This is a genomic window from Gammaproteobacteria bacterium, assembly GCA_016705365.1.
Lineage (GTDB): Bacteria > Pseudomonadota > Gammaproteobacteria > Pseudomonadales > UBA5518 > UBA5518.
The window spans coordinates 911,694-1,142,379 of the sequence record JADIYI010000008.1 but is presented as its reverse complement, the minus strand read 5'-3'; the positions used below and the strand labels follow the sequence as shown (position 1 = coordinate 1,142,379).

General features: G+C 62.8%; 215 protein-coding genes, 3 tRNA genes and 10 pseudogenes (2 of these 228 only partly in view). 98 read left to right on the top strand and 130 right to left on the bottom strand.

Translation table 11 applies throughout. The features are described 5' to 3' along the window. The 4 genes from dusB to purD all read left to right on the top strand — a co-directional run. On the top strand, positions 1–532 hold the final stretch of the coding sequence (gene dusB, locus IPF49_12905; protein ID MBK6288507.1) for a tRNA dihydrouridine synthase DusB. It extends 653 nt beyond the left edge of the window; only the last 532 of its 1,185 coding nucleotides appear in the window; the start codon falls outside the window, past its left edge; its stop codon occupies positions 530–532. Beyond that, entirely contained in the window at positions 529–816 is a 288-nt protein-coding gene (gene fis, locus IPF49_12900; GenBank protein MBK6288506.1) for a DNA-binding transcriptional regulator Fis, read from the top strand. The genes dusB and fis overlap by 4 nt, the downstream gene beginning before the upstream one ends. A gap of 99 nt (positions 817–915) precedes the next feature. Beyond that, positions 916–2,493, top strand: coding sequence for a bifunctional phosphoribosylaminoimidazolecarboxamide formyltransferase/IMP cyclohydrolase (gene purH, locus IPF49_12895; GenBank protein ID MBK6288505.1), 1,578 nt, complete (start codon positions 916–918; stop codon positions 2,491–2,493). 33 nt (positions 2,494–2,526) lie between these two features. After that, the gene (gene purD, locus IPF49_12890) at positions 2,527–3,810 is read left to right on the top strand and encodes a phosphoribosylamine--glycine ligase (protein ID MBK6288504.1); all 1,284 of its coding nucleotides are present in this window, start codon (positions 2,527–2,529) and stop codon (positions 3,808–3,810) included. A 56-nt stretch (positions 3,811–3,866) separates the two neighbouring features. Here purD and IPF49_12885 read toward each other — a convergent pair whose 3' ends face one another. Together IPF49_12885 and IPF49_12880 are read right to left on the bottom strand one after the other, a co-directional pair. Continuing rightward, complete coding sequence (locus tag IPF49_12885) at positions 3,867–4,283, bottom strand: hypothetical protein (protein MBK6288503.1); 417 nt, start codon at positions 4,281–4,283, stop codon at positions 3,867–3,869. Between the two features lie 219 nt (positions 4,284–4,502). Then, the gene (locus tag IPF49_12880; GenBank protein ID MBK6288502.1) at positions 4,503–5,270 is read right to left on the bottom strand and encodes a hypothetical protein; all 768 of its coding nucleotides are present in this window, start codon (positions 5,268–5,270) and stop codon (positions 4,503–4,505) included. 300 nt (positions 5,271–5,570) lie between these two features. Between IPF49_12880 and IPF49_12875 the strand changes: the two genes are divergently transcribed. From IPF49_12875 to IPF49_12865, 3 genes are read left to right on the top strand one after another with little or no spacing between them, the layout of a single operon-like run. After that, positions 5,571–7,418, top strand: a complete 1,848-nt coding sequence (locus IPF49_12875; protein ID MBK6288501.1) for a DUF3604 domain-containing protein — start codon at positions 5,571–5,573, stop codon at positions 7,416–7,418. Positions 7,419–7,428: 10 nt separating this feature from the next. After that, complete coding sequence (locus IPF49_12870; GenBank protein MBK6288500.1) at positions 7,429–8,307, top strand: peptidyl-prolyl cis-trans isomerase; 879 nt, start codon at positions 7,429–7,431, stop codon at positions 8,305–8,307. Between the two features lie 14 nt (positions 8,308–8,321). After that, entirely contained in the window at positions 8,322–9,344 is a 1,023-nt protein-coding gene (locus IPF49_12865) for a HupE/UreJ family protein (GenBank protein MBK6288499.1), read from the top strand. 1 nt (position 9,345) lies between these two features. On the opposite strand, the gene IPF49_12860 is transcribed toward IPF49_12865, so the two are convergent. The 3 genes from IPF49_12860 to IPF49_12850 form a co-directional block, all read right to left on the bottom strand. Beyond that, positions 9,346–10,962, bottom strand: coding sequence for a mechanosensitive ion channel (locus IPF49_12860; GenBank protein MBK6288498.1), 1,617 nt, complete (start codon positions 10,960–10,962; stop codon positions 9,346–9,348). Between the two features lie 29 nt (positions 10,963–10,991). Beyond that, a complete protein-coding gene (locus IPF49_12855) occupies positions 10,992–12,857 on the bottom strand; it encodes a DUF3604 domain-containing protein (GenBank protein ID MBK6288497.1) in 1,866 nt (621 codons plus the stop codon). Between the two features lie 145 nt (positions 12,858–13,002). Next, entirely contained in the window at positions 13,003–14,007 is a 1,005-nt protein-coding gene (locus tag IPF49_12850) for a transporter (protein ID MBK6288496.1), read from the bottom strand. A gap of 205 nt (positions 14,008–14,212) precedes the next feature. Here IPF49_12850 and IPF49_12845 point away from each other — a divergent pair, with 205 nt between their 5' ends. Further along, complete coding sequence (locus tag IPF49_12845; protein ID MBK6288495.1) at positions 14,213–15,244, top strand: helix-turn-helix domain-containing protein; 1,032 nt, start codon at positions 14,213–14,215, stop codon at positions 15,242–15,244. A 22-nt stretch (positions 15,245–15,266) separates the two neighbouring features. Here IPF49_12845 and IPF49_12840 read toward each other — a convergent pair whose 3' ends face one another. Together IPF49_12840 and IPF49_12835 are read right to left on the bottom strand one after the other, a co-directional pair. Further along, positions 15,267–15,989, bottom strand: coding sequence for a queuosine precursor transporter (locus IPF49_12840; protein ID MBK6288494.1), 723 nt, complete (start codon positions 15,987–15,989; stop codon positions 15,267–15,269). A 17-nt stretch (positions 15,990–16,006) separates the two neighbouring features. After that, a complete protein-coding gene (locus tag IPF49_12835) occupies positions 16,007–17,542 on the bottom strand; it encodes an AAA family ATPase (GenBank protein ID MBK6288493.1) in 1,536 nt (511 codons plus the stop codon). 120 nt (positions 17,543–17,662) lie between these two features. On the opposite strand from IPF49_12835, the gene coq7 reads away from it, so the two are divergent. Continuing rightward, positions 17,663–18,304, top strand: a complete 642-nt coding sequence (gene coq7, locus IPF49_12830; GenBank protein ID MBK6288492.1) for a 2-polyprenyl-3-methyl-6-methoxy-1,4-benzoquinone monooxygenase — start codon at positions 17,663–17,665, stop codon at positions 18,302–18,304. Positions 18,305–18,321: 17 nt separating this feature from the next. Here coq7 and IPF49_12825 read toward each other — a convergent pair whose 3' ends face one another. Continuing rightward, positions 18,322–18,744 (bottom strand): OsmC family protein, encoded by a 423-nt coding sequence (locus IPF49_12825; GenBank protein ID MBK6288491.1) that lies wholly within the window; start codon positions 18,742–18,744, stop codon positions 18,322–18,324. 155 nt (positions 18,745–18,899) lie between these two features. Here IPF49_12825 and crp point away from each other — a divergent pair, with 155 nt between their 5' ends. Further along, positions 18,900–19,535: a cAMP-activated global transcriptional regulator CRP gene (crp, locus tag IPF49_12820; GenBank protein MBK6288490.1), complete on the top strand. Its 636-nt coding sequence runs from the start codon at positions 18,900–18,902 to the stop codon at positions 19,533–19,535. Here the strand turns inward: crp and trpC are convergent. Genes trpC through IPF49_12805 form a run of 3 tightly spaced genes read right to left on the bottom strand, consistent with a single transcriptional unit; the run spans position 19,532 to position 21,978 of the window. Next, on the bottom strand, positions 19,532–20,335 hold the full coding sequence (gene trpC / locus IPF49_12815; protein MBK6288489.1) for an indole-3-glycerol phosphate synthase TrpC: 804 nt from the start codon (positions 20,333–20,335) through the stop codon (positions 19,532–19,534). The genes crp and trpC overlap by 4 nt on opposite strands. Further along, positions 20,335–21,369 carry an anthranilate phosphoribosyltransferase gene (gene trpD, locus IPF49_12810; protein MBK6288488.1) on the bottom strand — a complete coding sequence of 345 codons (1,035 nt, stop codon included), beginning with the start codon at positions 21,367–21,369 and terminating at the stop codon, positions 20,335–20,337. Before trpD ends, trpC begins: the two co-directional genes overlap by 1 nt. 3 nt (positions 21,370–21,372) lie before the next feature. Then, positions 21,373–21,978 carry an aminodeoxychorismate/anthranilate synthase component II gene (locus tag IPF49_12805; GenBank protein MBK6288487.1) on the bottom strand — a complete coding sequence of 202 codons (606 nt, stop codon included), beginning with the start codon at positions 21,976–21,978 and terminating at the stop codon, positions 21,373–21,375. Positions 21,979–22,275: 297 nt separating this feature from the next. Between IPF49_12805 and ppc the strand changes: the two genes are divergently transcribed. The 7 genes from ppc to IPF49_12770 all read left to right on the top strand — a co-directional run bounded on the left by ppc (position 22,276) and on the right by IPF49_12770 (position 33,043). Beyond that, on the top strand, positions 22,276–24,912 hold the full coding sequence (gene ppc, locus IPF49_12800) for a phosphoenolpyruvate carboxylase (protein ID MBK6288486.1): 2,637 nt from the start codon (positions 22,276–22,278) through the stop codon (positions 24,910–24,912). Positions 24,913–25,050: 138 nt separating this feature from the next. After that, complete coding sequence (locus IPF49_12795) at positions 25,051–26,448, top strand: YcjX family protein (GenBank protein ID MBK6288485.1); 1,398 nt, start codon at positions 25,051–25,053, stop codon at positions 26,446–26,448. Positions 26,449–26,461: 13 nt separating this feature from the next. Continuing rightward, positions 26,462–27,454: a TIGR01620 family protein gene (locus tag IPF49_12790; GenBank protein MBK6288484.1), complete on the top strand. Its 993-nt coding sequence runs from the start codon at positions 26,462–26,464 to the stop codon at positions 27,452–27,454. Positions 27,455–27,613: 159 nt separating this feature from the next. Continuing rightward, the gene (locus IPF49_12785; protein ID MBK6288483.1) at positions 27,614–28,030 is read left to right on the top strand and encodes a hypothetical protein; all 417 of its coding nucleotides are present in this window, start codon (positions 27,614–27,616) and stop codon (positions 28,028–28,030) included. 102 nt (positions 28,031–28,132) lie between these two features. Then, positions 28,133–29,944 (top strand): DNA helicase RecQ, encoded by a 1,812-nt coding sequence (gene recQ / locus IPF49_12780; GenBank protein MBK6288482.1) that lies wholly within the window; start codon positions 28,133–28,135, stop codon positions 29,942–29,944. A 133-nt stretch (positions 29,945–30,077) separates the two neighbouring features. Next, positions 30,078–31,736 (top strand): type I secretion system permease/ATPase, encoded by a 1,659-nt coding sequence (locus tag IPF49_12775; GenBank protein MBK6288481.1) that lies wholly within the window; start codon positions 30,078–30,080, stop codon positions 31,734–31,736. A gap of 23 nt (positions 31,737–31,759) precedes the next feature. Then, the gene (locus IPF49_12770; protein MBK6288480.1) at positions 31,760–33,043 is read left to right on the top strand and encodes an HlyD family type I secretion periplasmic adaptor subunit; all 1,284 of its coding nucleotides are present in this window, start codon (positions 31,760–31,762) and stop codon (positions 33,041–33,043) included. A 3-nt stretch (positions 33,044–33,046) separates the two neighbouring features. On the opposite strand, the gene IPF49_12765 is transcribed toward IPF49_12770, so the two are convergent. From IPF49_12765 to rpe, 7 genes are all read right to left on the bottom strand, one after another. Next, the gene (locus IPF49_12765) at positions 33,047–34,276 is read right to left on the bottom strand and encodes a glycosyltransferase (GenBank protein ID MBK6288479.1); all 1,230 of its coding nucleotides are present in this window, start codon (positions 34,274–34,276) and stop codon (positions 33,047–33,049) included. A 38-nt stretch (positions 34,277–34,314) separates the two neighbouring features. Beyond that, positions 34,315–34,752 (bottom strand): TerB family tellurite resistance protein, encoded by a 438-nt coding sequence (locus IPF49_12760; GenBank protein MBK6288478.1) that lies wholly within the window; start codon positions 34,750–34,752, stop codon positions 34,315–34,317. A 197-nt stretch (positions 34,753–34,949) separates the two neighbouring features. Continuing rightward, a complete protein-coding gene (locus IPF49_12755) occupies positions 34,950–35,327 on the bottom strand; it encodes a VOC family protein (GenBank protein MBK6288477.1) in 378 nt (125 codons plus the stop codon). A gap of 83 nt (positions 35,328–35,410) precedes the next feature. Beyond that, complete coding sequence (locus IPF49_12750) at positions 35,411–36,055, bottom strand: glutathione S-transferase family protein (protein MBK6288476.1); 645 nt, start codon at positions 36,053–36,055, stop codon at positions 35,411–35,413. An 84-nt stretch (positions 36,056–36,139) separates the two neighbouring features. Beyond that, positions 36,140–37,630, bottom strand: coding sequence for an anthranilate synthase component I (locus tag IPF49_12745; GenBank protein MBK6288475.1), 1,491 nt, complete (start codon positions 37,628–37,630; stop codon positions 36,140–36,142). A 140-nt stretch (positions 37,631–37,770) separates the two neighbouring features. Beyond that, complete coding sequence (locus IPF49_12740; GenBank protein MBK6288474.1) at positions 37,771–38,466, bottom strand: HAD-IA family hydrolase; 696 nt, start codon at positions 38,464–38,466, stop codon at positions 37,771–37,773. Between the two features lie 3 nt (positions 38,467–38,469). After that, positions 38,470–39,147 (bottom strand): ribulose-phosphate 3-epimerase, encoded by a 678-nt coding sequence (gene rpe, locus IPF49_12735; protein ID MBK6288473.1) that lies wholly within the window; start codon positions 39,145–39,147, stop codon positions 38,470–38,472. A 45-nt stretch (positions 39,148–39,192) separates the two neighbouring features. On the opposite strand from rpe, the gene IPF49_12730 reads away from it, so the two are divergent. Further along, complete coding sequence (locus tag IPF49_12730; protein MBK6288472.1) at positions 39,193–40,164, top strand: DUF3530 family protein; 972 nt, start codon at positions 39,193–39,195, stop codon at positions 40,162–40,164. Here IPF49_12730 and IPF49_12725 read toward each other — a convergent pair. Both IPF49_12725 and IPF49_12720 read right to left on the bottom strand, forming a co-directional pair. After that, on the bottom strand, positions 40,106–40,819 hold the full coding sequence (locus IPF49_12725; protein MBK6288471.1) for a nucleotidyltransferase family protein: 714 nt from the start codon (positions 40,817–40,819) through the stop codon (positions 40,106–40,108). The genes IPF49_12730 and IPF49_12725 overlap by 59 nt on opposite strands. Beyond that, entirely contained in the window at positions 40,816–41,913 is a 1,098-nt protein-coding gene (locus IPF49_12720) for a phosphotransferase (protein ID MBK6288470.1), read from the bottom strand. Before IPF49_12720 ends, IPF49_12725 begins: the two co-directional genes overlap by 4 nt. 108 nt (positions 41,914–42,021) lie before the next feature. Here IPF49_12720 and IPF49_12715 point away from each other — a divergent pair, with 108 nt between their 5' ends. From IPF49_12715 to IPF49_12685, 7 genes are all read left to right on the top strand, one after another. Further along, positions 42,022–44,487 carry an LPS-assembly protein LptD gene (locus IPF49_12715; protein MBK6288469.1) on the top strand — a complete coding sequence of 822 codons (2,466 nt, stop codon included), beginning with the start codon at positions 42,022–42,024 and terminating at the stop codon, positions 44,485–44,487. Further along, complete coding sequence (locus IPF49_12710; protein ID MBK6288468.1) at positions 44,414–45,787, top strand: peptidylprolyl isomerase; 1,374 nt, start codon at positions 44,414–44,416, stop codon at positions 45,785–45,787. Before IPF49_12715 ends, IPF49_12710 begins: the two co-directional genes overlap by 74 nt. Continuing rightward, positions 45,768–46,769, top strand: a complete 1,002-nt coding sequence (gene pdxA / locus IPF49_12705; GenBank protein MBK6288467.1) for a 4-hydroxythreonine-4-phosphate dehydrogenase PdxA — start codon at positions 45,768–45,770, stop codon at positions 46,767–46,769. Before IPF49_12710 ends, pdxA begins: the two co-directional genes overlap by 20 nt. Beyond that, the gene (gene rsmA, locus IPF49_12700) at positions 46,769–47,572 is read left to right on the top strand and encodes a 16S rRNA (adenine(1518)-N(6)/adenine(1519)-N(6))-dimethyltransferase RsmA (GenBank protein MBK6288466.1); all 804 of its coding nucleotides are present in this window, start codon (positions 46,769–46,771) and stop codon (positions 47,570–47,572) included. The genes pdxA and rsmA overlap by 1 nt, the downstream gene beginning before the upstream one ends. Continuing rightward, positions 47,572–48,378 (top strand): symmetrical bis(5'-nucleosyl)-tetraphosphatase, encoded by an 807-nt coding sequence (locus tag IPF49_12695; protein MBK6288465.1) that lies wholly within the window; start codon positions 47,572–47,574, stop codon positions 48,376–48,378. Before rsmA ends, IPF49_12695 begins: the two co-directional genes overlap by 1 nt. 77 nt (positions 48,379–48,455) lie before the next feature. After that, positions 48,456–49,691: a multifunctional CCA addition/repair protein gene (locus IPF49_12690; GenBank protein ID MBK6288464.1), complete on the top strand. Its 1,236-nt coding sequence runs from the start codon at positions 48,456–48,458 to the stop codon at positions 49,689–49,691. After that, the gene (locus IPF49_12685) at positions 49,688–50,437 is read left to right on the top strand and encodes a pteridine reductase (protein ID MBK6288463.1); all 750 of its coding nucleotides are present in this window, start codon (positions 49,688–49,690) and stop codon (positions 50,435–50,437) included. The genes IPF49_12690 and IPF49_12685 overlap by 4 nt, the downstream gene beginning before the upstream one ends. Positions 50,438–50,452: 15 nt before the next feature. Here the strand turns inward: IPF49_12685 and folB are convergent, their stop codons facing one another. After that, on the bottom strand, positions 50,453–50,824 hold the full coding sequence (gene folB / locus IPF49_12680) for a dihydroneopterin aldolase (GenBank protein MBK6288462.1): 372 nt from the start codon (positions 50,822–50,824) through the stop codon (positions 50,453–50,455). Continuing rightward, on the bottom strand, positions 50,821–51,852 hold the full coding sequence (tsaD, locus tag IPF49_12675; protein ID MBK6288461.1) for a tRNA (adenosine(37)-N6)-threonylcarbamoyltransferase complex transferase subunit TsaD: 1,032 nt from the start codon (positions 51,850–51,852) through the stop codon (positions 50,821–50,823). Before tsaD ends, folB begins: the two co-directional genes overlap by 4 nt. A gap of 173 nt (positions 51,853–52,025) precedes the next feature. On the opposite strand from tsaD, the gene rpsU reads away from it, so the two are divergent. From rpsU to IPF49_12650, 5 genes are all read left to right on the top strand, one after another. After that, complete coding sequence (gene rpsU, locus IPF49_12670; GenBank protein MBK6288460.1) at positions 52,026–52,241, top strand: 30S ribosomal protein S21; 216 nt, start codon at positions 52,026–52,028, stop codon at positions 52,239–52,241. Between the two features lie 31 nt (positions 52,242–52,272). After that, positions 52,273–52,725 carry a GatB/YqeY domain-containing protein gene (locus IPF49_12665; GenBank protein ID MBK6288459.1) on the top strand — a complete coding sequence of 151 codons (453 nt, stop codon included), beginning with the start codon at positions 52,273–52,275 and terminating at the stop codon, positions 52,723–52,725. Between the two features lie 60 nt (positions 52,726–52,785). Beyond that, positions 52,786–54,564, top strand: coding sequence for a DNA primase (locus IPF49_12660; GenBank protein MBK6288458.1), 1,779 nt, complete (start codon positions 52,786–52,788; stop codon positions 54,562–54,564). Positions 54,565–54,719: 155 nt separating this feature from the next. After that, a complete protein-coding gene (gene rpoD / locus IPF49_12655) occupies positions 54,720–56,621 on the top strand; it encodes an RNA polymerase sigma factor RpoD (protein ID MBK6288457.1) in 1,902 nt (633 codons plus the stop codon). A 140-nt stretch (positions 56,622–56,761) separates the two neighbouring features. Further along, a tRNA-Ile gene (locus IPF49_12650) sits at positions 56,762–56,838 on the top strand. Positions 56,839–57,166: 328 nt separating this feature from the next. Here the strand turns inward: IPF49_12650 and IPF49_12645 are convergent. The 4 genes and pseudogenes from IPF49_12645 to IPF49_12630 all read right to left on the bottom strand — a co-directional run bounded on the left by IPF49_12645 (position 57,167) and on the right by IPF49_12630 (position 62,035). Continuing rightward, on the bottom strand, positions 57,167–57,691 hold the full coding sequence (locus IPF49_12645; protein MBK6288456.1) for a hypothetical protein: 525 nt from the start codon (positions 57,689–57,691) through the stop codon (positions 57,167–57,169). Positions 57,692–57,941: 250 nt separating this feature from the next. Continuing rightward, on the bottom strand, positions 57,942–58,673 hold the full coding sequence (locus IPF49_12640) for a hypothetical protein (protein ID MBK6288455.1): 732 nt from the start codon (positions 58,671–58,673) through the stop codon (positions 57,942–57,944). Position 58,674: 1 nt separating this feature from the next. Beyond that, entirely contained in the window at positions 58,675–59,388 is a 714-nt protein-coding gene (locus tag IPF49_12635; GenBank protein MBK6288454.1) for a DUF3313 family protein, read from the bottom strand. A gap of 215 nt (positions 59,389–59,603) precedes the next feature. Then, positions 59,604–62,035 (bottom strand): annotated as a pseudogene (locus IPF49_12630) (arylsulfatase). Positions 62,036–62,252: 217 nt separating this feature from the next. On the opposite strand from IPF49_12630, the gene IPF49_12625 reads away from it, so the two are divergent. Further along, positions 62,253–63,215, top strand: a complete 963-nt coding sequence (locus tag IPF49_12625; protein ID MBK6288453.1) for a LysR family transcriptional regulator — start codon at positions 62,253–62,255, stop codon at positions 63,213–63,215. A gap of 475 nt (positions 63,216–63,690) precedes the next feature. Here IPF49_12625 and IPF49_12620 read toward each other — a convergent pair whose 3' ends face one another. The 7 genes from IPF49_12620 to IPF49_12590 form a co-directional block, all read right to left on the bottom strand. Beyond that, positions 63,691–64,290 (bottom strand): hypothetical protein, encoded by a 600-nt coding sequence (locus IPF49_12620; protein ID MBK6288452.1) that lies wholly within the window; start codon positions 64,288–64,290, stop codon positions 63,691–63,693. 1,122 nt (positions 64,291–65,412) lie between these two features. After that, positions 65,413–65,691 carry a hypothetical protein gene (locus IPF49_12615; protein MBK6288451.1) on the bottom strand — a complete coding sequence of 93 codons (279 nt, stop codon included), beginning with the start codon at positions 65,689–65,691 and terminating at the stop codon, positions 65,413–65,415. A gap of 762 nt (positions 65,692–66,453) precedes the next feature. Next, positions 66,454–67,062, bottom strand: coding sequence for a DUF3251 domain-containing protein (locus tag IPF49_12610; protein ID MBK6288450.1), 609 nt, complete (start codon positions 67,060–67,062; stop codon positions 66,454–66,456). Positions 67,063–67,162: 100 nt separating this feature from the next. Beyond that, positions 67,163–67,765: an SH3 domain-containing protein gene (locus tag IPF49_12605; protein ID MBK6288449.1), complete on the bottom strand. Its 603-nt coding sequence runs from the start codon at positions 67,763–67,765 to the stop codon at positions 67,163–67,165. 95 nt (positions 67,766–67,860) lie between these two features. After that, positions 67,861–68,418 (bottom strand): hypothetical protein, encoded by a 558-nt coding sequence (locus IPF49_12600; protein MBK6288448.1) that lies wholly within the window; start codon positions 68,416–68,418, stop codon positions 67,861–67,863. Positions 68,419–69,237: 819 nt separating this feature from the next. Then, positions 69,238–69,717, bottom strand: coding sequence for a hypothetical protein (locus tag IPF49_12595; GenBank protein ID MBK6288447.1), 480 nt, complete (start codon positions 69,715–69,717; stop codon positions 69,238–69,240). A gap of 504 nt (positions 69,718–70,221) precedes the next feature. After that, entirely contained in the window at positions 70,222–71,007 is a 786-nt protein-coding gene (locus IPF49_12590; protein MBK6288446.1) for a hypothetical protein, read from the bottom strand. 284 nt (positions 71,008–71,291) lie between these two features. Between IPF49_12590 and IPF49_12585 the strand changes: the two are divergent. Next, positions 71,292–72,608 (top strand): annotated as a pseudogene (locus IPF49_12585) (IS21 family transposase). 245 nt (positions 72,609–72,853) lie between these two features. After that, positions 72,854–73,621 (top strand): ATP-binding protein, encoded by a 768-nt coding sequence (locus IPF49_12580; GenBank protein MBK6288445.1) that lies wholly within the window; start codon positions 72,854–72,856, stop codon positions 73,619–73,621. Positions 73,622–74,987: 1,366 nt separating this feature from the next. Here IPF49_12580 and IPF49_12575 read toward each other — a convergent pair. The 6 genes from IPF49_12575 to IPF49_12550 form a co-directional block, all read right to left on the bottom strand. Continuing rightward, on the bottom strand, positions 74,988–79,892 hold the full coding sequence (locus IPF49_12575; protein MBK6288444.1) for a hypothetical protein: 4,905 nt from the start codon (positions 79,890–79,892) through the stop codon (positions 74,988–74,990). A gap of 29 nt (positions 79,893–79,921) precedes the next feature. Beyond that, positions 79,922–80,293, bottom strand: coding sequence for a hypothetical protein (locus IPF49_12570; protein MBK6288443.1), 372 nt, complete (start codon positions 80,291–80,293; stop codon positions 79,922–79,924). A 511-nt stretch (positions 80,294–80,804) separates the two neighbouring features. Then, positions 80,805–84,062 (bottom strand): type I restriction endonuclease subunit R, encoded by a 3,258-nt coding sequence (locus IPF49_12565; GenBank protein MBK6288442.1) that lies wholly within the window; start codon positions 84,060–84,062, stop codon positions 80,805–80,807. Positions 84,063–84,071: 9 nt separating this feature from the next. After that, complete coding sequence (locus tag IPF49_12560) at positions 84,072–84,911, bottom strand: restriction endonuclease subunit S (GenBank protein ID MBK6288441.1); 840 nt, start codon at positions 84,909–84,911, stop codon at positions 84,072–84,074. A gap of 434 nt (positions 84,912–85,345) precedes the next feature. Further along, positions 85,346–87,409, bottom strand: a complete 2,064-nt coding sequence (locus tag IPF49_12555) for an SAM-dependent DNA methyltransferase (GenBank protein MBK6288440.1) — start codon at positions 87,407–87,409, stop codon at positions 85,346–85,348. A 462-nt stretch (positions 87,410–87,871) separates the two neighbouring features. Then, positions 87,872–88,198, bottom strand: a complete 327-nt coding sequence (locus IPF49_12550) for a hypothetical protein (protein MBK6288439.1) — start codon at positions 88,196–88,198, stop codon at positions 87,872–87,874. Positions 88,199–88,382: 184 nt separating this feature from the next. Between IPF49_12550 and IPF49_12545 the strand changes: the two genes are divergently transcribed. The 15 genes and pseudogenes from IPF49_12545 (at position 88,383) to IPF49_12475 (ending at position 100,997) form a co-directional block, all read left to right on the top strand. Next, complete coding sequence (locus IPF49_12545; GenBank protein ID MBK6288438.1) at positions 88,383–88,778, top strand: transposase; 396 nt, start codon at positions 88,383–88,385, stop codon at positions 88,776–88,778. Beyond that, a complete protein-coding gene (gene tnpB / locus IPF49_12540) occupies positions 88,775–89,119 on the top strand; it encodes an IS66 family insertion sequence element accessory protein TnpB (GenBank protein ID MBK6288437.1) in 345 nt (114 codons plus the stop codon). The genes IPF49_12545 and tnpB overlap by 4 nt, the downstream gene beginning before the upstream one ends. Positions 89,120–89,171: 52 nt before the next feature. Then, positions 89,172–90,692 (top strand): IS66 family transposase, encoded by a 1,521-nt coding sequence (locus IPF49_12535; protein MBK6288436.1) that lies wholly within the window; start codon positions 89,172–89,174, stop codon positions 90,690–90,692. Between the two features lie 3 nt (positions 90,693–90,695). After that, positions 90,696–91,276, top strand: a pseudogene (locus tag IPF49_12530) (plasmid pRiA4b ORF-3 family protein). A gap of 107 nt (positions 91,277–91,383) precedes the next feature. Beyond that, positions 91,384–91,983 carry a hypothetical protein gene (locus IPF49_12525; protein MBK6288435.1) on the top strand — a complete coding sequence of 200 codons (600 nt, stop codon included), beginning with the start codon at positions 91,384–91,386 and terminating at the stop codon, positions 91,981–91,983. 396 nt (positions 91,984–92,379) lie between these two features. Next, positions 92,380–92,565 carry a hypothetical protein gene (locus tag IPF49_12520; protein ID MBK6288434.1) on the top strand — a complete coding sequence of 62 codons (186 nt, stop codon included), beginning with the start codon at positions 92,380–92,382 and terminating at the stop codon, positions 92,563–92,565. A 59-nt stretch (positions 92,566–92,624) separates the two neighbouring features. Continuing rightward, on the top strand, positions 92,625–92,843 hold the full coding sequence (locus IPF49_12515) for a hypothetical protein (GenBank protein ID MBK6288433.1): 219 nt from the start codon (positions 92,625–92,627) through the stop codon (positions 92,841–92,843). A gap of 29 nt (positions 92,844–92,872) precedes the next feature. Beyond that, positions 92,873–93,289, top strand: coding sequence for an antirestriction protein (locus IPF49_12510; protein ID MBK6288432.1), 417 nt, complete (start codon positions 92,873–92,875; stop codon positions 93,287–93,289). 653 nt (positions 93,290–93,942) lie between these two features. Next, positions 93,943–96,033, top strand: coding sequence for a PriCT-2 domain-containing protein (locus IPF49_12505; GenBank protein MBK6288431.1), 2,091 nt, complete (start codon positions 93,943–93,945; stop codon positions 96,031–96,033). A gap of 190 nt (positions 96,034–96,223) precedes the next feature. Continuing rightward, complete coding sequence (locus tag IPF49_12500; protein MBK6288430.1) at positions 96,224–96,568, top strand: hypothetical protein; 345 nt, start codon at positions 96,224–96,226, stop codon at positions 96,566–96,568. Between the two features lie 77 nt (positions 96,569–96,645). After that, positions 96,646–97,845: a tyrosine-type recombinase/integrase gene (locus IPF49_12495; GenBank protein MBK6288429.1), complete on the top strand. Its 1,200-nt coding sequence runs from the start codon at positions 96,646–96,648 to the stop codon at positions 97,843–97,845. Between the two features lie 216 nt (positions 97,846–98,061). Then, positions 98,062–98,634 carry a hypothetical protein gene (locus IPF49_12490; protein ID MBK6288428.1) on the top strand — a complete coding sequence of 191 codons (573 nt, stop codon included), beginning with the start codon at positions 98,062–98,064 and terminating at the stop codon, positions 98,632–98,634. Positions 98,635–98,702: 68 nt separating this feature from the next. After that, a complete protein-coding gene (locus IPF49_12485) occupies positions 98,703–99,077 on the top strand; it encodes a hypothetical protein (GenBank protein MBK6288427.1) in 375 nt (124 codons plus the stop codon). Positions 99,078–99,840: 763 nt separating this feature from the next. Beyond that, positions 99,841–100,188, top strand: a complete 348-nt coding sequence (locus IPF49_12480) for a hypothetical protein (protein ID MBK6288426.1) — start codon at positions 99,841–99,843, stop codon at positions 100,186–100,188. A gap of 185 nt (positions 100,189–100,373) precedes the next feature. Continuing rightward, positions 100,374–100,997, top strand: a complete 624-nt coding sequence (locus IPF49_12475) for a cation transporter (protein ID MBK6288425.1) — start codon at positions 100,374–100,376, stop codon at positions 100,995–100,997. A gap of 39 nt (positions 100,998–101,036) precedes the next feature. Here the strand turns inward: IPF49_12475 and IPF49_12470 are convergent, their stop codons facing one another. From IPF49_12470 to IPF49_12440, 7 genes are all read right to left on the bottom strand, one after another. Further along, complete coding sequence (locus tag IPF49_12470) at positions 101,037–101,423, bottom strand: DUF3703 domain-containing protein (GenBank protein ID MBK6288424.1); 387 nt, start codon at positions 101,421–101,423, stop codon at positions 101,037–101,039. Positions 101,424–101,478: 55 nt separating this feature from the next. Next, the gene (locus tag IPF49_12465) at positions 101,479–102,393 is read right to left on the bottom strand and encodes a cation transporter (protein MBK6288423.1); all 915 of its coding nucleotides are present in this window, start codon (positions 102,391–102,393) and stop codon (positions 101,479–101,481) included. Further along, entirely contained in the window at positions 102,393–102,710 is a 318-nt protein-coding gene (locus IPF49_12460; GenBank protein MBK6288422.1) for a P-II family nitrogen regulator, read from the bottom strand. Before IPF49_12460 ends, IPF49_12465 begins: the two co-directional genes overlap by 1 nt. Further along, positions 102,707–105,856 carry a CusA/CzcA family heavy metal efflux RND transporter gene (locus IPF49_12455; GenBank protein ID MBK6288421.1) on the bottom strand — a complete coding sequence of 1,050 codons (3,150 nt, stop codon included), beginning with the start codon at positions 105,854–105,856 and terminating at the stop codon, positions 102,707–102,709. The genes IPF49_12460 and IPF49_12455 overlap by 4 nt, the downstream gene beginning before the upstream one ends. A 12-nt stretch (positions 105,857–105,868) precedes the next feature. Continuing rightward, positions 105,869–106,837, bottom strand: a complete 969-nt coding sequence (locus IPF49_12450) for an efflux RND transporter periplasmic adaptor subunit (GenBank protein MBK6288420.1) — start codon at positions 106,835–106,837, stop codon at positions 105,869–105,871. 29 nt (positions 106,838–106,866) lie between these two features. Next, the gene (locus IPF49_12445) at positions 106,867–108,057 is read right to left on the bottom strand and encodes a TolC family protein (GenBank protein MBK6288419.1); all 1,191 of its coding nucleotides are present in this window, start codon (positions 108,055–108,057) and stop codon (positions 106,867–106,869) included. Between the two features lie 188 nt (positions 108,058–108,245). Then, positions 108,246–108,641, bottom strand: a complete 396-nt coding sequence (locus IPF49_12440) for a hypothetical protein (protein MBK6288418.1) — start codon at positions 108,639–108,641, stop codon at positions 108,246–108,248. Between the two features lie 413 nt (positions 108,642–109,054). Here IPF49_12440 and IPF49_12435 point away from each other — a divergent pair. After that, positions 109,055–109,127, top strand: a tRNA-Leu gene (locus IPF49_12435). A 178-nt stretch (positions 109,128–109,305) separates the two neighbouring features. Here the strand turns inward: IPF49_12435 and IPF49_12430 are convergent. The 8 genes from IPF49_12430 to IPF49_12395 form a co-directional block, all read right to left on the bottom strand. Continuing rightward, complete coding sequence (locus tag IPF49_12430; GenBank protein ID MBK6288417.1) at positions 109,306–109,659, bottom strand: hypothetical protein; 354 nt, start codon at positions 109,657–109,659, stop codon at positions 109,306–109,308. A gap of 57 nt (positions 109,660–109,716) precedes the next feature. Beyond that, positions 109,717–110,241 (bottom strand): hypothetical protein, encoded by a 525-nt coding sequence (locus tag IPF49_12425; GenBank protein ID MBK6288416.1) that lies wholly within the window; start codon positions 110,239–110,241, stop codon positions 109,717–109,719. A gap of 327 nt (positions 110,242–110,568) precedes the next feature. Beyond that, on the bottom strand, positions 110,569–111,075 hold the full coding sequence (locus IPF49_12420; GenBank protein MBK6288415.1) for a hypothetical protein: 507 nt from the start codon (positions 111,073–111,075) through the stop codon (positions 110,569–110,571). 318 nt (positions 111,076–111,393) lie between these two features. Beyond that, positions 111,394–111,528 (bottom strand): SDR family oxidoreductase, encoded by a 135-nt coding sequence (locus tag IPF49_12415; GenBank protein MBK6288414.1) that lies wholly within the window; start codon positions 111,526–111,528, stop codon positions 111,394–111,396. Positions 111,529–111,789: 261 nt separating this feature from the next. Continuing rightward, positions 111,790–112,197 (bottom strand): type II toxin-antitoxin system death-on-curing family toxin, encoded by a 408-nt coding sequence (locus tag IPF49_12410; GenBank protein MBK6288413.1) that lies wholly within the window; start codon positions 112,195–112,197, stop codon positions 111,790–111,792. Next, the gene (locus tag IPF49_12405; protein MBK6288412.1) at positions 112,194–112,418 is read right to left on the bottom strand and encodes an AbrB/MazE/SpoVT family DNA-binding domain-containing protein; all 225 of its coding nucleotides are present in this window, start codon (positions 112,416–112,418) and stop codon (positions 112,194–112,196) included. Before IPF49_12405 ends, IPF49_12410 begins: the two co-directional genes overlap by 4 nt. A gap of 289 nt (positions 112,419–112,707) precedes the next feature. After that, positions 112,708–114,015, bottom strand: coding sequence for a type II toxin-antitoxin system HipA family toxin (locus IPF49_12400; protein ID MBK6288411.1), 1,308 nt, complete (start codon positions 114,013–114,015; stop codon positions 112,708–112,710). Beyond that, complete coding sequence (locus tag IPF49_12395; GenBank protein ID MBK6288410.1) at positions 114,012–114,362, bottom strand: helix-turn-helix domain-containing protein; 351 nt, start codon at positions 114,360–114,362, stop codon at positions 114,012–114,014. Before IPF49_12395 ends, IPF49_12400 begins: the two co-directional genes overlap by 4 nt. 512 nt (positions 114,363–114,874) lie before the next feature. On the opposite strand from IPF49_12395, the gene IPF49_12390 reads away from it, so the two are divergent. Together IPF49_12390 and IPF49_12385 are read left to right on the top strand one after the other, a co-directional pair. Then, positions 114,875–115,813, top strand: a complete 939-nt coding sequence (locus tag IPF49_12390) for a hypothetical protein (GenBank protein ID MBK6288409.1) — start codon at positions 114,875–114,877, stop codon at positions 115,811–115,813. A gap of 470 nt (positions 115,814–116,283) precedes the next feature. Then, the gene (locus tag IPF49_12385) at positions 116,284–118,452 is read left to right on the top strand and encodes a S9 family peptidase (GenBank protein MBK6288408.1); all 2,169 of its coding nucleotides are present in this window, start codon (positions 116,284–116,286) and stop codon (positions 118,450–118,452) included. 23 nt (positions 118,453–118,475) lie between these two features. On the opposite strand, the gene IPF49_12380 is transcribed toward IPF49_12385, so the two are convergent. Next, the gene (locus tag IPF49_12380; protein MBK6288407.1) at positions 118,476–118,649 is read right to left on the bottom strand and encodes a hypothetical protein; all 174 of its coding nucleotides are present in this window, start codon (positions 118,647–118,649) and stop codon (positions 118,476–118,478) included. Positions 118,650–118,697: 48 nt separating this feature from the next. Beyond that, on the bottom strand, positions 118,698–118,967 hold the full coding sequence (locus IPF49_12375; protein MBK6288406.1) for an AbrB/MazE/SpoVT family DNA-binding domain-containing protein: 270 nt from the start codon (positions 118,965–118,967) through the stop codon (positions 118,698–118,700). A gap of 282 nt (positions 118,968–119,249) precedes the next feature. On the opposite strand from IPF49_12375, the gene IPF49_12370 reads away from it, so the two are divergent. Further along, positions 119,250–120,182 carry a hypothetical protein gene (locus tag IPF49_12370; GenBank protein MBK6288405.1) on the top strand — a complete coding sequence of 311 codons (933 nt, stop codon included), beginning with the start codon at positions 119,250–119,252 and terminating at the stop codon, positions 120,180–120,182. 156 nt (positions 120,183–120,338) lie between these two features. On the opposite strand, the pseudogene IPF49_12365 reads toward IPF49_12370, so the two are convergent. Then, positions 120,339–120,730 (bottom strand): annotated as a pseudogene (locus tag IPF49_12365) (Fic family protein). 298 nt (positions 120,731–121,028) lie between these two features. Here IPF49_12365 and IPF49_12360 point away from each other — a divergent pair. Continuing rightward, on the top strand, positions 121,029–121,571 hold the full coding sequence (locus IPF49_12360; GenBank protein ID MBK6288404.1) for a hypothetical protein: 543 nt from the start codon (positions 121,029–121,031) through the stop codon (positions 121,569–121,571). 10 nt (positions 121,572–121,581) lie between these two features. On the opposite strand, the gene IPF49_12355 is transcribed toward IPF49_12360, so the two are convergent. Both IPF49_12355 and sulP read right to left on the bottom strand, forming a co-directional pair. Continuing rightward, positions 121,582–122,325 carry a nuclear transport factor 2 family protein gene (locus IPF49_12355; protein MBK6288403.1) on the bottom strand — a complete coding sequence of 248 codons (744 nt, stop codon included), beginning with the start codon at positions 122,323–122,325 and terminating at the stop codon, positions 121,582–121,584. Then, positions 122,322–124,091 (bottom strand): sulfate permease, encoded by a 1,770-nt coding sequence (gene sulP / locus IPF49_12350; protein MBK6288402.1) that lies wholly within the window; start codon positions 124,089–124,091, stop codon positions 122,322–122,324. The genes IPF49_12355 and sulP overlap by 4 nt, the downstream gene beginning before the upstream one ends. 382 nt (positions 124,092–124,473) lie before the next feature. On the opposite strand from sulP, the gene IPF49_12345 reads away from it, so the two are divergent. Continuing rightward, the gene (locus IPF49_12345) at positions 124,474–125,652 is read left to right on the top strand and encodes a glutathione S-transferase (GenBank protein MBK6288401.1); all 1,179 of its coding nucleotides are present in this window, start codon (positions 124,474–124,476) and stop codon (positions 125,650–125,652) included. Positions 125,653–125,735: 83 nt separating this feature from the next. Here IPF49_12345 and IPF49_12340 read toward each other — a convergent pair whose 3' ends face one another. The 3 genes from IPF49_12340 to IPF49_12330 form a co-directional block, all read right to left on the bottom strand. Continuing rightward, positions 125,736–125,954 (bottom strand): hypothetical protein, encoded by a 219-nt coding sequence (locus IPF49_12340; protein ID MBK6288400.1) that lies wholly within the window; start codon positions 125,952–125,954, stop codon positions 125,736–125,738. Between the two features lie 66 nt (positions 125,955–126,020). Beyond that, on the bottom strand, positions 126,021–127,643 hold the full coding sequence (locus IPF49_12335) for an alkaline phosphatase family protein (protein MBK6288399.1): 1,623 nt from the start codon (positions 127,641–127,643) through the stop codon (positions 126,021–126,023). Between the two features lie 292 nt (positions 127,644–127,935). Then, positions 127,936–128,139, bottom strand: a complete 204-nt coding sequence (locus tag IPF49_12330) for a hypothetical protein (protein MBK6288398.1) — start codon at positions 128,137–128,139, stop codon at positions 127,936–127,938. 14 nt (positions 128,140–128,153) lie between these two features. On the opposite strand from IPF49_12330, the gene IPF49_12325 reads away from it, so the two are divergent. Beyond that, complete coding sequence (locus tag IPF49_12325) at positions 128,154–128,900, top strand: hypothetical protein (GenBank protein MBK6288397.1); 747 nt, start codon at positions 128,154–128,156, stop codon at positions 128,898–128,900. A gap of 228 nt (positions 128,901–129,128) precedes the next feature. Here IPF49_12325 and IPF49_12320 read toward each other — a convergent pair whose 3' ends face one another. Then, positions 129,129–129,371, bottom strand: coding sequence for a hypothetical protein (locus IPF49_12320; GenBank protein MBK6288396.1), 243 nt, complete (start codon positions 129,369–129,371; stop codon positions 129,129–129,131). 280 nt (positions 129,372–129,651) lie between these two features. Here IPF49_12320 and IPF49_12315 point away from each other — a divergent pair, with 280 nt between their 5' ends. Both IPF49_12315 and IPF49_12310 read left to right on the top strand, forming a co-directional pair. Continuing rightward, positions 129,652–130,410: an SDR family oxidoreductase gene (locus tag IPF49_12315; protein ID MBK6288395.1), complete on the top strand. Its 759-nt coding sequence runs from the start codon at positions 129,652–129,654 to the stop codon at positions 130,408–130,410. Positions 130,411–130,459: 49 nt separating this feature from the next. Next, positions 130,460–131,758 carry a DEAD/DEAH box helicase gene (locus IPF49_12310; GenBank protein ID MBK6288394.1) on the top strand — a complete coding sequence of 433 codons (1,299 nt, stop codon included), beginning with the start codon at positions 130,460–130,462 and terminating at the stop codon, positions 131,756–131,758. Between the two features lie 34 nt (positions 131,759–131,792). Here the strand turns inward: IPF49_12310 and IPF49_12305 are convergent, their stop codons facing one another. From IPF49_12305 to IPF49_12285, 5 genes are all read right to left on the bottom strand, one after another. Then, positions 131,793–132,500, bottom strand: a complete 708-nt coding sequence (locus IPF49_12305; protein MBK6288393.1) for a pseudouridine synthase — start codon at positions 132,498–132,500, stop codon at positions 131,793–131,795. A gap of 270 nt (positions 132,501–132,770) precedes the next feature. Beyond that, complete coding sequence (locus tag IPF49_12300) at positions 132,771–133,070, bottom strand: chaperone modulatory protein CbpM (protein ID MBK6288392.1); 300 nt, start codon at positions 133,068–133,070, stop codon at positions 132,771–132,773. Positions 133,071–133,072: 2 nt separating this feature from the next. Then, positions 133,073–134,020: a DnaJ domain-containing protein gene (locus IPF49_12295; protein MBK6288391.1), complete on the bottom strand. Its 948-nt coding sequence runs from the start codon at positions 134,018–134,020 to the stop codon at positions 133,073–133,075. Between the two features lie 2 nt (positions 134,021–134,022). Further along, complete coding sequence (locus tag IPF49_12290; protein ID MBK6288390.1) at positions 134,023–135,342, bottom strand: aspartate kinase; 1,320 nt, start codon at positions 135,340–135,342, stop codon at positions 134,023–134,025. 99 nt (positions 135,343–135,441) lie between these two features. Continuing rightward, complete coding sequence (locus tag IPF49_12285) at positions 135,442–135,876, bottom strand: GFA family protein (GenBank protein ID MBK6288389.1); 435 nt, start codon at positions 135,874–135,876, stop codon at positions 135,442–135,444. Positions 135,877–136,067: 191 nt separating this feature from the next. Here IPF49_12285 and IPF49_12280 point away from each other — a divergent pair, with 191 nt between their 5' ends. Then, a complete protein-coding gene (locus tag IPF49_12280; protein ID MBK6288388.1) occupies positions 136,068–136,334 on the top strand; it encodes a DksA/TraR family C4-type zinc finger protein in 267 nt (88 codons plus the stop codon). A gap of 113 nt (positions 136,335–136,447) precedes the next feature. After that, positions 136,448–136,831 (top strand): VOC family protein, encoded by a 384-nt coding sequence (locus IPF49_12275; protein MBK6288387.1) that lies wholly within the window; start codon positions 136,448–136,450, stop codon positions 136,829–136,831. 78 nt (positions 136,832–136,909) lie between these two features. Here IPF49_12275 and dbpA read toward each other — a convergent pair whose 3' ends face one another. The 3 genes from dbpA to IPF49_12260 are packed head-to-tail and all read right to left on the bottom strand — an operon-like array spanning position 136,910 to position 139,125. Beyond that, entirely contained in the window at positions 136,910–138,280 is a 1,371-nt protein-coding gene (gene dbpA, locus IPF49_12270) for an ATP-dependent RNA helicase DbpA (protein MBK6288386.1), read from the bottom strand. Positions 138,281–138,338: 58 nt separating this feature from the next. Continuing rightward, on the bottom strand, positions 138,339–138,881 hold the full coding sequence (locus IPF49_12265; GenBank protein ID MBK6288385.1) for a DUF2058 domain-containing protein: 543 nt from the start codon (positions 138,879–138,881) through the stop codon (positions 138,339–138,341). Between the two features lie 7 nt (positions 138,882–138,888). Next, positions 138,889–139,125 (bottom strand): hypothetical protein, encoded by a 237-nt coding sequence (locus IPF49_12260; protein MBK6288384.1) that lies wholly within the window; start codon positions 139,123–139,125, stop codon positions 138,889–138,891. A 368-nt stretch (positions 139,126–139,493) separates the two neighbouring features. On the opposite strand from IPF49_12260, the gene IPF49_12255 reads away from it, so the two are divergent. Both IPF49_12255 and IPF49_12250 read left to right on the top strand, forming a co-directional pair. Further along, positions 139,494–139,976 carry a hypothetical protein gene (locus IPF49_12255; protein ID MBK6288383.1) on the top strand — a complete coding sequence of 161 codons (483 nt, stop codon included), beginning with the start codon at positions 139,494–139,496 and terminating at the stop codon, positions 139,974–139,976. After that, entirely contained in the window at positions 139,973–140,494 is a 522-nt protein-coding gene (locus IPF49_12250; GenBank protein MBK6288382.1) for a carboxymuconolactone decarboxylase family protein, read from the top strand. The genes IPF49_12255 and IPF49_12250 overlap by 4 nt, the downstream gene beginning before the upstream one ends. 76 nt (positions 140,495–140,570) lie before the next feature. Here the strand turns inward: IPF49_12250 and mscL are convergent, their stop codons facing one another. The 4 genes from mscL to IPF49_12230 form a co-directional block, all read right to left on the bottom strand. Further along, a complete protein-coding gene (gene mscL / locus IPF49_12245; GenBank protein ID MBK6288381.1) occupies positions 140,571–140,975 on the bottom strand; it encodes a large-conductance mechanosensitive channel protein MscL in 405 nt (134 codons plus the stop codon). A gap of 109 nt (positions 140,976–141,084) precedes the next feature. Continuing rightward, on the bottom strand, positions 141,085–143,427 hold the full coding sequence (locus tag IPF49_12240; protein ID MBK6288380.1) for an aminotransferase class III-fold pyridoxal phosphate-dependent enzyme: 2,343 nt from the start codon (positions 143,425–143,427) through the stop codon (positions 141,085–141,087). An 80-nt stretch (positions 143,428–143,507) separates the two neighbouring features. After that, positions 143,508–144,395, bottom strand: coding sequence for a carbon-nitrogen hydrolase (locus tag IPF49_12235; protein ID MBK6288379.1), 888 nt, complete (start codon positions 144,393–144,395; stop codon positions 143,508–143,510). A gap of 29 nt (positions 144,396–144,424) precedes the next feature. After that, entirely contained in the window at positions 144,425–145,486 is a 1,062-nt protein-coding gene (locus IPF49_12230; protein ID MBK6288378.1) for an agmatine deiminase family protein, read from the bottom strand. A 104-nt stretch (positions 145,487–145,590) separates the two neighbouring features. On the opposite strand from IPF49_12230, the gene IPF49_12225 reads away from it, so the two are divergent. The 3 genes from IPF49_12225 to IPF49_12215 are packed head-to-tail and all read left to right on the top strand — an operon-like array spanning position 145,591 to position 152,263. Beyond that, entirely contained in the window at positions 145,591–147,375 is a 1,785-nt protein-coding gene (locus tag IPF49_12225; protein ID MBK6288377.1) for an outer membrane protein assembly factor, read from the top strand. Then, positions 147,372–150,809 carry a translocation/assembly module TamB domain-containing protein gene (locus IPF49_12220; GenBank protein MBK6288376.1) on the top strand — a complete coding sequence of 1,146 codons (3,438 nt, stop codon included), beginning with the start codon at positions 147,372–147,374 and terminating at the stop codon, positions 150,807–150,809. Before IPF49_12225 ends, IPF49_12220 begins: the two co-directional genes overlap by 4 nt. A gap of 56 nt (positions 150,810–150,865) precedes the next feature. Continuing rightward, entirely contained in the window at positions 150,866–152,263 is a 1,398-nt protein-coding gene (locus tag IPF49_12215; protein ID MBK6288375.1) for a 3-keto-5-aminohexanoate cleavage protein, read from the top strand. Between the two features lie 4 nt (positions 152,264–152,267). On the opposite strand, the gene IPF49_12210 is transcribed toward IPF49_12215, so the two are convergent. Then, positions 152,268–153,551: a CinA family nicotinamide mononucleotide deamidase-related protein gene (locus IPF49_12210; GenBank protein MBK6288374.1), complete on the bottom strand. Its 1,284-nt coding sequence runs from the start codon at positions 153,549–153,551 to the stop codon at positions 152,268–152,270. 116 nt (positions 153,552–153,667) lie between these two features. Between IPF49_12210 and IPF49_12205 the strand changes: the two genes are divergently transcribed. Both IPF49_12205 and IPF49_12200 read left to right on the top strand, forming a co-directional pair. Beyond that, on the top strand, positions 153,668–155,317 hold the full coding sequence (locus IPF49_12205) for a type II/IV secretion system protein (protein MBK6288373.1): 1,650 nt from the start codon (positions 153,668–153,670) through the stop codon (positions 155,315–155,317). 1 nt (position 155,318) lies between these two features. Next, a complete protein-coding gene (locus tag IPF49_12200) occupies positions 155,319–156,503 on the top strand; it encodes a type II secretion system F family protein (GenBank protein ID MBK6288372.1) in 1,185 nt (394 codons plus the stop codon). A 9-nt stretch (positions 156,504–156,512) separates the two neighbouring features. On the opposite strand, the pseudogene IPF49_12195 reads toward IPF49_12200, so the two are convergent. After that, positions 156,513–157,596 (bottom strand): annotated as a pseudogene (locus IPF49_12195) (IS630 family transposase). A 404-nt stretch (positions 157,597–158,000) separates the two neighbouring features. Here IPF49_12195 and IPF49_12190 point away from each other — a divergent pair. Both IPF49_12190 and IPF49_12185 read left to right on the top strand, forming a co-directional pair. Further along, positions 158,001–158,183, top strand: coding sequence for a hypothetical protein (locus IPF49_12190; GenBank protein ID MBK6288371.1), 183 nt, complete (start codon positions 158,001–158,003; stop codon positions 158,181–158,183). Further along, a complete protein-coding gene (locus IPF49_12185; protein MBK6288370.1) occupies positions 158,143–158,481 on the top strand; it encodes a tyrosine-type recombinase/integrase in 339 nt (112 codons plus the stop codon). The genes IPF49_12190 and IPF49_12185 overlap by 41 nt, the downstream gene beginning before the upstream one ends. Before the next feature lie 111 nt (positions 158,482–158,592). Here IPF49_12185 and IPF49_12180 read toward each other — a convergent pair whose 3' ends face one another. Together IPF49_12180 and IPF49_12175 are read right to left on the bottom strand one after the other, a co-directional pair. Then, positions 158,593–158,823, bottom strand: a complete 231-nt coding sequence (locus IPF49_12180) for a type II toxin-antitoxin system RelE/ParE family toxin (GenBank protein ID MBK6288369.1) — start codon at positions 158,821–158,823, stop codon at positions 158,593–158,595. Further along, a complete protein-coding gene (locus IPF49_12175; GenBank protein MBK6288368.1) occupies positions 158,817–158,999 on the bottom strand; it encodes a hypothetical protein in 183 nt (60 codons plus the stop codon). The genes IPF49_12180 and IPF49_12175 overlap by 7 nt, the downstream gene beginning before the upstream one ends. Before the next feature lie 368 nt (positions 159,000–159,367). Between IPF49_12175 and IPF49_12170 the strand changes: the two genes are divergently transcribed. From IPF49_12170 to IPF49_12160, 3 genes are all read left to right on the top strand, one after another. After that, positions 159,368–160,309 carry a tyrosine-type recombinase/integrase gene (locus tag IPF49_12170; protein MBK6288367.1) on the top strand — a complete coding sequence of 314 codons (942 nt, stop codon included), beginning with the start codon at positions 159,368–159,370 and terminating at the stop codon, positions 160,307–160,309. A gap of 465 nt (positions 160,310–160,774) precedes the next feature. Then, entirely contained in the window at positions 160,775–160,960 is a 186-nt protein-coding gene (locus tag IPF49_12165; GenBank protein ID MBK6288366.1) for a hypothetical protein, read from the top strand. Then, entirely contained in the window at positions 160,950–161,255 is a 306-nt protein-coding gene (locus tag IPF49_12160; protein MBK6288365.1) for a type II toxin-antitoxin system RelE/ParE family toxin, read from the top strand. Before IPF49_12165 ends, IPF49_12160 begins: the two co-directional genes overlap by 11 nt. 118 nt (positions 161,256–161,373) lie before the next feature. Here IPF49_12160 and IPF49_12155 read toward each other — a convergent pair whose 3' ends face one another. Both IPF49_12155 and IPF49_12150 read right to left on the bottom strand, forming a co-directional pair. After that, positions 161,374–161,691: a hypothetical protein gene (locus IPF49_12155; GenBank protein ID MBK6288364.1), complete on the bottom strand. Its 318-nt coding sequence runs from the start codon at positions 161,689–161,691 to the stop codon at positions 161,374–161,376. Between the two features lie 71 nt (positions 161,692–161,762). Beyond that, positions 161,763–162,674: a hypothetical protein gene (locus IPF49_12150; protein MBK6288363.1), complete on the bottom strand. Its 912-nt coding sequence runs from the start codon at positions 162,672–162,674 to the stop codon at positions 161,763–161,765. Here IPF49_12150 and IPF49_12145 point away from each other — a divergent pair. The 3 genes from IPF49_12145 to IPF49_12135 all read left to right on the top strand — a co-directional run bounded on the left by IPF49_12145 (position 162,603) and on the right by IPF49_12135 (position 163,927). After that, positions 162,603–163,073, top strand: a complete 471-nt coding sequence (locus IPF49_12145) for a tyrosine-type recombinase/integrase (protein MBK6288362.1) — start codon at positions 162,603–162,605, stop codon at positions 163,071–163,073. The genes IPF49_12150 and IPF49_12145 overlap by 72 nt on opposite strands. A gap of 75 nt (positions 163,074–163,148) precedes the next feature. Beyond that, complete coding sequence (locus IPF49_12140; protein ID MBK6288361.1) at positions 163,149–163,427, top strand: DUF1778 domain-containing protein; 279 nt, start codon at positions 163,149–163,151, stop codon at positions 163,425–163,427. Continuing rightward, positions 163,424–163,927, top strand: a complete 504-nt coding sequence (locus tag IPF49_12135) for a GNAT family N-acetyltransferase (protein MBK6288360.1) — start codon at positions 163,424–163,426, stop codon at positions 163,925–163,927. The genes IPF49_12140 and IPF49_12135 overlap by 4 nt, the downstream gene beginning before the upstream one ends. A 132-nt stretch (positions 163,928–164,059) precedes the next feature. Here the strand turns inward: IPF49_12135 and IPF49_12130 are convergent, their stop codons facing one another. Then, positions 164,060–164,470 (bottom strand): type II toxin-antitoxin system VapC family toxin, encoded by a 411-nt coding sequence (locus IPF49_12130; GenBank protein ID MBK6288359.1) that lies wholly within the window; start codon positions 164,468–164,470, stop codon positions 164,060–164,062. Continuing rightward, positions 164,467–164,736 (bottom strand): type II toxin-antitoxin system prevent-host-death family antitoxin, encoded by a 270-nt coding sequence (locus tag IPF49_12125; GenBank protein MBK6288358.1) that lies wholly within the window; start codon positions 164,734–164,736, stop codon positions 164,467–164,469. The genes IPF49_12130 and IPF49_12125 overlap by 4 nt, the downstream gene beginning before the upstream one ends. Before the next feature lie 430 nt (positions 164,737–165,166). On the opposite strand from IPF49_12125, the gene IPF49_12120 reads away from it, so the two are divergent. Together IPF49_12120 and IPF49_12115 are read left to right on the top strand one after the other, a co-directional pair. Then, complete coding sequence (locus tag IPF49_12120) at positions 165,167–165,409, top strand: type II toxin-antitoxin system prevent-host-death family antitoxin (protein ID MBK6288357.1); 243 nt, start codon at positions 165,167–165,169, stop codon at positions 165,407–165,409. Beyond that, positions 165,406–165,792, top strand: a complete 387-nt coding sequence (locus IPF49_12115; protein ID MBK6288356.1) for a type II toxin-antitoxin system VapC family toxin — start codon at positions 165,406–165,408, stop codon at positions 165,790–165,792. The genes IPF49_12120 and IPF49_12115 overlap by 4 nt, the downstream gene beginning before the upstream one ends. A gap of 7 nt (positions 165,793–165,799) precedes the next feature. On the opposite strand, the pseudogene IPF49_12110 reads toward IPF49_12115, so the two are convergent. Beyond that, positions 165,800–165,970 (bottom strand): annotated as a pseudogene (locus IPF49_12110) (Fis family transcriptional regulator). A gap of 173 nt (positions 165,971–166,143) precedes the next feature. On the opposite strand from IPF49_12110, the gene IPF49_12105 reads away from it, so the two are divergent. Both IPF49_12105 and IPF49_12100 read left to right on the top strand, forming a co-directional pair. After that, the gene (locus tag IPF49_12105) at positions 166,144–166,434 is read left to right on the top strand and encodes a nucleotidyltransferase family protein (GenBank protein ID MBK6288355.1); all 291 of its coding nucleotides are present in this window, start codon (positions 166,144–166,146) and stop codon (positions 166,432–166,434) included. Beyond that, positions 166,427–166,785: pseudogene (locus IPF49_12100) on the top strand (DUF86 domain-containing protein). The gene IPF49_12105 and the pseudogene IPF49_12100 overlap by 8 nt, the downstream one beginning before the upstream one ends. Before the next feature lie 141 nt (positions 166,786–166,926). Here the strand turns inward: IPF49_12100 and IPF49_12095 are convergent. From IPF49_12095 to IPF49_12080, 4 genes and pseudogenes are all read right to left on the bottom strand, one after another. After that, positions 166,927–167,097: pseudogene (locus IPF49_12095) on the bottom strand (hypothetical protein). Positions 167,098–167,265: 168 nt separating this feature from the next. Further along, positions 167,266–167,685 carry a type II toxin-antitoxin system VapC family toxin gene (locus IPF49_12090; GenBank protein MBK6288354.1) on the bottom strand — a complete coding sequence of 140 codons (420 nt, stop codon included), beginning with the start codon at positions 167,683–167,685 and terminating at the stop codon, positions 167,266–167,268. After that, positions 167,682–167,933 (bottom strand): type II toxin-antitoxin system Phd/YefM family antitoxin, encoded by a 252-nt coding sequence (locus IPF49_12085; protein ID MBK6288353.1) that lies wholly within the window; start codon positions 167,931–167,933, stop codon positions 167,682–167,684. Before IPF49_12085 ends, IPF49_12090 begins: the two co-directional genes overlap by 4 nt. 121 nt (positions 167,934–168,054) lie before the next feature. Continuing rightward, complete coding sequence (locus tag IPF49_12080; GenBank protein MBK6288352.1) at positions 168,055–168,828, bottom strand: transposase; 774 nt, start codon at positions 168,826–168,828, stop codon at positions 168,055–168,057. Positions 168,829–168,962: 134 nt separating this feature from the next. On the opposite strand from IPF49_12080, the gene gspG reads away from it, so the two are divergent. From gspG to IPF49_12035, 9 genes are read left to right on the top strand one after another with little or no spacing between them, the layout of a single operon-like run. Beyond that, positions 168,963–169,391, top strand: a complete 429-nt coding sequence (gene gspG / locus IPF49_12075) for a type II secretion system major pseudopilin GspG (GenBank protein MBK6288351.1) — start codon at positions 168,963–168,965, stop codon at positions 169,389–169,391. Beyond that, positions 169,388–169,768 (top strand): type II secretion system protein, encoded by a 381-nt coding sequence (locus tag IPF49_12070; GenBank protein MBK6288350.1) that lies wholly within the window; start codon positions 169,388–169,390, stop codon positions 169,766–169,768. The genes gspG and IPF49_12070 overlap by 4 nt, the downstream gene beginning before the upstream one ends. Continuing rightward, positions 169,768–170,187: a prepilin-type N-terminal cleavage/methylation domain-containing protein gene (locus IPF49_12065; GenBank protein ID MBK6288349.1), complete on the top strand. Its 420-nt coding sequence runs from the start codon at positions 169,768–169,770 to the stop codon at positions 170,185–170,187. Before IPF49_12070 ends, IPF49_12065 begins: the two co-directional genes overlap by 1 nt. Continuing rightward, entirely contained in the window at positions 170,184–170,747 is a 564-nt protein-coding gene (locus IPF49_12060) for a prepilin-type N-terminal cleavage/methylation domain-containing protein (GenBank protein MBK6288348.1), read from the top strand. The genes IPF49_12065 and IPF49_12060 overlap by 4 nt, the downstream gene beginning before the upstream one ends. Continuing rightward, positions 170,725–171,804: a general secretion pathway protein GspK gene (locus IPF49_12055; GenBank protein ID MBK6288347.1), complete on the top strand. Its 1,080-nt coding sequence runs from the start codon at positions 170,725–170,727 to the stop codon at positions 171,802–171,804. Before IPF49_12060 ends, IPF49_12055 begins: the two co-directional genes overlap by 23 nt. Before the next feature lie 13 nt (positions 171,805–171,817). Further along, positions 171,818–172,825, top strand: a complete 1,008-nt coding sequence (locus IPF49_12050; GenBank protein MBK6288346.1) for a hypothetical protein — start codon at positions 171,818–171,820, stop codon at positions 172,823–172,825. Further along, entirely contained in the window at positions 172,822–173,409 is a 588-nt protein-coding gene (locus IPF49_12045) for a hypothetical protein (protein MBK6288345.1), read from the top strand. Before IPF49_12050 ends, IPF49_12045 begins: the two co-directional genes overlap by 4 nt. Then, complete coding sequence (locus IPF49_12040) at positions 173,406–173,915, top strand: hypothetical protein (GenBank protein MBK6288344.1); 510 nt, start codon at positions 173,406–173,408, stop codon at positions 173,913–173,915. Before IPF49_12045 ends, IPF49_12040 begins: the two co-directional genes overlap by 4 nt. Further along, the gene (locus IPF49_12035; protein ID MBK6288343.1) at positions 173,912–176,056 is read left to right on the top strand and encodes a type II and III secretion system protein; all 2,145 of its coding nucleotides are present in this window, start codon (positions 173,912–173,914) and stop codon (positions 176,054–176,056) included. Before IPF49_12040 ends, IPF49_12035 begins: the two co-directional genes overlap by 4 nt. A gap of 6 nt (positions 176,057–176,062) precedes the next feature. Here IPF49_12035 and IPF49_12030 read toward each other — a convergent pair whose 3' ends face one another. Both IPF49_12030 and IPF49_12025 read right to left on the bottom strand, forming a co-directional pair. Beyond that, on the bottom strand, positions 176,063–177,493 hold the full coding sequence (locus IPF49_12030; GenBank protein ID MBK6288342.1) for a potassium transporter: 1,431 nt from the start codon (positions 177,491–177,493) through the stop codon (positions 176,063–176,065). A 14-nt stretch (positions 177,494–177,507) separates the two neighbouring features. Continuing rightward, on the bottom strand, positions 177,508–178,728 hold the full coding sequence (locus IPF49_12025; GenBank protein ID MBK6288341.1) for an MFS transporter: 1,221 nt from the start codon (positions 178,726–178,728) through the stop codon (positions 177,508–177,510). A gap of 139 nt (positions 178,729–178,867) precedes the next feature. Between IPF49_12025 and IPF49_12020 the strand changes: the two genes are divergently transcribed. Beyond that, on the top strand, positions 178,868–179,728 hold the full coding sequence (locus tag IPF49_12020) for a 23S rRNA (adenine(2030)-N(6))-methyltransferase RlmJ (protein MBK6288340.1): 861 nt from the start codon (positions 178,868–178,870) through the stop codon (positions 179,726–179,728). An 86-nt stretch (positions 179,729–179,814) separates the two neighbouring features. Beyond that, on the top strand, positions 179,815–180,765 hold the full coding sequence (locus tag IPF49_12015; protein MBK6288339.1) for a hypothetical protein: 951 nt from the start codon (positions 179,815–179,817) through the stop codon (positions 180,763–180,765). A 117-nt stretch (positions 180,766–180,882) separates the two neighbouring features. Here the strand turns inward: IPF49_12015 and IPF49_12010 are convergent, their stop codons facing one another. The 3 genes from IPF49_12010 to IPF49_12000 all read right to left on the bottom strand — a co-directional run bounded on the left by IPF49_12010 (position 180,883) and on the right by IPF49_12000 (position 183,759). After that, positions 180,883–181,392 carry a nuclear transport factor 2 family protein gene (locus tag IPF49_12010; protein ID MBK6288338.1) on the bottom strand — a complete coding sequence of 170 codons (510 nt, stop codon included), beginning with the start codon at positions 181,390–181,392 and terminating at the stop codon, positions 180,883–180,885. 212 nt (positions 181,393–181,604) lie between these two features. Continuing rightward, a complete protein-coding gene (locus tag IPF49_12005; GenBank protein MBK6288337.1) occupies positions 181,605–182,396 on the bottom strand; it encodes an SDR family oxidoreductase in 792 nt (263 codons plus the stop codon). 160 nt (positions 182,397–182,556) lie between these two features. Next, positions 182,557–183,759 carry a hypothetical protein gene (locus IPF49_12000; protein ID MBK6288336.1) on the bottom strand — a complete coding sequence of 401 codons (1,203 nt, stop codon included), beginning with the start codon at positions 183,757–183,759 and terminating at the stop codon, positions 182,557–182,559. A gap of 352 nt (positions 183,760–184,111) precedes the next feature. On the opposite strand from IPF49_12000, the gene IPF49_11995 reads away from it, so the two are divergent. Together IPF49_11995 and IPF49_11990 are read left to right on the top strand one after the other, a co-directional pair. After that, positions 184,112–185,050 carry an alcohol dehydrogenase catalytic domain-containing protein gene (locus tag IPF49_11995; protein MBK6288335.1) on the top strand — a complete coding sequence of 313 codons (939 nt, stop codon included), beginning with the start codon at positions 184,112–184,114 and terminating at the stop codon, positions 185,048–185,050. 16 nt (positions 185,051–185,066) lie between these two features. Then, positions 185,067–185,888 carry a hypothetical protein gene (locus IPF49_11990; GenBank protein MBK6288334.1) on the top strand — a complete coding sequence of 274 codons (822 nt, stop codon included), beginning with the start codon at positions 185,067–185,069 and terminating at the stop codon, positions 185,886–185,888. Positions 185,889–185,917: 29 nt separating this feature from the next. On the opposite strand, the gene IPF49_11985 is transcribed toward IPF49_11990, so the two are convergent. From IPF49_11985 to IPF49_11965, 5 genes and pseudogenes are all read right to left on the bottom strand, one after another. Beyond that, positions 185,918–186,427: a RidA family protein gene (locus IPF49_11985; GenBank protein MBK6288333.1), complete on the bottom strand. Its 510-nt coding sequence runs from the start codon at positions 186,425–186,427 to the stop codon at positions 185,918–185,920. 41 nt (positions 186,428–186,468) lie between these two features. Beyond that, positions 186,469–186,867: a RidA family protein gene (locus tag IPF49_11980; protein MBK6288332.1), complete on the bottom strand. Its 399-nt coding sequence runs from the start codon at positions 186,865–186,867 to the stop codon at positions 186,469–186,471. 203 nt (positions 186,868–187,070) lie between these two features. Continuing rightward, positions 187,071–188,512 (bottom strand): annotated as a pseudogene (locus tag IPF49_11975) (FAD-dependent oxidoreductase). Between the two features lie 129 nt (positions 188,513–188,641). Further along, positions 188,642–190,546 carry a PQQ-binding-like beta-propeller repeat protein gene (locus IPF49_11970; GenBank protein ID MBK6288331.1) on the bottom strand — a complete coding sequence of 635 codons (1,905 nt, stop codon included), beginning with the start codon at positions 190,544–190,546 and terminating at the stop codon, positions 188,642–188,644. Positions 190,547–190,557: 11 nt separating this feature from the next. Then, on the bottom strand, positions 190,558–192,942 hold the full coding sequence (locus IPF49_11965) for a TonB-dependent receptor (protein MBK6288330.1): 2,385 nt from the start codon (positions 192,940–192,942) through the stop codon (positions 190,558–190,560). A gap of 246 nt (positions 192,943–193,188) precedes the next feature. On the opposite strand from IPF49_11965, the gene IPF49_11960 reads away from it, so the two are divergent. Beyond that, on the top strand, positions 193,189–193,851 hold the full coding sequence (locus tag IPF49_11960; GenBank protein ID MBK6288329.1) for a TetR/AcrR family transcriptional regulator: 663 nt from the start codon (positions 193,189–193,191) through the stop codon (positions 193,849–193,851). A 133-nt stretch (positions 193,852–193,984) separates the two neighbouring features. On the opposite strand, the gene pdxH is transcribed toward IPF49_11960, so the two are convergent. The 3 genes and pseudogenes from pdxH to IPF49_11945 form a co-directional block, all read right to left on the bottom strand. Continuing rightward, positions 193,985–194,620, bottom strand: coding sequence for a pyridoxamine 5'-phosphate oxidase (gene pdxH / locus IPF49_11955; GenBank protein MBK6288328.1), 636 nt, complete (start codon positions 194,618–194,620; stop codon positions 193,985–193,987). 61 nt (positions 194,621–194,681) lie between these two features. Beyond that, positions 194,682–195,002, bottom strand: a complete 321-nt coding sequence (locus IPF49_11950; GenBank protein MBK6288327.1) for a DUF1614 domain-containing protein — start codon at positions 195,000–195,002, stop codon at positions 194,682–194,684. Positions 195,003–195,015: 13 nt separating this feature from the next. Further along, positions 195,016–195,360: pseudogene (locus IPF49_11945) on the bottom strand (DUF1614 domain-containing protein). A 367-nt stretch (positions 195,361–195,727) separates the two neighbouring features. Here IPF49_11945 and IPF49_11940 point away from each other — a divergent pair. Continuing rightward, complete coding sequence (locus IPF49_11940; protein MBK6288326.1) at positions 195,728–196,966, top strand: NAD(P)/FAD-dependent oxidoreductase; 1,239 nt, start codon at positions 195,728–195,730, stop codon at positions 196,964–196,966. 192 nt (positions 196,967–197,158) lie between these two features. On the opposite strand, the gene IPF49_11935 is transcribed toward IPF49_11940, so the two are convergent. Both IPF49_11935 and IPF49_11930 read right to left on the bottom strand, forming a co-directional pair. Then, entirely contained in the window at positions 197,159–198,379 is a 1,221-nt protein-coding gene (locus IPF49_11935; GenBank protein MBK6288325.1) for a DUF2478 domain-containing protein, read from the bottom strand. Next, positions 198,376–198,585 (bottom strand): hypothetical protein, encoded by a 210-nt coding sequence (locus tag IPF49_11930; protein ID MBK6288324.1) that lies wholly within the window; start codon positions 198,583–198,585, stop codon positions 198,376–198,378. Before IPF49_11930 ends, IPF49_11935 begins: the two co-directional genes overlap by 4 nt. Positions 198,586–198,935: 350 nt before the next feature. Between IPF49_11930 and IPF49_11925 the strand changes: the two genes are divergently transcribed. After that, positions 198,936–200,282 carry a TrpB-like pyridoxal phosphate-dependent enzyme gene (locus IPF49_11925; GenBank protein MBK6288323.1) on the top strand — a complete coding sequence of 449 codons (1,347 nt, stop codon included), beginning with the start codon at positions 198,936–198,938 and terminating at the stop codon, positions 200,280–200,282. A 91-nt stretch (positions 200,283–200,373) separates the two neighbouring features. Here the strand turns inward: IPF49_11925 and IPF49_11920 are convergent, their stop codons facing one another. The 13 genes from IPF49_11920 to IPF49_11860 form a co-directional block, all read right to left on the bottom strand. Next, on the bottom strand, positions 200,374–200,922 hold the full coding sequence (locus IPF49_11920) for a c-type cytochrome (GenBank protein MBK6288322.1): 549 nt from the start codon (positions 200,920–200,922) through the stop codon (positions 200,374–200,376). A gap of 16 nt (positions 200,923–200,938) precedes the next feature. Further along, on the bottom strand, positions 200,939–201,937 hold the full coding sequence (locus tag IPF49_11915) for a 3-hydroxybutyryl-CoA dehydrogenase (protein ID MBK6288321.1): 999 nt from the start codon (positions 201,935–201,937) through the stop codon (positions 200,939–200,941). 53 nt (positions 201,938–201,990) lie between these two features. Next, positions 201,991–203,472 carry an FAD-binding oxidoreductase gene (locus tag IPF49_11910; GenBank protein ID MBK6288320.1) on the bottom strand — a complete coding sequence of 494 codons (1,482 nt, stop codon included), beginning with the start codon at positions 203,470–203,472 and terminating at the stop codon, positions 201,991–201,993. Between the two features lie 15 nt (positions 203,473–203,487). Beyond that, on the bottom strand, positions 203,488–203,718 hold the full coding sequence (locus tag IPF49_11905) for a hypothetical protein (protein MBK6288319.1): 231 nt from the start codon (positions 203,716–203,718) through the stop codon (positions 203,488–203,490). A 186-nt stretch (positions 203,719–203,904) separates the two neighbouring features. After that, entirely contained in the window at positions 203,905–205,161 is a 1,257-nt protein-coding gene (locus IPF49_11900; protein ID MBK6288318.1) for an MFS transporter, read from the bottom strand. Positions 205,162–205,250: 89 nt separating this feature from the next. Then, positions 205,251–206,900: an alpha-keto acid decarboxylase family protein gene (locus tag IPF49_11895; GenBank protein ID MBK6288317.1), complete on the bottom strand. Its 1,650-nt coding sequence runs from the start codon at positions 206,898–206,900 to the stop codon at positions 205,251–205,253. A 1-nt stretch (position 206,901) separates the two neighbouring features. Further along, positions 206,902–208,335: an aldehyde dehydrogenase family protein gene (locus IPF49_11890; GenBank protein MBK6288316.1), complete on the bottom strand. Its 1,434-nt coding sequence runs from the start codon at positions 208,333–208,335 to the stop codon at positions 206,902–206,904. A gap of 16 nt (positions 208,336–208,351) precedes the next feature. Beyond that, positions 208,352–209,410, bottom strand: a complete 1,059-nt coding sequence (locus tag IPF49_11885; protein MBK6288315.1) for a hydrolase — start codon at positions 209,408–209,410, stop codon at positions 208,352–208,354. Positions 209,411–209,569: 159 nt separating this feature from the next. After that, a complete protein-coding gene (locus IPF49_11880) occupies positions 209,570–210,580 on the bottom strand; it encodes a fumarylacetoacetate hydrolase family protein (protein ID MBK6288314.1) in 1,011 nt (336 codons plus the stop codon). Positions 210,581–210,596: 16 nt separating this feature from the next. Continuing rightward, the gene (locus tag IPF49_11875) at positions 210,597–211,568 is read right to left on the bottom strand and encodes an MBL fold metallo-hydrolase (GenBank protein ID MBK6288313.1); all 972 of its coding nucleotides are present in this window, start codon (positions 211,566–211,568) and stop codon (positions 210,597–210,599) included. A gap of 36 nt (positions 211,569–211,604) precedes the next feature. Continuing rightward, entirely contained in the window at positions 211,605–211,817 is a 213-nt protein-coding gene (locus tag IPF49_11870; protein ID MBK6288312.1) for a DUF2783 domain-containing protein, read from the bottom strand. Positions 211,818–211,828: 11 nt separating this feature from the next. Beyond that, on the bottom strand, positions 211,829–213,397 hold the full coding sequence (locus tag IPF49_11865; protein MBK6288311.1) for an FAD-dependent oxidoreductase: 1,569 nt from the start codon (positions 213,395–213,397) through the stop codon (positions 211,829–211,831). A 52-nt stretch (positions 213,398–213,449) separates the two neighbouring features. Further along, complete coding sequence (locus IPF49_11860) at positions 213,450–214,571, bottom strand: homogentisate 1,2-dioxygenase (GenBank protein ID MBK6288310.1); 1,122 nt, start codon at positions 214,569–214,571, stop codon at positions 213,450–213,452. A 307-nt stretch (positions 214,572–214,878) separates the two neighbouring features. On the opposite strand from IPF49_11860, the gene IPF49_11855 reads away from it, so the two are divergent. Further along, positions 214,879–216,072, top strand: a complete 1,194-nt coding sequence (locus tag IPF49_11855; protein MBK6288309.1) for a multidrug effflux MFS transporter — start codon at positions 214,879–214,881, stop codon at positions 216,070–216,072. 13 nt (positions 216,073–216,085) lie between these two features. After that, positions 216,086–216,568 (top strand): winged helix-turn-helix transcriptional regulator, encoded by a 483-nt coding sequence (locus IPF49_11850; GenBank protein ID MBK6288308.1) that lies wholly within the window; start codon positions 216,086–216,088, stop codon positions 216,566–216,568. 178 nt (positions 216,569–216,746) lie between these two features. Here IPF49_11850 and IPF49_11845 read toward each other — a convergent pair. The 9 genes from IPF49_11845 to bioB all read right to left on the bottom strand — a co-directional run bounded on the left by IPF49_11845 (position 216,747) and on the right by bioB (position 224,022). Next, positions 216,747–216,823, bottom strand: a tRNA-Pro gene (locus tag IPF49_11845). A 57-nt stretch (positions 216,824–216,880) separates the two neighbouring features. Continuing rightward, on the bottom strand, positions 216,881–217,060 hold the full coding sequence (locus IPF49_11840; protein MBK6288307.1) for a DUF3094 family protein: 180 nt from the start codon (positions 217,058–217,060) through the stop codon (positions 216,881–216,883). A gap of 2 nt (positions 217,061–217,062) precedes the next feature. Then, a complete protein-coding gene (locus IPF49_11835) occupies positions 217,063–218,859 on the bottom strand; it encodes an acyl-CoA dehydrogenase C-terminal domain-containing protein (GenBank protein ID MBK6288306.1) in 1,797 nt (598 codons plus the stop codon). Between the two features lie 113 nt (positions 218,860–218,972). Beyond that, positions 218,973–219,227, bottom strand: a complete 255-nt coding sequence (locus tag IPF49_11830) for a hypothetical protein (GenBank protein MBK6288305.1) — start codon at positions 219,225–219,227, stop codon at positions 218,973–218,975. Positions 219,228–219,242: 15 nt separating this feature from the next. Then, on the bottom strand, positions 219,243–219,473 hold the full coding sequence (locus tag IPF49_11825) for a flagellar biosynthesis protein FlgE (GenBank protein MBK6288304.1): 231 nt from the start codon (positions 219,471–219,473) through the stop codon (positions 219,243–219,245). A gap of 26 nt (positions 219,474–219,499) precedes the next feature. Then, positions 219,500–220,216, bottom strand: a complete 717-nt coding sequence (bioD, locus tag IPF49_11820; GenBank protein MBK6288303.1) for a dethiobiotin synthase — start codon at positions 220,214–220,216, stop codon at positions 219,500–219,502. Beyond that, positions 220,209–221,801, bottom strand: coding sequence for a malonyl-ACP O-methyltransferase BioC (gene bioC / locus IPF49_11815; protein ID MBK6288302.1), 1,593 nt, complete (start codon positions 221,799–221,801; stop codon positions 220,209–220,211). Before bioC ends, bioD begins: the two co-directional genes overlap by 8 nt. Then, the gene (gene bioF / locus IPF49_11810; protein ID MBK6288301.1) at positions 221,798–222,964 is read right to left on the bottom strand and encodes an 8-amino-7-oxononanoate synthase; all 1,167 of its coding nucleotides are present in this window, start codon (positions 222,962–222,964) and stop codon (positions 221,798–221,800) included. The genes bioC and bioF overlap by 4 nt, the downstream gene beginning before the upstream one ends. Before the next feature lie 11 nt (positions 222,965–222,975). Then, complete coding sequence (gene bioB / locus IPF49_11805) at positions 222,976–224,022, bottom strand: biotin synthase BioB (protein MBK6288300.1); 1,047 nt, start codon at positions 224,020–224,022, stop codon at positions 222,976–222,978. A 79-nt stretch (positions 224,023–224,101) separates the two neighbouring features. Here bioB and IPF49_11800 point away from each other — a divergent pair, with 79 nt between their 5' ends. Beyond that, positions 224,102–224,800, top strand: coding sequence for a ComF family protein (locus IPF49_11800; protein MBK6288299.1), 699 nt, complete (start codon positions 224,102–224,104; stop codon positions 224,798–224,800). A 32-nt stretch (positions 224,801–224,832) separates the two neighbouring features. Here IPF49_11800 and IPF49_11795 read toward each other — a convergent pair whose 3' ends face one another. Then, entirely contained in the window at positions 224,833–225,555 is a 723-nt protein-coding gene (locus IPF49_11795; protein MBK6288298.1) for an acyltransferase, read from the bottom strand. Between the two features lie 183 nt (positions 225,556–225,738). Here IPF49_11795 and cysE point away from each other — a divergent pair, with 183 nt between their 5' ends. After that, positions 225,739–226,587, top strand: coding sequence for a serine O-acetyltransferase (cysE, locus tag IPF49_11790; protein MBK6288297.1), 849 nt, complete (start codon positions 225,739–225,741; stop codon positions 226,585–226,587). A gap of 64 nt (positions 226,588–226,651) precedes the next feature. On the opposite strand, the gene hemE is transcribed toward cysE, so the two are convergent. The 4 genes from hemE to aroK form a co-directional block, all read right to left on the bottom strand. Next, positions 226,652–227,713 carry a uroporphyrinogen decarboxylase gene (gene hemE, locus IPF49_11785; GenBank protein ID MBK6288296.1) on the bottom strand — a complete coding sequence of 354 codons (1,062 nt, stop codon included), beginning with the start codon at positions 227,711–227,713 and terminating at the stop codon, positions 226,652–226,654. A gap of 95 nt (positions 227,714–227,808) precedes the next feature. After that, positions 227,809–229,311: an AAA family ATPase gene (locus IPF49_11780; GenBank protein ID MBK6288295.1), complete on the bottom strand. Its 1,503-nt coding sequence runs from the start codon at positions 229,309–229,311 to the stop codon at positions 227,809–227,811. Positions 229,312–229,391: 80 nt separating this feature from the next. Beyond that, on the bottom strand, positions 229,392–230,501 hold the full coding sequence (gene aroB / locus IPF49_11775) for a 3-dehydroquinate synthase (protein MBK6288294.1): 1,110 nt from the start codon (positions 230,499–230,501) through the stop codon (positions 229,392–229,394). 110 nt (positions 230,502–230,611) lie between these two features. Then, on the bottom strand, positions 230,612–230,686 hold the 3' end of the coding sequence (gene aroK / locus IPF49_11770) for a shikimate kinase AroK (GenBank protein ID MBK6288293.1). Its footprint extends 450 nt past the window's final position; 75 of the gene's 525 nt are visible here — the last part of the coding sequence; its start codon lies beyond the right edge, outside the window; it ends in the stop codon at positions 230,612–230,614.

Here is a 230,686-nt window from a genome sequence, read left to right as displayed (position 1 = left end):
GCAGATCGCGCGGATCGCCGAAGACTGCGGCATACGCGCGCTCAGTGTGCACGGCCGCACCCGCGCGGATCGTTTCACGGGCGAGGCGGAATACGCCACGATCCGCGATATCGTCGCCAGCGTGAACATGCCGGTCATTGCCAACGGCGATATCGACTCGGGCGCCAAGGCAGCCGAGGTGCTGCACTTTACCGGAGCCGCCGCGGTGATGATCGGACGCGCCGCCCAGGGCAAGCCATGGCTGTGCGCGAGCGTTGACAGCGCACTGCGCGCGGAGCACCGGGTGCAGACTCCACCACGCGCGCTGCTGCATCGCCTGATGCTGGAGCATCTGCAGGCGCTGCATGAGTTCTACGGCGAGGCTCAGGGTGTGCGCACCGCGCGCAAGCACGTTGGCTGGTACCTCGCCGAACAAGCCGGGGCGCGCGCCTTTCTCGGCAGCTTCCACGCGCTTGCCGGCGCCAGCGAGCAATTGCAGGCACTGGATGAATATTTCGAACGAACAACAGAAGAGGGGGTCATGGCAGCATGAGCCAGGTCAACGGCGCCGAAAATCCCGCCACCAACATCGAATCCGCAGGCTCGCCGACCCGCTCGTTGCGCCAGAGCGTCGAGATCACGGTGGGCAACTACTTCTCGCAGCTCGATGGCCAGATGGTCACCGATGTCTACGACATGGTGTTGCAGGAGGTGGAGGCGCCGCTGCTGGAAGCGGTGCTCAAGTACACCCGCAACAACCAGACCCTGGCCTCCGCGGTCCTCGGCCTGAACCGCGGCACGCTGCGCAAGAAGCTCAAACGATACGGCATGCTCTAGGAGCGTGCCGGACCTGGACCAATCCTGCTGCGGCGACGGGCACCCTCCCTATGCGCCCATGCGACGCAAGCATTCTTTTCTTCTGCAGGTAATCGCATCATGAACACCGAATCCGAAACCAGGGCCGTGCGCCGCGCGCTGCTGAGCGTCTCCGACAAGACCGGCATCGTCGAATTTGCGCGCGCGCTGGCCGCGCTCGGCGTGGAGATCCTCTCCACCGGCGGCACCCACAAGCTGCTCGCCGCCAACGGGATCGCGGTACGTGAAGTCGCCGACTACACCGGTTTCCCCGAAATGATGGACGGGCGGGTAAAAACCCTGCACCCGAAAGTCCACGGCGGCATACTCGGGCGCCGCGGCGAGGACGAGGCGGTGATGGACGCGCACGGCATCGCGCCGATCGACCTGGTGGCGGTGAATCTCTATCCCTTCGAGCAGGCCGTGGCGCGCCCCGACTGCGACCTGCCGAGCGCGATCGAGAACATCGATATCGGCGGCCCGACCATGGTGCGCTCCGCGGCCAAGAACCACCGCGATGTCGCGATCGTGGTCGATGCGGGAGATTATCCGCGCGTCGTCGAAGAGTTGCAGGCCAATGGTGGCACCCTGCGGGCGACCCGCTTCGATCTCGCGGTCAAGGCCTTCGAACACACTGCCCGGTACGACGGCGCGATCGCCAATTACCTCGGCCGCCTCGATGGCTGCGGCGGGCAGAGCGAGTTCCCGCGCACCTTCAGCCTGCAGTTCGCCAAAGCGCAGGAAATGCGCTACGGCGAAAACCCGCACCAGAACGCGGCGTTCTATGTCGAGCAACGGATCGCGGAAGCCTGCATCGGCACCGCCAGCCAGCTGCAGGGCAAGGAGCTTTCATACAACAACATCGCCGACACCGATGCCGCGCTCGAGTGCGTGAAGCAGTTCCGCGACAGCGCCGCCTGCGTGATCGTGAAGCATGCCAACCCCTGCGGTGTGGCGCTCGGCAGCACACTGCGCGAGGCCTATGAACTGGCTTATGCAACCGATCCGGAATCGGCATTCGGCGGCATCATCGCGTTCAACCGCGAACTCGATGCCGACACCGCCACGCTGATCGTGGAACGCCAGTTCGTCGAGGTGATCATCGCGCCCGCCGCGAGCCCCGCGGCGGTGGCCGCGGTCGCGGCCAAGAAGAACGTGCGCCTGCTGGTCTGCGGAGAGTGGTCCGAGACCGGAGTGGCCAGGCTCGACTACAAGCGTGTCACCGGAGGCCTGCTGGTGCAGGACGCGGATCTCGCGGTCTACGGCGAGTTGCGCGTGGTCGGGGCCCGGGTACCCGCGGACGAGGAAATGCGCGATCTGCTGTTTGCGTGGAAGGTCGCCAAGTTCGTCAAGTCCAATGCCATCGTCTATGCCCGTGACAACCGCACCATCGGTGTCGGTGCGGGCCAGATGAGCCGGATCAATTCCGCGCGCATCGCCGCGATCAAGGCCGAGCACGCGGGCCTCGCGGTGCAGGGCGCGGTAATGGCTTCGGATGCGTTCTTCCCGTTCCGCGACGGGATCGACAACGCCGCCGCATCCGGTATCCGCGCGGTGATCCAGCCCGGCGGATCGATACGCGATGACGAAGTGATCGCGGCCGCCAACGAACACGATATGGCGATGGTGTTTACCGGCATGCGCCACTTCCGTCACTGAACCGCTCGCGTTGACACAGGGAATCCGCACAGCATGAACGTACTGATCATCGGCGGCGGCGGCCGCGAACATGCCCTGGCGTGGAAGGCCGCCCAAAGCCTGCGTGTCGACACGGTGTATGTAGCCCCGGGGAACGCCGGCACCGCCCGTGAGCCCGGCGTGTGCAACGTCGCGATCGACCCCATGGATTTTGCCGCGCTAGCGGATTTTGCCCGGCACAACAAGGTCGGGCTGACGATCGTCGGTCCCGAGGCGCCACTGGTCGCAGGCGTGGTCGATTACTTCCGCGTCGCCGGCCTGCGCTGCTTCGGCCCCACCCGCGGTGCCGCGCAACTCGAAGGATCCAAGGCTTTCACCAAGGATTTCCTGGCCCGACACGGGATTCCGACCGCAGCCTACCGCAGCTTCACCGAGATCGCGGCAGCCGAAAGCTATATCCGCGAACGCGGCGCGCCCATCGTGGTCAAGGCCGACGGACTCGCCGCCGGCAAGGGCGTGATCCTCGCGGACAGCATCGATCAGGCGATCGCGGCAGTGCGCGACATGCTGGCAGGCAATGCCTTCGGCGATGCCGGCCATCGCGTGGTGATCGAGGAGTTCCTGGTCGGCGAGGAAGCGAGCTTCATCGTGATGGTCGATGGCAGCAACGTGCTCCCGCTGGCCACCAGCCAGGACCACAAGGCGCGCGACGACGGCGACCGCGGACCGAATACCGGCGGCATGGGCGCCTACTCGCCGGCACCGGTGGTCACGCCCGCAATCCACCGCCGCGTGATGCACGATGTGATCATGCCGACCGTGCGCGGCATGATGCTGGAAGGCAATACCTACACCGGCTTCCTGTACGCCGGCCTGATGATCGCGCCCGATGGCGGCATCAAGGTGCTCGAGTACAACTGCCGCTTCGGCGATCCCGAGACCCAGCCGATCCTGATGCGCCTCAGGTCCGACATCACGTTGCTGTGCGACGCTGCCATCGACGGCCAGCTCGACGTGGTGGAAGCCGAGTGGGATCCGCGCGCCGCGGTCGGCGTGGTGATGGCAGCGGGCGGTTATCCCGACAGCTATGCCAAGGGCGATGTGATCAGCGGCCTGCCGCAGACCGCGCATCCCGACAGCAAGGTGTTTCACGCCGGCACGGCGCTGGTGAACGACGAGGTCGTGACCAACGGCGGACGCGTGCTGTGCGTCACCGCGCTCGGCGACACGGTTGCCGCCGCGCAACACGGCGCTTACACGGTATGTGCCGGCATCCACTGGAACGGAAGTTTCCATCGCCGCGATATCGGCTATCGCGCGATCGCGCGCGGGCACTGACCAGGAACGGCAGGCAGGAGCGCGCCAGCGCAAAAGAACAGCGGCAGCCGGGGCCCTCAGTCCACTTCGACCTGTCCGGTCGCGCGCTGGCGGATCAGCGACCAGGACAGGCCGATGCCGAGAATGATGCCCGTCACCACCAGAATGATCCAGACGAACGCCGACGAGCGCGTGGTCGACAGCAAGCCGAAGTCATAGAGCATCCAGACCAGCGTGCCAAGCACAAGCGCGCTGAGGATGACCCCAAGGCTCCCGAGCGAGACAAGGGCGGTACGCACGAACACCACCCACGCCACCAGCAACACCGCGCCGACAAATCCCTTGAGCGCATCGAATGCGCCGAGATCGGCCAGCACCCAGTGGAAATAGGAATAGCCACCGGGATTGTAGGTGAGCAACACCAGCAGCAATGACACGACGATGCGTATCATGATTCCGGTGAAAGAAATGGATCCGGATTTCGTGTTATTCATTCGACCTCCTCCGGGTCTCGTTGCCGAACGCCGGTTCTGATTTCGATCGCTTTCGCCGGCGGATGCTAGCACCCCGGGCTTTGCGCCGAAAAGCCGGATGCCGGATCAATTGCCGGGATCGCCGCAAGCGGCGAGCCCCGAAGTCGACGTACCGCCCGGTTCGGGCGCGCTCACCCCCCCTTCACGGCGCCGAATCGAACCGCATCCGCAAGATGCGCTTCAAATGGGAAACAGGAACTTGGCGGTGAAGTTGAACGTCCACTCGGGTTCGACGTCGTCATCATCGAAGTTGTATTCATAGGCGCCGGAGAACTGCACCGGCAGACCACCGAACTTCACCAGCTTGGCCAGCTTTACTCCCAACGGCAATGCGACCCACTCCTCTTTCTCGTAGTCGTAGGTGAAATTCATTTCCGAGGTGCCGATCGACCATTTGTCGGGCAGTGAATAATTCAGGATCGGTTGCAGGATGCTGACGTTCACATCATCACGGTCACCCTCGCCGGCAAACGAAAACAGGTTCTGGTCGAACAGGCCCCACAACAGCTTGCCGCTGCGGGCAGTGAATCCTATTGCGGGACCGGCGGCCCACTTCTCCGCTCCCAGGCGGTCATCGCTTGCGGTCGGCAGCAGGGCGACCGGGCCAACGCCCCAGCGTCCCCAGGGCTGGTCGAAGACAACGAGATCGAACAACACCAGATCGCTGATCCCATCCGCACCCGACGGGCTGTCGGTGACCATCGGCAGCGTCGCGCGCGCGATATGCTTCAGACTGCCGGTGCTGAACGGCAGCGCCGCGCGCAACTGCACGGTGTTGCCGCTCTCGTCATCGAGATTGTGGTAGTTTCCGGTGTAGATTTCCTGGAGCTGCAGCGACATCAGCGAGGCCGTGGGATCGCTGGCCGCCTGCTCGAGAGACTGGCCGCCGGTGGCGTCCTGTCCGGAGAAAACCGGCGGCGCTGCCGCGAGCAACACGGCACAGAGCATGGTCGGGCCAGGGTTTCGTTTGGTCTTGAACATCACTGAGTTCGTCCTTTTTCAAGCGCCTGCCATCGCCGGATACCGCTCACCACCGGCGACACGGCACAACGAGCAAACCTAATAGCCGGAGGCAGCGAAGATCTATCCGTTATTCGCAATATCAGGCACTGGCAGCAGGGAAATTGTGCGCCGCTTCCGCTGCGCCTTTCGCGGGTGGATCGGTGCTATCCTCGTCCGCAGAACAATACGCGCCGGATGCCGTTCCCGGCCCGTCATAACCTGACCCAGCCAATGCAGAGGTACCCCATGTCGATCCTGCGCAATCCCGTTACCGCGCAATTTGCGAGCTCCCTGTTGGCCGGTCTGATAACGCTGCAGGCAGCAGTGGCCGAAGAGACAGCGAGGACCACCGGTTACAACAAGCTTCGCAACCCCTATTTCGGCCAGACCCATCTGCATTCCGGGTGGTCGTTCGACGAGGCCATCTACAACGTCACCCTGGGCCCGGACAATGCCTACCGGCATGCGCGCGGCGAAAAGGTCAAGCACCCGGCCGGATTCGATGTGCAACTGCGGATCCCGCTCGACTTCATGATCCAGTCCGATCATGCGGAATATCTCGGCGTCCTGGTGCGGATGTACAACCCCGATGATCCATTGTCCAAACACCCGCTTGCCGCGCAGGTTGTCGGATCCGGAAATGACATCGCCGCATCCACCAAGGCGTTTTATGGTCTCGTTTCCCAGACCATCCAGCCCGACGGCTCCACCAAGCCGGATCCGACCCTGAATTCACCGGAACTCAAGCGCACGATCTGGGATGAATACGTGAAGATCGCCGACAGTTTCTACGAGCCCGGGAAATTCACCACCCTGGTCGGCTATGAATGGTCGTCCCAGCCCAACACGAGAAACCTCCACCGGAATGTCATTTTCAGATCCAGCAGCAAGCTCCCGGTCCCTTTCTCCTATTTCGATTCGCAAAAACCCGAGGACCTGTGGGCCTGGATGGATGAGCAGCGCAAGGCAGGCCTGCAGCTGCTGGCGATTCCGCACAACGGAAATCTCAGCAATGGCGCGATGTTCGCGCTGGAAGACTCCGACGGCAACCCGATCAGCCGTGCCTACGCCGAAACCAGGATGCGCAACGAACGACTGACCGAGATCATCCAGACCAAGGGACAGTCCGAAACCCATCCGCTGATGGCTCCGAACGACGAGTTCGCCGGATTCGAAATCTGGACCAAGCCGGTCGCGGGACCGGGAACCGTCAAGGTCCTGGAAACCAATTACGTCCGCAATGCCTTCCGCAATGGCATGGTTCTGCAGCAAACGATCGGTATCAACCCGTTCGAATACGGTGTCGTTGGCGGTGGCGATATCCACACCTCGATCGTGTCTCACGAGGAATACCAGCATACGGGCGAGCACAATCTGAAGTCCGGCACGCCTCACCAGAGACTGCTTGAAAGCCTCCCCGGCGAACCGTCGAAAATCGAACAGGGCAGCGCGGGACTGTCGAACGTATGGGCGGAAGAGAATACCCGCGAGTCGATCTGGGATGCCCTGCACCGCAAGGAAACCTGGGCCACCAGCGGCAGCCGCATCACGGTGCGGATCTTTGGCGGCTTCGACTTCGGCGACACCACGCCGGCTGCGGAATCGTGGGCGGAAACGGGATACAGCAAGGGCGTGCCCATGGGTGGCAGGCTGTCCGGATCCGTCGACGACAAGGCACCGCGCTTCATGGTTGCCGCGCTGAAAGGCCCCAACAGCGGCAACCTGGACCGCGTGCAGATGGTCAAGGGCTGGGTCGGGACAGATGGCAAGAGCCATGAAAAGATCCACAACATTGTCTGGGCGGGCGAGCGCAAGCTCGATTCCGCGGGCGATCTCCCGCCGATCGGCAACACCGTGGATATCGCCGATGCCAGCTATACCAACACCATCGGCAGTCCGGAATTGCAGACCGTGTGGACCGACCCCGATTTCGATCCCGGCGTCCCCGCTTTTTATTACCTGCGAGTGCTGGAAATCCCCACTCCGCGCTGGTCGACCTATGACGCCAAGACGCTGGGAATCGACCCGCCAAAGGATTTCCCGGCGACCATCCAGGAGCGCGCCTGGACATCACCGATCTGGTACAACCCCTGACATCCGCTAGATGCTGTCCGGTATCCGGATCCAGGGGAAAGGGCTGCCGATCCTGAAGGTCTTTCGTGACCCGCTGCTGCACTTTCTGTTGCTCGGCGGGGCGCTGTTTTTACTCTATTTCTCGCTGAACGACGCGCCCATCGAATCGAACCCCGCAAGCATCGTGGTGGACGAGGCCCGAATGCGTGTCATTGCCGAGCAGTTCGGGCGCGTGTGGATGCGCCAGCCAACGCGGGAAGAAATGCAGCAACTGGTCGAAGATCACGTCAAGGAAGAAATATTGTATCGGGAGGGCGTGGCACTCGGTCTCGACAAGGACGACCTCGTCATCCGGCGACGGTTGCGCCAGAAGCTGGAATTTCTCTATTCGGACCTGAGCGAAGTCGCTCCCGCCAGCGATGCCCAGATGCAGGCATACCTCGACCTGCATCAGGACAGGTACCGGCAACCGGCAACCATCAGTTTCAGCCAGGTCTTCATCCGGACCGACGACGCCTCGCACGATCCGCGGGCGCGGGCCGATCACCTGCTCGCGATCCTCAACGATCCGCAGGCATCACACGATGAACTGGCGGACGCGGGAGATACTGGCTTGCTCCCCCGCCAAATGGCCAACGAGAGTCTCGCCGGCGTCACTCGCTTGTTCGGAGAAAAGCTGGCGCAACAGATCACCGCCGCCCCGATCGCCCGCTGGAGCGGTCCCTATGTTTCGGACTATGGCTTGCACCTGGTTCAGGTTTCAGAATTTCAGCCGGGGCGGGTATCGACACTTGCCGAGGTACGTGCGTCGGTCGAGCGGGACCTCGGTGCCGAGCGAAGCGCGGAGGCCAACAACCGGTTCTACCAGGCCCTGCGCAAGCGCTACGATGTGCGGTACACGATCCCGTGAGAATCCCGCTGCGCCTGGGCGCATTATTGATTGCCCTGCCGGTGTTGCTTTCCCTGTTCGCCGGGGCCGCGCTGGCACACGAAGTGCGCCCCGCCTACCTGGAACTGGTGGAGCTCGACCCCCAGACCTGGGATGTGCTGTGGAAAGTGCCGGCACGGGATGGGAGGAGCCTCGGCCTCGGCGTGGAATTTCCGGCCCATTGCCGCAGCACTGCGCCCCATGGGAGGTTCACGGAGGGAGCCTACATAGAGCGCTGGAAAACACGATGCGACACCAGCCTGTACGGCTCGACCATCACGATCACTGGCCTGGAAAGCACCCGTACCGATGTCCTGGTGCGCCTGCTCAGGAGTGACGAGACCAGCCAGACACGACGTTTGACGCCGACGAATGCCGCGTTCGCCGTCAGCGATGCCGCAAGCTGGACCCAGATAGCAGCCACCTACCTTCCTCTTGGCATGGAACATATCCTTCTCGGTACGGACCACCTCCTGTTCGTGCTGGCACTGCTGTTCCTGGTGAGGAGCTGGCCTCGGCTCATCGCCACGGTGACGGCATTCACCATCGCCCACAGCATCACCCTTGCGGCGGCGACACTGGGCTGGATCCGCATCCCGCAAACGCCGGTGGAGGCGGTCATAGCCCTCAGCATCGTCTTCGTGGCGGTCGAGATCGTTCATGCCCGCAGCGGCAAAATCAGCCTCGCCATAACCAGGCCGTGGACAGTTGCCTTCGTCTTCGGCCTGCTCCACGGCATTGGATTTTCCGGCGCATTGCGCGAAACCGGGCTTCCCGAGAACGCCATTCCGTCGGCTCTTGCCTTCTTCAATATCGGAGTCGAGCTTGGCCAGTTATCGTTCATCCTGGCGGTGTTCGTTGCATTGAACGTGGTGCGCTCGCTGGTGCACAAGACCACCGCGAGACGGCTCGACAATTCCTGGCAGGCCGCGCAGCTGGCATCGACCCCGGTTGCCTACTTGATCGGTACTCTCGCGGTAATCTGGGTGCTCGAGCGAACCGCGGCCTTCTGGCAGTGAATCAGGCGTCTTCGGGCCTGCTAGCAGGCGCTGCAAACCACTGCTCGGGAGGGACCACCTTGGGCGATTCAGGATCGCCCTCGTATGCCGGCGACATGATCTGGACGCCATGCTCGTTGAAGACATCCTGGATGTTGCGGTGCAGCTCGGAGTAGAACCACGGAATGCGGCTGTCGTCGGTGCAATAGACATTGAGCTCGTAATTCACCGCGAAATCGCCCAGCGATTGCTGCAGGACAAAGGGCGCGGGGTCCGCCTTCAGCCCCTGCGTCCGCGCCGCCGCGATCAGGAGCATCGCCTCGACCTGGCGCCAGGGCGCGTCGTAGCCCACGCCGACGGAGGTGTGCAGCACAACGCCCTTCTCTCGCGCCATCACCGAAAAATTCACCACGTTGATATTCAGGATGTTCAGGTTCGGAATCACCACGATCTCGTTCTTGGCGGTGAGGATCCGCGTGGTCATCAGTTTTATCGACTCGACCCGCCCAACGACATCGTCGATCCTGATCCGGTCCCCTTCCTTGAAAGCCCCGCGATAGGTCATGGCAAGACCTGCTAGCACATTGGCGATGAAGGACGATGAGCCGAGCGAAAGAATCACGCCGAGGAACAGCGACACTCCCTTGAACGCCGCGGAATCGGAACCCGGGATATACGGATAGGCAATCACGATGGCAAATGCCAGGATCATCGTGCGCACGATCTTGTACGTCGGTGCCGACCACTCGGGATCAAAATTCTCCAGCTTGATGCTGCCGCTTGCCACCCCGTTGAAAAAGGCCCTGGTGAGCACCAGCACATAGCGCACCACCAGGCCCAGGACCACCAGGAATGACAGGTCCGGAATGGAGCCGACGAAGCCCAGCCACAGGCTCTTCATCGGCTCGAGAACCAGGTCGAACAGAACCAGCGCCGCGGGACGTGTCCACGGGTACAGGCCCAGCACCGTGTTCAGGTAGGAATAAACCAGCAGCAGGAGCACCAGAAAGCGCAGCACCCGCAGCGCGCCGGCTACCAGCCTCCAGACCTGTGCCGCGCGAATCAACTGATGCGAGCGGTGCGCAAGATGTTCGAGGTTGCGCTGCACATGCCGCACCGCCCAGGCATCGAGCCAGTTGCTCAGCCGCGTGGTTGCCCACAGCAGCAATACCATCGCGATCGTGGCCACCAGGGCAAACCCGGTGTTTTCCAGAAGTACCGCCGGACTGCGATCGAGGCGATAGTCACGGATGGCATCGGAGATGCTCTGCAGATAGGCCGTGGCCAGCAATCTGCGATCCACCCCCTCGAACTCGGCATCGACATCGAAAACATTGATCAGCAGCAGCTTGCCGGCATAGATCCCGGTCCTGTCCGCCGAGTCGACGATGGCGAGCTCGTCCACGGAAACCGATTCATCGTCGGCTGCTTCGGTGATCTTCGCATGCACGAACTCGGCTCGTCGCTGCGCCGGATAGGAGGTGACGCCTCGGAGCAGGAACAGCTGTTTGCCATCAAAGACGAGGGGTGCGGCATTGGCGACGTCCTGAGCCGCCGCCTCACTGGCCGCCGCCGGGAACGTCGCCAGCACGGCCCAGTGGAGAAGAAGCAGGATCATCATGAATGCCGGTGAGCGCATGAGGAAGTGAGACTCCATGGCCAGGCCTCTCACGGCGCCGGCGGATACCAGATCGGAGAACTCCAGGCGCGCTCCTGCACCGTTGCCGGCACATTGTCCAGCAACTCCAGTCCGGCCTTGACCGCGTCGTGGGTACTCCAGCGCGGGGTCGGGATCTCCAGCACCCGGATGTAGTAGAGAGCGTGTCGCGCCGGGTCGAATTCGGGATCGCTCCAGACGGCTGACAGCTCCGCTGCACCGATGGTGTTCCGGTAGCTCGCGTTGCCCAGGTCGACGCTGTTGCCGACCGGTGGCAGCTTGCCGTCCACCCCCCGCACCCGGGTCTCGGGCTCACTCCAGACGACATCATGGATCGTCTCGTGCGGCTCGCCATCCGCATCCACCCAGGTCTTGATGAGCTGGATGCGATCGAGATTGGCGCCGTCAGGATCCTTGACCGCCCACACCACGAAACGCGGTGTGGAAGCCTGTTTGGATGGTTGAAGATCGCCACCCATCGGCACGCCACCGGCATAGGCCCGTTGCAGCATGTCGGGTTGGCCGGTGAGGTCCTGCGGAAAATCCCAGCCGCCGAAGAAACGCACCCTGAGGCGCGTGCCGCTGGTCGCAAAGGTTTCGCGGCGCTTCATCGCGTCCCAGATCGAATCGCGGGTATTCGACTCGGCCCACACGCCGGTCAGCGCCCCCGGGTTCAGATCCTTCGCTTCGAGCCATCCACCCACCTCGGCGCCTTGCCGTCTTGCCGGCGAGCCATCCTCCAGGCCATGGCCGCCCGGCCAATCGTATTCCTCGACATCGCCGGGCATGCCGTTATGGCTGTCGGTGCCACCGACAAAACCGAGCTTGTAGGGGTTGGCACCCAGCTTCTGCTCCCAGGCAAGACCACTGGTCACGCCTGCGCGGACGAAATTGCGCTTCTCGATGACGCGCTCGCTGAATTTCGCCAGCGAATCGGCGTTCTCGAAATCGGCAAACTCGTCGGCGGGCCAGAACTTGCGATGGACCTCCGAATTGCCCTTGACCTGCATCATCTCGATCAGGGGCTCGAAATGCGCACGCTGCTCGGCATAGCCCAGGTCCAAAGGCTCGCCCCTGGAGTTCGTGTCGGCGAACATCAATCCCTTGCTGGCATTGGAGTTGTGCGGAATCGCCAGCACGTTGATTCCCTGTTTCTCGAGACCGCCCAGCCACTCCCACAAGGCTTCCTCGCGCGGAACCTCGAACGAACTCACCGGCAAATCGGGCACCTGCGCGCCGCGGAAGATCACGTTGCGGTGCAGATTTGCCCCCTTGGGCGCCGAGCTCCACTCGAATGCGACCAGCGCGGTGAAGCGGCCCGGATCGTTGTGCTGCTCGGCCGCATCGAGCGTGACCTTCCAGGCGCTCTTCGTGGTCTCGGGGCCTGCATAGAACGGCGGATGCTGCGGCTTGTCGCCCCGGGTATTCATGATCACGTACTTGAGGAACCACTGCCGCCGTTCGTTCTCGTCGGTCAACGCACGCAACTGCTGCAGCAACTCCTGATCGTGACCCGGCGTGCCTTCGACCATCGTGGACTGCATCTCGCCGAGATACTCCGCATGATCGGTGACCGCGGCAAAATCGAGCGGCTTGCTGATGCGATTGCCCTGGCCGAGCGCCTCCACCGCTTCGCCCTTCGCGAAACGGTAGGCATCAGCCGGAGTGAGCCGCGCCCCGCCGATATAGGCGTCGAGAGAATAGGCGGTATGAAGATGCGTTTCGCCAAAGTAGGCATTGCGCAGCGGGTTGGAATCCACGACTGGCGCCGGCTCGGTGTGCGCCGTGACCGGCGCTGTCACTTGCGATGCCGCAGTCTCCGACGCCTCGTCGTCCCCTGGCGGCGGCGAGCATGCCGTGGCAAACAGCGCAATCATCGCGGTGCAGATCCGGACACTCGCACCAGCAGGATAGTTGCCTGTAGCGAATTGCATATCGACTCCTCCGCAAAAAGTCATAGATCCCGGGAACGCCCTGCGACCCCGTTATCAACCGCCATCCGCAAACGCCCGGCGCGCCGGCTCAGTAAAACTTGTACATCACCTTCAGGAATACGGTATCGCCCTCGAGGCGGCGCTCGGTATCGAACTCGTGCAGCCACTTGAGCTCGGCGACCAGGTCGTTGCAACCCGCCTTGGTCACGTAGGAAAGCACCGGTCCCGCGCCAACCGTCTTGGCCTCGAAATCGCCGAAGGTCGCGCCATCGCCGCGGTCGGCGCTCAGCTGCTCGTAGTAGTAACCGGACACCCCCACCCCGGCGAGGCCGCCGGCCAGCGGAAAATGCTGCGCGAGGGTGCCGTCCAGGTGACCCTGGGTACCCGACTCGTAATTGGTGTCGGAGTTTTCCTCGTTGAAGTCGGCACCGATGAACAGCGACGCCTCGATGCCGTTCTTCTGGCCGAAATACATCAACGCCAGCGTCGGCTCGACGGTCCAGAAGTTCTTGCCGGTGTTGGCGAGGCGCCCGACCTTGTAGCCGCCGGTGGGCGCATAGGCAGTAACCCGGAAATTCATGCTGAAGTCCGGACTGACGTGATAGTTGAGCATCAGTGGCTGCAGCACGATATCACCGAGCCCGGTTTCGCGATCGGACACCTTGATCGTGCGTGGCGCGCCCCCTGGCGCCGTCACATCGACATCGGCCGAAACCTCCATCGTGACATACGGAATGGTGGCGCTGACCGCGTAGCTCCAGCGCTCACCGAGGTCGATCGCGGGCCGCCACGCAAAGGTCAACCCATAGCCCCACGAATCGGCATCGGCGCCGAGCGCCGAGCGTCCGGCGATGGGAATCGCCACGCTCTTGGCAGCCGAGCCCGTGTAATTGAGGACATTGAGCCGCATCAGGAAGGTTTCCCTGGGCGGAACCGAATCGATGAACGAAGACATCGAGCCCGGCATGTAGTGTCCGGATCCGCCTTCCTCGGCCGCGACCGGTCCCGGCAACAGAGCAAACCCTGCGACAAGATACGCGGCGAATCGCCTGCCTGCGGCCAGGTTCGCGCCAGAAAGGAAACCAGGGCTCATATGTGCCTCTACCTGAATCATCGTGATGGGAACCTGCATTCGATCGGCTCCGCTTGCCCGTGTGCCCGATCTGAAATGTCCGGGCCCGCTCCTGCCATGCCGATACGCATGCACGCGCTGGCTGGCGCAGGGAGCGAAGACTTCGTTACTATAAAAACCGTGCCGTGAACTGACTATCCATAAATCGCAACAAACGGGAGAGCCGGTGCAAGGATCACTGCCATATGGCGCCGGGACCGCTGCACTCGGGCCGTTCGCTGCAGGCGCAAGCGGCGATGAAATCGTTGACGATCCGAACATTCATGAACGCATGGTGCAGCCATGGGATCTGATCATCGCTCCGGTCGATCCGGGACCTTATCGCTACGCATTCCAGTACGTCACCACGCCCCTGTTCAGCTTTTATCGCGAGAGCTACCGCTATTCCACCAGGCTCGTCGGCCTCTCGCCGTCCAACATGCAGGTGTTCATGGTCCCCATCCGTACCGTGGACGGATCCACGCACTGGAAGCGCCCCCTGCCGAAGAACGGCATTTCCATGACGCCCCCGACCAGCGTCGAGGCCCGCTTCGAAGCCGGGCAGGCCCACTTCATGGTACTCGTGAACTTCGAAGCCCTGCGCGACGGCCTGCCCGAGGAACTCCTGGCCGAATGCCGGCGTCGCACCAGCGCCAACCTCGTCCCGTCCTCGCCACGGACCGCCACCTGCTTTGCAGCATGGATGCAGGACGTGCTGAATGCGGCGCTGCAACATGGCTCGATGATGCACAGCCCGGCAGTGATTCGCTGTCTCGGCGAGCAACTGCTGCAGCATGTTGCGCTGTCCCTGCGGGCGCTTCCGGGGGGGCGACTTCGACCACCGCTGTCGACCCGCAGACGCGTTGTCGAACGCGCGCTCGACTATCTTCGCGCGCAGCAGGAACCGGTTGTAACGATACCCGAGCTGGCCGCGACGATCGGCACCAGCCAGCGCACCCTGGAGTACGCTTTTCACGACACTTTCGACATGGCACCAATGGCTTACCTGCGACTGCAACGCCTGCACGCCGCGCGACGGCACCTGCTGGCCGTCGACGGCGCTGAAGCGACATCGGTAACGCGCGTCGCCCACGAAAACGGGTTCTGGCACCTGGCGCGATTCGCTTCTGCCTATCGGGCCGAATTCGGCGAACTCCCCTCCGATACACTTGTCCGCCGCAAGCCGCACATGCCGCGCGTGCTGCTGAACGCCTGCTGAACCTGTTGCGCCTCGTCCTGGCTCAGGCCGGCACCAGGCCGAAGCAGCGCCGCATCAGGTAGCGCCCCAGGTAGATCAGCGGCGTGATCGCGATCGCGATCACGAACTTCAGCGCGTAACCGGTGATCGCGATCGCCGGAATCGCCTCGACCGGTGCCGGCGGATTGGCCGGATCGGCAAACAGCTGGCGCCCGAGGGAAAACGCCAGGTAGCTGACGATGAACGAGTCGATGAACTGCGAGATCACGGTGCTGCCGGTGGCCCGCAGCCACACCAGGCGCTCCCCGGTGAGGCGCTTGAAGAAACCGAATACCGCGATATCGCTCAGCTGCCCGACCAGGTAAGCCACCAGCGAGGCGATATACATGATCTTGGCCGAACCGAAGATCGCGTCGAACTGGTCCTTGCGCACATTGTAGGGGGCATCGAGATAGGGCATGGCCTGGGCGATGTTCATCACGATGAAGACAAAAACCGCGGCAACCAGCGCGATATAGGTAAGGCGGCGTGCGGCGCGCGGCCCGAAGTATTCGTTGATCAGGTCGGTGAGCAGAAAGGTCACCGGGAAGGTCAGCATCCCGCAGGTATGCTCGATCGCATCGAAACCCAGCACCGTGAACGGCAGCGGTATCCGGAACAGCTTGATACCGACGATATCGGCGATCAGCAACGAGGCGATGAACAGCGCGGCGAGCCAAAGATAGACCAGCTGCGCGCTGGAAAAAGCATGTGGTTCGTTGTTCATCGCCGGTTCCCGGGCGCTCAGTTCGCCGGCACCGTACGGGTTTGCGCCCAGCTGCGCAGCGCCTGCACGCGTTCCGCCATGGTCACCGCCAGCGGCACGGTGGCACGGATCTCGGCGCCCAGGTGCGCCGTACAGAGCGGCGCCTGCTCGGCGGCCGCGCGATACAGTGCGCTGACCACCACCTGCTCGATCTCGGCCCCGGAAAATCCGTCGCTCTGCGCGGCGAGCGCCGCGGTATCGATACCCGCGAGCTCGAGCGAGCGGCGCGCGAGCTGGATCCGGAAGATTTCCGCCCGCGTTTCCTGGTCGGGCAGATCGACAAAGAATATTTCGTCGAAACGGCCCTTGCGCATCAGCTCGGGTGGCAGCGCGGACACATCGTTGGCGGTCGCCACGACGAATACCCCGTCACGTTGTTCGGCCATCCAGGTGAGCAGGCTGCCGAGCACCCGCCGCGAGGTGCCCTCGTCGGAGTCGGCCGCGCCGATGCCTTTCTCGATTTCGTCCATCCACAGCACGCAGGGCGCCATCAGCTCGGCCGAGCGCAAAGACTCGCGCAGGTTGCGCTCGGTCTCGCCGATGTACTTGTTGTACAGCGCGCCCATGTCGAGGCGCAGCAGCGGCACCCCCCAGGCGCCGGCCACCGCGCGCGCGGTGAGGCTCTTGCCCGCCCCCTGCACGCCGAGCAGCAACACGCCCTTCGGGCGATCCAGCGCGGCAGCCGGGTTGCTGCTCACCGCGGCCGCGCGCCGCTTCTCGAGCCAGGCGCGCAGACGCTTCATCCCGGCAACGTTCGCGAAGCGCTCGGTGCGATACTCGAAACTCAGCACGCCGTCGAGATTCATCAGCTCGAACTTGGCGCGGTTGATTTCCGGCAGGTTGGATTCATCGATGCTGCCGTCCTCGAAGATCGCACCCCGCACCAGGCGCCGGCAGTCGGAGTGGGTGAGCCCGCGCAGGCTGCGGGTGAGCTGCCCCAGCGTGCGGCTGTCGGTCTTGACCCGCTTGCCGCCGCTCGCCTCCTGCCAGCGCTTTGCTTCCTCGCGCACGATGGTCATGATCTCCTCCTCATCGGGCAACGACAGCTCGACCTTGGCCGCGAGGCGGCGCAGTTCCGGCGGAATATCGACCCGGTAGCTCAGCAACACCAGCGTGTGCCCGATCTCGCGATAGCGCAGCGCAATATCCTTGAGCAGGCGCACCACCCGCGGATCGCCGAGATAGGGATGCATATCGCACAGCACGTACAGTCCCGCCTCGCGCTGCGCCTTCACGGCACCGAGCACCGCATCGGGTTCGAGCAGGGAATCCTTCGCGGGCAGCTCGCCAAAGCCGAGCCGCTGCAATCCGTCGGTCGCCGACCAGCAGAACAGCGGCAGCGCTTCCTTCACCGCGACACGGGTCAGCATCTCCAGGGCCCGGCTCTCGTCATGGGTCTCGGCCACCAGCAACGGCACATTGGAGCGGATCAGCAGCCGCAGGTCCTGGAAGTCGCCACCGTGCCCGGGCGCACCACCCGTTGCTCGGCCCGGGCCCGGTTCGGGCGGTGCCATCTCGCTCATCGTTTGCTGCTCCGCGCTGAAGAAAGCCGATCATACCCGGTGCGGCGATTTGGCGGGTGCGCCGCCCGCGCTTTAGAATCCGGACAATGAAGAACACCCGGCGCCATCCAGATGAACCGCAAGCTTTCGCTCGTTGACCATCTCGTGATCGGACTCGATCGCGCGCGCCGCGCCGCCACCGGCGAGGCGCCGGTGCCCGGGCGCGCCAACCCGGGAGCCGAACTCGACGCCGCGGCGCTCGATGCCGAACAACGGCGCCATGTCGCGGGGCTGATGCGCATCAACCACACCGGCGAGGTGTGCGCACAAGCGCTCTACCAGGGCCAGGCGCTGACCGCCAAGCTCGATACCGTGCGCAACAGCATGGAGCAGGCCGCGGCCGAGGAGATCGATCATCTTGCCTGGTGCGAGCAGCGGGTACACGAACTCGACAGTCATACCAGCGTGCTGAACCCGCTGTTCTACGGGATGTCGTTTGGCCTCGGCGCGCTCGCCGGCGCGATCGGCGACCGCTGGAGCCTGGGATTCGTCGCGGCGACCGAGGAGCAGGTCTGCGCCCACCTGCGCGATCATCTCGAGCAACTCCCGGTCGCGGATCAGCGCAGCCGCGCCATCCTCGAGCATATGCTGGCCGACGAGGCGCGCCACGCCACGCTGGCGCTGGAGTCCGGCGGAGAGGATTTCCCGCCCCAGCTGAAGGAGTTGATGCGCCTGGTATCCCGGCTGATGACCGCATCTACCTACCGGGTATAGCCACTGCCCCGACCGGCTCAGGCCTGCGCGACGATCTCGAAATCATGGGTGAGTTCCACCCCTGCCTTGCCGAGCATGATCGAGGCCGAGCAGTATTTCTCCGCCGACATCTGCACCGCGCGCTCCACCTGCCGGGGATTGAGATCGATGCCCGAGACCACGAAGTGCAGGTGGATGCTGGTGAACACCGCGGGGATCGCATCGGCGCGCTCGGCGCTCAGGTCCACCCGGCAATCGCGCACTTTCTGGCGCGATTTCTCCAGGATGCTGATCACGTCGTAAGCCGAGCAACCGCCCACGCCGAGCAGCAGCATCTCCATCGGGCGCACGCCGATGTTGCGCCCGCCGGCATCGGGCGGGCCGTCCATCACCACCGCATGTCCGCTGCCGGATTCACCGACAAAGGCTCTCCCGCTCATCCACGTCACCGTTCCCTTCATCGCATTTCCCTGTCGTCGATCGGCAATTGTGCAAGGCCGCGCAGCTTAGCAATTCAGGTGCCGCGACCGCCATCCCGCGGGTGGCGCGTGGCAAAGCGCTGTCACCGTACTATTATCTCGGAGTAACTCCCGGCTCCGTATTCGAGGTGATGCCCGTGCTGACCATGTCGCTTGCCCCACGCATCAGGAATCTCGACGGCTTTCTCACCCATTGCCATCGCCGCCGCTTCCCCGCCCGCAGCACCATCATATGTGCCGGCGACCGGGGCGACAGCCTGTTTTATCTCATAAAAGGTTCGGTCACCGTGCTGATCGAGGACGACGAAGGCAAGGAGATGATCGTCGCCTATCTCAACGCCGGCGATTTCTTCGGGGAGATGGGCCTGTTCAACGGCGAAGAGCGGCGCAGCGCCTGGGTACGCGCCAAGAGCGAATGCCACGTCGGCGAAATCAGCTATGCAAAATTCCGTGAGCTGAGCGAGAAGCAGCCCGAGATCCTGTTCGAACTCGGCTCCCAGATGGCCGACCGCCTGCGCTTCACCACCCGCAAGGTCGGCGATCTCGCATTTCTCGATGTCGCGGGCCGCGTTGCCCGCACCCTGCTCGATCTGTGCAAGCAACCCGATGCGATGACCCACCCCGACGGGATGCAGATCAAGATCACGCGCCAGGAAATCGGGCGCATCGTCGGCTGCTCGCGGGAAATGGTCGGAAGGGTGCTCAAGACCCTCGAGGACCAGGGACTCGTCGACGTAAAAGGCAAGACCATGGTCGTGTTCGGCACCCGCTAGCGGCCGAACAGCTCCCGCAAACGCGCGCCCGGATCCGGCGCGCGCATCAGGCTTTCACCGACCAGGAAGGCGTTCACACCGCGCTTGCGCATCGCGCGTACATCCCCGGCGGTAGCGATACCGCTTTCGGTTATCACGATCCGCTCCGGCGGAATACCGTCGAGCAGGCCGTAGGTGGTATCGAGCGACGTCTCGAAGCTGTGCAGGTTGCGATTGTTGATGCCGATCAGGCGCCCGGGAATCGCCAGCGCCAGCGCCAGTTCAGCGGCATCGTGAACTTCCACCAGCACATCCATGCCGAGTTCGGCCGCCAGCGCCGCGAGCTCGCCCATGCGTGCCGGCTGCCCGGCAAATGCCGCCGCGATCAGCAGGATGCAGTCGGCCTCGAGGGTGCGCGCCTCGAGCACCTGCCAGGCATCGACCACGAAGTCCTTGCGCAGCACCGGCAGATCCACCGCGGCGCGTGCCGCGCACAGGTATGCATCGGCCCCCTGAAAGAAATCCACGTCGGTCAGCACCGACAGGCACGCCGCACCACCACGCTGATAGGAACGCGCCAGCGCCACCGGATCGAAATCCGCGCGGATCAGGCCGCGACTCGGCGAGGCTTTTTTTATCTCCGCGATCACCGCACTCTCGCCGCGCACAATGCACGTCGCGAGGGCGTCGGCAAACCCGCGGGCCGGCGCCAACCCGGCACATATCGCCCGCAATTGCTCCGCGCTGCGCTGCGCACTGCGCACGGCGACTTCCTCACGCTTGCGCTCGAGGATGCGTTCAAGAATGGTCGCGACGCCCATCAGGCCTCCAGGCATTCGCAGAAGCTCGCCAGCGCTTCGATGCGCTCGAGCGCGAGGCCTGCGTATATCAGATCGTGCGCCACCGCCACGCCCGCGCGCATCGATGTGGCAACGCCGCTCACATAGATCGCGGCGCCGGCATTCAACGCGATGATATCCGCCGCTTTTGCCGCATGCGCTCCGCGCCGTTTGCCCAGCGCATCACGGATCAGCGCCGCCGACTCCACCGCCGAACCCACCTCGAGACCGATCAGGCTCTGGCTGGCGATGCCGAGCTGTTCCGGCGTCACGGTCTGCTCGCTGATCACACCCCCGCGCAGCTCCACCACGTGGGTGCGCGTCGCAAGGCTGATCTCGTCGAGCCCATCCTCGGCGTGCACCACCAGCACATGCTCCGCACCGAGTTCGCCCAGCACCTTGGCCATCGGGCGGCACAGTTCGCGGCTGAAGGTCCCCACCAGCATCCGCCGTGCCGCGGCAGGATTGGTCAGCGGCCCGAGGATATTGAACAGGGTGCGCAGCCCGAGCTCGCGCCGCGGACCGATCGCGTGGCGCATCGCACCGTGATGCGCCGGTGCAAACATGAAACCGACCCGCAGCTCGCGGATGCCACGCGCCACCACTGCGGCGGGCAAGCCGATCTTCACGCCCAGGTGCTCCAGCACATCGGCGCTGCCGCTGGCGCTCGAGACGCCACGGTTGCCGTGCTTGGCCACATGGGCGCCGGCCGCCGCAACCACGAAGGCCGCGGCCGTGGAAATATTGAACAGGTTGGCCCCGTCACCGCCGGTACCCACCACATCGACCAGCGGCTCGACATCGACCACCACCGGGGTCGCCAGCTCGCGCATCACCTCGGCCGCGGCAGTGATCTCGTCGATGGATTCGCCCTTCATTCTCAGCCCCAGCAGCAGCGCCCCGATCTGTGCATCGGTGCAGCCGCCACTCATCACGTCGTGCATCACCTCGCGCATCTCCGCGCGCTCGAGATCGATGTGCGCAACGATTCGCTCCAGCGCCTGGCGTATATCCATCGTTCAGACCAAACCCACGGCCTGGGGTCGCGTGACCCCGAGGAAATTGGCCAGCAGATCATGACCATGCTCGGTCAGGATCGATTCGGGATGAAACTGTACCCCCTCGATCGCCAGTTCGCGGTGGCGCACACCCATGATCTCGTCGATGCCGCCGCCATCGTCCTCGGTCCACGCGGTGACTTCCAGGCAGTGCGGCAAGCTGCTTTGCTCGATCACCAGCGAGTGATAGCGGGTGGCCTGGAAGGGATTCGCGAGGCCGCGGAACACACCCTCGTCACGATGGTGTATCTGCGAGGTCTTGCCATGCATGACGCGCCGGGCACGCACGATCCGCCCGCCAAACGCCTGCCCGATGCACTGATGCCCCAGGCACACGCCGAGAATCGGTATCCGGCCCGCAAAGCGACTGATCGCCGCGAGCGACACACCCGCCTCGTTTGGCGTGCAGGGGCCGGGCGAGATCACGATCTTCGCGGGAGCGAGCGCGGCAATGCCCTCGAGATCGATCTCGTCGTTGCGCACCACCTTCACCTCGGCGCCGAGCTCGCCGAGGTACTGCACCACGTTCCAGGTGAAGGAGTCGTAGTTGTCGATCATCAGGATCATATCGCGTCTGTCTCTTTGTTCCGTAAAACCATGGTTCCAGAGAATCCGCCTTGATACCGGCTCGGATACCCCCTGTTTATTCTGATGCCCGCGCGCCGATGGCCTGGAACCGAATGCACGGAAAGCGGCATTGTCCCCCATAACGGCCTCGCCATAAACCATCACCGACCAGCCGACACGATTCAAGGCCACGACGTCGCGGGCGCCGACCTGTTACGATGAAGACCGCATCACTGCGCCCGACGAGCGACGCACCGGCATAATTCGCGCAGGCACCAGGCGAAGCCAATGGACAGCATTTCCGACCAGCCCGACTACTCCTCGCTGCGCAGCAATGTCAGCTTTCTCGGCCGCCTGCTGGGCGAGACCATCGCCGCGGCCGAAGGGCCGCCATTGCTCGAACTGATCGAACGGATCCGCCGGTTGTCAAAGGCGGCGCGCGAAGGCGAGGCCGACGCGCACAAGACCCTGCTCGGCATTCTGCGCAACCTCGAGGACCGGCAGCTGGTGCCGGTGGCGCGTGCCTTCAGCCAGTTCCTGAATCTCGCCAATATCGCCGACCAGCATCACACCATTTCCCGCGAGATGGACCCGCTGTTCTCGGCCTCCGAGATGCTGGCCGGCACCTTTCGGGAACTGCACGAAAACGGCGCCAGCCAGCGCCAGATCATCGCCACGGTGGATGCACTGCGCATCGAGCTGGTGCTGACCGCGCACCCCACCGAAATCACCCGGCGCACGCTGATCCACAAGCACGGCGAAATCACCGCCTGCCTGGGACAGCTCGAATTGCAGGGGCTGACCGAGCGCGAGCGCCAGCAGATTCACGCCCGCCTGCGCGAGCTGATTGCCCAGATCTGGCATGGCTACGATTTCCGTCAGCAGCGGCCCACCCCGGTCGAGGAAGCAAAATGGGGCTTCGCGGTGCTCGAGAACTCGTTGTGGCAGGCGGTGCCGCAGTTCCTGCGCCGGCTCGACACGACGCTGGCCGCGAGCTGCAATGGCGCCCGCCTGCCGCTCGCTGCGGCTCCGGTGTCATTCGTGTCGTGGATGGGCGGCGATCGTGATGGCAACCCCAACGTCACCGCCGTGGTCACCGAGGAAGTGTTGCTGCTGAGCCGCTGGCAGGCGGCCGATCTGTACCTGAAGGATGTGGTCAGGCTGATCGACGAATTGTCGATGAGCGCGTGCGATGAACGCGTGCGCGCGCAGGTCGGCGCAGCAGCGCACGAGCCCTACCGCGCGCTGCTGCGGCCGCTGCGCGACATGCTCAAACGCACCCTGATGGCCCTGAACCAGCAACTCGCCGGCGTTGCCGTCACCCACGGCGACATCCTGGTCCGCGAGGCGCAGTTGTGGGAGCCGCTCGCCGCCTGCTACCAATCGATGCTGGCCTGCGGCATGGAGGTCATCGCCGAACGCGCGCTGCTCGACCTGCTGCGTCGCGTGCGCTGTTTCGGCGTCCACCTGTTGCGTCACGACATCCGCCAGGACAGCAGCCGCCATACCGCGGTATTGGCGGAATTGACCCGTTGGCTCGGCATCGGCGATTACGCGCAATGGGACGAAGCGGCGCGCCAGGCCTTTTTGCTGCAGGAATTGCAGAGCCGCCGCCCGCTGATCCCGGCGGACTGGGAGCCCGGCGCGGAGGCGCGCGAAGTCCTTGCCACCTGTGAAGTCATCGCGCGCCAGGAGCCGACGGCGCTTGGCGCCTATGTCATCTCGATGGCAAAACAGCCCTCGGATGTGCTCGCGGTCCACCTGCTGCTCAAGGCGAGCGGCTGCAAAACGAAACTCCCGGTGGCACCACTGTTCGAAACCCTGGCCGATCTCGACAACGCGCGCGCGGTGATCGCCACACTGCTCGCAAACGAGTGGTACCGCGCGCATATCGACGGGCGCCTGATGGTGATGATCGGCTACTCGGATTCGGCCAAGGATGCCGGCGTGCTCGCCGCTTCGTGGGCGCAGTACCGGGCGCAGGAGGAGTTGCTCGCGGTGTGCGCGGCGCACGCCGTGGACCTGACCCTGTTTCATGGTCGTGGCGGCACCATCGGCCGTGGCGGTGCGCCCGCGCACGCGGCGCTGCTGTCGCAACCGCCCGGTTCGCTGAAATCCGGTCTGCGTGTCACCGAGCAGGGCGAGATGATCCGCGCCAAGCTCGGCCTGGGTCCGCTCGCGATCCAGACCCTGGCCCTGTATGCCAGTGCGATCTGCAAGGCCAACCTGCACAACCCGCCTGCACCCGAACCCGCCTGGCGCGAGGCGATGTCCGTCCTTGCGGCCGAATCCTGCGCCGCGTATCGCGCGGTGCTCAGGGGCGAGGCGGATTTCGTCGAGTATTTCCTTCATGCCACGCCGGTGCAGGAACTCGCCAAGCTGCCGCTCGGATCGCGCCCCGCGCGGCGCGCGGGCGGCGGTGGTGTAGAGAGCCTGCGGGCGATTCCGTGGATCTTTGCCTGGACCCAGAACCGGCTGATGCTGCCCGCCTGGCTCGGCGCCGGAGTGGCATTGCGCGCCAGCCTCGATCGCGGGCAGGGGGAATTGTTGCAGGAAATGGCGCAGCGCTGGCCATTTTTCGCTACCCGCCTCGCCATGCTGGAGATGGTGTTCATCAAGGCCGATGCCGGGCTCTCGGCCCATTACGATGAATGCCTGGTGCCCGAGAAGCTAAAGCGCATAGGCGCACAGCTGCGCTCCCAGCTCGGTGCCGACATCACGGCCGTGCTCGCACTGACCGGCGCACCGCGCCTGCTCGATGACCAGCCATGGATTCGCCGCTCGATCCAGTTGCGCAACATCTACACCGATCCGCTGAATTTTCTCCAGGCCGAATTGCTGCATCGCGAGCGTCGGCACGAAGGGCAGCAGTTCGACCAGGCCATCATGGTGACCATCGCCGGGATCGCGGCCGGCATGCGCAATACCGGCTGAACGGGTGCATTGCCATGACCGCAACGCCTGCGGGCGCGGCACGTTGCGCACGCCACGGCGGCGGTTTTTACACTCCGGAAAATTCTGCGAAGATGCGCGCTGCGTCCCGACGAGCGGCACCCTTCACCTGGAACCTGCATGGCTTCGCTGAAACAGATCCTGAGCTCGGCGCAGCGCCGAAGCGGCGATGTCATCGACCGCGGCCTCGATCGCCAGGTCCGCCTCGCCGTCACCGGCCTCTCGCGCAGCGGCAAGACCGCGTTCATCACCGCGCTGGTCAACCAGCTCGAACACGCCTGCACCGATGCGCGGCTGCCGCTGTGGAGCGCGGCGCGCGAGCAGCGCCTGCTGGGCGCGCGCCGCGTCATGCAGCTCAACGCGCACATCCCGTCGTTTCCCTATGAAAAGGGCATCGAGGCCCTGTACAGCGACCCCCCGCAATGGCCGGAACCGACGCGCGGCGTCGCCGAGATACGCCTCGAGATCCGCTATCGCCCGAGCGGCAGCATCCGCCGCCGCCTGGCGGCAATTTCGACCCTGTACCTCGATATTGTCGACTACCCCGGCGAGTGGCTGCTCGATCTGCCGCTGCTCGATCTCGACTATGCCGAGTGGAGCACGCAGATCCGCGACACGCTGCGCAACCCCGTGCTGCGCGAACTCGCCGCGCCATGGCAAGCGCAGCCCCTCACCGCCGGGCAGGCGTTCGACGAGCGCCAGGTCGCGGCCTTGGCCGCGGCCTACACCGCCTACCTGCAGGCCTGCAAGACGCGTCTCGGCATGAACCTGATCCAGCCCGGACGCTTCGTGCTGCCGGGAGAGCACGTCGGCGCGCCGATGCTGCAGTTCGTGCCCTGGGTGTGGACGCAACCCGCGGGAACGGCGCCCGAAGGCAGCCTCTATGCCGTGCTCGCCCAGCGCTTCGAGCAGTACAAGCGCCACCTCGTGCGTGGCTTCTACAAGGAGCATTTCTCGGGCTTCGACCGGCAGATCGTGCTGGTCGACTGCCTGCAGGCGCTGAATGCCGGCGCCGAGAGTTTCGAGGATGTGCGCCGCTCCATTGCCCGCATCATGGAGAGCTTTGCCTACGGCAAGAGCAACTGGTGGCGGCGCCTGTTCGCGCCGCGCATCGACAAGCTGCTGTTCGTGGCCAGCAAGGCCGATCATGTGACCCCGGATCAGCACGACAACCTCGTCTCGCTGTTGCAATACATGGTGCAGAGCGCGCGCGGCCAGGCCGGTTTCGCGGGCATCGCCACCGACTGCATGGCGCTTGCCGCGGTGTGCGCGACCGAGGTGCGCAGCGGGCGCTTCCAGGGCCAGGAGGTGGCCGGCATCAAGGGCTGCTCGCTCGATGGCGAGGCGCTGTTCATCAACCCCGGCGCGGTGCCACGCACCATACCCTCGCCGCAGTGGTGGCAGGAACACCGCGCACCGTTCGATGCGTTCAGGCCCGCGCGCATGGAACCCGGGCGGGCGATGCCGCACATCCGGCTCGATGCCGCGCTCGACTTCCTGCTCGGCGACAAACTGTGACGAGGGTGCCGCGATGGAGATAAAAACGCGTATCGAGCTGGAAGAAGTCGCGACCGTGCGCGCCCCTCCCGCCGCCGGGGCGCTCGCACGCCGGGTGCTGGAACCTGCCGCCGAAGACATCCTGCCGCCACCGGCAACCACTGGCACGCAACGCCCTGCGCGCCGTCATCGCGTGCTGTTCGCGGGGCTGCTGGCACTGGGTGCGGTAGCGCTGGCGCAATTCGGAGTCCACCTGTGGGAAATGGCCAGCGAGTCGCCCGTGCTCGGCGGCGCCTGGTTCCTTGCCTGGAGCCTGGTGCTGGCGGGCAGTGCCGGTGCGGCAACACGCGAGTGGCAGCGACTGCGCCGCATGCGCAACCGCCAGGATGCGCGCAGCCGTGCCGACGAAATGCTGGCACGCCAGGGAATCGGCCAGGCACGGGGGTTTTGCGAGGAGCTGGCGCAGGCGGGTGGCCAGCGCGAGAGCGCCGGTTATCGCAGCTGGGCAGGGCAGGTCGAGCTAACCCACAACAACCGTGAAGTGCTGGAGCTCTACAGCCGCCTGGTGCTCGCCGAACCCGATCGTCGCGCGTTGCGCGGGATCGTGAAACAGGCGGGAGACACCGCGGTGATGATCGCGTTCAGCCAGTTCGCGGCGATCGACATGCTGCTGATCTTCTGGCGCAATCTGCGGGTGATCGAGGATGTCACGGCCGCCTACGGCATCGAACTCGGCTACTGGGGCCGCATCGGACTGCTGCGCCAGGTACTGCGCAACATGGCTTATGCGGGCGCGGCCGAGGTGGCGGCGGAAGTCGGCATGGAGATGATGGGCGCCAGCATCACCGGCAAGATTTCCACCAGCGTCGCCCAGGGCATCGGTGCCGGCCTGCTCACCGCGCGGCTCGGATTGCGCACCATGGATGCCTGCCGCCCGATTCCCTGGGGCAGCGACGAGCGGCCGAAGCTCGATGCGGTACGCCGGGAGTTGCGCGGCGTTTTCGCCGAGTACCTCGGCAAGCTGTGAGCCGCCAGGAGGGGCGGCGCGCCGAGCGCCATTGAATCCGGCAGGCGCAGGATCAGCCGACAGGAAATAATCACGCCCGCGCATGCTGAACTCCTGGCATCGAGGCAAATCAAACCGTGCAGCCACACACCGTGTGGCAGGCAACAAAGGAGTCGTGTCGTGGACAGGTTCACAATCGCCATCGGTGCCGTTGTTCTTGCAATGCCCTGCTTCGCCGGCGCCGTTCATGCCGAAGACGCCGACCTGTCGGCGGCAAAGCCCGAATCGTGCATCAGCCTCTCGCGCATCAGGTCGAGCGAGGTGATCGATCGCTCCCACATGGTGTTCACGATGAGCAACGGCACGCTGTATCTGAATACCCTGCCCTACCCGTGCCCGGGCCTGAGCCGCAATACCGCCTACCTGCATCGCACCTCGCTCAATGAAATCTGCGATCTCGACATCATCACGGTGCTCAACCCGGGTGGCGGCGCTTACATGCCGGGGGCATCGTGCGGCCTCGGCAAGTTCGTCCCCGTCAGCAAGGAGGATGTGACCGTGCTGAAGCAGCAGCTCAAGGCCGCCGCCAAGCCCTGAAGCGTCCCGGGGTGCCGGATGCATGCCCGGCATCCCGAAACGAGGAATTGCGCTCGATGAAGCGCAGTGCCGGGCCGTCCATATCGGCGATAATGCCGCCCCATGAACAACGCCCTGCAGATACTCAATAGCGTCTTCGGCTACCCATCGTTCCGTCCCCCGCAGCAGGACATCATCGATACCCTGGTCGCGGGCGGCGACGCCCTGGTGCTGATGCCGACCGGCGGCGGCAAATCGCTGTGCTACCAGATACCGGCGCTGGTGCGCCCGGGCTGCGGGGTGGTGATCTCGCCGCTGATCGCGCTGATGCAGGACCAGGTCGATGCGATGCGCCAGCTCGGGGTGCGTGCGAGTTACCTCAATTCCACCATCGGCGCCGCCGCCGCGCGCGCGGTCGAGCAACAGGCGCTGAACGGCGCACTCGATCTGCTCTACATCGCACCGGAACGCCTGGTGCAGCCACGCATGCTCGAATTGCTCGCGCGCATGACGGTCGCGGTGTTCGCGATCGACGAGGCCCACTGCGTCTCGCAGTGGGGTCACGATTTCCGCGCCGACTACCTGCAGCTCGACCTGCTGCACCGCGAGTTTCCCGCGGTGCCGCGCATCGCGCTCACCGCGACCGCCGATGCGCGGACCCGCGCCGATATCGTGACCCGGCTCGATCTCGGTGCCGCGCGCCAGTTCGTGATCAGCTTCGACCGCCCGAACATCCGCTACCGCATGGAGCTCAAGCAGAACCCGCGCCAGCAGCTGCTGCGCTTCCTGAAGCTGGAACACCCGCGCGATGCGGGCATCGTGTACTGCATGTCACGCAGGAAGACCGAGGACGTGGCGGGCTGGTTGAATGGCGAGGGCTTCACCGCGCTGCCCTATCACGCGGGCCTCGATGCCGCCACGCGCGCCGCGAACCAGTCACGATTCCTGCGCGAGGAGGGCGTGATCGTGGTCGCCACGATCGCCTTTGGCATGGGCATCGACAAGCCCGACGTGCGCTTCGTCGCGCATCTCGATCTGCCGAAGACCATCGAGTCCTATTACCAGGAGAGCGGACGCGCGGGCCGCGACGGGTTGCCCGCCAACGCCTGGCTGATCTACGGGCTGCAGGACGTGATCAAGCTGCGCCAGATGCTCGATCAATCGCAGGGCGACGAGAGGCACCGGCGCGCCGAACAGCAGCGCCTGAACGCGATGCTCGGCCTGTGCGAGATCACCAGTTGCCGGCGCGAGGCGCTGCTGCACTACTTCGGCGAGTCCTACCGCGGACCCTGCAACAACTGCGATACCTGCCTGTCGCCGGTGGCGACCTGGGACGGCAGCGAGGCCGCGCGCATGGCGCTGAGCGCGGTGTTCCGCACCGGCCAGCGTTTCGGCGTGAACCATGTGATCGACGTGCTGCGCGGCAGCGGCAGCGAACGCGCCCGCCAGTTCGGGCACGATACGCTCCCCACCTACGGGCTCGGCACCGGGCTCGACGTCAACCAATGGCGCTCGGTGCTGCGCCAGCTGGTGGCGCGCGGTTATCTGCGGGTCGACATGGACGCGTTCGGCGCGCTGAAGCTCGAGGAACGATGCCGCCCGCTGCTGCGTGGCGAGGAGTCGCTGGAACTGCGCCGCGACAGCGCTCCGCCGCGGGCGGCGAAGGCCGCGAGAACCACGGTGCCCGGCGATCTCGATCCGCAACTCTGGAAAGCGCTGCGCGAGTGTCGCCGCCTGCTGGCCAGCGAGCAGGGCGTGCCGCCCTACGTGATCTTCCATGACAGCACCCTGGCGGCCATGTGCCGCGAGCGGCCGCGGGAACTGGGCCAGATGGCGCTCCTGCCGGGGGTCGGCGAACGCAAACTGGCACGTTACGGCGAGGTGTTCCTGGCGGCGCTGCGCGCGCATCAAGACTCGCGGCGCGGCGGCGATTGATACCGGCGAACCCGCCCGGGCGCAGGGTGCGAACGGGCAATGGAGGCTATACTTCGCGGCAGCCGGGGGCGTTACACCGGGCGAGCGGCTTTCCTTCAACACCCGATCCGCAGCGATTGACCAGGCTTCCCCGATGAGTTTTTTCCGCCAGTTCCGCACCCACTTCCTGTATGCCGGGCTGTTCAGCTTTTTCATCAACCTGGTGATGCTGGTGCCGCCGCTGTACATGATCCAGGTCTTCGACCGGGTGCTGGTCAGCCGCAGTGTCGAGACCCTGACCATGCTCACCATCGCCGCGATCGGGATGCTGGCAATCCTGCTCGTGCTCGATTATCTGCGCGGGCTGCTGTTGCTGACCGCCGGCGCGATGATCGACCGCCTGCTCGGCGAGCGGGTGATAGGCGCATTGATTTCCAACGCCTCGAAGGTCAATCGTGGCGAGTACGTGCACGGGCTGCGCGATGTGTCGCAGCTACGCAATTTTCTCGGCGGCCCCAGCATCATCGCGCTGTTCGACCTGCCGTGGGGCATTTTCTTCGTCTCGTTCATCTTCCTGTTTCACCCGCTGATGGGCGTGATCGCGCTGCTCAGCGTACTGACGCTGTTCGCGCTGACCTGGAGCAACGAGAAGCTGAACCGCGGCCAGCTCGAGAAAGTCCAGGTCGATGCACGCCGCGCCGGGCAATTCATCGACCAGGGGATGCGCAATTCCGACGTGCTGAACGGGCTCGGCATGACCGCGAGCTTCGTGCACCGCTGGGAGCGGCTCAACGCCCCGGTGCTGCAGGGGCAGGAAGAGACCGGTCAGCGCATGGGGCGCATCACCAGCCTGAGCAAGGTGATACGCCAGCTGGTGCAGATCCTGATGATGTGCGCCGGCGCCTACCTGGTGGTCGGCGCCCACATGACACCGGGCGTGATGCTCGCGGCCACGATCATTCTCGGGCGGGCACTCGCGCCCTTCGAGAGCCTGATGGCCAACTGGAACAACCTGGTGCAGGCGCGCGCGGCGTTCGGCCGCCTCAGACCGCACCTCGAACCCGGCCTGCTGAAGGCGGATACGCGCCTGCCGGCACCGCAGGGACGCCTCACGGTCGAGCGTGTCACGCTCGCGGGCGCGTCCCCCGACCGCCCGATCCTGCGCGGCGCGGCATTCGAACTCGCGCCCGGCGAATCGCTTGCGATCATCGGTCCGAGCGCATCGGGAAAATCCAGCCTTGCACGCCTGCTGGTCGGCATCTGGACACCCACGTCGGGCGCGGTGCGCCTCGACGGGGCCGATATCGCGCGCCTCGACCGCGGCCATATCGGCCCCTACCTCGGTTATATGCCGCAGGCCGTCGAGCTGTTTCCGGGCACCGTCGCGGAGAATATTGCGCGCCTTGGCGAGGTCGATTCCGATGCCGTGGTCAGGGCCGCGCAATATACCCTCGCCCACGAAATGATCCTGCGCCTGCCTGCGGGTTATGACACCGTGATCGGCACCGGTAACGTGGTGCTGTCGGGTGGCCAGATGCAACGCATCGGGCTGGCCCGCGCGCTGTACGGAAATCCCAGGCTGGTGGTGCTGGACGAGCCGAGCGCGAATCTCGACAGTGAAGGCGAATCCTGCCTGCAGCAGGTGGTGGCACGCATGCACAAGGACCGGATCACCATGGTGCTGGTGACCCACCGCCCCTCGATGCTCGAGAACATCGACCGGATACTGGTGCTGCGCGAAGGGCTGATGGATGCATTCGGACCGCGCGATGAAGTGCTCGCGCGCGTGCTGCCGATGCGCCAGGCCAAGTGACTCACTGAAGCGGAATCCATTGCATGTCGATTGAAGTCAAGCGGATAGCACGCACCGGCGCGCTGACCATCCTGATCGTGTTCGGCGGGCTCGCCATCTGGAGCGCGACCGCCCCGCTGCATGGGGCCATCGTGGTCGGGGGGCTGGTCAAGGTTGCCAACAACCGCAAGACGGTGCAGCACAACGAGGGCGGAATCGTGAAATCGATCCTGGTGCGCGACGGTGACAGCGTGACCCGCGGCCAGACACTGATCCAGCTCGAAGATGCCGCCGTCAGCTCGCAGTATGGCATCGTGCGCAGCGCGCTGGATGCCCAGCTCGCGCGCCAGGCCCGGCTGCACGCCGAGGCCACCATGAACCGCGAGATCAGTTTTCCGGCGGAACTGCGCGAGCGCGCCGCGGATGCCGATGTCACCGAACTCCAGACCCGCGAACGCGCCTTGTTCGAGACCCGGCGCCACTCGCTCGACGACCAGATCCGCCTGATCAACGGGCAGATCGTCGAGATACAGCGCGAAATCCGCGCGCTCGCGGACCAGCGCAAGACCGAGCTCACCGCCGAAGCCCTCGCGGTCGAGGAACTCGGCAGCTACGAGGCCCTGCACGACAAGCAGTACATCGCCGAGGTGCGCATCCTTGCCCAGAAGCGCCTGGTGGCCGAATACCAGTCGCGCACCGAGGAGCGCAAGGCGGAAATCTCGCGCGCCGAACAGCGTATCAATGACCTGCGGCTGCGCATCGCCGCGCTTGGCGATGAATACGTGGGGCGGGCGGCCGAGGAACTCAAGGAGAGCGGTGTCACGATGCTGGAGCTGCGCGAGCGACTGCTGCCGACCAGCGACGCGCTGGCGCGCCAATCCATCGTGGCACCGGTGAACGGCAAGGTGATCGCGTTGCGGGTGCATACCGAGGGCGCGACCATCGGCCCGCGCGAACCGCTGCTCGATATCGTGCCCATGGATGTGAACCTGCTGATCGAGGCCCAGGCACCGCTCGATGCGATCAAACAGTTGCATATCGGCCAGCACGCGGATATCCGCTTCAGCGCCCTGCCCTATCGCACCACGCCGATGGTGAGCGGCGAGGTGAGCTACATATCGCCCGATGTGCTGGCCGACCAGGAGGGCCGCGCCTACTACCAGGTGCATATCGTGCCGGACGCCGACTCGCTCGGCGAGGCGAAGATCACCACGCTCGAGCCGGGGATGGCGGCCGAGGTCTACATCCAGACCCAATCGCGTACCGCGCTGCAATACATCATGCGCCCGATCCACGATTCGCTGCTGCGCGCATTTCGCGAAGTCTGACCGTCAGTCCAGCGCGGACAGCTCCTGCAACAGCGCCAGGTAAGCCGGCAGGCTGTTGTCACGGAACGAGAACTCGCCTTCGATCTTGCGCCGGGCCGCGGCACACAGCTCGCGGTTGTCCTGCCCGAGGATCGCCACCGCGCGCTCGACCAGCTGTTCACGATCGAAGAAATCGAACAGGTAGCCGTTCTCGCCTTCGCTGATCATCTCGCGCACCGGTGGCGTCGAGGAGCCGAGTACCGGCGCCCCGCAGGCCATGGCCTCCAGCATCGACCACGACAGCACGAAGGGATAGGTGAAATAGATGTGCAGCCGGCTCAGTTGCAGCAGCCGCAGGTAGTCGGGGTACGCGATCCGCCCGGTGAAATACACCCGCGCGGTATCGAGGTGCGTACCGACCTCGGCCAGCAGCATCTCGCGATAGCACTGGTGCGGCGCCGGGGGTGGTGCGCCGTAACTGACCCCATCGGCGCCGACCAGCACGAAAATGGCACGCGGCAGGCGCCGCTGCAGCTCCGGAAGCGCGCGCATGAAGACATGGAAACCGCGGTAGGGCTCGAGCTGGCGGCTGACATAGGTGACCACCTGGTCCTCGCGCGTCAGCACCCGTCCGTCGGCCAGGCGCAAGCTTGCGGCGGGGTCGGCTCGTACCACATCGGTATCGAGCCCCTCGTGTATCACCCGGATGCGGGACTGCTCGCGTGCCGGGTAACTCGATCGCTGCCACTGCGTCGGGCTGATGCCGGCATCGGATTCACTGAGCGCATGCAACTGGGTACTGTTGCGGATGCGCAGCTTGAACACGGTATCGAGCGAGGACGGGTACTCGGGATCGAAGCCCACGTCACCGCCCTCGGCACGGTAGAAGAACTCGAAATACGACACCAGCCTGGCACGCGGGAACACGTCACGAACGAACAACAACTCGCCCCACGCCGGATGCCCGATGATCAGGTCCGGCGAATACCCCTTGCCGCGCAACTCGAGGCACGCGCGCGTCACGTCCTGTCCGCGGCGGATAGCCGCTTCGAAGGAGCGCAGGTAGTGGTGCCCGGCGCCCTGCTGCGCGGGCCGCGCGGTATAGCCGACGACCGGAAACGTCCACGCGGCATTGCGACTCTTGAGGTTCTCCGCATCGCCCATGCCGATGACCTCGTGCCCCTGGCTGACAAGCCACGGGGCGAGGTGTTTGAACTGTCCCGGGAAATTCTGGTGTACGAACAACAGGCGCAGCTTCGCCATGCACTAGCCCCGCACTTGCATGCGCGCTGTCAATCGGCGCCGCATATCTCGACGATATCGATCGGACTCAGGCGCAGCGCACCGACCACCATGTTGAAAAAATCCGCCTCGCCCGTTCGCAGGTGACCATCGACGTGGATCACCTCGATCAGGGCTTTCACGATTGACTTGCAGTGCGCCTCGTCGAGGCGTCGCGACACGCCGCCGAGCCATTTCTCGAGCGGCGCGGTCTCGAACAGATCCGATGCCGCCGCCACGCGCACATCCGCGCTGCTGATTTCCTCGCCAACATGATGCTGATAGACCGCGCGCACCGTCTCGACCTCGACATGGCTGGTGTAGGAGTCGGCATGGGTGGCCCGCGCCAGCGTCATCAGCATCGCTTCGCGGTAGAGTTCGCGCAGTTCCTCGGGGCTGTCGGTACCGCCAAAGATGCGCTTGATCATGCCCAGATCATGCAGAACCATGCGTCCCCCTGGCGTTCGACGAATGCGGCACGGACTGCGCCGCGCGGCAACGAGACCCGAGTATACAGACAGTTCCGGGGCTGGCAACGCCCGTGACAATGCCCGCGAAATGACGGCAGAACGAGCTTCCGCACAGGAGTCAGGGATCCTGCCCGCAGCCGCGCGCGCTGGCCGCAGGGCGAATCACCGGTGGACTCCTAGCCCGGCAGCAGTTCGGGATCCTGCTGCAATTCGACCGTGTTGCCGGCCGGGTCGGAAAAGAACACGAATCCCCCGAAGCGGTCGAATTCGATGCCGGCCACGCCCAGCTCGGCAACCGCCGCATCGAGATCATCGACGTAGAACGCGATATGCGGGCCAACCGGTTCGCGTGCACGCCCCTCGAGCGGCGCCTGGATGATGTGCACCTGGGTCTGACCGAGTTGCATCCAGAATCCGGGCACCCTGGCGGCGAACTCCGGCGGCAGTTGCCGCGGCACCGTGGGAATGCCGAGCAGGCGGGTATAGAAATGCTCCACTTCCGTTATTCCCGCTGCAATATTGAGCGCGGCGTGATTGACCCGTGTGATCTTCATCGGTCCTCCCGGCATCGCCCGAGCGATTGGATTTTCCCTGGCCCTGGCGCGGGTCGGCGTCTTCGGCGAGGCCGAACAGCCCGCTACTTCGCCGCTCCCATTTGCGCCATGAGCGCGGCCTCCTCCTGCAACTGCCGCTGCACACCGGGCAGCGCGCGGACCCGCTGCAGCAGCGCCGCGATCCGCGGCCAGCGGCTCGCATCGACCGTGTATCCGGCGTACTCCGCGTTCACGAAGTGCGTCGCGATGCTGATGTCGGCAATCCCCGGCATGCCGAACACGAAGCCGTCGGGCGGCAGTTCGCTCTCCAGATAATCGAGCATCGGCGGCAGCAGATTGTCGATGGTATTGCTGACTTTCTCCTCGTCGGGCCCTTCGCCGTGCATGATCTGCTTGACCACGCGCTCGAAGAAGATCCCGCCACCGCACAGTTCACCGAGCCGGGTATCACCGAACTCCTCGAGCCAGCGCGATCGTGCCCGGTCGGCGGGCGACTTCGGCAACATCGCAACGGCGGGATATTGCTCCTCGAGGTACTCGCAGATCACGCTGGAATCGGCCAGGGTCAGTGCTCCGTCCTGCAGCGCGGGGATCTTGCCGAGCGGGCTGATGGCGCGCGACAGCGAACCCGGAAACGCGTCCTCCCGCTCGCACTCCAGCCCCTTCACATTTATTACCACCGCAACCTTGCGCACATAGGGAGAGAGGCAGATACCGTAGAGCTTCATGGGTCGATCCTTTTGAGTGAACGTGGGGTGATGATAACTGGGGTCAGAGTGATTTATCCTCCGAATAAATCACTCTGACCCCATTTAATTCAGCACCATCGCGGCGGCACGGAACATCGCACGCGCCTTGTTCATGGTCTCCTCCCATTCGAGGGCGGGAACGGAGTCGGCGACCACCCCGCCACCGGCCTGCACATGCAGTTTACCGCCGGAGATCACCGCGGTGCGGATCGCGATCGCGGTATCCATGTCGCCGTGCCAGGAGAGATATCCCACCGCGCCACCATAGATGCCGCGCTTCGAGGGCTCGAGTTCGTCGATGATTTCCATCGCGCGGATCTTCGGTGCGCCCGACAGGGTGCCCGCCGGCAGGGTGGCGCGCAGCACATCCATCGCATCCAGACCCTCGCGCAACTGTCCGCAGACATTCGACACGATGTGCATCACATGCGAATAGCGCTCGACGATCATGCGCTCGGACACCACCACACTGCCGGTGCGGGCAACCCGCCCCACATCGTTGCGCCCGAGGTCGATCAGCATCAGGTGCTCGGCGATCTCCTTGGGATCGGCCAGCAGTTCCCGCTCGAGCGCGAGATCCTCCGCTTGCGTGCGCCCGCGCCGGCGGGTGCCCGCGATCGGGCGCACGGTGACCTCTTCGCCCTGCAGCCGCGACAGCACCTCGGGCGAGGAGCCGACGATCTGGAAATCCCCCAGATCGAAAAAGAACAGGTACGGCGAGGGGTTGATGTTGCGCAACGCCCGGTAGAGATTCACCGGGTTGCCCGCGAACGGCGCGCTGAGACGCTGCGACGGCACCACCTGCATCACGTCGCCGGCAAGGATATATTCGCGGATCCGCCGCACCGCATCCTCGTAACGCTCGCGTCCGCACTCCGAGACGAACGAGGCTTCCACCTCGCGGGCACGCGCGCTGTCGGCGCCACCGGCCGCGATATCGATCGGTGGCAGACGCGGCGCCGGCATATCGAGACGCCGTTGCAGTTCGTCGAGGCGTGCCTCGGCACGCGCGGCCGCATCGCCGGCGCGCGGGTCGACCGTGGTCGCGAGCAGGATGGCGCCGGCGAGGTTGTCGAACACCAGGAACTCTTCCGCCACCAGCAACAGGATATCGGGCGTGCCGAGCACATCGGGCGGAGTGCCCGCGGCCAGGCGCCGCTCGACCAGGCGGGCACAGTCATAGCCGAAATATCCGACCAGGCCGCCCGAGAACATTGGCAGCGCCGCATGCGGGAACACCCTTTCGCGGCGCGCATAATCCTGCACGAAAGCCAGCGGATCATCGACCTCGCTGCTCTCGAGCAGCGCGGCGCCATCGTGCACCTCGACCCGATGACCACGCACCACGATGCGCCTCGCGCAGGGCAGGCCGATGATCGAGTAGCGTCCCCATTTTTCGCCGCCTTCCACCGACTCGAGCAGGAAACTGCAGGGACCGGCAAATTTCAGGTAGGCGCTGAGCGGGGTTTCGAGATCGGCCAGCAGGCGGCGGACCACCGGCACGCGGCTAAAGCCCTGGCGGGCGAGATCGACGAGTTGGCTGCGGTTCATCATGACTCCGGAAACAAGGGCGATCCGCGGCGCGCGCAGGGCGATCCGCGGCGGGTCGATTGGATTCAGCGTCGCCAGCGCGTGCGCGTGATCATCCCGTCTCCAGGTGCGTGTTCAGGGCGGAATTCTACTGGATGCGCATCTCAAAGCAATTCACCGAGCGTGTCGATCACCAGGTCGGGGCCTTCGCCGCGGATGTCCTCGCCGTGGTTGTAGCCATTGGCGCAGGCGATCACGGCAATCCCTGCCGCGCGTGCCGCGCGCACATCGTGGCGCGAATCACCGATCATCACGGTTTCGCGGGCCTCGACCGCAAGTCGCCTCATCACCGCCAGCAACGGAGCCGGATCGGGTTTCGGCGCGGCGCCGGAGTCGCCCCCGATCACGGTATCGAAACGCCCGGGCAAAAAGAAATGCGCCAGCACGCGCTCGGCGATCGCCAACGGCTTGTTGGTGACGCAGGCGGCTTTCACCCCGGCGCCGCGCAGTGCCTCGATGAGCTCCGCCGCGCCGGGCAACACCCGGGTATCGCGGGTGCAATCGTCGAGGTAGCGGGCCAGGTAGTCGCCCAGCGCCCGCTCGAGTTCCTGCGTATCGACCTGCCCGGGTTCCAGCGCGGCGCCAAATGCCAGCGCATCGCGCAGCAATTGCCGCGAACCGCGCCCTACCCAGCGCCGCGCGCGCGCCGCGCCGGCAGCGGGCAGGTTGCGCGCGCGCAGCGTGGCGTCGAGGGCGCGGCTGATATCCGGAACGCTGTCGATGAGTGTGCCGTCGAGATCGAGCATCACCAGCGCCGGCAGGCGTCCCGCGAACAGCGTGCGCAGCGCTGCGAACCGCATCGATCAGGGGCGTTGCGCGGCGGCCAGCTCGCTGCGCATATTGGCTATCGCCTCGGCATACTCGGGGGCACTGAAGATCGCCGAGCCGGCCACGAAGGTATCGGCACCCGCTTCGGCGATCTCGCGGATATTCGACTCACCGACACCGCCATCGACCTCGAGACGGATCGGCAATCCGCACGCATCGAGCATCGCCCGCGCTTCGCGCAGCTTGCCGAGTGTGCCGGGGATGAACTTCTGTCCGCCGAAACCCGGGTTCACCGACATCAGCAGGATCATGTCGAGCTTGTCGAGTACGTAGCGCGCGGCTTCGAGCCCGGCGGACGGATTGAACACCAGCCCGGCCTTGCAGCCATGATCGCGGATCAGCTGCAGGCTGCGATCGACGTGCGGCGTGGCATCCGGATGAAAGGTGATATAGGTTGCGCCGGCATCGGCAAAACTGCCGATCAGCGCATCGACCGGGCTCACCATCAGGTGCACATCGATCGGCGCACTGATTCCATAGTCGCGCAACGCCCGGCAGACCATGGGACCGATCGTGAGATTGGGCACATAGTGATTGTCCATCACATCGAAATGGACGATATCGGCACCGGCCGCAAGCACCGCGCCAACGTCTTCGCCGAGACGCGCGAAGTCGGCCGACAGTATCGAGGGCGCAATCAGGAACGGGTTCATGTGCGGGTCTCCCGACAGGGCAGGCAGTATAAGGGAGGGATTGTAATGGAAGCCCGCGCCGAATTGGCACCGCCGCCCGCGACTATACTGGCCGGTATGTCAAATCGTGTCCGTCACCGCCTGTCGACGCTGCTTTGCGCTCTCGCCCTGGCACTGGAGGCAATGGCTGCGGAGCCGACTGCCGGCACCGAAGCCGCGGCCGCGCAACCACCCGCGGCCGTGGCAGCGGCTCCCGCCGCACCGGACCTCGCGGAACTGGCGCTACAACTTGCCGCCGAACGGCGCCTGCTGCAGGTCGAGGGCGAAGAGTTCCCGGTGTTCGTGAAAACCAGCACCGCCAAACCCGCACGCGGCGCCCTGTTGCTGCTCCCCGGTGACGGCGAATACCCGACCGCCTCGCCCGCGATCGAGCAGTTGCGCCAGCTCCTGCCCGCGCAGGGCTGGTCCACCTGGCTGATCAGCCTGGAATCGCCACCGCGCAGCCATTCGGGGCCCCTGGTTCCCGACCCCGATCCGCAAGCAAGCGCAGCACCCGCGCAGCCGGATCCGGACGCGCAGCAGCGCATCGAGGAGCTGCGGAAATGGGCGAAGCGATGCGAGGCCCGCATTGCCCGGGCCGTGAGTGCGGCATCCGCCGAGGGTGCGTTGGTGCTGGTGGCGGAAAACAGCGCGGCCGCGCTGCTGACCGGCTTCGTCGGCGCGCAGCCCGCCGCCGTGAAGGCCGCGATCGTGATCGATCCGGTGGACTTCCCGGGACTCGCCAGCGAGTGGCCAGACGATCTTGCGGTGCCGGTACTCGAACTGCTCGATCCCGTTACGCAGCACGAGGAAGGGGCGCAGCGTCGCGCGCAGGCCGATGCCGCAGGTCTGGACCGCTACCGCCAGATCATGACCAGCATCGGACCGTGGGAACCGGGCGACAACGAAACCTTGCTGGCGAAACGGGTGCGCGGCTGGCTCAGATCGCTGGACCAGCACTCCCGCCCTGTTCCTGTTTCTGCTCCAGCCGCCGATTGAGGGCACGGTAACGCTCGACGGTACCGACGTCTTCCCACTCGCCCTCCCAGCACTCACCGCCCAGCGCGCCGTGCGTCGCGGCGCGGCGTAGTGGCTCGCGCAACGGAAAGATCGTCTCGTCCCAGCCCGCGAGAATTTCCGGCGCCAGCAGCGCGATACCCGAATAGGTGCAGTTGCGGCCGTTGCCGTCACGGTTCAGCCGACCCCGCGCATCCAGCGCGAAATCACCCGCCTGGTGCTGCGGTGGATTCGGCACCACCACCAGGTGACCCAGCTGCCCCGCGGCCAGCGCGTGGTCGACAAGGCGTCGATACGGAAAATCGCTCCAGATATCACCGGCCACCAGCAGGAACGGCTCGGCGCCGAGCAGGGACAGCGCCCGGCGCAGACCGCCGCCCGTATCGAGCGGCCCCTCGGGCTCGCGGCTGTAGCGGATGCGCGCGCCACAGCGCGCACCATCACCGAGCGCCGCTTCGATCAGCTCACCGAGATACGACACGTTGATCACCAGGTCCCGCACACCGGCCGCCACCAGCTTCTCGATGTGATACTCGATCATCGGCTTGCCTGCCAGCGCCAGCAGCGGCTTTGGCAGGGTCTCGGTGAGCGGACGCAGGCGGGTCCCGAGCCCCGCGGCGAGCAACATGGCTTTCATCGCGGGCGATACCAGTCCTGGGCGGCGGCAAGCGGCAGCACCCGCGCGCGAAACCAGCCCGCAAACTCGCCGAGCTCAGGATAGGCCTCGGCCACTCCGAGCGTGTAGCGCATCACCAGTGGAAGATCGGCAAGGTAGCCGCGCTTGCCGTCACGCAGCCACAGGCGCGCGAAAATGCCGAGCACCTTGATGTGCCGCTGCAGGCCCATCCAGTCGAACCAGCGCCGGAACGTCGCGGCTTCGACCGGCGCCATCAGTCCCGCGGCGCTGGCACGCCCGGCATATTCCCGCGCCCAGGCCTGCACCCGCGCGGCGGGCCATTCGATGTAGCAATCGCGCAACAGCGACACCAGGTCGTAGGTGAGCGGTCCGCGCACCGCGTCCTGGAAATCGATCACCCCGAGCGTTCCATCCGGCTGCAGCATCAGGTTGCGCGAATGGTAGTCGCGATGCACCAGCACCTGCGGTTGTTCCAGCGCGCTCGCGCCCAGGCACTCGAACAGATCGCGCAACATCCGGCGCTCGCCAGCATCGGGCTCCAGGCCGAGCAGGCCCTGCAGGTACCACTCGGGAAACAGTGCCATCTCCTGCTCGAGCAGCGCCGCCGAATAATCCGGCGCTCGCCACCCGCCGTGCTGTATCGCGGCCCCCTGGATCGCCAGCAGGGTGTCGAGCGCGGTGCGATAGAGCGCCTCCACGGTGTCCTCGCCAAGCGCGCCGAGCAACAGGGTGTCGCCCAGATCGCTCAGCAGCAGAAAGCCCTCGCCGGGCTCGTGCGCAAGCACCTCGGGTGCCTGCACCCCCGCCGCGCGCAATATCGCGGCAATATGGATGAACTCCAGGTTGCGCTCCTTGTCCGGCGGCGCATGCACCGCTATGCGCGTCGGCTGGCAACCCACCAGGCGGAAATAGCGGCGAAAACTCGCATCGCCCGCCACTGCGCGCAGCACAAGCTCCGCACCGGCCAGCGGGCGCACCCGGGTGGCGCACCATTTCAGCAACGAATCCATCATTCCCCCGAACTGTGTGGCAGCGGCAGTCGATCCCCGCGCCACGATGCCGCTATAATGCAGCGCGGCCAAAACGCCGTGCATTATCCACGCTTCCCCGGGCCTGAGAAGATCCGCGGAGCCCAGGCCGCCATTCCTGGCAGCCCGACCGAGGACCGGATCGTCAACGGACTATCGCGCAAACCCGCGTTCTTGCTTCGCTGCCTCGTGGCGGCGGTCGCCACCGTGCCCGCGTGGTCGGATACTCCGGCCCCGGATCAGCAATGGCAGTGCGAGGCCGGATCCGGCGGTGCGTGGTCCTGCACGGTTGCTCCGCGGCCCGAGGGCGCGCTCGCCTCCGTGCCCAGCCAGCCGGCGCAGCCCGCGCAACGCACCGTACTCGGATCACCCGCCGATGCGCTGGCCCGTTCGATGGACTGGGTGCCACGCGAGCGCCTCACCGAGGAGCAGCTTGGCGCAATCGGCAAACAGTGCGAGGGCGCCTACGTCGAACCGGCGCTCGAGCCGATGGATTCGGGCGCGGTATTCGGCACCATTCACGCCTCTTCTCAGGAGTCGGAGCTGCTGCAGGATCCCGAGGTGGCGAAGTTTTCCGGCAACGTGACGGTGCGCCAGGGCGAGCGCCGCCTGCGCGCCGATCGCGCCGCTTACTACCGCGAGCAGGACCGGGTCGAGATCGAGGGTGAGGTACAGTACCGCGAACCAGGGCTGCTGGTGCAGGGCGAGTCGGCGGTGATCAATACCGCGGACGAATCCGGCGTGCTGCGCAAGGCACGCTTCGTGATGCACAAGGAGCACACCCGTGGCGAGGCCGACGAAGTGCTGCGCAATGTCGATCGCAGCCTCGATCTCGAGGACGGCACCTACACCCAATGCGAACCGGGTCATGACGACTGGCAGCTTGCCGCGAGCACGATCCATATCGATCGCGAAACCGGCAAGGGCACGGCGCACAGCGCGCGTCTCGAGGTGAAGGGCGTGCCGGTGATGTACACCCCGTGGCTGAGCTTTCCGATCGATGACCGGCGCATGAGCGGCTTTCTGTGGCCCGCGTTCACCAACTCGTCCCAGAACGGCTTCGATGTCGCGACGCCCTACTACCTGAACATCGCGCCCAATTTCGACGCCACGCTGGTGCCGCGTTATACCAACGATCGCGGGCCCATGGCCGGTGCCGAGGTGCGTTACCTGAACCGCTGGAGCCAGTGGGTGGCCAGTGGTGCGATGCTGCCGGATGACAACGTCTACGGCGACGACCGCTGGCTGCTCAGCCTGCAACAGCAGGGCAGCCCGTTCGAAGACTTCAATACCCTGATCGATTACACCGAGGTCAGCGACCCGGACTATCTGCGCAACCTGAACGTCACCGGGCTCGAGGTCAAGCGCGCCACGCACCTGCCGCAGGCCGGTGCACTCAGTTATCGCTTCGCCGATACCTGGCGGGTACAGGCGAGGGCGCAACAGTACCAGTTGCTCGACACCGAGCTCGAGCAGCCCTACAAGATGCTGCCGCGCATCGCGCTCTCGCGCCAGTTCAGCCGCGGCGCGTTCAAGCCCGATTTCGCGCTCAATAGCGAATACACCTCGTTCGAACACAAGGACAGCGCGAAATTGACCGGCCAGCGGGTGTTCCTCGAGCCGCTGGCAAGTTTCCCGATGGAGTGGGATGCGGCGTTCGTGAAACCCACCGTCGGCTACCAGTCGATCAGCTACAGCCTCGACGAGGGCTACAACAACGCGGGCAACGAGTCGCCTTCGGTCGCCGCCCCGCTGTTCAGCCTCGACACGGGCTATTTTCTCGAGCGCGATACCGAGCTGTTCGGCGCCAGCTACCTGCAGACCCTGGAGCCGCGCGTGTACTACCTGTGGGTGGATCATGACGACCACGAGGACATTCCCAACTTCGACTCGCAGGACCTGACCTTTGGCTTCAGCCAGCTGTTTCGCCCCACGCGCTTCAGTGGCCACGATCGCATCGCCGACGCCAACCAGGCATCGCTCAGCATGACCTCGCGCTTCATCACCGACAAGGACGGCAGCGAGACCCTCACCGCCAGCATCGGAGAGATCTTCTACTTCGAGGACCGGCGCGTGACCATCGCCGACCAGCCGATCAACGCAGACCGGGTGTCCAGCTCGGAAATTGCCGCGGAACTGCAGGCGCAGCCCATCGACACCCTCGCGATCACCGGCACCACGTTGTGGGATCCTCACAAGGAGCGGGTCAACGAGGGTGGCGTGCTGGCACACTGGACACCCGACCGGGAAACCATCTTCAATGCCGGCTATCGTTACCGCCGCGACCAGTTGACGATCGATCCCAACGGCGTGGCCGTGTATGAAACCATCGACCAGGCCGACTTCTCGGCCATTCTGCCTCTCGGGGATCGCTGGAAGCTGCTGGCGCGTTACCAGTACGACTTCACCAATGACTACAGTCTCGAGGAGCTCGCCGGCATCGAGTACAGCTCGTGCTGCTGGGCGTTGCGCATGGTCTACCAGGAAGGCGTCGACTGGGATCAGGGCCGCGATTACGCCGTTTACGTACAATTCGTGCTGCGCGGACTGGGCGGCATTGGCAAGAATGTCGACCAGCTGCTGCAGAGCAGTATTTTCGGTTACCGGGCAGACAAGGGGGAAGACGGTTTTGCATACTAATCCGAACGCACGGGGCCAGTGGCTTGCCGCTGCCATCATGATCCTGGCCTGTTGTGCCGGCATCGCGGGTGGCGCGCGGGCGCAGACCCAACCGCTGGAACGCGTGGTGGCCATCGTCGATGACGACATCATCCTCGCGAGCGAGTACCAGGATCGCCTGCAGCAGGTGCGCGACAATGTCGCGAAGCAGGGCGTCGAGGCACCGCCACCCGAGGTTCTCGCGCGTCAGGTCCTCGACCGCCTGATTCTCGAGCGGATCCAGTTGCAGATGGGCGAGCGCGCCGGGGTGCGCATCAGCGATGCGCAGCTCAATGAAGCGCTGAGCGGCATGGCCAGCCAGAACGGCATGGGGCTCGACCAGTTCCGCGCCTCGGTGGAAGCACAGGGCGGTTCCTACAATGCACTGCGCGAGCAGGTCCGCCAGGAAATGATCATCTCGCGGGTACAGCAGGGTAACGTGCGCAGCCGGGTGCAGGTCACCGAGCAGGAGGTCAACGATTACCTCAGCTCGGAAGAGGGCCAGAAGCGCACCTCGGCGGTGTACCACATCGGCCACCTGCTGCTGCCGCTGGCCAAGGAAGCGACCCTGGAGCAGGAGAACGAGGCGCGCGCCTATATCGAGACGCTGCGCACGCGCCTCGCCGGCGACGAGACCTTCGAGCGCTTCATGAAAGCTCCGGACAAGAGCCGCTATGCGCTCTCGGGCGGTGATCTCGGCTGGCGGCTGGCGGGAGACCTGCCGGGCATATTCCTCGAAACGGTTCCTGCTCTCAAAGTGGGCGAAATCTCGGAGCCGGTGCGCAGCGCCAGCGGCCTGCACCTGGTGAAGCTGTTCGAGAAACGTGGCGGCAGCGGCCAGATGACCCAGCAGACACTGGTGCGCCACATCCTGATCAAGCCCTCGGAAATTCGCAGCGACGAGCAGGCGCAACTGCTCGCCACCAAGCTGCACGACCGCATCGTCGCCGGCGAGGATTTCGCAAAGCTGGCGCGGGAATTCTCCGATGATATCGGCTCGGCGCAGGAAGGCGGCTCACTTGGCTGGACCAGCGCGGGGCAGATGGTGCCGGCATTCGAGCAGGTCATGAACCAGACCGGCGCCGGCGAAGTGAGCGCGCCGTTCAAGAGCGAATTCGGCTGGCACGTACTGAAGGTCGAGGAGCGGCGCACCGAGGACCTCAGCGAGGAACTGCGTCGCAACCAGGCGCGCAACATTCTTTTTGGCCAGAAATACGATGACGAGTTGAACACCTGGCTGCAGAAGATCCGGGACGAGGCCTTTGTCGAGATCAAGATCTGATCCGCCCATCATCGCGCTGACACCGGGAGAGCCCGCGGGAATCGGCCCCGACCTGCTGCTCACTCTCGCCCGGCGCGGCTTTGCCTGCCCGCTGATTGCCGTCGCGGACCCGGCACTGCTCGCCGGGCGCGCCGCGCTGCTGGGGTTTGAACTCACCATCCTGCCACCCGAGCCGCTGCCGGCACCGGCGGGCTCCCTGCGTGTGTTGCCGGTAAGCCTGCGTGCGCCGGCCCGGCCCGGAGTACTCGATGTCGCCAATGCGGCCTACGTGCTCGAGACGCTCGATACCGCACTCGCCGCCTGCCTCGACCGACGGGTCGATGCGCTGGTCACCGGGCCGGTGCACAAGGGCATCATCAATGACGCCGGCATCGCGTTCAGCGGCCATACCGAGTACCTGGCCGCGGCCACCGGCACCGTGCGCGTGGTGATGATGCTGGCCACGCCGGGGCTGCGCGTCGCGCTGGCCACCACGCACCTGCCATTGCGCGAAGTACCCGACCGGGTGCGCGGACCACTGCTCACCGAGACCATCGAGATCCTGCACCGGGAACTCGTCAACCGCTTCGCGATCCCCGATCCGCACATACTGGTGGCCGGGCTCAACCCGCACGCCGGCGAGGGCGGACACATGGGGCGCGAGGAAATCGATCACATCATCCCCTGTCTCGAACGGCTGCGCGCGCGCGGCATGAAACTGAGCGGCCCGCTGCCGGCCGATACGCTGTTCACGCCGCACTGCCTCGAAGGCGCCGACGCGGTGCTCGCGATGTACCACGACCAGGGATTGCCGGTTCTGAAACACATGGGTTTCGGGCAAGCCGTGAACATCACGCTGGGCTTGCCGATCGTGCGTACCTCGGTGGACCATGGCACCGCGATCGATCTCGCCGGGCGCGGACTGGCCGACAGCGGCAGCATGCAATGCGCGATCGATACCGCGATCGGGATGGCCCGCGCGGGCACCCGGGGTGCTGCCTGATGTCGGCGCCGCAGATCCTCAACCGTCCACGCAAACGCTTTGGCCAGAATTTCCTGAGCGATCGTCATGTCATAGACCACATCCTCGCCGTGATCGATGCGCGCCCTGCCGATACCGTGGTCGAAATCGGTCCCGGGCGCGGCGCACTCACCGACGGCCTGATCGCCAGCGGCGCGCGGCTGCACCTGATCGAACTCGACCGCGATCTTGCCGCCAACTGGAAAATGCGCGAATCCGCACGTCTCAGCGTGCACGAGGGCGACGCGCTGCGTTTCGACTTCAACACGCTTGCGGATGCCGCTACCCGGCTGCGGATGGTCGGCAACCTCCCCTACAACATCTCGACCCCGCTGCTGTTCCATCTGCTCGACTGTGGCGAGCGCCTGCGCGACATGCATTTCATGCTGCAACGCGAAGTGGTCGAGCGCCTCGGCGCCGGACCCGGCAGCGCGGACTATGGTCGCCTGAGCGTGATGGTGCAGTACCGCTGCCTGGTCGAACCGCTGTTCGAGGTGCCGCCGGAGGCGTTCGTGCCGGCGCCGCGCGTGCATTCCGCCGTGGTGCGCCTGCAGCCGCGGCCGTTTCCGCATGGATCCGCCGCCTGCGCGCGCACCCTGGCCCAGGTGGTGCGCCAGGCATTCGGCCAGCGCCGCAAAACGCTGCGCAACGCGCTGCAGGGCCTCATCGCCGCGCGCGCGCTGGAGGCGCTCGGCATCGATCCCGGACGCCGCCCGGAAACGCTCTCGGTGCAGGAATTCGTCGCGATCAGCAATGCCGCCACCCTCGCCGCGGAAACCGTCTGATGGCTACCTACGCGGTCGGCGATGTGCAGGGCTGCTACGACGCCCTCATGCAGATGCTGGAGCTCGTGCAGTTCGATGCCAGCCGCGACCGGATCTGGTTTGCCGGCGACCTGGTCAACCGCGGACCCGATTCGTTGCGCGTGCTGCGCCTGGTGCATGAACTTGGCGAGCGCGCGGTCACCGTTCTCGGCAACCATGATCTGCACCTGCTCGCGGTTGCCGCCGGGGCACGCGCACCGACCCGCAAGGACTCGCTCGATGCGATCCTCGAAGCGCCCGATCGCGACCTGCTGCTCGACTGGCTGCGCCGCCGGCCGCTCGCCTGGCGCGAAGACGGTTTGCCGTTCCTGATGGTGCACGCCGGGGTGCCACCGCAATGGAGTGTCAGTGATACGCTGGCGCGCGCGGCGGAAGTGCAGGCGGTATTGCGCGCACCGGACTATCGCGACTTTCTTGCCCATATGTACGGGGATTCGCCGGATTGCTGGAGTGATGACCTGGGTGGGCACGAGCGCTTGCGGGTGATTACCAACTACCTGACGCGCATGCGCTTCTGCGACGCGGCGGGCCGCCTCGACCTCGAGACAAAAAGCGCACCATCGGGCGCCATCGCCGGCTTTGCGCCGTGGTTCAGCCACCCGGAGCGGCGCGCCGCCGCTACCCCGATCCTGTTCGGTCACTGGGCCTCGCTCGAAGGCAAGACCGACAGCTCCGAGGTATTCGCGCTCGACACCGGCTGCGTGTGGGGTGGCCGGCTGCGGGCGATGCGCCTCGAGGATGGCGCGCTCTACCACTGCAGTTGCTGATCCAGGCCACCCCGACGCAACCGCGCGAATTGGTTAAACTGCTGCGCTCATCAAAACAGGCTGCAGAATTCCTCCCCATGAAGACGTACCTGGTCGGCGGCGCGGTGCGCGATCGTTTGCTCGGAATCGAGCCACTCGAGCGTGACTGGGTAGTCGTCGGCGCCACCGAGAGCGAGATGCTGGCGCGCGGTTTCCGCCGTGTCGGGCGCGACTTCCCGGTGTTTCTCGATCCGCGCACCGGCGACCAGCACGCGCTGGCGCGACGCGAACGCAAGAGCGGGCATGGCTACGCCGGGTTCGCATTCGAGGTCGATGGCGGGGTGAGCCTCGAAGACGACCTCGGACGCCGCGATCTGACCATCAATGCAATCGCCGAAGACCAGGACGGCACCCTGATCGATCCCCACGGCGGGCAGGCCGACCTCGAGCGCGGATTGCTGCGTCATGTCTCGGATGCCTTCGTGGAGGATCCGCTGAGAGTGCTGCGAGTGGCGCGATTCGCCGCCCGTTTTGCCAGTCGCGGCTTCACCGTCGCACCCGAAACCCTGGCACTCATGCGTGCGATCGCCGCCAGCGGCGAGCTCGATCACCTGGTTGCCGAGCGGGTGTGGGAGGAAACACGCCGCGCCCTGGGCGAAGCCCGCCCCGATGTGTATTTCGCGACCCTGCGCGCCTGCGGCGCCCTGGGCACGGTGTTCCCGGAAATCGAGCGCCTGTTCGGGGTGCCACAGTCACCCCAACATCACCCGGAGATCGACACCGGCATCCATGTCCTGCTGTGCCTGCAACTCGCGGCACGCCTGGAACTGGCCCCGATCGCACGTTTTGCCCTGCTCACGCACGATCTCGGCAAGGCGCTGACACCCGCCGCCAAATGGCCTTCGCACATCGGCCACGAGGCGCTCGGAGCGGATGCGGTGCGCGCCCTGTGCGCGCGCCTGCGGGTGCCGGTGAAATGGCGCGAGCTGGCGCTGCTGGCCTGCCTGCATCACACCCGCTGTCATCGCGCCCTGGAGATGCGCGCGCCGGCGATCGTGTCACTGCTGGAGGATCTCGATGCGATGCGCAACAACGAACGCTTCGAGCAGTTTCTCGGCGCCTGCGAGGCCGATGCACGAGGCCGCACCGGACTGGAGGACGAGCCTTACCCCCAGGCTGCACGCCTGCGCCAGACCTGCGCCGCCGCTGCGACCGTCACTTCCGCCGCGGCACTGGCGAAGGGTTTGAGCGGTCCGCAGGTGGGCGCGGAAATGCACCGGCTGCGTTGCGTCGAAGTCGCCCGGATGCTGCAGCAGCAGACGGAGCCGACATGAGCACCGGATCCGCCCGGGTGGCGCTGGTCACCGGTGGCGCGCAGCGCATCGGCGCGGCGATCGTGCGCTCCCTGCACGCCAATGGCTGCCGGGTACTGATCCACTACCGCCGGTCGCGGGAAGCGGCGCTGGATCTCGCCGGCGAGCTCAACCTGGCACGCGCGGACTCCTGCGCCGTGCTCGGCGCGGACCTGTGCGATGCCGCCGCGGTGCAGGCCCTGGCACAGCAGGCCGGTGCGCGCTGGGGTCGTATCGACCTGCTGGTCAACAACGCCTCGGATTTCCTTGCCACGCCGCTCGGGGACGTCGGGGTGGAAGACTGGAACCGGATCTTCGGCTCCAATCTGCAGGGGCCGTTCTTTCTCAGCCAGGCGCTGGCGCCGGCCCTGGCACGCACCCAGGGTGCGATCGTCAATATCGTGGATGTGCACGCCACGCTGCCGTTGGCACAGCATGCGGTGTACACGATGGCAAAAGCGGGGCTCGCGATGATGACCCGCGCGCTCGCGCTCGAACTGGCGCCTGCGGTGCGGGTGAACGGCGTGGCGCCGGGAGCGATCCTGTGGCCCGCCGAACCCAACCCCGAGCTGGCGCCCGCACTCGCCGGGCAATTGCTGGCACACACGGCCCTGGGGCGGATCGGCGAACCCGCGGACATCGCCGGCGCGGTGCGCTACCTCGGTCTCGACGCCCCCTATGTGACGGGGCAGATACTCGCGGTCGATGGCGGGCGCAGCCTGTTCTGAGGCGATCGAGCCTGCTCAACCGCGCACGGACCGCTCGATCAGTACGCCAACCGCAGCGGCGCCCGGTACCGCGCCCGGCTTGGTGATCCGCAACCGCAGCCAGGGAATCGCGAACTCCTCGATCAACCGGCTCGCCAGCGCCTCGGCCAGGCTTTCCACCAGCTGGTAGCTGCTACCACGCACGAATTCGCCGACGCGGCGCGCCAGCGCCTGGTAGTCCAGTGCATCCTCGAGCGCATCACGCGCCGCACCGGCACGCACATCGGCAGCGAGATCCAGGTCGATCAGCAGGGTCTGGCGCAGCTCGCGCTCCCAGGCGTGCACACCGATCAGCGCATCGACCCGCAGACCGTGCACGAACACGATATCGTGCGAGCGTTCGCTCATGTGATGGGCTCCAGCGTTTCCATTGGCCAGCGCGCCCGGGCGCGCACCGCGAGATCGTCGTGCTGCCCCGCCAGCAAGCGCTGGCAACCGCAGTAGGCGATCATCGCGCCGTTGTCGGTGCAAAAAGCCGCCTGCGGGTAATACACCTGCCAGCCGCCGGCATCGGCTTCCTGGCGCAAGCGCTCGCGCAGGGCCCGGTTGGCGCTGACCCCACCGGCCATCACCAGCCGCCCGAGGCCGGTGTGCTCCAGCGCGCGCCGGCACTTGATCACCAGGGTATCGACCACGGCCTGCTGAAATGCCCAGGCCACGTCGGCGCGCGCCTGGGGCTCGATGCTGCCGTCCGCGGCACGCAGTGCGCGGATCGCGGTGGCGCACGCGGTCTTGAGACCGCTGAAGCTGAATTCGAGCCCGGGGCGGTTGGTCATCGGGCGCGGAAACCGGAAAATCCCCGGCCGTCCCTGCTCGGCCAGCCGCGCGAGGAGGGGGCCGCCGGGATAGTCGAGACCGAGCATCTTGGCGACCTTGTCGAACGCCTCGCCCGCCGCATCATCGAGCGATTCACCGAGAATCCGGTAGCATCCGATGCCATCCACCCGCACCAGCTGCGTGTGTCCGCCCGAGACCAGCAGGGCCACGAACGGAAATTGCGGCGGCTCGGCTTCGAGCATCGGCGCCAGCAGGTGCGCTTCCATATGGTGCACGCCGACTGCCGGGACACCCCAGGCAAACGCCAGCGAACGGGCAAAGCAACCACCGACCAGCAGCGCCCCGAGCAGGCCCGGCCCCGCGGTATAGGCCACGCCGTCGATACCCCCGGGCTCCAGCCCCGCCTCGCGCAGCACCTGCCGCACCAGCGGCAGCAGCTTCCTGATGTGATCGCGCGAGGCGAGTTCCGGCACCACGCCGCCGTACTCGGCATGCATCGCGACCTGGCTGTAGAGCACGTGCGCCAGCAGGCCGCGGTCCGAATCGTAGACCGCGACCCCGGTTTCATCGCAGGATGTTTCTATTCCGAGCACGCGCATTTGGGCGCGATGATAGCGGGCCGCCGCCGGCCCCGGCCAGCGGGCGTTATTAATTCCGCGAATGCGGGTTTTGCAATCGCGCTCCCGAGCCATTAGAATTCGGCGCCCCACGCGACTCCAGCGAGCGCATGGGGACTAAGCAAGATTCCGAACACCCGACTGGTAGGTTGTGAATGCCGTCCATCAAGATCAAAGAAAACGAACCGTTTGACGTTGCGCTGCGCCGTTTCAAGCGTTCCTGTGAAAAAGCCGGTGTACTGGCAGAAGTGCGTCGCCGCGAGTTTTACGAGAAGCCCACCTGGATCCGCAAGCGCAAGGCGGCAGCTGCCGTCAAGCGTCACCAGAAGAAGCTGAGCCGCGAAAGCCGCCGCCAGCAGAGAATGTACTGATCCTCTCTTCCCGCGAGCCGGGAGGCAAATCGTGAGCGAATCGGCCCTGAAGACCCGCATCACCGAAGCCGTGAAGGCGGCGATGCGCGCGCAGGACAAGCCGCGCCGCGATGCCATCCGGCTGATCCAGGCAGAAATCAAGCGCATCGAGGTCGATGAGCGCATCGAACTCGATGACGCGCGCGTGCTCGCCGTGCTCGACAAGATGCTCAAACAGCGCCGCGATTCGATCCAGCAGTTTGAAAAGGCCGCGCGCCAGGACCTGATCGATATCGAGGCCGCCGAGGTCGCGGTGATCCAGGATTTCCTGCCGCGCGCCCTCGAGCCCGCCGAGATCGACGCGCTGGTCGATGCGGCCCTGCGCGAATCCGGCGCCAGTGAAATGAAGGATATGGGCAAGGTCATGGCCCTGCTCAAGCCGCAGGTGCAGGGGCGCGCCGACATGGGCATGGTGAGCCAGCGGATCAAGGCCAGACTCGCCTGAAGCGGGCCGCAGGCGCGGAAACTACGCAGAACCAAGTGTTTTCCCGGAACGCGGGGCGCCATGTCAGGACGAATTCCGCAACAGTTCATCGATGACCTGCTCGAGCGCGTCGATATCGTCGACGTGATCGATACCCGCGTGAACCTGCGCAAATCGGGCAAGAACTACTCCGCGCTCTGCCCCTTCCACGACGAGAAAAGCCCCTCCTTCAGCGTCAGCCCCGATAAACAGTTCTACTACTGCTTCGGCTGCGGCGCCGGCGGCAACGCGATCGGCTTCCTGATGGAATACGAACGGCTCGACTTCATCGCGGCGGTGGAAAAGCTTGCCGCGGTCGCGGGAGTCGAGATACCGCGCGAGGCCGGACAGGGGCCCGCCAGCGCCCGCCAGGCGGAACTCGCCGCCAAGCTGCAGGCGGCGGCGCTGTGGTTCCAGCGCCAGCTCGCCGAGCATCCACAGGCCGCCGAGGCCCGCCGCTATCTCGAGCATCGCGGTCTTGGTGATGACACGGTGAAGCATTTCGGAATCGGCTTCGCACCGCCCGGCTGGGACGGACTGCTGAAAGCCCTGGGAGGCAGCGAGGCCGAGCGCAAGCTGCTGCTCGAGGCCGGACTGGTGATCAAGCGCGACGACGACAGCGGACTCTATGACCGCTTTCGCCATCGCATCATGTTTCCGATCCACGACAATCGCGGGCGCACCGTGGCCTTCGGCGGCCGGGTGCTGAGCGACGAGAAACCCAAGTACCTCAACTCGCCCGAGACCGCGATCTTCCACAAGGGCCAGGAACTCTACGGCCTGTACCAGGCCCGCCAGAGCAACCGCGAACTCGACCGGGTGCTGGTGGTCGAGGGATACATGGACGTGGTGATGCTTGCCCAGCACGGCATCAGCAACGCCACCGGCACGCTTGGCACGGCGCTCAGCGCGAGCCATCTGCAGCGCCTGTTCCGCCACACCTCGGCGGTGGTGTTCTGTTTCGACGGGGACGAGGCCGGGCGCCGCGCCGCGGCGCGCGCCCTGGAGCTGGTACTGCCGGCCATGCAGGACGGCCGCCAGGCGAGCTTTCTGTTCCTGCCCGAGGGCGAGGACCCCGACAGCCTGGTGCAACGCATCGGCAGCGCCGCGTTCCGCCAGCAGATCGGCTCCGCGATGCCGCTCTCGGAATTCGTGTTCGCGCACTTCGGGCAGGAGATCGACCTCGCCCAGATGGATGGCAGGGCGCGGCTCAGCAAGCTGGCGCTGCCGGCGATCAACCGCATCCCCGGGGTCGTCTTCCGGGAACTGATGCGCTCGGCGCTGGCCGAGCGCGTGGGCGTCGCCATCGAGCGCCTGCCCGGACTCGCCCGCGAAGCCATGCCGGAGACCACGGCAATACCCGCACCCACCGCGCTGCGCAAACCGGTGATCCGTGCCCCGCAGCGGCGCATGCCGGGCCCGCCGCAGGCCGCGATTCGCCTGCTGCTGCAGGACCCCCGGCTTGCGGAGCAGGTCACGGACCCCGCCGCCCTGGCCGGCACGGACGACCCCGACCTTCCGTTATTGCTGCAACTGATCGAGCATCTGCAGCGCAACCCCGGCAGCAGTCTCGGCGCGCTGCTCGGCTACTGGTACGGCACGCCCGAGGGCGAACTGCTGACCCGGCTGGCGGCGCAGGAACCCCTGAATGGTGCGGATATCGAGCGCGAGTTTGCTGATGTGTTGCAGCATCTGGGACAGCAGGCGAGCAGACTCACCGCCGAGATCAGGCGCCGCGAGCTCGAAAGCATACCGTTCGCGGAAATGAGCAGCGCGCAGAAACAACAGTATCTCGAGCTGCTGAGCGGCAAAAGCGGCTGACAACGCACATTTTTGCCAGTAATTGCGCGGCAGACGCCCGCTTCGCGTGCATTGGGTATATTTTTGCCTAGAGTTGGTTTCTGTAAGGCGGGTATAATACGCGGCTATTTTTGCGCCCACCTCCTGCGGCATTCAATACAGGTACAGGTTCACGCATGTCCGAATCAACCCAGCAGTCACGCCTCAAGGATCTCATCGCCAAGGGCAAGGAACAGAACTATCTGACCTATGCCGAGGTGAACGATCACCTGCCGGAAGACATTTCCGATCCCGATCAGGTCGAAGAGATCATCCAGATGATCAATGACATGGGTATCCAGGTGTTCGAGGAAGCACCGGACGCCGAAGCCCTGCTGCTCGCCAGTGGTGACACCAGCACCGACGAGATCCCGGACGAGGCCGTTGCCGCGCTGACCGCGGTCGAATCCGAAGCCGGACGCACGACCGACCCGGTGCGCATGTACATGCGCGAGATGGGTACCGTGGAGTTGCTGACCCGCGAAGGCGAGATCGTGATCGCCAAGCGCATCGAGGAAGGCATCCGCGAAACCATGGCAGCGGTCGCCCATTTCCCGGGCATCGTCGAGCAGGTGCTCGGCGAGTACGACCTGGTCGCCACCGAGGAGCGGCGTCTTTCGGACATCCTCACCGGCTATCTCGAACCGGCTGACGACGTGCAGGCTGCCACCCCCGTGGTGCCGGCGGGCGCCAAGGCTCCCGCGGGCAAACCCGCCGCCAAACCCACCGCCAAACCCGCTGCCAAGAAGGGCGCCGACAAGAACGATGACGACGACGATTCCGACTCGGACTCCAACGACTCGGACGACACCGAAACCGACAGCGGACCGGATCCGGAACTGGCACGCCAGCGCTTCGACGAGCTGCGCAAGCAGCTGATGAAAACGCAGCGCGCTCTGAAGAAAAACCCGCGCGACAGCAAACAGGGACAGAAAGAACTCGAGAAGACCGCCGAGCTGTTCAAGTACTTCAAGCTCTCGCCGCGCCAGTTCGACCCGCTCACCCAGCGTGTTCGCTCCGTTGCCTACCAGGTGCGCGACCTGGAACGCGCCATCATGAATATCTGCGTGAACTACGCGCGGATGCCGCGCGCGATTTTCGTGAAGGAATTCCCCGGCAACGAAACCGACGAGCACTGGGTGGAAAAGCTCGCGCGCCGCAAGCAGCCCTACGCCGCGAAGATAGCGGTGGTCAAGGACGAAGTGATGCGGGTACAGCACCGCATCGCCGAAGTCGAGGCGGAATGCGGAATCCTGGTCGGCGAGATCAAGGAAATCAACCGCCGGATGTCGATCGGCGAGGCACGCGCGCGCCGCGCCAAGAAGGAAATGGTCGAGGCCAACCTGCGCCTGGTGATCTCGATCGCGAAGAAATACACCAACCGCGGCCTGCAGTTCCTCGACCTGATCCAGGAAGGCAACATCGGCCTGATGAAAGCCGTCGACAAGTTCGAATACCGCCGCGGCTACAAGTTCTCGACCTACGCCACGTGGTGGATACGCCAGGCGATCACCCGCTCGATTGCCGACCAGGCACGCACGATCCGCATCCCGGTGCACATGATCGAGACCATCAACAAGCTGAACCGCATCTCGCGCCAGATGCTGCAGGAGATGGGCCGCGAACCGACGCCGGAAGAACTCGGCGAGCGCATGGAAATGCCCGAGGACAAGATCCGCAAGGTGCTCAAGATCGCCAAGGAACCGATCTCGATGGAGACCCCGATCGGCGACGACGAGGACTCGCACCTGGGCGACTTCATCGAAGACTCGACGATCCCCTCGCCGATCGACTCGGCCACCGGCGAAGGCCTGCGCGAAGCCACCCGCGAAGTGCTCTCGGGCCTTACCGCACGCGAGGCGAAAGTGCTGCGCATGCGTTTCGGCATCGACATGAACACCGACCACACGCTGGAGGAAGTCGGCAAGCAGTTCGACGTGACCCGCGAGCGGATCCGGCAGATCGAAGCGAAAGCGCTGCGCAAGCTGCGCCACCCGAGCCGCTCGGATCACCTGCGCAGTTTTCTCGACGAAGGGTGAGTCGCGCGCTTTGTGCCGAGCATCGCTCGGCGCGCGACGAACGCGAGGCATGGATGCCGAGCTGGGAGCGACGCATGGATGCATGCTTGGCAGTACCTATCCCGCGCGTTGTTATCCGCTAGAATTGTTGTTCAAGTTCAGGGCCCATAGCTCAGTTGGTTAGAGCGTCCGACTCATAATCGGCAGGTCGCAGGTTCAAGTCCTGCTGGGCCCACCATTTCTCTTAGAAATCATATAGTTACGGCTATGGAGAGCGTCCGACTGGGGGCGCTTTTGGGCCGAAATTCATAGATCCGGAGTCGGATGGTCTGGCCCAGAGTCGGGAGGTCTGCGCCGAGAGTCGGACGCTCTGCCCCTGAGCGTCAGCGGCCTACTCCGGGGCGGGTCTAGGCGTTCGTCAGTGAAGCGAGCGCCTGATCCGGGGTTGGTCCTGCCTTGTCATGCCTTTCTCATGGTCGTGGCACGGTCGGCGCACTTGTCACGCCAAATCATGGGCGTTTCCGCTTCCCCACGCAGATTGCCGGCCATCACCGGAATGGTTCCGGTCAGATGCGGGCCGAAGAATCGGGCGACACCTCACGACGAAACATTACGTCCCGGACCACCTCCCGGCCGTAGCGGTTCACCAGTTCCGCGACGGACGTGTAAAGCAGCACCGCGGCCCAGAGCCACATTTGCATGGTCCAGAAGTGCGCCCAGTTGAGCTCCTCTATGACGTGCCGGCACGCAGCACCAAGGCCTTCCTGCTTCGAGAGCTGTGGGATCAATTCCTCAATGAACCGGAACACCAGCGTCACTACGCCGAACAGGAGCGTCTTCCACGCAATGCTGTAGGCGAGCGGCCGAAGCTCGAAGATTCGTGCGAACCCGAACGCGTCCACGAGCAGGATCGACTTGGCCACGGTGAGCGCCATGATCGTCGCCACCACGGAGCGCAGGATGGTCATGTCATGGCCCGACTGCAGCACGGCCTTCGTAATAGCCAGCATGTGGAAGACGACCATGAAGAAGAGGAACGGGGGAATGATTTCCCGCAGTTCCCGGGCGATGAAGTTGGCGACTTTTCTCACGGGCTCAGAACACCTTCTCGAAATCGAAGTAGATGCCGGCAGACCTCCAGCCGACCCCGAAGCTTTGCGGCGGGCCCATCAACGGCATCAGCGGATGAGATGATTTCGTCGAAAGACCACTCTATGGCACAAGGCAATTCTTGTATACCGAACTCACTGCAAAACCAAGTCCTCGCGCGGCCTGTAACTGAGGCTGAAACTGTTCAAGTTTGGGCTGTCGCTCCATCCAGCCGCCAGGAGGCTTGTCGCCTCAGAACTTGAAGCCAAAGCCGACCATCGGGCCATGTATGGTCAGATCGAGCGAGCGGTTGCCGTCTTCCAGATCATAGTTGAGATTGCGGTAGCCGAGACGAAGCTCGTAGTTGCACCAGGCGTATTCGAACTGCGGCGAGAGTTCCCAGACCAGGTCGGAGTCCCCGGCGCCGACAGACAATGTCGGACTGAAACTCCAGTTCTTCCCCAGCGCGAGATGCGGACGCAGCATCACCATGCCGTCGTATTGCTTGTGGTCGCTGTCGACTTGGCCCAGGGGCTTGAGGTCGATCTGGGTGTCGAGCTTCGCATAACGCACGCCGACGAGGACGTCGATGGTGGAGCGTTCGCCGAAGCCATCGAAACGGTAACCGGTGGCCAGCGCTCCAAGAGTGCTGTCTGACTCGATATCCGCTTCCAGCCCGGTATTACGCACTTCGGCACCACCGTTGTCTATCGCCAGGTAGTCCACCTGCAAATAGTTCACCCAGCGGCCCTTGTTCAGTTCGAACATGGCCGAGCCACCGATATCCATGTTGTCCCAGATGTCGCTGAAATCCGCCGAGGCATTGATCTCGCGCGCACCCACATTGATGTCACCGTCCATTCCCATGGCCCAGAGATACGGAGTGAGTGTCGCCTCCCAACCGTCTGCAGCGAGTGCCGCCGGACTCGCGACGTGCAGGGCAGCAGCGCAGATGGCCAGAGTCAACGGATTCCGCGACGTCATATCAATTTCCTTTGGATGGTTTTGCTGAACTGCCACTGCGCGCATGCTGGAGGTAGCTGCCAATCGTGTCGGCCCATTTTTTCATGATGCGATCGGCGTCGGCCTGATTGGTGACCTCATTGCGCACCATCATGGAACCGAAATCGGTCGCCGCTTCGGGATCCATGACACGCGCCAGAAGCTCGCTGCTGACCGAATCATAGATTTCCAGGAAAAGCGTCATCTGGCCGCCTGATGCGGAGAAAGACTTGGCGTCCGGCTCCTTCGTGTCCGGCGCGGCGATGTCGAGATTGATGATGGCGGGCCGGAGCAGCAGCACGTCTGCGCCAGCCGTCGCGACCACGGTTTCGCCTTTCGCCGTCAATTCCTTGTTGAAGACCTTCTTGAACTCGTCGGCAACTTCGGCCTTGATGCGGGTTATGTCGCTCGCCCGCACGCGGAACGGATCGTCCTGGTTCTGATCGCGCTCCCAATCTTTTCTGAACGCGACGAAGCAATCGAGAATTGCCACCTTGTCATAGGAGCTGAAATCAGCTCCGTCTTTCATATAAACCACTGCCATCTGCGTATTTTGCACCAGGCGCAGCCCGTCCGGCGACTGCTCGGGTAGAGCCGCGCCCCTGGCAGCGGCGTGACTGAAACCGGCGCCGCACAAGGCGAGTCCAAGCAACGCCAGCGCAGTGAGTACGTGCGAGCGCACTTTCGGATATCCCATAATTGATTCTCCCTGATGTGGTGGTGATACCACGGTTGCGGTAAAGGCGAAGCCGGCGTGAAATCTGCATTTCTCGCGCCGCAAGGGAAGCGTTGCATTGCAAGCCCCTATGGTGACCCGGCCGACGGCGCAGTTCACCACCCCGCCGCCAGGACGCTGAAATCCTGACAGTGGGGCTGCAAAGAGACGACGCGTAAGGAACCTCGTTAACGCGCCTAGTCGCGCATCATGGCGCGCTGGGCTTCCTGCTCCAGGGCTTCGTACGCCGCCTGCTCGACGGTAACCCCGACCCCCTGAATCGTCCCGCCATGGAACTCGCCCGGTGTCTTGTACTCCTGGCTGACGGCGTCACCGCTGTCGAACCCGACGCACAGCCCGTCGCCTGACAGGGTGAACTTGCCGGGTTGCGTCCTCATCGGTCCTTCCGCAACCACCTGCTCGTTGATGTAGAGCTTGGTCGTGCCTAGAGACTCGTGATTCGGACCCGCGCCTGTTCGGGTGAATTCCATGCCGAGCGTGTACTTACCGGGCTTCAAATCCTGAGTCGAGACAAACTGCTGCTCTGGCTTGATGCCGAGGAAGTTATATACATAGTGCAGCTTGTGGTCCTTGATAAACAGCGTGTGACCGCCGAAACGTGAGCCATGAGCGAAGATCACGCCGGAGGCATTTGAATCCGTGATCTCGACGTTGCCGAGGATCTTATAGGAACGATTGCGCACGTTGACCGCAACGCCTTCCGGTATCGGAGATGTGCCCGGGAAGTAGACATAGCGGTCGCGCGCAGCCTCTTCGGAGGGACGCACGATTCCGGCCTGAACCACGGCCGGCCGATCGTCGAGCGGCAGTACCAGGTTCTTGGCTGCCTCTTCGTTCCACGCAGCAATCAGCGCCTTGAGCTTATCGGGATATTTCTTCGCGAGATCCACGGCCTCTGCGCGGTCGACTTCGACGTGGTAGAGCTGCCACTGATCCTGGTCGAAATGCCCCTTGCCTGTCAGCGGGGCGTGCACCGCAGACGCCATCCACCCGTCCTCCCAAATGCCGCGTGTGCCGAGCATCGCGTAATACTGGCGCTTCTTCATCGTGGGGGCATCGGGCTTCGCGTCGAAGGTATAGCGCATCGAGACGCCGGAAAGCGGGAACTGCTCCACGCCCCGGTATACCTTCGGCATCTCCAGTCCGATGATTTCGAGGAGCGTCGGGACGATGTCGGTCGAATGGTGATACTGGTTGCGGACCTCGCCTCGCGCCTTGATGCCCTTTGGCCACGAGATGACCAACGGGTCGGCGGTTCCGCCCGAATACTGCGAGTACCGCTTGAACATCTGGAACGGAGTCGAGAACGCAACGGCCCAGCCGGTCGGGAAGTGCTCGTAGGTGTTCGGCCCGCCGAGATCATTGATGAGCTTCATGTTCTCGGACAGTTCGTCCGGGTAACCGTTGAAGAACTTGTTCTCGTTGACCGAACCGTTGGGACTGCCCTCACCCGAGGCCCCGTTGTCTGCGGCGTACAGGACGACGGTGTTATCGAGCTGTCCGGATTGTTGGAGGTAATCGATGATGCGGCCGACCTGGGCGTCCGTGTACTCCGAGAACCCGGCATAGACCTCGGCCATGTGCGAGAACAGTCGCTTCTCGTCTGCGTTGAGCGATGCCCAAGGGCGCACCATGTCGCCGGGATTGGCCTGCGACTCGGGCATCGGGTTGATCGGCGTCAGCTGGGTGCCCTTCGGCACGACGCCCTTCTCGATCATTCGCGCCAGCACCCAAGTGCGGTACGCCTCATAGCCGTCGTCGAACTTGCCCTTGTACTTGTCGATGTATTCCTGCGGAGCCTGGTGCGGGGCGTGGTTGGCGCCCGGGTTGAACCACATGAACCATGGCCGCGAAGGGTTGCTCGCCTTCTGGTCACGAATCATTTGCAGCGCCTGATCGGCCAGATCCTTAGACAGGTGGTAGCCTTTCTCGGGACCGTACGGTTGCTCGATGAACTTATTGTCCTCGACCAGGTCCGGGTACCACTGGTTGGTCTCTCCGCCGATGAATCCGTAGAAGCGATCGAAGCCCAACTGCAGCGGCCATTGCCGGCGGCTTGCACCGGAGGCGACGTCCTGCTCGGGCACGTTGTGGTTCTTGCCCACCCAGAAGGAGCTGTACCCGTTGTCCTGAAGGATCTGCGCGATCGTCGCTGCCGGGCGGGGATCCGGCCGCTGGCGCCGGGAAATCCTTCCGCCCACTCGGTGATCGAAGCCATGCCATTCAGGTGATGGTTACGTCCGGTCAGGAGCGTCGAGCGCGTCGGCGAACACAACGCGACGGTGTGCCACTGCGTGTAGCTCAGCCCCTCATCGGCCAGCCGCTGCAACGTCGGCATATTGATCCGGCCGCCGTAGGGCGACCAAGACGCCATCCCGGTGTCGTCGTACAACACGAACAAGACATTCGGTGCGCCCTCAGGAGCTCTCTTCGGCGTGAACGGTCCCCAGTCGGGAACGGAATCGCGAACATCGAGTTTGATGGTGCCCTTGAAGTCCTTGTAAGGCCCGACCGCTTGGTCCTGCTGAGCCACAGCCGCTGGCGAAGGTAGCGTACCCAGCGCTGCGAGCAGCGCCACGCTCAGCAGACCACCGAACACTTTTTTCATGTACCCACCCTCGCGTGAATTCGATTCCGGCTGTGCAGATAAACTGTGCAGGCAAGCCGCACCTCTGGCAGCGCCACCGCGCCGTCGGTTCAATTGCTCCACGGCTTTTCCCCCCCACTTTGTTAGGTGTTAGGCACTTAGTGACAGACGGTAGCAGCGGCGATCAATTTTAGATAATGATATTATTGAATCGTTAAATAACATTACGGTTATTATGATTACGCAACGCCGCCTTCAGCATCTGCTGGCTCTTGTGGAGCACGCCCATTTCGGACGAGCAGCCCAGGCACTGAACATCTCGCAACCGGCGCTCACGAAAAGCATCCAGGCGCTGGAGGCGGAGTTGGGCGCGACACTGCTTGATCGCAAGCGCGGGGCAATCGCGCTGACGGTATTCGGCGAACTGGTACTACAGCGAGGCAGGTCGTTGCTCTCCGCAGAAGCGGATTTGCGACGCGAGGTCGCTCTGCTCGCGGGACATGAGATCGGATCGTTGAAGGTTGCGATCAGCCCCTATCCGAGCGTCGTTTCCGGCTACCCTGCCATCAAGCGCTTGCTCGCCCAGCACCCAAAGGTCAACGTCATGGCGCACGTGGCCAGCTGGCGCGAAGTGGTAAGGCAAGTGACCGCCCGCGACGTGGATCTCGGCATTGCGGAGCTCAGCCAAACGCTGGGAAACGAGCAACTCATTACCGAATTGATCGGGCAGCATCGCGGTCACTTCTTCTGCCGGCCAGAGCACCCCATCCTCCGGCGAGGCCCGGTTTCCATGAACCAACTTGTTGAATTCCCATGGCTGTCTACCAGGCTTCCCCTTCGGGTGGCGAGCCATCTGCCGCGGTCGATAGGCGCCGCCGGAACAATTGAGCCGCTTACTGGTGACTTCGTGCCCGCCATTGAGCTCGACATGCTGATGCAAATCGGCGATTTCTTGGAACACAGTGATGCGCTGGCGCTTGCCTCGCTCACGATCATGGAGCGAGCACTGCTCGCCGGAGATGTTACGGTGGTGCCAACGCCCGACCTCAACATCCACTCGAACTACGGCTTCATTCATCTGAATAATCGCTCGCTCACCCCCGTCGCGCTCGCCTTCATGCAGGAAGTGAGAACTGAGGAAGCGGAAAAGGTGAAGCGGGAAGCGATACTCGCCAGCACGTATGCCGCCTTTGATCCGTAAGCCTGTTTGCGCCGTCGCGAAATTGACTCGGGCTGCCGATTCTATTTGCCCCCTTGGCAATACCTGAAACCCGTTGATAACAATCGATTGCGTTGCCTGTAGTAGGTCAACCTATCCCAGCGCGTGGGGTCACTCTTTCCTCGGCGCCACCAACCGACGGCCTCTGAACCGTCCCGGATCTTCAAAACAGCTTGCTGCCTCATGAAACACCGCTGCTCAAACTCTACAGGCATCGATGGGTAATCCCCCCTTCTTTCCACCGTCGCCAGAAGTAGAGCCTAGGCGGCGAGCACCAGTTTCTGTTTCGGGGTGATGCCTCCTAGGGCCAGGCTCGCCCGCTCGTGCTTGTAGGCCCAAAGCCAGCGAGTGGCGTCGTCCAAGCTAGCATCGTCCGGGTAATGCCACCTCTTTCACCGTCGCCAGAAGTATCGCCCTCGCTTCGAGCGCTAGGTTCGGTTTCGGGGCCCGTTACCGATCACTCACCCGGCAGCACATACGCAACCTTCGTTTGATTGATCTGCACGACGCCCTTCTTGGCCAGTTCAGCAATGATGTGCTCGACTTCGACGTCGGCCAGCGCTTTATGGAACAGCGCGTTGATGGTGCTACCCAAGGTCTTCAATGATCTGGGCCTGGAAGCCCCTCTCTGCCTGAGGTTCTCGATTACGGCTGCAACGCGCTCCGAGGGCGTGTGCGCACTCTCCAGCTTGACCAAGAGTATGTCCGAAACGCTCTTGCTCCTGATGGCGAATATCTTCTTGCTCTTCAGATGCTGGATCAAAGGATCGAATCCGGAGTCCTTCGAAACGATGTGGAAGAAGGCATCCGGCTCACTGGCCGCAATCTGGCCGATGTAGAACGCGATGTGGAAATCCAACGCGTTACTGCCATTCCCCGATATCTTGATGTAGGAGGCTCGCTCGCCCATACGCTGGAGGGCCGACGCGACCTCGTATGTCACCTTGGCCTGAGTCGCGCCGACGAACACCATGACACTGAAGTGCTCGCGATCCAGCACGGCCATGGCCTCAGGCTGCACGTTCTCGTAATCGATAAGGACGTAGTTCTTCTTCACTGATCGAGCTTCCCTAGCCGCACCATGCGCCTGTCCGACGACAGAGTGTAGGTCACGGTCCCGGGTTCGTCCGTAGCCTATATGAGCCACAAAGGAGCAGGCCTACCGGCAGCGCTGCACATCAACGGCCATGCGACACCCGCGGGGAGCTGCCTCCGAGGATCTGCCACCGCAGTACCGCTCGCGTCGCCCCCCGCGCGCCTCACCTCGGCACCGGAGGCGTCCCATGCGCCACGCTCCCGGCTCGGGTATCAGCACCGTAATGGGTCGGCGCGGCGTGCCACCTGCCGCGCGAGAGAAGTGCGTTCGTCAGGCTTCCGATATCACTCGGCGCAAATGACGTTCGCTATCGATTCAGGCCAGTCAGCGTCCTATTGGAATCTCGCCGGGTGAAACGTCAACCGTTTTGCTATTCAAAGCCGGAGGGACGTCGCCGCCGCCACGACCCAATTGTCAAACCTTGATACGCAGCTTTGTCATCATATGTATGTTAGTGGCTGTCGGGACATGCTGGATCTGAGCCAGACTGGAAGTTTCTCTTAAGTATGCGAAGAACGCTCGCCCGATTTGCACTTGAAACCTCCGCTTCGAATCGAGCAGCCTTCAAGTCATTCACAGCATCTATTGCAGAGCTCGAATTTCGTCCAAAAGCCGCCGAAGTCGCCTCCACAATTTGCTCCTGAACACTCACTAGCTCAGAGGCATTCCGTGCAGAAAATCGACACCGACAATATGTAGCTATGAGTTCGTTTTCATCGTAATACTCTAACTCTGGTAATGTATACCGCCTTCCACGACAGTTCCCAAGTTCCTCTGGCGGTATAGCAGCGCTAGCCGTGTACGCATGTATAACGCTTAACATAGCGACAAATAAACATATCACTCGAATTTCAGCACTCATCGTACAGCTATACATGAAGAAACCGACTCCGATCCCCCTAAAAAGAACCCACCAGACTAGCGATGACTCACTGCCGATATGCGGCCACTCCCGCTGAAACGCCCCCGGGTTTCAGCATAGCCCTTACCAGGCGCTGGAGTTGAAGACACCCGCAGATGCCAATGCATCGGTGGACTGACCTACGCAAAGCCGATGCGGCATTACATGGGTTACGTGGACGCTCAATCAAAAGTGACGATACTTTCGTATTTTTTCGCCACCTCACACGCTTTCGCCTTTAGCGCTTCAGAATCAGCGAAATTGCAAGCAAGGTTTGCGGCGATTGCAGCTTTCCTAATGTTTTCAGATCTCTCGGAACCGCTGCTGGCCTTAGCCTGATTTGAATATACAACCGCTTCTTCTAATAACGATAGAGCTTCCTCATCGCCTGCAGTTTGAGCGCAGAGCGAAAAAGGTATCACAGCTAATACCGCCGCGAATGCGATTAGTGCAACCCGCATTTTGGCATATCCCCCTTGATGCAAAATTGGTACGCTGGCCGGCGAACAACGTCATCAAACGTGCTGCAATCAATTCAAACGAACGTGCCGCTGGAAAATTATCCGACGCGCATCTGCATTCCTGCCGATGACCGCCTGCCCGAACCGACCCCCAAAGAACCTCGATGCCCCACCGGCAATCCATCACAATTTCAAATATGCTCGGTTCCCTACGCCCCAACTGCGGATTCCCTTCCCTATCTTCTGGCCGCACCGTGCACCAGTTCAATGACACAGTGTAGGTCAGGGTCCCGGGTTCGTCCGTAGCCCATATGGGTTACGAAGCAGGTACTCTGCCGACTGCCCACCCATCAACGGCACCCGACAAGTCGGGGAATAGGAATTCTGGAATTCTGGGAAACTGATCACTGGGGCAGAATCGCAGTTTTCCAGTTCGCCAATTTTCCGGTGGGGAGCAGCGAATGAACTGCGGCCCGGGGCATGGGGCTCCGCTTACACCTGCCGCACGGGCTGGCACGCTCCCGACTCCCGCTCGCCTGCCTCCCCTCGCCTCCGGCGGGGCCACCTGGGCCACGCGCCCGGCACGGACATTGCTGCCGTACGGGGCTGCCAGGCGCATCACCTGCCGCGCGAGGGAAGTGCGTTCGCATTGCGCCGTCAATTCGTGCTACCGAAAGGCTGACTGCCCCTGGTCACCTGCCGATCAAGACAGGCGTGCTGATTCGGAACGCCTTTCATGGGCGTTGATTCGGCGGACGGGCATCATTTGATCAACGAAATGCCAGAGTGCGATACATTTCTAACTCTTACAAACCCAAGCTCTGAGGGAGGTGTACCGTCAAGGACCACTGAAACATTTGTCCACGCCCCAGACCTGAACGTCTCCGCGAAAGAAACTTCCTTCCCCCTTTCCGTATCGGACTTTACAGCGCCATTGTCATCCATTTGCCCCCATTCGATCTTCAACTTTACTCCATTGATCGATGATGCTAACGGATTACCAAATCGCAAGTGCGCCTTCGAGCCATTTGCGTACGGCTTAACATCTGAAAGCTGTACTGTGAGCGCCCCTAAGTCAAAGCGTACAGTGGAGTAGCCATCATCTCCGGGACGCAAATACGCGATGTTTTCGATTTCTCGAAAGATATTTTTTAGCTCAAGCTGCGATTGAGATTGCTTTAAAGATTGTATTTCAGCGCGCAACGCTTCAATTTCACTCTGGACTGAATTGATCTGCTCACCCTGCTCTGTGATGCGCTTCTCCTGGGCAGAAAGCTTTTCACCGACACGGAGCAATTCAGGCGGCCAGTCGCAACCTGACGTGAGAATTGCGGCAAGCATCACGGCAGGCTTCACCAAAAGACGTTGCATGGCACCTCCTAATGACACCCAACGATGGAGCTCAGCCATCGCGCAGGTACAGCGATGAGTTCGACGTCGGCTGGAGCGACTTATTGTGCCGCACAGCACATCACTTGAACGTTCTTCCGGATGAGACATCCAGATGCACCTTATTACTGAGGGTCATGCCCCCGCAGTAAACAAAGTAGATGGGCTGCTCTCGATACGTTGTCGATTTCACCCAGCCACCAAACTTCTTGAAGTCATCCGTTGTGCACATTCCCCGGTCTATCAGCAATCTGGTCGCCTTGAGAAAGGCAGCCTTGTGTAGGCGGTAATCATCCGAGCCAGCTATTAGCGCTGCATCCGCGGCCGCCCCTGCAGCTGGGTCAGCTGGGCGCACTTTACTAAGTGTCGTGCGCTGCACCCATTCTGCAAACTGCCCATTAATGATCCCGTTCTCCTCGCTGCAGTCATTGCGGCCGGAGTCAACGTATTCACTCCTACCGTCGACGCACGCCGCGTCATAAAATGGTGTGACGCGTGCCCACTCGTCATTGGTTTCGAGGACAGCCACTTTCTCACGATAAAACAACTGCCCTACTATTCCACAGGAGAAGCTCGGACAGGTTCGACGTTCAAGCCGGTCAGAGGTGACCCAGTAATCCTCCGCAAATGCCTCAATTGCGGGAATCGCGAGTAGGACAAGAACAAGTACCGGAAGCATGCGCATACGTATATCCATTGTGGCCGAACGATTGAGCTCATCCGCGACGGGCGATGAGCGAAGCAACGACACTGATGTCGGCTGTAGCGAGTGGTTAGGCTTCACGGAAACGTGACCTCTGAGAATGGCCTCTCGTCCTGCAGCGGGTAGCTCAGGAGAAAGCTTTGATACGGAAATGCTTCCTTCGACTTCAGCCAAAGCTGCTGGGACCCCGCCACAGCCGAGTACAGCGCAGAGCGCGCCATCGGAACGTTTGCCGCCGCAGACGTCTTGTGAACCGTGTCATTCCGGCGCCGACGGAGTCGCTCTGTGCACTTCAGCGGTGGTGACTTCAGATCGGGTTTCCAGTCTGCAAGCTCTTGAATCCAGATCGTCAACATGTCGTTGTAAGTTGCTGCTCGCAACTGCTTCTTCTTCGATTCTGGGAGCAACGCGTACGATGGCCTGCTTTGCAGAAACTTGTAAAGCCCTACCTCCATGAGGTGATTTGAGCCTACCAATGCAAGCTGACACAGGGCGTGAAACTCTGACGGCATTTGGCGGCCAGGTTTTGGGAGCACGTCGTAAACCAGATGCCGGATACCAATATATGCCTCAGTCCAAGTCTCGTGCATATCCCATACAAGCTTCATCTCTGCGGTGACTCGCTGATTGGGCATAGTGACGCCTAAATTCCTTTCGACACTACCGTGTATAGCAGAAACGATGCGGCGTATACGAGCCTCAGCGGGCGCATGAAGTTGCCCTCGGCTCAAATGGTTGGCTTCAGGACAGAGATGTAATGCGAAGCCAAATGCCCAACAGCGCAGCATCAGAGTGTAGGTTGGGGTCGCGAATTCGTCCGTAGCCTATATGGGCTACAAAGCAGGCACGCTGCCGAACGCCCCGATCATCAACAGGCATCCGTCCACCGCGGAGTTGGAATTCTGGGCTTCTGGAATTCTGGAAACCTGACCACCGGCCAGAATCCCAGTTTCCCAGGTTTCCAGTTGCCCGGTAGACCCAAGGGGTGAACTGTGGACCGGGACATGGCGCTCCGATGACGCCTGCCCATGACCGCCCCTGACTCCTGCTGGCCACGCCTCGCCCCCCGAGGCGTCCACTGCGCCGCGACTGCAGCTCGGGCATCAGCAGCGTACTGGGACCACCCGACGTGCCACCTGCGGCGCGAGGGAACTGCGTTCGTAGGGCTCCCGGTATGACGCTGCAGCATTAGCCTTCACCATAGACTCAGGCCCGTACACGCTTTATTGCGATCCCATAGAAACAGCGTGAGCAGTGCTATCGAAAGACTGCGATACATCGGCAATCCAGGGGTGGCACCTCCGGGTGGGTCACGGCCCGATTGGGGCACTCCTCAGGGAGGCTTTCATAGGCTGGGATTCGGGCGGTCGCGCACTTGGGCTACCCAAGCGCGGATTCCGAGGTCCCAGGCTTCGCATATGCACAAGGTCCCGAGTCCTTGTAACCCTATACTCTCAAGGCTTCTGCCGACCTGTTGCATTCATAGAACATTTTCGCAGCCCGAGCACTAACTTTTCGGCAACTGCCTGAAGAAAGAAGTACTCAGGTAAACGGTAGACTCCGTACTCGACGTACTCCAGCCTCTTCCCTTTATATGTCTCGGACAACAGCACTATAGCTGCGCACTCACGCTTGCTCAGCTTTACTTCCTTGCCAAGTTTACGCCGCCTAGCTTCTGCAAGCAGATTCGCAACGCTATGACCGAATTGCTTTGGATCCCTGAGAACCCTTATCTCATAGCCCTTAGCGAGCAGGAACGCCTTTAGCGAAAGCTCAATGGAATGTCCCAGCAGATAGTATGCAACCAAAGAAGGTCTGGATCGGAACTTTCCAACTGCGCTGTTCGGGACAGGCCTTAGGGCATCAGCCGCGTGCAAAAAGTCCGCAGCGTGCCGCCAGAACCCGTGTGCAGTTATCCGCAGGTTCACTCCCATGATAAGGCGGGGAAACAAAATCCGAACATATGTGTAAATAATTTTTTCCGCACGGGTTATTAAAGTCCAGCCAATGCACGAATCAGTTTGATCGTAGCTTGATGCAATTGAGCTAGCGGATTTTGGGTACAGTAGTTTTGCACCCATAGCGTTAGCGCGCTCGGGTCAGAAGCTTTGAGCTTGGCTAGCGGTTGAGCAGACGCTTGCGTGATTTCAGTAGCAGCACTGTAGCCAGAGACGTAACCAAGAATCCATGAGTTGCCGAGTATGGTGAATGGCTCAAACTCTCCAGCTTTTACCGCCGCCACGTATTCCCCGCATGACATTGATAATCCAGCACCGTATGTCATCGCGGATAGTGTCGACTCAGAATGTATTAGCCCGAATAGAATTCCAGTCATTAGAATTCTGCTCTTCATAGCAACGCTCCAATTTATTCGCCTGGCTCCTTATACGCGGGCTGGTCGACTTAGCAATCAGCGATCTATCGCAAAGGACAAGCTGCTACCGCAAACTGCCAAGAATGACCCCATAGCGCGGCGTGTTTGTGTATGAGAATAATTGTACTTCCGCCAACATAAAATTCCGGTCACGGTCTTCCCTGATACGAATCTCATGCAACGTACCGCTCACAGCCTCAAGATCGCCAGTGAAGGAACCTACCCAATCACCAATTTGGTCCGGCTCGTCTACTATGATTCTCGCGACCGTATCATTGGGTTTCAACTTCAAATGATGCCGCTCCGCACATGCCATGGACCAGCCGATCTTCGCAATCATCCTTGCAAACGAGATCGGCTTCCACGCCTGCGAAAACTTGAGATCGTCGGCGCCAGCGTCTTTCATCACATCAGCCATCGGTCTCCCAAAGTTGTAAAGGAAGTGCCCCAAAATAGTAATTCCTTTGACGCTCCTGCCCGACAACCTTCCTGGCATCGCAAACTGCAGGAAATTTAAGCAAAGCGGGTGTTCGTTCAGCGACAAGCTTACTGCTTCTTCTTGCCCGCCCCTCACAACTACCAGTGTTTGCTCAGTAGGCGCATCATTCGGTCTTCGCGACTTCAGTCCGAGGTGCGCCCGCAACGCCCAGAACGGACCCCGCAGAACGTCCTGCTCGAACCTTCCCGTTTCCGTTGCACAGGTTCGACACGATGACGCCGGCAGCACACCAGGACCACCTAGACCAAATGGGACGATGTGCTCGTCAGTCAGCGCATCTACTGATCCACAATATATGCAGTAGCCGAGCGGTTCCCAGCGCGTGGCAAGATTCTGCAGTGGTGGCTCCACGCTATCGCTCCTCAGCGAGAAGTCAAATCTATCGCTTCTTCCTGAATGAAACCCGCAAATTTAACCCAGTCAACAGTGCAGCAAACAAGACGACCAGTACCTAACATCTTCATCCGTCATCACACGATTTTCCGATCGAGGTTGACGTGAGCCCCGGCGGCCACCCAAACTCCCCCACCTGTGGCCACTTGAAAATCCCCCACCTGTGAGCTGACCGGCCGGCATCCGCCGGCGGTTGTTGCGGGACGTTTACGCTGCTCCCCTTTTGCCCGGGGAGCGAGGAGTTGAACGTCTTGAAGCCACATTTGCAGATCACCATTGCCACGCTACTGGCACGCGGTGAGAGCCAGCACGAGATTGCGCGGCGCACCGGCGTCGATCGCAAGACCATCCGCCGCTACGCCCTGTCGGCAAATTCCCCCATGGCCACCGGCTCGCAGGAAGTGGCCGATCAAATTCCCCCACCCCGGCCACCGGCTCCGCCGCCCGCGCCGGTTCAGTCGGCCTGCGAGCCGCACCGTGGCTGGATCGAGCAGCAGGTGGCGCAGGGTCGCAACGCGATGGCGATCTACCAGGACCTCGTCGACGAGTACGACTTCGTCCACCGCTACAACTCGGTCAAGCGCTTCGTCGGCACGCTCAAGCGGCGGGATCCCGAGCGCTTCGATGTGCTCGAGAGCGCGCCCGGCGAGGAGGCGCAGGTCGACTTCGGGCAAGGCGCGCTGACGCTCGCCGCCAACGGCAAGTACCGCCGCCCGCAGTTGTTCGTGATGACGCTCAAGTACTCGGGCAAGAGCTTCCGCAAGGTGGCCTGGAAAGCCGACCAGGAGACATGGGCACGCCTGCACGAGGAGGCGTTCAGGGCATTCGGCGGATCTGTGGCCTACGTCGTGCTCGACAACCTCAAGCAGGGCGTGATCCGCCCCGATCTCTACGCGCCGGAGCTCAATCCGGTGTATGCGGCGCTGCTCGGACACTATGGCGCCGTGGCAGACCCGGCGCGCGTCGGGGATCCCGACCGCAAGGGCACCGTGGAGAACGCGATCCAGCACACCCAGTCGACGGCGCTGAAGGGGCGGCGCTTCGAGTCGATCGAGGCGCAGAACGCCTACCTCGCGCACTGGGAGGAGCGCTGGGCGGCCCCGCGCATCCACGGGCGCAAGAAGCGTCAGGTGCTGGCGATGTACGCCGAGGAGCGTGCGCACCTCAAGGCGCTGCCGCTGACGGGCTTCCGCTTCTTCCGCCAGGAGGTGCGTACTGTCGATGACAGCGGGCTGGTGCAGGTGCAAGGGTCGTATTACGCGGCGCTGCCGGCAGCGCCGCATACCCAGGTGACGGTGCGCCTCTACGCGGGCGAGATCGAGATCCTCGACGAGCAGGGCCGGGTGCTGCGACGACACGCCAAGGCCACGCGCAAGGGCACGTTCGTACTGCCCGAGGCCGATCGGCTCTTCAACCCCTCGCGCGAGACCGCACGACTGCTCGCCAAAGTCGACCGCATCGGGCCGGCCAGCGCGCGGCTCGCCGGCGAGATCTTTGCGCGCCTCGGACGTCCCGGGCAGCGGGCAATCTACGGCTTGGCCCAACTGCCCCGTCACTACGCCCGCGCCGACATCGAGGCCGCGAGCACCACCGTACTCGGACTGGCGGTGCCGTCCTACCAGGCCCTCAAGCGCCTCCTCGAACGGCGTGCGGCCGAGACGCCCGAGACACCGGCGCCGACGCTCGCCCAAGCGGGCGAGGCGATCCGGCAAATCGACGAGTACCACACGTTCTGGGAGCACCACGCCCAGAGCACCAACCCGGGGCCCTCGACCCCACACCACTGAGACGGAGAAATCACCCGATGAGTATGTCGATCACCGAACTGGAACAGGCCCTGCGCTCGCTGCGTCTCTCGGGCATGATCGCGCCCCTGTCGGCGCGCGCGCTGGCGGTTGCGAGCCACGAAATGGACTTCCTCGAGGCCTTCGGCTGCCTGGTGCAGGACGAGCTCGACCGGCGCCGCTCGCGGCTGCTGCAGCGGCGCTTCGCGCTCTCGGGGCTGCCCGAGCGCAAGGACCTCAAGGACTTCGACTGGACCTACAACCCCCGCCTGCCGCGGCGTGCGGTGCTGGAGCTCGCCACGCTGAAGTTCATCGAGGCGCGCGAGGACACGCTGCTGATCGGCGCGCCGGGCCTGGGCAAGAGTCACTGCGCCAAGGCGCTGGCGCAGCTCGCCGCCGGGCGCGGCTACACCGTGCTCTACCGCGAGGCACACACGCTGATCGAGGACATCCACGAGGCCCGCGAACTCGGCGAATTGCGCAAGCACCGCGCACAGCTCAAAGCCGCCGACTTGCTCGTCATCGACGATCTGTTCCTGCGCCGCTTGCCGGCCAGCGCCGGCGACGAACTCGCCGACGTGCTGATGAGCCGTTACGAGAAACGCTCGACGATCATCACGTCCAACCGACCGGTCGAGGACTGGGCCACACTGCTGGGCGACGTGGTCATCGTGACACCGCTGCTCGACCGGCTGATGCACCACGCGCATCTGCTGAAGTTCGAGGGCAAGAGCTGGCGACTGCGCGAAGCCGCGGCGCGAGTTGCGAAGCGCGCCGACAGCGTGTAACCATCCACCCGTCCCGCCGCCTCAGATGGGGGAATTTGACCTGGCCACGGATGGGGGAGTTTGAGGTGGCCGCCGGGGACGTGAGTTGCACCACGCCCAATTCTAGAAGCGCCTTGAATACATTCTCTAACTGTTCGTCAACGCAAGGTTCGCCACATTTATTTTCGTACAGATAGATGAGCATCTGCATCGTCGACTCGAAACACGTGCGGCTATTGGAATATCTATAGGCTACGAACTTCCAATCCACTCCAACCGGTATATCTGGCCTTGTGCACGCATTACGCAACTTCAATGACGGATGAACAGCATCATCCCGCATTTTGATGATCCCCGAGATATTCCTTTTGAACGCAGTTGAAAGCTCATTGTTGAGCCGAAAAACTCTCCTTGCGACTTCTGCAATCTGCGCAGCCCGCGATGTCTGATTTTTCCGCCAACGTTCAAGCTCTTCCTCCGATATCTTCGCATATGGTCGAAGCTGGTCGTATAACGCGTCGAGTGCAATTCCGCACGCGACAAAAACCTGCAACGACGACTCCAGCTCCGCAATTAGCAGTTCTCGATTTGCGCCCTCATCCAGCCCCCATTTCTGACCGATTGAGTCCGAGGCATTCTTTGCAGCCTTTAGGTTGTCGCTTGCGATTCGCAACCATATCGGCAGCACGTTGTAGGCAGTAGACAAGATCAATCGGGCATCGGCCGCACCGGACTCATCAGCGCTAATGGTGAAGTCACCAGGTAAGACACCCACCCGCATGCCCTCGAAGATCATTACTCCTGAGCTCACACTCAATGATTCCCTTTCATTTGTCTATGTACGGTCCTATAGCCCGCCCGGCGCGCCAACTGCAGCGCGAGGCAAGCGCACTTGTCATGCTTCCAGCATCGCTCGATGGAAGCGACCCTCACCATCGATCTAAAAACTTGAGCATATTATTATTGGGATCTGCACAGCTCCCGAATCGGCGGATGAATTGCACGGCCACCCGCCTTCGGAATGAGTTTGGGGAGGGATTGGATGGACTCAGGTCAACGTCCCTCACGAAAATCTCTCTTGATAAATTTGAAATACCGCCGCGCTTCCCACGCAGGGGCGACAAAGGCTTTGGATAGGATAAGTCGTTCTATTCTCTTTTTTTTCAAACCGAACGGACTTGCCTACAATCGCATCGAGCAATTGGAGTTTGATCCGCCTGTCGTCCGTACTGGTGACCATATGGGCCGTGTGTTTCGATAGAAGCCATACGGTCCGTGTACGGCTTCCAGATGCTCACATCTCCGTTGGCAGCCCCAATGATTGCAGACAACTCCTCAGTCGGTAACAACATCGACGACGAACCTAGATGTCCTCCAGCCGGATTCATTAGAGTGTGAAGCCGCTGTACTGGATACGATCACCGTCGATGACGCGCTGTCTTGCGATGTACTTCCCGATCTGCTCCTGAACGGCCGCCACTTGGCTAGGCTCCATCTCTGACATCTCCGAGAGGCGGTCTTCGCCCAAGGAGTTAAAGGATGTTCCCAACCTTAACCCTGCATCCTTAGTAAGTAGCCAGCGGTCGTGTAGAACATGCTTACCGGGCAAATCCGCATACGCAAGAGCAATGATTTCGGTCTCCGGCGGAGTCTGATCGCTCTGCGCCCTCCATACCTTCTCGAATGGCTCTTCTGTGTGTTCCTTGTTCTCGACTAAGTGGGGCTTGCTGGCAATCACGAAAACTTTGCAATCAGGCGCTTGCGCCAGGCAAAGACGTAGCAACGGAATGTCCCTGCTCGAGAAATAGGCGTCGCAGTATGTAATGTGCTCCCTTGCATTGTCACGAATCCACCGCTCAATAAATTCGATGGCCTCTGCGCGCGTCTTCCTGCGTACCACCAAGCCGTTCTCCTGCGCATCCTCGCGCACATTGTCAGGACGACCAGAGACCTTACTCATGATGGATTGAGCAAGTTCTGCCGATAGCAGCAGAGCTTCGCAGACGGGAACGATATGCGAGACGATGTCCTGCGGTTGCCGGAACTTCCTGTCCAGATTGGTCAGGTGCCACGATAGCACCGGGTAGGCGTCCTGTATTGTCCCCCCTGCTGACAACGTGACGAACTGAGTCATCACGTCAAGTGGCTTGACTTCAAGGCGGCCCGCCTCAAGCGCCGCGAGGTTCTTCCATGCAGCAGAGGGAAGCATCTCTAGGTCCCACTTGGTTATGTCCTTGATTTGCTTCGCATCGGCCATCTCCCGCTTTGCCTTGGCAACGGCTGCGGCGTGCTTGGCGTCGATCTTCAGCTGGGCTCTCGCTGGATCATCGTCGACAAGCTCGATGAGCTCGTTTGCGAACCCCGGGTCAATCTGGTCAGCAATGTCGATCAGTTCGCCTCTATGCTGAGACGAACGAGCGTTGTCCTCAATCTCCACAGATAACTTCATCGCTAACTTAAGACACTCCCGCGCGGAGGCGGCAGAGTTGTTGGCGTGAGCCTCCTGCGCATATCCTTGCAAGTGCGACAGGCGGTCGATGGGCGACGGAATCTTCTGAATCTCTGCAACAGCGCGCTCAAGCAGCCTCTTACGGTGAGTCAGGAATTTGGCGGGAAGCGCCACGGCCAAGCCGCCGAAGATGTAGCCCCGATCTGCGCAATTGCCGATTGTCTCCGTCTGCCTCTCCAACTCCTCCCACTGCGGCCATGGTGTTTCCACAAGCGCGTACACCTGGGTCATGCACACGACCTTGTATCCGATGTGCTGAATGTTGCGCGGATCGGGCAGCTTATCGTCGACTATCGCCTTTAAGCGAGTAGACCAGTCCGCCTTCTGCTGGGCAGTGAACCGAGTGCGGTTCTTCTTGTCGTTGATTGCCTCGACCATAGCCTTCATCAACCCGAAAATACTCGAATCCATTCGGGCGAATTGCAGCATCTCAATCACGTCGACAATGTCAGCGGCGTTTAGCCGAGTATGGTCGAAGCGACCGTTTACGTCAGGCTCTGTACTTGGTAGATGCCTAAACCTAAGCATAGCTGCGTTGACAAGCGCGTCGTCGGCTTCCACATCGGGCAAATCTTTGAGAAGGGGCAGCGCGAGCTTGATATGCGACACGCACACAGAGGGAAACGCGATTGCTATCGCCAGACGAGCTACCGAAGCATGGACCAGTCGCGCTTCCTCAAGCAGGGGGCGCAACTGCTCTTGAACTACCCTGTTCGCCAAGTCCGTTCGTTCCGCGCACCACATACGTTCAGCAAACTCGTTCAACACGCGAATTCGCGGGATTATGCCCGGCAGGTGATCGACCAGTCGTGCGTGACGGCTGAGTTTGTCGTCATCCAGGAGTCCCGCCCGAGCCAGGGGGGCCATCGCGCGCCCAACCAACGATAGACAGAGCTCAAAGAGCTTGCAGGTCGCAGCAGTGCTGAACGGGGTGGTTGCGGCAACCCGAGCACCCTGATCATAGTAACTCTGGGCACGATCCGGCGCAGACTCGGCAAGCGTCTCAGCGGCCTGGAAGTAAAGATTGCTTTCTTCAAGCGGAGAAGCAACGCGACTCGCAGCTTCTTTGACCCGGTCCACGAAGAGTTCCATCGGGAATTCACACTTCGCGGCTGCTGACGCCCTGACCATCCAGCAATCCCAATGGCCCAACTGGTGACCGCGCAACAAATGGTGACGAAACTCCTCCAGATGCGGCACCCAATCTGACTTAGTGGGGTTGGGGTCCAGTGCCCCGAGCAACGCAACAGTAGCCCGGGCTCGGTGGTCTACGTTGGTGATGCACTCAAGTGCTTTCTTTACCGAGGCGAGCCTCGTTTCGGTGTATGGCTGCGCAACGAGTACGCTCGCCACGCTCTCGTATGCGACATCCCGACGAGGCATCACGTTGAGCCGAGATGCAAGCTCCAAGGCTACCTCACAGTCGTCTGCGGCCAGCACCTTCAAAACGGGCGATACGGTACTGATGTGGTCGGCCGTGTCCTTCAAAACAATATCTAGGAGCTTACCTAAGTCCGCTTTCACGACAGCCCTGAAGCCGTCCTCCTTTTCGAGCTGATCATCATTATCCAGTCGTGATAGCGCCCCCAACATGATGGCAAAGCACTCCATCTGAACTTCAGGCGTCCTGATGTCGCTGACGTCAAAGTACGCCTGCTCGATGCGGTCGCGCGCTAGGCGCTTGTCGTACTGGTGTTCGGCTGCCGCAAGTCGCATCGCAAGAACCGTCAGGTCCTTCGATTGAGCCGCCTTGGCAACCAGCCCCAACTGGCTGTCGAAGCGGGCCACGAGATGGCGAAGCCGAGTGTGGTTTTCGATGGGAACCATGAATGGAGCACACAGGTCGGCCAAGTCCTTCGCCCTCGGAATGTACTCAGTCTCCCGGATGATCGTGTCGAGGCCGAGTTCAACGAGATCGAGTATCTTGGGGTCCCGTCGCTTGATGTTGACAAAGGACCGCAAGAAAAAAACTTGGTGCGCTGCCGGCATATTGGCCAGCGTGCTGACCAGTTCGCGGGCATCTAAACGCTCGGCGACAAGCTCGAAGGAAAGCGCGACTTGTTGTAGTGCCTCATCGGAAATTCGCGCCCGTGCTTTGTCATCAATCTTTGTCTGATACTTGAGCTTGGCTAGAGATGCGGATATGGAAAGCTCCGTGTAGGCAGCATCCTTGACTGCAGCGGTAGCTCCTTTTACCGCGGATTCGATGATCCCGATAGCCGCATCTGCATCAAAGACAAGGACGTCAGCGGCGATCTTGATGGCCTTGTCGCCAAGATCGCTGAAATTTACGTCGCGGATGAGCGTACCAATGTATGCCAACAATTCCGGCTCGATTTCGCCCCTGCGCTCTGTGACACGCCGTGCAAAGGCGCTAAGCAATTCCAGTCGATCCTCCTTCGTCGCCTCTGCATTGGCCAGCGCCAGCGCGGTATTCGATTTTCCCATGGCCACAAGTGCCTTGATCCTAGCCGATGAACCCTCGGCTGTTCTGACGCTGGAGAAGAGAGACCTGTGCAGCGAGAACTTGAAAACGTCATGGATTCGCTGGAGACTTGCAGCGCTCTTCGCGCCCATCTCTGCCCGCGCGCGCAGTGCAGAGAACGATTGCGTGCTCTCCAGCAAATGCCCGTAGTGCTCCTTGGACAGCAACGCCAGTATTGCCTCCTGTTGATTCAGCGTCTCGAAGTAGACAGGCAAGTAGCGCAAAGACGCTTCGCTGCTAGGGTTCTGTTGAAGGTACTCCAGTTGAGCAGTAAGTGCCTGCCGCTTTAGTCGATCAAGCTTCTTGCCAGCAACGTGCCTATGGGTTTCGGAAATGAACTCGACCGCATTCACTGCGGATGTGTACAAGAACTGACACTTCGCGATCGTGTTGCGAACTTCCTCCGGCTCATTCTTGACCATTGCAACTAAGTCTGCGAGCGTTAGTGACATCTTGGAGAAAGCGACTAATGAAACGACAAGCAGTTCGCTTTCGCCCAGATCACCCAGAATGTCAAACTCAAGCTTGACAAACTCCAGATACTTGGTCGGGTCCGTTTCCAAGATGTTCGAAAGCGGCGTCCCCGAGAGCAGCAGTCGACGCACGACCGCGAGACGTCCTGGGCTCCCGTATTTGCAGAGCTCGTAGATTTTTCCGCATTCTGCGTCGTCGATTCCGGTATCCGAAAGGAAGCTCCTGCATTCCTCGAGTCTGAGCTTCAGCAATTGATATGGCTTAGACTTGACGCTGCTGTGAAGGTAGCCGGTCAATGCGCTTTGCTGACCAGTAACGATTAGCCGGCACCGCCCCGCTCCAATTGGCAACAGATCGGTAAAGATGGATGTGATGACACGGCGATCTTCGAGTGGAATTTGGTGGAGGCCGTCGACGACGAAGTAGAGCGTTCGACCCCGGTGCTTGCTCAGGACCCTGAGCTTAAGATTGTTGAACTCGCTCTCTGTTAGCGGGTCCTTGTTCAGGGACTCCCCGAATACATGCCAGTAGAACTGCTCCGCCAGTGCGAGCCTAAGGTAGTCGAGGCTGTATGCCATTCGGCTTGCCGGCTTAATAAACAGCGAAAACGTGTCCGACGGGTAGGCGTGGCAAAACTGCGCCAAGGTAGTCGTAGCCCCGTCGCCCTCCTCCCCCTCAAGAAAGAGGACGAGAGTCTCACCAGCGAGCACGTCCACCATTGTCTGCAATAGGTGAGGTCGCTCGATGAGGTTGGGCGGCAATGTGGGGAAGTCAGGAGTGAAGTTCCAGTTGTGAGCGATCGTGCCGACGGTAGTTTGCTGCATGCTTGGTTCGTCTTCTACGGGCTGCGACTTTAAATACCACAATGGGCCTGTTTGGCGAACGTCTCGTTCAACGCAACAGCATACGAATATGGCTCATAATTTGCGGCTCCGAATATGGCAAAGAATGACAGGATGAACTGAATGCCGCTCTCTCTGTCCACCAGTTGACGCTTGCGCCAGGAGTTGAACGCGGAAATTGGCGCCGGAATGAGGAAGACCAAGGCCACGTACGTAGCTAACGGCGCGATACCCTTGGCCATCGCCTGGAACGGAGCGCTTTTGAATTCGACGGATGGCAGCACTACCGCCAACCCGATATAGCTAGCGGCGGATACGATGACGCTCACCCACCACGGGCAATCCATCAGAACTTCAAGAATGCTCTGTTGCCTGCGGCCCATCCAACGGATTCCTTTCCCAATCTCCTGGCCACACCGTGCACCAGTTCAAGGACAGAGTTTAGGTCAAGGCACCGCAGTCCGCCGTAGCCCATATGGGTCACAGATAAGCTACCGTGCCGACCTCGCCGGCCACCGACAGCATCGGTCCCCTGGGAGCTGGAATTCTGGAAAACTGAAAACCTGACCACCTGCCCAGAATCCCAGCTTCCCAGGTTTCCGGTGCCGATGGGGCCCAGGGGTTAGCTGCGACCTGGGACATGTGCCCGATGCCGCCTGCCGCCCTAGATCACACGCCCCTGACTCCCGCTCGCCGGGCCTCCCCTCGCCTCCGGAGGGGTCCGCTACACCACGCTCCCGGCCCGGGCATCAGCAGCGTACTGGCGCCACTTGGCGTGCCACGTGCAGCGCGAAGGAAGTGCGTTCGCTATGTGTCGAGGGGCGCTCTATCAAAATAGCGTTCGGCATGGAATCGGGACCTCCACTGCTCTCGGATTTTGAAGCAGCGAAATATCTAGGAAGGCCAGGGCGATTCAAGATCGATATTCTTTCCTCCTTTCAGCAAGTCGTAGATGAGCGCAGTGAACGGTGCCAACGCCTGCTGATCCTGCTTCAAGAGATGCTCCGCCTGCGCCTGATGCGACAACATCGCGCGCACCACGGCTGCCTGCACAACCCCCTTGATGTTTCCGTTCATGGCCACGTCGCGCGGATTGTTTGCGACCTGCGCCATGGTGTTCGCATCCTCTCGGGCGATATCGGCAACCTGGTTGACCATGGCAACCTGATCGGTCAGCGGCGTCGCCTCGCCAAAGATGGAATTCAGCCGCGCGATCACCTGCTTCATGTAGACAGGCACCGGCGCCTGCCCGCCTCCGCCCGGCCCAACGGGTTTGAGCACAAGGGCTTCTTCATCGGGTTGCTCATCGATGCCCGGCAGATCCTTCGCTTTGATATCGAAGCCAGTAAGAACAAGTGCCGAAACATCGACCTGCTCCGGCGGCACACCATCCAGCCGCTTTGATAGCAACTTCGTGAAGGATGCAAAGCCCTCCAACTCGGGGTCGCCAAGATCGATGGTCTGGGCGATATAGGTATAAAGTGATCCAAAGCGGGTCAGGCCTGATTTAAAGTCCAGAAGCTTCTTGAGAGCCTCCGCGTGTTCGGCCCTGATGGCGTCCGCCTGCTTCATGCCGACCTCGTTGCCCTGGGCCTTGGCAGCTTCATAGGCCGCTTCAGCGGCCTGAATGGCGACGCGCTCAGCCTTCACCTTGTCGTTGAAACGTTGCGTCGGGGCACTGGTTGCGGCGTAGAGATCCTTGTGCTGGGCCTTTTTACCAGCTGCATAGGCCACGGCGGACTTGAAACGAACCGCGGTATAAGCAGCAACCTCCTCTCGCACATAGATGCCGGCCTTATCCAGATCAGACTGGAGGTCGTAAACTACATTGGGGTTTTGCATATCATGGATGCGCGCACCCGCATCGTACTTGGCAAAGGCATCCACGATGGCTTGCGGCTCGTTGACGAAATCAACGACGAATACGGAGTTTGAGTCCTTGCCGGGTGCCGTACGGTTCAGGCGCGACAGGGTCTGCACGACCTCGACCGGGTTAGTGATCTTCTTGTCCAAGTACATCGCGCACAGCTTGGGCTGGTCGAAGCCGGTCTGGAACTTGTTGGCAACGATCATCACCCGGAACTCCGGGCGCTCGAACACCTTGCGCAGATCACTGCCGTACTGGCGAGGGTTCATCGTGCTCTCGGAGAACGCGCCGTCATCCTGCGCAGCGAAGGGCTCGCCTGTAGCGCCCTCATCGGAGGCATGCATCACTTCCTTGCCGGTCAGCGAGCCGGAGAACGCCACCAGCGCGTGCAGGTCCTTGTGCTGCTCATGCTCCGCGATGTACGCATCGATGGCCTTCTTATAGCGCACCGCCGCCGCCCGTGAAGACGTGACCACCATGGCCTTGGCAGTTCCACCCAACAGAGGCGCGACGTTCGCGGAGAAATGCTCGACGATAAACTGCGCCTTCTGCGTCACGTTTGTGGCATGCAGGTTCAGCCACTTCGCCAGCGCGCGTTTGGCTGCCTTGCTCTCCACCCGCTTGCCGTCCTTGACTGGCTCGGCGAGGTTGAACGCCGTCTTGTAGGGCAAGTAGCCCTGCAGCACGTCAAGAATGAAGCCCTCTTCGATGGCCTGCCGCATCGGGTACTTATGGAAGGACTCAGGCAGGTTGTCCTTGCTGGCAGGCTTGGTCGGGGCGGCGGGACGCCCGAACAGCATCAGCGTGGCGTGCTTCGGCGTAGCGGTGAATGCGAAATAGCTGACGTTCTTGGGGCGCACACGCGACGACTGGATTTTCTCCAGCAACTCCTCAACGGACAGGCCGGCCATCTCGTTGGCATCACGCAGCGCCAGGGTGGCCTGCAGCTTGGAGGCCGCCGTGCCGGTCTGGCTGGTATGCGCCTCGTCGATGATCACCGCGAAGTTGCAGTCCTTGAGCTTCCCGTTGGTGAGGATCTGCTCCATGGCATAGGGGAAGGTCTGGATGGTGACGACGATGATCGGCGTATGCCGTTCGAGCGCCTTGGCCAGCTCCTTCGACTTGCTCTCACCGGTGTCCTTGTCGCCGATGGCGGCAATGAGATCCTGCTGGTGGTCGATCTGCTGGACCGCGTCCTGCAACTGCCTGTCGAGCACGGTCCGGTCGGTGACCACGATGGCCGAGTGGAAGAGCGCGGTGCCATCCGGTTTCCGCAGGCGAATCAGGTCATGCGACGTCCAGGCAATGGTGCTGGTCTTGCCGGAACCGGCGGAGTGCTCGCACAGGTAGGTCATGCCGGGCCCCTTGGCCTTGGCATCGGCAACCATGCGCGTGACAGCATCCCACTGATGGAAGCGCGGGAAGATCAGTGCTTCCTTGACCAAGTGGTTGCCTTGCAGGTCCACCACGTTCTTCTTTTCGGTGTAGACGAAGCTGTGGAAGATGCGCAGCCAGTTGTCCGGCTGGCACACCTCTTCCCAAAAGTACGCCACGGGATACTCGCCGTCATCGCGCAGCGCGTTACCGGCGTGCCCGTTTCGCCCCTTGTTGAAGGGCAGAAAGAAGGTATCCGCGCCGGCCAGCTTGGTGGCCATGCGGATATCGCTATCCGACATCGCGAAATGGACAACGGCGCCGCGCTTGAAAGTCAGCAGCGGCTCCTTGCGGCCGGTGGATTTTTCGAACGGCAACCGATCATTCTTGTATTGCTCAACGGCGGCGTCCGCAGACTGGGTGAAATCGGTCTTGAGCTCCACTGTAGCGACGGGAATGCCGTTGATAAAGAACACCAGGTCGATGCCCAGCTGGCTGCCAGGGCGGTACTTGAGCTGCGGTACTAGTCGCAGGATGTTCGCCTTGTAGCGGGCCCAGGCCGATGGGTCGCGCTCGTCCTCGGGCTGGCCTTCGCTGAGGCTGATTTCACCGGCCCCCGCCACTTTGATGCCACGGCGCAACACATGGACCGTGCCTTCCTTCTCCAGCGCCTGGGCCAGACGATCCATGAGTATGGCTGTTGCCTTGTCGCCGTTGCCGGCCACCAGTCTCTCCCAACGCTTCAGTTGGGTGGCCTCCACCCAGGCTGCGAGATCCGCAGGATATAACGCGTGGTTCTGGTCGTAGCCAGCGGTATCGCCCACCTGCCAGCCGCGCAAGGCCAGCTGCTTGACGATGTAGCTCTCGAAGTACTTCTCGAAATGGGCAGTATCGGTGAAGGCAGGGTGCATGGCGTTTCCCTATGCCGGATCGCGCAAGTCGATCTTGCCGGTGACGGCGGCGGTGATGAGGGCTGTGCGGTGTTCGCGCAGTAACTCGATGGAGCGCTCGGTTTTGGCGATCAAGGTGGCGATTCGGGTGGACTGTGCGTCGATGTACTCAGCAATCTCAGCCTGCTCTTTCAGAGGTAGCTTTGGAAGCTTCACCTTCCGAACATGACTGAAATTCAGATCCTGCCCATCCCGAATAAAGCTGGATGTCAGACGCAATGCCTGAATGTAGAGACTCGACTTCAGCAGTGCTCCGTAGAATATCCCATCGACATCCGCCCCTGCCTTCAGGACCGAATAGGACGACCGCACACTTCCTACCGCATGGGACCGCTCAAGCCCGCCGTCCATACTTCGCATGCTTATCACAAAATCCCCAATTTCGACGTGCTTTCGCATTTCAAGATTCGCCGAAGCCTTTGTTACCTGCCGTTGCTCCAGTGCCTCAAACTCATCCAATGGAATCACGCCATACTTCTGGGTGGCAGAAAGTACCCGATCTCCCTCACGTGCTCTTTCCTTGCTTTCTGTAAAGAGCGCGGTTGGCGGAACGATTTCCCAATGCGCCGGCACCGCCCCGAGCCACTCCACCCCGCTGTCCTTCAGCGGCACGGTTGCATCCAGCCCCTTGGTCACGGCATGCGTGATCAGGGCCTGGCGCTTCTCGCGCAGCAGCTCGACGAAGCGGGTCTTCTTCGCTACCAGCGCGTCAATGCGAGCGGTAGATCTATCGAGAAAGTCTGCAATCGCAGACTGTTCCTCTATAGGAACTGCGGGCAATGGAATTTTCGAAAAATTCTCAAACCTCAAGGCCTGGCCGTCACGAACGAGGTCAGATGTACTCTGGAGTGCCTGAATGTAGGTGATACTCTTGAACACCCAGCGAAAATATCGAGGTACAACCCACTTGATTGGAACGAGAGGAACGTAGGCCGAACTTACAGACCCCTCATACTCAGAAATCTCAAGACCACCCTGAAAACTTCGCATACTAATAACGAAATCTCCCGGCATCGTCCTCTTAAGAATGTCATGGCCCTTTTGCACAACAACGATTCGACGCCCTTCCTTCTCCATAAACTCTGCCTGAGGAAGTAGACCGTACTTCTGCGAAACGGTCAGTTGCAGATCAGATTTATTGGCCTTTTCATTTCGTTCTCTAAACAGCCGACGACTCCGGACAACACCCCAATGCGCTGGCACTCGCCCCAGCCAATCGACCCCGCTTTCCTTCATCTGTACCGTCACTTCGCCACCTCATCTAGTAGCGCAGCAACCTCCGCTTCCACTGCCTTCAATTCCGCATCAATCTCGTGCAGGTCGCGCGGCGGAACGTACTTGTAGAAATAGCGGTTGAAATTGATCTCGTAGCCGACCTTGCCCACCTTGCCGTCGCGCTCATCGGTGTAGCTGTCGTCCACCCAGGCGTCCGGCACATGCGGCAGCACTTCGGCGGCCATATAGGCGTCGATGGACTGCGCCAGCGGCACGCTCTCGAAATCATCCAGTTCCTTGTCGGGGACCCCGTTGCCGTCCTCGTCGAGAACCTCCGGAGCCTGCGGGTCGCGCACGCCCAGCGCATCTTGCAGCGCACCGGCCAGAGGCTTACCGACCTTGGACAAGCCTGCCTTTTTCGCAAGCGCAGGCAACGTCGACAGCCAATCACAGGGATAGGTCTTGCCCGAGTGTTTGCGCAGAAAGGCCAGCCAGGCGGCCTGCTCATCTGCATCGAGCTTGGCGAAAGGCTTGCTGGCCTGGAGGGCGGCCAGGGTGTCTTCGGTGATCCGGACCGTCAGGCGCAGCGGGCGCTGAACCTTGATGCGGCGATAGCCGAAATCGTGGTAGTCCACGACGCAAACCTTGTCCCCGGGCTCGAAGTCGGCGTAGAGACGGGCAATGGCTTGAATCTGCTCGTTGCTGATGTAGCGGCGCTTGTTGCCTTCTCCCTTGCGCATCGGCGAGTGAAGGCCGGTAGCATCAATGAGCTGCACCTTTCCCTTTCGTGCCTTAGGCTTGTTGTTGGTCAAAAGCCAGATGTAAGTGCCGATGCCAGTGCGGAAAAAGATGTCCGTGGGCAGGGCGACGATGGCCTCGATGTAATCGTTTTCAAGGAGCCAGCGGCGGATCTCGGATTCGCCCTGGCCGGCGTTGCCGGTGAACAGCGGCGAGCCGGAGAGGATGATGGCGGCGCGACCACCGCCCTTTTCAGGGCGCTCCAGCTTGTCGATCAAGTGCTGCACGAAGAGCATCGAACCATCTGACACGCGCGGCGTGCCGGCACCGAAGCGACCATCGAAACCCCTCTCCCTTGCCTCACGCTCAACGTAAGCCTGATCTTTCTCCCACTTCTTGCCGAAGGGCGGATTGGAAAGGCAGTAGTGGAAGTGCTTGCCAGCGAAGGAGTCTTGAGAAAGCGTCGATTTCGGGCCGGCAATGTTCGCCGAGAGATCCCGCGCAGGCTCGGTTTCCAAGCGGCGCAGCAGCATGTTGGCGAGCGCAACGGCGTGGGTTTCCGGTTCCAGTTCTTGCCCGAAGGGAATCAGCACGGGCGGCGCCTTGCCGTTGGCAGTGTAGCCATCGACGTGGTTCATCGCGTCGGTGAGAAAGCCGCCGGTGCCGCAAGTGGGGTCGTAGAGGGTGCGGATCAGGCCGGGGTTGTTGCGGAACAGCGCGTCGTCCGGGTCCAGCAGCAGGGTCGTGGCCAGGTGAACCACGTCACGCGGCGTCATGAAATCTTCGGCCGCCTCGTTGACCTCCGCGCCGAAGCGGCGGATCAGGTGCTCATATATGTTGGACATCACCCGGTCGGGGACGACATCGGGGTGCAGGTCGGTGTTGGCGAAGTTCTGGCAGATCTTGAACAGGATATCCGCGCGGTGAAGGCGGGCGACGGTGTCAGAAAAATTGAACTGCTCGAAGATGGCGCGGGCGTTGTCCGAGAAGCCGGCAATGTAGGCCTCCAGGTTGGACTTGGTCTTGGTCGCGCCGAGCGTCGCCAGCGAGTATTGCGATGTGTTGTAGAACGGGAGCCCGGCGGTTTGGCGCAACACCAGGTCAACGTCGATGCCCTTGCTCTTCATCTTGGTGTGCATGGCATTGACCTTTTCACGGGTCGGCTCCAACACGCACTCCAGGCGGCGCAGCAAAGTGAACGGCAGGATGATCTTGCCAAAGTCGGTGTGCTTGAAATCACCCCAGAGATCTTCGGCGTTCTTCCAGATAAATGCTGCGAGGGTGGTGTCGGTCGACTTGGGGGCGTCGGCGACTGGCCTCGTGTCTTCGGGGGTCGTCTTCTTGCTGCGACTCATGGATTGCTGCCTTTCAAGGTGTTCACGAATTGGATTGATGTAGTGTTCGAAGCGGCCCTACACCAACGGGCAACGCCACAGGGTCAAGTGGACGTCGCGCCCGTTCAACCGATAATTCTTGAAGTCGAGCAAAGCGTCCTGCCACCCCCGATAGATCAGGGACAAGGACTGGCACTGGTAGGCCTGAGCATCCCCGCGTGAAGCCCCCAAATATTCGCCTTGTCGTACTTGCTCACTCGATTCCTGCTACTGCCTAGAGTTCGTCTCGCCGCGGCATCGATCTAACGCATCAACATAGCTGCCTAATGCATCGAGCAGCTGATGCTGTACGAAAATTCTCGTCGCCAGAATGTACGCACCACTCAGCGTATCTTGTCGCCACAATTCGTCGTCACGCATAAATTCGCTACGGAATGTAGTCATCGACCTCTGAAAAGCTGCCGGCGAGAGCCAAAGAAAACATCACACCATCGGCTTCGGAAACAGATGCTTCAAAATTGCTTTCAAAAACCCCGCCTCATTGAAATCACGAACGGGCGCCGCCTCTTCGAAGGTTTTAGGATCAATCCCGACCAGAACCCAGTCTCTAGCTCTTATGAAGCGATAGTCCAAATAATCCGTTACTCGATACAGGTTCGTTGTATGTGTTCCGCGTTTCCGCTTGGCCTTAACGATGTTCTCGATGATTTGCGCATACATCGCCCCGTTTTCGTCGATCCAGAGTTGATACTTGACCTTCGCGCCTCCACTCCTTGGTGCGATCCCTGAGAAGCCTTCTATCATTTTCATATGCAGGTACCACTTTCCGATTTACTTGAAATCACACTGCCAATGCCCGGCGCAGAATGCGCAAATCACAGCATCTTATATGAAGCGTAAGCGTCCGGCCAGCACCCTCTCGACGCGACGGTAGCGGTTCGTAAGCATACCCTCCTGGAGGAGGGACACACCAATTTGTGTCCACGAATGATTTATGGACACAAATTCGCTTGATCCTGTTTCACCTGCGCGGGGTCGCAGTCGGTATCGGCATCATTCTCAGGAATTCAAACGTGTCGTCGTCGAGGAGACCTTTCGTCCGGGAGCCTTGTCGGTCGCGCGGATTGCCCGTCATCATGGCATCAATGCCAACCAGGTGTTCAAGTGGCGCCGCGCGTTCCGTGACGGCACGCTCGATGGGGTGACACCCGCGCTGGTGCCCGTGGAGATCGTCCACAGCGCAGTCACACAGCCGTCTGCGACTGCACATCATGCACGTGCTCAGGGCAACGGTTCACTGCTCATCGAGTGTTCGCGTGGCCGGCTGCATATCGAAGGGCAACCGCATGTCGACACACTGCGCGTGGTACTCGAGCAGTTGCTGCGATGATGGCATTGCCGGCGGGCACCCGGATCTGGATTGCGGCGGGTGCGACGGATATGCGCCGCGGCTTCGATGGCCTGGCGGCACTGGTGCAGTTGCAGCTGCTCGCCGACCCGTTCTCGGGGCAGTTGTTTGTCTTCCGCGGTCGACGCGGCGATCGCATCAAAGTGCTGTGGTGGGATGGCGACGGGATGTGTTTGTTTGCCAAGCGCCTCGAGCGCGGACACTTCGTGTGGCCACAGGCACAAGCGGGCAAAGTGGCGTTGTCGCACGCGCAATTATCGATGCTGCTCGAGGGCATCGATTGGCGCCGTCCGGTGCGCACCGCGCCACGTCTGGCCGTGTAAATTCACGGCGTTTTTTGCGGCGATTTATGCGCGCAAAAACTATAATGCACGCATGCAAAACGCTGCTGATAACCACCCCGATAACACCGCCAAATTGCAGGCTGTTATTGCGACGCAGCGCAGCGAGATCGCCCATCTGAAGCTGATGATCGCCAAGCTGCAGCGCCTGCACTTTGGCCGCCGCGCCGAGCGCTTCGAGGGCCATGTCGATCAGCTCAATCTGTTGGCCACCACGCAGCCTACCCCAACGATCGGTTCGGTTGCGGTCGATCCGGGTGCCGCGCGTGCCGAGCCCCGCATTCCCGTACGCAAACCGCTCCCGGCCCATCTGCCGCGCGAGATACAGATCCACACCCCTGCCGGCACCTGCTGCCCCGACTGCGGGGGTCGGTTACGCCCGATTGGCGAGGATGTCGCCGAGATGCTGGAGTATGTACCGGCGCGCTTCAAGGTGATTCGCCATGTGCGCCCGAAGCTGGCGTGTGGCGGGTGTGAGCGGATCGTGCAGGCCGATGCGCCAGCGCGCCCGATCGCGCGCGGCATGGCCGGTCCGGGATTGCTGGCGCACGTGCTGGTCTCGAAGTACTGCGACCACCTGCCGCTGTACCGGCAGAGCGGGATCTATGCGCGCGAGGACGTGGATCTGTCGCGTTCGACGCTGGCCGGTTGGGTAGGCGAATGCTCAACCCTGCTGCAACCCCTGGTCGAGGCGATCCGCCGTCATGTGCTCGCCGGCGCGACGCTGCACGCCGATGACACCCCGGTGCCGGTACTCGCACCCGGACGTGGCCGCACGAAGACCGCACGGCTGTGGACCTATGTGCGTGATGAACGCCCCGCCCACGGCGACAGCGCACCGGCGGTGTGGTTTGCCTATTCGCCGGATCGCAAGGGCGTGCATCCGCAACGGCACCTGCAAGCCTTCCACGGCACCCTGCACGCCGATGGGTATGCCGGCTTCGGCAAACTGTTTGCGAGTGAGCAAATCGTCGAGTCCGCGTGCTGGGCGCACGCCCGGCGCAAGCTCTACGAGGTGCACCAGGCTCAGGGCAGCCCGCTGGCCGCTGCCGCACTGGCGCAAATCGCCGCGCTGTATGCGGTCGAGGCCGAGATTCGGGGCCACCCGCCCGATACGCGTCGCGCGGTTCGCCAGGCGCGGGCCGGTCCGATACTCAAGCAACTGCACGCGTGGCTGGACAACATCCTGACCCAGGTGCCGCGCAAATCGGGGCTGGCCGAGGCTGTGCGTTACGCACTCGGGCGCTGGGCGGCGCTAACGCGCTACCGCGACGACGGGCACCTCGAGATCGACAACAACGCCGCCGAGCGCGCGCTGCGTCCCGTGGCGCTCGGGCGCAAGAACTATTTGTTTGCCGGTTCCGACAGCGGCGGCGAGCGTGCGGCGGCGATGTACAGCCTGATCGGCAGCGCGCAACTGAGCGGACTCGACCCCGAGGCGTACCTGCGGCACGTGATCGGCTGCATTGGCGAGCATCCAATCAATCGGGTCGATGAGTTGTTGCCGTGGAATGTGCAGATCGCGATCCCAGGACATCAGCAAGAGGCGGCCTGAACCATGGCAACGAAGGTGCGTCCGATACGTCCCCCGCGTCCATGGCTGCAGTTGCGCATCGAACTCGCATGGGTCGAGCCCAAGGTCTGGCGGGTTCTCCTCGTGCCGCAGACGATCAAACTCCACCAACTGCACGATGTAATCCAGTACGCGATGGGCTGGACGGATAGTCACCTGCATGAATTCGAGATTGGTCAGCGCCGCTATGGCGTGCAGATCCGGACTGGGATGCACCCGGGAGCGTAACGGCGGAAAAAGGTGTTGCGCTCGTTTCCGCCTTGGGACGCGGAAAAACCTGCCGCTACGTCTACGACTTCGGTGACGGGTGGGAACACAAGATAAAGATCGAAAAGGTGTTGCCGGCAACAGAATCGGCGCAGGGAGCCATGTGCGTTGGCGGTGAAAATGCCTGCCCGCCGGAAGATGTCGGTGGCCCGCCGGGCTATCAATATTTTTTGGAGGCTATCACAGACCCCACGCACGAGGAGCATGCCGACATGCTTGCCTGGTGTGGTGATGGGTTCGATCCCACTGAATTCGACATTGAGATCGTAAACCGGAAACTCGGACGCCTACGCATCTGATTGTCCAGACGGTATTCGCCGTACGCTTACTATGAAGCCGGCAATCACGCCGCTTCACGTCCAAACCTAGTCATCCCCCCATCCCTCAACCCGAAGGAGATATTTCCATGGCCGTAAAGAAGCCAACCAAAGTGAACCCAGCGTCTACCGACCAAGCCGCATCGGCTCCACCTGACGCTATGCATACGGCTACGCACGAAGCTGCGCATTCGGCTACGCGCTTCCGCATCCTCAAGCAAGCCCAGTGCCCCACCATCAGCGGCAAGTCCGACCTCACCTACAACATCGCCTGTGATCCCCAGAAGAGTCTCTACCTCAGGGTCGCGTCCAATTCGGGCGGCGGATTCTTCAGTCAGGAGTGGGTGGCCCTGAAGGATATCCAGAAGGCCTTGAGCGCCGGTAGTCCCATATCGGCTATACGGCTCATGCCGTTGTTCCGGGGCCAGTCCGTCAACACCCCCGGCTTCCTGCTGGCGGTGCTCGCGGCCGAGAAGCTGATCCGGCCTATGCCGGGGAAGCAGCGGGTCCACGAGCTGGTTCAGAACGCCGACTTCCAAGCCCGGATGGAAAAGCTGATTGCCGCGAACGCCAACCTTCCCGATGACGCGGCCGGCACCAAGCCGAAGCTCCCGCCCAAGCCAAAAGCCGTCAAGGCCGATCTGTCTAAGCGGAAGCCCGGCCGAAAGCCCACAACCAAGACAGCATAGACCAGCCGTTCTAACGCCACCCTGCCCAAGCTGACTTTCCGAGTGGGAGTCGGGCGCTCTCCCGAAAATCCCTTCTGTAACTGTTTGAAGCACAACGCTTTTCTGCATCGCTTTTCCGAGGCAAGGTCCAAACCGAGCCTATACCGCCCCTAGTGCTTTCCGTTTCTTTTCAACGACTTACTGAAAACACCCACTTCCGCCACCATCCAGGAGGCTGCCTAGTGCTGTCAGTAACCCTGTTTGCCGCAACCCTCGCCTGCCTTGTGGTGCCCCGCTCAATGTCTGGGCGGGTCCGCTGCTGGTCGTGCTGTTCATCACCAATCCCCCGGTCGTCTGGTCTGCCCTCGGGCTCACCGGACTGGGCGGGCTTGCCTACTTGCTCAGGAGGAATCGCCCATGACCTGTGAAACCCTGCTCGAAGACTATCTCCAGGACGCGTTCGAGATCGTCAGCGCCTGGGACCTGCCGGATGACGAGCTACCAGACGCCGTTAACGCCCAGGCCCGGCTGATGGCTGGCATACTCCTCGACCACATGCCGCTGGCGCCCTGCACCAACCCCTACCTGACCCTGCAGTTCTGATTCCTTCCCTGCGGCCCGCTTAAGCCGCGCTACCCAACCACCGACACAAGGAGACCCCGATGACTATCCGCACCCTCGCGGAGGTCGGCGCTCGCCTGGAGGAAGCCGTCAGGTCTCTTCCCGGCGACGGCCATGACCTGTTCGACCGCTACGAGATGGTGGCCATCCAGATCCTGGACAGCGAGTTCCCTGACTTCGCCCCGGGGCTGCTGGAGCGCTACCTCTCGGCTTACCTCGACCTCAAGCGGCTGGAGCTCGGCTCTGGCCCGTCCACGTGAATCGACACCCTACCTGTCAGGAGACACTTATGACTGCGACCACGATCACCCGCCAGCTGGTTCCCGAAAGCCAGCGCCTTTCAATCACCGCCGAGCTGTTCGGCACGAACTTCCCGCTTCTCCTCGAACCGGCCGTGTTCAACTTTGCCGGGCAGCTGTCCTCCGACTACCAGGGCGGCTACTGGCTGTTCTACCTGCTCTCGAACGGCGGTTTCTTGATGGCGCCGGACACGGAAGCTCGCTTTCGGGTCGTTTGCGAGAACGGCTATGAAGGGGCCCTGTCGGCCGATGCCCTCGGGATCACCGCCTGCCTGTATGCGTATAGCCACCTCGCCTTCACGGCGCCCACCGCTATCGTGTTGATCCTCGCCGAGCACTACCACTGGCTGCGGGAGTTCATGTTCGAGCACCCTGAGGCGCGGCAGATACTGCGAGCCATCGACTGACCCAACCGGGAGCATGCAGCGGACCGCCGGATAACTGAAACTCTGGAAACCTGTGCAGCTGATGTACGCCGCCTCCAGGGCAGCCGTGCAGTTTTCCAGCTCGACAGTTTGCCGGTGCCCCCGCAACGCGATGATGCTCTGCGAGCCCGGATTCGGCTGTCACCCGCGCGCATCGACAAGACCGATAGGGACTCGTCGCCAACCTCGAAGCCGCTGGCCCGCAAAGGCCGACCGACCCCCGCGAGGCCATCTCGGGGAAAAACCCTCCGGTTAGCGGATGCTGAAGACGTAAATATTGCACAAAACACGGCCATGGAAGCGGCCCCTGCGTTTTAACTCAACGGGTTTGAATCTGGCTCTGGGCCGCTTGACCTCGACCGCAACAGCCTGCAATCCTTGCCCCGTAGATCGAGACCGACACGGATCGTCGGTGACCCCCGCAAGGATGCGCCGGCAAGTGCCTTTAGCTGCTCCTACTGCAAGCGCGACGAACTGCCCTGCCGAATTATCGATACGGGCCGTATCAGCAAGTGCAGGCACGCAAGTGCCGACCTTCACATCGGGACCATCAGGTCCACCCTTCCGCAAGTGCGGCCAAACATCACTGCGTCAAAACGCATGTGAGGCTTTTTAACAATACGGAGAAAAAGCAGATGTCGCACTCCGACAAAAAAGGGGGTGCCGACCCCCATGCTATCAATTCGGCAACACAACCGGCCGGTACCGCGCAGCCAGACTACAAGGCGGCGGCACTGGATTGGTTCGAATGTGGGCTCGCTGTCATACCGATTGTGCCGCTGCTGAAGAAAACAGCAGTGACATGGGATCCGTGGCTTGCGGACCTATCTGACAAAAAAATCACCGAATACTGGACTCAACATCCAGCCTATGAGGTGGGATTTGTCGTCAGCGAAGACCTCATCGTCTTCGACGCCGATACACCCCAAGCGGTCGCTGCACTCGCGGAAATCGAGCAAGCGTTCGACGTCACCCCGCGCTGGGTGCACAAGACCCGTCGCGGCGAGCACCACTTCTTTCGGCGTGCCCCTGGCACGTACGCAAAGAGCGATGCTCATTCCATTGCAGAGCACCCGGAGCGTATCGACGTAAAGACAGGACGCTCGATCGTGGTCTTACCGCCGAGCACGGGCAAGTCCGTTGAAATGCGCGAAGTCGAGCATGCATCTGATCTGAGCGAAGCCAGTCAGAACCTGATCGACGCCGTGTTCAGACACAACGGGCGTCCGGAACCGCGTCCGGCACCAGAGTGCACATCACGTCCCGCCGGGGTCGAACAACAATCCGTTCAGCAGCGTGACTTCGAGTTGCTGATTGAGTTGCTCGACCCGGACTGCGGTTACGAGGAGTGGCGCACGGTCTTAATGGCAGCCCACCACACCTACGGCGGCGACGAGCGCGGCCTTGAGGTGGTCGACAACTGGAGCGCGAAGGGCAAGAAGTACGATGGCTCAGCGGAACTGCGCGCAAAGTGGAAGTCATTTGGCGGCCATGCAGGCGCTACGGTAACCATCGCGAGCGTGTGCCACATTGCGAAGGACCAAGGTGTCGATCTGGGCCGCATCAAGGGCAGCAGTTGGGAGGCCTTTCAGGTTGTACCGACAGAAACCGTCGAGCAACGCGAATCCGCCATCTCGCCGTCGCCACAGCCCCAGCACGGCGCTCCTCGTACCGACCCCTTTCAGCGCTTTTCGTTGACCGGGAAAAGCGCAGAGCTAGCGAAACAAGTTGCAGACGAAGTCTTCGTCTTCGAACCGTTGGCACTGCGCGGACAATCAACGTGCATCTACGCTGCCCCCAACACAGGCAAGACATTGCTGGTGATCAAGGGCCTGATCAACGCGATAGCTCAGGGCCGCATTCCCCCGAGTCATGTGCGCTTTGTGAACGCCGATGACAATTCGAGAGGACTCGTCCAGAAGCTGCAGATTGCGGAGAAGAACGGGTTCGACATGCTGTCTCCCGGGCACAATGGATTCGAGACAACGATGCTTCCGGACCTGCTGATACAAGCCTCAACGGATGGAACGGCCCGCAACCTCATCATGATCTTGGATACCGCCAAGGCGTTCACCGACCTCATGGACAAGACGAAATCATCCACATTTACCCGCGTGGTGCGAAAGTTTGTTGCCCAGGGAGGAACACTGATTGCCCTGGCGCATGTCAACAAGAAAAAGGCAGTGGACGGCAGATCTATCCATGCCGGCACCACCGATATCAAGGACGACTTCGACTGCGTATATGTGGTCGACGTGATCGACAAGGGCCGCGAATCGGGTACGTGCGTCGTTGAATTCAACTACGAGAAGCGCAGAGGATCCGTGGCCGATACGGCTCGCTTCAGCTACCGCGTCGGCAGTGGCGTGTCCTACGAGGAGATGCTCGAATCGGTAGCGATCGTGGAGGCCACCGAGCCAGACAGTGGAATCCCCATGGCGGCCGTGGATGTCGATGCGGAAGCTATCAGCGTCGTCGAGCACAGCATCCGTTCGGGGCAATGCAAGAAGGCCGACCTGGTGAAGGCGCTGCGCAAGCATGCCGGGCTGAGCAGGCGCGCCGCCGAAGCGCTGCTGGAAAGGTACACCGGCCATGTCTCGACCCTGTCCAAATGGAACTACGAGGTGCGCGAGCACGGCTCCCACTGTTATTACCTTTTGATCGAGCCCGCAGTCATTCCCGACGAAGGCGCCTCCGACAGCGAGGCTGCAGATATTGCTTTTTAATCCGTTCCTTTAGCAGCGCCTTTTGACGTGTCTATTCCGCCCCCTGGAGTGCAAGCGCATCGCTCCCGGGGACCGGGCACAAACTTACTCCAAATGGAAAGTGTCGATCGTCACGCCGTAGTGCGCGGCGCGCGGCCAATCGTTACCGCGGATCCGTTCCGCAAATTCAATATTTACTGGAGTAACTTTTATGCGTAATGCAATTAGCTTTCGAACCGACCACCAGAATGCCTCCGCATGGGGTGGGCAGGACGATCCGATGGTCGAGTTCATGCTCTGCGGCGAATTTTTCCTGATACGAGAGTCGCTGGACACCTGGGTTTCGTCGCAAGTCGAAGAGTGGAAATTCGACCCGCGATTCACTCGCGCTGACCATGTCGACACTCTGCTCGACCCGGACGTTATCGCGGAGCTGAACGACCACCACGTCCAGCTGGTGAAGCTGTGTGCCTGCTATCACGCCGGTCGATACGGCTGGTGGTTTCCCGGCACAGAGGCTCTAGTCAACGACGCTACTGCAGCAATGCTCGATTAACAACCAACCACATAGCGGGGCCGCGGTGCTGAGGGGCATTGCGGCTACCCCCCTTCAACCTTCGAGGAGGCATTTCTATGCCCGTATTACCCCTGACCCAAGCCTACATCGATAACGAGCTGCACTGCCCGCCGGACAAGAAGCGCATCGAGATGTGCGACGCCAACTCACCCGGATTGTACGCCGAGGTCCGATCCGTCAACCCGGCCAACCCGACCTGGTATCTGAGATACCGCGACGCCACCGGGAAGACCTGCCATGAGCGCATCGGCGCGGTTCGGGATATATCGCTTGCCGACGCCCGCAAGAAGGCGAAGGAGTTGAAGGCGAAGATCGCCCTCGGCGCCAACCCGCAGGAACAGGCGCGGGCGGCTAAGGCGGTGCTGACCCTGAAGGAATTCCTGGAGGAGAAGTACACGCCGTATGCCAGCGCACGGAAGCGTTCGTTCACCTACGACGAATCGATGATCCGGCTGCGCATAGTGCCCACGCTCGGCCACTTCCAGCTCAACCAGCTGACCCGGCACCAGATCCAGACCTTCCACACGGACCTGCGTACCGAGGGCCTTGCGCCGGCCACTTGCGACCACCACCTGAAGCTGCTTCGGGCAGCACTGAACCTCGCGGTGCAGTGGGAGATGCTCGACAAGAACCCCGTCGCCAAGGTGCCGCTGTTCCGGGAGGACAATCGGCTCGAGCGCTATCTAACCGACGACGAGCTGAACCGGCTACTGCTCGCGCTCCGAACCTCCAAGGCCCGAATGGTATCCAATGCAATGTTATTCCTGCTCGCCACCGGCGCTCGCCTTAACGAAGCCTTGCAGACCCGCTGGGAACATATCGACAAGGCCAACCGGACCTGGAGGATTCCGGCGGCAAACAGCAAGTCGAAGCGCGTTCGCTCGGTGCCGTTGAACGACGCCGCCCTGGAGGTGCTCGCCAACCTCGGCACTGAGGGAAAGAACGAGTACTTGTTCATCAACACCAAGACCAAGGAACCGTTGACCGTGGTGAATACCGTATGGGGTCGGATTCGCATCGCTGCCGGTCTACCCAACCTGCGCATACACGACCTGAGACACCAGCACGCCAGCATGCTCGTGAATAGCGGGCGATCGCTCTACGAGGTGCAGCAGATCCTCGGCCACTCTGATCCGAGCGTGACGCAACGTTACGCCCATCTCTCGACCCGCACCCTGCAGGACGCCTCCAACAGTGCCTCGGAGAAGATCGCGCAGGCCAGCAAGCAACCGCCGGCACTCCGCGTCGTAAGCTGACGTCCCCCTGGCCCACGGACGGGCCACTCCCGCCGCTTCCCCGACTCGCACCAGTGCCGGTGCAGCCGAGCCCCCACCCCAAACGCCACGCTGCAGCCCCGCTCGCCGTGCAGGAGCGCCGTACAGGGCCCAGTCAGGGCTACCCCACCGGAGCGGACCCGCGCGGCACCTGCCCGCCCAGGGAAGTGACTTCGCAGTACCCCATCCCGCCCCCTTATGAAAGCACCTCTGGCTTATCCCCGCCTCGTTCGCACGGCAAAGCACATTCCGCAGCACCCTGCGAAACACCCTTCCATCAACCACACCGCCACTGTCCTGAGCTTCGTGCTCGGGGTGGTGGCAATCCCCGCCTATTTTTTTCATTGGAGCAACCTTATGACGTCAAAGCACCAGCCACCGTCTGACCGAGAATTCTTTGCCCATCTGCGACGCTCGGACCGAAGCATCCGCACACTGCAACGAGAGGCGGACCGAGAATCGAAGCTGCTGAAGGAAATTGGGTACTGGCAGGACATCCTCGACGCCTACCCCCCGGAATCGGCCGAGTACGAGCAGGCGATGGCGCACATCCTGCGTTTGCTGGACAGCCCCCCTCACCAGGACACCTGGCGCGATGAACTCGCCGACGGCTGGAACGACATGGTCTGGACCATCAAGGAGGCAGCGTTCACTTCGCTCCAGATCCTGTTGATCGTCGTGTTCAATATCATCTGGTGGGCGTTCCTGATCATCGTCGCGCTGCCGATCGTGTGGGACTGGTTCTGGCAGCTACCCCCGGGCTTGCAATGACGTAGCCAAGCCGCGATGTGGGGCGCACCATGGAATACATTAGTCGCCTCGTGACACAGCCTATCGCCATGGATCCCCACGCTCCCTGCCCTTGCCACCACGGCGCCTCTTACGGCGTCTGCTGCAAACCCCTGCACGATGGCCAAGCAACGCCCACCGCTGACCGCCTGATGCGGAGCCGCTATGCCGCATACGTGCTGAAGCTTGATTCCTACCTTCTAGCCACGTGGCATCCATCAACGCGACCGTCGTCTATCGATCTGGACACTCCGAAATGGCTGGGCCTGCAGGTGAGGCATCACCAGGAGACCGGAGACACGGCGACCGTCGAGTTTGTGGCCCGCTACAAGGTCGGAGGCAAAGCGCATCGACTGCATGAGGTCAGCCGATTCATCCGGGAAGACGGACGCTGGTATTACGTGGACGGCGAATTCCCGGGGTGATTCCGCAATAGCCCTTGAAGCGGCATTGCGCTTTGGCATTTCCCAGGACGCGGACCCCGATATGCGCGACCCATATGGGTCAACCTTGAAACGCCACGATTTATCCTTTTTCCGATACATGCCAACGACTTTGCGGCTTGCCCTGCAGAGCCCGTCGGAGGTTAACTTCATCAAGGAGGCAATCCATGCGCCACCGTCTACTCGTAGCTCTCGTGCTGACCTTCGGACTCACCGAAACCGTATGGGCGGAATCTGGCGACGCAATGCCGCGCGTCGGCAAGTCGTGTCCGTCGGGCTATCACAAATCCGGCGAGTACTGCGTGCAGGGGAGCGACAGGGCCAAGCCTGCCATCGAGCGCGCGGGGAAGTCGTGTCCTTCGGGGTATTACCGATCAGGGGATTACTGCATGGCTGGTTCGGAGAGAGCTAAGCCGGCTATTGAGCGGCAGGGATCTTCATGTCCGCGCGGTTATTACCGGTCTGGTGAGTACTGCGTGCAGAACCGCTGACAGGGGAACGCAAATGCGGCGTATCTGAGTTCGGCCATGAGGGGGTCATTCAAGCGCAGCCCCCAATGGCTTATTGACGCTGGCACGCGTGGCAATTCAATACCAGCAGCAACACCCTGCCCGCACCATTTTGACACATCCGCCAGTTGCATTTTTTCGCCTCTGCAATTGCGTTCGTCATATAGTCGTCTTAGGCTTGATGACCCGAATGTAGACGGGGTTATTGATTGGTTTCGCAACGCGAGGTGACACACATGAAAGCCATATACGCATGCCTTCTCGTCCCAGTGTTGATGTCCTTGTCCTGTCTTGGCTTGGCTCAGTCCGGCACGCCTGCAAGTCCCAGCGCCGAACCGACGCAAGTGCAGATGCAAGCGATGCAGCAACAAATGCAGACGATGCAGGCTCAGATGAACGCGATGATGAACGCCAAGACGCCGGAAGACCGGCAGGCCGCCATGAACGCTCACATGGCTACCATGCAGGACCATATGCAGTCGATGCATCAGATGGGCTGCTGCGGCCAGAAGGGCATGAAGGATGGGCACATGCAGGGCGGCATGATGATGGGAGATTGCATGCACGGGAACACCACGCACTGAACAATCATTCTGCCGACGCGTAAGATGATGGACTTCGGGGTGACTCGCTGTCGCCCCGAGGTTGATTTTGTGACCTGGGCTAGTGGTATCGCCAGCGGAGCTCGGAACCTTGCTGGTATTGAGGTTCCTGTGGGCCGTGGAATGTTCCGTGAATCAGCCTCATCAAGGGCACACAGGGGTAAGTCATGGCGTCCTGCTGCGAGAACAACTGCGCGATAGAGGCATTGCGCACGCGACAAAAGAGCACACTGACCACGGTGCTGTGGATCAATGCCGTGATGTTCGCCGTGATTGCTCTTGCCGCGCTATACAGCAAATCGACTGCCCTGCTTTCCGACAGCCTGGACAACCTGGGTGACGCGCTGACTTATGCACTCAGCCTGTACGTCGTATCCCAGAGCATCGAAGCAAAAGCCCGTGTCGCCTTGTTCAAGGGCGGACTCATTTTCCTCGGGGCATCCGTTGTCGTGGCGCAGGTGATCTGGAAACTGATTTACCCTGTCATCCCCTCGTACGAGCTCATGAGTGTCTTCAGTCTCGTCGGTGTGACGGCCAACGGGGTATGCCTCTGGCTGCTGTGGCGTCATCGCAGCGATGACATCAACATGAGTTCGGTTTACGAATGTTCCCGCAACGACATCGCATCGAACTTGTCCGTGTTTGTGGCCGCTTTCGGTGTCTGGATTTTCCAGTCCGGCTGGCCCGACATCATTGTGGCGTCTTGTCTGGCAGCCCTGCTCTTGAGATCGTCTGTTCGCGTACTGCTCGGTGCCGTTCAGGAACTTAGGCAGCAGCCAGCGACTCCGTGAGCGCAGGACGCTCGTGATCGATGGAGGCGCAAGCGAAAGTCACCCCTTGCCAGGATCACCTTGCTCGGGGGTGGATTCCGGCCCGCGCCCTGCAATGATGTCGCACACATCGGGCTGGATCGGCAGGCGCTTGAACATGCTTATATCGGTGCCCCCGGTATTGCCCGTTGGAACGACCCCGACCGCAGAGCCAAGTGCACCAAGCACGATACGAAAGACCTGTCCGATCACCGCGGCCGGTCGATGCCGTCGCAACTCTACTTGAAGCATTAACCAGTGGCTCCGTACGTGCGGCAATACGTAAACCTGCCCGATGACATGTGCACGCTCCAAATGAGCAAACGAGGACTCGAGCTCGCTTCGCGCCATCAAGGCTTTCGCCTGCGCGATCTCGAATTCATACGCGGCCTTCTGTATGGCATTCATGACTAATGTCCCCTTCGCGATTACAGGCTTCGCGCATAACCTGGTCTTTCCGCCGTCAATGCTCCCTGGTCGTGCATGCGACGTGCTCCAGCTGCACGGTTACGTGATGGATGCCGAATTTCGTGGAAAGATGTGAGCATACTGCAGCGACGGCGAGGTCTGCGGGTACGGATTCGGCAAACTGAACGTGCAGTGTCATGTGCGGTTCGTCCGAGCCAATCAACCACGCATGGATGTGATGCACATCGCAAACGCCGGGAACGGAATCCATCAGCGAGTCCCGAATGCTGGTCGCATCGAAGGTATCCGGAGTGCCTTCCAGCAGAATATGCGCGGATTCGCGGCTGATCTTCCATCCGGTACGAACGATCAACAACGCCACCGCCAGCGAGAGCAGCGGGTCGGCCTGTGTCCAGCCCGTGGCCATAATCACGCCGGCCGCGGTAATCGCTGCCACCGAGCCGAGCATATCCCCGACGACATGCGCCAGCGCGCCCCGGGTGTTGAGGTCCCCGCCACCCCGCAGCACCAGAAATGCGAGCACGTTTACCAGCAAACCGGCGATCGCCACCGCCAGCATCGGCCCCGCGAGGATGTGCGGGGGATCACGCAGTCGTTGCACGGCCTCGATCACGATCCAGGCCGCGATCAGCAGGAGCGACAGACCGTTCACGAACGCCGCCAGCACACGGGCTCGTCCGTATCCGTAGCTGCGCCTTTCATCCGCGCCGCGTCGGCTGGTCGCAGCGGCGTACAGGGCCAGCCCGAGCGACGCGGCGTCGGTCAACATGTGACCGGCATCGGCAAGCAGGGCCAATGAGCCGGTCCACAGCCCGGCGAGCACTTCCAGCCCCATGAAACCTGCCGTAAGCGCCAAAGCCAGCCGCAGTCGTCGATCGGAGGCAACGCCACTGTGATCGTGCCCCGCGTGATGACCGTGACCGTGCCCACGAGCTCCTCTGGTGCCCATTAGGGGCCCCCGATCGGTAACGCCTGCTCTACCGAGCTCACATACACATACCCGGAGATGTGCGGGCCGACACGGCCCACCTTGCGGATGATTGCGGTTACCTCGTCGACGTCCTGGTCCTCGACAACCAGCGACAGCCGCACTTCGGAGATAACCAGGCCGCTGGCCTCCGTGGAGTATTCCTGCTCATTTTCGGTGATTGGCTTGAGCATGCCCTTGACGTCGTGCAGCGTGAGATTTCGATAACCGGCATCCGCGAGCGCCTCGACAACGGGCGCGGTGCGAACGTGGTGGATAAAGGCCTTGATCAGTTTCATGCGGGAAGCTCCTCAGGGACGAGGGTGATTGCATTTGCTGCGCGTTGCGGGCGCCAGGCCATGCGATACAGGCCTGGCAACACCAGCAATGTCAGCAGCGTGGATGACAGGATTCCGCCAATCACGACGGTGGCCAGCGGGCGCTGCACTTCCGCACCGGTGCTAGTGTTGAGCGCCATAGGCAGAAAGCCGAGAGCGGCGACCAGCGCGACCATCAGAATCGGCCGCAGGCGCAGCATCGCACCCTCGCGGATCGCTGCCTCGATGTCCGCGCCGTTGGCCAGGCGGTCACGGATAGCCGAGACCATCACCACTCCGGTCAGCACCGCGACGCCGGAGAGGGTGATAAAACCCACGCCAGCCGTGATGGACAACGGAATATCGCGCAGCCACAGTGCAATGACGCCACCGGTAAGCGCCAGCGGCACACCGCTGAACACCAGCGCGGCGTCCTTGGCCGAACCGAAGGTCATCATCAGCAGGACAAAGATCATCACGAGTGTCATTGGCACCAGCAGCGTCAGGCGCTCCGTCGCGGATTGCAGCTGCTCGAAGGTGCCTCCGTAGGCGAGCCAGTACCCGGATGGCAGCTTGATCTGCTCTGAAATTTCTTGCTGCACATCGGCCACGAAACCGCCCAGGTCGCGCCCACGCACGTTGGCAGACACCACCAGACGGCGCTTGCCATTCTCCCGGCTGATCTGGTTCGGGCCGGGGGCGAGCTTCAGGCTTGCCACTTCGCCCAGCGGCACGTAGCCGCCTTGTGGCAAGGCGATGGGAAGCTGCTCCAACGCCACCAGATCGCTTCGCAGATGCTCCGGCAAGCGCACCACCAGGGCAAATCGCTGGTCGCCCTCGAACAACTGGCCCGCCTCCTCGCCGCCGGCAGCCGCAGCGAGCACGTCCTGCACGTCGGTGACGTTGAGGCCGTAGCGGTAGAGCGCGGCGCGGATGGGCTCGACGGACAGCACCGGCAGTCCCGCCACCTGTTCGACCTTGACGCCTTCCGCGCCGGGGATGGTGTTCAGCAGTTTGGCGATGGCATTGCCGGTTCTCAGCAATTGATCGAGATCATCGCCGTAGACCTTGATGCCCAGATCGGAACGCACGCCGGAGATCAGCTCATTGAAACGAAGCTGGATCGGCTGACTTATCTCGAACGCGTTGCCAGGCACCGCTTCCAACCGCTTTTCGATTTCCTCGGCCAATTCCGCTTTGGACTTGTCCGGGTTGGGCCAGTCCTGGCGATCCTTCAGCATCACGTAGCCGTCGGAGATATTCGGCGGCATCGGGTCCGTCGCCACTTCTGCCGTGCCGACCCGGGAGAAATAGGTCTTCACCTCCGGAATTTCCCTGAGCGCGCGTTCGAGCTGGAACTGCATCTCGAGCGACTGCGTCAGGCTCGTTCCAGGGATGCGCAGGGCCTGCACCGCGAGGTCACCTTCATCGAGGCTGGGAATGAACTCCGAGCCCAGTCGCGTGGCCATCCAGCCGCAGTACATGACAAACAGGATGGCGCCTGCCACAAACGGCACACGCAGTCTCAGCGCAGCATCCAGTACGGGTGTGTACAGGCGCTTGGCATGACGCACGATGAAGTTGTCCTTCTCTTCGATTCTTCCACTCATGAATAGCGCGACAGCCGCCGGCACGAAGGTCAGCGACAATACCAGCGCAGCCAGCAGGGCCATGATCACGGCCAATGCCATCGGCCGGAACATCTTTCCCTCCACGCCGATCAGGGCGAGCAGCGGAAGGTTGACCAGCACGACGACCAGCACGCTGACCAGGCTGGGCGTGAACACCTCACGCGTCGCGACAAAAACAACGTGGAATCGCTCCTCCATGGTCAGCAGTCGCCCTAGACGATGCTGCCGATCCGCAAGACGCAGGATGCAGTTATCGACGATGATCACCGCGCCATCCACGATCAGGCCGAAGTCCAGAGCACCCAGGCTCATCAGATTGGCGCTTACCTTGGTCTCGACCATGCTCGTCATGAGCATCAGCATCGACAGCGGGATGACCATCGCGGTGATCAGCGCCGCACGCACATTGCCCAGCATAAGCAGCAACACCGCCATGACGAGGATGGCCCCTTCGAGCAGGTTCTTCTGCACCGTGGCGATGGTCTTGTCCACCAGCACCGTGCGGTCGTATACCGTATCGGCCGTGATGCCTGGCGGGAGCGTCTTGTTGATCTGCGCGAGTTTGGCCGAGACGGCCTTGGACACGGTACGGCTGTTGTCGCCGAGCAGCATCACCGCCGTGCCGAGCACGGTCTCCTCACCGTCGCGGGTTGCCGCACCCGTGCGCAGCTGCTTCCCGAAACCGACATCCGCCACGTCCCGCACGGTGATCGGCACCCCGTTGCGGTGAGCGACGATGACCTTTTCGAGGGCCGGAATGTCCGCGACCTGGCCCGGGGAGCGGATCAGGTACTGCTCGCCATTCTTCTCGATGTAGCCCGCGCCAACATTGGCGTTGTTCTTCTCCAGCGCGTTGACGACGTCCTCGAATGTCAGGCTGAAGGCCAGCAACCGTGACGGGTCGGGCGTGACGTGGAACTGCTTCTCATAGCCGCCGATGGTGTTGACTTCCGTCACGCCCCGCACCTGCCGTAGCTGCGGGCGAATCACCCAGTCCTGCAGCGTGCGCAATGCGGTGGCATCGTACGGCTTGCCGTTGGGCTGCCGGGCGCTCTCATCCGCGTGGACCGTGTAGAGGTAGATTTCACCCAGACCGGTGGCGATCGGTCCCATCATCGGTTCGAGCCCACCGGGCAACTGGCTCTTGGCCTGCTGCAGCCGCTCGTTGATGAGATTACGGGCGTGAAAGATGTCAGTCCCTTCGTCGAATACGACCGTCACTTGTGACAGTCCGTAGCGGGAGAGCGAACGGGTGTATTCCAGATTGGGCAACCCGGCGATCGCCGTCTCGACCAGGTAGGTGATGCGCTGCTCGACTTCGAGTGGGGAGTAGCCGGGCGCGCTGGTGTTGATCTGCACCTGGACATTGGTGATGTCCGGCACGGCGTCGATTGGCAGGCGCTGGTAGTTCCAGATGCCAAGGCCGCCGACGGCGAGCACCAGGAACAGCACAATCCAGCGACGGGCGATGGAGAAGCGTAAGAGTGCGTCAATCATGGCGTTCTCCGATCAATGCCCGTGCTCGGCGGAACCCTTCCCGAGTTCGGCCTTGAGGATGAAACTGTTGGCTGCGGCGTAGGTATCACCGCTCTGCAGGCCAGCCAGCACTTCGGAGAACTCGCCATCGCTGCGGCCAAGCGAGACAGCACGCGGCTCAAAACCCTCCTCGCCCTGCACGAACACGACACTGCGTTCCTCCAATGTCTGCACGGCCTCGTTGCGGATGGCGAGTGGCACCGCCGTTTCGGCCAGCGTGACTTCTGCTGTCACATACAGGCCCGGCGCCCAACGGCGATCCGGATTATCCAGCAGTACCCTCGCGGTGATCGTCTGGTTGGCGGCCTGGCCGAAGGGAGCGACATAGACCACTTTGCCGACAGCGGCGAGGCCGGTGTCAGGACTCTTTACGCGCACGTCCTGCCCGACACGCACCTTGACCACATCGCGCGGAAACAAGGACAACTCGACCCATACGGTGGACAAATCGGCGACGGTGAACAGTGTCTTGTCACCGGTCTGCTCGCCTGGATTGGCATTGCGCGCCGTCACGACGCCGGCCAGCGGTGCGGCGATCGCGTAGGTCTCGAGGCTCTCGTTTGCTTCGACGATCGCCAGCTCCTCGCCCTCGCGTACCGGATCGCCGATCTTTTTGGCAACGCTGCGGATCACGCCAGGAAAGCGTGCCGCGACATCGCGCATTCGCTCGGCATTGGGCGCGATTACGCCATAGAGCGGCAGTGCTTCGCGTATGACGGCCGGACCGACCTGGTGCAACTGGATGCCGGCCGCTTCGATTTGCTCTGCGGTCAGTTCGATGTGGCCGCCCTCGTCTTCATGGTTGGCCTCGCCTTCCTTTTCATGCCTGGCAGTTCCCGCATCTGACGATGGGGAGACCGACGTGCCGGAATCCTCCGAGCGACCACAGGCAGAAAGGGCAAGAGGCAACGTAGCTAGCAATAGCAGCATCTTCAATTTCATGGGGATTCTCGCTCGAATAGGGTTCATGCTCATGGTGTGGCGGCAGTGAGCGGCGCGTTGGTCAGACGCTCGATTTCCGCACGCAGCGTGTGGGCCGTGGCTGCCGCTTCGATCAGCGACTCCCGCACCGACAGGTATTCGCGCTGCGCGTCCACCAGTTCGATATAGCTGTAGCGACCTCGCTCGTAGGCATACTCTGTTTCCTTCAGTGCCTCGGCACTGCGCGGCTGGATATCGTCTTTCAATGTCCGGGCAACCAGCGTCGCTTGCGTTATCTGTTGGTGCAGTTCGTAGAGCATGGCCTGCGCACGTATCCGGGCCACGCGTTCTTCCGAATCGACCAGTTCGCGATTGGCCTCGGCTTCCGCCACCAGGCTGCTTGCACGTCGCGCCGAAAAAAGTGGCATGGACGCAGACAGGACGAAGGCCTGGTCGTTCGTGGCCTCCAAATGACGCAAGCCGACTCCCACGGTGAGATTGGGCCTGCGCTGACCCGCGGCAAGCCGAAGCTCCGCGTCACGCAAGCGCGCCTCTGAAGCAAAGCGCAGCAGATCGGGATTGCCGGCAAGACGGGCTGCCAGTTCCGGAAAGTCCCCCGGTGGCGGCAAGGCAAAGAGATCCGCCGCGACGTCGCCAATGCGCTCGCCGTTGATCACTGGCTCCGTTTCGCCCCAGGTTGCCGCAAGTTGACTGCGTGCGGTATCCAGTTCGATACCGGCGCCGCGCTCGTCCAGCAGTGCGCGGTCCAACGCAATCCGCGCCCGATCGAGCTCGGCATGTGGCGACTTGGCGGCATTGACCCGACGCTCGGACGCAACGACGGTGTGTTGCGCCAGCTCGACTGCCTCCCGGCTCAGCTGCAACTGCTGCTGACGCTGCGCCACCGTTATGAAACGACGTGCCACATCGGCCAGAACGTCGAGCTGGGCTGCAGCCCGGTCAATCGTCATGGCATCTCGTCCCGCTTGCCCCAGGCCAATGCGAGATTCCCGCTTGTCGCCCAGTTCGATCACCTGCGACAGCGCAAATGTCGCTTCTGCATCATCGAATCCGCTGGTTTCACCAGTGCCCGCCACGTTTTCGAGATCCAGTGAGACTTCCAGCGCCGGGGGCAGCGCTGCTTGAGCGACGCGGGCATCTGCGGCGCGCAACCGGAATGAAAATGTTTGCAGGCGCGGGTCTTTCTGCAACGCGGCAGCTATGGCTTGCTCCAGCGTCAATGGCGCGTCGGCCGCAATGGCACACGTCGAAGAACCCAGAAAGGCAATTACGAACAGGCATGTGCGCCAGGCACACGCTGATGAATACCGCATTCCAACCTCCCATCAACGCCTCGTCGGAGACGTGATCGCATGGATAGCCCCGCAGCGCACTGCTCAGAGCGCGCTACGGAGAAAACGTCTTCACGTCAGGAGGAGATCGGGAGTGGCGGGCCGCGCAATGGCGGAAGTAGCAGTGAAGGTGAGTCGTGCGCAATGCGCACTGACCGCAATGCAACAAACGTAAGTCGAAGCCGCGGCAGCAGCCACACCATCACCGCGATCGACAGCAATACGGGAAGGTCGTTGAAGGCAGTGCCCAGCCTGGAATACATATCGCTCGTGAGCGCGATATCGGCATCCTGATGTGTCACGTCAAAGCCTGACAGCTCGTGCGCTGAGCCATCCTCGAATGCGTGATAGCTGACTGGCGGCTCGGTGCCGTCAAAGCACAGATGCAAATGGGCTCCACCGACGCGCACGATCACCAGTGCCAAGCAGAGCACGGCGGCGATAAGAGGATGAGGCTTCAATACGTTACTCATGTACGTCAGCACTTTACGCACAAATCAGAAGTCGATGCAATCAATCAATAAGAAACGTCCTATCCAGTCGACTCGACCTAACCGGAAGTTCGAACGCGACCGTGACCGCGCTGTTAGCCGCCACAGCGCTCGCAAGTGTCCACATTTTCACGGAGGCGTCGCTTTAGACGCTGCGCTTATCAAACGTCTCTTTCGCGTCGAACGCAGAGGCTGAATGCGCGGCTGACGGCCCCATCGGTCTGCAGTGAGTTCGGATCGGTTCTGGTTCGGATTTCGGTTTGAGAAAACCGTTACGATTCTTCGGCTTCCGAGCCCCCGTAGCCGCCCACCTGCCAACCAGGTTCGGTATACGCTCGGATTTCGGTTTTTCGGCGGGGATCGATAGAAAAACGCGTTACGTTTCTTCGGCTTTCGGGACCGAACTGGTCATTTTTTGATCGACTCATAATCGGCAGGTCCCAGGTTCAAGTCCTGGTGGGCCCACCATACTCCCTTAGAAATCATGCAGTTGCGGCTATGGAGACCATCCGACTGGGAGTGGTTTCAGGGCGATTCGATTACGTCCCGAGTCGGGAGGTCTGCGCCGGAGTCGGGAGGTCGCCTCGCACCCGCGCTACTGCCAGTTCGCCGGGGAGAGTGGTGCTGCCTCTCCGTACACATACGATCAATTGCGCTTGCCTAACTCAAAAGGATCGAAGAATGCCTGCACATCCGTAAAGGCAGACAGGCTATTGGCGGCCCTAACAAGATGCTGCCTACCAGCCTTCACGTCGCCGGCATCTATCGCCCTCATCCCCTCGATGATGTTGTCACGGACAGTGTTCGCCCAAATTGCATAACGAGACGTCGTGGCTCGGCCGCCGTCCATCTGGTTGAGAACACTGCGATGGAAGCGTGGCCACAAAGGATCAGTACCACCGTCCGAGAATGCTAACGACACTCGGAGATCGGGCTGGCTGTATTGATCAATGATTTCGTTGAGGCGGTCCTCGGTCAGTGGTGGTTGCGTTTCGCTCATGCAGATTTGCCTCGTCTGTACTCGTACCCGCTGATAGTCGAGTTGCAGGCACACATTTCATTCGAAGTGGAACCAGCGGTCAGCAACTTTCCCCAAAAGGACTCGCGAGCAGGAAATCGCGAAATCCTTGGCTGGATGCTGGGTGCTGACGGCGTATCCAACGAACTCGGGATGATCCGCCGAAAACGCGCGCAACCAGTTCGTGTCGTATTCAGAGACTGCGCGCTCATTGTGTTTCCACTCGATGACACTGATCGGGCGCACGGTCGCATCGCCATGCGCATCCCAGCAGGTCATACGCGGCTTTGGCCATATAACGATGTCCTTACAGACCTGGCTCTTGTTACCGCCCTTGCCCGAAAGACCGCGCTGGTCGGAAATTTGCGGCACAGCAACTTCGATCGCTAGCTGCGTCGGATCATAAAGTGCTGAGGATGTTTGGCAGTGTTGCAGGAGGTGGCCAAAGCAGAACAGGCTGATGACCTCGCGCTCCCTGCGGCCGCGCCAAGTACCGCTCGATAGCTCAAGGTGTAGGGACTGGAGCGACCCAGCGACAATCGAATCCAATTCGTGTGCGGTCAAAGCAGAGTCCTTTGATTATGTACTTCCGTGAGGACTATCAGGTTTGGATCGCATGCATCTTCGTCGATAGCGATTGAGTTTAGAAGCAACGACAGGCATTACCGGGCACTATCAATCGGCAACCTGCGGCGCGAACCCCAGGAGGCGAAAGCCACTTATCGGCAGGTCCCAGGTTCAAGTCCTGGTGGGCCCACCATAATCCCTTGAAAATCATCCAGTTGCGCCTATGGAGACCATCCGACTGGGAGCGTCAGCGACCTACTGGGAGTGGTTTTGGGCCCGTGTTCATAGACCCCGAGTCGGATGGTCTGCGTCGGAGTCGGGTGGTCAGAGCCAACTATTCTGACGCGGGGGTGAGGACGCAGACTCGGCTGCCATCGGTGCTTCGTCTTTCAATCGAGTCCACCTCAACCTTGCCCACGCCCAGAACACGATGATTGCGGAAATACTGACGGCCAACTGCAATGGGTCAACCGTCCACCAACCATTCTGCTCGTGCCCCCACAGCTGTAGACCGAACACAAAGACTTGGGGGATTACTACAGCTGGCAGAGCCGACCAGCCCCGAGCCATTGCCCTTTTGCTTATGAGCGGGCAGACAATAAAACTCCAGAACAAAATGCCAAGGAGGCCGCCGCCCACAGCCGCTGGATTGACGGCCTCATAATCCTTAACAATGAACCCGCGCTTATCGGCATGAATCATTTCCGCACCCGACACCGACAGTGAGCGAAACAGCGCGTCACTGAGCTCCGCGCCGTCGCTCTCCCCTACATCAATGCGAATCAATACATCATTGCTGGCTTCCAGAACATTGATCAGAAAAGCATGCAAGACACCACCAGATCCGCCTTCTCCTGTTGATTTTCATCGAATTTGACCCGCCATTTGCGGATTGAGCTGACCTGCCTCTTGGCGAAATTCCGCAAGCTATCCAGGTGCTTGTCATGCCGGCAGTGGGTCAGCCCTGAATGCAAATTTGCGCCCAAATGGGTCTGGATTAGATGCAATTCAACACGCGAGCAACTCTGCGGGATCTTCGGTGCCGCAGGCGGCGCCTGATGCCCTTGTCTGGCAGCGCGGCGACACGCCGACCGGTGCGGGCCCGCGGCCCGACGCGGGGGTGCGCCGCCTCGCCGCCGGCACCCGCCCTCAGGGCATGTAGGCCCCGCCGCTCACGCTGATCAGCTGTCCCTTGATGTGGCCGGAGAGATCGGAGGCCAGGAACAGCGCCAAGTACGCGATGTCCTCGGGGCGGCCGAGGCGCGGGATCGGCAGACCGCTCATGTTGCAGAGCGCGCCTGCGCTGCGACTCTTGTGGTGTTTGGGAGGGGTGCGCCCGCGATCGCGCAGTGTCTGGCCTTTTATAATCCCTATCCGTTGTGGCCTGCTGGGGAAGTGCCCCGGTCACTCCCACTCAATCATTTCCGAGACGCCCAAGTCGTTGTAGATACTGCTGATTCGCAGGTCCGCACAGATACTTTAGCGTCGAGAATGCCGCCAATTGTTCACGCTTGATCGTGCCAATAGGCGAAAGGTGGCGAAAGCCTAAAATGGGTCATCCGCTGCCCCGTGCAGATTTCTCTTGATCCACTCCGCGAACTGCGCTTCGTCAATGCTTCCCGCAGCGAGCGCCAGAATCGATTCGATAGCATCGACCGGCGTCGCCGCCAGTCGATGCCCGTTGATCGCGAGAAACACACCGACTGCGAGGAATGCCGCCCGCTTGTTGCCATCGATGAAGGGATGATTGCGTGCCAGGCCAAACCCGTATGCTGCGGCCAGGTCGGCGAGTTCCTTGCAACCCTCGTAGGTGTGCTTGTTGACTGGACGCGCGAGTGCGGAGTCCAGCAATCCCTCGTCGCGCAATCCGCCGGCACCGCCGAACTGCGCCAGACTCTCCCTGTGCAGCAACAGAAGCGCCCGCTTGTCGATCCAAGCCGGCGCCTTGGTCACTTGGCCAGGACCCTGAACGTGTCCCGGTATTCCTTCATGAAATCACGCCCGGCCTCAAGCTGTGCCTCGATGGCCGGGTCGAAGGGGGTCAACAGATACCCTTCCGGAGTTTCCACGACGTGCAGGGTGTCGCCGCGCTCGACTCGCAGGTGCGTCAACATCTCCTTAGGAATCACTACCCCAGTCGACGTGCCGACGGCGGTCAGTTTGAGCGTTGCCATGTTGAGCGCATCCTAATATACCTATATGCATAATTATGTTGTGGATGGATAGGAATTTCAATCCACTCGTCCGACCCGGTGTTGATTTGCACCGAAATCTGAACCGCTATTTGCGGCTTGTGCTGCCCCGCCTCCTGGAAAAATTCTGCAAGCTACCCAGGTCGTTCTCACGAAGACAGCGGGGCAGCCCTGAATGCAAATTTGCGCCTTGATGAGCCAGAAATCGATGCAATTCGACACTCGGCGTATGCGAGGATCCGCTCCTGAACGGTTTTGTGCTCGCCCGGCTTCATGAACAGGGTTTCAGATTCAACGTGCGCTGAATTTTCTCGCGCACGGCATCAGGCACGCCCGCTTCTTCTGCAAACGATCCCCATTTCGATACCGTCGCCTGCACCTCGGCAACGATTTTCGCAGCGCGCCCGCGTTTCATCGAAGCCGTCTTTGCGCAGGCGTTGAAGTCCTCCAGCGTGAAACTGTCGCGTTTACCGTTCATCGTCATCTGATGGCTTGCCGTCCACGCACCCGCAGGATTGAAGCTGTAGGTCATGTCAAAGGCCGGCGACAGCGACCACGCACCGGATTGATTCATCAGGAAGGCAATATTCTTCACGTGGTCATCCTGATTACGGGCCACGATGTTGAATACCATGCGCCGGAACAACTGCTCGATGGCCTGCATGGGCAACTGCAGTTGCCGCATCGCCAGCAACGCCTGCTCGTAGCTGTAAGCGCCCGCCATATTGAAATCGTAGTGCGCCAGGGCGCAGAGTGACTGCATATGAAGTTTTTCGCCGGCTGCAAGCCGATCAAAGCGGCGCGTCATGAAATGCGAGCGGCCATTCTCTTTGAACAGCCGGCATTCGCTTATTTCAATACCGCACTCCAGCGCCATCAGGTAATAGGCATACTCGATCACCCCGTAGCCTTTCGGGTCTTCCAGTTCCTTGTCCTTGTTACCACTGACACCGTCGAATTTCAGCAGCCAGTATTCAAATCCCTTGTCGGCTTTGACCTGGCCAGACCGCACTTCATTGGTTTTCGGGTTCCAGGCGATGACCGCCTTCGCCCTCGCGCCACCGGCGGAGGTGCCCACGCGCAGAATGTCCGTTAGCGCATCTTCTTTGCCTTCAGCCGCAAAAGACGCCTGCAGGTTATTCCGGTGGCTCAATACCTCCGATGCAAGCGCAACCAACTTGCTGACCTCAATGTGTGTTGTCTGCTTTGCACTGGGGCCGATGGCGGGGGCAAATTCAAGCGCACCCATGCCGCGTTCACCGGTATAGCAAAGCCGCTCGACGGCGTTGAAGGAACCCGGTTGCCGCCCCTGCGATGCCAGCCAGGCATCAATCAGCGCATTGCCGAATTTGTCGGGCAGCGAGTCGGCCAGCAGGCCGGGCAGCCCGAGAAAAGTCGGGCGGGAAAGCGCGGGGAAGCGGTACACGCGTCGGGAAAGCGGCATCACCATCGGCGCGACTTGAATCCCGCTTTGCGCAAATGCCGCATCGTATTCAAAGGCGGCGACGTCCTCCCCCTCCTGCAGGGAGACCGCGCCGATGGTTCTACCCCACAGCCTGACTTCGGCAAGTGTGCTCATGGCTTCTCATCCCAGCGCCATGGTTTGCCAGTCGCCTTTGCGGCACGTTTAGCCGAAGCCCGTTGCCGGACCTTGCCCTTTTGCTTCAACAAATCCATCGGTCTGGGCCCGGACTCCGGAATCAGGTTATCCAGCCCGGATGCGGCGTCCAGCACCCGCAGCACACGAACCAAAGTGCCCGACTGTGAGGTTTGCCCTGCCTCCATACGCTCGAGGGTACGCTTGGCGATACCCGCCTGTTCGGCCACGGCCGCCTGGGTCAGCTGCAATTCAATCCGACGACTGGCAATCCGTGCGCCCAATTCGGCCAGCACGGCATCATCTGTGAGCAAGCCAGTGATTTTCATAGTCGTTATACATTGCGAATATATCGGTTAAATTGCCATATATCGTCAGTTATTACGATATATATCTTGATAATTGACTTTAGTCAAGTCGCAATAAATAGCGAGACAATGATTCTAATCGTATTTAATCGCAATATATTGCGATATATACTCATTACTTGATGAACTGACCCCGGTTGCCGTTGCTGACGGATGATGGATGACTTTGAAGGGTACCTACGTGCAGCCACCGCAAGCGTGAGCGCCTGGGACCTCGACCCCGAGGACGTTGCCCAGGCCGTGAATGATCAAGCCAGGCTGCTCTGCCTCGATTACGCGCCCCTGCAGTCCAACACCAATCCCTACCTCGAACTGCAGTTCTAACTCCCTCCTGTCATCCACGATTGTCCAGCAATCGCGTTACACCGGCCCGGCATCAGCCGCAATGGTGGCCCCGCTTGAGCCGCAATGGGTGGCCGGAACACGCAATACTGAGCACAGCAAGCTCTCCCGGAAATTCACGGCAGGTGTGCATGAACGTTCATCACGTCGGTCCCGCTACCCTGATGCTCTTCTTCTTCGCCGCCTGGTGCACCTGCGCGAATGCCGGGCCGGCAGTGGCTGTGAAGGAATTCGCAGACCCGGATCCACAATCCGTGTACGGCTGGGGCCTGTCGGAACTGGTTGAAAACGACCTCGCCCAGCTCGCCAATGACACACCTGCCTGGAAACCCTGCGAGATGGCGGTGGTTGAGTGGAGACGGCGCGACGAGATACTGAAGGAGCTTGAGTTGCAGCAGTCGCCGCGGTTCGATCCGGCTACGCGGGCGAAGCCGGGCCAGCTCATCCAGCCCACGGTGTTCATTGAAGGTTCCGTCAGCAACACCGCGGGACAGGTCAGCTGGAACATCCAGGCCCGGGACGCCGCTACCGGGCGGGTGATCGGATCGGACTCCGGTTCGATTTCAGAAAATCACTTCTACGACGTGACAGAGGGGATCGCACAGCGCCTCGCCAGCATCCTGTGTGATCCACCGAAACCCAAGCGCCCCACACCGCCGCCCGAAGGCGTCTATGCGGGCACGGTCAGCATCGACACCCAGGGTGAGAACCTGCACTTCAGCGGAACGGGCCATATCGAACTCAAGGAGAGCCACCCAGGCAGCGGCAGCTACACAGCCACCCAAGGCGAACTCGAGCTCAGCTATACGGTGGACGACTGCCCCGACTACCAGGGCCGTGTGCGATTGCACGGGGAGATGCAACTCGACGCGCCCGGTGACGGGCAGCATATGCTCGTGCTGGTAGCGGACCCGTTCGAGCTGAGTTGCCGAGGCCTTAGCCTGCCCGTCGCCAGCGAAGGCATGATGCACATCTGCGAGGCCGGCAACGGTGGGGGCAAAGACACGCAGTTGCACGGCACCGTCCATTGCGGCGGCACGACGGTCAGCTGGCATCTTGATCGCCAGTAGGCCTCAGGGCGGCGGAAATCGGTTCGCGCACAAGTCACCGATCGGCAGGTCCCAGGTTCAAGTCCTGGTGGGCCCACCATTTAACCGCTGCGTCATGCTATCCAGTCGTTCGGCCAGCCAGACCTTGATGACGGATTGACGCGTCACGCCCGACCTCGCGGCTTCGCGATCCAACGAAGCGATCATCCACTCCGGAAAATCGGCATTGACCCACCGCGCCCGCCTGACGGAAATGATTCGGATGCTCACTACTGTCCGGAGATTCCACGACGGACCGTATGTAACTGACTGATACAGTGAAAGAATAGGACGTTCATGGGTGTTACCGATTGCAACTTGCGTAATGCTGCCGGTTTTGTCCGGGAGCGGAGTGATGCATTGCGAGCAGGCCTTTTATAATCCGCGTCCGTAGTTGCCGTAGTCACAAGCGCGGGCCAGGTGGCCCAGCCATTCATTGAGCGGGGGTCGACATGAGTGATTTCTGGTTGCGACTGCATCAACGTGCGATCGGCGCGCTGTTCGCCGCGTCGTTCCTCTGCACCCAGGGTATCGCTGCGGCCGACGGTAGCCTGTCGGCGCGCGGAGTCGCCGCACCGCCGATCGCCATGGTCAAGCCGCACGCCGTCGATTCCGCCAATGGCAGTCGCGTCGACAACTACTACTGGTTGCGTGACGACTCACGCAAGAACCCGGACGTGCTCGCCTACCTGAACGCAGAGAACGCCTACGCGGATGCGATGCTGGCACACATCGCACCGTTGAAGGCCAGGATCTACGACGAGATCATCGGGCGCATCAAGCAAGACGATTCGAGTGTCCCGTATCGGGACAACGGCTGGTGGTACTACAGCCGGTTCGAGACCGGCCAGGAATACCCCGTCTATGCGCGACGCGAGCAGTCCCTGGCGGCACCTGAACAAGTCCTGCTCGACGTGCCGAAGCTGGCCGTGGGCAAGGAGTTCTATCACGTGGCCAGCCGGGAGGTCGCACCCGACAACAGGTTGCTGGCGTACACCGAGGACACCACCGGCCGACGGCAGCACACCCTCCGGTTCAAGAGTCTCGTCGATGGCAGACTCCTCGCCGATCGCATCGACAACGTCGAGCCGGAGCTGGCTTGGACGGCGGACAGTCGCGCCGTGTTCTACATCGAAAAGGACCCGGTGACGCTCCTCGGTCTCGAGGTGCGCAGGCACGACCTGGGAACGGACCCCAAGTCAGATCCCGTCGTGTACGAGCAGGACGACCCCAGCTTCTACACCTATGTCTACAAGACCTCCGACCGCCGCTACATCGTCATTTACGCCGAAAGCACCGTGGCGTCGGAGATGCGCATCGCCGACGCGGCGAGCGCCGGGCAACCATTCCAGCTGTTCCTGCCGCGCGAACGGGACCACGAGTACCGGGCCGATCACCTCGACGGGCGCTGGATCATTCGCACCAACTGGAACGCCCGGAACTTCCGGCTGATGGAGGCGAAGGACGGCAACGAAAGTGATCGCGCGAAGTGGCAGGAATTGCTCCCGCATCGCGACGACGCGTTCGTCGGCGACTTTGCGGTGTTCAAGCACTTCGTGGCCGTAGGCGAACGTTCGGGCGGCCTTGGCAAGATCCGCATCCGGCCGTGGTCGGGCGGGAAGGACTCGTTCATTGCGGCAGACGATCCGACCTATACGTTTTCATTGGGCGCCAACCACGAGGTCGACACGGACCTCGTGCGCTACACCTATGAGTCCCTCGCCACGCCGCCGTCGACGTTCGACTTCAATGCGCGCACGGGTGAGCGAACCTTGCTCAAGCGCGAAGCGGTGCTGGGCAAATTCGATCCGGCAGAGTATGCGACGGAATTTCTCTGGGCCACGGCGCGCGATGGCACGAAGGTTCCCGTTTCACTGGTCTATCGGCGGGGCGTGAAACGCGACGGCACGGCACCACTGCTGCAATACGCCTATGGTTCCTACGGATCGTCGACGGACCCGTGGTTTCAGCTCGAGGCCCTGTCGCTGCTCGATCGCGGCTTCGTGTTCGCGATTGCGCACGTTCGCGGCGGGCAGGAGCTCGGGCGTGGGTGGTACGAGGACGGCAAGCTGCTGAACAAGCAGAACACCTTCAGCGATTTCGTCGACGTCACGCGATTCCTGGTAAAGGAGCGCTATGCCGATCCGAAACGGGTCTTCGCCAACGGCGTGAGTGCCGGCGGTCTGCTCATGGGCGCTATTGCAAATCAGGCGCCACGGGACTACCGGGGGATCATTGCCGAGGTGCCGTTCGTGGACGCCGTCACGACGATGCTCGACACGAGCATCCCGCTGACGACGAACGAGTTCGACGAATGGGGCAACCCCGCGCAGAAGGCCTACTACGACTGCATCCTCGCCTACTCGCCCTATGACAACGTGTCGCGCCAGGACTACCCGGCCATGCTGGTCACTGCCAGCCTCCGGGACAGCCAGGTGCAGTACTACGAGCCCGCCAAGTGGGTGGCCAGGCTGCGCGCGCTGAAGACGGACTCCCGGCCGTTGCTCTTGCGCACGAGCATGGCAGCGGGTCACGGTGGCAAGTCGGGGCGGTATCAGCAGTACGCCGACATCGCCGAAATCCATGCCTTCATTCTCGACCAGGCGGGTATTCGCGACTGAGGGGAAGGGCCACTACCGGCACCTCACACCGCTTTGCGCAGGTCGTCCCGCACCAGCATCGCACAGTGCGCTGCTCCCATCGAGCCGGCAAAGCCGCGCGGACAGCTTGCGTCTCCCACGTTGAACAGACCCCGGACCGGCGTGCGATGCGGCACGGGCAAGCCAGGCACGGTGCGAAAGCCCGGCCACTTGATCATCGTTATCGGCAACCAGCGCACGCACCAGCAGATTGGTATCGAAGGCAATCAATTCCGATATTCCGAGCATTCCTCATCGCTGAGTTCCACCGGTTTGCTCAGTTCCTCGGTGGAGACCGGCGGGCCGTCGTGCTCGAGCATGCCGATCAGATCGGCGAGGATGCGGCCAGTCTTCTTCGGCGTGGCCTTGAGTGTGACGCCGGACGCACTCGACACCAGCGTCAACTCGGTGCCGGCTTCCCAATGCAATTCGTCCCGGATCTCCTTCGGAATCACGACCTGCCCCTTGCTGGAAAGCGTGATGGTGGCGATGGACATGGCGAAACCGCCTCTGCAAGACCAACTGTAAGACGAATTTTCTGCCGACCACGGAAGCATGGCAAGACTGATCACCAAACCTTTAGACCGCGACGCCCCTTCCTTTGAGTAGCGAAACGCCGGCTTTTTTGATGTTTCGATGAGGGCCGGGGGGTTCCGGCGTGTGCGCTGCCGATCTATAGATGAAGCGGGCTGTGGGTGCTTAAATGCGCCGACGGACCTGCTTCGCAAGCCAGCAGCAGTCGAGCCCTCAAACAACGATACTTCCATCGGAGCAATCCCATGCGAGCAACTCTCGGCAAACGCATCCTGGCAACCGTGCTCCTGCTTTTGGTCACGCTCGCCACATGGACTACCAGCTTTGATGCTCCCGCAATGAGCCAGGTCGACGCCGGCATGAAACGGGCGCTGGTGAGTTTCGCTGGTGCTCGGGCGTTGAATGCAGCGATATCTCTCGCTCAAGGTACAGAGTTCTCTGCCGGCTTCGGCGCCCATATCACCTTCAGCGTCGGTGAGGTTCTGGACCCCGTGAATGACCTGGTGGAATCGTTCTCGAACCTGATGCTGCTCGCGTCCGTAGCGTTCGGTATCCAGAAGGTGCTGTTGATGATCGGCCAGGATGCGCTGGTCAAGTGGCTGTTGACGGGCGTTGTTGCTGCGTGGACTGCTTGCTACCTGATGGCGAAGCAGCGTTATCGCTGGCTCGATGTCACGTTGATTCTGATGCTGATGGTCCGCTTCGCGATTCCCGTTGTGACCTTGGCAACTGACGGCATCTACCAGCGGTTTCTTGCACCGGAGTACGAGCAGAGCAGCGTTGTTCTCGAAGGTTCAACCGATGCGATGAACAAGACCACCATGGATTTTCGAGAGCAAGCTGCCGGAGAGACTACCACGCAGCCCGAAACAGTGCCTGCACCGCCCACCCCTGCGCCGGCGGAGGCACAAGCAACTCGGGAACAGCCGCAACCCGGCTTTTTGGATAGCATGATTCGCACCATACGGGATAACGTCAATGACGTCACCGCGATCGCATCAAAGCTCGACCCCCGCAACTACATCGAACAATTGAAGGAGCAGGCCAGCAAGGCCACCGACCACATCATTCATCTCATGGTCGTGTTCGTGCTCCAGACATTGCTCATTCCGCTGTTTCTTCTATGGGCGATGTATACGGCCTTGCGCGGAGTGCTTGCGGGCGCGTTCGCCTTGTGAGGGCCGGCCGAGACCGCCCAGATTCGGTTTGCGCTCGGATTTCGGTTTGAATGAAAGCTCCGCGCAATGACTCGCTTGCCGTCGAGGATGACGGCGAAGCGTGCCACCTGGTTGATGATCGCGGGCGTGACAGTGCAGGGGGCTGATGGTGTCGCGTCATGCCGCATCGGCCTTTTTCAACAGCACGAAGTGTTCGACCAGCTTCACCATCAATTCCTTCTGTTCCGGCTTGCTCTCGGCCACCAACAGCGCCAGCGCCACCAGCGTGTTGTCGTTGATCAGGCGCTCCACCGGCCGGGCCAGCAGGTACTGGTTCAGACGCAGATACCACAGCCGGTGCGCTTGTTGCCGTCGGCCAGCGGGTGATTCTTGATGATGAAATACAGCAGATGCGCCGCCCGGCTGGCAACGTTGGGATAGAACAACTCGTCGCCGAAGCCCTGCTCGATGGTGGCGATGCTCGATGCCAGCCCCTCGCCCCGCAACTGCCCGAACAGTTCAGTGGCTTCGCCCTTGGAGATCAGCTCCCGCTTGAGCCGGGCAATGGCATGACTTGCTGGGAGACGCAAGACTCGCCGATGCGATTTTTCGGATTTCGAGCGGGCATTACGGGCCTGCGGCCGCCGGAGAGTTCGGTATTCGATCGGATTTCGGTGTTTGGGGGCGATCCTGCCGGAAAAACCCGTTACAATTCGCCGGCTTTCGAGTCCGAGCCGGTCATTTTCGAGCGACTCGTGAACGGCAGGTCCCAGGCTCAAGTCCTGGTGGGCCCGCCAGTTCACGACAGCAATCACACAGTTGCGGTTATACCGACCGCCCAACCCATGGAGTACAAGTACAAACATCATGCTTACAGCCAGAAAACTTGAACAATATCTGGAAGTCGAAGACAAAGTCCGCGGTGAGTTTCAGGAGAAACTCGAGGCCAGAAACGCCGACCTGGCGCGTTGCCAGCAGGAACTCGCCGCGCTGCGCCAGCAGATGCAGGCGACAATCGACCGACAGCTAGAGACCATTGCAGAACTGTCCGGCAAGGCCACGGCCAACCAGCACACCGAGCAACTCAACCGCGAACTGAGCAACCGCAGCGAGAATCTGCAGGAGGAAGCGAGCACCCTGAAGAAGCGCACCAAGGCCCTGCAAAAGGATCTGGGCGAGGCGCGCGAGCAGCTCAAGGTGCTGACGCAGTACGACCCCGTGCGGATGAAGAAGAACCTGGATGCGAACAAGAAGAAACAGGCCGAGCTGACCGCTGCAAACGAGCTGCTGCAAAAATCCCAGGCCAGGGCCAAGGCGGAAAATGCCGATCTGCAACGCAAGGTGCAGGAACTGGAAAGCAAACTGCCGGCTGTGGAGACCGTTGCGGAAACCGGGGAAGAAGCGGCGTAGGCGAGCCGGTCTATGCGACTCGCGTCCAGCAGTGTCGCTCCGTCAGTGAGGCGCCCTGTTTCGTTGCCTGGAAAACACCCTCCACCCCGGTGCCACCGATGCGCAGCGTCACGTGGTTGCCGGCCGCGATGACCTTGGCGTCGGCAACGGGATGCAGCGGCGGATCCTCGCGTGTCAGCGCGGCGATCACTGCGCTTTTGCCCGCCGTGCCGACGCTGCGCCAGGCACGCATGAAACCGAGCGTGCCGCCGGGTCCCTGCAGCCTGATCATGCGCCAGCCGAGGGCCAGCGCCGGCGGCAAGCCGCGGATGCCGCAGCGCAGCAATTGCATCAGCATGGGGCGCAGCTCCCAGTGCGCGGCGAGCCGGCGGATGCGCAGTTCACCACCTTCCCGGCACAGTTCGTAGACCAGATACATCGGTACCCGGATCACCACGCGGGGCGCCATGCGTATCTCGAGCGACAGGTCACGCAGCACCTGCAGGCCCGCCACATAGTCGCGCCCGTGCCGGAACTCGATGATATTGGGTTCGATGAAGGTGTCGTAAAAACGTTCGATCACGCGCCGGTCGCCGGCAATGTGTGGCCGCGACCCGACCGGATCCTCGATGACACAATCCGCGGCAAACAGCGCTATCCAGGCAGCGCGATCGTGCCGCGCGACCGCTGCGGGCGAGCGCTCCACGAAGGCGAGCACCGCGGCAGCATCGCCGGGCGCACCGCCCGGCGCATCAGCGCTCGAGATCACATTCACTTCTGCCAGTCCACGGCATGGTCCGCGAGGTAATCGTCGACCGCGGCACCCACGGTCGGATGGAAGACCTCCGGGCCGAAATGCTCCAGCAACTCGAAGCGCTTCAGCTTGTCCTTGACCGGATCCTTCATTTCGGCGAAGTGCAGCTCGATGCCGGATTCACGCAAGGTGCGCTCGAGCTCGGTGAGAATGTCGGCCGAGGTCACGTCCACGCTGGTGACCGGCTCGGCCGCGACGATGACGCGACGCACCGGCGTCGGCGAGTCGGCCACGGCCCGCAGCACGCTCTCCTGAAACAGTTCGGCGTTGGCGAAGAAGAGCGGCGCATCCCAGCGAAACAGAACCATGCCCGGCACCAGGCGCGCCGCGGGATAGCGCTTGATGTCGTGGAAGCCGCGGACACCATCCACCCGGCCCAGCACGGCGGAATGCGGGCGCCAGCCATCCCAGAGGAACTCGATGACCGCGGCGACGACAGCCATTCCGATGCCGGGAATCGCGCCGAGCACGGCCACGCCGACGAAACAGCCGATGGACAGCCAGAACTCCCAGCGCTGGATACGGAAGATGCGCCGCAGGTCGGCGAACTCGAACAGCCCGATGGCGGAGGCGATCACCACGGCCGCCAGCGCGCTGGTAGGCAGGTTGCGCAGAAGATCGGGCGCGAACACCAGCAGCAGGGCCACGGCCACCGCACCGACCACGCCGGTGAGTTGCGTCTTCGCGCCCGCCGCCTCGGCCACCGGAGTGCGCGAGGAACTGCTGCTGACGGGGAAGCCCTGGAACAACCCGGCCGCCAGGTTGGCGGCGCCCAGGCCGATCATCTCCTGGTTGGGATCGACATAGCTGCCCGTCCTCGCCGCGTAGGTGCGCGACAGCACACTGGTGTCGGCGAATGACACCAGCGCCACCGCACAGCCGCCGATCACCACGGCGCCGAGATCGGCCAGCCCGATCAACGGCAGCGCAAACGAGGGCAGACCCTGCGGAAGCGCGCCGAGCACTTTTACGCCTGGTACATCCCCGAGGTCGAACAGGCCAACCGCGACCGTTGCCGCCACCACGGCGAGCAGCATGCCCGGGATGCGCGGCCACGGCTTGAGCACGAAGATCACCGCCAGCGTGCCGGCACCGATGGCGAACGTCGTCCAGTTGGCCGCACCATTCAGCACCGCTTCCCCGGTATGCCACAGGTCGAGCAACGGCCCGACGCTGTCAATCGAGGTCCCGAACAGCTTCGGCAACTGGCTGATCAGCACCGTGAGCGCAATGCCGTTCATGTAGCCGTAGCGGATGGGCTTCGACAGCAGCTCGGTGATGAAACCGAGGCGCGCCAGTCCCGCGGCCACGCACACCAGGCCCGACACCAGCGCCATCATGCCGGCCAACGCGACCGCCCGCATCGCGTCGCCTGCCGCAAGTGGCAGCAAAACAGCGAGGATCACGGCTGCCAGCGCCGAATCCGGCCCCAGCACCAGGATGCGACTGGGGCCGAACAGCGCGTAGGCGAGCAGCGGCACGATGGTGGCGTACAGTCCGTAGATTCCCGGCACGCCCGATGCCACGGCATAAGCGATTCCGACCGGCACCAGCATCGTGGTCAGCACCAATCCCGCCACCAGGTCACGCGCCAGCCATGCGCGCTCGTAGCGCGCGAGCATCTGCAGGCCCGGCAGCCAGCGCCTCCAGCCGGAGACATCGGGCCCGACCGGGCGCCGGAGGCGACCGGGTTCCGGTTGCGCTGACGCGGCAGGGACATTGCTCATGGGACAACCTTTTCGGATACTCGAGCGCGCTGCGCTCGAATTGCTGCAAGCTGCGCAAAGTACCCGAAATCGCCGCACCCCGGATACCCACCCGCGCTGACTTCGGCATGTTCCCGATCGTGGCCACCACATCGAGCTGCAGCGTGGCTCGGTGACGGCAGCGGGCTGTTGCTTGCAAACGTATCGCCGCAGGTTAGAGTTGCACTCGAAACCGGCGGCACGAGCCGCGGCAGGTGCAGGTACGGTTTGGGGTGAACCGACCCCGGCGACGGGTATCGATCAACCACACTGAACGCGGAGGCCTGAGAATGGACCAGCACGATCTTGCAAATCTTTCGATTGCGCGCGCGATCACGCTGCCCGGCATCACCGAGGAAAACGGATGACAACCGACCGCTCCACCGTCTTGAACGAGCCCTTGATCCTGTGGGGGACGCCCCATTCGCTGTACACCGGCAAGGTGCGCTCCTACCTGATCAAGAAAGGTCTGCACTTCACCGAATCGATGCCGCATCGCCCGCGCTTTCAGGCGGAGATCGTGACGGCCATCCGGCACGTCGTGGTGCCGGTTGTCGAAACCGCCGACGGCGCGCTGTACCAGGACAGCACGGTGATCATCGACGAGCTGGAGCGGCGCTTCCCGGATCGGTCGATGATACCGGGCACCCCGGTGCTGCACGCAGTCGCGCAGCTGCTCGACGCCTTCGGCACCCAGGGGCTGCTGCCTGCGGCGATGCATTACCGCTGGAGCTATCGTGCCCGACAGGAGCATTTCCTGCAGGCGGAATTCGGGCGCGCCGTGCACCACGGACCGGACCGTGCGGCGCGTCTTGCGGCCGGTGCCAAGCTGATGGATTATTTCAACGATTTCCTGCCTGGCCTCGGCATATCCCCGGACACGTTAGCGGCGTTCGAGGCCGCCTACGAGGAATTGCTCGACGCCCTCGACGTTCACTTCCAGCACTGGCCCTACCTGCTGGGCGGACATCCCTCGATCGCCGATTTCGGTTTCATGGCGCCACTTTTCGCGCACCTCTCCAGGGACCCGGTTCCCTCCGCGCTGATGAAGAACCGCGCCCCCAATGTGTATCGCTGGACCGAACGCATGAATCTCGGTTGCATCGTCGACGGCGAGTATCCGGACCTCGCCGCGCAGTGGTTCCCCGACGACACCATCGCGCCGACGCTGGAACCGGTACTGCGGCTGTTGTTCGCGGACTGGGGCGTGCAGCTGCTGGCCGAAGCGCGCTTCACCAATGCCTGGCTGGACGCCAACAAGGATCTGCCTTCCGGGCACATTGCCGCCGGCGACGGCCAGCGGGCCGTGCATGCGGCGCTCGGCAAGGTGCGCTACCCGTGGCGCGGCGTAATGGTGGAGCGCGGCTGTATGCCACAAGGACTGTGGCACTTCGAGCGTGCCGCCAGCGCAGCCCGGGAACTGCAAGGCCCGGCACGCGAGTACTTCGATGCGTTGGTGGAGCGCGTCGGTGGCGCCGAGGCCATGCGTATCCGCCTCGCCCGGGCGCTGGTACGCCGGGATTACGTTCTGACGCTGGATTGAGCCGACACCGAGCGTGGGGGTGCGGAATCCACCGCGTGGTTCGCGGTTGCTCCCGCCTGTTTTTCGAGTTCAGTTTCCGGTGATTACTGGCACTGGGTCTGCACCGGGCGGCCTATCTCGAATTCGCATTTGACGTAATTGCGCATCAGCCACCATGGCCCGCTCGGTTGGGTGCAGCCGCGGCGCCGCTGTACCGGGTCGCGCTGGTTGAGAAACCAGGTAGCGCCGGCCAGTTCGAGGTTCTCGCGCCTCTCCTTGCGCCCACGAGGATCGCGGAATATGCCCGTGTAGTCGATCTGCATCGAAGCCATCTCCGTTATTGATTGTCCGAATTGACGAATCCCGCCACTGTTGCGCCAGAATTCCGCCTACGGGGCTTCGGAAGGCACATTGCATGCCAGACCGTTGTCCGCCCAGGCAAACTCGGCGAGGCGGCTGCGTCCAGGACCGCAACCCCCGGTGCCGGCTCCGGCAAGCTCGAGCAGGGTTGGCGCGACATCCACGAGATCGATGCGCGGCAGCAGGCACGCCCCCTTTGCGATACCCGGGCTGCGCAACAACAGCAGCGAATGCATCACATGCTCGCCACTACGCGTCTCGGCGCTCGCCCCGCTCACGGTCCCGAGCGCGGGTGAATCGAGCACCTCTATCGGCCCTTCCTTGCTCCACCAGATCATCAGATCGGGTGCCGGTCCCAGCGCCAGCGCTGCCGAGCCGTGGGCCGCGCGGTGGACGCTCGCGACGGCCTTGTGACCGCCAACGCCGGTGGTCCAGGTGTGGATCTCGGTACACAAGCTGGCCAGATAATCGTCGTACTCAGTGCCCGGCGCGACCATGCCCTGTGGCTCGCGGCCACGCAGGTTGACCCGCAGCGCGGAAAAGCCATCGAGCCCGGGAAGCGCAAAGGCCGCCGATGAGCGCCACTGCTGCGTGTTCTGGCGGCGCTTGCTGCTCAGCCATTGACGCAGATACATCGGCAAGCGCAGTCGCGCATGGTAACGAATCCGCGGTGGCAGTTTCGCGATGGTCGACTCCCACAGCCAGTTGAGCCGATTCACCGGCATTTGCGCGCGCGACGCACCGAAGTAATGCCGATCGAAGCGTGCGAGGAACCCGGGAAGAAGGTGGTTGCCGTTGTAGTTGGGCCCCATGCCGTGTGACAGCATCACGGCGAGAGGCACGTCCCTGGCCGGCCCTCGAAGCAGGCACCCGAGAGCCGTATCGAGCGCCTGGTAGATCCTGAGCAGGCCGTTGCCGTGTGCGGCCGACTCCTCGGCGCTGAACCGGGGATGATGCGGGTCGCCGAGATGCCACAGGCAGTGTCCGGCGGAGTGCGCTTCATGGAATACCGTGTAGAGGAATTCCCAGTCATGCGTTCCGCTCAGACGCTCGATTATCTTCGTGCGCCGTTCGATGCCCTCGAGCAGCCCGCCGATCAACTCGCCCGCCCCTCCCTTCTCCCAGGCATCGTCGATGGTCTGGGCGATCGGGTAAGGACCAAACTCCCGGTCGATTTCCGCCAGCAGACCCGTGGGCCAGGATTCGCGGCGCGCGCTCCACTCGTGCCCGCCCCAGCCGGCGAGTTGCAACCCGCGGTAATTCGGATCGACGCGGCAGAACGGGACATCCATGATCAGCAGCCGGCGTCCCTGCGCGGCGAGTTCGCGCCAGAATGGCGCTCCGCGGATATCTCCCTGCTTGCGCGGGCGCAGACTGTAGCTTCCCTCGACCAGCCTGGAGCCGAAATTCGCATTGTGCACCGCCGGCGGCAGTCCGGTATTGATGGTCGGCCAGACCATGCCGCTGGAGTATTCCGGTGCAATATCGAACTGGCACCAGCCGCTGGAATCGAGCAGGCGGGCAAATTCGGGAAGATGGCCGGAGGCGGCCCATTGCCGAACCAGGGTGGCGTCCATGCCATCGAAGCCGATCAGCGCCAGGCGTCGCGCACCGTGAGGTGAACCCTGTTCGCCATCGATGAACGACATCATTTGCAGCCAGCCCGGCTCTAAATGCCAGGCCAGCCGGCAATCGATCGCCGTTCCCGCCCACGCCGGACGCCCGGCACGCGGGACACCATATCGAAATACACCACCGGTTATTCAAACCCCGAAAAGGAAATCTCCATGAATGATAGCCTCTCGGTGGCGGCGGATGGGCAAACCGGTGTCGCGCCGCCAATCCGGAAGTGGCGTGCGCAGACCAGGAAGCGGCCCCTTCAGGCACCCTGGGCGATCCCATCGCACGCCCGGAGCGGCTACCCCGCTTCGGGCGACCAATCCATCAGGACAGGGACATGAAGCTGATCTGGCAGGCTTCAATGGTGCGGCGAAAACACCCTTCCCAAGTAGCATCCAGGACATCCGCGCCCCGGATTTCAGTGACATTTTCACGGCGCTCCTCCGTGCCAATCAGCAGCTTGACGACCATAATGTGGTTCTGGAGCCATCTGCTCGTTCCAGCGTGTTCAAGCAGTTTTTCAATCAAGAGGGTATCAAGCAATGTCCAATCGCATCTACCTCGCAGCCGCAATCGGCTGCCTGAGCCTGCAGGCCGCCATGCCGGCAGCCGCCGATGACTCCAAGTGCTGCCTGCGTCTGACCCCCTACTACTGGGCCGTGGGTATCGACGGCAGCATCGAGGACAACCGGGGTTCGACCACTGACCAGGTCGACTTCAACAACGATATCGGTGACATCACCGACAACCTGGAATTCAATGGTTCCCTGATGCTCGAGCACAATGCGGGCCACTGGGTGAACTTCGCGGCCCTCGATTACATGAAGGTCGACAATAACGACACCGGCCTCGTGACCATGACGGGTAACCGGGTCAAGATGGAAACCGACACCACGCTGCTCACCGCGGCAACCGGCTACCGTTTCGGTACCGGCGAAGGCTCACACGTGGACTTGATGGTCGGGGTGCGCTACGCGAAGCTGGATGCCGAGGCAAGTGCCAACGGCTTCAGCATCAACGGCGACTCCGACCTGACCGACGGGATAGTGATGCTGCGCCCGCGCCTCGCGCTGGGCAAGAACTGGGCATTCAGCCCCACGCTGTCGGTAGGCGGCGGCGATTCGGATCTGGTCTGGGAAATGGCGCCCGAGTTCGTCTATACGAACAATTGCTGCAACCTCGAGTTCCGTTTTGGTTACCGTTCCGTGAATTACGAGTACGAAGAGAACAGTGTCAAGCTCGACTTCTCGTTCGCGGGACCGATGGCGGGCGTAGGTTTCGCTTTCTGAGGCCCGCCTGAAATATCGAGCCGCCTGCACCCGGTGCAAGGCGGCTTTTTTTTGCGGCTCCAAATTGACGCGGCTCCACCCGCGCTGCGCGGATTTTTCCATCGCAGGCGTGCAGTCACCTTTGTCGGGTAGGATGAGTCTGCGGACGAGATTGTTGAATCGATTATTGGAAGGGAACGTTGCGACTGCCGGCGCAGGCGCAACTCCGCTGAATCACGAGGGGCAGCGTCAGATTTCGGCCAGGCTCAGGCTGTTGATGCGACGCAGTGACTCCTGGTCGACCAGCTTGCAGGAAGCGAACTGGATATAGCCCTCGAGGCTCTGTTGCGCTGCTTCGCGGTTGCCGAACGGTCCTTCGACCGAGCCTTCGCGGGTCGCGTAGAACCACTTCCCGTCGACCTCCTGGATGCGATTGCTGCTCGGAGAGCCGACGTGGTGACCGATATTGAATTCGCCCCTGCGAACACCCATTTCATTACTCCAGTTTCAGGTACATCAATGCTGTCATGGCACTTCGAAGCTCGCGGCGCCATCACTTCCGCACCAAGCAACTTGCTAAATCCGTGCCATACCTATAATTTCTTTTAAGATCAATAAGATAATCGATTTTCAGGAAAGACGTGAACGTGTGGATGTCAATTGTTCCGACAGGCCGGGGTCGCGGGCTCACGAGCGCTTTGCGCCTGGTTGCCAAGTGCCGAACCGCTGGCTACGCTGGCTCCCGGAATTCAGCCCACGCAAGGTACTCGTCATGCATCACTTCGATCTTTCCGGAAAAGCAGCCATCGTCACCGGAGGCAACGGGGGAATCGGTCGGGGCATCGCGCTGGCGCTCGCCGAGGCGGGAGCCGCGGTCTGCATCGCCGGGCGCAACCAGCAAAAGAACGAAACGGTCCGTACCGAGATTGAGCATCTCGGCGGCAGGTGTATTACCGTGAATTGCGATGTTAATAATCCCGGTGACGTCGATGCCACCATCGCCGCTACCGAAAAGGCATTCGGCGGCCTCGATATCCTGGTCAACAACGCCGGAATCGCCGGACTGGAGCCGCCGGAAGCCACCACCGACGAAGCCTGGTCCCAGGTGATAGGGACCAATCTCGACAGCGTGTTTCGCTTCTCCCGCGCAGCCTACCCTCGTCTGTGCGCCCGTGGCGGCGGCAAGATCATCAATATCGGTTCCGAGTATTCGATCTTCGGCAGTCCGTTCGCGGTGAGTTACGCGGCCAGCAAGGGCGCGGTCATCCAGCTCACCAAGTCACTGGCCATCGCCTGGGCAGCGCACGGCATCCAGGTCAATGCCATCATTCCGGGCTGGATCGCGACCGACATGACCGCAGTGGTCAAGGAAATGGGCGAGGTTTATCAGCAGATCCTCGAGCGCACCCCGGCCAGGCGTTTCGGCGAGCCGGAAGAGTGCGGGGGCGCAGCGGTCTTTCTCGCTTCCGCAGCCTCGAATTTCGTCACCGGCCACAGCCTGATCGTCGACGGCGGCTACAGCGTCAACTGAGGGCAAGCATTCCCGAGACCAGCCTCAGCTCAGGGCGGACGCAGCAGACATGAATTTCCCGGACCTCGGACTGATCGACCCTCTGCTGCGAGCCTTGGTCGAGCTGGACCACCAGGCACCCACGCCGATACAGGCGCAGGCCATTCCGCTGGTCTTGGCTGGACGTGATCTGATCGCCGCCGCGCAGACCGGCACCGGCAAGACCGCCAGCTTTGCGCTGCCGCTGCTGCAGCGACTCAGTGACGGCACACCGCCCGCCGCCAACTGCGTGCGCGCCCTGGTGCTCACGCCCACGCGCGAACTGGCCCAGCAGGTCCGCGACAAGCTGCGCGACTATGGTCGACACCTGCCACTGCGCATCACCGTCGCCTATGGTGGGGTCAGCCTCAATCCGCAGATGATGGCCTTGCGCCGGGGTGCCGACATACTGGTCGCCACGCCCGGGCGACTGCTCGACCTGCACGCCAAAAACGCGCTCAAGCTGGGCCAACTGCAGGTGCTGGTGCTGGACGAGGCCGATCGCATGCTGGATCTCGGTTTCAGCCGGGAACTGAACCAGATCCTGGCACTGCTGCCGAGACGCCGCCAGACCCTGCTGTTCTCCGCCACCTTCTCCGAGGCCATCCGCGAACTGGCCACCCGCTTGCTGCACAACCCCCGCGAGATCGATGCCAGCCCGCGTAACTCCACTGTGGCGGAGGTAAAGCAGTGGCTCATCCCGGTCGACAAGCAGCGCAAGCTGGAACTGTTCTGTCACCTGCTGCGACAGCGGCGCTGGCCGCGGGTGCTGGTGTTCGCCCGGACCCGCAAACGGGTCAACGAGCTGGTCACCAGCTTGAAGTTTTCCGAGGTGAGCAGCGACGCCATCCACGGCGACATCCCCCAATCCGCGCGGCTTGCGGCCCTGCGACGTTTCAACGCCGGTGAGATACGGGTGCTGGTGGCCACCGACGTGGCCGCCCGCGGGCTCGACATCAGCGCCCTGCCATTGGTGGTGAACCTCGATCTGCCGCCCGGACCCGAGGGCTATATCCACCGCATCGGCCGCACCGCGCGCGCCGGCCGCAGCGGCGAGGCAATCTCGCTGGTATGCGCCGACGAGGCGCCATTGCTCGCCGCGATCGAGACGCTGACAGGCAAGGTGCTGCCGCGTCGCGAGATCCAAGGCTTCGAACCGCGGCACCGGGTACCTGCCACCGGCCCCGGCAAGCGACCGCCCAAAGCACGGGACGCGAAAGGCGCCAGCAGCAAACCGGTCGAGAGAAAAAAGAAAAAGAAGAAGAAAAAGACGGCTCGCCGGCGGCCACAGGCGCCAGCCGCTGGTACCCAGAACGGTTCCGCGCGCTAGACGAACACCCGGCAGTCGCCCGCTGCACTCGAACTCATGCGGATACTCCGAGTCGTGCCCGTTCGCCGGCGCCAAGCCAGCGCCACTGCCCGGGTTCGAGGTCCGGCGGCAGGACAAAATTGCCAATGGCTTCGCGATGCAATGCCTCGACCCGATTGCCAACCGCCGCCACCATCCGCTTGACCTGATGGTACTTGCCTTCGGTCACGGTCAGCCGCAAGCGGCATTCCCCGGCTATCTCGCAGGCCGCGGCAGCGATCGACTGCGGCTCGCCGTGGAGCGAGACGCCTGCAAGCAATTGCCCGAGCTGATCCTGGTCGACCGGGTGCCTGGTCGTGACCAGGTAGGTTTTTGCCACCTTGCGCTTGCCCGAGGACAGCGCATGGTTGAGCTGGCCGTCATCGCTCAGCAGCAGCAAGCCGGTCGTATCCTGGTCGAGCCGCCCGATCGGCTGTACGCCGCGATCGCGCAGGGGTCGCGGGAGCAGTTCGAGAACGCTCGGGTGGTGTTGGGGCTGGCGCGAGCATTCGTAGCCGGCCGGCTTGTTCAGCACCAGCGTGGCACTCTCGGCATAGTGCCACTCAATACCGTCCACCGTGAATACCAGGGCGTCGGTGTCGATATCGACCCGGGGATCCTCGCAAACCCTGCCACCGATGACGACGCGTTCGTGGCGCACCAGTCCGCGGCATTCCTTGCGAGTGCCGAAACCGTGCTTGTGAAGGATTCGTTCGAGGTGCATGCCGGGAATGCTATCACCGCGCGCCGCATCCCGGGGCCGGATTCATATTGCGGCCGGCGCTGCAAACCATGCGTCAACCATCAATGCTCTCCGGTGATGGCAGCCGTCGACGATGCGATTGCAAGTGGCTGGGCCGATCACCGGGGCAAGCGCCACGCTGTACGTCGCCAATTACGGCCACGATTGGTGGGAGCGGGAACTCGGCCTTGCCCTGGGAGCCCGAAGCGCGCGCCCGCTAACAGCGCCTGTCTCCGTACAACGCGCTCGCCTCTACCCGAAACGCTCGAGCCGCCGCAACAGCCGGCGGTTCTCCCGCTTCAGCTGCTGCAGTTCGTCGAGCAATTCCAGCGCCAGCGCCACTCCCGGCCAATCGATCTGCAGGTCGCGGTGCAAACGCACGGCGCGGGCAGCGAGGGTTGCGGTCTCTGGCGTGAATTGCCAGTCATCGGGATCGGCGTTGACCGGCTCGATGATGCCGTGTGCCACGATTTCCCGCATATCCGTAACTGTGACCGAAATGCGCTGACACAATTCGTCGGTGCAGATCATGATTTCAGCATGCGTAGCCATGGCTATTTCCTCCACTGCGAGCGCGGATCGAAAGCGGCGCGCTCCGCCAGCGCCTGCCACAACGCTTTTTGTTCGTCATTCATGGTCGCTGGCATCACCACCTTCAAAATCGCATACAGATCACCCGGGCCGGTCTTGCCGGGCAGCCCGTTGCCCTTGATTCGCAACTTCGTGCCGCTCTGGCTGTTGGCCGGGATCTTGAGCTTTATGCTGCCGCTGAGGGTGGGGACTTCCACCTTCGCACCGAGCGCCGCTTCCCAGGGCGCCACCGGGACCGTAACGAGCAGGTTGTGACGCTCGACATCGAACAGCGGGTGCGGCACCAGGCGCACGCGCACGAACAGATCCCCCTCGGCCCCGTTGCCGATGCCGCGCCCTCCCTGTCCCTTGAGCCGGATCAGCTCGCCATCGCCGATACCCGGCGGCAAGTTCACCTTGAGGGATTTCTCCGCATCCGCAAGCCGATGCCCCTGGGCATCGAAACAGGGCACCTTGAATGCGAGATGTTGCGGCGCATTGCCGACCAGATCCTCGAGAAACACCGGCAATTCCATTTCCAGGTCCTGCCCACGCCGCTGCTGTTCACGATCCGCCGAAGCCTGGGCCCGGGCAGCCCCGAATATGGCCTCGAAGAAATCCGAGAACCCGGCCTGCGGCCCGGCCTCGGTATAGGCAAAACCGCTCGAGGGTCGCCAACCGGGCGGTGGCTCGAACGAGTCTTCACGATGCTGCTCGCGGTGTGCACGCAGTTGATCGTAATCAGCCCGCTTGGCGGCATCCTTGAGCACCTGGTACGCCTCGGCCACTTCCTTGAACTGGGCCTCGGCATCCGCATGGTCGCTGACATCCGGGTGATACTTGCGAGCGAGGCGACGATAGGCCGTCTTGATGGCCGCCTCGTCGGCACCGGGCTCCACGCCGAGTATCCTGTAGTAATCCTTGAATTCCATGATCACTCGTCCTGCGACACGAAGGCCGCGTAGATCGCTCGCACCGCGCCCGGGTAATCCTCGGGCGCCACACCCACGATGATGTTCAGCTCGGATGCGCCCTGGTTGATCAGGCGCATGTTCACGCCCGCCGCCGCAAGCGCGGAAAAAATCTTCGCGGCGATACCCACACTATGCGCCATCTCCTCGCCGACCACCGCGATCAGCGCGATCTGCGGCACGTATTCGATCTCGTCGGGTTGCAGCGTGCGGCGGATTTCCTCCAGCACCTGTTCGACGCGACCCTCGAGCTGCATCGCCTCCACCACCACGCTGACGCTGTCGATGCTCGACGGGCAATGCTCGAACGGAATGCCGTTGTGTTCGAGCACGCCGAGCAGCCGATAGACAAAACCCACCTCGCGGTTCATCAGGTGCTTGGCGATCGTGATCATCGCGAAGCTGGTCTTGCCCGCGATACCGGCGATCTGGGTATTCAGCACCGTCTCGGGCGATAGCTTGGCAACGATGCGCGTACCGGGATCGGATGGATCGTTGGTGTTGCGGATATTGACCGGGATGCCCACCTCGCGCACCGGCGCCATGGCCTCGTCATGCAGCACGCTGGCGCCCATGTAGGACAACTCGCGGATTTCGGCGTAGGTGACTTCCGCCATCGGCCGCGGCTTGTCCACGATGCGCGGGTCCGCCATCAGCAGGCCAGAGACATCGGTCCAGTTTTCGTAGAGCATCGCGCCCGTCGCGCGCGCGGCGATCGCACCGCTCACATCCGAGCCGCCGCGGGTGAACGTGCGCACCCGCCCCTGCGCATCGCGTCCATAGAAGCCGGGCATGACGTACAGCCTGTCGGTGGCGGCCAAGCGCGCGCCGAGCAGGTCCCAGGTCTGCGGATCGACCACACCATTCGATTCGATCACCACGCACTCGGCAGGCTCGACAAACTCCGCGCCGAGCCAGGCCGCAAGCAACAGCGCACAGCAATACTCGCCACGCGACGCCGCGTAATCGGCACTCACCCCACTTGCCAGCTCCGCGCGAAACGCCTCGAGGCGCGGCTCGATACCCGCAGCGACACCAAGCTCGCGTTCGATGCCGCAAAAACGCGCGACGATCTGCGCGAAGGGCGCGGAGAAATCGGTACCGACGCTCGCCGCATGATGGCAGAGGTACAGCAGATCGGTGATCTTGGCATCCCCGGTATCGCGCTTGCCCGGAGCGGACGGCACGATGATCCGACGCCGCTGATCGGCCTCGATGATCGCTCGCACCTTGTGGAACTGTTCGGCGCCGGCCAGGCTCGAGCCGCCGAACTTGCACACGATGCGCGGGAATGCCCCTGCACTGCACCCTTCCGCCGTACGATTCGCTTCGCTCACCGCAATATCCCTGCCTCGTTCAAAGTACCGATGAACGGCTGCGCACTACTCGGGTAGCATGTCGCCCGACCCGCCCATCTCGGCGGGCATGTCATGCATTTTCGGCAAGCCGTCCTTTATGGCGAGCACCGACTCCGAATAGAACACATGCAACGCAGGCTGAAACTCCAGCTGCGGCAGCAAGGCCGCATATACATCGACCAGGCCCATTTGCGGATGATCGGTCATCAGGTGACCGCCGCAACTCTTGCACCACTTGCGATGACTCCGGTCGGTCCTGGCGTAGGTGCCGATATTGTCCAACCCCCTGGTGACGCGCACCGAATCCGGTTTCCACAGGGAAAACGCATTGACCGGGCCCGCGGACCAGTGACGACAGGATTCGCAATGGCAATATCCCATCGCCTCGGGCGACCCCGACACTTCTATTTCGACCGCCCCGCAGAAACACTTGCCCTTGCAGACTTGCGAACTGTTCATGACCAGATACCTCCGGCAGAAGCGTGATGAATGGTTGCTTTTGCGTTGTGCTGCCACAACGCAAAAGCACTTTATCACGACTGCGAACACCGGACATCGGGAGCAAACTTGATTACTTTCTGTCCCCGCGGCGTAAAATCGGTGACTTGACCGAATTGGATGCGATGCAATCGCTGATCAAGGGAGTTGGGATGGCCGGCGGGTGGGCAAAGGACGGTGCGGTACAGGACCAGATCGATGCCAGCGTGGAAGACGCGGTGAAGCGCGCGCGCAGCCGTCTTCCCAGCGGTGAGAGCCTGAGTTGCTGCGAGGAATGCGCCAGCGCGATTCCCGAAGCGCGCCGCAAAGCCATTCCGGGTGTTCGCTTGTGCGTCGCCTGTCAATCCGCGCACGACAGGACACAGATGGACAACACCGGCTACAACCGCCGCGGCAGCAAGGACAGCCAGCTGCGATAGCGACGAGGAGCACAGCGCCGCGGGAACGGGAAGGCGCATCGGCAGCGCCGGTAATCCGATGCCCCCCGATCCGGTATACGATTGCGCGCACGTCATCGAACAGGGAGCGATGAATGAAAAACAGCCTGGATCAGTTCTGCATCAACGTCAGCAACCTCGAACGCTCGGTCGAGTTCTACAAGCAGGTGCTCGGACTGGAAATCACGCACCGCATAGAAATTCCGAATGTCAGCGAGGTGGTGCTCGCAGGCGCCAGCGGCAACCGGATCCAGCTCGCATGGCACCACGACCATAGCGGACCGATCGATCACGGGAACGCGTTGTGGAAACTCTATCTGAACACCGACGACTGCCAGGGCCTGTACCAACGGGCAATCGATGCCGGAAGCGAATCGGTCGCGGCACCGGTGCGTCTCGAGCAGTGGCCGGTCACGGCCGCATTCATCAAGGATCCCGACGGCTACCAGATCGAGATTCTTCAGCACCACGCGCAATGAGGGCTGTGCGCCGGGTGCGAACCCGGAGCATGGGTGCCGAGCAGTTCGAGGTCGCCTGATCGCGCGCCGCGCATCAGCTCAGAGTTTTCGCACCCGGATATTGCGCCCCTTGATCTTTCCGGCCCGCAGTTTCCTTGCCGCCGCATCGAGGCAATCGCGCTCCAGCGCGACATAGGAGCGGGTCGGAAACACATCGATCTTGCCGATCTGCGAGGCCTGCAGGCCCGCTTCCCCGGTCAGTGCGCCCAGGATATCGCCCGGACGCAACTTGTCCTGGCGCCCCGCTTCGATCAACAGGGTTTTCATTGCCGGTACCGGCAGCGGCAGCAATCCGCCCGCCTGCGGCAGCCGCGTCCACTCGATCGGCCTGCCCAGTGCACGCTCGATGGCCGCGATGCGGCCCATCTCGCGCCCCGCCACCAGGCTGAATGCCGCGCCGCTTTCGCCTGCCCTGCCGGTGCGACCGGCACGATGCACGTGCACATCGGCATCGTTCGACAGTTCGTAGGCAATCACCATCGGCAGCGCCTTGATATCCAGACCGCGGGCCGCGACATCGGTCGCCACCAGGACGCGGCAACTGCCGTTGGCAAACTGCAACAGGGCCTCCTCGCGCTCGCGCTGCTCGAGATCGCCATGCAGCGCGATAGCCGGCACACCACGTTTCCACAGCACATCCACCAAGTTCCTGGTATCGATCCGGGTGTTGCAGAAAACCAGGCAACTCTGCGGCCGGTGCGCCAGCAGCAAGGCAATGACCGCATCCGGCTTGGCCGAGGGCTCGACCTGGTGGAACTGCTGCCGGATCACCGATTCATCGTGCCGGTCCGCGACCGTGACCGGGACCGGGTCCTTCTGGAACCGGCGGCTGATCGCCCGCACTTCTTCCGGGTAAGTGGCCGAAAACATCCAGGTGCTGCGTGTTGCCGGGGTTTTCTCGAGGATCCGCCCGATCGCATCGAGAAAGCCCATGTCGAGCATGCGGTCCGCCTCGTCGACTACCACGTTGCACAGCGCATCGAGCTTCAGCGCCTGCCTGTCGATCAGATCCTGGATGCGCCCGGGCGTGCCGACCACGATATGCGGCTGGTGGGCGAGCGAAGGCAACTGAACCCGGACCGGCACGCCCCCACACAGGCTCAGCACTTTAACGTTGGGAATGAATCGCACCAGCGCGCGGATCTCCTTGCTGATCTGATCGGCGAGTTCCCGCGTCGGACACAACACCAGGCTTTGCAAACACGCGTTCTCGCTCTGCAAGCGCGCCAGCAATGCCAGGCCAAATGCCGCTGTCTTGCCACTACCGGTCTTTGCCTGCGCCAGCACATCGTGAGCTGCAAGCATGGGCGGTAACGCAGCTGCCTGTATCTCGGTCATCTCTGTGTAGCCGAGCGCCTCGACTGCCTGCAGCAGTTCGGGAACGAGCATCAGTTCGGAAAATCTGTTCATGCCGCATTATCACACGTCCGGCATATCGATCCGGGGATCGTGCGGCCAAACCGCGCCCTCACCACATCAGGTCATCGGGTATCGGAAAGTCCTTGTACGGATCGTCTTCGCCCGACTGATCCGTCGCCGGCTGGTTCCACACCACGATGGCCCCGGGGTCACGACTCCTGATTCTCTCGCCGGCCGTGACCGGCACCAGTTCGTAGTGCTTGCCCGAGCGCACGATCACCAGCTGGCCGCGAATCAACTGCTCGCGCAGACGGGCAGTGACCAGCAACTTCTTGATGATGCCGGCATCGGAAAAATTGTAGGGAACATCGCCCCCTTCGCGTGACTGCCGGTAATGCTGCACCAGCTGCGCGACCTGGGCCGCGAGCTCGCGCTGATGCACGGCGGCATTGCGCTCCCGGGCAAGCTGCCGGTCGCTGTCGGCCTTGTCGCGCAAGGCCTGCTCCGCGAGGCGTCGCTCCTCGTCGAGCTGCGCGGCGTTTTTCCCCGCCTGCCTGGTCTGCTTGCTCTTCGCGCGGCTCGCTTCCTTGAGCTTTTTTTCGTTGACCAGACCGGATTTCAGCAACTGGTCCTGCAGGGAATTGCGCATCATGAAATCCTCAGGCCGCTGACAGCACGCGCTGCAGCCATCGTGAAATATCCGGGATCTGCTCGGCGCACACATTGTGCTCCATGCGATACGCCCGGTACTGCGCCTGGTAGCCCATCGCGAGCAGGGTGCTGTGCGCCTGGTGACCGAGCTCTTCGGCGACCATCGGATCGCGGCTGCCGTGATGGATCACCGTGGCGCGCGCCGCGAGTTCGGGCTCGATTTCAATGCAGGGCAGATATGACATGCGAACACTCACCACCGATTCCGGAACGTCGATCCGCGCTGCCCGGCGCGCCTGCGAATCACTGCGTGGAGCGATGAACTACAGACTGGATCGACAATAAAACGAGGCCGCCGATTTCACTTGGCGGCCTCGACAGCATGGGTATGACCCGTCCTGGCGCTCTCGATGGAGCGTCCTGCGCGCCCGATTGCACGAGCACGACAAGGTATACGCCGAAGCGGCCTGCGGGTCAACCGTCGCACGCTGGAACCGCTTCATGTCCAGTTGCCGGGTGAGTTGCGCAACCGGATCCCGCGGCACCATCGTGTGATTGACCTCGCAGGCGGGTGCGGCTAACGTGGCCGAACCGCGTCCTGGTCCTGAGCCGCATGAATGTCAGCGCACTGAACACCCAAACATTGCCGAGCGCCCTCGCGGCGGGTGGCCGCATAACGGAGGCGTACGAGGCTGTCTGGGATGCGCTGTGGATGCAGCCTCACCTCTCCTCGCAACTGCTCGAATTGTGTCGCCTGCGTCTTGCACGGTTTCACCAGGCCCCGGCCGAACTCGAACTGCGTCGCGATACCGGCCTCGACCCGGGAAAAGCAGACTCACTGCTCACCGGCAACTATTTCAGGGACCCGCAGTTCAGCCCCGCGGAGCGTGCGGTTCTGGAGTTCACCGAGATCTATGCCCAGGACCCGGCCGCGATCAGTGACGATCTGGCGGACGCGGTGAAAGAACATTTTGGCGAAGCGGGACTCATGTGTCTTATCGAAGCGCTGGGGTTCATCGATGGACGCATCCGGCTGGCGCTGATATTCAGCACTCTGCACACCGCCGGCACACCCGCTCACGGAGCGTTGTCATGAGCGGTTCGCGGCCGCGGGCGGGAACGCCCGGCACCAATACCGGCAACTTGATCCGCGACAGCAGTTTTGGCCTGGTGCCCGAGACGCTCGACCCGATCGTGCAACTGAACGACAGCGTCTGGCGGCGCAACAGCGTGCGTTCGGCGTTTCTCGAGATGCTCAGGCTACGCAACGCACGCACGGTAAACTGCGTGTTCTGCCGCAACGTGCGCTATGACGTGGCGCGCCAGGATGGCCTGACCGAAGAAAAAGTTGCGCGCATCGAGGACGATTTCGACACCAGCGATCTGTCGGAAATCGAAAAACTCGTGCTCGCTTTCGCCGACGTCTATCTGCGCAGCCCCGGGAGCATCGATCCACAGCTGGTGGTCCGGCTGCAGACACATTTTTCGGCCGAGCAGATCTGCCATATGGCGATTTCGATTGCCGCCTTCAATGCCACCTCGAAGTGCGCTGTCAGCCTGGGTGGCATGCCGGAAAGCATGCCGGTAACGGAAATACCGCTGCCACCGGCGTAGTCATGCGCCATCGCGGACGGTTGCGTCGGAACATGTCCGGACAAGGCATTTGCCGCCGCGTCCGGACCGTTTGCGATCAGGGACGCTCTTTCAGCAGATCACGGATTTCGGTCAGCAGGACCTGTTCCGCGCTCGGCGCCGGCGGCGCCGCGGGCGCGGCCTCCTCGGCCTTCTTCAGCTTGTTCATGCCCTTGATCGCCACGAATATCGCAAATGCGACAATGGTGAAATCGAACACGGTCTGGATGAACTTGCCATAGTTGAGCGTGACTGCCTCCACGCCGTCGCTCGCCTGCTTGAGCGTGATCGCGAGCGAGGTGAAATCGACGCCACCGATCATCAAACCCAGCGACGGCATGATCAGATCGCCGACGAACGACGACACGATCTTGCCGAACGCGGCGCCGATGATGATACCGACAGCCATATCGACCACGTTGCCCTTCATGGCGAACTGCTTGAACTCGGAGATAAAGCTCATTTTATGGTTCCTGTCGCGATAGTTGGTTATGGTGCGGCCATGGCCACGCGACGCGAGGATACACCACCCGCGGCAGCGCTTGCGAGTCGATACCGGCTCCCCGCGCAGTTCACAATCGCCCGATGCAGCGATCGAGAGTATCGAGCAACTGCTCCGCATTGGCCGGTGAAAACACCAGCGGCGGGCGTATCTTCACCACGTTCTCGTGGGCACCGGTGCGCCCGATCAGGCATCCCTCGTCGCGCAGCAGATCGACCAGTCGATCCGCCTGCTCCACGGCCGGCTCGCGGGTGACGGAATCCTTGACCAGGTCGAGTCCCCAGAACAGGCCCTTGCCGCGCAGGTCCCCGATCAGCGGGTACTTTTTCCGCAGCCGCTCGAGCCCGAGGTGCAGGCTTTGGCCCGCGGCAATCACGTTCTGCTGGGTATTCTCACGCGCCAGCACATCGAGCACCGCCATGCCGACGACCGCGGATACCGGGTTTCCTCCAAAAGTATTGAAATATGAAAATTTCGCCGCGAACGCCGCGGCTATCGCCGGCGTGGTGATCACCGCCGCCAGCGGGTGTCCGGCGCCGATCGGCTTGCCAAGGGTCACGATATCGGGCACCACGCCGGAATAATCGAAGCACCACATCCGCTCGCCGGTTCGGTAGAAGCCCGACTGCACCTCGTCGGCAATCAGCAGGCCGCCGGCCGCGCGGATCCTGGCCGCGGTGCGCGCAAGAAATCCTTCCGGCGGCAGGATGGTGCCGTTGGAATCGAAGATGGTGTCGCACAGGAACGCCGCGGCGCCCTGGCCTCGCGCCTGCAGGCTTTCGATCGCGGTATCGATGCAGTCGGCATACCTGATGCCGAGCTGTGGTGTGCCATAGCGATACTGGCCCCGAAACCCGTCCGGTGCCGGGATCGTGGCGATCCATGACGGCTGCTCCGCGCGCGGGTACATGCAGGTCGAAGTCGCGGCAACCACGTTGGAGTTTCCGTGGTAGGCATCGTCGGAGACGATCACGCCATTGTGGCCGCTCACGGTACGCGCGATCCGGATCGCCAGGTCGTTGGCTTCCGTGCCGGTGCATACCAGCAGACAGACGCTGAGTTCGGTCGGCATCGTGGCGGTCAGGCGCTCGGCATACTCGACCACCGCCTCGTGCAGATAGCGGGTATGGGTGTTGAGGGTCGCGGCCTGGCGCGCCAGCGCCGCCACGACATGCGGATGACAATGGCCGACGGAGGCCACGTTGTTGTAGCAATCGAGATAGCGCCGGCCCTGCGCATCGAACAGCCATACCCCTTCGCCGCGCACCAGGTGCACGGGTTCGCGGTAGAACAGACTGTAGCTGGGCCCCATGACTTTCTCGCGCCGGGCTCGCAATTCCGCGCTCGACGCGATCGGCCGCAACGTCACCCGGCCGCAGGCAGCACGGTAAGCCGCCGTGACCTCGGCGCGATCGAGCGCCAGGAACTTGCGCAATGCGACGATGATGTCGGGCCGCTCTTCGGCAAGCCAGCCTGGCGGCTCATGGGTGGCGCCGAGACGAAAGTCGTACATGAACAGGGCGGTCACCATGCGCAACAGCACCGCGTCGTGGAGCAATTCGATTTCCTCGTCCTCCAGCGGCAGCACGGCGTTGTAGGCTTCGATCTGGGTAACGGCATTGGCGATCGACATGTCGGCGAGGCGCGTGAAACTCGCGATCACCACCGCGATATCCTGCACCACCGGTGCGTGCACCATATCGCCGAAATCGATGACTCCGACAACCTCTTCCGCGGCGGCGTTCTCGCGCAGCACGTTGCCGGTATGTCCATCCGCATGCACCACCTGCGCGCGCAGGGTTTTCAGCCGTGGCAGCATTTCGTGCTCGGCATGACGCAGAAAATCGGCGCACAAGGCCAATGCATCGGGCTGCACATGCGTCTGCAGCCCCGGGTCGAGAATCAGCGCGCGCTGAATGTCCCAGGCGACGAAATGCCGGGCGTTCGGATGGAAATAGCCGCGCAAGCCGCGCGCAAGCTGCGCCTGGAACGCGGCGATATTGCGAAACGCGAGCGGCGTCAGCGCCGCTCCACGGCTGAACGGGATCCCCGGCAACCACGACAGCAGGCGCACCATGTGCCGCGCGCCATCCTCTCCTTCCAGCCATTCGACGGGATTTCCGCGCAGCGAGGCGATCACCCGCGGCACCGGCAGTGCCGGCGCAAACTGCGCGAGATGCAGCAGCGCCCCGACCTGGAAATCGACCGCGGCGGGATCCTCCCCGATAGCGGAGACCTTCAGCACGAAACACTTGCCCTCGGCAGTGACCAGGCAATGATTCTGGTCCCGCTCCCCGTCGAGCGCCTCCAGCGTCCCCGACACTCCGAAATATTCACCGGCAAATGCCCGCAGGCGATCGACCGCAAACCGCGGCGGGTTGAAATTCAGGTCTTCCGCACTCAGACCTTTCACGGTGTCCATCCTTCTGGTAACGGCCGGCGTTCTCGAACAGAATCCTGCATGGTATAGAGTCCGCGGGGCGCCGCGCCGACTCAGTCGCGATAACGCAACACCAGGTCCTGGTAGGCATCGATGCGGCGGTCGCGCAGAAACGGCCAGATCCGCCGCACCTGCTCGCTGCGCCCCGGATCGATCGCGGCATGCAGCACTTCGGCGCTTCCGGTCCCGGCCGTTGCCAGCATCTCGCCCTGGGGACCCGCGACGAAACTGTGGCCCCAGAACTCCAGTCCCGGATTGTGACCTGAAGGGTCAGGCTCGAACCCGATGCGGTTGCACACCACCACCGGGATGCCATTGGCCACCGCGTGCGCGCGCTGCACCGTGACCCAGGCATCGCGCTGACGGGTCTTTTCCTCGGTCGTGTCGCGTGGATCCCAGCCGATGGCGGTGGGGTAGAGAAGCAGATCGGCGCCGGCCAGCGCCATCAGCCGCGCGGCTTCCGGGTACCACTGATCCCAGCACACCAGCACCCCGAGCTTGCCGAGCGAGGTCCGGATCGGGGTGAATCCGATATCGCCCGGCGTGAAATAGAATTTCTCGTAGTACGCCGGATCATCGGGAATGTGCATCTTGCGATAGCGGCCCGCGATGCTGCCATCGCGCTCGAAGACCACGGCCGTGTTGTGATACAGGCCGGGGGCACGCCGCTCGAACAGCGAGGCCACCAGCACGATGCCGAGCTCGCGAGCCAGCGCTCCGAAATACTCGCAACTCGGACCGGGCACCGGTTCGGCACGATCGAAACAGGCCACGTCCTCTACCTGGCAGAAATACGGACCGGTATGCAGCTCCTGCAACAACACCAGCTGCGCGCCCGCACCGGCCGCGCTGCGCAGCATGGCTGCGCTGGTCTCGAGGTTGGCTTCGCGGTCATCGCCGCACGCGTGCTGGATGCACGCCACGTTCAGCAGGCGGTTCATGGCGGTCCTCCGGACAAATGGACGCTGGATTATAGCGGCGCCAGAACGCCCGCCGGCAACTGCATCGTGATGCAGTGCAGCGAACCGTATTGCCGGATCAACGGCAGACAATCGATCGCGATGATGTCGCGCCCGGGAAAGCAGTGCGCGATCTGCGCGAGTGCCGCCTGGTCCGCGGCGTCACGGTAGCTCGGCACCAGCACGGCGCCGTTGATCAGCAGGAAATTGGCATAGGTGGCCGGCAGACGTTTGCCCTCGACGTTACGCTTCGCGGCCGGCCACGGCAGTGGCACCAGCCGATAGGGCGCGCCGCGTTGATCGCGCAAGGCCATCAATTCCTGTTCCATGGCCGCCAGCGCCGGATGATGGGCATCGTGTGGATCGTCGCAACGCACGTAGGCAATGGTTCCCGGATCGCAGAAGCGCGCCAGGGTGTCGATATGGCTGTCGGTGTCGTCGCCTTCCAGGAAGCCGTGCTCCAGCCACAATACCCGCTGCAGCCCGAACAGCTCGCCCAGGCGCTGCTCGATCTGTGCGCGCGAGAAGGCCGGATTGCGACCCGGCGCGAGCAGGCAGGTGGCAGTGGTCAGCAGCACGCCGGCGCCATCGGACTCGATGGCGCCGCCCTCGAGCACGAAATCGATGGCATCGAGCGGCGTGCTCCCGAAGCTGCCCGCGGCCGCAAGGGTGGCGCTGATCCGGTCATCCAGCGCCGCCTCGTACTTCCCGCCCCATCCGTTGAAGCGGAAATCGAGCAGGCGCGGCGAGCCTTCGTCGAACACCGTGATCGGTCCATGATCGCGCGCCCAGCTGTCATTCGAACCGGCAATGCACAGCTGCACCCGCGCCGACGCCACGCCGCCCGCATCCAGCAGCGCCTGTACATGCTCGCGGTGCTGCGCATCGCGCACACACACCAGCAGGCGCTCGCGCGCACAGACGGCACGGGCAATCTCGACATAGACCGGTTCGACTTCGGCCAGGAAGGGCCGCCAGTCGCTCTGGTCGTGGGGCCAGGTCAGCAGCACGCCGTCCTGGGGCTCCCACTCCGCGGGCAGGCGACGCGCTGCGGAGTTCTCGCTGCTGTTCACGGCATCTCCTGGTGGTGACTGGTTTGGCGCGGCGCCGAAGTGTAAACGAATCACGTTTTCGCTGCCGCAGCTGTCCGTTATTTCGCGGAGCCGGCGATGGTACGATGAACCGGCATCACGCACCGGATACGACCGCCCCGTTGGACACGCCTTTCAGCCAGAAAATTGCCACCCGCCTGCGTGAGCTGCGCGGCGTGGCGTTGCTGTGCGCGATGCTGGCGCTTGCTGCGGCGGCGGTGGCCGAGCCGCCGCAGTTGAAGATCAAGGGTCTGACACGCGGCGCCGCGCAGAACCTGCGCATCCACCTTGGCGCGCTGGGTGACGAACTTTCACGGGATACATTGCGTAGTCGGCGAATGATCGACAAGGCGTTGCACAACGCGCTGCAGCCTTTCGGCTACTACGCCGCGCAATACTCCCTGAAGCGGGAGAACGGCTTGCTCACGATCACCGTCGAGCGAGGACCACGGGTGCTGTTCATCCCTCCCGACATACAGGTCGGGACCCCGGCGGATACGCACCCCGCGATCGCAAAAATGGTTCGCGAAGCCCCAGTCGGCGCCGGCAAGCCGCTGTTGCACGAGCGCTACGACGATTTTCGCGACGAGCTGTTGCAGACCAGCCGCAGACTCGGGTTTTTCGAGGCCCGCTACACGCTGTCGGAGCTGCGGGTCGATGCGGCCCGGCTCGAGGCCCAGGCACGCCTGCATCTGGAGCCCGGCCCGCGCTATTCCTTTGCCGAGACCCGTATCAGCGGCACACAGGTGGATACCGCATTGCTCGCCATGCTGGCCGGGTTTCAAGCGGGCGATCCGTTCGACCGCGAGCTGGTCGCGCGTTTCGAGCGGCGTCTGCGTGATACCGGGTATTTCCGCGAGTTGGTGCTGAAGGTCGAGCGCGAGCCCGAGGCGAAGGCGCGGGTTATCGTGCTCGCACAGGACAACAGCACCACGCGCTACGATGTGGGCGCGGGCTTCAGCACCGATTCCGACCTGCGGCTGCGTTTCAACCGCCACACCCCGCTCATCAACAGCGCCGGGCACTCGCTCAGCATCGAGTCGGAAATCTCGGAACCGCGCCAGACGGTAGAGGGCATCTACCGCATACCGCATCATGACCCGCTGGACGACATCCTGGAGCTCACCTCGGGTCTGCAGGGAAAGCGCATCGAGGACACCGACTCGAAGGTAGCCACCATGGGGATTCGCCATGCCCTGAAGCTGTTTGGCGACTGGTCCTACAACTACGGCGTGAGCGCCGAGTTCGAGCGTTACACGGTTGGCAGCGAGACCGAGAAGGATGTCGCCTACCTGCTCCCGGCAACCAGCATCAGCCGCACCCGGCTGGACCCGGGCATCGACCCGATGAGCGGCTACAGTTACTGGAGTTCGTTCGACTTCAGCACCCGCGAACTCGGGGCCTCGGCCGATTTCACCCGCTGGCGCGGCAGCGCCAAGTGGCTGTTCAAGCTACCCGACAACAACACCACGCTGCTCAGTCGCGTGGAACTCGGCGCCATCTGGACCGACGGCTTCAACCAGGTTCCCGCATCGCTGCGCTTTGCCGCGGGCGGTGACAACAGCATTCGCGGCTACGACATCGAATCAATCGGCCCGCGCGATGCCAACGGCAAGCTGACGGGTGGCCGCTACCTGAGCGTCGGCAGCATGGAAATATCGCGTCGCGTGCTGCCCACCTGGCGCATTGCCGCGTTTGTGGACGGCGGCAGCGCGTTCAACGAAAAGCACGACAAGTTCTACCAGAGCGCCGGTATCGGCGTGCGCTGGTTGTCGCCGGTCGGACAGATACGCGTCGATATCGCGATGCCGGTCCAGGATCGCGAGAATTCCGGCTTCAAGCTGCATATCAGCATGGGGCCACCGTTATGAAGGCGCTTTCCGTCACGGCACGCCGCGCACTGCTGGCGCTCGCCCTGTTCGCCGGCCTGGCAGCGCTGCTCATCAGCCTCGGCTCGACGTCGCGCGCTACTGCCCTGCTGGCAGAACTGATCAACCGCCTGGATCCGCGACTGCTGCTCGAGCACCGGGACGGCAACCTGCTGCACGGCCGATTCGACCGCATCGCCTGGCGCGATGGCGAGCTGCAGATCGTGCTGCTCGATGTTGCCTGGGAGCTCGACCCGCTCTGTCTGCGCCGCCGCACCGTGTGTTTCGACACCCTGCGAATCGGCGCAGTGGAGATACACACCGCCAGCGCCGCGGCTGACGACGGGCCGTTTGCGCTCGCGCCGCTGGCGCTGCCGCTGGCGATAGAACTGCAACAAGGAACACTCGGTTCACTCGGCATATGGCGCGGCGACCAGCAACTGCTGCAGCTTGGGGATATCGAACTGCAGGGAGCGCTCGAGGGCAGTGTGCTGAGCGCGGGGCGCCTCGCGGCAAGCCACGACGGGATTCATGCCGTGATCGAGGGTCGCATCGATCTGCGCGATCAGCTGCCGATCGATGCCCGCGCTCGCCTCAGCCGGGGAGACGCGCTCGGCGCGGATCTCGACGCACACGGCGATCTCGCCAGGCTCGAATTCAGCGCTCAAAGCGACGGTGATTACGTCGCGAATGCCACGGGCTGGATCGCCCCGCTGGCAACCCCGATTGCACTCGAAGTCGAGGTGCAAAACCGGGCGCCGCTGCAACTCGCCGCCGACGGCGATGGTTTCTTCACGCTCGGCGAAGGCGAGCTTGCGCTGCGCGGAACGCTGGATACTATCGACGCCACGCTGGACGCCAGCCTGCACTCGCCGACACTCGGCGAAAATGCCCTGCGCGGACAGGCGAGCTGGAGCTCCGGGGTGCTGCAGCTGAAGCGGGTTGTGCTCGACGGCGAGGCCGGAGAACTCACGGTGAGCGGAACGCTCGGCACGGACGCGACACTGGCGTTCGATATCGAAACCAGCCTGAGCGATTTCTGCGCGCCGGGCTGGTCGCCCGCCGTGCAATGCAAATTGAGTGGCCACGCGCAAATCGTCGGCACGCTCGGTAGCCCGTCACCGCTGGTATCGATCGCTGCCCGGCTCGCGGGCAGCGTCAACGGCTTCCCGGCCACCATCGCCGGTCGCGTGCAGACACTGGCTGCGGGGCGCTGGCGCTTCGAGGACGTGCTGATCGGGAGCGGCATCAACACGCTGCGGATCAACGGCGAATATGGCGAGCGAGTCGCGCTCGAGGGCACGCTCGAAATCGGCGATCTGGCGCAGACGCTGAGCGGTGCAACGGGGAGCGGCGGCGGAAGCCTGGCAATCTCCGGGACCGCGGCCGAGCCGCGATTGCTTGGCACGCTGCGGATGGAGCGGCTTTCATACGAGGGCATGGATGCCGCGGTGGTCGAAGTCAACGCGTCGTCGCCGGGTTGGCCGGCGCAGGCCGGCAGCCTGAAGCTCACGCTGCACGATGCGCACGCCGCAGGTCTCGACATCGAGACACTCGCGATCCGCGCCGATGGAACGGACTCCGCGCACACCCTGCGGCTGAGCGCGAACAGCTCCGCAGGGAAGCTCGAACTCGAATGCCGGGGCGCGCGCCAGGCAACCCGCGACTGGCAGGGGCGCTGCAGCCGCTTGCAGCTCGATCCGGTGATCGGTACCACGCGCTGGACCCTGGATCACGAGATCGCGATGAACTGGCGCCAGGCGAAAACCGCACTCGCCATCGCCCCGTTCTGCCTGCGCAGCGGAACCTCTTCCCTGTGCAGCGAGGAGAACGCGGTATTCGAGCCCGGCACGTTTCGCGGCGTTGCGTTGCACGCCGCAGCGCTGCCGCTGGATCTGCCGGATTCATGGATGCCCGCGGAGCTGCAGGCCGAGGGCACCTTCGATCTGCGCCTTGCCGCCCGGCGCGAACCCGATGCTGAAACTGTCATGGACGGGGAGCTTTCTGCCCACGCACTTTCCATCACGGCACTGGCGGCGGGCAGCGAGTTGCCCCTGGCGATCAGCGATCTTTCGGCAACGCTGAACGGCAATGGCGATCGCGCGCAACTCGACTGGCAGTTCGGCATCGGCGAGTCGGGCCGCTGCAGCGGCGCCATCACGATGAGGCAACCGGGCGCCGCGGGGACCCTGAAAGGGCATATCGATCTGCGCGCAATCGATGTCGCACCCTTCTTTTTCGTGATGCCCGGAGTAGTGGATGCCGCCGGCATGCTCGAGGGCGTGATCGATGTCGAGGGTCCATTGGTCGACCCGCGCCTGTCCGGCTACATCGAACTGCGTGACGGACGCTTCGCTCACGAGAGTCTTCCTGCCGCGGTCGACAGCTATGCGCTGAAAGTCGATTTCGGCGGTGCCGAAGCACAGCTCCAGGGGCACTTCGAAACTGTCGCCGGCAACGGCACCATCGATGGCACGGTGTTGTGGCTCGACGAGGACTGGGCCGCGAACCTGCACCTGCAAGCCGAGCGCCTGCTGCTGGAACCCATACCCGGCAGCAAGCTGACGCTCGCGCCCGATGTGCATATTGCACTCGGGCCCGATCTGGCCACGGTGACCGGTGAAGTATCGATCCCGCAGGCGGACATCCACCTCGAGCGTTTGCCCGAGACGGCAGTCAGCGTATCGCCGGACACGGTGATCGTCGGTGCCGAAGCACCCGCCGCGGGTTTCGATTATGCGCTCGACCTGCGGCTTCACCTCGGCGACCAGGTGCAGTTTCGCGGCCTGGGTGCCGATGCGCGCCTGGGTGGCTCGATCGAGCTGCGCAAACAGCCCGGTGACAGCTTCCAGGGACGCGGCGAGATCAGCATCGTCGATGGCCGCTACAGCGCCTACGGACAGACCCTGGAGATCACCGAGGGTCGCTTCATCTTCCGCGACACGCTGAGTCGCCCCGACCTGCGCATCACCGCGGAGCGCACGATCGAGGACGAGCCGATACGCGTCGGGGTGCGGGTACGCGGCGATGCGCGCAATCCCGATGTACGGGTGTTCTCGTCACCGCCCATGGAGGAAAACCGGGCGCTTTATTACCTGCTGACCGGGCGCGCACCCGCGGAGAACACCGACACGGACCTCGCGGTCGCGAGCGTGATGATGCAGATGGGCCTCTCGGGCACCAGCAAGCTGACCGGCGGCCTCATGCACCAATTCGGGATCGAGGACTTCCAGATCGATGCGCGCAAGGTCGAGGGCGGAACCGAGGTGCATCTCAGCGGTTATCTCACCTCGGACATCCAGTTCCGCTACGGCGTGTCGACATTCGACAAGGTCAACACCTTCAGATTGCGTTACCGGCTTGCGCGCCAGGTTTTCGTGGAGGGCATTTCCGGCGTCGAGAATGCGGTGGACTTCCTGTATTCTTTCGAGCGCTGAACGCGCCTGCCCGGGGGGCGCGCCAACGAGCCTCGATGCAAGGTAGTTCCAGGACCATGAATGAAGCCGAATTCACCCTGCCCGAGCTGTCCGACGGGCTGCGCGATGCGGAGATCGTGCAGTGGCATGTGGCCCCCGGCGACACCGTCAGCACCGGCCAGGCGCTGGTCTCGATCGAGACCGACAAGGCGGTTGCGGAAATTCCCTCGCCCCGCGATGCACACATCGCGCGCCTGTGCGTCGCCGAGGGAGATATAGTCAGCGTCGGCGCCACGCTGCTGGTATTCGGCAATGCACCGCTCAGCGTCAGGAGCGCAAGCAGCGCTGCTGCGGAGAGCAACCTGAAGCAGGCGCTGGCTTCACCCGCCGCGCGCCAACTGGTGCGCGAGATGCGGCTCGAGCTGGAAGCGATCCGCGACAGCGCCCCGCAGGGCGCAGTTTCCCCGGGAGACGCACCACTCTTCGCTGCTGCTGCCCCCGCGCATGACCCGGGCACGAGTGTTCGTGCCACGATGAGCGCCAGCGCGTTCGCCGCGCTGCCCGTGATCATCGAAACCGCAATCAATGGTGCGACCCAGCCCGCGCGAAACCCGCACGTCCCGGTGACCGTGGAGGCGATCACCCGCGATGCGATTGCCTGTCTGCGCGCCGGCGCCTCGATCGTGCATACGCACGCGCCGCTCGGCGATTTCGGCCTGCCGCCCGAGCAGGCGGCCGCGCGTTACTTCGAGAGCTACCGGGCCATCCTCGCCGCCGAACCCGATGCGCTTCTCTACCCGACAATCGGCGGCGGCAGCACCATGAGCGAGCGCCTCGCGCATATCGACATACTCGCCGGCGCAGGGGTGTTGCGTATCGGGCTGATGGATCCGGGAAGCATGATCCTCGGCTGGGCCGGCGCCGACGGCGCGCCGAGCCACGACAGCTTTTTGTACATCAACACGTTTGCCGACATGGAGACTGCACTCGCGCAGGCCACACGCCACCGTCTCGGGATCAGCCTCGCGATCTACGAGCCAGGCTTTCTGCGCAATGCGCTCGTGTACTGGCGACTCGGGCGTCTGCCCCCGGGCGCCATGATCAAGTTCTATTTTGGCGGCGACGCCGGTTATTTCGGCTCGGGACAGGGTGTGAGCTTTGGTCTGCCGCCGACCGCAAAAGCGCTCGATGCCTACCTGGAAATGCTGCAACTCGCGGGTTGCGAGCTGCCGTGGTCGGTCGCGGTGATGGGCGGTGACCTGTTCGAGACGCCCGTCGCACGCCTGGCGCTCGAACGCGGCGGGCACCTGCACACCGGGCTGGAAGATCATCTTGGCAGCGGGCAGCCCGACAATGTGGAACTCACCCGCCGCGCCGTGCAATTGTGCAATGAAGTCGGGCGCCCGGTCGCTACCGCCGCGCAGGCCGCGCTGATGCTCGAGCTGCCGCGGATAACCGCAGCCGCATCCGGCTAGCCGATCAGCGCCTCAGGACCCGCTCGCGGAAATAGCGTGGCTCCTCTTCGATACCGAGAATCTCCCGGCGCAGCAGATCGAGCGCGGTCGCTGCGACCATGGTCTGGAACAACTTGCGCGCCACCGGGAAATACAGCTGCCTGGCGCGCAGCCGGCCCTGCCCGCCCCAGCAGATCCATACCGTTCCGACTGGTTTGTCGGCACTGCCCCCATCGGGCCCGGCCACTCCGGATACCGATACCACGTGCTCGGCACCACTCAGCGCGAGGGCGCCGCGGGCCATTTCGCGCACCACCTGCTCGCTCACCGCGCCGTGCTCGGCCAGCGTATGCGCCTCGACCCCGAGCAGCTGCTGCTTGATGCGGTTCGAATAACTCACCACGCCGGCCTCATAGACCGCCGAAGCGCCCGGCACCTCGGTGAGCATCGCCGCAATCAGCCCGCCGGTGCAGGATTCGGCGGTCGCGACCCGCTGCCCCGCCCTGCCCAGCAACTCGACCACGCAGCGCGCCAGGCTCGTGTCACCGGTACCGATGATGTAATCGCCGAAAAGCTCCCGCACCCGCTGTTCGCAGGCGAGCCGATCCCGCTCGTCGGCGGCGCGAAGGCTCGAAATCTTCAGCTCCAGCGTCGGCGCGCCGGCACGAAAACCCAGCTCGATATGCGGCGGCCAGTCGGGACACTGCTCGCTCAGGAGCTGCTGCAAACCGGACTCGCCGATACCGAAAAACTGCAGGCGGGTGATCACCACCCTATCGGCGGCAGGAAACTGCGCGCCAAGCCACGGCACGATTTCCCGGTCGAGCATCACGCGCAATTCGCCGGGCACGCCGGGAGTACAGAGAATCTCGCAATCGCGGTAACGCACGCGAAAACCCACCGCGCTGCCGACGGCGTTGGGGATCACCGCGGCTCCCGCGGGCAACATCGCCTGCTTGCGATTCGCCGCATTCATCGCATAGCCACGCTGCGCGCTCCATGCCTCGAGGTGCGCCAGCGCGACGGCGCTTTCCTCGAGCGGCACACCGCACACGGCAGCCAGTGCCTCCGCGGTCAGGTCATCCCGGGTCGGGCCCAGCCCGCCGTTCACGATGAGCACATCGCTGGCGCTGGCCAGGCGCTCGAGCTCCGCACACAACAGGTCCCGATCGTCGCCGATGGTGTGCTTGGCGCAGACCTGCAGGCTCAGCGGTTCGAGTTTCCGCGCAATCAGCGCCGAATTGCTGTCCACCGTGACTCCGCTCATCAACTCGTTGCCGGTCAGCAGAAGCCGCAATTCCAAATCCATTCCTCCATGGCGGGTCCGGCTCGATTGTCTCGGACCCCGTTTAGCGCAGAGAATACACCAGCCCGTTATCCCCATGCCTTGCCAGGGAGCCAGAACAGCGCGTGGAAAACCGACGAATCGGCGAACTCCTGATCGATGCGAAAATCGTGCATCCGCAGGATGTCGAGAAGGCGCTGCAATTACAGGCCGCCGCCGGCGGGCGGCTCGGCACGATCCTGTTTCGAACCGGCGCGCTGTCCGAGGAGGCGCTGCTGCGCGTGCTGGCGCTGCAACTCGATGCCCCGGTGCTCGGCGTGGACGCGCCGATACCCGACGAGAGCCAGATGCTGCAGGGCGCGCTCGAGTCGGGCATACCGCTCGACTGGTTCCTCGACCAGCGCGTGCTGATGTGGCAGATGCCCGATGGCACGATCGGCTGGACCGCGCAGGACCCGCTTGCCTCGCTGGTGCTGCAATCGCTCGCCGCGCGCTCCGCCGGAGCACCGCTCGCAATGCATCTCGCACGCCGCCACGATATCGATCGCTGCCTCGATTACCTTGGCCGCGAGCGGGCGATGGATGAACTCGCCACCGGCACCGACAAGGCATTGCGCGAACTGGCCGAGGAAGCGCCGATCATCGAACTGGTCAACAACATCCTCTCGCAAGCCGTGGAAGCCAAGGCATCCGATATCCACATCGAGGCCGGCGAGTCGCTGTTCGTGGTGCGCATCCGGGTCGATGGTGTGCTGCACCAGCGCATGACCCAACCCATGGATCGTTTTGCCGCGGTGGCTTCGCGCATCAAGCTCATCTCGGGCGCCGATATCGCCGAGCGCCGCCTGCCGCAGGACGGGCGCATGAGCACGCGGGTGAGCGGGCGCGAGTTCGATGTGCGCGTCTCGACCGCACCGGATGTCCATGGCGAGTCGATCGTGCTGCGACTGCTGCCCAAGGAGCGCGCCGACCTCGATCTGGAACACCTCGGAATGGAACCCGATCATCTCGCGCTGATGGGCGAGTGGGCGCGCGAGGCGCACGGCATCATCCTCGTGACCGGGCCGACCGGCTCGGGCAAATCGACCACCCTGTACTCGATGCTGACTGCCGCCAACGATGGCATCCGCAAGATGATCACGGTCGAGGACCCGGTGGAATTCCAGCTCAGCGGCATCACCCAGATTCAGGCGCGCGCGGACATCGGTTACACCTTTGCGCGCGCGCTGCGCGCAATCCTGCGCCAGGATCCGGACGTGATCATGATCGGCGAGATCCGTGACCTCGAAACCGCCGAGATCGCGATCCAGGCGGCGCTGACCGGTCACCTGGTGCTGTCCACGCTGCATACCAACGATGCCGCTTCGGCCTTCACCCGCCTGATCAACATGGGCATCGAACCGTTCCTTGCTGCCGCGCCGGTGCGTGGCCTGCAGGCCCAGCGCCTGGTACGCATGCTGTGTCATGCCTGCCGCGAACCGAGCACCGTGCCACAGAACATTCTCGACGAAGTCAGCGCAATCGTGGCCTGGAGTGGCGAGCAGGACTGGCACCATGCGCGCGGCTGCAAGGCCTGCCAGGGCACCGGTTACCGGGGCCGCACCGGGATCTACGAGATGATCCCGGTCGATGAGCAGTTGCAGGCGCTGGTCGCGCGCAATATCGCGCAGGATCAGATCAAGTCCCATGTGCTCGCACGCGGCTGGCGGACCCTGCGCCAGGACGGGCTGTTGAAAGCAAGCCGCGGGATCAGTTCGGTCGAGGAAGTGATGCGCGTCGTGAGTCATTGAGATGCGCTTTGCCTACGAGTTGCTGAGCGCCGATGGCAAACTCGAGCGTGGCACGCTGGAAGCCGCCAACGAGGGCGAGGCCCGGCGCCAGCTGCAGCGTCAGGGTGCAACCGTGCTCGGCATCGGCGCGCACGTGCCCGCCGGCGGCGGCGGTGCGGCCTCGAGCGCGGAAATCCTGCTGGCATTCACCGAGCTCACCACGCTGCTGCATTCGGGGCTCGGCATCGCGGAATCCGTGGCCTCGATCGCCAGCGCCCACGAGCGCGATGCGCTGCGGGTGACGCTGGAGGCGCTGGGGCGCGCGATCGCCCAGGGCAAATCATTTGCCGAGGCGTTGCGGCTGTGCGGAGTGCGCCTGCCGGAATATTTTTTCCAGCTCGCTGCGGCCGGCGAGATGACCGGCAAGCTCGCCGAGAGCCTCGACGAGGCCGTCGCCCAGTACGCGTATCAGCAGGAAGTTGCCGGTGACCTCCGCAACGCGCTGATCTACCCTGCGGTGCTGGTCGGTTCGGGCATTCTGGGCGTCGGGGTGATGTTCGCCTTCGTGGTGCCGCGCTTTGCCGGCATGCTGCAGGACGCCGCGCAGCTGCCCTGGCTGGCATGGGCAGTGCTGAGCGCAGGCAGCTTTCTGAACCGCAACCTGCTGACCTGCCTGCTGCTGGTCGCGGCGCTGGTGGCGGGTGTGGTCTACGCGCTGCGCCGGCCCGGCGTACGCGCCGCGCTGCTCGACCGGCTCGCGCACTGGCCGGTGCTGGGTCCCTGGCTGACGGAATCCGAGACCACCTCGTGGGCGGCGCTGCTCGGCGCGCTGCTCGGACAGGGCGTGCCGATGCTCGATTCGCTGGCACTCGCCAACCGCGGCGTGCGGCTGGCCTCGCGGCGGCGCCGGCTCGAGGCCGCGGCGCGCGCGGTGAAAGCCGGACTGTCGTTGTCGAAAGCGCTCGAGGAACAGGGCGCTTTCGACGCCACGGCTTACAATCTGTTGCGTACCGGCGAGCGCGCGGGCCGATTGCCCGACATGCTCAAGGCACTGGCGGCGCTGAGCGGCAAGAGCAGTCGCAACCGGATGAAGCGCGTACTGCTGCTGATCGAGCCACTGTCGATCCTGCTGATCGGCACCGCCATCGGCACTATCGTGATCGGCATCGTGCTCGCCATTACCAGCGTGTCCGACATCCCGCTCTAGTGTAGGTCGTCATACGGTTTGTAACTTATTAAGTTTTTCTCTACCGCGCATCACCTTCTCCAGAATGTCGCTCGCAGATTTGGTCCATATGTAAGGCGCTGGTGCTTTATTGTGCCTTTCAATGAACGCCATGACCGACTCTTCCAACTCGCCCACACTACTGAATACACCCCGCTTCAACTGCTTCTCAGATAGCTCGCGAAAGAACCGCTCCACCATGTTTAACCACGATGCGCTGGTCGGCGTGAAGTGCACATGGAATCGCTTGTGGTACTTCAACCAGCTTTTTACTTTCGGATGCTTATGCGTTGCGTAGTTGTCACAAATAATGTGAATCTCTTTATCCTTGGCCGTCGTCTTGTTGATCTCGCGGAGAAATACCAGCCATTCCTGATGTCGATGCCGCTGGGCTGGTACCCAGCACTTCACCCGTCAGGGTGTTCAGCGCGGCAAACAGCGTCGTAGTGCCGTTGCGTTTGTAATCATGCGTCATGGTCGCTGCCTTGCCTTTTTTCATGGGCAGGCCCGGCTGCGTTCTATCCAGTGCTTGTATCTGACTTTTTTCATCACAACTGAAAACGATGGCATTTTCAGGCGGTGATATATAAAGACCGACAATCGCCTCCAGCTTCTCGGCGAACTCTTTATCGTTTGATAGCTTGAACGTGCTTATCCGGTGCGGTTTCAAGCCGTGGCGCTTCCAGATCCGGGCCACCGTTGACATGCTAATGGCTGCTTTCTCCGCCATCAGGCGCTGGCCCCAATGGGTGGCATTTTCCGGCGTCGTTTGCGTTGTAAGCCTGATCACCTGGGCAACCTTGCGTGAACTGATCTTCGGTTTGCGCCCTGGTCGCGGTGCGTCCTGGCTGATGCCATCGATTCCACTCTCGGCGTAGCGCTGTCTCCAGCGACCCGCCTTCTGTCTTGTAACGCCCAGCGCTTCAGCAATCTCTTCGTTCGTTCGACTCTTGCCGGCCAGCAAGACAATTTGCGAACGTTCTGCGAGGCGGACCGATACCGAGCGTGACTTTGATAGTTTGCTCAGGTGCGCAACTTCCTCGTCGGATAAGACAATTTTTACTGCAACGCGCACAAAAAGCCCTCTCTGTCTGCAAGAGCCTATATGTTACACTATTTATGGCGATCTATACTAGATGGGTTCGTGCGCTGGTGCGCACGAGAGGAGGTCACCTGTGTCCACCAGCTTCGGGCCTCGGTGCTGGAAGCGTACCGCCGTTCACTGGTCACCCACCGCAGTGCGCTCGATGCGTCGCTCGCCCCCGGTACGATCCGCAACCGTCTGACGGCCGTGCTGTTGCTCTGCCAAGCGCTGTATCGCCGTCGGCTCATCCGGACCGACCCCACGGCAGATTTCGTTCTGCCCCGGCTACCCGGCGACTGCCGCGCGGCATCCTCAGTGTGCGGAGATCGAAGTCATTTGTACCCAGTCCCAGCGCCAGGGGCTCCAGGGGCATCCGGGATCGCGCGCTCGTTGAAGTGCTATACGCCACAGGCATACGGCGCATCGAGCTCTCCCGTCTCGATCTCCGCGATGTAGACCTCGAGGTCGGCACCGTCGTGGTCCGTCGTGCAAGGGCGGGCACGACCGGCGGGTGCCGATGCATGCGCGGGCCTGCAGTTGGGTGCAGCGCTATCTCCGGGAGGTGCGTCCGGCCTTGAAGGCGAGGAAAGCGCCCAGGCGCTGTTTCTCTCGAACTACGGCACACGCATCTCCCGAAGCACACTGACCCGCAAAATTGCGCAATACATTCGGCGCAGCGGCAGTTTGGTCTCTGGCGCCTGCTCGGTGTTCCGCCACTCGGCAGCAACCCACATGCTCGATCACGGGGCCGATATCCGCTACATCCAGGAATTTCTCGGACACGCGGATATCAGCACGACGCAGATCTATACGCATGTCTCGCAGCGCGAACTGCGCGCGGTCTACACACGAACGCATCCGTTGGCACGTGAATAGTAAGGGAACGCCCCTACGCCACCACTCGCTTCGGCTTATCAAGCCCCTCTGGGCCCTTCTCCGGCGTGCAAATCCCGCCGCTTGTGGATGACGGCAATACCTCGATCAGAGTTAGTCATTCTTGATCTGATAGAGGATCCGGTAGGAGTAGAGCGACAACTCGCGCACGGTGTCGTCGTTTAGCTCAGGGACTACCCGTCCCAAGCGGGGCAACGCATCCAGGCCACTGGTTTTTTGCACCAGGGCCTCGCTGACTCGCATCGCGTAGAGCGGCGAATCTTGGGCAATATAGTCGTGAATATGGCGAAGCTGAGCCTTGGCGTGGGCCGTCCACGTCACCACGACTGGATATCCTCAATCATCCTCAACCCGCTGAGTGTTCCCCTCGATGGCGTCCCGTTGCCCGCGCCAATGTTCTCCAGCACGTACAACCGGTACATGATCTCCTCCATGTCTGCCGTGTCCGGCAACTTTTGGATCGCTTCAAGGGCTTTCTGCTTGACGCTTTGGATCTGCATGGTCAACTCCTCGGAAATCGAGCGACAGGCACACGGTGCTGCCTTGCTTGGCAGTTAGTCTAACACCGCCAACCGCGGGTATTGTTAGTGGCACCGGCGCAATCGCGCTGCGCGATTTCATCACTCAGGATCGGCTGAATGCGGCCGTGCCAGGTTCGCTAAATGCCAGGCACCCTGCCATTCGCACGCCCGCAGACGCGAGTTCATCCACATGGATGGCGCAGGCCGCTATGTCGCAAGGTCGCGGCTCGCGCACAGGATCGAATTTGCGGCAAGGCGCCCTGCAATTGCGACAGATTGAGTTAGAAGCGAAGAACCATTTTCGCTCTCGGTGTGTCTACCCGGTAACCCTCCTTGGAGGTGACCTCATGCACATACACCGATCCTGTCCGCTTGCCGACGCTGCAGTACTGTATCTCGATGACTGCCTCTCCCGCGGGCAGAGCAGCTTGACCATTGCGAACAAACGCTGGATTCTCGATGGGTTCGTGCGATGGTGCGCGATCGCGGGCTTCACTCACGCCCACCAGCTCCGCGCCTCGGTGCTGGAAGCCTACCGCCGTTCACTGGTCACCCACCGCAGTGCGCTCGATGCGTCGCTTGCCCCGGGAACGATCCGCAACCGTCTGACGGCCGTGCTGTTGCTCTGCCAGGCGCTGTATCGCCGCCGGCTGATCCGGACCGACCCGACGGCAGATTTCGTTCTGCCCCGGCTACCCCGGCGACTGCCGCGCGGCATCCTCAGTGTGCGTGAGATCGAAGTCATTTGTACCCAGTCGCAGCGCCGGGGTATCAGGGGCATCCGGGATCGCGCGCTCGTCGAGGTGCTCTACGCCACCGGGATACGCCGTGTTGAGCTCACACGGCTCGATCTCCCCGACGTGGACCTTGAGGTCGGTACCGTCGTGGTCCGTCGGGGCAAGGGTGGGCACGACCGGCGGGTCCCGATGCATGCACGTGCCTGCCAGTGGGTGCATCACTATCTTCGAGAGGTGCGTCCTGCCCTTGAATGCGACGAGAGCGCCCAGGCGCTGTTTCTGTCAAATTACGGCACACGCATCTCCCGAAGCACACTGACCCGCAAAATTGGGCAATACATTCGGCGCAGCGGCAGTTTGGTCTCTGGCGCCTGCTCGGTGTTCCGCCACTCGGCAGCAACCCACATGCTCGATCACGGGGCCGATATCCGCTACATCCAGGAATTTCTCGGACACGCGGATATCAGCACGACGCAGATCTATACGCATGTCTCGCAGCGCGAGTTGCGCGCGGTCTATGCCCGGGCGCATCCGCTGGCGCGCGGGCAGTAGGGGGTCGTCGACCCAGAGTCCTGGTCGTGAACCCAGTCGTGAACCCAGGGCTAGCTACACAGGGTGTACTGCTGGCACTATGGGGGCAGAGGAAACGGCAATGAGCGAAATTGCTTTTGTAGTGGAGAATGCGCCGGAAGGCGGCTTCAGTGCCCACGCGGTTGGAGAATCCATCCACACGCAAGCGGAGCCAGAGGATGAACTCCACGACCGCGTAAGGGATGCCGTACGCTGTCATTTCGAGGACGGCGGACCCGATAGTAAAATTTTGTCAATCGAACTTTCACCAGCCGCGAGTAATCTCATGCCACTCTTTAACGCAGTGGATCACGATCGTGGCAGCCGACGACAAGGCGTTCCATGAGCCGCTGGGGCAGCGCATCGCGCAAGTGCCGAAGCCCAAGCAGCGCTTCGTCATGGAGATGCTGGATACCGTGTTGTAACAGGCCTCGTGAGGAGAAGCCCATGCAAAGCGTCAAGCAAATCGTGCATAACATCGCCGATCACCTGCCGGAACAGGCCACGCTCGATGACGCGATGTATGCGCTGTACGTCCGTCAGAAACTCGAACGCGCGCGGCAAGCGGCCAAGGAAGGCCGGGTAACCTCACAAGAAGAAATGGAACGGCGTTTCCTGCCTCATGCGCGTTGAGTGGTCCGATCCGGCACGCGACGATCTCGACGACCTCCATCGCTACATCAGTCGCGATTCCGTCCATTACGCCCACGCCTTCGCCGAGCGCATCCTGCGCGCCACGCGGCGGCTGGGGGAGTTTCCGGAAAGCGGGCGGCATGTGCCGGAAGACGATACCCGGCAGACCCGCGAGTTGATCGTCCAGGGCTATCGCGTGATGTATTCCGTCGAAGCGGATCATGTCCTGGTCCTCGCCGTGATGAGCGGCAGTCGCGATCTCACGAATCCCGCGCTTCAGCCCTGGCCGCACTGAGCAACGAAGACCGATCAACCAGCCGGCGACATTTGCGGAAAGCGTAAACGGAACCGCCCGGTAGTGCCGCGCGGTGGATGGGGAAATTGCGGCTAAGAAGAGAATGGCAAATGTAACGTCAAACGCCGACTCCTTTTGCACCGAGCCGTGCCGCTTTTGTCGACATGTCCTTTATCGGTACGCTGTTGTCATTCAAAAGAAGGCTGCGAATTTCGAGTAATCCTGGTTCATCAAGATCCAATTTCAGAACCTCATTTGCTATAACAAGTCTTCGATAAATATCTGACGACCTCCAAAGCTCATAGTCCGGCTTACCCGATATTTGTTTTGCCGGAAAGTGCTGGACCCCATCTTCAATGTCTCCATAAACCAGCCTGGCAAATTCGGAATCCTCCTGCCCATTTGGCCACTGCTCGTAGAATTCCTCGATTGTCATCGACCCATCAAGTGCCCTACGGCAGATCTTCGCAACTATCGATTTCCATTCGTTGTATGCATTCATCATCACTACCATGGCCAGTGCTTAACCGTTCCCGGAACATCAATGTGCGGGCGATTTACCATCTCCCCGTCCAACTTGAATTTGTGCCAGTCAGCTCTAATCAGGTTCTTGCCATACCGGTCCACGCCAACTCCTGCACCGCCAGCGTTAGGGTAACGCCTTACCCATGTACTGAATCCGGCTCTTGCCGCCACTGCACCTCCCATGGCGACTCCACCTTCGACGGTCCCAGCAACGTGACCAGCGCTATACAGCCCAGATTCGTAATTGACCCCTTCGTCAATACTCAACGCGCCACGAACCGCATGGAGATCTCCGAATCCAAAAGTGATACTTCTATAAACGCCGTCGCCAAACCCCGTTACTCCATCAACAAGCCCTTGGGGTGCGGACGGTAAGTTCATCGCAAGTAACGGGTTCCCTTCAGAATCGTAATATCCGGTCGGATCGTTAATGTCCGAATCCTGGTAGGTGAGGCCGTCGCCTTCGGAGTAGTCTCCGCTGCTGCTGCCGATCTCCGCAGCCGCCGCCATAAACGCCCCCGTCATAGCCCCATTTGCGAACTTCCCTCCCTGCAACACGGTTATCGTTCCCCCCAAAACGCCACTGGCGGCAATGTTGAGCGTATGTTGCCCGACATCCCCTGCGGCTCCCCAGCCGAACCCGGCGCCATCCAGCCCCGCGAACGCCGCCGCGCTGAAGGCGCCGATCGCCGCCCCCTGCAGGACGTTCCCGCCGTTGACCGCCGCGCTCGATCCTCCCGCGATGGCACCGTACACCGCGCTCTGCCAGATGCCGTAGCCCAGCGGGTGCCATGCGAGTAGCGCACCGCCGATCTCCCCGACGTGGACCTTGAGGTCGGTACCGTCGTGGTCCGTCGGAGCAAGGGTGGGCACGACCGGCGGGTCCCGATGCATGCACGTGCCTGCCAGTGGGTGCATCACTATCTTCGAGAGGTGCGTCCTGCCCTTGAATGCGACGAGAGCGGCCAGGCGCTGTTCCTGTCAAATTACGGCACACGCATCTCCCGCAGCACGCTGAGTCGCAAGATCGGGCAATACATTCGACGCAGCGGTGCGCTGGTTTCCGGTGCCTGCTCGGTTTTCCGCCATTCGGCGGCAACGCACATGCTCGATCACGGGGCCGATATCCGCTACATCCAGGAATTTCTGGGACATGCGGATATCAGCACGACACAGTTCTACACGCATGTCTCGCAGCGGGAACTGCGCGCGGTCTATGCCCGGACGCATCCGCTGGCGCGGGAGGCAGATGCGTCGGCGCCACCCGCCGCGGGAGCCAGAGGTGTTGTCTGACCGCTTCAATAAATTGTTGTCCGTACATTGTCCGGGCGATAAGATGTGGGCATTCCGTGTTCGACGAGGTGATAAGTGAGCTCCCTGAAGGTTTCAAAGTCCGAGCGCATCGATGTGCGCGCAAGCGCCGCGGTGAAGCAACTGCTGCAGGAAGCAGCGCGCGCAGCGCACAAGAGTGTCAGCGAGTTCCTGCTGGACGCCGCTGTGGTCGCAGCGTCGCAGGCACTTGCGGACCGCCGACAATTCACTTTGGGGGAGGCGCAGTGGCGCGCCTTTCAGGCGGCGCTGGACCGACCCGTGCAGAACAAGCCCCGGCTCAAGAAGCTCCTCAGCGACCCCGGGGTGTCGGGTTGACGTCGGGCTATTCCGCAATTCACAAGCTCGGTGCCGAGGACCAGGTTGATGGGTTCGATTGCGCAGAGCCCGCGCTCAATCAATTCCTGCAGCGCTTGGCGCTGGTGAACCAGAGAGCGAATAGCGCCCAAACGTACGTCTGCTGCCAGGGCGACCGCGTTGCTGCCGGCTTCTATAGTCTGACGGTCGGCAGTGTTGAACCGCAGGCCGCGCCAACGAGGGCAAGCAAAGGGCTGGCTCGCCACCCCGTGCCGGTAATGATTCTCGCCCGCCTTGCCGTGGACCAGGACCATCAGCGCAAGCGTTTGGGACAGGCGCTGCTCCGTGACGCGTTATTGCGCACTGTTCAGGCTGCGGATATCGCGGGAATCCGTTGTCTGCTCGTTCACGCCAAGGACGATGCCGCGCGCCAGTGGTACCTGTCCTGGGAATTCGAGCCCAGTCCGACGGATCCGTATCACCTGTTCCTGATGATCAAGGATCTGAAGGCGATGCTATGAGCGGATTCCGGGCGAGGGCACTTTGGCCCAACCTCATGCATCCACATGGATGGCGTAACAAGTACCTCGGGGCAGCGGCGTGAATCAGCGCGCCGCCCGTACGACGCAAGCAGAATCAGGAGCTAAGCTCAGTCAACCCACGACTTGCACGTTCAGACCGTGGACCCTGCGGAAGGCTTTGTCGCCCGTCAGGAATATGTGATCCGAGCCAAGTTGCAAACAACTCGCGGCTTGCAGGGCGTCGGGTGTTCGCAGTCCATGCTTGACGCGAATAGCGGCAGCTAATTCGACAACATCCCTGGTCAGTTCCACCCAGAGCAGGTCTGGCCGGCCGAAGAACGCATCGTACGCGGCAAGCGTGGTCAGATCATTGGCTTTCATCGGTCCGACCCGACACTCCAGCCACGTCATGCGGCTTAGCGCGGAGACGAGCTCAGGGTGCTTTTTCGTTATGGTGCTCAATTCTCGTCGCACTTTGCCCGCGAACGGTTGCTTGCCCTCGATCAAGTAGATCAGCGCGCTCGCGTCGAAGCAGGCAATCACCAGGAGCGCTCGCTGGCCAAGTCTGCGTCTATTCGTGCCTTGCTTCGCTTGCCGCTCGAAGGCTGTGCGAGCAGCCATTGAATTGCGGTCATCCCGCCACCGCTTGGCGCCTTGCCCTGAGTGAGACGCTGGTATTCGTCCTCAGAAAGCACCACGGCGGCGGGCTTGTTGCGCTTGACGATATGCACGGGCCCTTTGCGTAGGCCCTCCTCGATGGCCGCCATGCCGCGGCGCTTGATTTCAGCAGCAGTGAGCGTGTTGTTCATGGTGCATCCGAAAAGTACTGAATATCGGCAAAGAATACCGATATCAATACTGTTAGGCAATCGCTTTAAGTTACCTGCAGCGCCCGCGCCCTCCGTGGTGCAAAGGAGCAATCCGCAATCAGCCAGTCCTGCCGGATTGCAGCAATGTTGGTGGCTCGCCATGCTGACAAGCTGGTGTGGTCTTCGCGCCATCCGCATGGATGACATCGCTGCCACGCGGTCGGCGAGGAGCTACAAGGCTCGGCGCTGCACCTGCCCATACCTGCTGGCACGAAAAGTAGCTGTCACCGAAGGCAGCGCGAACATTTCGCGGCGTGTGGAACCCATCCGCTGCAAAAGAGTGTGCGGCGCGGGCTTTTACGGTTGCTCACATGCAACACATTAGCTAGGATTAGCTAACCTATATTGCCCTCCACTGAGGTTTCCGCACATGGGAATCACCCAGGTAAACATGCATGAGGCCAAAAGCCGACTTTCGGAACTCGCCGAGCTGGCTCAGCGCGGTGAGATCGTGATCATTGCAAAGGCGGGCAAGCCATATCTCGACCTGTTGCCACACCGCGAGCAGCGCAAGCCGCGCCGCGCCGGTCGCCTGGCTGGGCGCATTCGCCTGGCCGATGACTTCGATGACACACCTGCCGATGTAATCGAGGCCTTCGAGGGCCAATCATGAGGCGTGTGCTTCTCGATACGCATACGCTACTCTGGTGGCTCGGGGACGATCCGCGCCTCGGTCCAGATGCGCGAACGATAATAGCGGACGAGCGCAATGACGCATTCGTGAGCGCCGTGAGCAGTTGGGAGATATCGATCAAGAAATCACTCGGAAAGCTGGAGGCGCCTGCGGATCTCGGAGCGATCATCGAGGACGAGGGCTTCAGTCCGTTGGCCATCACGCTCTTTCATGGAGAGCGTGCCGGTTCTCTGGCGCAGCTACATCGCGATCCGTTCGATCGGATGCTGGTCGCGCAGGCCCAGGCCGAGGGCCTGGAGCTAATCACCGCAGATGCCAGATTGGCGGAGTACGGAGTTCGCACTGTCAACGCGCTTCGATAGCGCTATTTCAGCTGCACAGTTCCAACCGCAACTGGATCCCTAGTGCGGCACTTGTGTCATTCGCATCCAGCAACCGATTTACCACCATGCGACTGGTGTGCATGCGGGCCGCCATTTCAGTCCGGGTGACGCTCTTGGATTTCATGGCTTCCGCCAACCGCCAGGCAATCACTCGTTTTGTTGGCTGCGGACCGGCCAGTGTAGGGTACACTTGGCACTCCTCCTAACAGAGCGTCTTGCGCCGAATTGAAGGTGTTGTGATGCATGACATTTCTGTACGCAGATGCCGCAACTGACGGGTTCGGACTTGCGCGGAACCGAAAAAGTGAAGTCGATCCTTGGTGTATTTCGATGAACAGACAGCGAGCGCTCGATTTGTTGCGCCGCAGCAAGCCGGAATTGCAGGCCCAATTCGGCGTGACTCGGCTGGCACTTTTTGGATCGACCGCCCGCGATGCAGCATCGACCAACAGTGATGTCGATGTTCTGGTCGCCTTTGATGGTCCTGCAACCTCCAGGCGTTACTTCGGCGTGCAGTTCTATCTTGAGGACCTGCTCGGGTGCCCAATCGACCTGGTTACCGAGAAAGCTTTGCGTCCGGAGCTACGTCCTTACATCGAACGGGAGCGGCTCATTGTCTGATACCTCCCTGCGCGAATGGCGCTTTTATCTGGACGACATGCTGGATTTCGCCGGCAGGGTGCTGACATACACCGAAGGCTGGACCAGTCCGGTTTCGTTGCGAGCGGCCTCGCCTATGACGCGACGCTGCGCAACCTGGAGCTTATCGGTGAAGCCGCCACCCATGTACCGGACGAAATACGGGCGGCGCATCCCGAAATCCCTTGGCGAATGATCATCGCGACCCGCAATCGCCTCATTCACGGTTATCTAGGCATCGACGACGACACTCTCTGGAGCATCATTCGAGTTGACGTCCCCGAGATTCTGCCGCCACTGCAGGCCCTGAGGCATACGGTCGAGCAACAGTAAGCCCGGCAGGAGCGATCTAAACTTCGATCATTGGCCACTCCGACTCCAATGCAGTCCTCAGGGCAGCCCGGGGGTGCTCATCCCGGTGTTCCCACTCCTGCACGCCGTCCGAATGCCCACCCTGATCGCGTGACACCCCGACTACACAGCCACGACTCCAGCGCGCACATACCCGCTCGGATCCGTCTCATAGAGCGGATTGTTGCTGAGGTAGCTGTAGCGGTTGTAGTCCTGTGTATCGATGGGGCTCTGAACAACGATATCCGCCTGCATGAATCGCCCCAGGCGCGGGTCTTAAGTGTGCTCGCTCATGTGGATGGTGAAGTTGGCCGCTATTTATGCCTCATCGACAAAATTCATTTCGCATGTGATGCCGAATTGGTGTTTGCTGAGGCGAACCACCGGCGCAGATGGCGGTGCCTGTTGCCCGCCACAGTACGGTTGAATCTCACGTATTGTGCTCGCGGAAATGAGTGGGCTTTATCGTAGCGAGATCCAAGGATTGATTACGGTCAGACCCGGCAATTCGAAGTCGCGGCTGTTGCGCGTCACGAGTGATAACTCGTGATGTATGGCAGTCGCTGCGAGCAAGCTGTCCACTGCCGGCAGCGGCCTTCCGGCTTTCGCCAGCAATCTGCCCCAGCAGTCTGCCACCGCCGCGTCGATGTCGAGCACGCGACCGGAAAAGAATGCCGGGACCTCAACTTCGAGCCAATCGAACAGGCGTGTCCTGCGCGGCTCATCGACCAGGCGCTCTACGCCCTTGCGCAGTTCGCCCAGCGTCAGCACGCTGATGTAGAGGGTTGTGGCGGGACGCTGCGCAAACCACTCGCTTACCCCGCTATCGGGCTCCCGACGGCTGAGCTCCGAGAGCACATTGGTATCTACGAGGTAGCTCAGAGCGCTACCTCGCGCGTCAAGCCTGGCTCGCGCTCGAACTCGATATCGGCTTGGGAATGCAGCGGCGAGCGGCGCATGAAATCGACCAGCGAAAGACCGGTTCCCGCCAAGCGGTCGTACTCGGCTCGCGAAACCAGCACGGCAACTGGACGGCCATGCAACGTGATCTCCTGCGGGCCTTCGTGTTCGGCGCCGCGCACCACTTCCGAAAAACGTGCTTTTGCTTCCTGAATTTGCCAGCTCTGCATAGCGGCCACCTCTGACCTGAATGGTCAGACTATAGCGGATACGCCGATCACACGGCAAGCGTGATCGCTCACACTGGTCTCTATCTCACATCGGGGGTGCGGATAAAAACTTGGACTTATTTTATGCCGTAAGTCCAAGACTCTCTCGGTATTCGATGGGGCTGAGAGAGCCAAGGGATATCTTGATCCGCTTCTCGTTGTACCAGCGGATGTAAGAATCGACTACCTGGATGAACTGCTCAATGGTGGTGGTCTTCCAATCCCGAGGGTAGAACAGTTCCGCTTTCAACCGTCCGAAGAAGCCTTCGCATGCAGCGTTGTCTGGCGAGCACCCCTTGCGAGACATCGAGCGAATCAGGTTCGCATCACCGATCCTTGATAGCCACCCAGGCCAGCGGTAGTGGGCGCCACGATCAGAGTGAACGACGGGCCGGCTCTTGCTTTGAGCCACCGTCTCGATGGCAGCATCGAGCACGGTGTCGGCCAGCGCGCAGCCCATGCGCATCAGTGCCTTCGGGCCGAGCGCATTCTCGAAGCGCGAGAGCGTGGGCTGCGAGGCGAGCGCCTCGCCTGTGATCGGATCACGCTCGAGCAGGAGCCTGTGCACCGGATCGGCACCGATGCGCGCCGCGTCGTTGCAGTCCTCGTAGCCGAGGGCGAGCGCGAACACGCGCTGGCGCACGAGGTCCTCGAAGGAGTGGACCACCTTGCCGGCCTGGCGCGTATCCGCGACGCAGGCCGCGATGGCACGGGTCAGGTCGAGGCGTTCATCGCAGGCCTTGAGCAGAACTGCGCCGCCATCGGAACTGCTGTCGGGCTGATCGAACCGGGCAACGACCTGCTTGCCGAAGAGATCGTTGAAAACAACAGACTGTCGTGTGGTATTGTTTTGCACCGGAAGGTCCTTGATGTGCCGAAAACGCCGTGTTGCAACGTCTTTTTAGCACAGATGGGACCTTCCTCATTTGTGAATTCGCGAATAATCCGGGCTAGGCGGCGCGGCGCGTCATCACGAACCGGGAGAACGGCATGAACAGACGCACACGCGAGACGGGTTTCACACTGATCGAGATCCTGGTAGTGCTGGTCATACTCGGCCTGCTCGCCGGGCTGGTCGGTCCGCGGCTGTTCGGCAAGGTCGACAGTTCCAAGGTGCGTACCGCCGAAACGCAGGTGCGCATGCTGAAAACCGCGCTGCAGACCTACCGCCTCGATGTGGGCCGTTACCCGAACGCGGAGGAGGGGCTGGCAGCGCTGCAGCAGCGTCCCGAGGGCGCGGGTGCGCCGACCTGGGCCGGACCCTATCTCGACGAGAACCTGCCCACCGACCCCTGGGGCAATCCCTATCAGTACCGCGATGAGCCCGCCGGCGGACAGGAGTTCACTCTCTACTCGTTTGGTGCCGATGGCGCACCCGGCGGCGAAGGACTGGCCGCCGATATCGGCTACCTGCCGTGACCCGTCGCTCGCGCGGCTTCACCCTGATCGAGATCACGGTGGTGCTGATCGTCTTCGGCGTGGTCCTTGCGCTGGCCGCGCCCGGCCTGGGACGGGTTTACACACGCCTCGAAACGCGCAGCGCGCTGCAGGAAGTGAGCAACGGGATCGGCGCGTTGCCGCTGCTGGCCTGGGCGCTCGGTGAGGAGGGAACCCTCGAGGAACTCGCCGCGCGCCACCTCGAACTCCCGGCGGGCTGGTCGCTGGCCGAAGTCGATGCGGTGTACATTCGCGCCAACGGGATATGCAGCGGTGGCAGGGTGCGCTTGCTGACGCCGCAGGGCGAGCGCGATCTCGAGCTCGCGCCACCGTTGTGCATGGTGGGCGGTGGCGGCTGATGCGGGATCGCGTGCGCGGCTTCAGCCTGCTCGAAGCGATCGTCGCGCTCACCATCGTCGCGGTGGCGATCCTCGGTGCCTATGCCTGGGTCGCCGGGAATATCGTCTCGTTGACCCGGGTGCGGGATCTCGCGCTGGAAGAAGCCGCGTTGCACCAGGCGCTCGGCACGCTGGAGCAGACGGACCTCGGTGGACGGCCGGCGGGCAGCATCCAGTGGCGCGAGTTCCGCATCGACTGGCAGGCCGAGCCGATCGAAGCCACCCGCCCCTCGCGCACCGGCGTCGGTGGCAAGGGGCTCTACGAACTGACGCTGTACCGGGTGATGCTGTCGGTGTTCAGCCACGAGCGTCTGATTGCAACGCCGGAACTGCGCCTGGTGCAGCACACCCGCACTCGAGAGCCGCGGGGCTCGCAGTGAGGCGCCGCATCACCGGGCTCACGCTGGTCGAGATGCTCGTCGTGATCGTGCTGACGGCTTTGACCGCGACGCTGGTGATGCAGGGAATCGGACAGGGACTCGGCCTGTTTCAGCGCGTCTCCGCGGACCAGGGCCAGATCTATCGCGAACTGATATGCCGCCTCTGGATCCAGCAGACGCTGAGCACCGCCGTTGCCAACATCGGGGAGCGCGACGAATTCATCGGTGAATCCTCCACGCTGCAGCTGAAGACCTTTCGCCCGCTGCTTGGATCCGAAGGCATCGCGACCGGCATCGCCTGGAACATACGCCCCGATCGCGGGCTCGATTACCAGGAAGGCGAGCAGCACGTGGCGGTCACGGTGCTGCCTGCGCTGTTGCGCTTCGAGTACCAGGACGCGGAGGCGAAGTGGCATCCGCGCTGGCCCGCCGATGACAGTCACGCGCTGCCCGAACGCGTGCGCCTGGTGTTCGACGACGGTGACAACCTGGAGATCGGCCTGCTGACCGTGCGCGTGGCGTTCGCGAGTCCCGACGATGAAATACCGGACGACGAATAGCATGCAGCCACGCCAGCGCATGGCCCACCCGCGCCAGCGCGGGTTCGTGCTGGTGCTCGGCTTGTGGGCCGCGGTTATCGTGCTGCTGCTCGCCGGGATGCTGGACAGCCACGTCGATGCGCGCCTGGAGCAGGCGCGCCTGATCCGGCTGCGCATCCAGGATGAGCTCGATATGCTCAGCACCCGCAACACCCTGCTGTATCTGCTCGGCACCCAGCGATACACCCGCGCCGGCCTTACCACCACCGCGCCCGGGGAGACACAACCGGACAGCACTCAGGACGAACTGCGAATCGATCCGATCGGCGGTGAAATCGCGCTCGACGGCAGCGCCTATCGCGGCCTCGGCGAGGTCCGCTTTTCCTTGCAGGACGAGAGCGGCCTGATCGCGCTGAACAGCGAATCGCAGGTCGATCTGCAGCGCCTGCTGCAGGTCTTCGATGCCGACGAAGCAAGGGTCAGCCGCCTGCTCGATGCGCTGGCCGATTATCGCGACAGCAACTCGCTGCGCCGTCTCGACGGCGCCGAGGCGCCGGAGTATGCCGCGCTGTCGGAACCGCCCCCGGGCAATTCGGCGCTGCGCTCGGCGGTGGAAATCACCCGGGTGCTGGGCTGGCGCGAATGGCTCTTCGCGCGCCCCGGGTTTCGCGTGCACGACTGGCTCTCGGCGCTCCGGGTAGCGGCATTCAATCCCAACGTGATGCCCGAGAGCCTGCTCGCGCACCTGCCCGGCATGGATGCGGAAAAGGCGGCACGCATCGTCGCACTGCGGCGCGAGGAACCGTTTCGCGCCCTGCCCGATTTCGATATGCGCACCGATGTGCAGTTGGTCTGGGCCGAAGATCAATACCGCTTCTTTCCGTCCGACACCCTGCAACTGCGTACCTGGCGCCAGGGCGCCTCGCACGCCAACCTGCTTGCGCTACAATTAACTCCCCTGAGCCAAAACGGCCCGTGGCAAATAACAAGCAGTTATCGAATCAGGCAAGGCAGCCAGGACGACGCGCATGAAGCTCCGAGCTACCTCTTCAGCACCCGTTCGATGCCAGCACCGTGATGGCACGAGCAGCGTGGCATTGGCCACGCAGCGCCCGCTGTGGCTGGTCGGAGCGGATATCTGCGTGTTCGCGCGCCTCGATCTGGCCAGGATCCCGGAACGACACCGGGCGCGCGCGGTAGCCGAGCGCGCCCGCCAGCTCTCGCCGTTTCCCGACCAGGGCTGGCATGCCGCGGATCGCGACGGCAGCATCGCGTTGTGGTGCTGGGATGCTGCGGGCGTGCGTGCCGCCATGGCCGCCGATCCGGAATCCGAACGCGCGTGGGAGATCGTTCCCGAGCAGGTGTTTTTTTCGCCCGTGCGCGACGCCTGTCTGCGCGAGAGGGGCGCCACCATGGTGCTCGAGCGATGGTGCGATGACGAACTCGTGTTCAGCACGGTACTGCCGGCGGCCGGACAGCATCGCGCGCTGTGCCTGCGTTCGGCGGGGCTCGACGCGGATGCCGACCTGCCGGTGGTCGCGGCCGAACCGGGCCCGCGCTGGGACCGGCGCGCCTTCGACTGGCGCCGCATGCTGCGCGAACCGTTCGCCGCCGGTGTGGCGCTGCTGGCACTGGCAAGCCTGTGGCTGTTGTGGTCGCTCGGCGTGCTCGGCGGCACGCATCTCGCCAACCATCGGCTCGCAAACCGCATCGCCACGCAGCAGCAGAACCTCGCGCCGCTGCTCGAACAGCGCGAGCAGGCACTCGCTATCGCCGCCCGCAATGCCGCGCTCGCCGCATCGTTCGAGCAGGTATCCGCGATCGAAGCGGCCGCCGAATTCGAGTACCTGGTGGGCGCCCGCTACCAGCGCATGCTCGACTGGGAGTTCAGCCCGCGTGCGCTGCGCGTGACGCTGCAGGACGCGACCCCGGACAACCGCGCCTACGTGGAGGCGCTCGAGCGCAGCCCCTGGTTTGACCGTGTCGGCGTGTCACCGGCACCGAATCCCGACCAGATCACGCTGCAGATCTCGCTGGCGCCGCGCGCCACCGACGCCCCGCTGTATGTGCGCGAAGCCCTGGCCGGAGGCCGCTCGTGAGCACATTGGCCACCCGCCTGATCGACGCGGGCCGGCAATTGCAGTCCGAGTTCGCCGCCAACCGGCGCCTGGCGACACTGTTGCTGATGGTGCCGACGATTCTCATCGCCTATCTCGCGCTGCTCGTCGGCGACCGGGTCGCACAGGCCACGGCCGATCGCGCGCCTCTCGAGCGGCGCGCCGCGCGCCTCGATGCGCTCGCCGGCAGTGGCGACTGGCAGAGCCGCATCGATGCCGGGCGGCGCCAGCTCGAACACTGGGAAGCGCAAACGTGGCGTGCACGCTCGGCGGAACTGGCGGCTGCCGATCTGCAAACGGCGTTGCGCCGCATCACCGCCGAGCACCTCGCGTGGAACCGCCTGAAACTTTCACCGGCCGAGCCGGTCCCGGAAATCGATGGCTGGCGCATCAAGGCCGAAATCAATGGCAAACTCAAGGAAGATGGCGTGATGGGCATGGTGCAGGCCATTGCCGAGCACCAGCCACGAATCCTGATCGAGCAGCTGAGCGTCTCGCTCCAGCGCGGCCAGACCCTGCGGCTGCAGCTCGGCGTGGTGGTCACACGCGAGGAGCGGGCACCGTGAACCGCCCCGCCTCGTGGCTGCTGTGGAGCGCGGCGCTCGGTTGTGCACTGCTCAGTCTGGGCGCAGGAACCCTGATGGGCGCTTGGGGCGCGACCCGCGGTGAGCCCGGCGTGCCCGATGCGAGCGCCGCGGTCAGCGCCGCGCCCAGGCCTGATGCTGCTGTGACGCTGCGCACGCTCGGCAACTATAATCATTGGGGACGCTATCGTGCCCCCGCGGCCAGTGTCAGCAAAGCAGCGCCAACCCGGCAGGTGTCGAGCGGGGCCGGAGCGCAGGCCGTGGCAAGGAGTTATCGTCTGGTCGGGATCGAGGGCAGCGGATCGAGGCGCAGCGCGCTGCTGCTGCCGCTCGCGGCATCGCGTAGCGGAGTCGCCGACCTGTTGCGCCTGCGCGCCGGCGATAGCGTCGTCGACGGCGTCACGGTCAGCTCGATCGCTGCCGATGCGATCAGCGTGCAGACGGCCAGTGGCAGCGCCACGCTTTATCTATATGGGAACCCGCAGTGATATTTCAGTTCAGACCGATCGCCAGCTCGAGTCGCGCGCGCGCCGCGCGGGGGCTGCTGGGCGCGTGGCTGGTGCTGATGAGCGGCTGCGAGAACCTCGATCGCGAACAACTCGGTATCAGCAAGGGTCCGGCATTCGACAAGAACGCCGAGTCCAAGGAAGCGTTCTATACCCCGCTGCGCGAGCCGATCGAAACGACGCCTGACCAGGGCGCACCGGTGCCGACGGATTTCTCGACCCAATACAGCGCCACGCCCCATGTGCGCGTCAACGAGGGCGTTTCGAGCCTTGCCGCCAACGATCTCGCCAGCGGGCTGAAAGGCGCACCGATCACGGTCAACTACAACAATATCCCGCTGCCGAACTTCATCAACCAGGTATTCGGCGAACAACTCGGAATGTCATTCACGCTGCAACCGGAGATCCACAAGCAACCGGACCTGGTGACGCTGCGCATAGCGGCCGCGGTCAGTCCGGCCGAACTGTTCCGGATCGCGCGCACCACGCTCGCCGCCTATGGCGTGGTGATCAACCAGGAAGGCGGCGTGTTGGTGTTCCTGATCGACAGGACCAGCAAGGGCGGCCAGACACCGCTGCTGGTCAGCGGACGGACGCTACCCGACGTGCCCGACAGCCAGCGTCCGATCTTCATGTTCGTGCCGCTCGAGGTGGTATCCAACGCCAAGGTGAAAAGCTGGCTCGGCAGCGTGATGGCCGGGTTTGATCTCGAGGTGCAGGAAGACCCGGTGCGCAATGCCGTGGTGCTGGTCGGCAAGCAGCAGGAAGTGGAACAGGCGCTCAGCATCATCAAGTCGCTCGATCAGCCTTTGATGCGCGGCAAGTTTTCGATGAGCGTGCGCCCGGCCTATGTCCCGGTGAAGGAACTCGCCAACGATCTCGAGCGCATCCTGCAGTCGGAAGGCTACGATGCCTCGCAGCGCCCGCCGCTCGGCAGCGTGATCGTCCTGCCGCTCGAGGGCAGCAATTCGCTGGTCGTGTTCGCCCCGACCCAGCAGACTCTCGATCACGTGCGCCAATGGGTCGACAGCATCGATCGCGAGCGCCAGATCGGCATCGATGACGGCATCTTTTCCTACCAGGTCAGCAGCACTGCCGCGGACAATATCGTCGAGGTACTGAATTCGCTCGAAGGCGGCGCCGGCGCGGGGCGCAGGACCTCACGCCCGCTGCGGGTACAGCCGAGCGATGCGATGGACCAGGACTCGGGCGAGCCGGCGGGCCTGCGCGATCGCGCGGCCGGTCGCGCCACATCGAGCGGGCGCTTCGTGGTCGATGCAAACCGCAATGCGGTGGTGTTTCGCGGCAGCGGCCAGGAATGGCTGGACCTGCTGCCTACCATTCGCGCCATGGACCGGCCGGCACCGGCGGTGCTGGTCGAGGTGCTGATCGCCGAAGTCACCCTGACCGACAAGGAAGCCACCGGTGTCGAATGGCTCGCCGACGGTTCAATCACGCTGAACGGCACCACCTACAATGCCATAGCCGGCACACTCGGCGGGCTCGGCATCGGCAGCTCGGGCTTCAATCTTACCCTCGACAATGCCGGGGAGACCCGTGCCGTGCTGAATTTGTTTTACGAAAACAAACGCGCCGAGATCCGCTCGCGCCCGCGCCTGATGGTGATGAGCGGCCAGAGCGCGCGCATCGATGTGGGCGACGAGATCCCGATAGTCAGCTCGTCTTCGCGCTCCATCGATAATCCGGATGCACCGATCGTGAACAACGTCGAATACCGCCGAACTGGCGTGAAACTCGAGATCAAGCCCACCGTGCACGCTTCAGGCTACGTGGATGTGGAGGTCAACCAGGAGCTGAGTCAAGCCCAGGAAACCACCACCAGCAGCATCGATTCACCGACCATTTTCAACCGCAGTATCCAGACCACGGTCAGTTTGAAAGATGGAGGTTCGATCCTGCTCGGCGGGCTGGTGTCATCGATTGGTGGCAACACCGCGCGCGGCGTGCCGATCCTTGGACAGTTGCCGGTCATCGGCAAGCTGTTTCGCACCGATGGCGAGTCCGAGAACCGCACCGAGCTGATGGTGCTGGTGATTCCCTACGTGGTGCGCACCCCCGAGGAAGCGGCGGAACTTTCCCGCACCCTCACCCAGCCATTGTGAGCGCATTCAGGCACGCCAGAACGCCGGCGTAAACAACACCAGGATGGTCATCAGCTCCATGCGTCCCAACAGCATCGCGAACGACAGTGTCGAGATGCCAAGATCGCTGAGCGGAATGAAATTGCTGCTGGCCTCGCCGAACGCGGGTCCGGTGCAGTTGATCGTGGCCGATATCGCGGTGAATGCGGTCCAGGGGTCTACCCCATCGATCACCAGGACGGCTATCAACAGCATCGACATCACCAGGTAGAAGAACAGGAATCCGAACACGCTGCGGAAGATATCCGCCGGCACGGTCCGGCGTTGATACTTGGTGGTGATAATGGCCTGCGGGTGGAGGATCTGGCGAAATTCGGCCGCCAGCGCCTTGGCGGCAATGACCACCCGCACCACCTTCATGCCACCGGAGGTCGACCCCGAACAGCCGCCGACATAACTCAGGATCACCATCGTGAAACCGAGTGCCAGCGGGAAGTGCGCCATGTCGCCCGACACATAACCGGTACCGGTCATGAACGACACGGCATGGAGCATACCGAGACGCCACGCGCCTCCCACCCCGTCGCCAAGCCCCGCATGCCAGAGCTGCAGCCCCGCCAGCAGCCCGCCCACACCGGCAATCTGCAGAAAGCGCCGGGTCTCCTCGTCACGCCAGTAGGCGCCCATGCGACGGCGGTTCAGCGCTCCGAGATGCAACGCGAAATTGATCCCGCCCGCAGCCATGAACACGATGGCCACCCATTCGACGGCCGGGCTGCGAAACTGGCCGATGCTCGCGTCATGCGGGGCAAAACCGCCGGTTGCAATGGTGGTGAAACTGTAGGCCAAGGCGTCGAAAACACCCATGCCGGCCAGGTAATACGAGCAGGCGCAGAGCAATGTGAGCAGTACATATACCCCCCACAGATAGCGCGCGGCATTGGTTGCCCGCGGCACCACCTTGGCTTCCTTCATCGGGCCCGGCACTTCGAGCTTGAACAGGCGCATGCCGCCGACATTGAGATCGGGAGCAATGGCAACCAGGAAGATGATCACGCCAAGACCACCGGTCCATTGCAGAAACTGCCGGTACATCAGCAAGGCGCGCGGCATCGAGTCGAGCCCGACCAGAATCGTGGCACCGGTGGTGGTCACTCCCGAAACCGCCTCGAACACGGCATCGGCCCAGCCCAAACCCGAAATCAACCGGAACGGAATGGCCGAAAGCAAACCAAACAGCATCCAGGTGCCCGCAACCAGCAGCAAAGCGTCGCGGTTGACGACGCTTGGCAATGCGCCACGCGCCCCCCTCAGGCCCCATGCGAACAGGAGGAAAACCGCAACTCCGGGCAGCAGAAAATCAAGGGCAATTCCCTGCTCGAATACCAGCAGGTCGAGCAGCCCGAACAAAAAAAACGTTGCGCTCACCACGCCGGTGACGACTGCCAGCAGACGCATCAACAGAACCGGCTTCACGAGGATGCGGCCACGGTTGCCGGCAGCACGACCAGTGCCAGCAAGGCACACAGTGCGAACACCGCGCCGGCTGCAAAGGTCGCTTGCGGACCCAGCTTGCTCCACAGGAAACCGGCGACGAGACTGGCAACCAGCAGCGCGATCCCGGCAGCGAAATGCAGCACACCGAACGCCGATCCACGCAGGGCCGCCGGCGCGGTATCCGCAACCAGCGCGGAGAGCAGCCCCTGGGTCGCACCCAGGTGCAGGCCCCAAAGGACCGCCCCGAGCGCGGTGAGCCACGGGGTCTGTGCAATCGCGAGCACTGCATCGGCCAGGATCAACAGCGCGATTCCCAGCCCCAGCAGCGGCTTGCGTCCGAGCCGGTCGGACAGCACGCCCACGGGCCAGGCACTCGTTGCATAGGCGACATTCATCGCGATCAGGATCAACGGAACGAGCGCCGCGGCGAGGCCCAGTTCGCTCGCCCGCAACAGCAGAAAAGCCTCCGAAAAACGCGCCAGCGTCAGCAGCATGCCCAGCAACACGGCCATCCAGTAGACCCGGGGCAAGCGCGCCAGTTCGCCCGGGCGCCACAATGGCCGCGCGCTATCGGCAGGAGCGCCGCTGTCGGGCTCCTTCACGTAGCGCAGGATCACCAACACCGCGATCCCGGCCGGCACCGTGGCGGCCCACAACACGGCGCGAATATCGCCGGCCAGCACCAGCATCAACACCATCGCGAGCAGCGGGCCGAGAACCGCACCCACGGTGTCCATCGATTGACGCAAGCCGAAGGCGGCGCCATGCAGCGCGGGCGGCGTCACATCGGCGAGCAACGCATCGCGCGGCGCACCGCGAATGCCTTTTCCGATACGGTCCAGGAAACGCGCGCCCATCACGGTCAGGGCGCTGTCGGCGAGCGGAAACAGCGGCTTGCTGAGCGCAGCCAGCCCGTAGCCGGCAAGCAGCAACGGTTTGCGGCGCCCGAGGCGATCGCTGATCGCACCCGAGAACAGGCGCATGAAGCTTGCGGTGGCCTCGGCGATACCCTCGATCAGCCCGAGCAGCAACGGACTGGCGCCAAGCGTGCCCACCAGGTACAGCGGCAGCAGGCTGTGGATCAGCTCCGAGGAGGTGTCCATGCACAGACTGACAAAACCAAGCGCCACGACGGTGCGCGGCAATCCCTGCTGTTGCATACGACGTTCAGATTTCCCCGGAGCGCATATGGACATCGCTGATCCGGGACGCATGATAGACTGCCGCGCCCTCAGCGTTAAGCTCACAAATGTTCACAGAACGATTGCGCGTCACCGATCCGAAACACACCCATGCCGCCCGCGCCGTTGCGACGGACACGCGCGATACCTCGCCATGCTGAGCTACCGTCATGGCTTTCACGCCGGCAATCACGCCGATGTGCTTAAACACCTGGTACTGGTACAACTGCTCGATTATCTCGCCATCAAGGACAAGAGTTTCTGGTATGTGGACACGCATGCCGGCGCAGGCCGCTACGCACTCGATAGCCGGTTTGCCACGAGCCGGGGAGAATCCGCCACCGGCATCGCGCGGCTCTGGGAGGCAGATCCGCTGCGCCTGTCGAAACCGCTGGCGCGCTATCTCGGCATCGTGCGCGCCCTGAATCCCGGCGGCAAGCTGCGCCACTATCCCGGCTCGCCCTGGTTCGCGCGCAGTTGCATGCGCCCGCAGGACCGCATCTGGCTCCACGAAATGCACCCCGCCGATTACGCGGCCCTCGAAAAAGCCTTTCGTGACAGCCCGGTTCCCGCAAGCGTCGCCGACGATGATGGCTTTGCCGCGCTCAAATCACTGCTGCCGCCACAACCGCGACGTGCGCTGATCATGATCGACCCGTCCTACGAACTCAAAAGCGACTATGCGCAGCTGATCACCACGCTGCGCTCGGCGCTCGCCCGCTTTGCCACCGGCGTGTACCTGGTGTGGTATCCGGTGATTCCGCGGCGCGAGGCGCATGAACTTCCGCGGCGCCTGGAATCGACCGCGAACGGCAACTGGTTGCGGGTGAGCCTCCAGCCCCGCGCGCCGCGCAACGAAACGAGCGGCCTCTACGGAAGCGGTGTGTTGGTGATCAATCCCCCCCATACGCTGCGCCCGGCACTAGAAGCTTGCATGCCGCAGCTCGCGGAATTGCTTGCGATCGATGCCGGGGCCTCGTTCAGCATCGACTCGTCCCGGGATCTGCCGGGCTGAAGCGCGGCCCGCGCCAATCCGGACTAAAGCGCGAGCGGATTCAGCCGCTAACGAGACGTCATACCCGGTTGGTTCGTTCGCCTCCCATGCAAATCGTCGCCTCGCGTATCGCCCTGCAGGGGCAGCACAGCACGCTCGTCGAGCAGCGCCGCAGCGAGATGCTGCGTATCGAGCGCGCCCGCCCGGCACCGCCTGCGGTTGCCGCGCCCGAGCCAACCAGCGCCGATCCCGCCGCCGAGCAGTTCGCGCTCGAGCAGGAAGTGCTGCTGCTCAAGATGCTGGTGGAGACGCTCAGCGGACGCAAGATCAACGTCGCCCGCATCGATACCGGGGAGCCGCAGGAGAGCGCGGCACCCGCAATGCCGACCGCGCCGCCGTTGAGCGTCGAATACAGTTCCTCGGTGTTTTACCGCGAATCCGAGTCCACCAGCTTTCAGGCCGCGGGTTTGGTGACAACCGCCGATGGCACGCAGATCGCGCTCGCGCTCGAATTGACGATGAGCCGCAGCTTCGAAAGCAGCATTAGCTTTGGTGTCAGCAGCGGCCAGCGCCAGGATCCGCTGATCCTGAATCTCGCCGGTAACGCCGCACAACTCAGCAGCGCAAAATATTCCTTCGATCTCGATGGCGACGGTCGGACCGAACAGATTTCGTTTGCGACCGGCAACAGTGCATTCCTCGCCCTCGATCGCAACGGCAACGGCCGGATCGACAACGGGCTGGAACTGTTCGGAACACGCAGCGGTGACGGATTCTCCGACCTGGCGCGCCACGACAGCGACGCCAATGGCTTCATCGACGAGGGCGATCCGGTATTTTCGCGTCTCCTCGCCTACGCCAGGAACAGCGCTGGCGAGGAGAGTACGCAATCTCTCTCCGAGCTCGGGATCGGTGCCCTCTACCTGAGTCGCGTCGAAACCCCTTTCGAGCTGCGCGACGCCGGCAACCAGACGCTTGGCACGGTGCGCAGCAGCGGATTGTTCATCACCGAGAATTACGCGAGCGGCACGCTGCAGCAGGTTGACCTGGCGGTCTAGCCCGGATGGTTCATGCTCGCGAGCAACTCGTCGTGGGTCAGGGCGCTCATGTGTTTTACCACCGCCCCGGCATGGCCGGGGGATTTCCCGTTCTGCTCAAGGGCACTCGATATCCATTCAGTTCACGTTTTTGTGCGGCGCGTTTTTGTAGTAGTCCTTGTTCCAGGTCTGCTCTTCCAGTTTGAGATGCTTGATGCGCCAGCCATCAGGTGTTTTCACCGCATCCACGTAGTAGACGCCGCCGGCGGCCAGCACGCGGTTGTGCATATAGGCGGTCAGCTTCGCCTGGTCGCCGTTCAGAGTCACGATATGATTGCTGACAAAGTGCCAGGGAAGACCATCGTGCCCCTTCCTGTGCCCGACGCCTTTTACGATCCAGGCATAAATGGCATCGATTCCCTCAAGACGGTCGTCGAGATCAATGGCGTCAGCACCCACTCCGATGTAGTGCGCTGTTGCGTCCGGTAGAAAAACCTCTTCGAATACCGCCTTGTCCAGCGTGTCCACTCCCCACGTGTAGCGGTTGATCAACTGCATGACTTCAAACTGGTCGCTGGCGGTGTCCGCCTGCGCCAATGACGAACAGCCTAGAATCAGCGCAATGATAAAGGTATTCAGTGCTTTCATGGTTCGACCCTCGAGTTGAGCTTTGCATCCGAAGGCCATTGTGCTCCGGATTGCCTCCATCGGCTATTACATGCCTCTCGCAGACAAGCTCAAAATTCAGCCCCACACGCCATCACCGCAGGCGCTATCACCCGCGCCGTGGCAACAAGCGCCGTGCGGCATTCGTAACCGCGTGCGGCCCCGCACCGCGCGGGAACCGTGGCCACCGACGTTCAGAGGCTCGTGCGCGGCATTGTCACTTGCGAGGTCACGATGCCGCCGTTGACTCCGATCACCTCGCCGGTCACATAGGCCGCGGCCGGCGAGGCGAGGTAGAGCGCGCAGGCCGCAACGTCCTCGGGATCGCCAAGTCGGGCCATCGGGGTGCGCGACGCCATCGTGCGCTCCATCTCGTCGTTCATGAAATTGGTGAGCGCCGTAGTGCGCGTGGCGCCTACACCGATCGCATTCACCCGCACCTTCGGCGCGAAGTCCTGGGCGAGTTCCTGGGTCATCCATGACAGCGCCGCCTTGCCCACGCCGTAGGCCACGAAACCAGGCTGCGGATGGCTGCCGGCCATCGAGGAGATGTTGATGATCGCACCCTTGCCCGCCGTAGCCACCATATGCGGAACGCTGAGCCGCGACATCGAGAAAGCCGTGGTGACATTGAAGCGAAAGCAGGTCTCGAAGTCCTCGTCAGTGGTCTCGAGCGCGGATTTGGGCCCCCATCCGCCGGCATTGTTCACGAGGATATCGAGGCGCCCGAACCCGGCGATGGCACGCGCGACCAGCGCCTCGCGCTGAGCCGCGTCCATCACATCGCAGGGCAGCACCAGCGCACGTCGGCCGCGTGCACGCACCTCGGCCGCAGTCGCATCGAGCTCCTTCTGCGTACGCGCCGAGAGCACCACGTCGGCGCCTGCGTCGGCGAAGGCCAGCGCGCAGGCGGCGCCGATGCCGCGGCCGGAGCCAGTGATGATGGCGACCTGGCCATCGAGACGAAAACGATCCAGCATGCTCATCATGAAACTCTCCCGTGATTCGACGATTGGAGTTCGACAGGGAGCTATTGTGAGCGAACGGGCGGGCGTTAAGCTATAAGCCATCCCTCCGCCAAAGCAGAAACCAGCAGTGCCGAGGCCTGCCACGCAAACCAGGGGCGCCGAAGGCCCGGGCGGCCACTCAGCGACGCGTCGGGGCGTACTGGCGCGCAGCGAGTTGTACCGCGCGCCCCGCGATATCGACGCGACGGCTCTCCGGCGGCAACGAGAGCGGCAAGTCGGCCAGTTTGAGCAGTTGCGCCGACGGCTCCTCGTCTGCCGTCAGCGGCGCCGGCAGTCCTTGCCAGCGCATGAAGACATACCCTTCGGAGAAACCGGCCGGATCGAGCCAGTTGGCCACGCCTGGGTCGCCGGAACTGATCACGAAGCGGATCCGGCCGTCCGCGTCCACCGCGGCCTGCGCCCGTGTGAGGCTGGACTGGTGATCGATCCAGTTCGGCGTGACGAACCACGGATCGCCGAGCTGGATACCCTGATACCGCGCACGACTTGCCTTCACCGTGATCAGCAGCACTTCGTCCGGCGCAAGTCGGTAGCGCGCCATCACCGACTGCTGCCCGGCAAGGCCGCCGGCGCTGGTGTCGCTCGCACGCGGCGGCGGCAGCACGTTCACCGGCAGTCTTCTGATCATCGGCAGGTAGTTGCCATTCCAGACGCGATCAGCCGCCGCCACGTGGTCTGCCGCGGAGGCTCCCGGCAGCGAGGCATCGACCGACGCTGCGCCCGCATCAAGACGCTCGATCGCCACGGTGGTCGGCGTTTCGCGCGACCAGTCCTCGAAGCTCTGGCGCACCAACAGCGCCCTCACGCCGCGCGGGAGCGCGCGCCAACGTCCCTCGCGTGCCGGGCCGCCGAGCCACCATTCGAACGCCGCGCCCGGCCGCACCCCCTCGGCATCGAGATCGATCGCCAGCAGGTTGTGGCCCAGCGCGACTATCGGATAGGCGTCGAGCAGCTGGAACGTAAGCATCGCGTGCGTGCCGCGCCGCCCATGGATGCGGTAAGCGCCACCGTCCACGATCAGCGCCGTCTCATAGATGTTGTCGGGATTCGCGAGTCCGGCGCGGCCGTCGATTCCCTGGCTGCGCGCAAAATAGGGCTTGTCCAGGTGCCGGGACTGTTCCCAGATCCCGAGCGCCGCGCCGACGATGCCGGCAGCGTAGCGCGCCGTGGCCTCGGGGCCCGCAGCAGCCGCAACGGGATCGGCGGTGAGCCCCGCCTCGAGACGGGTTACCGCGATGCCCAGCGTGACCGGCTCCTGCGCCACGGCAAGGCTCGCAGCGCTCCAGGCGAGCAGCAGAGCCCAGCACCCTGACGCGCGCATCAGCCGAAATCCACCAGCCGACAGGGATTCGCGCCGTCCCGGCTCGCCGCCTCGGTGGCGCAGGCCTGGTAGCCGGCGATGTAGTCCGGATCGGATTGCAGCAGTTCGACAACCAATCCTTCCATTCATCGCGGCATCGATGTCCCTCACGAGAAAACCCCATTGCGCGATGGGGCCAAACAGCAGCTCGAACATGGCGCAGTGTCTCTTCGTGGGGTTCGTTGTGATCATGCCCGTGCAATCGCGGCACGTGCCCGCCTTGCGGCCGGCCCGGATGCTACGGAGTTTCACGGTGACATTCAACGTGGATTGGGCGATGATCGGCCGGCCCTGACGATAGCGGAGAAAGAAGATGAAAGCCGTTCGCTGCAAGGACCACAAGGCATGCCTGGCGCACGTGCCCGCGCCCGCCGGCGAGGGTGTGCGGGTGCGCATCGCCGCGGCCGGTATCTGCGGCTCGGACCTGCACATGATTGCGATGGGCTTCCCGCTGCCCTTCACGCTCGGACACGAGATTTCCGGCGTCACGGACAACGGCACGGCGGTTGCCGTCGAACCGATCGCAGCCTGCGGCCACTGCGCCTGCTGCCAGCGCGGCGAGTACAACCTCTGCACGCTCGGCTCCCAGACGGTGCTCGGCGTTGGCCAGGACGGCGGCATGGCCGAGGAGATGATCGTGCCCGAGCGCTGCCTGGTGCCGCTTCCTTCCAACCTCGCGGTGCACGACGCCTGCCTGGTCGAACCGCTGGCGGTCGCGGTGCACGGCATCGCGATGGTGCGGCCAGCCCATCGTGACCGGGTTGCCGTCGTCGGCGGCGGCACGATCGGGCTCTGCGCGGTCGCGATCGCACGGCTCGCGACCCGGGAGGTGTGCCTGCTGGCGCGCCACGACCGGCAGAAAGCGGCCGGCGAGCGCCTGGGCGCCACGTTGCAGCCGACAGGCGAATACGATCTGGTGATCGACTGCGCCGGCACCTCGGAATCACTCGCCGAGGCCGTGCGCCTGTGCCGCCCCGGCGCCACCGTGCTGCTGCTTGCGACTTACTGGGCAGGACTGACGTTGCCGGCCTTCGAGTTCTCGATGAAGCAACTGCGCATCGTGAGTTCGGCGAGCTACTGTCGCCAGGGCCTCAGCCGGGACGTCGACGTGGCGGCGGCGGCAATGGCCATGAACCCGCGCATCGCCGAGTGCCTGATAACGCACCGTCTGCCACTCGACGCTGCCGAGGAGGCCTTCGCGATCGCTGCCGACCGCAAGGGCGGCGCGATCAAGGTCACGATCAACCCCTGAGAGGGCGCCGGCGTCCATGAAGATATGTGTGCTCAACATCACCCCGGTACCGGAGGAGTATCTCGCGGCGGGCCGTGCGAGCATCGAGGCCTGCTGCGCGGGCGTGCTCGCACCGGGCACGGAGCTTGCGTTGCGCGCCCCGACGCTCGGCACCGTGACACTGCCGCAGTACCTCGAAGACTTCCGCAATCCGTGGTTCCAGCACCTCGTGGTGCACGAGGTGATCCGTGCCGTGATTGCGGCTGACCGCGAGGGTTTCGACGCGATCGTCGTCAACTGCTTCGACGACCCCGGCGTCAGGGAGGCACGCGCCCGCGTGCGCACGCCGGTTTTCGGGCTTTCGCAAGCGACCTTTCACCACGCCTGTCAGCTCGGTGAGCACCTCGGCGCGCTCGTGCCGGACATGCCCGGCCAGGTCGCCTTCGTGCAGCGGCAGATCGAGGCCATGGGGCTCGTCTCGCGCATGATTCCGCAGGGCGTGCGCGCCGAGCGCAAGCGCTTCACCGAGTCCTTCGCCGAAGCCCTCGACAGGCCGGAGGCGATGATCACGCGCCTCGAGGCACAGGCACATGAACTGGTGGACGATGGCGCCGATGTAGTCGTGATCGCGTGTGGCGGGCTCGGACAGGTCTGCGGCAGCCGGGGCTGGCATGTGCTGGAGCACCGCGGCGAGCGGGTGCCCGTGGTGAACCCGCTCGGCACCGCCGTGAAGACCGCCGAGACGATGATCACGCTGCAGCGCGCCCTCGGCACCCCGATCCCCAGCCGCGTGCATGCCGCGAGGCTGGGCCAGGAGGATCTCGCACGCATCAATCGCGGCTTCCATATCGAGGACTGAAGCCGCCGCAAAGCACGCGCCCTGTTGTCTCAGATAACCGCCACCGCAGATACCTCCAGCAGAATCTCCGGGGCACTCAGCGTGGTTCCGATCATGGTCATCGCATGCTCGGGAATGGGCTTTCCATCGAACGCTTCGTGCATGGCTTTTTGAATGCCTTCGAAGGCCACGGGACCGATGTCCCTGATGTGGATCGTGGTACTGACCAGGCTCTGGTAGCTGGCCCCGCCCGCGGCCAGCGCGATCTTCAGATTGGCGAACGCCGCGCTGGCCTGGGCGTAGTAATCGTTGCCGCCGACAAGATTCATGTGCTTGTCCATGGCCGTCTGACCGGAGATATGCAAGGTCGTGCCGCCCGTGACAGCCACGACCTGGGCCATGCCATCGTATTTGAACAAGCCATCAGGGTGAATGCGCTCGATACTCGCCGTGCCTGCGCTCGCAATCTCCTGCGCATGGGCGGAAACGCAGATGCCACCCAGGACGGCAGCTCCCGTCATGAGCCCCACCCCACCGGCAATGAACTTGCGTCTGTCCAAGGCTCGTCCTCCCGAATCACTGTGGTACTTGTCGGACTTCTTCAAATGACGGCTACCGCAACGACTTCAAGCAATGATTCCGGCGAACCAAGCGTGGCCCCGATCATGGTCATCGCATGCTCGGGAATGGGCTTTCCATCGAACGCTTCGTGCATGGCTTTTTGAATGCCTTCGAAGGCCACGGGACCGATATCCCTGATGTGGATCGTGGTACTGACCAGGTTCTGGTAGCTGGCCCCGCCCGCGGCCAGCGCGATCTTCAGATTGGCGAACGCCGCGCTGGCCTGGGCGTAGTAATCGTTGCCGCCGACGAGATTCATGTGCTTGTCCATGGCCGTCTGACCGGAGATATACAGTGTCTTGTGGCCCACAGCCGCCACGACCTGGGCCATGCCGTCGAATTGGAACAAAGCATCGGGGTGTATACGCTCGATACTCATAAGATCGCTACTCCTCGGTCAGTGAAATTCATGCTGCAACGCTCGCCTGCGCCAGTTGCCCCCGCTGGCCTCAGCTACGTCGCACCGCCTTGGCCTCTCGACTTCAGCACACTGAAGCCTCGTGGAGCCTGGCGCTGACCACCGCCGCGACCGGAACGTAACCGCAGGCAAGCGGGAAGTGTACCTGTGGGTCGGCCATTGGGTCAGATGAGTCCAAAGCGCTGTCCCAGTCTGGCGGCAGGAATCAGAAGCTTGCGAATCATCAGTTCCTGCTTGCCCGGATTGGCAACAGGTACGGGTGTCTCCACGGGGAACGGCAACTGATCCATCCGGTCGCGGGCCATGGCGTTCGCCAGTGCCATACCCAGCAACGGGGCCATCAGGTTGCCCCAGGCGTTGAAATGCATCAGGCCGAACACCCCGGGCTGCAGTTCGAACATGCCGGGGAACTCCACGTCGCGCAGCGCTACCCGCCCGGTCCAGTAATCATCCATCTGGATGTCCATTGCCCGGGTCTCGGGCCACGTCCGGTGTATCCAGGCCAGATGATTGCCGAAATGCCACAAGCCATCGTCCGGCCGGGAAGCGCTGGGAATACTCGAGGTGATGATCCGTCCGTGCATATCAACGACGAAGGGATTCAGGTCCACGGGCTCCTCGGACAGCGTTGCCCGGCTCGGCATGACGATATCCAGCGCCTCTCTCGGCAGCGGCTTCGTGGATACTGCGTAGGCCGTGAGTGGGTAGAAATTGTTGGTGAACTGCGCAACGATCGCGCTCGGATAGGCGTTGGTGCAGAACACCACTCGATCGGCAACCACGGCGCCCTGCGCCGAAGCCACCCGCCAGCGCCTACCAGAACTGACCAGGGAAAGCGCCTCGCTCTCGCCAAAAACCCGCGCTCCGCGCGCGCTGTCGCAGCAGTGATCATGCCGTTCGTGAACAGGTAAGGATTCACCCGCCCGCCGGACTTGTACAGGACGCCGAAGGGGAAATATCCGGAGCCCGTCAGCGCTTCCACGTCGGCGCCTTCGAGCCACTCCACCTGCTGCCCCTGCTCCTGCTTCCAGTAGACAGACTTCGCTTTCAGCTTGTCGAAGACGCTGCTGCGCCGGGTGACGTGCAGGTAGCCGGACTGCGCCGCGTCGCAAGCGATGTCGTGCTTCTTCGCGAGGTCAAAAGTGATGGTGTGATGCTCGCGGAACAGTTCGAGAAAGGCCTTGCCGCGGCCGGGAAAGCGCTCGAACATGCCGAGATCCTTCAGCGTGGGCAGCACGTGTCCGGCATTGCGGCCGGAAGCGCCCCAGCCGGGCTGTCGCGCCTCCAGCACGACCACATTCACGCCGGCCTCGGCAAGGTGCAGCGCCAGTGAACTGCCCGCGAGCCCCGCTCCCACGACGACCACGTCGGCATCCAGTTCACGATCCAGCACGGGGTAGCCTGGCAGCACGCCGGTCGGCACGGTCCAACCGCTCGTCGCGATTGGCGGTGTGCCCTGCTCATACATTTCCGTGCGCCCCGGGAAGCCCGATTCCGCTGTCACGCCTGTCAGGCCTGCGTCGTTCGAGCCCTGTCCATCGCAACCTGGAACCACGGAACCCGCCAGCAGCACGGCCGAACCTTTCAGGTAGTCGCGTCTGTTCATGTGCCACATTTCGCGTTCAGGTTGATGGAATCGCCATGCTGGACGTTGGGCAATCCGATGACGCGGAAGAATCGGCAACAGCTTGCGGGCATCCGTTCGCACCACTGCGACGCATGCCACAGCCGGTATTCACTTCCCGTCCACGGAGAAGGCGATGATCGCGCCCGCTCCTCCGCTCATGGAACTAACGTTCACATAAAGTATGCCATCGACGATGGTCTGCCCTCCCTCGGCGATCGGTCCGCCACCAGCCTTTACGCCGTTGACGGATTCCATGGCTTGCCCCGCGTCGAAATCCCACAGCACTGCGCCGTCGCGTGCCGCATACGCGCGGATGTGGCCGTCGAGCGCGCCGGAGAACACTGCGCCCGGAATGGCCGTGACCGCCGCGCGTTGCCCGTGCGAGCAGCCTTCGCTGCCCCACGCGCATGACACCTCGGGTGCCTCGATCTGCCAGCGTCGCTTGCCGGTACGGAGGTCGAGGGCGGTCAGTGCGCCGCGCGGCAGCGCCGTGAACACATGCCCCTTCTCGTAGACTTCTTCCACCGGCGCGCGCTGAAAGCTCGCCGCGTAGACGGTATCCTGGTCCGCGGCCTGACCGCCGAGCAGGCTACCTTCGCCCGGGGGCAAACCCACGTCATGCCGCCAAAGCTGCTTGCCCTGGTTGGCGGCATCGAAGGCATAGACGATTCCCGACTCGTTACCCACCACGATCACCGGCTTGCGGTTTTTCAGCGTGCGCAGAATCGGCGAGCTGCCAAAATCGAGGTTGGGACCCTCGGGGTTCGGGCAATTACCGGTAATACTGCCCCCGCAGTTCACGATGGAGTTGTCGCCCTTCAGCACCTGCGACACCCACTTGCGCTCGCCCGTGCGCATGTCGAAGGCGACCAGGGCGTCGGAGACTTCGGTTTCGACTTCCGTATAGGAATTTCCCGTACCGGCGTAAATCAGGCCGCGCTTTGTATCAACGGTTGGCGTGGACCAGATCGCGGCACCCGCGGGGCCAAACATCCGGGTCCCGTCGGAGTTGATCTTGGTTGGACGTGGCTCCTCGGTGATCGCGTGAGCCTTCCAGAGCATCCTCCCGCTCGCGGTATCGAGTGCCACGATACTGCCGCGGAAGCTGCAGCATGGATACAGCCCGGAGGCGCCGGCGGTCACCTCTTCCATCGATGAGACCGGCACATAGAGCCGGTCCGCATGGAGCACCGGCGCGGCTGTCAGACGCACGAACGGGTGCTCGTCTACCTTCGTGCTCCAAAGAAGCGCACCCGACTCGGCGTCGCGCGCATGCACAATGCCTGTTTCCAGTTCTCCGTAGAACACCGCGAACCGGGCAGCCGCAGACGAGCGTGGCAGTGCGCCCACACTTACCGTGGTGCGCACCACCGTGTTTGTTTCGACGGCCCAGTAGGTGCAACCGCTCCTGGCATCCAGGGAGTAGATCGTGCCACCATGGCTCGCCGTGAACAGTCGTCCACCCACGATCACTGCCTGCCCCCACGCCATGCTTCCGGGCAATGCAAAAGCCCATTTCGGCTTCAGGCGCGGCAGCTCGCGAACGCTCAGTCCCGGTGCGGCGACATAGCGCTTGTTTTCATGGTCGCCACCCCAGCCGTTCCAGGTTGCTCCGCGCGTGCGCAGCGGCGGGGCACTCGAGGCACAGCGGTTCGCCGCGGGATCGACCTTGACTGCCGGCGCGGCGCCGAGCTTTTTCGCCGTGATGAACTCTGCCACGGCATCGATCTCCCCGGCATCGAGCCCCGCGGCCTGTGGCTGCATCGCACCACGCCTGAGGGTTTCGACCACCGCCTCGGGCGATCTGAGCAACGAGATATAACCACGCGGCGGTATGCGATCGGTCGGCCGGTCATGGCAGCTCGCACAACGCGCCGCATAGATCGCTGCGCCAGGTTCAGCCGCTCCAGACTGATCGGCGTGGGTGGCGGAAATCCCGGACAGCAGCGCCAGCGTGGCCGCAAGCGCCAACCAGCGCGCGCCGCCTGTCAATGTCAATTTCCAGTGCATCATCTCCGTCTCCCTCAAAGCTCGTAGCGCAAGTCCACGCCCACACTGCGCAGCTCCTTGTACGTGTCGACCGTGTATCCCAGAGGGCCAAAGTCAATGCCCCACTCGCGCACCTCTTCGTCACCGAGGTTGCGTCCCCACAGTGACAGCGACAGATCGCCGCGTGACACCGGGATCTCGCTGAGGGTGAGGCGGGCATTCCACAACGTGTAGCTTTCGGTGGAGTTATACAGATTCATCTGGGCGTCGAACGTACGCTTGCCCGCATACGAGGCATCCACCTGGGCCACGAGCGTGCCGAATGTCGTTGCAGCAGGAAAGGTGTATTGCATTATCAGAGATCCCGAATGCTGGGGTCCCCCTGTCACCGTACTGGCAAAGTCGGCGATATCCGCGACCAGCGCGTCACCGTTCGCACCGAAAACGGGGAACCCGGTCTCGGGATCATTGACGCTGGTGATGAACTCCTTGATATCGACATCGACATAGCCATAAGTCGCCATCAGCAGGATGCTGTCGGTCGGTGCAATCGTGAGGTCGAGTTCGATGCCCTGCGCTTCCGAAGAACCGGCATTGACTATTTTCGAGGAAGCGCCGCCGCTGCCCGCCTCGAATTGGTTCACCTGGCGATCATCGTATTCGTAGTAGAACAGCGCCCCGTTCAGGCGTACCCGGCGCTCGAACCACTCGCTCTTGCCGCCGAGCTCCCACGACGTCACCTCTTCCTCGTTCACCGGATCCTCGAAGGAGCTGACCGTGGACGCGCGGACGTTGAATCCGCCGGCACGATACCCGGTGGCGTACTTGGCGTAGACCATAAGCTCGTCGGTCCAGTTATAGGTCAGCGTGAACGCCGGGTTGAACTGATCCCAGGAGTTGTCGTCCTTGGCGGTGGCGAGTCCGATATCGCTGAAATCCTGGGTCAGCCAGGCCGTCTTTTCGTCGACGCTCCAGCGCAGACCCAGTATCGCCGTCAGCCGTTCGGTCAGCGCATAATCGAACTGTCCGTAGGCAGCCCACGCGTCATTGTCTGTCGAGTATTTGAAATCGGGTGCGCTCAGCAGCACGCTCTTGCCAAAGCAGGTGCCCGCACAGAGAAAATCCTGGTAGCCGCCAGGCAGTTCGCCAAAGGCAAACAGCGCGGGAATGGCATATTCCTGCGGGTCAAAGTTTGTACCCTCCTCGTGGAAATAGTACAGGCCCATATTGTAGCCGAAGCGATCGTCGAACAGCCGCCCGATGAATTGCAGTTCCTGGGACCATTGCTCATGCTCGTTGTAACCGGCCGAGTTGAAGTCGTGCACATAGGTACCCGCCGGATACAGGCTGCCGTCAAAATCCGGCGTGAGCATGCTGGCTCCATCGGTCACGAATTCGCCGAAATCCTGGCCCCCATAGCGGTTGTCATATTCGCGCCACGACGAGATCGACCTCAGGGTCGCCTCGCCAAGCGCCAGGCTCAAAGTCAGCGCGTGGCCATCGATATCCATCGACTGGTCCTTCGAATCCGTGCGGTACGGCAAATGGCCCTTGCGATCCGCGGACGCCATCGCGTCCATCTGCTCGTAAAACGGTCCGCCCAGCCATACGTTGTCCGGCCGCACGTAGGTCAGCTGGCTCAGATTGGTGTTGGCGTCCTGCTGATAATGGTCGTAGGCATAGTCGGCGGTCAGCGTGTCCGTCGGCGTCCAGCGCACCGCGATGCGCCACGACTGCTGGTCGTATTGACCGAGATCGCCACCGGTATAGCTGCTCTCGGCCAGACCGTCGCGCTGGCCATAGTTGAACGAGAGTTTTGCGGACACATTGCCGTACGCCGGCGTATCCACGGAGGTGGCGGAGCGGAACAGTTCGCGCTCGCCATAAGTGAGCTCCTGTTTCAACCCGAACTCCCCGGAGGGCTTGGTCGTGATCACGTTCACCGCCCCGCCCGTGGTGTTGCGCCCGTAGAGAGTACCCTGCGGCCCGCGCAGCACCTCGATGCGCTCCAGGTCCACCACTTCGAAGGCCGCCGCCGAACTGCGCCCGAGATAAACACCATCGACGTAGATGCCAACGGTCGGATCGACTGCGAGCGCCGGTTCGCTGGAACTCACGCCGCGAATTCCGAGCGAATAGCCGTTGAAACTCGCCGGTTGCTTGTCCATGCGCAGGTTCGGTGTGTACGAGGCGATATCGCCGCTTTCGATCACACCCAGTGCCTTCAGAGCCTTCGAATTGAAGACCGACAGGGCGATCGGTGTGTCCTGCAGCGAGCTTTCGACTCGCTCGGCAGTAACGATGATTTCATCAAGCCCGCCGGTCGGCTCGCTCTTGGCTTCTGCCGCGATAGCCGAACAGCTCGTCGCGGCAAGAATGGAAACAGAAAGCAGGGTTCTGACAGATTGCAGTGCGGCCATGTGTACGCTCCTGTAGTTGTAATTGGATCAAGTACGAGCATAAGATACAAGACGATCGTCTTGTGTACAAGTTTTTTGTCTTTTTTATATGACAATCGACATGTTGTTATCAATCCCGGTGCGCCCGGAACGAGCGTCCGGAGAGGGCCATATCGGAATAGCATCATGGCCAATTCTTTTGCAGACCCCTAGAATTCGCCGCGGTCCTGACCATAAGCGGCCAGACTGCTTCAACACGGAGACCTCATGGCCCGGACGCGCTTTCCCAAGGTATCGGACACCACCCACGAACGACGCGCTCATATCCTCGCCGCCACGGCTGCGCTCATCGCGAGAGAGGGTCTTCAGGGCATCTCGGTGCGCACCGTGGCGGATCGGGCGGGATGTTCTCGCGGCTTGGTGGAGCATTATTTTCGCAACAAGGCGGAACTGCTTCTCGCAGCGAACCGCTCGGTCAACGAGACCTATCTGGAGCGGGTCGCGGGAGCGGTGGGCGATCTGGCGGGGCTTGCCGCGCTCGAAGTGAGATTGCGCAAATTACTCCCCTACACTCAAACGGTGCTCGACGAATGGCGGGTACGCCTCGTGTTCTGGCACCAGGCAGGCCAGGAACACACCGACCCGGTTCTGGCGAAAAACAACAACGAATCGTTCTACGCCGCTTACGACGAGATACTGGCAGACGTGCGCTACGCACAGGAACACGGCGAAATTCCGGAGACGGTGCCTTTGATTGTCACATCGGAGCTGGTGCTTCTCGTGGTTATGGGTATAGCGACCGCCTGCCTCGGCAACGCACAGCTGCGCCAGAAGCGCCCGCTCGACCGCCGGGTGGAGATGATCATCGGACTACTGAAGAGCGGGCATGTGAGCGCGTTGCAGGTCGGTGATCCCGAGACGGAATATTGAGGGTCGTTAGGGCCGCACCAGACAACGCATGTCGCGCCTGCACGCAACGGCCACCGGCGACCCTGGGAGCGACAACTGAGCGGACACGACGGGACATCAGCGCGGCGATCGCGCTGTGCTCGCGTTAACCCTCTCAGGGGGCCAGCCGCTCGATGCGCCAGGTGTTTGCGTCGAGGGTATAACTGAAACGGTCATGCAGGCGGTTCGGGCGCCCCTGCCAGAATTCGAAGGCGTCCGGTACCACGCGAAACCCGCCCCAGAACGACGGCAGGGGAATGCGGCCTGCAGCGAACTTGTGCTTGATGCGCGCAAACTCCTCCTCCAGAACCACGCGCGACGACAGCGACCGGCTCTGCGAGGAGGCCCAGGCGGCAAGCTGGCTTTCCCGCGGACGCGACAGGAAGTACTTGAGGCTCTGGGCGGCACTGACCCGCGTAACGCTGCCACCGACGATGATCTGGCGTTCCATGTCCGACCACGGAAACAGCAGGCATACTCGCGGGTTCGCCGCCATTTCATGCGCCTTGCGGCTATCGAGATTGGTGTAGAACACGAAGCCCTCGGCATCACAATGCTTGAGCAGCACCAGCCGCTGCCAGGGTTTTCCGTTTGCATCCACCGTCGCCACGGACATCGCCGTGGGGTCCTTCAGGCCAGTCGCGATCGCCTGCCGCAACCATTGTTCGAACTGCACGAAGGGCGACGCATCGAGGTCTTTGCGCTGCAGACCATCGGCAAGGTAATCGCGTCTGAAATCTTCCAGGTCCATATACCGAATCACGCTCCGGGTGGGGTATTGCCGCCCCCGGAGGTTAACAGAAAGCCCTTATTCAGGCGCTCAGCATCACGGCCAGAAATCCGGAGACCACGATTCCATCGAAAGTCCCGGCGCCACCTATACTCAGCAACCCTGCCCCACGCCGACCGAGATCGCGCAGATGCAGCAGGTCGGCTCCGATCAGGGGTCCGAGCACCCCGGCACAGAACGCGACACCGGGTGCATGCGCGGGCGCCAGAAACAGCGCCAGTAACGCGGCGAGACAACCCGGGACGAATATCGGCAGCAATATGCCAAGCCCGGCTACCGGACGGGCCATCAGATAGCAGGCTGCCGTGTTCAGCGCGCAGGCCGCCAGCAGTGCCGGCAGCACCGAAGCGTCGCCGGGTCCGGAGACGCATGAGCTGGTACACGACGATAAGCAGCGGGATCACGCAACCGCCGACATTGAGCGCAATCACCTGCTGCGACCTCTCGCCGACCAGGCGCGGGGCGAGCCGGTCGATTCCATAGAAATCGAACGGACGATACGCCAGCACCTCGGCGCGGGATTTGCGCCTGACCGGGATATTGAACAGGCTGCCGGCAAATATTGCGAGCACCAGCAATGCGCCGAAAGAACGCGTCATACCGAGCTGCTGCAGCGCCGAAACCATCGCATCGGCGAGCAGCAACGGCATCAGCAGCAGAAGCAAAAACGTCATCAATAACGCCAGCAACCCGGCAGGCATAGCGTATTCCTTCCAACCTGGAACGCTTCGCGTGGTGTCGTCCAACGATACCACCGCAAGGCGTTGTGTTTCACATCATTGTCACGGGCTCGCATCGACACGCCCGGCCCATCTCTCCTGCGGTTGCGCCCACCGGCATCCGGGCGCCCAGCCCAAAAAGCCGCGGCCAGCGACACGCGGACACCGGCAGGCGGCCATATTACCCCTGGAGCCTGCCAGGATCCGGATATTTCCGCCACTGGCAGCAAGACTTTGATTGACGAAATACCTATCATTCAGCGCGCCATGTGCCCGGCGAGGAATCGCTGCGATCCCGCGTGCAACGGGCAACCTGACTACCTGCATTTTCATCCGGGGGATGGCGACGATGAGCAGTCACAAACACCAGGTACTCGTGATCGGCGCGGGCTGCGCCGGCATTACCGTGGCCGCGAGCCTGCGCCGGCGCGCGCCCCGGCTCGATATCGCACTGGTCGAGCCCGCCGCACACCACTATTACCAACCGGCATTCACGCTGGTTGGAGCAGGACAATATCCCCTCGAAGCAACGCGCCGCGACACGCGCAGCCTGATACCGGGCGGTGTGACCCTGATCCCGGCAGCGGTCACTGCCTTCCGGCCGCAAGCGAACTCGCTCGATCTCGACAATGGCGACAGCTGCAGCTATGAATGGTTGGTGGTCGCTACCGGCATCGGTCTCGATCTGGAGCGGATCGAAGGTCTGCGGGAAGCGCTCGGCGCAAACGGCGTATGCAGCAATTATTCGCCGGCGCATGTGGAGTATACCTGGCGCTGCCTGCAGGACCTGCAAGCGGGCGCGCGCGCGGTATTCACCCAGCCTCCGCTACCGTTCAAGTGCCCTGGCGCGCCGCAGAAAGCTGCCTATCTCAGTGCGGATCTGCTGCACCGCGAGGGCAAACTCGCCTCCTGCACCGTCGAGTTCTACGCGCACGGACCCGTCATCTTCGGTGTGCCATATTTTGCGCGCGAACTTGGCAAGGTCGCGGCCAGGTACAACATCAGCACCAACTTCCAGCACAACCTGGTCAGCGTGGACGGACCCGCAAAACGCGCCACCTTCGAGATCGTCGGCGGCGAGCGGCAGGGCGAGCGGATCGAGGTGGGTTTCGACATGCTTCATGTGTCGCCGCCGCAGAGCCCGCCCGCGGCAGTGAAGAACAGCGAACTGGCAAATGCGGCGGGCTGGGTGGAAGTCGACCAGAACAAGCTGCGGCACACCCGCTTCGCCAACATATTCTCGCTTGGCGACGTCTGTTCCACACCCAACTCCAAGACGGCTGCGGCCGTGCGCAAGCAGGCTCCGGTGGTTGTGCGCAACCTGCTGCACGCGATGGCGGGACGCGAACTGGAACCGGCCTACGACGGATACGCCTCGTGCCCGCTGACCACCGCCATCGGCAAATGCATCATGGCGGAATTCACCTATGGCGGAAAAGTCACGCCGACGCTGCCGCTCAACCCGGCCCGGGAGCGCCGCCTGAACTGGTGGATCAAGAAAACCGGCCTGCCGCTTTTCTACTGGCACTACATGCTCAAGGGATACGAGCGATTCCTGCCGCACAACACGGCTTTCACGGAAGATTGAGCGTGTTGAATTCACTTCGCTGACAGCAGCGGAGCACATCGGCGTGCTCAATTCGGACCGGCTGGCAAACGCCGCTCGCATCATGAATCCGAGCGGCGGCATTCACGACCAGGCGGCGCAGGTGATCGCCTTTCATTGTCGCCCGTTCGAGGATGAGCAGGACGAGGAGAGTTGAACCAGGCCCGGGGGCGCTCAGGGCACCGCAGTCTGCAGCGTCAGGTAACGGCCGTAGCGCTTGATTGCCTTGACCGAGCCGCCCTGCGCAATGAGTTCGGCCACCGCATCGACGTTCTCTATCACCAGTCCGGCAACCGTTGTCACGCCGTAGTAGCCCAGGGACGGCGCGATGGGCGCCCCCGGCCCAACCAGCGCAACCTGCGCATCACGGGTGCAGGCATTGAGAATGCGTGGAAAGCTGCCGTTGACCAGTGCCGATGAGGTAACCACCACCACGTCCGCCGTGCTCAGCACCGCTTCAGTGGCGGTTTCCGGATATTCCCCTTGCTGCGGTTGCATTTCGATAATCCGGATATCGTGAAAACGCTCGCGAATTCCGGGAAAGCTGCCAATACACACGCTGTTGCCTGGCACTCCCCGCAGCACGTCGAGACCGTTGCTCTCGGCGCCGCGCAGATCGTAGCGGTTGTAGTGTGCATTGATCGCCGCCACCCCGACCGAAGCCTCGAACGGGTTCCACGAACTCGCCAGTCCGGCAAGATCGCGCAGCGAGCGGGAGTGCAGCGTGCCGGCCACCTCGAGCGAACGGCAACCGGCACTACCACGTGCCGGACTGTACGCCAGGCCACAACCATGCGGACCCTCGACCAGGGTCCAGTTCAATCCGATCAGCACGCGCCGGGCAGGTTCCGGACCAACCCCGCGCGCCAGTTCCTCGAGTACATTGCGCGCACGCCACCAGCGTCTGAGCGCGGCGGTGTCACAGGCCAGCAATTCGCCCAGCCCACCGGTATAGCTGCTCCAGATATCAATGGCTGCCGCCGGCACCGCGACAACAACCGGTATACCGGACGCCACCGCCTCGAGAATCAGCGGCATCAGACCGGCGCCGCGCTGCTCGTGTTCACCGAACTTCTCGATCACGATCAAATCCGGTGCCGCATCGATTGCCCGGCGCATCACCTCGATCAGGCGCGCCAGCGCATCGGGAACCAGACTGCAGCCCGGGTTATCCGGGCTCGGGCGCGTCAGCGCGATGGTTTCACCGCCATCGAGCGCGACACCATCGACCCCGGCACGCGAAGCGCCGCTTGCGTCCACGGATTGCTGCGTCACACCGGCGACACGCCAGCCGCGCGTCTTCATTTCATCGGCAAATTCGCGGAACACCCGCCGGTTGCCGCGTGGGGTATACAGCACCGCTGCCAGCGCGACGGACGCGGACCTGCGCGTCATCGCGACAGGCCGTTGCGCGGGAATTTTTTCGGCTTGCAGCGAAGCTCCACAACCCAATGACGGTCGCGTGCGACATGGCGAAGCCGTGGCAGGTCGAACATTGCCGCGGCGCCTGCCACCAGGGTGATCAACGAATCGAGCCGCATTCCCGGCGCATAGCCGACACGCGAACCGTCACCGATCATGCTCGATGTGCTGTTGCTCATCCTGTTATTCCCGGATTTGCTGTCAGTTGAGGTAAAACACTTTTGGTCGTGTATTCATCTCCGGCCGTGAAGTCGGCGCTTCGACTCCGCCCGGAAAACCGCGCGCCTCGAGACCGTGCAGACAAGTGCCACCGGCGACAAACAGCGCGGTATCATCGCACTTGTCCGGCAGTCTGCAAACCTCGCGGCGTCCTGCGACAGACAGAACTCGGTAATACCATGGCCTGGCTCTCCTTTCGAAGGCGACAACGCCGCGCTTGGCACACAACTGGTCATTCAAGTCCGGATATGAAAGTATTGCCCGCCGCACTGCAGAGCAGTGCTCCACCAATCTTGCGGAAGGCTTGCTGATGCACACAAAAATCCTGCTGGCGGAGTCAGATCTGCCTACCCATTGGTACAACGTGGCGGCAGACATGCCGAATCCGCCGGTGCCGCCGCTCGGTGCGGACGGCCAGCCGGCAAGCGCCGATGCGCTATCGGCGATTTTCCCGCCCGGGATCATCGAACAGGAGATGAGCGCGGAGCGCTGGATTCCGATACCCGAGGAAGTGCGCGATGCCCTGCGCCTGTGGCGCCCTTCTCCGCTTTACCGGGCGCATCGCCTGGAGCGCGCGCTGGGTACACCGGCACGCATTTATTACAAGAATGAGTCGGTCAGTCCCGCCGGTTCGCACAAGCCCAACACCGCGGTCGCCCAGGCCTGGTACAACCGCCAGGCCGGCGTCCGTCGCCTGGTCACCGAGACCGGTGCGGGCCAGTGGGGTTGCTCGCTGGCGCTTGCCGGGCAGCTGTTCGGACTGGCCGTGCGGGTCTACATGGTCAGGGTCAGCTACCAGCAGAAGCCCTACCGGCGCTCGATGATGCAAACCTGGGGAGCAGAGGTTTTCTCCAGCCCCACCGACATGACCGAATCGGGGCGCAAGATACTGGCTGAACACCCCGATACCACCGGTTCGCTGGGCATCGCCATCTCCGAGGCGGCCGAGGAAGCAGCCGGACGCAGCGACACCAATTATGCGCTTGGCTCGGTGCTCAACCACGTGCTGTTGCACCAGAGCGTGATCGGTCTGGAAGCAAAAAAACAAATGGCCATGGTCGGGGACTACCCGGACATGGTGTTCGCGCCCTGCGGTGGCGGATCGAGTTTCGGCGGTATCGCGTTTCCGTTCTTTGCCGACAAGGCGGCAGGCAAGGAGGTTCGTCTGATCGCGGTGGAACCGACGTCCTGCCCCTCGCTCACCCGCGGGCGCTATGCCTACGATTTTGGCGATGCCATCGGCCTGACACCGCTGCTGAAAATGCATACCCTGGGCCACGAGTTCATCCCGCCAGGCATTCATGCCGGCGGCTTGCGCTACCACGGAGCCTCGCCGCTGGTAAGCCAGCTGTACCACGAGAAACTGATCGAGGCGCAGGCAGTCGCGCAACTCGAGACCTTCGAGGCCGGTGTTCTTTTTGCGCGTTGCGAGGGGATCGTGCCGGCACCGGAAGCGACTCACGCGATCGCCGCCACCATCCGCGCCGCACGCGAATGCACCGCCAGCGGCGAAGCAAAATCGCTGCTCTTCAACCTCACGGGGCACGGCCATTTCGACATGTCGGCCTACGACCGGTACTTCGCCGGCGAACTGGAAAATTTCGCGTTTCCGGAGCAGGAACTGCTCGCCTCGCTGGCCCACCTGCCGGCGGTTTGAGCCGTTTGCAGGCAGCGCGAAAAACTCTGGCACCGGATTGTCGGTGGCAGGTTGCAACAGACACCCGCGCGTTGCGTCGCCGTATCGCTGCTCAGGGCTTGGAGTAGTACTGCGCCAGCGCTTCGATCTGCAGATCCGACAGCCCGCGGGCAACGGGGCTCATCAGCGGATCATCGCGCCGCCCGTCGCGAAACGCCTCGAGTTGCCTTTGCAGGTAGATTTTCTTCTGGCCTGCCAGGTTCGGCCACTGTGAATTGTCACTTAGCCCGAGCGCGCCGTGACAGGCGGTGCAGGCTGCCGTATCGGTGCCGGCAATGCGATTCGTATCATCGCCCCGCGCCAGCGAGCTGAAATAAGCAGCCAGGTCCGCGATATCCGCATCCGACAGGCGCTGCGCCATCGGGCTCATCCATGGGTCATGGCGCACGCCGGAGCGAAAATCCGCGAGTTGCTTGGCCAGATAGGCGCGCTGCTGCCCCGCAAGATCCGGCCAGTTCATGTGCTCGCCGACTCCCCGTGCGCCATGACAGGCAACACAATCGAGCGCCTTGTCGCCAGGGCTTCGCTGATCCCCGCCATGCGCGCACAACGCGATCACAGCCATCGCCAGCGCGCCCATCAGAGTTTTATTCGCTTTCATCGGCTGTTCCACGTGGTCAATTGCTGTCGCCCGCCGCGTGAGGCATCAGCTTGCTGTGCTGCAGCAAGCGTACAAAGGCACCGAGCCGCTGGCGCCGGTAGGCGTCGACGTCGATGTCGCCGTAATCGTAGAAGCCCTTGCCATCACGCAACCCGCCGCGGCCCTGTTCCATGTTGCGCCGCACGATATCGGGTGGCGAAAAACGTTGCTCATCGATGTTCTGCGCCAGGTAATTGCTGGCGTGGTACAGAATGTCGCCGCCACCCCAATCGATGAATTCGAGCATGCCGAGAACTGCGTAACGAATCCCGAAGCCGATGCGCGTGGCCTTGTCGATATCCTCGGCGCTGGCCACGCCTTCCTCCACCAAGCGCGCCGCCTCGTTCATCGCCAGCGCCTGGATGCGCGAGACGATGTAGCCCGGTGACGAGCGGCACAGCACCGTCACCTTGCCGAGGCCCTCGAGCAGTTTGCGCAGTGCGCCGACTGTCGCGTCACCGGTCTGTGCGGCAGGGCTGATTTCAACCAGTGGCATCAGGTAAGCCGGGTTCAGCCAGTGGGCATTGGCAAAGCGCGCGGGGAAACGGCACTGGACCGCGAGCGAATCCGCCGTCATGGTCGAAGTCGTGGACGCCACGATTGCGTTCGCACCCACATGCTCGTGCATCCATGCATAGGTGTGCTGCTTGATCTCCGGCACTTCCGCAACCGCTTCGAACACGAAATCCGCGTCAGCCAGCACCGCCTCTCCCGCGGGCTTTTCCAGCACCCTGATGCGGGCCAGGATAGCGGCGACCTGCTGCCCGGACACGATATCGAGGTCCTGCAAAAACTGCAGTTCCGCGCCCAACTCCGTGATTACCGAGCGCTGCAGCTCCAGGAACGCAGCCGCCGGACGGGCCTCGCTGTCTATCAGCCACGCCGGGTAACCGGAGTAGGCGAAGAACAGTGCAATGCCGCGGCCCATGCGACCGGCACCGACCACCGAAATCAGCGGGCGATGGCAGGCATTCATCGCGGCACCCCGCGGGCGTCATGCATGCTTTCCCCGATAGGTGCGGCCAGCACTCAGGTGTGTCCCAGCCAGGCATGAAACACATTTTGTGGATCGTGCTTCTTGCGCAGTTGCTGCATGCGCTCCCATTTGGCCGGCGCGAAACACTCGCGAACATGCGCCGGATACCGCGCCGGGTCGATCTCGTTGATGTAATGGCCACGGCTCAGCGGTTTGAGCAATTCAACCGCCTCATCCATCCACTGGAAATTGGGTTCGATATCGGCCTCGCTCGATGCCATCAGATACCACGATACATAGTGTGGCGCGGTATTGGTGAAGCTCATGTCCTGGTCGGGTTTGCCGGGATTGAATCCCCACGCGGAGAGCACGAAAGACTGCGGCGAACGCGGCGGCGTCTGCTGGATGCGCTCGGCCAGCGCCTTGAGAGCGGCGCCCGGCTGGTCGGTCCAGATATTCTCCACCGCGGTACGCAATGGACTGGAATAATCCGTTTCCTGCCCTTCGAACAATTCCGGAAAGGACATCTGGACGTGCTCTTTTTTCAGTACGCTGAGCGCGGGAATTACGCTGCTGTCGACCGGCTCGAGCAGCGACAGCGCGTCATCGCGTGTGTCGCCAAAGGCCACCGCGCTGATCGCGCACACCAGCTCGCGCTCCTCGACCGGTTTCCCGGGTGGATAAAACCGCCCGATCACGGCCAGCAACTCGAGCCGCTGCTGCTTGTGCAGCGCCAGCGTCTCCAGCGCAGCAGTCACTTTGTCGAGCTCGCGTACCGGAACCAGGTACTTGCTCTTGGTTATGGCTTGCGGCAGCGGAAACAACTGCAGTCGATAGCGCACGATAGCAGCGAAAAATCCCGGCCCCGCACCGCGCAAGGCCCACAGCAGATCGCTGTTCTCGTCGGCCGAGGCCAGCACTTTTTCGCCATCGGCGGTGATGATTTCGGCCGCGAGTATCGAGTGGCAGGCAATACCCCATTCCGGCATGTTCCATCCCAGGCCACCACCGGTCAGGTAGCCTCCCAGCCCGACGATACCGGTATGCGCGGCAGGGAATGCCAGCCCATGGTGGCGTGTGAGTTCGATGAATTCCTCGCTGCGAATCCCCGGCTGGACCCAGGCCGTGCGGCTCGCACTGTCGATCTCGACCTCCCTCAGACCGGACAGATCTATCAGCAGCCCGTCATCGCGCAATACCGCGCGCGCCGGATTGTGCCCGGTCGCACGGACCGTGATCCTGAGACCGTTGTCGCGTGCATAACGCACCGCCTCGATCACGTCCTGCTCGGATGCGGCGCGCACGATCATGCGCGGATAACGCCTCGGCTTGAACAGGTACCACACCATGCTGGCACGCCAGGACTCGAAATCGGCATCACCACGGCGGATGATTTTGCCGCGGATCGCATCCAGGCTTCCCGCCAGCTGTCGCGCCCCGGCCAGCGAAGGCGCCAGCGCCAGTGACGCGGCAGCGCCGAGCAGGCCGGCGATGCGCCGCAAAAAATCACGTCGCGGGGATCCGGACACATCCATGCCATCGCTCTCCATTCAGGGTGTATCGACGATCCTGCTGTTTCCCGGCGTCTGCGCCGGTGATTCGCCGTAACGGCGCCGGTATTGCGCCAAAAATTTTCCTGGCTGGCTGCAACCCCATGTCATCGAGACCTCGGTGACCATGGCGGGCCCCGCTTGCGATTCGCGCAGCAGGCGATCGTGTAGCGGCGGCGCCCGCAGCCTGCTTGCCGCTCGGGTGCCCGTTCTGGCGCGGATTCCGGGCATGGCTCGCTCGCCACTCCGATATGTTGCCAACCCTTGGGTGTCCAGATATCCCATAGCGCTCCTCATTGCAATCGTCCAGCGGCGTGTTCCTGCTGTTCCTTGACATGGAACAGGACCCGGTTGTGCAGCCAATCCCACCAGCCGATCCGCACGCGGGAGAGGCTGGCGAGCCCTTGTAGCGACCGCTCAGCCCAGCGATCTGACCGTGTGACGCATGGGTTTCAGGCCCCGGCCGAGCAAGGCAGCGCCGAGCAGCGCCGAAACCGTGGCGATGAGAGACATCGAATAGCCGACCATTTGCTCGTCACGGAACAGGTAGTCGGTGCACAGTGCGACCAGCGTTGCCCCGCCGGTGATGCCGAGGATGTTCATCGACAGGAAGAACAGCGCCGTAACCTGCGCCCGCATCTGGTTGGGCGCCATGATCTGCAGCGCGGCAGCCGAGGTGGCGAGTGGAAAACTGGCAAAGAACATGGCCAGCGCCAACACTGCCAGGGTGGCCTCGAGCCCGCTCAGCGAGGAAAATGCCGCCGCCGGCAACACCAGGCCGAGAGCCCCGATCATGCCACAGCGCATGGCCGCATCATGGCTGCCGCGACGACTGAAAAAATCGGTCAGCACACCGCTGGCCAGCACGCCTGCGGTATTGCTGAGCAACACCAGGCAACCGAGATAAATGCCGACCTCCCTCACCGTGAGCGGAAAATTGCGCAACAGGTAGGCTGGCGCCCAGGACAGCAACGCAAACAGGGACAGTGCCAGAAAGCCGAAACCGAGATAATGCGCGATGAAGGTGTCCCGATGGCGGCCGATATGCGCAAAGACCTCGGCTACCGAAAACCCCGGTGCACTCCCATCGACCACACCCTTGCGCTGCGGGTCGCGAATGGTGAAGTAAAACAGTGCCGCGATCACGACACCCGGCAAGCCGACAATGAAAAAGGTCAGCTGCCAGGGGCGGACTGGCCCGAGCCACGGCAATTCGCTGATGCCCAACTCGCCGATCAGGCCGATCACGGTGCCGCCGATCAAAAACGCCAGTCCGGAACCGATAAACGAGCCAATCGAGTACACGCCCAGCGCAAGGCCGAGTTTCGTGCGTGGAAAGGAATCCGAAATCATCGAGTACGCTGCCGGCGACAGCGCCGCCTCGCCCACGCCAACGCCCATGCGCGCGAGAAACAGCTGCCCAAAATTCCTGGCCAGGCCGCAAATCGCGGTGGCAAAACTCCAGACGAATATGCCCAGCGCAATGATCAGCGGCCGCGACCGGGTATCGGCCAGCCGGGCGATGGGTATGCCCATGGTGGCGTAGAACAGCGCGAAGGCAAAACCGTGCACCAGGCTGAACTGCGTATCGGAGATCTGCAGATCGGCGCGTATCGGTTCGATCAACAGGGCCAGCACCTGGCGGTCGATAAAGGAGAATACGTAGGCCACCATGCACAGGAAAACAATATACCAGGCGCGGCCCGATGCCTGCTCGGGATCCTGACCCTCACTCACCGGCAGCGCCTCGCAGGGTATTCATGTCAGTGACTCCGCAATGCTTCGCTCATCAGCCTGAAGGCTTCCGATGCGTCCCAGGGGTCCAGGTGGATCTCGATCAGCAACGGCCCCGGCCCGCGGTGTTGCCCGGCCCTGGCCAGCGCCACTTCGAGATCGTCCTCGGTGTGCACATCCTCGCCTCGCACACCGCCAAAAACCTCCGCCAAGCGGTGGTATTTCCAGTCCGCAATATCGTTGAAGGGGCCGTCGTGGATCAGACGCTCGGCAGTGTAGCCCCGGTTGTTCACCACGAAGACTATTGCCGTCTTGTCGTAGCGCACCATGCTGGAGACTTCCTGGGCGGTCATCTGGAACGAACCATCCCCCTCGAGGGCGATGACCCGTTGCCCCGGTGCGACCGCAAAGCAGGCACCCAGCGTCGCGCCAAAACCCATGCCGATCGAGGCCCAGTAGCAGGCAGCGATGTAGCGGGTAGCGGTGGGCAGTTGCAGGTTCGTGGCGTTGATGGCACAACCGGCATCGGCCAGAACCACATCGCCGGCGCGCAGGAAATGCGCAATACGATCATAGAACCGCCGGTTGCACAGCGCCGTCCCCGGCTGCGCCTGATAAGGCTTCCTTGCGCTGTGTGCAAACGCCTGCAGCGGCGCGTTTATTGGTCTTCCCGGTTTTGCCGGCAAGGCCGTGCGCAAGCCACCGACCAGATCGGCAATGGACACATCGCTGAACACCCGGCCTGCCACGCGCACCCGATTGTCCAGAACATGCACACACTGCTCCTCGCGCAGCTTCGCGGTGAATCCTCCCAGATTGAAGTCGGAGGCGACGCAGCCGAGAAAAATCACGGTGTCGGCACTCTCGACGTAATCGAGTACCTGCGCCCCCGAACCGGCACCCTGGTAGGGGCCAATGCAGTTGGGGTGCTGCTCGATGAAATCGGCCTTGCCAACGAACATCGAAGCCACCGCGAGCCCGCCGTGCTCCGCCAGTTCGCGCACCCGGTCCTCGATGCCGGCGCGCTGAATTTCATGACCCGGCAGCACCACGGTACGACCGCCCCCGCCGACCCTGCTCGCCAGCATCTGCACCGCCTGATCCAGTTCGGCGGGATCACTGCAAATGCCACGCGCGAAACTCATTTGCGCGGGTTCCGCACAGCGCTGGCGCTGCATGTCCTGGGGAATTTCCAGGTACACCGGCTTGCGCTGCGCGAGGCAAACGCCCAAGGCGTGATCGATGACGTCGCCGGCGCGCAACGGATCATCGAGCACGCAGGCGTGCGCCGTGATCTGTTCAAAGATTTTCAGCGATGCATCAAATTTTCCCGGCAGCAGATGATGCAGCACGGGCATCGTGCTGTACGCCTCGCGCGGCGGCCCACCCGTGACGATCAGCATCGGTACGCCCTCGGCGAATGCACCCGCCGTTGCATTGACGATGCTGAGCGAGCCCGGTCCGTAGGTGACCGCGGCCACACCAAGCCCGCGCAGCCGCGCATAACCGTCCGCCGCGTAACCCGCGTTGAGTTCGTTGCACGCCGCAACGTGGCTCACATCGCTCGCCACCAGCTGCTCGAAAAAAGGCAGTATATAGTCACCGGGAATGCCGAACACATGATCGACTCCCAGCGATTTGAGACGCCGCAGCAGGTACTCCGATACCGTGACTGTCATGTCAGGACATTCTGATCGTGATCCACTTCCATTCCGTCAGCAAGTCGAGGTCCACACCGGTTCCTTCACGCCCGAAACCGCTCAACCCCAGCCCGCCGAACGGGACGTGAGGCTCGTCCTGGATGGTCGCGCGATTGATGTGCACCATACCCGATCGCGCCTGGTGGGCAAGCTTCAGCGCCGTATCGATGTCGCGTGTGAAAATGGCAAAGCTGAGTCCATACTCGGTGTCATTGGCCCGCTCCATGGCATCGCTGACCTCGTCAAACACGTAGAGCGAGGTTACCGGACCAAAGGTCTCATTACGGCACACTTCCATGGCTTCGCTCACATCCTGCAGGATGGTTGGCTGACAGCGGTTGCCTACCCACTCGCCACCGGCAAGAATCCGTGCTCCCTTTGCGCGCGCATCCTCGATGTGACGCCGCACGCGCTCGCGCTGACGCTCGCTGATGATCGGCCCGATCGATGTGTCGGCAGCGCGCAGATCGCCCATTTTCGAATCGCGCGCCGCAGCGATGAATTTGCGGGTGAACTCCTCGGCAATACCGCGTTGCACAAAGATGCGGCTGGCACCCATGCAGGCCTGGCCCTGGAAAAAAAAGATGCTCAGATGCGCCGCCTGCACCGCCTCGTCGATATCGGCATCGTCGAGCACGATCAAGGGGCTCTTGCCGCCGAGCTCGAGAGTGACCGGTTTCAGGTCGCGGGCAGCAAGTTCCGCGACGTGCTTGCCGATACGCGGTGAACCACAGAAGCTGATGCTCCTGACCAGCGGGTGCGTGGTCAGCACATCACCGATGGCGAACGGATTTCCGGTGACCACATTGAACAGGCCCGCGGGCACACCGCCCTCGTGCAGCGTGCGGGCAAAGCGCAACGCCACCTGCGAGGCGAACTCCGATGGCAGATGCACCGTCGCATTGCCGGTGGCAATCGGCATCGCGCCCTGCTTGGTGACTTTCAGCAGGGGCACATTGAAGGGCGAGATCCCGGCCACCACGCCCACCGGTTCACGTACCGCCATGCTGAAGGTGCCCGGCATATCGGAGGGGATCACCTCCCCCTTGAGATTTCGCGGCACCCCGGCCGCCGCACGCAGCGCGCTGATGCAGTAACCAACCTCGAATTCGGCTTTGAAACGCGGCGATCCGACCTCGTCGATCAGGATATCCAGATACTCCTGCCGGTCGCGCTCGACCAGCGCCGCAGCGTTGCTCAGCCAGCGTTCGCGGTCCGCGGCCAGCCAGTGCCGGTTGTCCAGGAATGCCTGCTGGGCGACCCGCACGGCCTTGTCCATATCCTCTGCCGTAGCGCTGGCTACACGCGCGTAGACCGAGTTGTCATCGGGATTCAGATCGTCGAAGTACATACCCGAGGAGGGCGCCAGATGCTCGCCTCCGATCCACAGTTCGGACTGTTTGATTGCCGCCATCGCATCCTCCTGCCAGCTATTTTTTCCAGATATCCCGTTCGTGCATCAGCGCGATCTGCCGCTTCGTCACCTTTTCGGCATACTCGGCGTGTTTCATCGGCGCGCGATCGAGGTAGAGATTCTTCGGGTAGATGGCCTGCTCGTAGATGATCTGGTACATCTCCGTCTTCAGGTCCTTCATCCAGTTGGTCCACTTGGAACTGGCCCGATGATGGCGCAGGGCCGCAATATCGATGGGCCCCGAGATGAAGGTCGAAACGCCGCCGTAGGACTGCTTGCCGACGATCTGCCCCCGGTAGTTGACGATCATCGAGGCACCGCCGAAGGTGTCGATCGGCGTGTCAGACTCCCGGGTCAGATAGTAGGTGCCCATATTCGGTGCGATCACGTAGAAATTGTTGTCCAGCGCACGCGCACGATTCTGTATCTCGAAGTAGTCGTTGGAGGCCGCCGGGTGCGGAATCGACGCCCGGTACACGACTTCGCAACCATTCATCGCCAGGGCACGGGCATTTTCCGGGTACGAGCCCTCATTGGCCATCATGATGCCCATGCGTCCGAGTGGCGTATCGACTACCGGCCAGAACGCCTCGAGCGTGCGTCCGTATTTTTCGATCCACCAATCCCAGACATCGTGAGGCGTCATGGAATGCTCCACCGGCAGCAACGGCACCGTCTTGTGGTGTACCAGGATCACCTTGCCCTGGTCGTCGATGATAAAACCCATGTTGAAGAAGCGGTCCGGGAAGTCGGGATGGCGCGCCTTGGCCTGAGCCATGATGTAGACACCCCACTCCCTGGCAATTTCCCCCAGCGCATCGGTTTCGGGACCGGGAATGTCGATGGCACAGCTGTTGGCGAACGTGGCGTGATCGACGTCGAGCACCTCGTCATTGAAGCCCTGCAACGCACCTTCGGGCAGGATGATCAGCTTGACCGGAAGATCGATATCCGACAGCCAGCAGGCCGCCTTTATCATGTGGCGGTGGTGCTCGATGTTGCGAAAGATGTCTTCGCGCTGGCTGATACCCCAGACCGTCGGAACAAGGCCGACCGCGTTATATGGTTCGATCATGGCAATTCTCCCACCGCATCTCTTTCACACAATCTACAGACATCGGGGTGTCCGGCGCTATCGAAAATGACAGCGCTTCCGGATCAACCGGGCCACCATGGCGCAAAGGGCGGCTGCGGAGCAAGGTACAGTCTCGCGACTGCCGTTGCCACGCCCGGCTCAGGCGGGTTTGCGAACGCTCTGCTCGATACGGCCAAATATCGAGTGTCCGGATGCGTCCAGCATCTCGATCCGCACGCGGTCGCCGTAGCGCATGAACGGGGTAACGGGTTTGCCGTCGCGTATGGTTTCTATCATGCGGACCTCGGCGATACACGAATAACCGACGCCCCCCTCGCTGATCGCATTGCCGTGCCCGGTATCCTGCTTGTTGGAGACCGTGCCGGAGCCGACGATGGATCCGGCGCGCACATTGCGACTCTTGCAGATATGCGCGATCAACTGCCCGAAATCGAAAGTCATGTCGACACCGGCATCGGGTTTGCCGAACGGGGAATCGTTGAGGAATGAAAGCAGCGGCAAATGCAGCTTGCCGTCCTTCCAGCTATCGCCCAGTTCATCGGGGGTGACCGCGACCGGTGAAAATGCCGAGGCGGGTTTCGATTGCAGGAAGCCGAAACCCTTGGCGAGCTCCGCGGGAATCAACCCGCGCAGTGAAACATCGTTGACCAGCATCAGCAGGCGGATATGTCCGCGCGCCGCGACCGCGTCCGTTCCCATGCATACATCGCCGGTGATCACCGCCACCTCGGCCTCGAAGTCGATGCCCCAGTCCTCGGCTGGCACCACCACATCATCATGCGGGCCGATAAAATCATCCGCGCCGCCCTGGTACATCAGGGGATCGGTCCAGAAGGTCGCGGGCATCTCGGCGCCACGCGCCCGACGCACCAGCTCCACGTGGTTGACATAGGCACTGCCATCGGCCCATTGGTAGGCTCGCGGCAGGGGGGAGGCACATTGCGACTGCTCGAACGCAAACGCGCCCGGCGCCTTGTTCTCGTTCAGCTCATCGTACAGCGCGCGCAATTCGGGCTCCGCGCGCTCCCAGTCATCGAGCGCGGCCTGCAGCGTGGCGGCCACATGGGTTGCATCCACGGCACGTTTCAGGTCGCGCGACACCAGCACCAGCCTGCCGTCGCGCCCGTGTTTGAGTGATGCCAGCTTCATGCCGGGCCTCCGCTTCCTAGTTGTCCAGTGTGTCGAGCGCCGATTGCAGCGAGTGCCACATTTCCTGGTCACGCTCCGCGGTCCACACGCGCGGATCGGGATGTTCGCCGGATTCGTCGTAGCAGCGCGTGATATCGAAGGGCAGGCAGTGATCGAATATCACCCACTCGCTGTACTTCGGCGCCAGCAGGCGATAAGTCTCGGCATAGCACTCGCTCAGCGATTTGCCCGCCTCGCGCCCGGCCTTGACGCTTTGGTACATGGTCAGCAGAAAATCGCGCGTACCTTCGATCGCCTGGCGGCTGCCTTGTGCCGTGAGCAGCGCTTCACCGCGCCCCGGAACGAGCTTTTCGGGACCCAGTTCGAGCATGCGATCGAGCGTTGCCGGCCAGTCCTTGTGGTAGGCATCGCCGGTGTAGGGGGTGGCGCCGAACTCGACCTGATCACCACTGAACAATACCTTTTCCCGCGGCAACCACACCACGGTATCGCCCTTGGTATGGCCCCGTCCGAGTTGCATGATGCGCACTTCCAGCGCACCCAGGAACATGGTCAACTCGCGCTCGAACACGATGGTCGGCCAGGTCAGACCCGGAATCGATTCGATGCCGGTGAACAGGCGCGGGAAGCGCCCTGCCTCGGAGGCGTAGTCCGCTTCCCCGCGCTCCGCGATCAGGTCACGCGTGTCGCGGCTGGCGATGACGTTGCTGGCACCATAGGCACTCGCACCGAGCACGCGCACCGCATGGTAGTGGGTCATCACGATGTGCCGGATCGGCTGGTCGGTGACTTCGCGGATGCGCCGGATCACGTCCTGCGCCATGAGCGGTGTGGCCTGGGTATCGATCACCATCACCGAATCATCACCGACGATGATGCCGGTATTCGGATCACCTTCCGCAGTGTACGCCCAAGCGTGCTCCGAGAGTCGGGTGAAACTGATTTTCTTGGCCTCGAGATCGGCGTGCGAGGCGAATTTCTTGCTCATCGTATTCTCCTGTCGGGCTGGCCCGCGGGCCAGGGTTCAGCCGTCTTGTTGCGTGCTGGCTGCGGTTTCAGCGGCGATTCTCATCGCCTCGTCGAGCACCTGCTGGTCACCAATGTGGTTGGCAAGCAGCAGGATGAGACTGGCGTTGATCATCCGGCTCTGTGCCTCGTCGCGTTCCTGGTGCAGATCGACCAGTTGCTGGTAGAAGGCATCGGGGTTGGCGATGTTCGGCCGGGTGTCGAGTTTCATGTGTGGTTTCCTCAATCCCGGCAGGTCGCACGATCGAGCGCAGCGGCAATTGCCGCCCGGTCGAATATGCGCCAGCGCGCAGCCACGTGCTGGTCCGGACGAATCAGGTACGTGGTGCCAGGTCGTGCATCATAGCGCCCGGCGAGAAGCCCGTCGCAATCCTCGATATCCTGCCCCACGCACAGCACGTCGCAGCCGATGCCGTTCACCTCGAATGGTTCGTGTGGCTCATCGGCGAAAACCAGCGCCACGAAGCGCCCGCCAACATGGCGGAGAAACCAGTCCTGCCGACCGCGGCAGCGTACCGGCGCGTCGGCGCAATTGGTGCCGGGAAACATGCGTCCCGCGAATGAATCACCGTCGGGAGTGTTCAGCGAGGATTGCAGGTACGGCGTCGGCGTCGACAGGCGCCCGCTGTTGATCAGCGGCCTGGCAAAGGCGTGTTCCCGCGCCAGCAGCAGCACAGCATCCCGGAACGCACGGCTCGCGGGATTCTTCGGCGTGATGAAATCGGTCGCGCGCGAGGAGTGGCCGATATTGTCGTCGGCCGCGAATACGCGCTCCTCGTTGTAACTCTCGAGCAAACGCCGAGGCGCCTTGCCCTCGAGCACCAGTTTGAGCTTCCACACCAGGTTGTCGGCATCCTGTACCCCGGTGTTGGCACCACGTGCGCCAAAGGGAGAGACCTGGTGCGCGGAGTCGCCGGCAAAGATCACCCTTCCGTGCACGAATCGCTCGAGGCGCCGGCAGGCAAACTGGTACACCGAGACCCACTCGAGTTCGAAATCGGCATCGTCGCCGAGCATCGCGCGCAACCGCGGCAACACCCGTTCGGGTTTGCGCTCCTCGTGCGGGTCTGCATCCCAGCCGAGCTGGAAGTCGATGCGCCAGACACCGTCGGCCTGGCGATGCAGCAGCGCAGATTGATCGGGGTGGAACGGCGGATCGAACCAGTACCAGCGTTCGGTGGGGAAATCGGCGCGCATATGCACGTCGGCGATCAGAAAGCGATCCTGGAAAAAGCGGCCTTTGAATTCGGCGCCGAGAATGGCGCGGATGCCGCTGTTGGCGCCATCGCAGGCAATCACCCATTCGGCCTCGAGCGCGAAACGCTCATCGGGCGTCTCGATCGCGAGGCGCACGTACTCGCCGTGATCCTGCAGTCCGACCAGCTTGTGTTTCCAGTGCAGTTGCAGCAGCGGCGCGAGTTCCGCGCAGCGATCGACCAGGTATTCCTCGAGATAGTATTGCTGCAGGTTGATGAAAGCCGGCATCTGGTGGCCATCTTCGGGCAGCAGGTCAAAACGGTAGACCAGTTCCTCACCGCGAAATATCTTGCCGATTTTCCATCTCACACCCTTGGCCAGCATCGGTGCAGCGCAACCGAGGCGATCGAAAATCTCCAGAGGACGCTTTGCATAACACAGGCCGCGCGAGCCCACGCTGACGGTGTTGTTGTCATCGATCAGCACGACCGGCACGCCCTGCTGCGCGAGGTCGATGGCGGCGGTCAGGCCAATCGGTCCACCACCGACTATCACCACCGGACGCCGCGTGCCGCGCTCGCCGATGGGTACCATCGCAAATTCGTTGAAGCTATAGGTCTTTATCACGATTTGCGCGCACTCAGTCTCATGTTTTCCAGGAATCGACATATTCCATCAGCTCGACACCTCCCCCGATTTCCTGCGGGTCGAGAAAATCACGCGCATCAACCATCACCGCGACCTCGTCGGTTTCCTTGCGCGCATGGTTCATGGCGATATCGTAGGCCTTGGGGTGCGGGCCGTGCGGAAAGCCGCTGGGGTGATAGCTCGACATTCCGGGGTAGATGTTGTCGCGGCTGAAGAACTGCCCCTTGTGATAAAACAGGAATTCGTCAAAGTCCTCGTTGGAGTGGAAATAGGGCAGCTTCAGCGCGCCCGGGTCGGATTCGATCGGACGCGGACAAAAGGTGCAGATTATCGAGCGGCCCGCGAGGAAAGTAGTGTGCGCCGAGGGCGGCACATGGAAACGTGCCGACATCAGTGGCCGGATATCGCGCCAATTCAGCCGCACCGGCGCGAGATCCCCGTGCCAGCCGATGGCATCGAGCGGATTGTACGAATAGATGATGGAAGTCAGCTGGTTCTGGCGTTTTACCACGGTGGTGGTTTCACCCTCTGCGTACTGCGCCTTGAAGGCTTCGTCGATACGCGGCACATCCAGCACGCCTGGATCGAAAATCGCCTGGCGACCGACCAGCCCCTTGTTGGGCAAACCATAGGAATCGTTGCTGGCCTCGATCATCAGCAGCGAGGCATTGCCCGCGCACTCGAGCCGCCATGCGGTCCCGCGTGGCAACAACAGGTAATCACCGTCGCGAAACGAGAGGTGCCCGTAATCGCAGAACAGCTCGCCGCTGCCCTCGTGCACGAACAGCACCTGGTCGCCGTCGGCATTGCGCGCCAGGTGATCCATCGCGCCCGAGGTGTGCCACATTCTGATCTGGCAGGCTGCGTTGGCAAGAATCAGCGGCGCCTGCCAGGGGCAGCCGACGCCTGCGCGCACCTTGTTCAGGTCGTAGGCGTGCGGGCGCAGCGGTCCATCGAATTTCATCCATCCGGTCGGTGCGCGCTGGTGATGCAACTGGCTTGCCGGTCCGAAAAACCCTTCGCGTCCGATTTCGCGCTCGTAGGTTCCCGGCGGCATGTCGCAATGTGCCTGGCGCGTCGCCGTACCCTCGATCCTCACGAACGGAATCCATTCTTTCACGGTATCTCTCCACGACGCGCGCCTCGCCGGGCAGGTTGTGCGGCGTCAATCAAGTTTTATATGAAACTAATAATACATGCTATGTCTGCCAATGCAATAGCCGGCAATGGAGCGCGTCGCCCGGGCGCAGGCTGCGCGCTTCCGGGCAGGTGCAGCGAAAAACCTGCTTTTACAGGACCTTCAAATGCATTGCTTTTCAAGATCAGGGTTGAGGCTGGATTTATGACTGAAGGTATCGATAACATGGCACAGTATCAGACCTCCTGCTGGTTGCAAATGAAACCGGATTCGCGGCCAAGGCATCATCATGCCTGAACTCATATCTCGCCTGGCACTGATTGCGCTGGTTGCCTGCTCTGCCGTATCGACCGATCTGTACCTCTCGGGAATTCCCGGCCTGATCAGCGAACTCGGAGCCAGCCACGCCGACGGGCAACTCACGCTCAGCCTGTTCATGGTCGGCTTTGCGTTCGGACAACTGCTGTTTGGCCCGCTATCGGACTATTACGGGCGCATACCGGTGGTGACGGCCGGGCTGGCGCTCTACTGCATCGCCTCGCTCGGGTGCGCCATCGCACCGGGCATGAACCTGTTGCTCGCGGCGCGGCTGGTGCAAGGGCTCGGCGCTGCCTCGGGCCCGGTGATTGCACGCGCCATCGTGCGCGATCGCTATCAGGCACGCGATGCTGCGCGCGTGATGGCGCAACTGGCCGCGGCGATGGCGGTGGTGCCGCTGGTGGCGCCGGTGATCGGCAGCTGGCTGCTGTACTGGTTCGACTGGCGGGCGCAATTCGTGATGCTGATCCTGTTCGGCCTGCTCACCCTTGCCGGGGTGCGCACGCTTGCCGAGAGCTGCCCGTCGATCGGGCAGGGGAGTATCGCTCTTGGACGAATATTGGCGCAGTTCCGGCATTGCATGCGCAGCCCGGCGTTTATCGCGTTTCTGCTCTGTGGCGCTGCGAGCTGGGCTGGCTCGTTTGCCTATATTTCCAGCGCCTCGTTTATCGTGATCGAATTGCTCGGCGTGGCGCCACAGCATTTCGGCTATACCTTCATGCTGGCGGTGACGGGTTATATGGGCGGTGCCTTTCTCAGTGCGCGACTGGTGGTGCGTATCGGTATCGGTCGCACGCTGATGGCGGGCGTTGCGTCCAACCTGTGCGGTGCCGCGTTGCTGCTGGTGCTCGCCTGCGCGGATACACCCTCGCTGGCGGGAGTGATCGGGGCGGTGTTCTGCTGCTTTCTGGGCGGCGGCTTGTGCCTGTCGATCGGGCAGATGGGCGCAATATCGGAGTTTCCCCAGGCCGCCGGATCCGCGTCCGCGGTATTCGGTTTCCTGCAGACTGCGATGGCTGCGCTGGCGGGCTATGTCGTTGGCCAGAGCTATGACGCTACCTTGATGCCGACGGCGCTCGCCATGTGTGCGGCGGCACTGGTATCACTGGGCGGTCTGGTATTGCTGCTGCTGGTGAGCCGGCACCGACCGTCGACCCGCGAATAACCGGAGAGTTCCCATGGCCAGACGCCCCCCAACCACGTTGCAACTCGAGCAGTTCCTGCCCTATCGGCTGGTGAGTCTCGCGCAAGGGATCAGCACCGCGCTGTCGGCAATCTATCGCGAGGAGTTTGGCATCAGCGCTGCCGAATGGCGCGTGCTGGCCAATCTTGCCGAGATGGGCGAACTCAACCCCAAGGAAGTTGCGCTGCAGACCGCGATGGACAAGGCCAAGGTCTCGCGTGCCATCAAGGAACTCAGCGCCAGGCGCCTGGTGATCAAGCGTCGCGACGACGGTGATAACCGCGCCTACCGACTGCGGCTGAGCGACAAGGGTCTGGTGCTGTATGGCAAGATCGTGCCGCTGGCCCTGTCCTGGGAGGGACGATTGCTCGATGCGCTCGATGCCTCCGAGTACCGCGACCTGCTGCGGATCATCGACAAGTTGTCGCGCCGGATCGAGGCGGGTGTCGCCATCGACGACCGGGGCTTGTCGCGATAGCGACGTGGTCAGGCGCGCCGGATTCGTTTCTCCGACACGATTTCGTTGAAGCCTGCGCTCGCGACAATCAGGGCGTGCCTGGATTATTCCGACGAGAAGCAGATCGCGGGCGAACCGGGCCTCAATCCATTTTCAGCGGTACCGTAAACCATGTCTCCGGTACAGACCCGATCAAGACTGGTCGGAGTAAGAGGATTCGAACCTCCGACCCCCGCCTCCCGAAGGCGGTGCTCTACCAGGCTGAGCTACACTCCGATGCTGGTAATATCGCGGGCAGGCCCGCGAGGTGGCGCATTGTAGTAGAAAAAACTTTCAGGGGATATACAGACGCTCGATGAAAATGGCGAGCAGCGTCATTACGGTGGTCACGGTAATCACCATCAGCAGCAACAGCAACGGCCGAAACGGTTTGCGCTCTACGGAATGGATGCCACTGCTGGTGAACGCATCCACCTTGCGCTGATCTTCAGGACCGAGTTTTGGTCTGTCCATGTTCAGGCCGCGAAATCCTCTGCTGCGAGACTCATCAGGGTGGACGCGCCGGCCTCCACGCACAATGCCAGGCTCTCGGTGCGCGGCAGGATGCGCTGGAAATAGAACCGCGCCGTTTCGATCTTGGCCTTGTAGAAAGCCTGTTCCGCGGCGCCATCGGCCAGTTTGGCGAGCGCCTTCCGTGCCATCAGCACCCACATATAACCGAGCACATAATAACCCATGAACATCAGGTACTCGAATGCGGCGGCATCGGCCTCCTCGGGGTTTTTCATCGCCACGTCCGCGACCTGGATAGTCAGTCCCTCGAGGCGCTTGCCGGTTGCGCGCAGTGCCGCCACCAGCGGGGCGAGATCCTTGTCCGCGGCGTTGTCCTGGCAGAACTGCTCGACCGTGCCCACGAATCCACGCAACAGCTCACCGCCGCTGCCCATGATCTTGCGCCCGAGCAGGTCAAGCGCCTGGATAGCGCTGGTGCCCTCGTAGAGCAGCGCGATACGGGTATCACGCACGATCTGTTCCATGCCGTTATCGCGCACATAACCATGCCCGCCAAGCACCTGCACACCGAGATTCGCGGATTCATACCCGACCTCGGTGACAAAGGCCTTGGCAATTGGCGTCAGCAGCGCCATCAGGTCCTCGGCCTGCTTGCGAGCCTCCGCATCGGGCGAGCGATCGATGATATCGACCTGCTTGCACAACAGATACAGGAACGCCCTGCTGCCCTCGGCAAAAGCCTTCTGCGTCAGAAGCATGCGCCGGATATTCGGATGCACGATCAGCGGGTCGGCGGGACCCTCGGGGTTCTTGGGGCCTGACAACGAGCGGCCCTGCAAACGATCGCGCGCGTAAGCGAGCGCCCCCTGGTACGACAACTCGCATGCCGCCAGGCCCTGCAGCGCGGTCCCGAGACGCGCCGCGTTCATGAAGGTGAACATATGATTGAGGCCACGATTCGGCTCACCGATAAGGAAACCGGTTGCCTCGTCGAAATTCATCACGCAGGTAGCCGAGCCATTGATACCCATCTTGTGTTCGATCGAACCGCAACTCACGCTGTTGGCGCCGAGGGTGCCATCGGCCTGCGGCAATCGCTTGGGCACGATGAACAGGGAAATGCCCTTGGTTCCGGGCGGAGCGTCGGGCAGGCGCGCCAGCACGATGTGAATGATGTTCTCGACCAGGTCATGCTCGCCGGCCGAGATGAATATCTTGGTCCCGCTGATCCGGTAGGACCCATCCGCATGTGGCTCCGCTCGGGTACGCAGCATGCCGAGATCGCTGCCCGCATGTGCTTCGGTGAGGCACATCGTTCCGGTCCACTCGCCACTGATCAGCTTGCCCAGGTAAGCGCTCTTCTGCGCCTCGGTGCCGTGGGCTTTCAGGGTACGCACGGCGCCGTGCGACAGGCCGGGGTACATCGCCCAGGCCCAGTTTGCGGTGCCGAACAGGTCCTCGACCAGCAGGTTCATCGAACCGGGAAGACCCTGTCCGCCGTATTCGGACGGTGCACTGAGTGCAGCCCAGCCGCCAGCGATGTATTGCTGATAGGCCTCGCGAAATCCCGCGGGAGTGCGCACACCTTCCGCGCTCCAGGTACACCCTTCCTCATCGCCGCTGCGGTACAGGGGCGCCAGCACGTTCTCGCAGAATTTCGCGGCCTCGCCAAGTATGGCCTCGATCAGATCGGGGGTGAATTCCTCGCAGCCGGGCAGCGACTCGAACAGACCCGGGAAATCCAGAAGCTCTTCCCGGACAAAGCGCATATCACGAAGCGGGGCCTTGTAGGACAGCATGACAACACCTCCAAGACAGTCATTGATGGGGGGGGATGCTATGCGCGCGGCCTCGCGTGAACCATTACGTATCAAGTAAACGGGAAACGCAGTCCGAACCCGGATCTCCAGGCTCAGACGTAGCTGTCAATGAAGTGTCCCGGCCCGTCGTCATCCTGATCGTCATCCGCATGCGGCGTGGGCGGTGTTTGCTTGCGCGGCGCCGTATCGTGCCGACGATCGATGATGCGCTCCTTGGCCAGCGCTTCCTCTATCGGAGGCAACGGCTGCTCGCGCAGACGGGTCTTCTGCTCCTCGGTCATGGCACGCCCGAGCGGATCGTGGGCAACCGCTACCGGAACCGGATTGAAGCCGACAGTGCCAACCACCGGCGTTGCCTGTGCTCAGGCCAGCACATCGATGATGGTGCCGAGCGTCTGCCCTGCGGTTTCGATGACCTTGGCGGAAGCCTTGACCTGCAATTCGGCCACGCGCAGATCGACCACCGCCTCGGTGATCGATTCCAGGTCACCGGTGGCACCGGAACCGGCGATCCGGGTTGCGGCATCGTTCGCACGCTGCAAACCCTCGCGAACGCCCTGCAGGCCAGTACTCAACAGCGGTTGTGTCGCCATGAGGCCCCCGTTCAGAAATCGTACAACTAAAGCATAGCACGCCGCGTCAGGGTGCCAGCGCCTTTGCGCAACGCGTCGAGGTCGAGATGGGCCGCCATGAACTGCGCCGATGCGCCATCCGACCACGGCACCCGGGCGATGCAGGGGGCTTCGAGCATCGCGGCAAGCGTGGCAAAATTCTCCGTGGCGCGCGCTTGGCCAGGGTCGATCTGGTTGGCAACCCAGCCCGCGAGAGCCAGTCCATCCGAGCGGATCGCCTCGGCGCTGAGCAGTGCATGATTGATGCAACCCAGTCGCATCCCGACCACCAGCACCACCGGAAAGCCAAACCGTTGCGCCAGCTCTGCCAGCGTCTGGGTTTCGTTGAGCGGCACCCGCCACCCGCCCGCACCCTCGACCACCAGGAAATCGCAGGCTCGCGCGAGCGTCGGCGCGCAGCGTTCGGCCAGGCCCGCAACATCCAGAGTCAGACCGGATTCGCGCAGCGCGAGGTGTGGTGCAATGGCCGGTCCCAGCGCCACCGGATTGATTTGTTCGTAAGCGAGCGTTTCGGTCATCACCGACGCAAGCAGGCAGGCATCCTCATTGCGCAAACCGTCTGCTGTTTGCTCGGCGCCCGATGCAATCGGCTTGAGACCGACGGTGCGCTTGCCAGCGGCGGCGGCCGCCAGCAGCATGCCCGCCGCCACCAGGGTCTTGCCGACACCGGTATCCGTGCCGGTCACGAAATAGCATTCAGTCATGCGCCTTTTTCAACTCCATCCATACCAGCTGATAGGTCGCGGGAATACCCGCCGGGCCGGCGAAAGGCTGGTAGGCGTGGTGCAACTGTTCCCAGGTGGCGCGCCCTGACAACCCGCCACGACGTCCTCGATTCAGGTTGTGGGCTCCAAGCTGGCGCAACTCGCGCGCCAATGCCCGCACATCGGGGTAGCGCACCAAGTGGTTGCAATGGTGCAATACGAGCACCTCCAGACCGGCCCCGGTTGCGGCATCGGCGATCGCCCGGGTAGTCGCAAAGCGATTGACGTGCACGCTCCGGTCCACGGTGCGCCAGGCGGCGCGCAGTTCCCACAGGGTATCGGCACCCAGGGTACAGATGGCGGCCCGTCCGCCGCACGCGAGCACCCGCGATATCTCGCGCATTGCGCCAGGCAAATCCTCGCACCACTGCAATGCCAGATTGGAGAAAATCACATCCACCGATGCGTCCGCGAGCGGCAACTGCTCGGCATCCGCGCACAAACCCTGCAGTTTTCCACCATGCTGCGCACGGGCCGCACGTACCATTGGCTCCGCAATATCGAGACCGATGGTGCAGGCCGCCGGATATCGCCCGCTCAGCGCGGAAGCGAAATAGCCGGTACCGCTCCCGATATCGAGCACCGTGGCCGGCGCGTTTGCAGGCAGCATGTCCAGCAGTGCCTCGCCGCTCATGCGCTGCAGATGAGCCGCCGCCTCGTAACCGGGCGCCGCACGCCCAAAGGAACGCGCAACATCGGCCTTGTTGCGCTGCTGCGCCTTGTCCTGCTCTCCACGGCCATGCACGAACTCGAGAATACGCGCACCGACCGCCCTGGCGCGCGTAAGGAACGGCGCGTGCGACACACCTTGCGCCAGCCACACGCTCGCGTGCGGCTGCAGTCTCAGGCACTCATTGCCCACCGCGCACGGAACCAGTGCATCGCGCTCGCCGAGGATATGCAGAACCGGTAAATCCAGTTCAGCCAGCACCGCGCGCAGATCCAGTGTTGCCAGCAGGTCCAGCGCGCGCAGCAGATCCTCGCTCCGCGCATTGCGGGCGGCTGAACTGCGCAACTGGCGCAATACTTCGCGTGACTTCTGGTCACCGCGGGCCTGCAATGCCGCGAACCTGCCAAAGCCTGTTACCCGATCACACGCGAAGGCGGCGCGAAACGCCGCGAACTCGATGGGATCCATGGCGTATGGCCAGTCCGTCGCCCGCAGAAAGCGAGGATTGGTCGCGATGGTCACCACTGCACGCAGATGCCCGGGGAAGGCGTGGGCAAACAGCAGCGCGATCGCGCCGCCCAATGACCATCCGACCAGGACGGCGCCTGCCGGTACCCGCTGGCGCAGCCAGTCGATCAGCGACTGCGGATCCACGGGGAACTCCTGCTCGGCTCCAGCCCCGAAACCAGGCAGATCGAGCACACTGACAGGACAATCACCGCCAAGCTCCGCAGCCAGCGCACCCATCACCCGCGCATTGCTGCCCCAGCCGTGCAGCAGCACATAATCCGGTGCCGACACCTGCGCCTGGTGCAACACCTGCCCGGCGACAGCCTTGTCAGGCACGCAGTTCATCGGCGCACCGCATCGAGCGCATCCAGCAAGCGATCGACCTGGGTCGCGCTGTGCGCCGCGCTCAGCGTAATACGCAATCGCGCCGTGTCACGCGGCACCGTGGGCGGCCTGATTGCAGTGACCAGGACCCCGCGCTCGAGCAGCCGCGCCGACCAATCGAGCGCGGTTGCCGAATCGCCCAGCACGATGGGTTGGATCGGGGTTAGGGAAGGTAAAAGCGCCAGGCCGAGCGCGCTCGCTCCGGCACGAAAACGACTCACCAAGCGTGCAAGATGCGTGCGTCGCCAGCTTTCCTCGGCTGCGATACCGAGGCTGGCCAGAGCGGCGGCCGCAATCGCCGGCGGCATTGCCGTGGTGTAGATATAGGTGCGTGCGTGCTGCACCAATGCCTCCACGGCATCCTTGCTCCCAGCCACGAAAGCACCGGCCGTACCGAGGCTCTTGCCCAGCGTAGCCATCAGCAGCGGCACCTGCTGCTGTCCGAGCCCCTGCTTTTCCAGGCTTCCGCCTCCCGCGGCTCCCAGCACACCGAAGCCGTGCGCATCGTCAACGTAGAGCCAGGCTCCGTAGCGGGCGCTCAGTGTGGCAAGTTCGCCCAGTGGTGCCTCGTCACCGTCCATGCTGAAGACGCCGTCGACGGCGACCAGCGAGCGGCGCGCGGAACTGCGTGCAAGACGGCGCTCCAGATCGGCGGCATCCACATGCGCAAAGCGCTGGAAACGCGCGCCGCACAGCAAGCCGCCATCAATCAGCGAAGCGTGGTTCAGGCGATCCTGGAATATCGCATCGTGCTTGCCAAGCAACGCGCCTGCCACACCGATATTCGCGGCATAACCGCTGGAGAACAGCAACGCCCGCTCGCGTCCCGTGAATGCCGCGAGCGCCTCTTCGAGCTCATGATGGATACGGCTGTGACCGCAGACCAGATGCGAAGCGCCACTGCCGGCGCCGTAACGCGCGGCGCCCTCCTGCAGCGCGAAGATCACCCGGGGATCATTGGCCAGCCCAAGGTAATCATTGCTGCAGAATGCGAGGACCGGTTTGCCGTCGAGACGCATCTCGGGGCCGACAGGCGAATCCAGTACCCGTCGCTCGCGGAACAGGCCCGCGCTGCGTCTGGCGGCAATCTCCGCGGGCAGCGTGGCGAACCCGCCGGCGCTCATGGTGCGTGGTCTCAGCGTGCCGCGGCATCGTAGAAGCGCGGCTCCGCCAGCGCGGACGTTCCCGGAATCGCGACATCATCGGCAACCATGGCGTGATGTTCGGGGTGAAGCCCGAGGCGCTGGAACAGCTCGATATCCCGCTGACTCTCCGGGTTCGACGTGGTCAGCAACTTCGCGCCATGGAAAATCGAATTTGCTCCGGCAAAGAAAGCCAGCGCCTGCAGCTCGTCGCTCATGTTTTCACGACCGGCGGACAAACGCACGTGCGAGGCCGGCATCAGGATCCGCGCCACCGCGATGGTGCGCACGAACTCGAGCGGATCCAGCCCGGCGGCATCGGCCAGCGGTGTGCCGGCAACCCGCACCAGCAAGTTTACCGGTACGCTCTCGGGGTGCACCGGGAGGGTCGCGAGCGCGTGGAGCATTCCTGCCCGATCCTCGCGCGCCTCACCCATTCCCACTATGCCACCACTGCAGACCTTCATTCCGGCTTCACGCACATGCGCCAGGGTGTCGAGCCGCTGCTGGAAATTGCGCGTCGTGATGATTTCCCGATAGTACTCGGGCGAGGTGTCGATATTGTGGTTGTAGTAGTCGAGCCCCGCCCGAGCCAGTTCGCGGGCCTGCTCCGCATCGATCATCCCGAGTGTCATGCAGGTCTCCAGGCCAAGCGCCTTGACGCCGCGCACCATCGCGCCGAGCAGCGGCAGATCGCGGTCCTTTGGGGAGCGCCATGCCGCGCCCATGCAAAAGCGCGAGGCGCCGGCAGCCCGTGCCGCCCGCGCCGATTCCAGCACCCTCTCGACTTCCATCAACTGCTCGACATCGAGCCCGGTATCGAAACGCGTGCTCTGCGGACAATAGGCGCAGTCCTCGGGGCATGCGCCGGTCTTGATCGAAAGCAGGGTGCTCACCTGCACCGCCTGCGGATCGAAGAAGCGGCGATGCACAGCGTGGGCCCGAAACAGCAAATCGTTGAATGGCAGCGCAAACAACGCCTCCGCGTCCTGTCGGCTCCAGTCATGACGCAGTGCGCCCGCATCACTTGCATTGCCCATCACTTTGCCCTTATGTTCGCTTTTGACCGGGCCGAAGTTTCGGCCCGCCTCGATGGCTTGTCAACCGGAATGGATTCCAATGGTTTACGAGTTCGGCTGGGTCGATCGCCTGCTGCCAGGCACCTGCATCCTTTGTGGAACCGCTTCAGGGCAGCCGCGGGATCTTTGCACCCCCTGCGCCAACGACCTGCCGTGGAACGAACACGGTTGCCCACGCTGCGCGATGCCGCTGCCAGACGCGCAATCCGCTGCCTGTGGTCACTGCCTGAGCAAAGCGCCGCATTTTGCCGCCTGCGTGGCGGCACTTCGATATACCTACCCGGTGCGGCAGCTGATATCGCGTTTCAAGTTCAACGCGGACCTGGCGAGCGGTCGTCTTCTGTCACAACTGCTGGTGCAGCGCCTCATCACGCTGGGCGCCCCGGCGCCCGGAGAATTTGTCCTGGTGCCCGTGCCACTGCATCCACGCCGGCGCAGCGAGCGGGGTTTCAATCAGGCGGAACGCATTGCGCGGATCGTTGCCCACGGCCTGCGGCAGAATCTGCAGGCAGGATTGGTGGAACGGGTGCGGCAAACACCCGATCAGAAAAATCTGACCGCGGCTGCGCGACGCGCGAATCTGCGTGGCGCGTTTCGCGCCGGTTCCTGCGCGGGCTTGCGTGTGGCCCTGATCGACGACGTCGTTACTACCGGCGCGACCGCCGACGCCATCAGTGCCGCCATGCTCACCGCTGGCGCCCGCGAGGTCCGCGTCTGGTGCCTGGCTCGGGCGATCTAGCGCTCATCCCAAAACTCCGCACGCGACGAACTCTAGTCCCCGATACCCGGAAACAGCAGCGAGCGCAACCAATTGAGAAGCGTGTTATCGCGCAGAAACTCCCGGTCGAGCCTGTCAGACTCCGCATCGAGTGCGTGCGGATCAGCGTAGAAATTGGCCCTGGTCACAAACGGACGATCGGGATCGAGCTGCTTGACCACGCGGGCCGGGTTTCCGGCCACCACGACATTCGCCGGTACATCGTGCGAAACCACCGCGGAAGCGCCGACGATGCTGTTGTCCCCTATGGTCACGCCCTTGAGGACGGTGGCGCGATCGCCAATCCAGACATTGTTGCCAATGCGTATCGGACGCGGCTCGGTGTTGCGCTCGATACGATCGTAGATGCCGTGCCAGTCGGAGTCCGTGATGTAGGCGCCACTCGCGATCATGCAGCTGTCGCCGATCTCGATCAGGTCGCTGGCGCTGATACGCACGCCTGGCGTGATCAGCGCATAGTTCCCGATGCTGATACGCCCTTGTCCCGGCGCGCGCCCCCACACGGCAATCGACACCCGCTTGTCGACATCTCCGATCACGGTTGCGCAATCTCCCAGCGTGATGTTCGGCCCCGCTACCTGCACATACCACGGTTTCATGTAGGTACCGTGCCGGCCGAGGTGTTCGAAACACGGACGCAGGAAATGCTCCGCATACCAGCTGCGATACAGCAGGTATATCCGCTTTACCCAATAAGGCCTGAGATCCTTGCGCATCGCTCTTCCTACCCGCTCCGGTTGTGGTCACAATCGATCAGCTTACACACTACCCGCCATGACCGCGCCATTATCCCGGGAGTCTGGCGCACTTGGCTGTCCGTAGCGGGGCGTGCTTGCTTTTGTCATCCACCACGCGCTCGGATACCCTGTCTTCCCGACCACTGCGTAGCGGAGCAACCGATGTCAGGTGCAAAACGGGTTCGATCGACGAAGCACGGGGATCCGGTGTGGTTGTCGATCCGCGAGTCGACGCAGCGTGCCGCCCGACAGGAACCGATGCTGGCGAGTTTTCTGCACGCGACCATTCTGAATCACGATTCACTCGAAGCATCGCTCAGTTTCCATCTTGCCCAGAATCTCGACAGCCCGACAGCGCCGGCGCTGCTGGTCCGCGAAGTCATCGAACAGGCATTCGCCAGCGATCCGGGCATCGGTTCCGCGATCCGTTGCGACCTGCTGGCGGTGCAACAGCGTGACTCCGCCTGCCCCGACCATGCGGTCGCGTTCCTGTTCTTCAAGGGTTTCCATGCCTTGCAGTCCTATCGCATCGCACACTGGCTGTGGCAGCAGGACCGCCGTCCGCTGGCGCTGTTTCTGCAAAACCGCATGTCCTGCGAGTTCGCGGTGGATATTCACCCCGCCGCCGTCATCGGACGCGGCATACTGCTCGATCACGCAACCGGCGTAGTCATCGGTGAAACTGCCGTGGTCGGCGACAATGTCTCGATGATGCAGTCGGTAACGCTCGGCGGCACCGGCAAGGAGAGCGGCGATCGTCACCCCAAGGTTGCCGATGGGGTGCTGATCGGTGCCGGCGCCAAGATTCTCGGCAATATCCGCATCGGCGAAGGCGCCAAGGTCAGTGCCGGAAGCGTGGTGCTCGCCAACGTCCCGCCGCACACCACGGTGGCCGGCATACCCGCTCGCGTTGTCGGCAAGCCGTGCAGCGAATCACCCTCGCTCGACATGAACCATGCGCTGGCATCCGATATGGAAAATCTCGCTCCGCACGCTGCGCAGGAGCAATGACGGGAAATCGCATCTCGCTCATGGACTGATGTCAGACACGCCAGCGGAGAGCACTGAAGCTCGATCAACCGTGGTAGGCAGGTGACAGCTCGCGCACCGCATCGACCAGCGCGCGCACGCGCTCGGGGTCGATATCGGGAGTGATGCCGTGCCCCAGATTGAAAACATGACCGGCGCCGGGTCCATACGAATCGAGCAGCGCTGCAACTTCGCGGCGAATGCGTTGCGGCGGCGCGCGCAATATCGCCGGATCCATGTTTCCCTGCAGCGCCACGCGACTGCCGGTATGGCGCCGCGCCGCACCCAGGTCCGCGGTCCAGTCGAGTCCGATGCAATCGCAGCCGGTAGCCGCTATATCATCGATCCAGATCCCTCCGCCCTTGGTGAACAGGATCACCGGCACGGCGCCCGCCGGCCCGGCGCGCAAACCCGCCACGATCCGCGCCATGTACTGCAACGAGAACTCGCGGTACGCCGCATGTCCCAGCACGCCGCCCCAGGTATCGAAAATCTGCAATGCGCTCGCACCTGCGATCACCTGCGCCTCGAGGTAGGCGGTCACTGCATCCGCCACGAGCGCCAGCAACCGATGCATGAGCCGCGGTTCCGCAAATGCCAGCGTCTTGATCCGCGCGAAATCACGCGTCGAGCCGCCCTCGACCATATAGGTCGCAAGCGTCCAGGGACTACCCGAAAAGCCGATAAGGGGTACTCGCCCGTCCAGTGCGCGGACGATGGTTCTCACCGCATCCATCACGTAGCCGAGATCGCGTCCGGGATCGAGCACCGGCAATGCATCGATGTCTGCCGCGGTACGCACCGGCTTGCGAAACCGCGGCCCCTCGCCGGCCTCGAAATACAGACCGAGACCCATCGCGTCGGGTACGGTCAGGATATCGGAGAACAGGATTGCGGCATCGAGATCGAATCGCTCCAGCGGTTGCAGAGTGACCTCGCAGGCAAGCTCCGGGTTGCGGAACAGTTCGATGATGCCGCCGGCGCGCGCTCTCGTCTCTCGATACTCGGGCAGATAGCGACCAGCCTGGCGCATGATCCAGACCGGCGTGCGGTCAACGGGTTCGCGGCGCAGTGCGCGCAGGAAGCGGTCATTCTTGATGGCGGGCATGCATTACTCGTGGCATCGTGCAATCGGGCAGGGGTCGCGATTCTACACAGGCAGTCCGTCGCCTACAAACCACCAAGCGCAAGGCCACCCACACATCACGGCGTCAGCGCCTGGCGTATCTCGGCTTGAACCGTATCCGCGCGCCGCACCCAGGGCCGCGCTCTGCGCATGCTTTCGGGAAGTTCTTCGAGCGTGCGTTCGGCGCTGGCCCGATCGCTAAAGTCGCCATGCACCAGGGCATACCATTCGGCGCCGTTGTGCAGCTTGCGAAATTGCCGGAGCGCAAGGCGCTGACGTGCGGCGAATGCGCGGACTTTTGCCTCGTCATCGGAACCCATTATCTGGATCAGGTAGTGGGAACCCTCGAGTCCGAGCAGATACTGTTCATCGGCACTCAACTCGCCACCCGCGCGCATCCCATCGCGATACACGAAACTCTTCTCCGCGACCGCAGGTCGCGCCTCTGGCGCAGACCTGGGCTCGGACGCCAGCGGAACTTCCCGCTCCGCTGCGGAGCCATCCGTCGACGCTCCGGCGTCGCCAGCGGATGTTGCAACCGCCACACTGCCGGCCGGTTCTTCGATAACGGCGGTCTCGCTCGCTTGCGAAGCGACATCCTGGCCTGCGGGAATGTCCACCGCATGCGCGAGCTGCTGATGCAACTCTGTGGTGCCCAGACCATCCCCCGTCTCTGCCGACGGTACCTGCCGGACATCACGTACGGGTTCCTCCGGTGCGATCGTGACCGGCTCCGCAAGTTCCGCAGCACCACGCTCGACCACACCTGACCGGGGGGTCGGATGCGGTTGCGGCTCCTCGTCCAGAGAGCCCCACATGTAAAGCAGCAACAGAGCGAGCAGCGTCGCCGCCACCACGCCGAAGTGCCACAACGGCAGGGACGACAACGGTTGTTCCACCTCGACCACCGCGTCGGTCAGCACCTTGCGCGCCAGGGCATTTATGCGGCCCGGCAAGCCCGCCGACTGCCGATGGATCTCCTCGAATTCACCGGCATTGAACGGTGGCTCCACCTCCAGGCCTGCGGTTTTCAGGCGGTAGTGGATATACGCATAGCTCTCGCCACGATCGAACGGGGTGAGTTCCAGCACGTGCAACTGCGTATCTTCCGGCAACACCTGCTGCAGCGTCTGCTGCCATTGCGGCTCCGCGAACAGGATCAGTCTTGCCCTCGAACCCGTGTGCTGCAGCAGACGCGGCAGCAGCATCAGCGCATCGGCGTGCAAATGCTGCGCGTCGTCGAGCAGAATCCAGCTCTGCAAACCATTCGCATGACGCGCGACAACAGCCTCCTCGAGACTCCCGAGGCCGCCCTCCAGCGTCACTCCCACGATGGATTCGATACCAAAGCCTGCGAGAATCCTGCCCAGCAATCTCTCGGGGCTGTCGAGCAGCGCGGCCTCGACAACGCAAGCCCTGGTATCCGAAGCCGACTGCGCCACGAAATGACGCAACATTGCCGTCTTGCCGGCACCAGCTGCCCCGCAGATCAGCAGCGTGCTGTCGGAATAGCGCGCCAGATGCAGCAGCTGCTCAACCATTTCCTGGCGCGCACCGCCCGGATAAAAAAGCCCGTGCATGCCTCCTTCCGCGAATGGGTCGCGATCCAGGCCATAAAATTCATACCAGTCTTGCATCGTGCTCGCGCGACCCCGCTTATTCAGGACGACGACGCCGCAGCGGCGGCGCGTAGATTATCCCGCAACAATGCCTGCAGTTCCTCGGGCGGAAACTCCGCACTGACCACTGCCTCTCCCAGGGCGCGCAGCAGTACCAGCCGGATGCGACCTGCCGCAACTTTCTTGTCCGCTGCCATCAATTCCAGAAACCGCGAAGGATCGATTCCTGAGGGCGGCTGCACGGGAAGTCCGGTGGCGAGCAGCAACGCCCGCAGCCCCTCGACCTCGGCGGGAGCAATCCAGCCGAGTCGGCTGGAGAATTCTGCTGCCATCAGCATGCCGATCGCCACCGCTTCACCATGCAAATAAACCCCGTACGCGGTTGCCGTCTCGATCGCGTGAGCAAAGGTATGACCAAAATTGAGCAACGCCCGCAGCCCCTCCTCGCGCTCATCGGCGGCCACCACACGGGCCTTGTTTTCGCAGGATCTGCGAATGGCCTGTGCCAGGATCCGCGGGTCGCGCTGCATCAGCACGGCGGAGTGCGCCTGCAGCCAGCGATAGAATCCGAGATCGCCGATCAATCCGTACTTGATCACCTCCGCAACCCCGGCGGCGAATTCACGCGCCGGCAGCGTGGCGAGCGTATCGGTATCGGCAATCACGCAACGCGGCTGGTGGAACGCGCCGATCATGTTCTTGCCGCGCGGATGGTTGACGCCAGTCTTGCCACCCACAGAGGAGTCGACCTGCGCCAGCAACGTCGTGGGCAATTGCAGGAACGATACGCCGCGCTGATAGGTTGCGGCTGCAAAGCCGCTCATATCACCGACCACGCCGCCACCCAGCGCGACCACCGTGGTCCGCCGGTCGCAGCGGGACTCAAGCAACGCATCATAGATGGTTGCGAGCACGTCGAGGGTCTTGTACTGCTCCCCGTCGGGAAGCAGTTTCACCACCGCAACGCGCTCACCCAACGCCGCCTTCACCCGTTCCAGGTAGAGCGGCGCCACTGTGACGTTGCTTACCAGCGCTACCGGTCCGCTGTCGAGATGGCGGCGCAACAGCGCAGCATCACCCAGCAGCCCGCTGCCGATATAGATCGGATAGCCGCGATCGCCGAGATCGACATTGAGTACATCTGCATGCATATGCCGCCCTGCCGGAGTTGAAAGATGGTCATGAAGGATCACGATTGCGGAAGCTTAGCGACCAACGCCGGTTGTCACCAGTGGCAGATGAGCTCGCGTCCCGGTCGAGGCTAAACCAGGCCCTCACGCAGGAACGCAAGTACCTCGTTCACCACCGTTCGCGCACCTCTCGCGTCGGTATGCAG

Bases quoted from the DNA above. Each gene is read 5' to 3' on its own strand.
- fis (MBK6288506.1), top strand. From the start codon at position 529: ATGAGCCAGGTCAACGGCGCCGAAAATCCCGCCACCAACATCGAATCC.
- purH (MBK6288505.1), top strand. From the start codon at position 916: ATGAACACCGAATCCGAAACCAGGGCCGTGCGCCGCGCGCTGCTGAGC.
- purD (MBK6288504.1), top strand. From the start codon at position 2,527: ATGAACGTACTGATCATCGGCGGCGGCGGCCGCGAACATGCCCTGGCG.
- IPF49_12885 (MBK6288503.1), bottom strand. From the start codon at position 4,283: ATGAATAACACGAAATCCGGATCCATTTCTTTCACCGGAATCATGATA.
- IPF49_12880 (MBK6288502.1), bottom strand. From the start codon at position 5,270: ATGCTCTGTGCCGTGTTGCTCGCGGCAGCGCCGCCGGTTTTCTCCGGA.
- IPF49_12875 (MBK6288501.1), top strand. From the start codon at position 5,571: ATGTCGATCCTGCGCAATCCCGTTACCGCGCAATTTGCGAGCTCCCTG.
- IPF49_12870 (MBK6288500.1), top strand. From the start codon at position 7,429: ATGCTGTCCGGTATCCGGATCCAGGGGAAAGGGCTGCCGATCCTGAAG.
- IPF49_12860 (MBK6288498.1), bottom strand. From the start codon at position 10,962: ATGCGCTCACCGGCATTCATGATGATCCTGCTTCTTCTCCACTGGGCC.
- IPF49_12855 (MBK6288497.1), bottom strand. From the start codon at position 12,857: ATGATTGCGCTGTTTGCCACGGCATGCTCGCCGCCGCCAGGGGACGAC.
- IPF49_12850 (MBK6288496.1), bottom strand. From the start codon at position 14,007: ATGAGCCCTGGTTTCCTTTCTGGCGCGAACCTGGCCGCAGGCAGGCGA.
- IPF49_12840 (MBK6288494.1), bottom strand. From the start codon at position 15,989: ATGAACAACGAACCACATGCTTTTTCCAGCGCGCAGCTGGTCTATCTT.
- IPF49_12835 (MBK6288493.1), bottom strand. From the start codon at position 17,542: ATGGCACCGCCCGAACCGGGCCCGGGCCGAGCAACGGGTGGTGCGCCC.
- coq7 (MBK6288492.1), top strand. From the start codon at position 17,663: ATGAACCGCAAGCTTTCGCTCGTTGACCATCTCGTGATCGGACTCGAT.
- IPF49_12825 (MBK6288491.1), bottom strand. From the start codon at position 18,744: ATGAAGGGAACGGTGACGTGGATGAGCGGGAGAGCCTTTGTCGGTGAA.
- trpC (MBK6288489.1), bottom strand. From the start codon at position 20,335: ATGGGCGTCGCGACCATTCTTGAACGCATCCTCGAGCGCAAGCGTGAG.
- trpD (MBK6288488.1), bottom strand. From the start codon at position 21,369: ATGGATATACGCCAGGCGCTGGAGCGAATCGTTGCGCACATCGATCTC.
- IPF49_12805 (MBK6288487.1), bottom strand. From the start codon at position 21,978: ATGATCCTGATGATCGACAACTACGACTCCTTCACCTGGAACGTGGTG.
- IPF49_12795 (MBK6288485.1), top strand. From the start codon at position 25,051: ATGGCTTCGCTGAAACAGATCCTGAGCTCGGCGCAGCGCCGAAGCGGC.
- IPF49_12790 (MBK6288484.1), top strand. From the start codon at position 26,462: ATGGAGATAAAAACGCGTATCGAGCTGGAAGAAGTCGCGACCGTGCGC.
- recQ (MBK6288482.1), top strand. From the start codon at position 28,133: ATGAACAACGCCCTGCAGATACTCAATAGCGTCTTCGGCTACCCATCG.
- IPF49_12775 (MBK6288481.1), top strand. From the start codon at position 30,078: ATGAGTTTTTTCCGCCAGTTCCGCACCCACTTCCTGTATGCCGGGCTG.
- IPF49_12770 (MBK6288480.1), top strand. From the start codon at position 31,760: ATGTCGATTGAAGTCAAGCGGATAGCACGCACCGGCGCGCTGACCATC.
- IPF49_12760 (MBK6288478.1), bottom strand. From the start codon at position 34,752: ATGGTTCTGCATGATCTGGGCATGATCAAGCGCATCTTTGGCGGTACC.
- IPF49_12755 (MBK6288477.1), bottom strand. From the start codon at position 35,327: ATGAAGATCACACGGGTCAATCACGCCGCGCTCAATATTGCAGCGGGA.
- IPF49_12750 (MBK6288476.1), bottom strand. From the start codon at position 36,055: ATGAAGCTCTACGGTATCTGCCTCTCTCCCTATGTGCGCAAGGTTGCG.
- IPF49_12745 (MBK6288475.1), bottom strand. From the start codon at position 37,630: ATGATGAACCGCAGCCAACTCGTCGATCTCGCCCGCCAGGGCTTTAGC.
- IPF49_12740 (MBK6288474.1), bottom strand. From the start codon at position 38,466: ATGCGGTTCGCAGCGCTGCGCACGCTGTTCGCGGGACGCCTGCCGGCG.
- rpe (MBK6288473.1), bottom strand. From the start codon at position 39,147: ATGAACCCGTTCCTGATTGCGCCCTCGATACTGTCGGCCGACTTCGCG.
- IPF49_12730 (MBK6288472.1), top strand. From the start codon at position 39,193: ATGGAAGCCCGCGCCGAATTGGCACCGCCGCCCGCGACTATACTGGCC.
- IPF49_12725 (MBK6288471.1), bottom strand. From the start codon at position 40,819: ATGAAAGCCATGTTGCTCGCCGCGGGGCTCGGGACCCGCCTGCGTCCG.
- IPF49_12720 (MBK6288470.1), bottom strand. From the start codon at position 41,913: ATGCACGGCGTTTTGGCCGCGCTGCATTATAGCGGCATCGTGGCGCGG.
- IPF49_12710 (MBK6288468.1), top strand. From the start codon at position 44,414: ATGTCGACCAGCTGCTGCAGAGCAGTATTTTCGGTTACCGGGCAGACA.
- rsmA (MBK6288466.1), top strand. From the start codon at position 46,769: ATGTCGGCGCCGCAGATCCTCAACCGTCCACGCAAACGCTTTGGCCAG.
- IPF49_12695 (MBK6288465.1), top strand. From the start codon at position 47,572: ATGGCTACCTACGCGGTCGGCGATGTGCAGGGCTGCTACGACGCCCTC.
- IPF49_12690 (MBK6288464.1), top strand. From the start codon at position 48,456: ATGAAGACGTACCTGGTCGGCGGCGCGGTGCGCGATCGTTTGCTCGGA.
- IPF49_12685 (MBK6288463.1), top strand. From the start codon at position 49,688: ATGAGCACCGGATCCGCCCGGGTGGCGCTGGTCACCGGTGGCGCGCAG.
- folB (MBK6288462.1), bottom strand. From the start codon at position 50,824: ATGAGCGAACGCTCGCACGATATCGTGTTCGTGCACGGTCTGCGGGTC.
- tsaD (MBK6288461.1), bottom strand. From the start codon at position 51,852: ATGCGCGTGCTCGGAATAGAAACATCCTGCGATGAAACCGGGGTCGCG.
- rpsU (MBK6288460.1), top strand. From the start codon at position 52,026: ATGCCGTCCATCAAGATCAAAGAAAACGAACCGTTTGACGTTGCGCTG.
- IPF49_12660 (MBK6288458.1), top strand. From the start codon at position 52,786: ATGTCAGGACGAATTCCGCAACAGTTCATCGATGACCTGCTCGAGCGC.
- rpoD (MBK6288457.1), top strand. From the start codon at position 54,720: ATGTCCGAATCAACCCAGCAGTCACGCCTCAAGGATCTCATCGCCAAG.
- IPF49_12640 (MBK6288455.1), bottom strand. From the start codon at position 58,673: ATGACGTCGCGGAATCCGTTGACTCTGGCCATCTGCGCTGCTGCCCTG.
- IPF49_12635 (MBK6288454.1), bottom strand. From the start codon at position 59,388: ATGGGATATCCGAAAGTGCGCTCGCACGTACTCACTGCGCTGGCGTTG.
- IPF49_12615 (MBK6288451.1), bottom strand. From the start codon at position 65,691: ATGCGGGTTGCACTAATCGCATTCGCGGCGGTATTAGCTGTGATACCT.
- IPF49_12610 (MBK6288450.1), bottom strand. From the start codon at position 67,062: ATGCAACGTCTTTTGGTGAAGCCTGCCGTGATGCTTGCCGCAATTCTC.
- IPF49_12605 (MBK6288449.1), bottom strand. From the start codon at position 67,765: ATGCGCATGCTTCCGGTACTTGTTCTTGTCCTACTCGCGATTCCCGCA.
- IPF49_12600 (MBK6288448.1), bottom strand. From the start codon at position 68,418: ATGCCCAATCAGCGAGTCACCGCAGAGATGAAGCTTGTATGGGATATG.
- IPF49_12595 (MBK6288447.1), bottom strand. From the start codon at position 69,717: ATGGGAGTGAACCTGCGGATAACTGCACACGGGTTCTGGCGGCACGCT.
- IPF49_12580 (MBK6288445.1), top strand. From the start codon at position 72,854: ATGAGTATGTCGATCACCGAACTGGAACAGGCCCTGCGCTCGCTGCGT.
- IPF49_12575 (MBK6288444.1), bottom strand. From the start codon at position 79,892: ATGCAGCAAACTACCGTCGGCACGATCGCTCACAACTGGAACTTCACT.
- IPF49_12570 (MBK6288443.1), bottom strand. From the start codon at position 80,293: ATGGGCCGCAGGCAACAGAGCATTCTTGAAGTTCTGATGGATTGCCCG.
- IPF49_12565 (MBK6288442.1), bottom strand. From the start codon at position 84,062: ATGCACCCTGCCTTCACCGATACTGCCCATTTCGAGAAGTACTTCGAG.
- IPF49_12555 (MBK6288440.1), bottom strand. From the start codon at position 87,409: ATGAGTCGCAGCAAGAAGACGACCCCCGAAGACACGAGGCCAGTCGCC.
- IPF49_12550 (MBK6288439.1), bottom strand. From the start codon at position 88,198: ATGAAAATGATAGAAGGCTTCTCAGGGATCGCACCAAGGAGTGGAGGC.
- IPF49_12545 (MBK6288438.1), top strand. From the start codon at position 88,383: ATGGACACAAATTCGCTTGATCCTGTTTCACCTGCGCGGGGTCGCAGT.
- tnpB (MBK6288437.1), top strand. From the start codon at position 88,775: ATGATGGCATTGCCGGCGGGCACCCGGATCTGGATTGCGGCGGGTGCG.
- IPF49_12535 (MBK6288436.1), top strand. From the start codon at position 89,172: ATGCAAAACGCTGCTGATAACCACCCCGATAACACCGCCAAATTGCAG.
- IPF49_12525 (MBK6288435.1), top strand. From the start codon at position 91,384: ATGGCCGTAAAGAAGCCAACCAAAGTGAACCCAGCGTCTACCGACCAA.
- IPF49_12520 (MBK6288434.1), top strand. From the start codon at position 92,380: ATGACCTGTGAAACCCTGCTCGAAGACTATCTCCAGGACGCGTTCGAG.
- IPF49_12515 (MBK6288433.1), top strand. From the start codon at position 92,625: ATGACTATCCGCACCCTCGCGGAGGTCGGCGCTCGCCTGGAGGAAGCC.
- IPF49_12510 (MBK6288432.1), top strand. From the start codon at position 92,873: ATGACTGCGACCACGATCACCCGCCAGCTGGTTCCCGAAAGCCAGCGC.
- IPF49_12505 (MBK6288431.1), top strand. From the start codon at position 93,943: ATGTCGCACTCCGACAAAAAAGGGGGTGCCGACCCCCATGCTATCAAT.
- IPF49_12500 (MBK6288430.1), top strand. From the start codon at position 96,224: ATGCGTAATGCAATTAGCTTTCGAACCGACCACCAGAATGCCTCCGCA.
- IPF49_12495 (MBK6288429.1), top strand. From the start codon at position 96,646: ATGCCCGTATTACCCCTGACCCAAGCCTACATCGATAACGAGCTGCAC.
- IPF49_12490 (MBK6288428.1), top strand. From the start codon at position 98,062: ATGAAAGCACCTCTGGCTTATCCCCGCCTCGTTCGCACGGCAAAGCAC.
- IPF49_12485 (MBK6288427.1), top strand. From the start codon at position 98,703: ATGGATCCCCACGCTCCCTGCCCTTGCCACCACGGCGCCTCTTACGGC.
- IPF49_12480 (MBK6288426.1), top strand. From the start codon at position 99,841: ATGAAAGCCATATACGCATGCCTTCTCGTCCCAGTGTTGATGTCCTTG.
- IPF49_12475 (MBK6288425.1), top strand. From the start codon at position 100,374: ATGGCGTCCTGCTGCGAGAACAACTGCGCGATAGAGGCATTGCGCACG.
- IPF49_12470 (MBK6288424.1), bottom strand. From the start codon at position 101,423: ATGAATGCCATACAGAAGGCCGCGTATGAATTCGAGATCGCGCAGGCG.
- IPF49_12465 (MBK6288423.1), bottom strand. From the start codon at position 102,393: ATGGGCACCAGAGGAGCTCGTGGGCACGGTCACGGTCATCACGCGGGG.
- IPF49_12460 (MBK6288422.1), bottom strand. From the start codon at position 102,710: ATGAAACTGATCAAGGCCTTTATCCACCACGTTCGCACCGCGCCCGTT.
- IPF49_12455 (MBK6288421.1), bottom strand. From the start codon at position 105,856: ATGATTGACGCACTCTTACGCTTCTCCATCGCCCGTCGCTGGATTGTG.
- IPF49_12450 (MBK6288420.1), bottom strand. From the start codon at position 106,837: ATGAAATTGAAGATGCTGCTATTGCTAGCTACGTTGCCTCTTGCCCTT.
- IPF49_12440 (MBK6288418.1), bottom strand. From the start codon at position 108,641: ATGAGTAACGTATTGAAGCCTCATCCTCTTATCGCCGCCGTGCTCTGC.
- IPF49_12430 (MBK6288417.1), bottom strand. From the start codon at position 109,659: ATGAGCGAAACGCAACCACCACTGACCGAGGACCGCCTCAACGAAATC.
- IPF49_12415 (MBK6288414.1), bottom strand. From the start codon at position 111,528: ATGAGCGGTCTGCCGATCCCGCGCCTCGGCCGCCCCGAGGACATCGCG.
- IPF49_12405 (MBK6288412.1), bottom strand. From the start codon at position 112,418: ATGGCAACGCTCAAACTGACCGCCGTCGGCACGTCGACTGGGGTAGTG.
- IPF49_12400 (MBK6288411.1), bottom strand. From the start codon at position 114,015: ATGAGCACACTTGCCGAAGTCAGGCTGTGGGGTAGAACCATCGGCGCG.
- IPF49_12395 (MBK6288410.1), bottom strand. From the start codon at position 114,362: ATGAAAATCACTGGCTTGCTCACAGATGATGCCGTGCTGGCCGAATTG.
- IPF49_12390 (MBK6288409.1), top strand. From the start codon at position 114,875: ATGAACGTTCATCACGTCGGTCCCGCTACCCTGATGCTCTTCTTCTTC.
- IPF49_12385 (MBK6288408.1), top strand. From the start codon at position 116,284: ATGAGTGATTTCTGGTTGCGACTGCATCAACGTGCGATCGGCGCGCTG.
- IPF49_12380 (MBK6288407.1), bottom strand. From the start codon at position 118,649: ATGATCAAGTGGCCGGGCTTTCGCACCGTGCCTGGCTTGCCCGTGCCG.
- IPF49_12375 (MBK6288406.1), bottom strand. From the start codon at position 118,967: ATGTCCATCGCCACCATCACGCTTTCCAGCAAGGGGCAGGTCGTGATT.
- IPF49_12370 (MBK6288405.1), top strand. From the start codon at position 119,250: ATGCGAGCAACTCTCGGCAAACGCATCCTGGCAACCGTGCTCCTGCTT.
- IPF49_12360 (MBK6288404.1), top strand. From the start codon at position 121,029: ATGCTTACAGCCAGAAAACTTGAACAATATCTGGAAGTCGAAGACAAA.
- sulP (MBK6288402.1), bottom strand. From the start codon at position 124,091: ATGAGCAATGTCCCTGCCGCGTCAGCGCAACCGGAACCCGGTCGCCTC.
- IPF49_12345 (MBK6288401.1), top strand. From the start codon at position 124,474: ATGACAACCGACCGCTCCACCGTCTTGAACGAGCCCTTGATCCTGTGG.
- IPF49_12340 (MBK6288400.1), bottom strand. From the start codon at position 125,954: ATGCAGATCGACTACACGGGCATATTCCGCGATCCTCGTGGGCGCAAG.
- IPF49_12335 (MBK6288399.1), bottom strand. From the start codon at position 127,643: ATGATGTCGTTCATCGATGGCGAACAGGGTTCACCTCACGGTGCGCGA.
- IPF49_12325 (MBK6288397.1), top strand. From the start codon at position 128,154: ATGTCCAATCGCATCTACCTCGCAGCCGCAATCGGCTGCCTGAGCCTG.
- IPF49_12320 (MBK6288396.1), bottom strand. From the start codon at position 129,371: ATGGGTGTTCGCAGGGGCGAATTCAATATCGGTCACCACGTCGGCTCT.
- IPF49_12315 (MBK6288395.1), top strand. From the start codon at position 129,652: ATGCATCACTTCGATCTTTCCGGAAAAGCAGCCATCGTCACCGGAGGC.
- IPF49_12310 (MBK6288394.1), top strand. From the start codon at position 130,460: ATGAATTTCCCGGACCTCGGACTGATCGACCCTCTGCTGCGAGCCTTG.
- IPF49_12305 (MBK6288393.1), bottom strand. From the start codon at position 132,500: ATGCACCTCGAACGAATCCTTCACAAGCACGGTTTCGGCACTCGCAAG.
- IPF49_12300 (MBK6288392.1), bottom strand. From the start codon at position 133,070: ATGGCTACGCATGCTGAAATCATGATCTGCACCGACGAATTGTGTCAG.
- IPF49_12295 (MBK6288391.1), bottom strand. From the start codon at position 134,020: ATGGAATTCAAGGATTACTACAGGATACTCGGCGTGGAGCCCGGTGCC.
- IPF49_12285 (MBK6288389.1), bottom strand. From the start codon at position 135,876: ATGAACAGTTCGCAAGTCTGCAAGGGCAAGTGTTTCTGCGGGGCGGTC.
- IPF49_12280 (MBK6288388.1), top strand. From the start codon at position 136,068: ATGGCCGGCGGGTGGGCAAAGGACGGTGCGGTACAGGACCAGATCGAT.
- IPF49_12275 (MBK6288387.1), top strand. From the start codon at position 136,448: ATGAAAAACAGCCTGGATCAGTTCTGCATCAACGTCAGCAACCTCGAA.
- dbpA (MBK6288386.1), bottom strand. From the start codon at position 138,280: ATGAACAGATTTTCCGAACTGATGCTCGTTCCCGAACTGCTGCAGGCA.
- IPF49_12265 (MBK6288385.1), bottom strand. From the start codon at position 138,881: ATGATGCGCAATTCCCTGCAGGACCAGTTGCTGAAATCCGGTCTGGTC.
- IPF49_12260 (MBK6288384.1), bottom strand. From the start codon at position 139,125: ATGTCATATCTGCCCTGCATTGAAATCGAGCCCGAACTCGCGGCGCGC.
- IPF49_12255 (MBK6288383.1), top strand. From the start codon at position 139,494: ATGAATGTCAGCGCACTGAACACCCAAACATTGCCGAGCGCCCTCGCG.
- IPF49_12250 (MBK6288382.1), top strand. From the start codon at position 139,973: ATGAGCGGTTCGCGGCCGCGGGCGGGAACGCCCGGCACCAATACCGGC.
- mscL (MBK6288381.1), bottom strand. From the start codon at position 140,975: ATGAGCTTTATCTCCGAGTTCAAGCAGTTCGCCATGAAGGGCAACGTG.
- IPF49_12235 (MBK6288379.1), bottom strand. From the start codon at position 144,395: ATGAACCGCCTGCTGAACGTGGCGTGCATCCAGCACGCGTGCGGCGAT.
- IPF49_12225 (MBK6288377.1), top strand. From the start codon at position 145,591: ATGAACCGGCATCACGCACCGGATACGACCGCCCCGTTGGACACGCCT.
- IPF49_12220 (MBK6288376.1), top strand. From the start codon at position 147,372: ATGAAGGCGCTTTCCGTCACGGCACGCCGCGCACTGCTGGCGCTCGCC.
- IPF49_12215 (MBK6288375.1), top strand. From the start codon at position 150,866: ATGAATGAAGCCGAATTCACCCTGCCCGAGCTGTCCGACGGGCTGCGC.
- IPF49_12210 (MBK6288374.1), bottom strand. From the start codon at position 153,551: ATGGATTTGGAATTGCGGCTTCTGCTGACCGGCAACGAGTTGATGAGC.
- IPF49_12200 (MBK6288372.1), top strand. From the start codon at position 155,319: ATGCGCTTTGCCTACGAGTTGCTGAGCGCCGATGGCAAACTCGAGCGT.
- IPF49_12175 (MBK6288368.1), bottom strand. From the start codon at position 158,999: ATGCAGATCCAAAGCGTCAAGCAGAAAGCCCTTGAAGCGATCCAAAAG.
- IPF49_12170 (MBK6288367.1), top strand. From the start codon at position 159,368: ATGCACATACACCGATCCTGTCCGCTTGCCGACGCTGCAGTACTGTAT.
- IPF49_12165 (MBK6288366.1), top strand. From the start codon at position 160,775: ATGCAAAGCGTCAAGCAAATCGTGCATAACATCGCCGATCACCTGCCG.
- IPF49_12160 (MBK6288365.1), top strand. From the start codon at position 160,950: ATGCGCGTTGAGTGGTCCGATCCGGCACGCGACGATCTCGACGACCTC.
- IPF49_12155 (MBK6288364.1), bottom strand. From the start codon at position 161,691: ATGACAATCGAGGAATTCTACGAGCAGTGGCCAAATGGGCAGGAGGAT.
- IPF49_12150 (MBK6288363.1), bottom strand. From the start codon at position 162,674: ATGCATCGGGACCCGCCGGTCGTGCCCACCCTTGCTCCGACGGACCAC.
- IPF49_12125 (MBK6288358.1), bottom strand. From the start codon at position 164,736: ATGAACAACACGCTCACTGCTGCTGAAATCAAGCGCCGCGGCATGGCG.
- IPF49_12120 (MBK6288357.1), top strand. From the start codon at position 165,167: ATGGGAATCACCCAGGTAAACATGCATGAGGCCAAAAGCCGACTTTCG.
- IPF49_12115 (MBK6288356.1), top strand. From the start codon at position 165,406: ATGAGGCGTGTGCTTCTCGATACGCATACGCTACTCTGGTGGCTCGGG.
- IPF49_12105 (MBK6288355.1), top strand. From the start codon at position 166,144: ATGAACAGACAGCGAGCGCTCGATTTGTTGCGCCGCAGCAAGCCGGAA.
- IPF49_12085 (MBK6288353.1), bottom strand. From the start codon at position 167,933: ATGCAGAGCTGGCAAATTCAGGAAGCAAAAGCACGTTTTTCGGAAGTG.
- gspG (MBK6288351.1), top strand. From the start codon at position 168,963: ATGAACAGACGCACACGCGAGACGGGTTTCACACTGATCGAGATCCTG.
- IPF49_12065 (MBK6288349.1), top strand. From the start codon at position 169,768: ATGCGGGATCGCGTGCGCGGCTTCAGCCTGCTCGAAGCGATCGTCGCG.
- IPF49_12055 (MBK6288347.1), top strand. From the start codon at position 170,725: ATGAAATACCGGACGACGAATAGCATGCAGCCACGCCAGCGCATGGCC.
- IPF49_12030 (MBK6288342.1), bottom strand. From the start codon at position 177,493: ATGCGTCTGCTGGCAGTCGTCACCGGCGTGGTGAGCGCAACGTTTTTT.
- IPF49_12025 (MBK6288341.1), bottom strand. From the start codon at position 178,728: ATGTCCATATGCGCTCCGGGGAAATCTGAACGTCGTATGCAACAGCAG.
- IPF49_12020 (MBK6288340.1), top strand. From the start codon at position 178,868: ATGCTGAGCTACCGTCATGGCTTTCACGCCGGCAATCACGCCGATGTG.
- IPF49_12015 (MBK6288339.1), top strand. From the start codon at position 179,815: ATGCAAATCGTCGCCTCGCGTATCGCCCTGCAGGGGCAGCACAGCACG.
- IPF49_12010 (MBK6288338.1), bottom strand. From the start codon at position 181,392: ATGAAAGCACTGAATACCTTTATCATTGCGCTGATTCTAGGCTGTTCG.
- IPF49_12005 (MBK6288337.1), bottom strand. From the start codon at position 182,396: ATGAGCATGCTGGATCGTTTTCGTCTCGATGGCCAGGTCGCCATCATC.
- IPF49_12000 (MBK6288336.1), bottom strand. From the start codon at position 183,759: ATGCGCGCGTCAGGGTGCTGGGCTCTGCTGCTCGCCTGGAGCGCTGCG.
- IPF49_11995 (MBK6288335.1), top strand. From the start codon at position 184,112: ATGAAAGCCGTTCGCTGCAAGGACCACAAGGCATGCCTGGCGCACGTG.
- IPF49_11990 (MBK6288334.1), top strand. From the start codon at position 185,067: ATGAAGATATGTGTGCTCAACATCACCCCGGTACCGGAGGAGTATCTC.
- IPF49_11980 (MBK6288332.1), bottom strand. From the start codon at position 186,867: ATGAGTATCGAGCGTATACACCCCGATGCTTTGTTCCAATTCGACGGC.
- IPF49_11970 (MBK6288331.1), bottom strand. From the start codon at position 190,546: ATGATGCACTGGAAATTGACATTGACAGGCGGCGCGCGCTGGTTGGCG.
- IPF49_11965 (MBK6288330.1), bottom strand. From the start codon at position 192,942: ATGGCCGCACTGCAATCTGTCAGAACCCTGCTTTCTGTTTCCATTCTT.
- IPF49_11960 (MBK6288329.1), top strand. From the start codon at position 193,189: ATGGCCCGGACGCGCTTTCCCAAGGTATCGGACACCACCCACGAACGA.
- pdxH (MBK6288328.1), bottom strand. From the start codon at position 194,620: ATGGACCTGGAAGATTTCAGACGCGATTACCTTGCCGATGGTCTGCAG.
- IPF49_11940 (MBK6288326.1), top strand. From the start codon at position 195,728: ATGAGCAGTCACAAACACCAGGTACTCGTGATCGGCGCGGGCTGCGCC.
- IPF49_11935 (MBK6288325.1), bottom strand. From the start codon at position 198,379: ATGACGCGCAGGTCCGCGTCCGTCGCGCTGGCAGCGGTGCTGTATACC.
- IPF49_11930 (MBK6288324.1), bottom strand. From the start codon at position 198,585: ATGAGCAACAGCACATCGAGCATGATCGGTGACGGTTCGCGTGTCGGC.
- IPF49_11925 (MBK6288323.1), top strand. From the start codon at position 198,936: ATGCACACAAAAATCCTGCTGGCGGAGTCAGATCTGCCTACCCATTGG.
- IPF49_11920 (MBK6288322.1), bottom strand. From the start codon at position 200,922: ATGAAAGCGAATAAAACTCTGATGGGCGCGCTGGCGATGGCTGTGATC.
- IPF49_11915 (MBK6288321.1), bottom strand. From the start codon at position 201,937: ATGAATGCCTGCCATCGCCCGCTGATTTCGGTGGTCGGTGCCGGTCGC.
- IPF49_11910 (MBK6288320.1), bottom strand. From the start codon at position 203,472: ATGGATGTGTCCGGATCCCCGCGACGTGATTTTTTGCGGCGCATCGCC.
- IPF49_11905 (MBK6288319.1), bottom strand. From the start codon at position 203,718: ATGCCCGGAATCCGCGCCAGAACGGGCACCCGAGCGGCAAGCAGGCTG.
- IPF49_11900 (MBK6288318.1), bottom strand. From the start codon at position 205,161: ATGGTGGCCTACGTATTCTCCTTTATCGACCGCCAGGTGCTGGCCCTG.
- IPF49_11895 (MBK6288317.1), bottom strand. From the start codon at position 206,900: ATGACAGTCACGGTATCGGAGTACCTGCTGCGGCGTCTCAAATCGCTG.
- IPF49_11890 (MBK6288316.1), bottom strand. From the start codon at position 208,335: ATGGCGGCAATCAAACAGTCCGAACTGTGGATCGGAGGCGAGCATCTG.
- IPF49_11885 (MBK6288315.1), bottom strand. From the start codon at position 209,410: ATGATCGAACCATATAACGCGGTCGGCCTTGTTCCGACGGTCTGGGGT.
- IPF49_11880 (MBK6288314.1), bottom strand. From the start codon at position 210,580: ATGAAGCTGGCATCACTCAAACACGGGCGCGACGGCAGGCTGGTGCTG.
- IPF49_11875 (MBK6288313.1), bottom strand. From the start codon at position 211,568: ATGAGCAAGAAATTCGCCTCGCACGCCGATCTCGAGGCCAAGAAAATC.
- IPF49_11870 (MBK6288312.1), bottom strand. From the start codon at position 211,817: ATGAAACTCGACACCCGGCCGAACATCGCCAACCCCGATGCCTTCTAC.
- IPF49_11865 (MBK6288311.1), bottom strand. From the start codon at position 213,397: ATGGTACCCATCGGCGAGCGCGGCACGCGGCGTCCGGTGGTGATAGTC.
- IPF49_11855 (MBK6288309.1), top strand. From the start codon at position 214,879: ATGCCTGAACTCATATCTCGCCTGGCACTGATTGCGCTGGTTGCCTGC.
- IPF49_11850 (MBK6288308.1), top strand. From the start codon at position 216,086: ATGGCCAGACGCCCCCCAACCACGTTGCAACTCGAGCAGTTCCTGCCC.
- IPF49_11840 (MBK6288307.1), bottom strand. From the start codon at position 217,060: ATGGACAGACCAAAACTCGGTCCTGAAGATCAGCGCAAGGTGGATGCG.
- IPF49_11835 (MBK6288306.1), bottom strand. From the start codon at position 218,859: ATGCTGTCCTACAAGGCCCCGCTTCGTGATATGCGCTTTGTCCGGGAA.
- IPF49_11825 (MBK6288304.1), bottom strand. From the start codon at position 219,473: ATGGCGACACAACCGCTGTTGAGTACTGGCCTGCAGGGCGTTCGCGAG.
- bioD (MBK6288303.1), bottom strand. From the start codon at position 220,216: ATGACTGAATGCTATTTCGTGACCGGCACGGATACCGGTGTCGGCAAG.
- bioC (MBK6288302.1), bottom strand. From the start codon at position 221,801: ATGAACTGCGTGCCTGACAAGGCTGTCGCCGGGCAGGTGTTGCACCAG.
- bioF (MBK6288301.1), bottom strand. From the start codon at position 222,964: ATGAGCGCCGGCGGGTTCGCCACGCTGCCCGCGGAGATTGCCGCCAGA.
- bioB (MBK6288300.1), bottom strand. From the start codon at position 224,022: ATGGGCAATGCAAGTGATGCGGGCGCACTGCGTCATGACTGGAGCCGA.
- IPF49_11800 (MBK6288299.1), top strand. From the start codon at position 224,102: ATGGTTTACGAGTTCGGCTGGGTCGATCGCCTGCTGCCAGGCACCTGC.
- IPF49_11795 (MBK6288298.1), bottom strand. From the start codon at position 225,555: ATGCGCAAGGATCTCAGGCCTTATTGGGTAAAGCGGATATACCTGCTG.
- cysE (MBK6288297.1), top strand. From the start codon at position 225,739: ATGTCAGGTGCAAAACGGGTTCGATCGACGAAGCACGGGGATCCGGTG.
- hemE (MBK6288296.1), bottom strand. From the start codon at position 227,713: ATGCCCGCCATCAAGAATGACCGCTTCCTGCGCGCACTGCGCCGCGAA.
- IPF49_11780 (MBK6288295.1), bottom strand. From the start codon at position 229,311: ATGCACGGGCTTTTTTATCCGGGCGGTGCGCGCCAGGAAATGGTTGAG.
- aroB (MBK6288294.1), bottom strand. From the start codon at position 230,501: ATGCATGCAGATGTACTCAATGTCGATCTCGGCGATCGCGGCTATCCG.